Annotated in this window: 206 protein-coding genes, 1 tRNA gene, 1 rRNA gene and 7 pseudogenes; 79 read left to right on the top strand and 136 right to left on the bottom strand. The window is 45.4% G+C overall.

Annotated elements, in window-relative coordinates:
* Window positions 1-729 precede the first annotated feature (729 nt).
* Window positions 730-1,194 carry a DIP1984 family protein gene (locus TCA2_RS16615; RefSeq protein ID WP_047912715.1) on the bottom strand — a complete coding sequence of 155 codons (465 nt, stop codon included), beginning with the start codon at window positions 1,192-1,194 and terminating at the stop codon, window positions 730-732.
* Between the two features lie 182 nt (window positions 1,195-1,376).
* On the opposite strand from TCA2_RS16615, the gene TCA2_RS27245 reads away from it, so the two are divergent.
* Both TCA2_RS27245 and TCA2_RS16610 read left to right on the top strand, forming a co-directional pair.
* On the top strand, window positions 1,377-1,529 hold the full coding sequence (locus TCA2_RS27245) for a hypothetical protein (protein WP_193746071.1): 153 nt from the start codon (window positions 1,377-1,379) through the stop codon (window positions 1,527-1,529).
* 137 nt (window positions 1,530-1,666) lie between these two features.
* Window positions 1,667-2,188: a cupin domain-containing protein gene (locus TCA2_RS16610; RefSeq protein ID WP_047912714.1), complete on the top strand. Its 522-nt coding sequence runs from the start codon at window positions 1,667-1,669 to the stop codon at window positions 2,186-2,188.
* Here the strand turns inward: TCA2_RS16610 and TCA2_RS16605 are convergent.
* From TCA2_RS16605 to TCA2_RS16590, 5 genes are all read right to left on the bottom strand, one after another.
* A complete protein-coding gene (locus tag TCA2_RS16605) occupies window positions 2,164-2,772 on the bottom strand; it encodes a TVP38/TMEM64 family protein (protein WP_047912713.1) in 609 nt (202 codons plus the stop codon). The genes TCA2_RS16610 and TCA2_RS16605 overlap by 25 nt on opposite strands.
* Window positions 2,773-2,891: 119 nt before the next feature.
* Window positions 2,892-3,035: a hypothetical protein gene (locus tag TCA2_RS27240; RefSeq protein WP_238546425.1), complete on the bottom strand. Its 144-nt coding sequence runs from the start codon at window positions 3,033-3,035 to the stop codon at window positions 2,892-2,894.
* A 97-nt stretch (window positions 3,036-3,132) separates the two neighbouring features.
* Window positions 3,133-3,999, bottom strand: coding sequence for a transglutaminase family protein (locus TCA2_RS16600; RefSeq protein ID WP_047912712.1), 867 nt, complete (start codon window positions 3,997-3,999; stop codon window positions 3,133-3,135).
* A 7-nt stretch (window positions 4,000-4,006) separates the two neighbouring features.
* Entirely contained in the window at window positions 4,007-5,008 is a 1,002-nt protein-coding gene (locus TCA2_RS16595) for an alpha-E domain-containing protein (RefSeq protein WP_047912711.1), read from the bottom strand.
* Entirely contained in the window at window positions 5,009-6,466 is a 1,458-nt protein-coding gene (locus TCA2_RS16590; protein WP_047912710.1) for a circularly permuted type 2 ATP-grasp protein, read from the bottom strand. It lies immediately after the preceding gene.
* 334 nt (window positions 6,467-6,800) lie between these two features.
* Between TCA2_RS16590 and TCA2_RS16585 the strand changes: the two genes are divergently transcribed.
* The 3 genes from TCA2_RS16585 to TCA2_RS16575 are packed head-to-tail and all read left to right on the top strand — an operon-like array spanning window position 6,801 to window position 8,736.
* Entirely contained in the window at window positions 6,801-7,169 is a 369-nt protein-coding gene (locus TCA2_RS16585) for a GntR family transcriptional regulator (RefSeq protein ID WP_047912709.1), read from the top strand.
* Entirely contained in the window at window positions 7,169-8,062 is an 894-nt protein-coding gene (locus TCA2_RS16580) for an ABC transporter ATP-binding protein (protein ID WP_081872588.1), read from the top strand. The genes TCA2_RS16585 and TCA2_RS16580 overlap by 1 nt, the downstream gene beginning before the upstream one ends.
* On the top strand, window positions 8,062-8,736 hold the full coding sequence (locus TCA2_RS16575; RefSeq protein WP_047912707.1) for a hypothetical protein: 675 nt from the start codon (window positions 8,062-8,064) through the stop codon (window positions 8,734-8,736). The genes TCA2_RS16580 and TCA2_RS16575 overlap by 1 nt, the downstream gene beginning before the upstream one ends.
* Before the next feature lie 394 nt (window positions 8,737-9,130).
* Here TCA2_RS16575 and TCA2_RS16570 read toward each other — a convergent pair whose 3' ends face one another.
* Complete coding sequence (locus TCA2_RS16570) at window positions 9,131-10,315, bottom strand: acyltransferase (RefSeq protein ID WP_047912706.1); 1,185 nt, start codon at window positions 10,313-10,315, stop codon at window positions 9,131-9,133.
* Window positions 10,316-10,622: 307 nt separating this feature from the next.
* Window positions 10,623-12,029 (bottom strand): MATE family efflux transporter, encoded by a 1,407-nt coding sequence (locus TCA2_RS16565; protein ID WP_047912705.1) that lies wholly within the window; start codon window positions 12,027-12,029, stop codon window positions 10,623-10,625.
* 269 nt (window positions 12,030-12,298) lie between these two features.
* Here TCA2_RS16565 and TCA2_RS16560 point away from each other — a divergent pair, with 269 nt between their 5' ends.
* Window positions 12,299-13,759 carry an alpha-amylase gene (locus TCA2_RS16560; RefSeq protein WP_047912704.1) on the top strand — a complete coding sequence of 487 codons (1,461 nt, stop codon included), beginning with the start codon at window positions 12,299-12,301 and terminating at the stop codon, window positions 13,757-13,759.
* Window positions 13,760-13,869: 110 nt separating this feature from the next.
* Here the strand turns inward: TCA2_RS16560 and TCA2_RS16555 are convergent, their stop codons facing one another.
* Complete coding sequence (locus tag TCA2_RS16555; protein ID WP_047912703.1) at window positions 13,870-15,168, bottom strand: alpha-glucosidase/alpha-galactosidase; 1,299 nt, start codon at window positions 15,166-15,168, stop codon at window positions 13,870-13,872.
* Between the two features lie 206 nt (window positions 15,169-15,374).
* Between TCA2_RS16555 and TCA2_RS16550 the strand changes: the two genes are divergently transcribed.
* The gene (locus TCA2_RS16550) at window positions 15,375-16,208 is read left to right on the top strand and encodes an AraC family transcriptional regulator (protein WP_047912702.1); all 834 of its coding nucleotides are present in this window, start codon (window positions 15,375-15,377) and stop codon (window positions 16,206-16,208) included.
* Between the two features lie 71 nt (window positions 16,209-16,279).
* On the opposite strand, the gene TCA2_RS16545 is transcribed toward TCA2_RS16550, so the two are convergent.
* Window positions 16,280-17,341, bottom strand: a complete 1,062-nt coding sequence (locus tag TCA2_RS16545; protein ID WP_052512097.1) for an LCP family protein — start codon at window positions 17,339-17,341, stop codon at window positions 16,280-16,282.
* Between the two features lie 297 nt (window positions 17,342-17,638).
* Between TCA2_RS16545 and TCA2_RS16540 the strand changes: the two genes are divergently transcribed.
* The 3 genes from TCA2_RS16540 to TCA2_RS16530 are packed head-to-tail and all read left to right on the top strand — an operon-like array spanning window position 17,639 to window position 19,719.
* Complete coding sequence (locus TCA2_RS16540) at window positions 17,639-18,211, top strand: bifunctional transcriptional activator/DNA repair enzyme AdaA (RefSeq protein WP_238546424.1); 573 nt, start codon at window positions 17,639-17,641, stop codon at window positions 18,209-18,211.
* A gap of 37 nt (window positions 18,212-18,248) precedes the next feature.
* Window positions 18,249-18,797: a methylated-DNA--[protein]-cysteine S-methyltransferase gene (locus TCA2_RS16535; protein WP_047912700.1), complete on the top strand. Its 549-nt coding sequence runs from the start codon at window positions 18,249-18,251 to the stop codon at window positions 18,795-18,797.
* Entirely contained in the window at window positions 18,757-19,719 is a 963-nt protein-coding gene (locus tag TCA2_RS16530; protein WP_052512095.1) for a DNA-3-methyladenine glycosylase, read from the top strand. Before TCA2_RS16535 ends, TCA2_RS16530 begins: the two co-directional genes overlap by 41 nt.
* A gap of 40 nt (window positions 19,720-19,759) precedes the next feature.
* On the opposite strand, the gene TCA2_RS16525 is transcribed toward TCA2_RS16530, so the two are convergent.
* Together TCA2_RS16525 and TCA2_RS16520 are read right to left on the bottom strand one after the other, a co-directional pair.
* Window positions 19,760-20,095: a helix-turn-helix transcriptional regulator gene (locus TCA2_RS16525; protein WP_047912699.1), complete on the bottom strand. Its 336-nt coding sequence runs from the start codon at window positions 20,093-20,095 to the stop codon at window positions 19,760-19,762.
* 5 nt (window positions 20,096-20,100) lie between these two features.
* A complete protein-coding gene (locus TCA2_RS16520) occupies window positions 20,101-20,514 on the bottom strand; it encodes an SRPBCC domain-containing protein (RefSeq protein WP_047912698.1) in 414 nt (137 codons plus the stop codon).
* A gap of 214 nt (window positions 20,515-20,728) precedes the next feature.
* Between TCA2_RS16520 and pepT the strand changes: the two genes are divergently transcribed.
* Window positions 20,729-21,964 (top strand): peptidase T, encoded by a 1,236-nt coding sequence (pepT, locus tag TCA2_RS16515; protein WP_047912697.1) that lies wholly within the window; start codon window positions 20,729-20,731, stop codon window positions 21,962-21,964.
* Between the two features lie 133 nt (window positions 21,965-22,097).
* On the opposite strand, the gene TCA2_RS16510 is transcribed toward pepT, so the two are convergent.
* The 7 genes from TCA2_RS16510 to TCA2_RS16485 form a co-directional block, all read right to left on the bottom strand.
* A complete protein-coding gene (locus tag TCA2_RS16510) occupies window positions 22,098-23,216 on the bottom strand; it encodes a mechanosensitive ion channel family protein (protein ID WP_047912696.1) in 1,119 nt (372 codons plus the stop codon).
* A gap of 218 nt (window positions 23,217-23,434) precedes the next feature.
* Entirely contained in the window at window positions 23,435-25,528 is a 2,094-nt protein-coding gene (locus TCA2_RS16505; protein WP_047912695.1) for a catalase, read from the bottom strand.
* A 158-nt stretch (window positions 25,529-25,686) separates the two neighbouring features.
* Entirely contained in the window at window positions 25,687-30,204 is a 4,518-nt protein-coding gene (locus TCA2_RS27895; RefSeq protein WP_274520939.1) for a fibronectin type III domain-containing protein, read from the bottom strand.
* 105 nt (window positions 30,205-30,309) lie between these two features.
* Window positions 30,310-30,867, bottom strand: coding sequence for a hypothetical protein (locus tag TCA2_RS26225; RefSeq protein WP_152557771.1), 558 nt, complete (start codon window positions 30,865-30,867; stop codon window positions 30,310-30,312).
* Window positions 30,868-31,052: 185 nt separating this feature from the next.
* Window positions 31,053-31,973: a macrolide 2'-phosphotransferase gene (locus TCA2_RS16495; protein ID WP_047912694.1), complete on the bottom strand. Its 921-nt coding sequence runs from the start codon at window positions 31,971-31,973 to the stop codon at window positions 31,053-31,055.
* A 435-nt stretch (window positions 31,974-32,408) separates the two neighbouring features.
* Window positions 32,409-33,443 carry a Gfo/Idh/MocA family protein gene (locus TCA2_RS16490; protein ID WP_047912693.1) on the bottom strand — a complete coding sequence of 345 codons (1,035 nt, stop codon included), beginning with the start codon at window positions 33,441-33,443 and terminating at the stop codon, window positions 32,409-32,411.
* A gap of 15 nt (window positions 33,444-33,458) precedes the next feature.
* Window positions 33,459-34,340 carry a sugar phosphate isomerase/epimerase gene (locus TCA2_RS16485; protein WP_047912692.1) on the bottom strand — a complete coding sequence of 294 codons (882 nt, stop codon included), beginning with the start codon at window positions 34,338-34,340 and terminating at the stop codon, window positions 33,459-33,461.
* Window positions 34,341-34,625: 285 nt separating this feature from the next.
* On the opposite strand from TCA2_RS16485, the gene TCA2_RS16480 reads away from it, so the two are divergent.
* Window positions 34,626-35,399 carry an AraC family transcriptional regulator gene (locus TCA2_RS16480; RefSeq protein WP_047912691.1) on the top strand — a complete coding sequence of 258 codons (774 nt, stop codon included), beginning with the start codon at window positions 34,626-34,628 and terminating at the stop codon, window positions 35,397-35,399.
* A gap of 17 nt (window positions 35,400-35,416) precedes the next feature.
* On the opposite strand, the gene TCA2_RS16475 is transcribed toward TCA2_RS16480, so the two are convergent.
* Window positions 35,417-36,214 (bottom strand): hypothetical protein, encoded by a 798-nt coding sequence (locus TCA2_RS16475; protein WP_047912690.1) that lies wholly within the window; start codon window positions 36,212-36,214, stop codon window positions 35,417-35,419.
* A gap of 189 nt (window positions 36,215-36,403) precedes the next feature.
* On the opposite strand from TCA2_RS16475, the gene TCA2_RS16470 reads away from it, so the two are divergent.
* The 3 genes and pseudogenes from TCA2_RS16470 to TCA2_RS16460 all read left to right on the top strand — a co-directional run bounded on the left by TCA2_RS16470 (window position 36,404) and on the right by TCA2_RS16460 (window position 39,821).
* Window positions 36,404-37,444 carry an iron ABC transporter permease gene (locus TCA2_RS16470; RefSeq protein ID WP_047912689.1) on the top strand — a complete coding sequence of 347 codons (1,041 nt, stop codon included), beginning with the start codon at window positions 36,404-36,406 and terminating at the stop codon, window positions 37,442-37,444.
* Window positions 37,444-38,491, top strand: a pseudogene (locus TCA2_RS16465) (FecCD family ABC transporter permease). The gene TCA2_RS16470 and the pseudogene TCA2_RS16465 overlap by 1 nt, the downstream one beginning before the upstream one ends.
* Before the next feature lie 133 nt (window positions 38,492-38,624).
* Complete coding sequence (locus TCA2_RS16460; RefSeq protein ID WP_047912688.1) at window positions 38,625-39,821, top strand: M20 family metallopeptidase; 1,197 nt, start codon at window positions 38,625-38,627, stop codon at window positions 39,819-39,821.
* Between the two features lie 94 nt (window positions 39,822-39,915).
* On the opposite strand, the gene TCA2_RS16455 is transcribed toward TCA2_RS16460, so the two are convergent.
* Complete coding sequence (locus tag TCA2_RS16455; protein WP_047912687.1) at window positions 39,916-40,824, bottom strand: YafY family protein; 909 nt, start codon at window positions 40,822-40,824, stop codon at window positions 39,916-39,918.
* Between the two features lie 481 nt (window positions 40,825-41,305).
* On the opposite strand from TCA2_RS16455, the gene TCA2_RS16450 reads away from it, so the two are divergent.
* The gene (locus TCA2_RS16450; RefSeq protein WP_047912686.1) at window positions 41,306-42,796 is read left to right on the top strand and encodes a peptide MFS transporter; all 1,491 of its coding nucleotides are present in this window, start codon (window positions 41,306-41,308) and stop codon (window positions 42,794-42,796) included.
* 248 nt (window positions 42,797-43,044) lie between these two features.
* The gene (locus tag TCA2_RS26715) at window positions 43,045-43,254 is read left to right on the top strand and encodes a hypothetical protein (protein ID WP_081872586.1); all 210 of its coding nucleotides are present in this window, start codon (window positions 43,045-43,047) and stop codon (window positions 43,252-43,254) included.
* A gap of 120 nt (window positions 43,255-43,374) precedes the next feature.
* Here TCA2_RS26715 and rlmN read toward each other — a convergent pair whose 3' ends face one another.
* From rlmN to TCA2_RS16435, 3 genes are all read right to left on the bottom strand, one after another.
* A complete protein-coding gene (rlmN, locus tag TCA2_RS16445; RefSeq protein ID WP_047912685.1) occupies window positions 43,375-44,463 on the bottom strand; it encodes a 23S rRNA (adenine(2503)-C(2))-methyltransferase RlmN in 1,089 nt (362 codons plus the stop codon).
* A gap of 286 nt (window positions 44,464-44,749) precedes the next feature.
* The gene (locus TCA2_RS16440) at window positions 44,750-45,598 is read right to left on the bottom strand and encodes an aldo/keto reductase (protein ID WP_047912684.1); all 849 of its coding nucleotides are present in this window, start codon (window positions 45,596-45,598) and stop codon (window positions 44,750-44,752) included.
* A 29-nt stretch (window positions 45,599-45,627) separates the two neighbouring features.
* Window positions 45,628-46,800 carry an MFS transporter gene (locus TCA2_RS16435; RefSeq protein ID WP_047912683.1) on the bottom strand — a complete coding sequence of 391 codons (1,173 nt, stop codon included), beginning with the start codon at window positions 46,798-46,800 and terminating at the stop codon, window positions 45,628-45,630.
* Between the two features lie 141 nt (window positions 46,801-46,941).
* Here TCA2_RS16435 and TCA2_RS16430 point away from each other — a divergent pair, with 141 nt between their 5' ends.
* Window positions 46,942-47,322, top strand: a complete 381-nt coding sequence (locus tag TCA2_RS16430) for a helix-turn-helix domain-containing protein (protein WP_047912682.1) — start codon at window positions 46,942-46,944, stop codon at window positions 47,320-47,322.
* 99 nt (window positions 47,323-47,421) lie between these two features.
* Here TCA2_RS16430 and TCA2_RS16425 read toward each other — a convergent pair whose 3' ends face one another.
* The 7 genes from TCA2_RS16425 to TCA2_RS16395 form a co-directional block, all read right to left on the bottom strand.
* Window positions 47,422-47,817, bottom strand: a complete 396-nt coding sequence (locus TCA2_RS16425) for a rhodanese-like domain-containing protein (RefSeq protein ID WP_047912681.1) — start codon at window positions 47,815-47,817, stop codon at window positions 47,422-47,424.
* Between the two features lie 185 nt (window positions 47,818-48,002).
* Complete coding sequence (locus TCA2_RS16420) at window positions 48,003-49,025, bottom strand: iron ABC transporter permease (RefSeq protein WP_047912680.1); 1,023 nt, start codon at window positions 49,023-49,025, stop codon at window positions 48,003-48,005.
* Window positions 49,018-50,028, bottom strand: coding sequence for an iron ABC transporter permease (locus TCA2_RS16415; protein ID WP_047912679.1), 1,011 nt, complete (start codon window positions 50,026-50,028; stop codon window positions 49,018-49,020). Before TCA2_RS16415 ends, TCA2_RS16420 begins: the two co-directional genes overlap by 8 nt.
* Before the next feature lie 18 nt (window positions 50,029-50,046).
* On the bottom strand, window positions 50,047-51,078 hold the full coding sequence (locus TCA2_RS16410) for an ABC transporter substrate-binding protein (RefSeq protein WP_047912678.1): 1,032 nt from the start codon (window positions 51,076-51,078) through the stop codon (window positions 50,047-50,049).
* Between the two features lie 136 nt (window positions 51,079-51,214).
* Window positions 51,215-52,090: an AraC family transcriptional regulator gene (locus TCA2_RS16405; protein ID WP_047912677.1), complete on the bottom strand. Its 876-nt coding sequence runs from the start codon at window positions 52,088-52,090 to the stop codon at window positions 51,215-51,217.
* Window positions 52,091-52,263: 173 nt separating this feature from the next.
* Window positions 52,264-53,100: an alpha/beta hydrolase gene (locus TCA2_RS16400; RefSeq protein ID WP_238546423.1), complete on the bottom strand. Its 837-nt coding sequence runs from the start codon at window positions 53,098-53,100 to the stop codon at window positions 52,264-52,266.
* 202 nt (window positions 53,101-53,302) lie between these two features.
* A complete protein-coding gene (locus TCA2_RS16395) occupies window positions 53,303-54,766 on the bottom strand; it encodes a copper amine oxidase N-terminal domain-containing protein (RefSeq protein WP_047912675.1) in 1,464 nt (487 codons plus the stop codon).
* A gap of 324 nt (window positions 54,767-55,090) precedes the next feature.
* On the opposite strand from TCA2_RS16395, the gene TCA2_RS16390 reads away from it, so the two are divergent.
* Window positions 55,091-55,678 (top strand): hypothetical protein, encoded by a 588-nt coding sequence (locus TCA2_RS16390; RefSeq protein ID WP_047912674.1) that lies wholly within the window; start codon window positions 55,091-55,093, stop codon window positions 55,676-55,678.
* A gap of 82 nt (window positions 55,679-55,760) precedes the next feature.
* On the opposite strand, the gene TCA2_RS16385 is transcribed toward TCA2_RS16390, so the two are convergent.
* A complete protein-coding gene (locus TCA2_RS16385; RefSeq protein ID WP_047912673.1) occupies window positions 55,761-57,134 on the bottom strand; it encodes a leucine-rich repeat domain-containing protein in 1,374 nt (457 codons plus the stop codon).
* A 133-nt stretch (window positions 57,135-57,267) separates the two neighbouring features.
* On the opposite strand from TCA2_RS16385, the gene TCA2_RS26220 reads away from it, so the two are divergent.
* Window positions 57,268-58,701 (top strand): multicopper oxidase domain-containing protein, encoded by a 1,434-nt coding sequence (locus TCA2_RS26220; protein WP_052512087.1) that lies wholly within the window; start codon window positions 57,268-57,270, stop codon window positions 58,699-58,701.
* Between the two features lie 69 nt (window positions 58,702-58,770).
* Here the strand turns inward: TCA2_RS26220 and TCA2_RS27890 are convergent, their stop codons facing one another.
* Window positions 58,771-58,899, bottom strand: coding sequence for a hypothetical protein (locus tag TCA2_RS27890; protein ID WP_274337784.1), 129 nt, complete (start codon window positions 58,897-58,899; stop codon window positions 58,771-58,773).
* A 181-nt stretch (window positions 58,900-59,080) separates the two neighbouring features.
* On the opposite strand from TCA2_RS27890, the gene TCA2_RS16375 reads away from it, so the two are divergent.
* The 4 genes from TCA2_RS16375 to TCA2_RS16360 all read left to right on the top strand — a co-directional run bounded on the left by TCA2_RS16375 (window position 59,081) and on the right by TCA2_RS16360 (window position 63,556).
* A complete protein-coding gene (locus tag TCA2_RS16375) occupies window positions 59,081-59,770 on the top strand; it encodes a response regulator transcription factor (RefSeq protein ID WP_047912672.1) in 690 nt (229 codons plus the stop codon).
* Window positions 59,767-60,771 carry a sensor histidine kinase gene (locus tag TCA2_RS16370; RefSeq protein WP_047912671.1) on the top strand — a complete coding sequence of 335 codons (1,005 nt, stop codon included), beginning with the start codon at window positions 59,767-59,769 and terminating at the stop codon, window positions 60,769-60,771. The genes TCA2_RS16375 and TCA2_RS16370 overlap by 4 nt, the downstream gene beginning before the upstream one ends.
* A gap of 101 nt (window positions 60,772-60,872) precedes the next feature.
* On the top strand, window positions 60,873-61,628 hold the full coding sequence (locus TCA2_RS16365) for an ABC transporter ATP-binding protein (protein ID WP_047912670.1): 756 nt from the start codon (window positions 60,873-60,875) through the stop codon (window positions 61,626-61,628).
* On the top strand, window positions 61,625-63,556 hold the full coding sequence (locus TCA2_RS16360) for an FtsX-like permease family protein (protein WP_047912669.1): 1,932 nt from the start codon (window positions 61,625-61,627) through the stop codon (window positions 63,554-63,556). Before TCA2_RS16365 ends, TCA2_RS16360 begins: the two co-directional genes overlap by 4 nt.
* Window positions 63,557-63,692: 136 nt before the next feature.
* On the opposite strand, the gene TCA2_RS16355 is transcribed toward TCA2_RS16360, so the two are convergent.
* Both TCA2_RS16355 and TCA2_RS16350 read right to left on the bottom strand, forming a co-directional pair.
* Complete coding sequence (locus TCA2_RS16355) at window positions 63,693-64,916, bottom strand: MFS transporter (protein ID WP_193746066.1); 1,224 nt, start codon at window positions 64,914-64,916, stop codon at window positions 63,693-63,695.
* Window positions 64,917-65,229: 313 nt separating this feature from the next.
* Window positions 65,230-66,048 carry an alpha/beta fold hydrolase gene (locus TCA2_RS16350; RefSeq protein WP_052512085.1) on the bottom strand — a complete coding sequence of 273 codons (819 nt, stop codon included), beginning with the start codon at window positions 66,046-66,048 and terminating at the stop codon, window positions 65,230-65,232.
* A gap of 199 nt (window positions 66,049-66,247) precedes the next feature.
* On the opposite strand from TCA2_RS16350, the gene TCA2_RS16345 reads away from it, so the two are divergent.
* Window positions 66,248-67,138, top strand: coding sequence for a diacylglycerol kinase family protein (locus tag TCA2_RS16345; RefSeq protein ID WP_047912764.1), 891 nt, complete (start codon window positions 66,248-66,250; stop codon window positions 67,136-67,138).
* Between the two features lie 3 nt (window positions 67,139-67,141).
* Here the strand turns inward: TCA2_RS16345 and TCA2_RS16340 are convergent, their stop codons facing one another.
* From TCA2_RS16340 to TCA2_RS16310, 9 genes and pseudogenes are all read right to left on the bottom strand, one after another.
* Window positions 67,142-68,704, bottom strand: coding sequence for a histidine kinase N-terminal 7TM domain-containing protein (locus TCA2_RS16340; protein ID WP_047912668.1), 1,563 nt, complete (start codon window positions 68,702-68,704; stop codon window positions 67,142-67,144).
* 259 nt (window positions 68,705-68,963) lie between these two features.
* On the bottom strand, window positions 68,964-70,019 hold the full coding sequence (locus TCA2_RS16335; RefSeq protein WP_047912667.1) for an LLM class flavin-dependent oxidoreductase: 1,056 nt from the start codon (window positions 70,017-70,019) through the stop codon (window positions 68,964-68,966).
* A gap of 115 nt (window positions 70,020-70,134) precedes the next feature.
* On the bottom strand, window positions 70,135-70,803 hold the full coding sequence (locus tag TCA2_RS16330) for a YdeI/OmpD-associated family protein (protein WP_047912666.1): 669 nt from the start codon (window positions 70,801-70,803) through the stop codon (window positions 70,135-70,137).
* A gap of 205 nt (window positions 70,804-71,008) precedes the next feature.
* Window positions 71,009-71,764: an SDR family NAD(P)-dependent oxidoreductase gene (locus tag TCA2_RS16325; RefSeq protein ID WP_047912665.1), complete on the bottom strand. Its 756-nt coding sequence runs from the start codon at window positions 71,762-71,764 to the stop codon at window positions 71,009-71,011.
* A gap of 283 nt (window positions 71,765-72,047) precedes the next feature.
* Window positions 72,048-72,518 (bottom strand): annotated as a pseudogene (locus tag TCA2_RS27660) (LamG domain-containing protein); the annotation flags it as partial.
* Window positions 72,519-72,710: 192 nt separating this feature from the next.
* Window positions 72,711-75,229: pseudogene (locus TCA2_RS16320) on the bottom strand (LamG-like jellyroll fold domain-containing protein); the annotation flags it as partial.
* Window positions 75,230-75,874: 645 nt separating this feature from the next.
* Window positions 75,875-76,393, bottom strand: a pseudogene (locus TCA2_RS27655) (S-layer homology domain-containing protein); the annotation flags it as partial.
* A gap of 332 nt (window positions 76,394-76,725) precedes the next feature.
* Window positions 76,726-77,190, bottom strand: a complete 465-nt coding sequence (locus TCA2_RS16315; RefSeq protein ID WP_238546422.1) for a hypothetical protein — start codon at window positions 77,188-77,190, stop codon at window positions 76,726-76,728.
* Between the two features lie 87 nt (window positions 77,191-77,277).
* On the bottom strand, window positions 77,278-77,823 hold the full coding sequence (locus TCA2_RS16310) for a hypothetical protein (protein ID WP_047912664.1): 546 nt from the start codon (window positions 77,821-77,823) through the stop codon (window positions 77,278-77,280).
* Window positions 77,824-77,969: 146 nt separating this feature from the next.
* On the opposite strand from TCA2_RS16310, the gene TCA2_RS16305 reads away from it, so the two are divergent.
* Window positions 77,970-78,881: a phosphatidate cytidylyltransferase gene (locus tag TCA2_RS16305; RefSeq protein ID WP_047912663.1), complete on the top strand. Its 912-nt coding sequence runs from the start codon at window positions 77,970-77,972 to the stop codon at window positions 78,879-78,881.
* Between the two features lie 124 nt (window positions 78,882-79,005).
* Complete coding sequence (locus tag TCA2_RS16300) at window positions 79,006-79,623, top strand: acetate uptake transporter family protein (RefSeq protein WP_047912662.1); 618 nt, start codon at window positions 79,006-79,008, stop codon at window positions 79,621-79,623.
* Window positions 79,624-79,702: 79 nt separating this feature from the next.
* Here TCA2_RS16300 and TCA2_RS16295 read toward each other — a convergent pair whose 3' ends face one another.
* From TCA2_RS16295 to TCA2_RS16290, 3 genes are all read right to left on the bottom strand, one after another.
* Window positions 79,703-80,515, bottom strand: coding sequence for an SGNH/GDSL hydrolase family protein (locus TCA2_RS16295; RefSeq protein WP_238546421.1), 813 nt, complete (start codon window positions 80,513-80,515; stop codon window positions 79,703-79,705).
* 119 nt (window positions 80,516-80,634) lie between these two features.
* A complete protein-coding gene (locus tag TCA2_RS27650; RefSeq protein WP_238546420.1) occupies window positions 80,635-80,835 on the bottom strand; it encodes a hypothetical protein in 201 nt (66 codons plus the stop codon).
* Between the two features lie 21 nt (window positions 80,836-80,856).
* Window positions 80,857-81,417 (bottom strand): pyridoxamine 5'-phosphate oxidase family protein, encoded by a 561-nt coding sequence (locus TCA2_RS16290; protein ID WP_047912661.1) that lies wholly within the window; start codon window positions 81,415-81,417, stop codon window positions 80,857-80,859.
* Between the two features lie 156 nt (window positions 81,418-81,573).
* Here TCA2_RS16290 and TCA2_RS16285 point away from each other — a divergent pair, with 156 nt between their 5' ends.
* From TCA2_RS16285 to TCA2_RS16265, 5 genes are all read left to right on the top strand, one after another.
* The gene (locus TCA2_RS16285; protein ID WP_047912660.1) at window positions 81,574-82,293 is read left to right on the top strand and encodes an ABC transporter ATP-binding protein; all 720 of its coding nucleotides are present in this window, start codon (window positions 81,574-81,576) and stop codon (window positions 82,291-82,293) included.
* On the top strand, window positions 82,293-83,030 hold the full coding sequence (locus TCA2_RS16280; RefSeq protein ID WP_047912659.1) for an ABC transporter permease: 738 nt from the start codon (window positions 82,293-82,295) through the stop codon (window positions 83,028-83,030). Before TCA2_RS16285 ends, TCA2_RS16280 begins: the two co-directional genes overlap by 1 nt.
* Entirely contained in the window at window positions 83,021-83,779 is a 759-nt protein-coding gene (locus TCA2_RS16275; RefSeq protein ID WP_047912658.1) for a MerR family transcriptional regulator, read from the top strand. The genes TCA2_RS16280 and TCA2_RS16275 overlap by 10 nt, the downstream gene beginning before the upstream one ends.
* 117 nt (window positions 83,780-83,896) lie before the next feature.
* Window positions 83,897-84,631, top strand: coding sequence for a glycosyltransferase family 2 protein (locus TCA2_RS16270; RefSeq protein ID WP_047912657.1), 735 nt, complete (start codon window positions 83,897-83,899; stop codon window positions 84,629-84,631).
* A 3-nt stretch (window positions 84,632-84,634) separates the two neighbouring features.
* Window positions 84,635-85,351, top strand: coding sequence for a glycosyltransferase family 2 protein (locus TCA2_RS16265; protein WP_047912656.1), 717 nt, complete (start codon window positions 84,635-84,637; stop codon window positions 85,349-85,351).
* A gap of 139 nt (window positions 85,352-85,490) precedes the next feature.
* Here the strand turns inward: TCA2_RS16265 and TCA2_RS27235 are convergent, their stop codons facing one another.
* The 7 genes from TCA2_RS27235 to TCA2_RS16230 form a co-directional block, all read right to left on the bottom strand.
* A complete protein-coding gene (locus tag TCA2_RS27235) occupies window positions 85,491-87,077 on the bottom strand; it encodes an enhanced serine sensitivity protein SseB (RefSeq protein ID WP_193746065.1) in 1,587 nt (528 codons plus the stop codon).
* A gap of 198 nt (window positions 87,078-87,275) precedes the next feature.
* Window positions 87,276-88,907, bottom strand: a complete 1,632-nt coding sequence (locus TCA2_RS16255) for a rhamnogalacturonan lyase B N-terminal domain-containing protein (RefSeq protein WP_238546419.1) — start codon at window positions 88,905-88,907, stop codon at window positions 87,276-87,278.
* Window positions 88,908-89,258: 351 nt separating this feature from the next.
* Window positions 89,259-90,332: a siderophore ABC transporter substrate-binding protein gene (locus TCA2_RS16250; RefSeq protein WP_047912655.1), complete on the bottom strand. Its 1,074-nt coding sequence runs from the start codon at window positions 90,330-90,332 to the stop codon at window positions 89,259-89,261.
* A gap of 266 nt (window positions 90,333-90,598) precedes the next feature.
* Complete coding sequence (locus tag TCA2_RS16245; RefSeq protein WP_047912654.1) at window positions 90,599-91,366, bottom strand: ABC transporter ATP-binding protein; 768 nt, start codon at window positions 91,364-91,366, stop codon at window positions 90,599-90,601.
* Complete coding sequence (locus tag TCA2_RS16240) at window positions 91,363-92,322, bottom strand: iron chelate uptake ABC transporter family permease subunit (RefSeq protein WP_047912653.1); 960 nt, start codon at window positions 92,320-92,322, stop codon at window positions 91,363-91,365. The genes TCA2_RS16245 and TCA2_RS16240 overlap by 4 nt, the downstream gene beginning before the upstream one ends.
* Window positions 92,309-93,265 (bottom strand): ABC transporter permease, encoded by a 957-nt coding sequence (locus tag TCA2_RS16235; protein WP_047912652.1) that lies wholly within the window; start codon window positions 93,263-93,265, stop codon window positions 92,309-92,311. The genes TCA2_RS16240 and TCA2_RS16235 overlap by 14 nt, the downstream gene beginning before the upstream one ends.
* A gap of 234 nt (window positions 93,266-93,499) precedes the next feature.
* The gene (locus tag TCA2_RS16230) at window positions 93,500-95,035 is read right to left on the bottom strand and encodes a malate:quinone oxidoreductase (protein ID WP_047912651.1); all 1,536 of its coding nucleotides are present in this window, start codon (window positions 95,033-95,035) and stop codon (window positions 93,500-93,502) included.
* A gap of 420 nt (window positions 95,036-95,455) precedes the next feature.
* On the opposite strand from TCA2_RS16230, the gene TCA2_RS16225 reads away from it, so the two are divergent.
* From TCA2_RS16225 to TCA2_RS16205, 5 genes are all read left to right on the top strand, one after another.
* Window positions 95,456-96,550 (top strand): iron-siderophore ABC transporter substrate-binding protein, encoded by a 1,095-nt coding sequence (locus tag TCA2_RS16225; protein ID WP_047912650.1) that lies wholly within the window; start codon window positions 95,456-95,458, stop codon window positions 96,548-96,550.
* Window positions 96,551-96,633: 83 nt separating this feature from the next.
* On the top strand, window positions 96,634-97,734 hold the full coding sequence (locus TCA2_RS16220; protein WP_047912649.1) for an iron-siderophore ABC transporter substrate-binding protein: 1,101 nt from the start codon (window positions 96,634-96,636) through the stop codon (window positions 97,732-97,734).
* Window positions 97,727-98,767: an iron ABC transporter permease gene (locus TCA2_RS16215; protein ID WP_047912648.1), complete on the top strand. Its 1,041-nt coding sequence runs from the start codon at window positions 97,727-97,729 to the stop codon at window positions 98,765-98,767. The genes TCA2_RS16220 and TCA2_RS16215 overlap by 8 nt, the downstream gene beginning before the upstream one ends.
* Window positions 98,764-99,795 (top strand): iron chelate uptake ABC transporter family permease subunit, encoded by a 1,032-nt coding sequence (locus TCA2_RS16210; RefSeq protein WP_047912647.1) that lies wholly within the window; start codon window positions 98,764-98,766, stop codon window positions 99,793-99,795. Before TCA2_RS16215 ends, TCA2_RS16210 begins: the two co-directional genes overlap by 4 nt.
* Complete coding sequence (locus tag TCA2_RS16205; protein WP_047912646.1) at window positions 99,795-100,625, top strand: ABC transporter ATP-binding protein; 831 nt, start codon at window positions 99,795-99,797, stop codon at window positions 100,623-100,625. The genes TCA2_RS16210 and TCA2_RS16205 overlap by 1 nt, the downstream gene beginning before the upstream one ends.
* Window positions 100,626-100,745: 120 nt before the next feature.
* On the opposite strand, the gene TCA2_RS16200 is transcribed toward TCA2_RS16205, so the two are convergent.
* Entirely contained in the window at window positions 100,746-102,281 is a 1,536-nt protein-coding gene (locus TCA2_RS16200) for a BCCT family transporter (RefSeq protein WP_047912760.1), read from the bottom strand.
* 425 nt (window positions 102,282-102,706) lie between these two features.
* Here TCA2_RS16200 and TCA2_RS16195 point away from each other — a divergent pair, with 425 nt between their 5' ends.
* Complete coding sequence (locus tag TCA2_RS16195) at window positions 102,707-103,576, top strand: helix-turn-helix transcriptional regulator (protein WP_047912645.1); 870 nt, start codon at window positions 102,707-102,709, stop codon at window positions 103,574-103,576.
* Here the strand turns inward: TCA2_RS16195 and TCA2_RS16190 are convergent.
* Window positions 103,545-104,228, bottom strand: a complete 684-nt coding sequence (locus TCA2_RS16190; protein WP_047912644.1) for a hypothetical protein — start codon at window positions 104,226-104,228, stop codon at window positions 103,545-103,547. The two genes, TCA2_RS16195 and TCA2_RS16190, sit on opposite strands and share 32 nt — an antisense overlap.
* A 276-nt stretch (window positions 104,229-104,504) precedes the next feature.
* On the opposite strand from TCA2_RS16190, the gene TCA2_RS16185 reads away from it, so the two are divergent.
* Together TCA2_RS16185 and TCA2_RS16180 are read left to right on the top strand one after the other, a co-directional pair.
* Window positions 104,505-104,711, top strand: a complete 207-nt coding sequence (locus tag TCA2_RS16185; protein WP_047912643.1) for a helix-turn-helix transcriptional regulator — start codon at window positions 104,505-104,507, stop codon at window positions 104,709-104,711.
* A complete protein-coding gene (locus tag TCA2_RS16180; RefSeq protein ID WP_047912642.1) occupies window positions 104,708-105,139 on the top strand; it encodes a hypothetical protein in 432 nt (143 codons plus the stop codon). Before TCA2_RS16185 ends, TCA2_RS16180 begins: the two co-directional genes overlap by 4 nt.
* Before the next feature lie 75 nt (window positions 105,140-105,214).
* Here the strand turns inward: TCA2_RS16180 and TCA2_RS16175 are convergent, their stop codons facing one another.
* Window positions 105,215-106,195 (bottom strand): alpha/beta hydrolase, encoded by a 981-nt coding sequence (locus tag TCA2_RS16175; protein WP_047912641.1) that lies wholly within the window; start codon window positions 106,193-106,195, stop codon window positions 105,215-105,217.
* Between the two features lie 142 nt (window positions 106,196-106,337).
* On the opposite strand from TCA2_RS16175, the gene TCA2_RS16170 reads away from it, so the two are divergent.
* Window positions 106,338-107,012 carry a class I SAM-dependent methyltransferase gene (locus TCA2_RS16170; protein WP_047912640.1) on the top strand — a complete coding sequence of 225 codons (675 nt, stop codon included), beginning with the start codon at window positions 106,338-106,340 and terminating at the stop codon, window positions 107,010-107,012.
* Window positions 107,013-107,095: 83 nt separating this feature from the next.
* Here TCA2_RS16170 and TCA2_RS16165 read toward each other — a convergent pair whose 3' ends face one another.
* On the bottom strand, window positions 107,096-107,854 hold the full coding sequence (locus TCA2_RS16165; RefSeq protein WP_047912639.1) for an SDR family NAD(P)-dependent oxidoreductase: 759 nt from the start codon (window positions 107,852-107,854) through the stop codon (window positions 107,096-107,098).
* Window positions 107,855-107,990: 136 nt separating this feature from the next.
* Here TCA2_RS16165 and TCA2_RS26215 point away from each other — a divergent pair, with 136 nt between their 5' ends.
* Entirely contained in the window at window positions 107,991-108,401 is a 411-nt protein-coding gene (locus TCA2_RS26215) for an Rrf2 family transcriptional regulator (protein ID WP_052512083.1), read from the top strand.
* A gap of 168 nt (window positions 108,402-108,569) precedes the next feature.
* Here TCA2_RS26215 and TCA2_RS16155 read toward each other — a convergent pair whose 3' ends face one another.
* Window positions 108,570-109,118 (bottom strand): TetR/AcrR family transcriptional regulator, encoded by a 549-nt coding sequence (locus tag TCA2_RS16155; protein WP_047912638.1) that lies wholly within the window; start codon window positions 109,116-109,118, stop codon window positions 108,570-108,572.
* Window positions 109,119-109,243: 125 nt separating this feature from the next.
* Between TCA2_RS16155 and TCA2_RS16150 the strand changes: the two genes are divergently transcribed.
* The 3 genes from TCA2_RS16150 (at window position 109,244) to TCA2_RS16140 (ending at window position 111,315) form a co-directional block, all read left to right on the top strand.
* Window positions 109,244-109,999, top strand: a complete 756-nt coding sequence (locus tag TCA2_RS16150; RefSeq protein WP_047912637.1) for an SDR family oxidoreductase — start codon at window positions 109,244-109,246, stop codon at window positions 109,997-109,999.
* Complete coding sequence (locus TCA2_RS16145; protein WP_052512081.1) at window positions 109,968-110,369, top strand: hypothetical protein; 402 nt, start codon at window positions 109,968-109,970, stop codon at window positions 110,367-110,369. The genes TCA2_RS16150 and TCA2_RS16145 overlap by 32 nt, the downstream gene beginning before the upstream one ends.
* A gap of 214 nt (window positions 110,370-110,583) precedes the next feature.
* A complete protein-coding gene (locus tag TCA2_RS16140) occupies window positions 110,584-111,315 on the top strand; it encodes a hypothetical protein (protein ID WP_047912636.1) in 732 nt (243 codons plus the stop codon).
* Window positions 111,316-111,470: 155 nt separating this feature from the next.
* On the opposite strand, the gene TCA2_RS16135 is transcribed toward TCA2_RS16140, so the two are convergent.
* From TCA2_RS16135 to TCA2_RS16095, 9 genes are all read right to left on the bottom strand, one after another.
* Entirely contained in the window at window positions 111,471-112,961 is a 1,491-nt protein-coding gene (locus TCA2_RS16135) for an aldehyde dehydrogenase family protein (protein ID WP_047912635.1), read from the bottom strand.
* 24 nt (window positions 112,962-112,985) lie between these two features.
* Window positions 112,986-114,074 (bottom strand): 5-methyltetrahydropteroyltriglutamate--homocysteine S-methyltransferase, encoded by a 1,089-nt coding sequence (locus TCA2_RS16130; RefSeq protein WP_047912634.1) that lies wholly within the window; start codon window positions 114,072-114,074, stop codon window positions 112,986-112,988.
* 177 nt (window positions 114,075-114,251) lie between these two features.
* The gene (locus tag TCA2_RS16125; RefSeq protein WP_047912633.1) at window positions 114,252-114,674 is read right to left on the bottom strand and encodes a VOC family protein; all 423 of its coding nucleotides are present in this window, start codon (window positions 114,672-114,674) and stop codon (window positions 114,252-114,254) included.
* Between the two features lie 43 nt (window positions 114,675-114,717).
* Window positions 114,718-115,143 (bottom strand): SRPBCC family protein, encoded by a 426-nt coding sequence (locus tag TCA2_RS16120; protein WP_047912632.1) that lies wholly within the window; start codon window positions 115,141-115,143, stop codon window positions 114,718-114,720.
* A 64-nt stretch (window positions 115,144-115,207) separates the two neighbouring features.
* Window positions 115,208-116,209, bottom strand: a complete 1,002-nt coding sequence (locus TCA2_RS16115; protein WP_081872580.1) for a sigma-70 family RNA polymerase sigma factor — start codon at window positions 116,207-116,209, stop codon at window positions 115,208-115,210.
* Window positions 116,210-116,307: 98 nt separating this feature from the next.
* A complete protein-coding gene (locus TCA2_RS16110) occupies window positions 116,308-116,673 on the bottom strand; it encodes a GntR family transcriptional regulator (protein ID WP_047912630.1) in 366 nt (121 codons plus the stop codon).
* Window positions 116,673-117,326: an ABC-2 transporter permease gene (locus tag TCA2_RS16105; RefSeq protein WP_047912629.1), complete on the bottom strand. Its 654-nt coding sequence runs from the start codon at window positions 117,324-117,326 to the stop codon at window positions 116,673-116,675. Before TCA2_RS16105 ends, TCA2_RS16110 begins: the two co-directional genes overlap by 1 nt.
* Entirely contained in the window at window positions 117,319-118,173 is an 855-nt protein-coding gene (locus tag TCA2_RS16100; RefSeq protein ID WP_047912628.1) for an ABC transporter ATP-binding protein, read from the bottom strand. Before TCA2_RS16100 ends, TCA2_RS16105 begins: the two co-directional genes overlap by 8 nt.
* Window positions 118,174-118,280: 107 nt before the next feature.
* Complete coding sequence (locus tag TCA2_RS16095) at window positions 118,281-118,730, bottom strand: MerR family transcriptional regulator (RefSeq protein ID WP_047912627.1); 450 nt, start codon at window positions 118,728-118,730, stop codon at window positions 118,281-118,283.
* A 183-nt stretch (window positions 118,731-118,913) separates the two neighbouring features.
* Between TCA2_RS16095 and TCA2_RS16090 the strand changes: the two genes are divergently transcribed.
* The 5 genes from TCA2_RS16090 (at window position 118,914) to TCA2_RS27230 (ending at window position 121,971) form a co-directional block, all read left to right on the top strand.
* Window positions 118,914-119,765 carry an aldo/keto reductase gene (locus TCA2_RS16090; protein ID WP_047912626.1) on the top strand — a complete coding sequence of 284 codons (852 nt, stop codon included), beginning with the start codon at window positions 118,914-118,916 and terminating at the stop codon, window positions 119,763-119,765.
* A 312-nt stretch (window positions 119,766-120,077) separates the two neighbouring features.
* Complete coding sequence (locus tag TCA2_RS16085) at window positions 120,078-120,488, top strand: nucleotidyltransferase domain-containing protein (RefSeq protein ID WP_047912625.1); 411 nt, start codon at window positions 120,078-120,080, stop codon at window positions 120,486-120,488.
* On the top strand, window positions 120,481-120,888 hold the full coding sequence (locus TCA2_RS16080) for a DUF86 domain-containing protein (RefSeq protein WP_047912624.1): 408 nt from the start codon (window positions 120,481-120,483) through the stop codon (window positions 120,886-120,888). The genes TCA2_RS16085 and TCA2_RS16080 overlap by 8 nt, the downstream gene beginning before the upstream one ends.
* A 124-nt stretch (window positions 120,889-121,012) precedes the next feature.
* A complete protein-coding gene (locus TCA2_RS16075) occupies window positions 121,013-121,279 on the top strand; it encodes a BrnT family toxin (RefSeq protein ID WP_047912623.1) in 267 nt (88 codons plus the stop codon).
* 2 nt (window positions 121,280-121,281) lie between these two features.
* A complete protein-coding gene (locus TCA2_RS27230) occupies window positions 121,282-121,971 on the top strand; it encodes a CopG family antitoxin (protein WP_193746064.1) in 690 nt (229 codons plus the stop codon).
* 294 nt (window positions 121,972-122,265) lie between these two features.
* Here TCA2_RS27230 and TCA2_RS26210 read toward each other — a convergent pair whose 3' ends face one another.
* Window positions 122,266-122,874, bottom strand: coding sequence for a hypothetical protein (locus TCA2_RS26210; protein WP_052512079.1), 609 nt, complete (start codon window positions 122,872-122,874; stop codon window positions 122,266-122,268).
* Between the two features lie 178 nt (window positions 122,875-123,052).
* Here TCA2_RS26210 and TCA2_RS16060 point away from each other — a divergent pair, with 178 nt between their 5' ends.
* Window positions 123,053-123,772 (top strand): MerR family transcriptional regulator, encoded by a 720-nt coding sequence (locus TCA2_RS16060; RefSeq protein ID WP_047912622.1) that lies wholly within the window; start codon window positions 123,053-123,055, stop codon window positions 123,770-123,772.
* A 233-nt stretch (window positions 123,773-124,005) separates the two neighbouring features.
* On the opposite strand, the pseudogene TCA2_RS16055 reads toward TCA2_RS16060, so the two are convergent.
* Both TCA2_RS16055 and TCA2_RS16050 read right to left on the bottom strand, forming a co-directional pair.
* Window positions 124,006-125,463 (bottom strand): annotated as a pseudogene (locus tag TCA2_RS16055) (DEAD/DEAH box helicase).
* Window positions 125,464-125,507: 44 nt separating this feature from the next.
* On the bottom strand, window positions 125,508-127,247 hold the full coding sequence (locus TCA2_RS16050) for an ABC-F family ATP-binding cassette domain-containing protein (protein WP_047912621.1): 1,740 nt from the start codon (window positions 127,245-127,247) through the stop codon (window positions 125,508-125,510).
* Window positions 127,248-127,775: 528 nt separating this feature from the next.
* Here TCA2_RS16050 and TCA2_RS27640 point away from each other — a divergent pair.
* Window positions 127,776-128,024: pseudogene (locus TCA2_RS27640) on the top strand (antibiotic acetyltransferase); the annotation flags it as partial.
* A gap of 399 nt (window positions 128,025-128,423) precedes the next feature.
* Here the strand turns inward: TCA2_RS27640 and TCA2_RS16045 are convergent.
* The 3 genes from TCA2_RS16045 to TCA2_RS16035 all read right to left on the bottom strand — a co-directional run bounded on the left by TCA2_RS16045 (window position 128,424) and on the right by TCA2_RS16035 (window position 134,216).
* Entirely contained in the window at window positions 128,424-130,067 is a 1,644-nt protein-coding gene (locus TCA2_RS16045) for a hypothetical protein (protein ID WP_238546418.1), read from the bottom strand.
* A 115-nt stretch (window positions 130,068-130,182) separates the two neighbouring features.
* Window positions 130,183-133,422, bottom strand: coding sequence for a DEAD/DEAH box helicase (locus tag TCA2_RS16040; RefSeq protein WP_047912619.1), 3,240 nt, complete (start codon window positions 133,420-133,422; stop codon window positions 130,183-130,185).
* Entirely contained in the window at window positions 133,419-134,216 is a 798-nt protein-coding gene (locus TCA2_RS16035) for a hypothetical protein (protein ID WP_047912618.1), read from the bottom strand. The genes TCA2_RS16040 and TCA2_RS16035 overlap by 4 nt, the downstream gene beginning before the upstream one ends.
* A gap of 364 nt (window positions 134,217-134,580) precedes the next feature.
* On the opposite strand from TCA2_RS16035, the gene TCA2_RS27635 reads away from it, so the two are divergent.
* Entirely contained in the window at window positions 134,581-134,838 is a 258-nt protein-coding gene (locus TCA2_RS27635) for a hypothetical protein (protein ID WP_052512078.1), read from the top strand.
* Window positions 134,839-134,892: 54 nt separating this feature from the next.
* Here the strand turns inward: TCA2_RS27635 and TCA2_RS28045 are convergent.
* Window positions 134,893-135,156, bottom strand: a pseudogene (locus TCA2_RS28045) (recombinase family protein); the annotation flags it as partial.
* Window positions 135,157-135,197: 41 nt separating this feature from the next.
* Here TCA2_RS28045 and TCA2_RS16025 point away from each other — a divergent pair.
* Window positions 135,198-135,692 carry a hypothetical protein gene (locus tag TCA2_RS16025; RefSeq protein WP_047912616.1) on the top strand — a complete coding sequence of 165 codons (495 nt, stop codon included), beginning with the start codon at window positions 135,198-135,200 and terminating at the stop codon, window positions 135,690-135,692.
* 355 nt (window positions 135,693-136,047) lie between these two features.
* On the opposite strand, the gene TCA2_RS16020 is transcribed toward TCA2_RS16025, so the two are convergent.
* The 9 genes from TCA2_RS16020 to TCA2_RS15980 form a co-directional block, all read right to left on the bottom strand.
* Window positions 136,048-136,791: a hypothetical protein gene (locus TCA2_RS16020; protein WP_238546417.1), complete on the bottom strand. Its 744-nt coding sequence runs from the start codon at window positions 136,789-136,791 to the stop codon at window positions 136,048-136,050.
* A gap of 30 nt (window positions 136,792-136,821) precedes the next feature.
* A complete protein-coding gene (locus tag TCA2_RS27630; RefSeq protein WP_081872567.1) occupies window positions 136,822-137,976 on the bottom strand; it encodes an HNH endonuclease in 1,155 nt (384 codons plus the stop codon).
* A gap of 31 nt (window positions 137,977-138,007) precedes the next feature.
* A complete protein-coding gene (locus TCA2_RS16010; RefSeq protein ID WP_047912614.1) occupies window positions 138,008-138,691 on the bottom strand; it encodes a uracil-DNA glycosylase family protein in 684 nt (227 codons plus the stop codon).
* A gap of 171 nt (window positions 138,692-138,862) precedes the next feature.
* A complete protein-coding gene (locus TCA2_RS16005) occupies window positions 138,863-139,192 on the bottom strand; it encodes a helix-turn-helix transcriptional regulator (protein ID WP_047912613.1) in 330 nt (109 codons plus the stop codon).
* Between the two features lie 111 nt (window positions 139,193-139,303).
* The gene (locus tag TCA2_RS16000; protein ID WP_047912612.1) at window positions 139,304-142,291 is read right to left on the bottom strand and encodes a type III restriction-modification system endonuclease; all 2,988 of its coding nucleotides are present in this window, start codon (window positions 142,289-142,291) and stop codon (window positions 139,304-139,306) included.
* A 13-nt stretch (window positions 142,292-142,304) separates the two neighbouring features.
* The gene (locus TCA2_RS27395; RefSeq protein WP_047912611.1) at window positions 142,305-143,168 is read right to left on the bottom strand and encodes a DNA methyltransferase; all 864 of its coding nucleotides are present in this window, start codon (window positions 143,166-143,168) and stop codon (window positions 142,305-142,307) included.
* 8 nt (window positions 143,169-143,176) lie between these two features.
* The gene (locus tag TCA2_RS27390; protein ID WP_052512074.1) at window positions 143,177-144,199 is read right to left on the bottom strand and encodes a site-specific DNA-methyltransferase; all 1,023 of its coding nucleotides are present in this window, start codon (window positions 144,197-144,199) and stop codon (window positions 143,177-143,179) included.
* The gene (locus TCA2_RS15985; protein WP_193746062.1) at window positions 144,200-144,952 is read right to left on the bottom strand and encodes a DUF4391 domain-containing protein; all 753 of its coding nucleotides are present in this window, start codon (window positions 144,950-144,952) and stop codon (window positions 144,200-144,202) included.
* Between the two features lie 20 nt (window positions 144,953-144,972).
* The gene (locus tag TCA2_RS15980; protein WP_370510361.1) at window positions 144,973-148,074 is read right to left on the bottom strand and encodes a helicase-related protein; all 3,102 of its coding nucleotides are present in this window, start codon (window positions 148,072-148,074) and stop codon (window positions 144,973-144,975) included.
* 438 nt (window positions 148,075-148,512) lie between these two features.
* On the opposite strand from TCA2_RS15980, the gene TCA2_RS15975 reads away from it, so the two are divergent.
* The 3 genes from TCA2_RS15975 to radC all read left to right on the top strand — a co-directional run bounded on the left by TCA2_RS15975 (window position 148,513) and on the right by radC (window position 150,359).
* Window positions 148,513-148,743: a hypothetical protein gene (locus TCA2_RS15975; RefSeq protein WP_047912609.1), complete on the top strand. Its 231-nt coding sequence runs from the start codon at window positions 148,513-148,515 to the stop codon at window positions 148,741-148,743.
* A gap of 46 nt (window positions 148,744-148,789) precedes the next feature.
* Complete coding sequence (locus TCA2_RS15970; RefSeq protein WP_052512072.1) at window positions 148,790-149,518, top strand: hypothetical protein; 729 nt, start codon at window positions 148,790-148,792, stop codon at window positions 149,516-149,518.
* 232 nt (window positions 149,519-149,750) lie between these two features.
* Window positions 149,751-150,359, top strand: a complete 609-nt coding sequence (radC, locus tag TCA2_RS15965) for a DNA repair protein RadC (RefSeq protein ID WP_052512070.1) — start codon at window positions 149,751-149,753, stop codon at window positions 150,357-150,359.
* 766 nt (window positions 150,360-151,125) lie between these two features.
* On the opposite strand, the gene TCA2_RS15960 is transcribed toward radC, so the two are convergent.
* Window positions 151,126-152,070 (bottom strand): hypothetical protein, encoded by a 945-nt coding sequence (locus TCA2_RS15960; RefSeq protein ID WP_047912608.1) that lies wholly within the window; start codon window positions 152,068-152,070, stop codon window positions 151,126-151,128.
* A 152-nt stretch (window positions 152,071-152,222) separates the two neighbouring features.
* On the opposite strand from TCA2_RS15960, the gene TCA2_RS15955 reads away from it, so the two are divergent.
* From TCA2_RS15955 to TCA2_RS15945, 4 genes are all read left to right on the top strand, one after another.
* The gene (locus TCA2_RS15955; RefSeq protein WP_047912607.1) at window positions 152,223-152,795 is read left to right on the top strand and encodes a helix-turn-helix domain-containing protein; all 573 of its coding nucleotides are present in this window, start codon (window positions 152,223-152,225) and stop codon (window positions 152,793-152,795) included.
* Window positions 152,795-152,956 carry a hypothetical protein gene (locus TCA2_RS27220; RefSeq protein WP_193746061.1) on the top strand — a complete coding sequence of 54 codons (162 nt, stop codon included), beginning with the start codon at window positions 152,795-152,797 and terminating at the stop codon, window positions 152,954-152,956. Before TCA2_RS15955 ends, TCA2_RS27220 begins: the two co-directional genes overlap by 1 nt.
* Before the next feature lie 61 nt (window positions 152,957-153,017).
* Window positions 153,018-153,314 carry a hypothetical protein gene (locus TCA2_RS15950; protein ID WP_047912606.1) on the top strand — a complete coding sequence of 99 codons (297 nt, stop codon included), beginning with the start codon at window positions 153,018-153,020 and terminating at the stop codon, window positions 153,312-153,314.
* 112 nt (window positions 153,315-153,426) lie between these two features.
* Window positions 153,427-154,980, top strand: coding sequence for a recombinase family protein (locus TCA2_RS15945; RefSeq protein ID WP_193746060.1), 1,554 nt, complete (start codon window positions 153,427-153,429; stop codon window positions 154,978-154,980).
* A gap of 113 nt (window positions 154,981-155,093) precedes the next feature.
* Here TCA2_RS15945 and rlmH read toward each other — a convergent pair whose 3' ends face one another.
* Window positions 155,094-155,573 (bottom strand): 23S rRNA (pseudouridine(1915)-N(3))-methyltransferase RlmH, encoded by a 480-nt coding sequence (gene rlmH, locus TCA2_RS15940; protein WP_047912605.1) that lies wholly within the window; start codon window positions 155,571-155,573, stop codon window positions 155,094-155,096.
* Between the two features lie 225 nt (window positions 155,574-155,798).
* On the opposite strand from rlmH, the gene TCA2_RS15935 reads away from it, so the two are divergent.
* Complete coding sequence (locus TCA2_RS15935) at window positions 155,799-156,365, top strand: RNA polymerase sigma factor (RefSeq protein ID WP_047912604.1); 567 nt, start codon at window positions 155,799-155,801, stop codon at window positions 156,363-156,365.
* Window positions 156,334-157,470 (top strand): DUF4179 domain-containing protein, encoded by a 1,137-nt coding sequence (locus TCA2_RS15930; protein WP_047912603.1) that lies wholly within the window; start codon window positions 156,334-156,336, stop codon window positions 157,468-157,470. The genes TCA2_RS15935 and TCA2_RS15930 overlap by 32 nt, the downstream gene beginning before the upstream one ends.
* Window positions 157,471-157,500: 30 nt before the next feature.
* Here TCA2_RS15930 and TCA2_RS15925 read toward each other — a convergent pair whose 3' ends face one another.
* The 5 genes from TCA2_RS15925 to TCA2_RS15905 all read right to left on the bottom strand — a co-directional run bounded on the left by TCA2_RS15925 (window position 157,501) and on the right by TCA2_RS15905 (window position 166,461).
* A complete protein-coding gene (locus TCA2_RS15925) occupies window positions 157,501-158,763 on the bottom strand; it encodes an ATP-binding protein (RefSeq protein WP_047912602.1) in 1,263 nt (420 codons plus the stop codon).
* A 167-nt stretch (window positions 158,764-158,930) separates the two neighbouring features.
* Entirely contained in the window at window positions 158,931-161,834 is a 2,904-nt protein-coding gene (locus TCA2_RS15920) for a glycoside hydrolase family 3 protein (protein ID WP_047912601.1), read from the bottom strand.
* 95 nt (window positions 161,835-161,929) lie between these two features.
* Window positions 161,930-165,166 (bottom strand): glycosyl hydrolase 53 family protein, encoded by a 3,237-nt coding sequence (locus TCA2_RS15915; RefSeq protein ID WP_047912600.1) that lies wholly within the window; start codon window positions 165,164-165,166, stop codon window positions 161,930-161,932.
* Window positions 165,167-165,424: 258 nt separating this feature from the next.
* Window positions 165,425-165,592: a CxxH/CxxC protein gene (locus tag TCA2_RS26685; RefSeq protein WP_076314175.1), complete on the bottom strand. Its 168-nt coding sequence runs from the start codon at window positions 165,590-165,592 to the stop codon at window positions 165,425-165,427.
* Window positions 165,593-165,915: 323 nt separating this feature from the next.
* Window positions 165,916-166,461 (bottom strand): SMI1/KNR4 family protein, encoded by a 546-nt coding sequence (locus tag TCA2_RS15905; RefSeq protein ID WP_047912598.1) that lies wholly within the window; start codon window positions 166,459-166,461, stop codon window positions 165,916-165,918.
* A 234-nt stretch (window positions 166,462-166,695) separates the two neighbouring features.
* Between TCA2_RS15905 and TCA2_RS28040 the strand changes: the two genes are divergently transcribed.
* Window positions 166,696-167,028, top strand: coding sequence for a DUF4181 domain-containing protein (locus TCA2_RS28040; RefSeq protein WP_047912597.1), 333 nt, complete (start codon window positions 166,696-166,698; stop codon window positions 167,026-167,028).
* Window positions 167,029-167,183: 155 nt separating this feature from the next.
* On the opposite strand, the gene TCA2_RS15895 is transcribed toward TCA2_RS28040, so the two are convergent.
* Entirely contained in the window at window positions 167,184-168,428 is a 1,245-nt protein-coding gene (locus tag TCA2_RS15895) for a S1C family serine protease (protein ID WP_047912596.1), read from the bottom strand.
* A gap of 430 nt (window positions 168,429-168,858) precedes the next feature.
* Here TCA2_RS15895 and TCA2_RS15890 point away from each other — a divergent pair, with 430 nt between their 5' ends.
* Window positions 168,859-169,065, top strand: coding sequence for a hypothetical protein (locus TCA2_RS15890; RefSeq protein WP_047912595.1), 207 nt, complete (start codon window positions 168,859-168,861; stop codon window positions 169,063-169,065).
* Here the strand turns inward: TCA2_RS15890 and TCA2_RS15885 are convergent.
* The 26 genes from TCA2_RS15885 to rpsF form a co-directional block, all read right to left on the bottom strand.
* Entirely contained in the window at window positions 169,034-169,840 is an 807-nt protein-coding gene (locus TCA2_RS15885; RefSeq protein ID WP_047912594.1) for an MBL fold metallo-hydrolase, read from the bottom strand. The genes TCA2_RS15890 and TCA2_RS15885 overlap by 32 nt on opposite strands.
* A gap of 13 nt (window positions 169,841-169,853) precedes the next feature.
* Window positions 169,854-170,594, bottom strand: a complete 741-nt coding sequence (gene yycI / locus TCA2_RS15880) for a two-component system regulatory protein YycI (protein ID WP_047912593.1) — start codon at window positions 170,592-170,594, stop codon at window positions 169,854-169,856.
* A 60-nt stretch (window positions 170,595-170,654) separates the two neighbouring features.
* The gene (locus TCA2_RS15875; protein ID WP_047912592.1) at window positions 170,655-171,935 is read right to left on the bottom strand and encodes a YycH family regulatory protein; all 1,281 of its coding nucleotides are present in this window, start codon (window positions 171,933-171,935) and stop codon (window positions 170,655-170,657) included.
* On the bottom strand, window positions 171,936-173,759 hold the full coding sequence (gene walK, locus TCA2_RS15870; RefSeq protein WP_047912591.1) for a cell wall metabolism sensor histidine kinase WalK: 1,824 nt from the start codon (window positions 173,757-173,759) through the stop codon (window positions 171,936-171,938). It lies immediately after the preceding gene.
* Window positions 173,760-174,485: a response regulator YycF gene (yycF, locus tag TCA2_RS15865; protein WP_047912590.1), complete on the bottom strand. Its 726-nt coding sequence runs from the start codon at window positions 174,483-174,485 to the stop codon at window positions 173,760-173,762.
* A gap of 164 nt (window positions 174,486-174,649) precedes the next feature.
* Window positions 174,650-176,128: a peptidoglycan DD-metalloendopeptidase family protein gene (locus TCA2_RS15860; protein ID WP_052512066.1), complete on the bottom strand. Its 1,479-nt coding sequence runs from the start codon at window positions 176,126-176,128 to the stop codon at window positions 174,650-174,652.
* Between the two features lie 298 nt (window positions 176,129-176,426).
* Entirely contained in the window at window positions 176,427-177,197 is a 771-nt protein-coding gene (locus TCA2_RS15855) for a hypothetical protein (RefSeq protein ID WP_047912589.1), read from the bottom strand.
* A 282-nt stretch (window positions 177,198-177,479) separates the two neighbouring features.
* On the bottom strand, window positions 177,480-178,766 hold the full coding sequence (locus tag TCA2_RS15850) for an adenylosuccinate synthase (protein ID WP_047912588.1): 1,287 nt from the start codon (window positions 178,764-178,766) through the stop codon (window positions 177,480-177,482).
* Between the two features lie 417 nt (window positions 178,767-179,183).
* Window positions 179,184-180,545, bottom strand: coding sequence for a replicative DNA helicase (dnaB, locus tag TCA2_RS15845; RefSeq protein ID WP_047912587.1), 1,362 nt, complete (start codon window positions 180,543-180,545; stop codon window positions 179,184-179,186).
* Window position 180,546: 1 nt separating this feature from the next.
* Window positions 180,547-180,990, bottom strand: coding sequence for a 50S ribosomal protein L9 (gene rplI / locus TCA2_RS15840; protein ID WP_047912586.1), 444 nt, complete (start codon window positions 180,988-180,990; stop codon window positions 180,547-180,549).
* Window positions 180,987-182,990: a DHH family phosphoesterase gene (locus TCA2_RS15835; RefSeq protein ID WP_047912585.1), complete on the bottom strand. Its 2,004-nt coding sequence runs from the start codon at window positions 182,988-182,990 to the stop codon at window positions 180,987-180,989. The genes rplI and TCA2_RS15835 overlap by 4 nt, the downstream gene beginning before the upstream one ends.
* Window positions 182,991-183,001: 11 nt before the next feature.
* Window positions 183,002-183,928, bottom strand: coding sequence for a DUF2232 domain-containing protein (locus TCA2_RS15830; RefSeq protein ID WP_238546416.1), 927 nt, complete (start codon window positions 183,926-183,928; stop codon window positions 183,002-183,004).
* Window positions 183,925-184,227 carry a MazG-like family protein gene (locus TCA2_RS15825; protein ID WP_047912750.1) on the bottom strand — a complete coding sequence of 101 codons (303 nt, stop codon included), beginning with the start codon at window positions 184,225-184,227 and terminating at the stop codon, window positions 183,925-183,927. Before TCA2_RS15825 ends, TCA2_RS15830 begins: the two co-directional genes overlap by 4 nt.
* A 130-nt stretch (window positions 184,228-184,357) precedes the next feature.
* Window positions 184,358-184,792, bottom strand: a complete 435-nt coding sequence (locus TCA2_RS15820) for a CBS domain-containing protein (RefSeq protein ID WP_047912583.1) — start codon at window positions 184,790-184,792, stop codon at window positions 184,358-184,360.
* Window positions 184,793-184,950: 158 nt separating this feature from the next.
* Window positions 184,951-186,048: an LCP family protein gene (locus TCA2_RS15815; protein WP_047912582.1), complete on the bottom strand. Its 1,098-nt coding sequence runs from the start codon at window positions 186,046-186,048 to the stop codon at window positions 184,951-184,953.
* A gap of 256 nt (window positions 186,049-186,304) precedes the next feature.
* Window positions 186,305-187,900, bottom strand: coding sequence for an MFS transporter (locus tag TCA2_RS15810; RefSeq protein ID WP_047912581.1), 1,596 nt, complete (start codon window positions 187,898-187,900; stop codon window positions 186,305-186,307).
* A gap of 384 nt (window positions 187,901-188,284) precedes the next feature.
* Window positions 188,285-189,217, bottom strand: a complete 933-nt coding sequence (locus tag TCA2_RS15805; RefSeq protein WP_047912580.1) for a D-alanyl-D-alanine carboxypeptidase family protein — start codon at window positions 189,215-189,217, stop codon at window positions 188,285-188,287.
* Window positions 189,218-189,607: 390 nt separating this feature from the next.
* Window positions 189,608-190,621: an ABC transporter ATP-binding protein gene (locus TCA2_RS15800; RefSeq protein WP_047912579.1), complete on the bottom strand. Its 1,014-nt coding sequence runs from the start codon at window positions 190,619-190,621 to the stop codon at window positions 189,608-189,610.
* The gene (locus tag TCA2_RS15795) at window positions 190,618-191,595 is read right to left on the bottom strand and encodes an ABC transporter ATP-binding protein (protein ID WP_047912578.1); all 978 of its coding nucleotides are present in this window, start codon (window positions 191,593-191,595) and stop codon (window positions 190,618-190,620) included. Before TCA2_RS15795 ends, TCA2_RS15800 begins: the two co-directional genes overlap by 4 nt.
* Window positions 191,596-191,607: 12 nt before the next feature.
* Entirely contained in the window at window positions 191,608-192,531 is a 924-nt protein-coding gene (gene opp4C, locus TCA2_RS15790) for an oligopeptide ABC transporter permease (protein WP_047912577.1), read from the bottom strand.
* A gap of 12 nt (window positions 192,532-192,543) precedes the next feature.
* The gene (locus tag TCA2_RS15785; RefSeq protein ID WP_047912576.1) at window positions 192,544-193,509 is read right to left on the bottom strand and encodes an ABC transporter permease; all 966 of its coding nucleotides are present in this window, start codon (window positions 193,507-193,509) and stop codon (window positions 192,544-192,546) included.
* Between the two features lie 78 nt (window positions 193,510-193,587).
* The gene (locus TCA2_RS15780) at window positions 193,588-195,357 is read right to left on the bottom strand and encodes an ABC transporter substrate-binding protein (RefSeq protein ID WP_047912575.1); all 1,770 of its coding nucleotides are present in this window, start codon (window positions 195,355-195,357) and stop codon (window positions 193,588-193,590) included.
* A gap of 963 nt (window positions 195,358-196,320) precedes the next feature.
* Window positions 196,321-196,947 (bottom strand): M15 family metallopeptidase, encoded by a 627-nt coding sequence (locus TCA2_RS15775; protein WP_047912574.1) that lies wholly within the window; start codon window positions 196,945-196,947, stop codon window positions 196,321-196,323.
* Between the two features lie 140 nt (window positions 196,948-197,087).
* Window positions 197,088-197,360, bottom strand: coding sequence for a 30S ribosomal protein S18 (rpsR, locus tag TCA2_RS15770; protein ID WP_047912573.1), 273 nt, complete (start codon window positions 197,358-197,360; stop codon window positions 197,088-197,090).
* Window positions 197,361-197,379: 19 nt separating this feature from the next.
* Window positions 197,380-197,868: a single-stranded DNA-binding protein gene (gene ssb, locus TCA2_RS15765; protein WP_047912572.1), complete on the bottom strand. Its 489-nt coding sequence runs from the start codon at window positions 197,866-197,868 to the stop codon at window positions 197,380-197,382.
* Window positions 197,869-197,918: 50 nt separating this feature from the next.
* Window positions 197,919-198,209 (bottom strand): 30S ribosomal protein S6, encoded by a 291-nt coding sequence (gene rpsF / locus TCA2_RS15760; protein ID WP_047912571.1) that lies wholly within the window; start codon window positions 198,207-198,209, stop codon window positions 197,919-197,921.
* Between the two features lie 217 nt (window positions 198,210-198,426).
* On the opposite strand from rpsF, the gene TCA2_RS15755 reads away from it, so the two are divergent.
* Window positions 198,427-198,621 carry a YjzC family protein gene (locus TCA2_RS15755; protein ID WP_047912570.1) on the top strand — a complete coding sequence of 65 codons (195 nt, stop codon included), beginning with the start codon at window positions 198,427-198,429 and terminating at the stop codon, window positions 198,619-198,621.
* A 486-nt stretch (window positions 198,622-199,107) separates the two neighbouring features.
* On the opposite strand, the gene TCA2_RS15750 is transcribed toward TCA2_RS15755, so the two are convergent.
* From TCA2_RS15750 to TCA2_RS15735, 4 genes are all read right to left on the bottom strand, one after another.
* Window positions 199,108-199,199 (bottom strand) — tRNA-Ser (locus tag TCA2_RS15750).
* A gap of 55 nt (window positions 199,200-199,254) precedes the next feature.
* The gene (locus TCA2_RS15745) at window positions 199,255-199,467 is read right to left on the bottom strand and encodes a DUF951 domain-containing protein (protein WP_047912569.1); all 213 of its coding nucleotides are present in this window, start codon (window positions 199,465-199,467) and stop codon (window positions 199,255-199,257) included.
* Window positions 199,457-200,548 carry a mechanosensitive ion channel family protein gene (locus TCA2_RS15740; RefSeq protein WP_081872563.1) on the bottom strand — a complete coding sequence of 364 codons (1,092 nt, stop codon included), beginning with the start codon at window positions 200,546-200,548 and terminating at the stop codon, window positions 199,457-199,459. The genes TCA2_RS15745 and TCA2_RS15740 overlap by 11 nt, the downstream gene beginning before the upstream one ends.
* Window positions 200,548-200,823, bottom strand: a complete 276-nt coding sequence (locus TCA2_RS15735; RefSeq protein WP_047912568.1) for a DUF3343 domain-containing protein — start codon at window positions 200,821-200,823, stop codon at window positions 200,548-200,550. Before TCA2_RS15735 ends, TCA2_RS15740 begins: the two co-directional genes overlap by 1 nt.
* A 105-nt stretch (window positions 200,824-200,928) precedes the next feature.
* Between TCA2_RS15735 and yyaC the strand changes: the two genes are divergently transcribed.
* Window positions 200,929-201,534, top strand: a complete 606-nt coding sequence (gene yyaC, locus TCA2_RS15730) for a spore protease YyaC (RefSeq protein ID WP_047912567.1) — start codon at window positions 200,929-200,931, stop codon at window positions 201,532-201,534.
* On the opposite strand, the gene TCA2_RS15725 is transcribed toward yyaC, so the two are convergent.
* The 12 genes from TCA2_RS15725 to rpmH form a co-directional block, all read right to left on the bottom strand.
* Window positions 201,509-202,009 carry a DUF4446 family protein gene (locus tag TCA2_RS15725; RefSeq protein WP_047912566.1) on the bottom strand — a complete coding sequence of 167 codons (501 nt, stop codon included), beginning with the start codon at window positions 202,007-202,009 and terminating at the stop codon, window positions 201,509-201,511. The genes yyaC and TCA2_RS15725 overlap by 26 nt on opposite strands.
* Before the next feature lie 62 nt (window positions 202,010-202,071).
* Window positions 202,072-203,235, bottom strand: coding sequence for an aminotransferase class V-fold PLP-dependent enzyme (locus TCA2_RS15720; RefSeq protein ID WP_047912565.1), 1,164 nt, complete (start codon window positions 203,233-203,235; stop codon window positions 202,072-202,074).
* 121 nt (window positions 203,236-203,356) lie between these two features.
* Entirely contained in the window at window positions 203,357-204,205 is an 849-nt protein-coding gene (locus TCA2_RS15715; RefSeq protein ID WP_047912564.1) for a ParB/RepB/Spo0J family partition protein, read from the bottom strand.
* Complete coding sequence (locus TCA2_RS15710; protein WP_047912748.1) at window positions 204,198-204,959, bottom strand: ParA family protein; 762 nt, start codon at window positions 204,957-204,959, stop codon at window positions 204,198-204,200. Before TCA2_RS15710 ends, TCA2_RS15715 begins: the two co-directional genes overlap by 8 nt.
* 119 nt (window positions 204,960-205,078) lie before the next feature.
* Window positions 205,079-205,897 (bottom strand): nucleoid occlusion protein, encoded by an 819-nt coding sequence (gene noc, locus TCA2_RS15705; protein ID WP_047912563.1) that lies wholly within the window; start codon window positions 205,895-205,897, stop codon window positions 205,079-205,081.
* Between the two features lie 844 nt (window positions 205,898-206,741).
* Window positions 206,742-207,467: a 16S rRNA (guanine(527)-N(7))-methyltransferase RsmG gene (rsmG, locus tag TCA2_RS15700; protein ID WP_047912562.1), complete on the bottom strand. Its 726-nt coding sequence runs from the start codon at window positions 207,465-207,467 to the stop codon at window positions 206,742-206,744.
* Between the two features lie 2 nt (window positions 207,468-207,469).
* Window positions 207,470-209,356 carry a tRNA uridine-5-carboxymethylaminomethyl(34) synthesis enzyme MnmG gene (gene mnmG / locus TCA2_RS15695; RefSeq protein ID WP_047912561.1) on the bottom strand — a complete coding sequence of 629 codons (1,887 nt, stop codon included), beginning with the start codon at window positions 209,354-209,356 and terminating at the stop codon, window positions 207,470-207,472.
* A 236-nt stretch (window positions 209,357-209,592) separates the two neighbouring features.
* Window positions 209,593-210,969, bottom strand: coding sequence for a tRNA uridine-5-carboxymethylaminomethyl(34) synthesis GTPase MnmE (mnmE, locus tag TCA2_RS15690; RefSeq protein ID WP_047912560.1), 1,377 nt, complete (start codon window positions 210,967-210,969; stop codon window positions 209,593-209,595).
* Window positions 210,970-211,085: 116 nt separating this feature from the next.
* Entirely contained in the window at window positions 211,086-211,790 is a 705-nt protein-coding gene (jag, locus tag TCA2_RS15685; protein ID WP_047912559.1) for an RNA-binding cell elongation regulator Jag/EloR, read from the bottom strand.
* Window positions 211,791-211,823: 33 nt separating this feature from the next.
* A complete protein-coding gene (locus TCA2_RS15680) occupies window positions 211,824-212,705 on the bottom strand; it encodes a YidC/Oxa1 family membrane protein insertase (protein WP_193746059.1) in 882 nt (293 codons plus the stop codon).
* Between the two features lie 70 nt (window positions 212,706-212,775).
* Window positions 212,776-213,129 (bottom strand): ribonuclease P protein component, encoded by a 354-nt coding sequence (gene rnpA / locus TCA2_RS15675; protein ID WP_047912558.1) that lies wholly within the window; start codon window positions 213,127-213,129, stop codon window positions 212,776-212,778.
* A gap of 175 nt (window positions 213,130-213,304) precedes the next feature.
* Window positions 213,305-213,439: a 50S ribosomal protein L34 gene (gene rpmH / locus TCA2_RS26680; protein ID WP_039295761.1), complete on the bottom strand. Its 135-nt coding sequence runs from the start codon at window positions 213,437-213,439 to the stop codon at window positions 213,305-213,307.
* A gap of 518 nt (window positions 213,440-213,957) precedes the next feature.
* Here rpmH and TCA2_RS15670 point away from each other — a divergent pair.
* The 9 genes from TCA2_RS15670 to gyrB all read left to right on the top strand — a co-directional run bounded on the left by TCA2_RS15670 (window position 213,958) and on the right by gyrB (window position 224,967).
* Window positions 213,958-214,626, top strand: a complete 669-nt coding sequence (locus TCA2_RS15670) for a GntR family transcriptional regulator (RefSeq protein ID WP_047912557.1) — start codon at window positions 213,958-213,960, stop codon at window positions 214,624-214,626.
* A gap of 194 nt (window positions 214,627-214,820) precedes the next feature.
* On the top strand, window positions 214,821-216,182 hold the full coding sequence (locus TCA2_RS15665) for a gluconate:H+ symporter (protein WP_047912556.1): 1,362 nt from the start codon (window positions 214,821-214,823) through the stop codon (window positions 216,180-216,182).
* A 178-nt stretch (window positions 216,183-216,360) separates the two neighbouring features.
* Window positions 216,361-217,908, top strand: a complete 1,548-nt coding sequence (gntK, locus tag TCA2_RS15660; RefSeq protein ID WP_047912555.1) for a gluconokinase — start codon at window positions 216,361-216,363, stop codon at window positions 217,906-217,908.
* Between the two features lie 597 nt (window positions 217,909-218,505).
* Entirely contained in the window at window positions 218,506-219,852 is a 1,347-nt protein-coding gene (gene dnaA / locus TCA2_RS15655; RefSeq protein ID WP_047912554.1) for a chromosomal replication initiator protein DnaA, read from the top strand.
* A gap of 218 nt (window positions 219,853-220,070) precedes the next feature.
* A complete protein-coding gene (gene dnaN, locus TCA2_RS15650; RefSeq protein ID WP_047912553.1) occupies window positions 220,071-221,213 on the top strand; it encodes a DNA polymerase III subunit beta in 1,143 nt (380 codons plus the stop codon).
* 56 nt (window positions 221,214-221,269) lie between these two features.
* Window positions 221,270-221,488 carry a S4 domain-containing protein YaaA gene (yaaA, locus tag TCA2_RS15645; protein WP_047912552.1) on the top strand — a complete coding sequence of 73 codons (219 nt, stop codon included), beginning with the start codon at window positions 221,270-221,272 and terminating at the stop codon, window positions 221,486-221,488.
* A gap of 56 nt (window positions 221,489-221,544) precedes the next feature.
* A complete protein-coding gene (gene recF / locus TCA2_RS15640) occupies window positions 221,545-222,657 on the top strand; it encodes a DNA replication/repair protein RecF (RefSeq protein WP_047912551.1) in 1,113 nt (370 codons plus the stop codon).
* A 15-nt stretch (window positions 222,658-222,672) separates the two neighbouring features.
* Window positions 222,673-222,921 (top strand): extracellular matrix regulator RemB, encoded by a 249-nt coding sequence (gene remB, locus TCA2_RS15635; RefSeq protein ID WP_047912550.1) that lies wholly within the window; start codon window positions 222,673-222,675, stop codon window positions 222,919-222,921.
* Between the two features lie 135 nt (window positions 222,922-223,056).
* The gene (gene gyrB, locus TCA2_RS15630) at window positions 223,057-224,967 is read left to right on the top strand and encodes a DNA topoisomerase (ATP-hydrolyzing) subunit B (protein WP_047912549.1); all 1,911 of its coding nucleotides are present in this window, start codon (window positions 223,057-223,059) and stop codon (window positions 224,965-224,967) included.
* Between the two features lie 138 nt (window positions 224,968-225,105).
* Here the strand turns inward: gyrB and TCA2_RS26200 are convergent, their stop codons facing one another.
* Entirely contained in the window at window positions 225,106-225,573 is a 468-nt protein-coding gene (locus TCA2_RS26200; protein ID WP_052512064.1) for a YheC/YheD family protein, read from the bottom strand.
* Window positions 225,570-225,887 carry a YheC/YheD family protein gene (locus TCA2_RS26195; RefSeq protein ID WP_052512062.1) on the bottom strand — a complete coding sequence of 106 codons (318 nt, stop codon included), beginning with the start codon at window positions 225,885-225,887 and terminating at the stop codon, window positions 225,570-225,572. The genes TCA2_RS26200 and TCA2_RS26195 overlap by 4 nt, the downstream gene beginning before the upstream one ends.
* A gap of 385 nt (window positions 225,888-226,272) precedes the next feature.
* Between TCA2_RS26195 and gyrA the strand changes: the two genes are divergently transcribed.
* The 3 genes from gyrA to TCA2_RS26965 form a co-directional block, all read left to right on the top strand.
* A complete protein-coding gene (gene gyrA, locus TCA2_RS15620; protein ID WP_047912548.1) occupies window positions 226,273-228,840 on the top strand; it encodes a DNA gyrase subunit A in 2,568 nt (855 codons plus the stop codon).
* Window positions 228,841-229,039: 199 nt separating this feature from the next.
* Window positions 229,040-230,149, top strand: a complete 1,110-nt coding sequence (locus TCA2_RS15615; RefSeq protein WP_047912547.1) for an HD-GYP domain-containing protein — start codon at window positions 229,040-229,042, stop codon at window positions 230,147-230,149.
* 441 nt (window positions 230,150-230,590) lie between these two features.
* Window positions 230,591-230,686: ribosomal RNA gene (locus tag TCA2_RS26965) — 16S ribosomal RNA — on the top strand; the annotation flags it as partial.

Here is a 230,686-nt window from a genome sequence, read left to right as displayed (position 1 = left end):
GTAACAATTTTCACACAAAGAAAGAGCCGATGCCACTAAGGGCGGCTCAGGCAGCTCTACAGCAGAAGTGTGATGTATTCCATGGATCTATTGCAGACACGAATATGATCATCCCATCGCAATAACAAACTTACCGAACAGGTCATAAAAACGGATCCTATACCCTAATATTACACTTCTTACACGTGAACATGAAATAAATATTTTGGCAATTGTGAATACCTTGTGAACATTGTAACAAATACACCTTTTTTGTCAATACGACATGCATTAGCCTATTCTCCATCCATGAATTCGCTTTTTCTCATATTTGCTACTATATGCGGTGTCAAAGAGCATGCTGATCACTATATGTATCAACGTATACCGCTTAAAATTTCCATAAAGTTTTATTCTCACTCATGTTAATTTTTAACTCGCCCAAATTCTGCAAAATAAAAAGACGGCTCATGCCTTCTCGCACGAACCGTCTTATCATCTCGGTATTGTCCCCTGGCCCGCCCTCGCCATTACCTGAAAAATCAGCATTTGGTCATAACATTAACAATTACATGTGATATGTACATTGTACTGGGGATAAATTGTAATGAATGGAGTCCCCGGCTCTCGTCGATTTTTTATCAAATGGGTTCCAAGACCTTGCCTGCCTTGGTAGGCTTATGCTCGCTTTCTTCAGGAAGGCTACCAACTTACCGATGCTCTACTTAAAGCATGCTGTCACTTCCGTTATTACGCTGTCGTGATCAGCTCTGTCGTCCAGTTCTTCTCCTGGATCTTCGTATCTAATACACGGTGAGCCTTTGCGAGTTCGTCAACCTGCTTCTGCAGCTTCTTGTGGTCAACCGTGGTAACGAACTTGATCTCGGATCTGCTTGTCCGCTCCAGACGAATGGTTGCTTGCCTGATGACATCATACAGCACATCCCGATGCTTCACATAATTCTCACGCAGTGCAAGCGCATCCGCGATACTGATGCCCGTGTCGAGCAGGGTTTGAGAGTTGGTGCGATTGATATCTTGAACCAGCTTCGTATATTGGCTCAAGCTCTCCTCCAGTTCAGCAAATAACTCGGCAGGATCTTCGGCAGGCGGCTCCCCCTCCTGCACTCTGACGACACCTTCCAAGCGGAATCTTAATTGTTGTATTTTAGTTTGTATATCCGAACGTAATATAAGCGCTTCTGCGAGTTTCATAGGATACCTCCACAGTTAATATCTCTGCTATTTTATCCTACTAAGTTATTTTATTCCATATGTAACTTCTATTATATAAGTTTATTACCGATATCAGATAGGCCCGTCTCAGCTTCATGTTTGCCTTTCTACAGACCGGGTATGTAATAACTATATCCACGATGAACAAGGAGGCGTTCACGATGAAACAGCAATCAAGCGAAGAGGTACGTAATCAATTGGACAAGGAGAAGGACTCCAAGGAGCAGGTAGACAAAATGAAAAAGCATGAGGACGTGGAGCCTCAAGCCGAGAACTGGAATCCCCGCTCTGAGGACAACCTAAGGCAGTCTTAATCCTGCTAAAAGGATTAAAATAAGCTGCATTAACGTTATCGTATACTGCACCTGCAAGCCATGACCAGAGGTTATCCCTTGTTCATGGCTTGTTTCATATATGAACTTTAACAGCGAACAGAAGGAGGAAAACTCACATGGCACATACCGAATTTAAGACACGGGCTTATCGTTTCAAGGATGATGGCATCATCCCAAACCACCCAAACTTACCGGTTCTCTTATATCCGAGCGTTCTAAGAGGGAGAGAAGAGGAGATGGAAGCCCTATTCAACAGTCACAATTGGCAGAACACCTGGACAGGCGGTGTATTCCCTTATCATCATTATCACAGCAACACACATGAGGTTCTCGGTGTTATCAGCGGATCGGTCAAGCTGCAGCTCGGCGGAGAGCAAGGGATCGTAGTCACTGCGGCGGCCGGGGATGTGATCGTTCTTCCTGCCGGAACCGGCCATAAGAGGATTGAAGCAAGCCGTGATTTTCAGGTGGTGGGCGGTTATCCCAATGGCATCGAATATGACACCTATACAGGCGAAGCCGGAGAGCGGCCCAAGGTGCTTCAGGACATCAAGCAAGTTCCCTTGCCCGATCAAGATCCGGTATTTGGAAAGAGCGGACCGCTCCACACCTATTACCGATTAGAAGATTCAGTGTAATAAGCTTCTATTCTTTTGCTTGCCACAATGGTCAGGATGATGAATATGACGATGCCAACCAGAATAAGCGGATGCTGGATAATCTCCTCCAGGTTGGTACCAATATAAGTCACATAAAATATCATGATTCCTTTGCCAAGCCCTGCCGCGAGCAGGAAGAGACCGGGGCGCATCTGAGCTGCACCTGCTGCCATGTTCACCAACACAAACGGCCCCATCGGGAACATCCCCAGCAGGAACACATAGCTGAACGCATTGCGCTGTATCCAGCGTAAGCTCTTCTGAACCTTGGGCTTCTGTGCCCAGCGCTGGATGTAAGAAGTCATCGCAATTCTGCGAATGATCAGAAAAGTTAGGAAGCTGCCTCCCACCAGGCCAATCCAGGAGTAGATGAATCCAGCCCAGCCATACACAACCCCGTTCGCACCCACGATCAGCAGGGTTGGCAGCGGCGGGATAAAGGATTTCAGAAATGTGATCAGAATGCCGGGCAGCGGTCCATAGGAACGAAATTGTTCAAGCAGCATGATGATATTTTCTTCCGTGAAATAGGACATGATATCCGAGACGGACCAACTGTACATTTAGGGAGCCTCCCAGGTATTCTGGTAAATTTTAAAGATAGTATAGCTTAAACCCCGCGATTAAAACATCGCTGTCCATAAAAAAACCTGCCCTTCGGCAGGTTCTACATTTATTTATTCTAAGCCGGATCATATCCCGCTTCCTGCTCATGCTCTGCTTGCAGCACTTGATCTGCCTGAATCTGACTGCACTCGTGCAATATATGTTCAACATGCTCCAATACATCGTTTAATGATTTACCACAAATATGACATTTCATCATGTTATCACCTATTCTCTATTGTACCTTTGATATATCCTCCTCTTATTAACCGTGAAGCATCCATACGAAACGATTCTCTCTCGCTTCAGTCTTGCGGCTAATCATGTCGTTCGTTTGCATCCAGCAGCTGTACAGATACACCGACATCAAGAATAGACTCTCCACCCCGATACTTTCCTTGCAGAGGACTTACATCCGCATAATCACGGCCCGTACCCACTCTTATATGATTGGATAGTGCCTCCACATTGTTCGTCGGATCAAGACCCGCCCAGCCAATGCCAGGCACCATCACCTCAACCCACGCATGCGAAGCAGCATCTCCCTTCAGTGCGGAATCTTCTCCTACGTACAGATAACCACTCACATAACGTGATGGAATGCCACTGGCCCGCAGAATCCCCAGCATAACGTGAGAAAAATCCTGACAGACCCCTCTCCTGTGCTCAAAAGCCGCCTCTGCCGTTGTTTCTACGTTAGTAGAGTCTTTATCATAGATGAAGCTGCCGTACAAATAATCCATCACTTGTAATGCATAGCTGAGCGGATCCTTCATGCTCCCCGCTTCCTTCTGAACAGCTCGAATCTGCTCTATATTAAGCCTGGTATACGCGGTCTCCACCAGATAAGCACCATAATGCTCTTTGTATAAAGGAGACTCAAACAACGCCTTCATCTCAGAGGAGTACCGAATATCCTGCAAAAAAGGACTCCGCTGCACCGTCACAATGGAGGTAGCAACGACCTCCAGAGAGGTATGGGGCTCAGCGATGAAGAATTCTTCCACATAGTTCCCCCACACATCCTCATGCCCCTTCGTCATTGCCGAAGGATGGATATCGGTGCGGTATGATATCAGCTGCTGGCACTCATCCTCGAGTGGTCGCAGCCGTATTGTATTCATGCTCTGATCAACCGGAGCGTCGTATTTAAACGTGTTGGTATGCACAATTTTGTATTTCATCGCTTCTCTATTCTCCTGCGTAGTGAAATTGAAACTGCCGCTCTCCTGTATCCATTAAATAGTAAGTTCTCGAGAACACATGGCCGATCTCCTTGCACTTCTCTTGAAATTGGCTGAGGAAGAAGTCCAGCTCCGGTCCCCTCAGCTCCGTAATATGGACCTCATCCAGCATACCCAGCAGATCATCAAGGGAAGCATACATCTCCCAGGAATAATGAGACACCCTGCCATATTCCAGAATTTGAACAGACTCCCGTACCTGGCTTATGCAGTAGCGGATCGATTTGGGATAGGCTTCATCCGCAACGAGAAAGCTGAGGATCGGCCCAGGCTCCATCGCCGGCGGATGACGCTTCAGAAATGCTTCATACCCATTTGCGAATTGCAGGGCCAGACGCCAGTAATAAGATTCGCCTTGTCCTCTGCAGGCCGGATCTGCATAGATATAACTGCTTACAACATCCAGAATCCGGGCTGTCTTCTCTGCTTGCTCAAGCCATTTACCAACATTGATCATATGATAGGCAGGTCCGCGTGACATCGAAGATTCGATAATTCCTCTCGCAGTAAGGGAAGCAATCTTCGACCGCTCAAGGCAGCGCCTCACCTCTCTGCTGTCGATATCTTCCCCTCTGTTCATCCTGTTCATATCCAGATAAACATCATTCCAGATCTCCCAGAGATCATCGGGGAGCTGAGTCCTCGTCATTCTTGCATTCTCCCTGGCATATTGGACACAGTTCATCAAAGAATTGGGATTGACCCTTGCGAAGACAAGCTGGTGAATAAGTGCTTGATCCGCCCCCATGGGTTCTTGCATCGCTTCATGAAACAGATCGGTCCGGGCGCATATTTCGAAGATCATCTCCCAGTCATGCTTGGCAAGAATCTCTTCCTCTGAGGCTTCCAGCATCTGAATGAATTGTACATTCAGTATACGCGCGTTGCTCTCTGCCCGCTCAATGTTGCGGGACATCCAATATAAGCAATCTGCCACCCTGCTCAGCATCTATACCTCTCCTCCCTCTTTCCGCAGAATCCATGTATCCTTTCCACCGCCGCCTTGCGAGGAATTAACGACAAGTGACCCCTCCTTAAGGGCAACTCGTGAGAGTCCGCCAGGGAGCACATGCGTGTTCCGGCCCCGGATAACGAATACGCGCAAATCGACATGACAAGGGTAAAAACGTTCGTTCTGAAAGGACGGTGCTCTGGATAAGCGAATGGTGGGCTGAGCGATATACTGATGTGGCTGCTGCATAATTTTCAACCTGAACCTATCGATCTCTTCGCCTGTAGCATGCAATCCAATCAGCATATCATAGCCGCCGGAGGCTCCGACGTTCTTGACGACCAGCTCCTCCAGATGGTCCAGCACCCACTCGCGTTCCGAGCGTTCGGTTAAACGGTACGTTTCGACATTGGACAGGATTGGGTCTTCGTTTAGATAATAACGGATCATATCGGGGACGTAGGCATAGATGGCTTTGTCATCAGCAACACCGTTCCCAATGCCATTCAATATAGCAACATTGCCTTTGCGATAAGCGGAGAGGAGGCCAGAGACACCAAGGACAGAGTCTTTGCGAAAATGCAGCGGATCAAGAAAATCATCATCAATCCGGCGATAGATAATATCAACCCTTCGTAGTCCGCGGATTGTCTTCATATATACAACATCATCTGCCACTGTGAGGTCTCTTCCCTCTACTAATGGAATACCCATCTGCTGGGCCAAAAACACATGATCATAATAAGCCGAATTGTACATACCTGGAGTCAATAGCACCGCACAGGGGGAGGAGGAGAAGCCAAAGGACTGCGGTGTATGGTCAAGCAAAGCTTGGTAGAGATGAACAAGCTGATGTTCCAGCGGGTGAATCGAGTGTCTGGCAAAAAATTCAGGGTAGACCTGGCGCATCACATAACGGTTCTGATACACATAGGACATACCGGATGGATTGCGTAGATTATCCTCAAGAATATGATATTTACCCTGATCATCCCGAATCAGATCAATGCCTGCGAGGAAGATATGGTTGTTTAGTGGAATATCCATTCCCTTAACTTGCTTATGGTAGTAATAGGGGTTGTTCATAATCAGCTCTTTGGGAATGAGCCGGTCGCGAATAATGTGCTGTTCCCCATAGATATCCTCCAAAAAGAGGTTGAGGGCTTCTGTTCGCTGAATCATCCCCTTCTCAATCAGCTCCCAGTCTCTAGGAGGAATGATGATAGGAATAAAATCAAATGGCATTGCCCGTTCTGTTCCGATCTCATTGTTGTATACGGTGAAGGTAATTCCTTGTCTTAAAAATGACAGCTGAGCAGTTTCATGCTTCTCCTTCAGCTCTTCCGCTGTAAAGCGTCTGAGTCTGCGATAGAACTCGGCATAATGAAGCCTTGGCTCACCCGCCTGCATGAACATCTCATCAAAAAACGGCACCGTTGGATACGGAATCAGCATAGCGTCATCCCCTTTTGTCTTTTTCTTATGTCAGGGAAGCTGCCTATTGAAGCAGAACAACGTCGAATAAACTAAGGCTTCATGATGAATGATGTAATATTTCCTGCTAATTAGTTGTGAATAATTAATAAAATTTAGCTGATTTGTGTTAATCATTATACAACACGTTACATTATATTACACTTTATTTTTATAAACTGAAACGATAGCTTGGATGGAATGAAAAGCAGCTGCGATAACATTTCGCCCATTTTTTGTAAAAAGTGTTGACTTCTCACCTTGTTGCTTGTATGGTTAATTAAATGAGTAACTAACCAATGAGGAGAGGTGGCACATGGGACTGCAAATGGATGATGACCGCCCCATTTTTATACAGATCGCGGAACGAATCGAAGACGACATTATTGAGGGGGGTTTGGAAGAAGAAGCTCAGGTCCCTTCAACGAATCAATTTGCTTCTTTTTATCAAATTAATCCTGCCACAGCCGCCAAAGGTGTAAATCTGCTGGTCGATCAAGGCGTGCTGTACAAGAAACGAGGAATCGGCATGTTTGTAGCCAAAGGCGCGAGGGGGATGGTTATGGAGAAACGCAGAGAGCAATTCTATGAGCAATATGTCACCAAGATGATCCAAGAGGCACAGAAGCTCGGCATCAGCAAAGAAGAGCTGTCTATTATGATTCAACGGGAGGAGAAACGATAATGCGTGATGTAGTGGAAATTCGGAATCTGACCAAAAGCTTCGGAAATGATGTCACCGCGATTAATAACATCAGTCTGAACATAGAAGAAAACAAAATATATGGACTTCTCGGACGAAACGGAGCAGGTAAAACAACCTTGATGCACATCTTAACTGCCCAAATATTCCCCACGTCCGGCGAAATTCGGGTGTTTGGTGAGGAGCCCTATGAGAATGCCAAGGCGCTCAATCAAATGTGCTTTATTAAAGAGAGTCAAAAATACCCGGATTCCTTCCGGATCAGAGATGTAATCGCCATTGCCTCCTACCAATTTCCGAATTGGGACGCGAAGCTTGCAGACACCCTGCTGATGGAGTTCAATCTCCCTCTGAAACGTCATGTGAAGAAGCTGTCTCGGGGGATGCTCTCTGCCGTCGGTATCGTAGTCGGGCTGGCCAGCCGCGCTCCGCTTACCATCTTCGATGAGCCTTATCTCGGATTGGATGCTACCGCAAGACAAATGTTCTACGACCGGCTGATTCAGGACTATATGGAGCATCCTCGCACCATTATTTTATCTACCCATCTTATTGATGAGATCAGCGCTATGCTTGAGCATGTTATCGTCATTGACAGCGGCCGGATTCTGCTGAGCGAAGAGGCAGAGAAGCTAAGAGGAGCTGCCTATACGATCAGCGGGAAGAAGCAGGATGTGGAAGCATTTATTCATAACAAAAAAGTCCTTCACAGAGAGACGCTGGGCTCTATACTTCAAGTCACGGTACGAAGTGAAGGAATTTCGGACTTCCGTAAACAAGCAGAGAGCAAACACCTGGATGTCACCCCTGTATCGCTTCAGCAATTGATTGTTCATTTGACCAACAACCGTAATAAGGAAGAGGTGACTCTATAATGCCAGGTATAAGTAATGTCATCAGAACCCATCATGTGGATCGGTGGCTGTGGGTTTACATGCCCTACACGATTATGATATTTAACTTTTTGACCAATTTGATCGTCAGCACCTTTACCGGCCCTTATACTTCTGGAGGCGTGATGAGCATATATGTGTTCATGATGACGCTTGGTATCATCGTCGTGCCAATGAATTTTTCATTCTTACTTGGCTTCGGTGTTAGAAGAAAGGATTACTACTCAGGTACTGTGATCTGGTTGACCGTCCATATGCTCGTCGCCTCGATCGTTCTCGCTGTGCTGCGGGCCATAGAGAAGGCCACCTCCTGGGGGACGGGGCTTGGATTCTTTAACTTTCCGTTTACTAACGAGCTGGGCTTCCTGGAGTTTCTCGCGCTCAACTTTGTCGTATTCACCTTCTTCTGCTTCTTCGGGTTCTTGCTCCCGAGCATCGCCCGCAGATTCGGTGCCCTTGTGCTGGCCGGGCTGATTGTACTCATGTTCGTTGTGCTTGGAATTGCGAGCGTGCTCGTTACGTTCTATGAGCTGTGGGATGAGGTCGGCCGATTCTTCGCAACGCATCAGACCGATTCGATCTGGTACCTGGCTCCCTTCACTCTGCTGTTTGTCGTTATGGCCTATTTCTTGCTGCGCAGGTCGACTGTCAAGTAAGCCGCTCCATGTTTTGAGCGGCTTACTTGACACTCTATTTTTGATTTAGCAGATTCAGTCGTTTCATTTTTTGATTCTCTCTCTCCGGTTGCTAACGCAAAAGTCAATCGTTCCATTTTTGGCTGGCTCTCTCCGGTTGCTAAAGCAAAAGTCGTTCGCCATCCAAAAATTCCACTCGGGGTTTACATGCTTTCCATCAAAATCATCATAAAATTACGCTTGAGCTGCAAAAATTTCGCTGAAATCAATGTCGCAAAGTCGTTCGCCGTCCATCCATTCCGCTTGGGATATGAGGAATTATGCATGGTCTTTGCTAAACGGCTCGACCATGGTTAGCACACAAAAAAGCATGCCGTAAATTACGCGGCATGCTTTTTGTATGAGACAAGATTGATTATGCAGGGAGGTCTCTCTTCTCCCCAATTGCGCGCTCCTTCTTCTTCGGCTTCGGCAGGTTACCGAACAGGATCCACGACTGTGGAATCCGGGAAGCCAGCGACACGACAATATATGAACCGATCAATGCGACCAGGAAGCCGCCTACGTACCACAGATGGTGCAGCATGGAGATCCCGGTTTGCGGCGGGAACTCGCGGTAGATTAGCAGGAAGAACGGGTGAATCAGGTAAATCCCGAACGACAGTCCTCCAATTCGAGACATACCGCGTACAATCGCGTTCTGCCCACGTTCACGTTTATATAGCAGGAAGGCGATCTGGAAGAGCACCAGAGCCGCTGCAAATGTGTGCAGGTTCCACAAGAATTCATACCAGAGCGAATCATATACGGCAATGCCTTTGCGGTTCAGGTACCAAATCTGCGCATGGGCGATCCCTGCACCAAGCCATACGACCCACAGCGCAATCCAGGTGGTAATCTTAGCAGGTGTGGCATGCTCCTTTTTCATCACAATCCACTGTTTGATCTTAGGGAAGTATACGCCCAGGAATGCACCCAGCATAAAGTAGGCAAAATAAGACGGTGACCAGCTTCCCTTATTCGCAACAGAGATCACACCGTACTTGTTCATGACAATGAATCCCCATTGAATCGCAAGTCCGATCGGGACTGCCCATTTGACAAGCGACGGCGCCTTCTTGAACAGCCACAGCACAAGCGGGAATAAAATATAGAACTGCATATTTATAAATACAAAGTATAAGTGCGTATACGCCTTACCTGTGAGCAGCTTCTCCGTGAAGCTGGTTATGGTATCCACAAAGGAACGGTCCGGGTAATGCGTCACATGCAGGATCCCGAAGTAAAAGAGTGAGAACATAAAATACGGAATCAGGATGTAAAGCAGCCGTTTCTTATAGAAGCCTGTTACCAGCTGTTTGTCCAGCGGTCTTGTGTAGTAATTGTAGAACAAGACAAAGCTGCTGAGAAAAATAAATGTCGGTGTACCGAACTTCATGAAAATATTAAAGAAGTTGTATACGCCGTACATACCGGAATCGATCATGTTTAATGTCGCAAATGAAGACGAATGCACGGTCAATACCCCGAGAATCGCCATACATCGCACCAGGTTCAGCTCGGGAATACGTTCCCTTTTTTCTAATTGTGTTTGACTCATCATTTAAAACTCCTTGTTTCTATTTAATAGAGTTCAGCAATCTGTCGTTATTAAACAGGATTTCCGAACTCGCAGCGCTTTATCTATCTTAGTTCATTCATGCTCGTTATACCTTAAGAATCTCTTAATCTATTTTTAAATTCCGATAAACAACATCGAAGTGGCTCTGCCCAATCTATTGTATATGATAACATGATTTATTTGTATTTTTGCTAGTAAAAAAACCGCCTATTGGCGGCTTTTACGAATATTAGCTATTTTTGGATAGGTGCTAACTGCATGAAATCGCAAACATCGTCGGTATTCATCAGGACTGTGTCACAGCAGGCTGAGCCTGTTCATGTACGGGAGGATGCTCTACAAGCGCATGCTTGCGCCAAGCGCCGCTCTTCCAGCGAAAATGCATGATGATCGCTCGAATCCACTCATCTGCAGCATTTGCCATCCATACACCAAGGAGACCCATATCCAGAGAAAATACGAGCACATAGCCAAGCGGAAGACTTACACCGACCATGGAGATGAGACCCATATATACCGGGAAACGCGCATCTCCAGCAGCGCGCAGCGAATTAATCATGATCATATTGCAGGTTCTGGCTGTCTCCAGCACAATACTGAACAGGATCACCTGCGATCCAAGACGAATGATCTCGGCGCTGTCTGTGAAGATCCCGAGCAGCGGCTCCCGCAGCGCAATAATAATTAAATCCATAATGATCGTGGAGGTCAGCCCGATCTTGACGCTTTTTCGCAAACGGGCATAGGCTTCTTCCGGATTCCCTGCACCAACGAAGCGTCCTACGAGAATGGAGGTACCAATGGAGACGGCCATGCTGAACAGATAGATATAGTGTGAAATTTGAGCAGCATACTGCCTTGTCGCCAGGGATTCCGTTCCCAGATAAGTGACATAATATAAGAAGACGAGCTGACAGACCTGATAAATAATTTGCTCAAAGGCCGACGGAATGCCGATCTTCAGAATTTTTCCTACATAATCTCTAGAAATCGTGAAGTAATGCTTCCACTCGATACGAACAGACAGCACCCTGTACAGGAGCCAGAAGAAAATGACGACACAGATTAATCGACTGAGCACCGTCGAGATGGCTGCACCTTGAACACCCAGCGGACTAAAACCAAAATGTCCAAATATAAGCGCATAGTTACCGACCAGATGAATAACATTCATCACGAGGGAGACCAGCATTGTCTGCTTCGTATATCCATAAGTCCGAATGATCGCGGCAAGGATGTTAATCAAGGCCTGGAGGAATATCCCTCCCCCTACAATGGTCAAATAAGCCTCACCGAGCTGAAGAAGCTCTCCCGAAAGATTCATCGCTTGTAGTATGGAGCGACCTCCAAATACAAACAATATACTGATCGCAACTCCGACACACAGATTCAGGGTAATCGCGATAGCAGATACTCTTGAGGCTTCTGCCAGCTTCCTTGAACCGATGTACTGGGCAACGACTATGGCTGCTCCGTTACCGATGACCTCCAGGATAAGAATGGCGATGGTTACGATCTGATTCGCTGTACCAACAGCGGATACCGCTTCATCCGATACCGCGCTGAGCATAAAGGTGTCGACTGTACCCATCAGCATGAATAGAAGCAGCTCTAAAAAAATGGGCCAGGTTAAGGCAAAAAGCTTAAGATTATTCGTTTCGGCGGCGCCCCCGCCCGTTGCTGTCGTCGTCATAATTTCTCCCTTACTGACTCATTCATTGTATAAGAAAACGGCTTTCGAAAACTTTCTGGAATTGATGAAAAACATAGGTAGTTTATCATAATATTTTCATTTGATCACCTAAAAAAAAGAATATTTTTGCGGAACCTCGTTTAGATGCAGGTTTTTCGGGGTTATTTCTACAATAAAAGCATTTATGTGTTCTGGAGTTCCGCCTTTGCGGCGATCTTAGTATACATATAGGATGCACGAGATTTTTGATATGGAGAGGGGAACATACCATGAAACGTAATCATACGATGATGCAGTTTTTTGAGTGGCATGTTGAACCGGACGGTTCCCATTGGAAACGGCTGGCCGAGAAGGCTCCCGAGCTGAAGGCACAAGGCATTGACTCCGTCTGGATTCCCCCAGTTACGAAGGGCTCTTCGCCTGAAGACACGGGATATGGAGTATATGACTTATACGATCTCGGTGAATTTGATCAAAAAGGGAGCGTTCGAACCAAGTACGGAACCAAAGCCGAGCTGCTCGAAGCACTGGCCGCCTGTATGCAGAACGGCATAGCCGTATACGTCGATCTGGTCATGAACCACAAGGCCGGAGCCGATGCAACGGAGCGCTTCAAAGTCATTGAAGTCGATCCTAACAACCGGACCAAGGATATCTCCAAGCCGTTTGAGATTGAGGGCTGGACCAAATTTGATTACCCTGGACGGGGTGACAAGTATTCCAGCTTCAAATGGAATCATACTCATTTCAACGGCACAGATTATGATGCCAAGACCAATCGGACCGGCATCTTCCGCATGGCAGAAGAAGACAAGGCCTGGAACGAGAATGTTGACGATGAATTCGGTAATTATGACTATCTCATGTTCGCTAACATTGACTACAGCATCCCTGAGGTCAGAGAGGAAATGATCCGCTGGGGCAAATGGCTCATCGACACTTTACAGTGCAATGGTTTTCGTCTGGATGCCATCAAGCACATCAACCATGAATTCATCAAGGAATTCGCTAAAGAGATGATCAACAAACGCGGACAGGATTTCTACATTGTCGGTGAGTTCTGGAAGCCGGATCTCGCGGCCTGTCAGAACTTCCTGGACACGGTCGATTACCAGATTGACTTATTTGATGTATCTCTCCACTATAAGCTGCATGAGGCCTCCCAGGCTGGAAAGAACTTCAATCTCAGCACGATCTTCCAGGATACACTCGTTAATACCCATCCAACTCATGCGGTAACGTTCGTTGATAATCATGACTCTCAGCCGGAAGAGGCACTGGAATCATGGATTGATGATTGGTTCAAGCAGAGTGCCTATGCGCTGATTCTGCTGCGTCAAGGCGGTTACCCTTGTGTATTCTACGGTGATTATTATGGAATATCCGGTGAGCATCCAATTCCTCCGAAAAAGGATGCGATCGACCCTCTGCTTCATGCCAGATATCACTATGCCTATGGTCCACAGGAGGATTACTTCGACCATCCGAATACGATTGGCTGGGTACGGCGCGGGGTCGCGGAGTTCCCTCATTCCGGATGTGCCGTCGTTATCGGCAATGGTGAAGAGGGCAAGAAGCACATGAAGGTAGGCTCGGAACGGGCCGGACAGACCTTTATTGATATTACGGGCAACCGGACAGATCAGATCAAGATCGGCAAAGACGGCTTTGCCGACTTCCCTGTGAACGGTGGAAGCGTATCGGTATGGGTTGAAGCATCGAACAATTAATCCGCTAATTGGATAGAACATGCTTACCAAATTACAAATCCCCTGCCCTCTAACGTTATGGAGAGGCAGGGGATTTATGTTATTTAATTTTGGAACAGCTTCTTGGCCTATTATCTGAATGCCGGCAGCCAGTCACCGTGAGCCTCAATCAAGTCATCACACAGGGCTGTAATATCGTCCAAGGACAGCTCAGCAGCTGTATGTGGATCAAGCATCGCTGCATGATAGATATGCTCCTTCTTCTGAGTTACCGCCGCTTCAATCGTCAGCAGCTGGGTGTTAATGTTCGTACGGTTCAGTGCCGCAAGCTGAGGCGGCAGATCCCCAACGTAGGTCGGCGTAATGCCAGAGCGGTCTACCAGACACGGCACTTCAACACAAGCCTCCTTCGGAAGGTTCGTAATGAGTCCGGTGTTCATGACGTTTCCGCCAATCTTGAACGGGTTGCCTGTCTCCATCGCTTCCATGATGTATGAGGCATACTCGGCAGATCGTGTGTGCTCAATACTTTCGCTGGCAAATATTTTGTCCCGCATTTCCTTCCAGCCATTAATCTGGTTAACACAGCGGCGCGGGTACTCATCCAGCGGTATGTTGTATTTGTCGATGAGCTCAGGGTAGCTCTTCTTAATAAAGTAGGGATGATATTCTGCATTATGCTCCGAAGATTCTGTTACATAGTAGCCAAACCGAAGCATCAGCTCAAACCGCACCATATCATGATGCTTCTCCTTCTGCTTCTCAGCCGCCCGGCGTTTAATCTCCGGATACAGATCCTTGCCATCCTTCTTCACTTCAAGCAGCCAGGCCATATGGTTGATGCCGGCAATCTTCGATTCTACTCCTGCCGTATCCATCTCAAGTGAGCGGAACAGATCGGATACGCAGTGCTGTACACTATGGCAGAGTCCAACCGTCTTGATGCCGCCAACTGTATTCATAACATTCGTAAGCACGGCCATCGGATTGGTGTAGTTCAGGAACCAAGCGTCCGGGCAGACCTCCTGCATATCGCGGGCAAAATCCAGCATCACCGGAATCGTCCGAAGATTACGGAAGATTCCCCCGATCCCCAGCGTATCCGCTATCGTCTGGCGCAGACCATATTTCTTCGGAATTTCAAAATCGGTGATCGTACACGGATCATAGCCGCCGACCTGAATTGCATTAATGACGTATTTGGCACCGCGAAGTGCTTCTTTGCGGTCATGATAGGCGATGATACGGCAGGTGCTGCCGAGCGTTTCCTTTATGCTGTTAAGCAGCCGCTCGGAGTCCCGCAGCCGCTCTTCATCAATATCAAACAGAGCAAGCTCGAAATCCTGCAAAGCGGGTGTTGTCATCACATCGCCAAGTACATTTTTGACAAAAACGGTGCTCCCCGCACCAATGAATGTAATTATGGACATTTTATCTGCCTCCCATAGTCAGCAACCGCTGTATTGAATACAGCCTAACTATACGCCAGGGCAAGGGCAGGAGGACATAGAATAGTCCAAGATAAACATGTCATAATCCCAGTTGATTGATTAGAGACGGTAATACATTTACAGCCGTTTTGCCCCTTTTATTTGGTATAATACAGCTATATACGTGCAGAAGGGGATATCATACAATGCCAATTAATGAAGTCTATCTAACCCTTCAGGATTCGCAGGAGAAGATGGAGCTCCGCATGGATTTCTTCGGCCTGCAGGAGTGTGAACCAGGGCACAGCTGGGGTCCAGGTCTCCGAGATGCCTACATCCTCCATTACATCCATAAGGGACACGGGAGCTTTCGCTATGAAGATCAGACGGTTCGGCTTGGTCCAGGACAGGGATTTGTCATTTTCCCAGATGAACGTATCCACTATACCGCCGATGAAGAGGACCCCTGGACGTATTCCTGGATCGGTTTCAGAGGAATATATGCCAAATCCCTGCTGCAGCGCGGAAGCTGTACGCCAGGGCATCCCATCTATTCAGCTGCATGTGAAACCTGTTTCTCTTCTTTCTATAATGATCTCATTAACGTTCGTCATCATGCCGGTGGAGATGTTCATAGTCTGGGTATTCTGTATAAAGTGCTGGGCGATCTCATACGCAGTGCTCCCGCTCCGGCTGCCTACCATAAGTCCTCCCCTTCACGGGACAGCTATATTCGGAAGTCGATCCGCTTCATTGAGAACGGGTACAGTCAGAAGATGACAATTCAGGATATTGCAGAGGCCGTCGGCCTTGACCGCACCTATCTGTCAGGTATTTTCAAGGAGCATTTTGGCGTATCGCTTCAGTCCTATCTGCTGGAATACCGGATGAGACGGGCCGCAGAGCTGCTTCGTAATGCGGAGCTGTCGATCAGTGATGTCGCCCACTCCGTAGGCTATAACGATGCCTTCTTATTCTCCAAGATGTTCAAGAAGAAGCAGGGCCATTCTCCCCGCCATTATCGGCAGCTGCTTAAATAATGGTAGTGAATGATGCCCCTGCTGGCGTATCGCACAAAAAGGGCCTGTCTGCATAGGACAGGCCCTTCATATTATGGTGTTTGCTCTTCATCCTTTTCCGGATCCATCAGCTGATCGCTGGTAATGGATGCATCTGTCCAGTTGTCGACTAATTGCTGCGCGTATTCCAGCTTCTCGTCGTCCAGCATGTAGTACCAAGCCCCATCGCTCTTGCCGCTTCCCTCCAGCATATAACTGGTCATCTGCGGAACAGCTTCCTTATCATAGAGCAGCTTGCCAAGATCCAGGATAAAGTCTGAGGTCATATCTGTCTTCATATTGCTGCTCGCAATAGACAGAATTTCTGGAATCTTGGTGATATTTCCGATCTGCAGCATCCGTTCTGCTGCCGCTTTGAGAAAGATACGCTGGCGCTCCGTCCGCTTGAAGTCGGAATCCTCACGGTACCTTACATAATTGAGTGCATCCTCCCCTGTATAGATGGGCTTGTTCGCCTCAATGTACAGTGGAATATGGTACTTGTACTTGTTCTGAATCGGTTCTGTGATAGGAAGCTCGACACCACCGAGGGCATCGACCACCTCGACAAGCGCATTAAAATTCACTTTTGCATAATAATCTACGTCGGTTTCCAAGAGCTGCTCAATGGTCTCCACACTCATCTTGGCACCGCCATAGGCATAAGCCGCATTCACTTTATCTCTTCGATCTCTCCCGGCAATCTGCACATAGGAGTCACGCGGGATCGACAAGAGCAGCATCCGGTGATCCTCTGGACGAAATACAGCATAGATCATCGTGTCGGATCTGCCGACATCCCCTTCGCGCTCGTCTACACCAAGGAGAAGCATGCTGAACGGTTCCAGCTCCTTCTCTTCTTCTGTCACAGCGGGTCCAGTAACTTCGTCAAGCGGTTCATAAGAATCATCGAGTGCCGTCTTGACCGGCTTCTCTACGAACAGCTGCAGCGCCGCCCACCCCAGCTCCTTATGAAAAATATAAGCGAATGAGCCGACTAGCAGCAGGATAATAAAAGAGATAATTAATGGTTTTTTGGTCTTCTTCTTCGCTTTTTTGTTCTTGCCGGCTTTCTTACGGTTGCTCCGTGTCAACGGGTATTCAAGATCGCTCATCAGCTTCTCCTTTCTTCACTATCTTTTTTGTCGACGAAATATATATCATTTTTAATAAAATTTGATGTTTTTGGTCAGATTTTGATTCGATAACTCATCTAATATACTACAGATTTCCATATTAAGGAATGTTCATTTCACAGAATGTCGAAATCTTGCTCTCCTATTTCTATAACGTGCCTTTTAGGAAGAATGTTGCCTATAATGTGATTTAGTAGGATCAATTTCATCCTTTATTAAAGCGACAAAAAAGATATCATGAAATTGATTCGGACAAAAAAGATTTGGATATGGAGGATGATGATGGTGAGGGATCAGGAGCTGTTTGACAAAGTGTATGCTGCAATACTTGCGCGAAGCGACCGCTATGACGGCATTTATTATTCCGCGATCAAAACGACGGGCATCTACTGCAGACCCTCCTGCCGCTCCAGAACGCCGAAGCCGGAAAATGTCACGGTCTATTCCACCATTCAAGAGGCGGAGCGCAGCGGATATCGAGCCTGTAAGAGGTGCCAGCCAAATAAGCACGAGCTCATTAACCCTGATGCCTATATTGCAGAACGGGTTACCCGCTATATCTACGCACACTACAGAGAGCCGCTTACTCTCCCGCAGATCGCTGAAGCGCTCAGTATCAGTCCATATCACATGCAGCGGGTGTACAAGAGAGTTACCGAGATGTCCCCGGCTCAGCAGCTGCAGCATGTCCGCATTGAGCATGCGAAGGAACAGCTGAAGATCACTGATTCAGAGATTCAGGATGTAGCATTAAACGTAGGCTTTAGGAGCGTCTCGCATTTTATCCATGTTTTTCAGAAGAGAACAGGAGTCACACCCCAGCAGTACCGCAAAGGGGATATCACATAGAGGTTATTCATTTTGAACAGATGAGGAGGTATACCGTATGGAGACCGTTTACTGGGCAGAGCTCAGACATTCTTTATTTCAAAATCAGACAATGTATATAGCCGCAACAGAGAAGGGACTGTGCAAAATGACCTGGCCTACAGATTCGATGGAGGTGCTTATGAGCTGGATTCACCGCCGTTTTCCACAAGCAGATATTGTAGAGAGTTCTGAGAGGCTCGCGCCCTATGTCGCTCAGCTGAACGAATATATGAATGGAACAAGACAGAGCTTCAATCTGCCGCTGGATCTGAGAGGTACGGAATTTCAGAAGAAGGTATGGCAGGCGTTACAGCAAATTCCCTTTGGCGAAGCGCGCAGCTATTCCGATATTGCTCACGGGATTGACCGCCCGCAAGCAGTTCGTGCCGTTGGTACGGCAAACGGGGCGAATCCTGTGCCCATGATCGTACCCTGCCACCGTGTCATTGGTAAGAACAACACACTGACGGGGTTTGCCGGTGGATTGAAAGTAAAGGAAGCACTTCTTAACTTGGAGGGATATCATGGATATACCGCAGCAGGACATGCCCGGTTCCAATTCTAAAGTGGAGTTCTATCCTGGAGATATTCGCTTTAAGCTGTCTCTGCCAAAGCTGTTTAACTATGAAGAGATTCTGTATTATTTGAACCGTTCCAAGCTGGAATATCTGCATCAGGTGGATCAGGGGAGGATATATAAACTGATTAGAGTTAAGGAAGCGGAAGCCATGCTTCCGCTTCAACTGGAGTATGATCAAGAGGCACATGCGTTGATTGTTCAATCCCTGCTCGAAACACCGCTCCTTGCTGAGGAATGCCAAGCAGCAGCTGCCTATATAACCGAATGGCTGGATCTGGACAGAGATCTCACTCCTGTGGAGACACTTGTCGCGTCTGACCCCATTCTCTCGAAATTCTCTGAATCGTTACGAGGACTCCGGATCGTTGGTGTTCCTGATCTATTCGAGGCTTTATGCTGGGCAGTGCTCGGACAGCAGATCAATCTGACCTTTGCTTATACATTAAAACGCCGGCTTACCGAGACTTATGGCGAGCAGCACCCATACGGAGAGCGGACGTACCATCTCTTCCCGACGCCTCAGTCCGTGCTGACGGCATCCGTACAGGATCTGAAGGAGCTGCAGATTACGACCAAAAAAAGCGAATATATATTGGATCTGGCCAGGCGGATAAGCAGCGGTGAGCTTCAGAAAGGCGGCCTTCTTGCTTCGGGATACTATGAGGCCGAGCAGACGCTCATCTCCATTCGCGGGATCGGCCCCTGGACAGCACATTATGTGCTGATGCGCTGCCTGCGTGATCCCGCTGCCTTTCCTATCGGTGATGCCGGACTTCATGCTGCGCTGAAGCGGCAGCTTGGTCTCAGCGTGAAGCCGACTCCTGATCAGATCCGGGAGCTGTTTAAGCCTTGGGCAGGCTATGAAGCCTACGCCGTCTTCTATCTATGGCGAATCCTTACGTTGTAGGTCACGCATTTTGATTATTTTGATCTTTTTAAGTACACTTTTAATCCTCTTTCAAACGCTCTTCCTGTTCTGCATATCGCTTCAGCATCGTGAGCTTGTTATCCCAGAACCGCTCATAATAAGACAACCAGCGCTTCAGCTCGGTCAGAGGCTCGGTATCCAGTCGATACCTGGTCTCGCGTCCAACCTTGCGGTCCTTCACAAGCCCGGCATCAGCCAGCACACGCAGGTGCTTGGATACGGCGGTTCGGCTGATAGGGAACCTCTCACTGATGGCACCAACCGGCATCTCCCCATGACTTAGTAGATGAAGCAAATCCCGGCGGGTAGGATCTGCAATCGCTTGAAAGACATCATGCTTAGGTGCAGCTGACATGAATGCTACGCTCCAAACTGAGCTGCCAGCTTGCTAAGAATTCCACTCCAGCCGCCTGACATCCGGTCACGCACAACGCTGTGATCTTCGCCGAAGGAGGTCTTCTCGTCCAAGGTCCAGCCGCCGTGGGTAAGTGTGAATTCCGTCTGCCCATCCTTCTCAGCAAGCTCAAAGGTAATGAGCCAATCCTTGTCCCATGTGAAGCTGAGCCGATGCGGCGGTTCGAGTTCAGTCACTTTGCACTGCGAATTTCCCCACGGTCCTGCCTGAAGTTGAAATTCATGCCCCAGCACGGGTTCAAAGTCATTTGGCATAAACCAGGCAGCTATACCGTCGGCCGTTGCCACCGTACTCCACACTTTCTCGATGGGCGCATTGATAACGATGGTCTTCTGAATATCCGGCAAAGTTTGCGTCATTTAATCTCTTCTCCTTCACTATTCTCGGTTTAAATTTCTCTCAAATTATAAGTGTGTTCAAATTCTCTCATGATTATATAACACCTTTTGGTTTCATGTAAAGGGAAACCTTATAGTTTCATTTTCCAATTTATGAATCTTCGTTTGTTCATGATAAAATGGGAATATTGAACATGGGATCATCATCCCGCCAGAATAAGGAGATGAGGAATAGATGAAACAAGATCTGATTCGGCGTATTACCGGTTATGTACGTATGGATACACAGTCGGATGAGAACAGCGAGACCTGTCCGTCTACACCTGGCCAGCTGGAACTAGGCCGCAAGCTTGTAGAGGAGCTTCAGGAGATCGGGATGCAGGAAGTCACCATTGATGACAACGGTTATGTGATGGCAACACTGCCTGCGAATACCGACAAGGAAGTTCCGGTCATCGGTTTTCTAGCGCATCTGGATACAGCTACTGATTTTACAGGCAAGAACGTAAATCCTCAGCTCATCGACGCCTACGACGGTAATGATATTGTGCTGAACAAAGAGCAGAAGATTATCCTGTCAGCCAAAGATTTTCCGGAGCTTGCAAACTATAAAGGACATACCTTGATCACAACGGACGGGACAACCCTGCTCGGTGCAGATAACAAAGCCGGTATTGCCGAAATTATGACTGCCATGGACTACCTGCTGAATCATCCTGAGATCAAACATGGCAAGATTCGCGTCGCCTTCACACCAGACGAAGAGATTGGACGCGGACCACACCGGTTTGATGTTGAAGCCTTTGGCGCAAAATATGCCTATACGGTTGATGGCGGACCCCTTGGAGAGCTGGAATACGAGAGCTTTAATGCGGCGGCGGCCAAGATCGTCTTCAAGGGCAAGAACGTTCACCCAGGAACAGCCAAGAATAAAATGGTCAATTCCGCCAAAATCGCTATGGAGTTCAACGGTCTGCTTCCAATAGAGGAGGCGCCGGAGCATACGGATGGCTATGATGGTTTTTATCATCTGAGTTCTGTGCAGGGAGACGTAGAAGAGACCACGCTCAGCTATATCATCCGTGACTTTGACCGTACCCGCTTTGAGGCAAGAAAAGCAAACATGGAACGGATCGCCAAGGACCTTCAGGCTAAATATGGTGAGGAACGCGTCCAGCTTACGCTGCGCGACCAATATTACAACATGCGTGAGAAGATTGAACCCGTCAAATTTATCGTTGATATTGCGGGCGAAGCCATGAAGAGTCTCGATATTGAACCTCACATTGTTCCGATTCGCGGAGGTACCGACGGTTCCCAGCTGTCCTATATGGGACTGCCGACACCGAATATTTTCACCGGCGGAGAGAACTACCATGGACGCTACGAATATGTATCTGTCGATCATATGGTCTTAGCGACGCAGGTGATTATCGGCATCATAGAGCGGTTTGAGCAGCGGGAAGCCTAAACTTAAATCAAGCTTGTACATCTCCATCTATAAAAAAGAGCGGCACACCCTGTCAGTTAGAGACAGAACTGGGCCGCTTTTTTGTGTAATATGGAAAAACTTCTTATCTTCTACTCATTTATAATTCATACTGCTACTCATACAGCTTACTGCCTGCATAGATACGTTCCTTCTCGGCATCTTTATCCATTTCCATGTTCATGTTCTTCTCCACGAACAAACGCTGTGCCGGCATAGCCAGTTTAATCCCTTCCTCTTCCAAGATATTTAGAATCTCAAAATTAATCAATTCAAGCACTCGCATATGTTCAACCCAAATCGTGGTATACGTAAAGAAATAAAAGAAAATCGTAATTTGATCATTGGTCATCCCTTTGACACGTACCATAATCATATCCTTGTCGACTTCCTGATGATTCTCAATATACTCACGAAGTCGTTCCACGGCTGTGGCAAGCTTCTTCTGGTCTGTATCAATTGCAACACCAAGATCAAACGTAATCCGTCTCTTACCCATCCGGCTCCAGTTTGTAATGGCCGCCTTCGCTAGAATATTATTCGGAATGATAACAACAGAATCGGCAAAGGTACGAATCTTAGAGCTTCTAAATGAAATATCCTCTACCATACCTTCGACGGTATCGGTCTTAATCCAATCCCCCTTCGAGAAAGGCTTCTCCGTCACGATAATAACGCCTGCAATCAGATTACTGAGCGTATCCTGAGCGGCCAGCGCAACGGCAAGGCTTCCAAGCCCCAGTCCTGCAACCAAACCATTAATACTGTAACCCCACTCTGCTGCGATAATTGTCAGCGTCAATGCAATGACTAAGAATCGGAGCACCTTGGATAAAAAGGGAATGATCATGTCCGACTCTTCTACGCCCCACTTGGTCGAAAAACCGGCAAAGAATCGGGATGACCTTCCCGATAAATTGTACAATCCCCATCCGATACATGCGATAAAGGCGGTTCGAATGAGATGGGAGAATAGAACCCATTCTCCACCTCCATCAAAATAAAACCGAACTGCACCGGAAACGCCGAGCAGGATCATTAGAGCACGGATCGGATTGCGAACAGTCAGGTAGAGATTATCCCACTTCATACCAAAGAATCGTTTCATTAAACGAAAAAGACGGGTTGAGGTCCATTTGTTAAAAACCGTAAAGACCAACAGAAGCAGCACCGCAATGGCTAGTCGAAACCAATTAATTTCGCCAAAAAATTCAGCAACACTATTTAAATTCAATAATAGACACACCTTTTACTTCGATTTAAAACGAATAACCTTAAAATACTACCGACCATTGTAACATGAAGAGACATTGCAAATCCAAAACCGCTTTATTCCACTAGGATGAAAGAGAAACAAAAAAAGACAAGCAAATCACGACGTGAACAACCGTCACTTGATTGCTTGTCTTTAATATTCATTTTTTTAACAACTTTTACTCCGTTTCTATTTCCTTAAATAACGCGGTCCCAGAAGCGATGTGCTGCTACAGCAGTCAGGAATTCCTCAGCGAAGCTTCCCAGCTCTTCTCCACTTGCAGCCGTTATGATTCCCGGCGCTGAGGAAGCTGCAGAATCAGACGCCATACCCAGACCTTTTACAAGAAAGGCTACCCCTTCATTTACTGCACCGATCGGCTTGTAGTGTCTGTAAGCTTCCTTAATAAACTCCGCTGCATTAGGGTCGGCTGCAAGCGCCTGCACACTATGTTCACCGCCGGCCACGTAGATCGCATCAAACAGCAGTGAATCGCTCGTGAGGAAAGTGTGCATTGCTTCAACACTCGCCCCTCCTTGTCCTGCAACAGGTCCCAGATGATCGCTGACCACTTCGGCCATGGCGCCTGCTTCAGTCAAGGCATTCATCAATGTAACTGCATGCTGATCAAAACCATCTCCGGCCAGTATGGCCACTTTACGCGTCTTCACGGAGTGCACTGTATTTGCCATGCTGATGGCTGGTGAAGATGGAATCATCGGCGGTTTGGCCGGATTCTCTGCCGTCTCAGGCAGCTGCGCTCCAATCTTGGATGCCACCTGTGAAGCAAACTCTGTATCAATGTTCATGAGCATGTTCACAACTGACTGACGCACTTCCAGCCGCTGTACCTTCCCTAGCTCGAACTGGAATGCACTCACCAGATGCTTCTTCTCAGGACCCGACATACTGTTCCAGAACAGCAAGGCTTGGCTGTAGAAATCCTCGAAGCTCTCGCTTCTTGCCTGGATCTTGTGCCCCTCGACCTTCTCCGTGTAATGCTTATAGCCGCCCTCCTCCGGTGTGGCAGGTGACGGTGAATTGCTGGCGATACCATTCTTATGATAGCTTGTTACTCCCTTGTTGATCGTCATCCGATGCATCCCGTCACGCTGATTGTTATGCACCGGTGCGACAGGCCGGTTGATCGGAATCTCGGCAAAGTTCGGCCCGCCGAGTCTGGAGATTTGGGTATCTGTATAAGAGAACAGCCGCCCCTGCAGCAGCGGATCATTCGTAAAATCAATCCCCGGCACAACATGGCCCGGATGGAAGGCAATTTGCTCCGTCTCCGCAAAGAAGTTGTCTGTGTTACGATTCAGCGTCATTTTGCCGACGATCCGTACAGGGACGATCTCCTCTGGCCAAATTTTTGTCGGATCCAAAATATCAAAGTCAAACGAAAACTCGTCCTCTTCCTTAATAATCTGAAGCCCCAGCTCATATTCCGGATAATTTCCTGTCTCAATGGCATCCCACAAATCTCTGCGATGAAAATCAGGATCTTTACCCGCTACCTTCTGGGTCTCATCCCATACCAAGGAATGAACGCCAAGCACCGGCTTCCAGTGGAATTTAACAAAGTGTGCTTCACCTTCCTCATTTACGAGTCTAAAGGTATGTACACCAAATCCCTCCATCATACGGAAGCTCCGTGGCAGGGCACGATCCGACATCGCCCACATGACCATATGTGCCGTTTCATGGTTGTTCCCGACAAAGTCCCAGAACGTATCGTGAGCAGACGCCGCCTGAGGAATCTCATTATGCGGCTCCGGCTTCACGGCATGAATTAGATCCGGGAACTTCATGGCGTCCTGAATAAAGAATACGGGAATGTTATTACCAACCAGGTCATAGTTCCCTTCTTCTGTATAAAATTTAGTTGCGAATCCCCGCACATCCCGCACGGTATCCGCTGAACCCCGGGAACCGGCAACCGTAGAGAAGCGGACAAAGACCGGTGTCTTCACAGAAGGGTCCTGCAAGAATTTAGCTTGGGTAAGAGAGGTTAAAGGCTCGTACACCTGAAAATAACCATGTGCACCAAATCCACGGGCATGTACAATCCGCTCCGGAATACGCTCATGGTCAAAATGCGTCATCTTCTCACGAAAATGGAAGTCTTCCATGAGTGTTGGTCCGCGCCGCCCTGCTTTGAGAGAGTGCTCGTCCTCCGACACCTTAAGTCCCTGATTAGTCGTCATATGCTTGCCGTCATCCTGCACACGATAGGAATCCAGCTGATCCTGCTTAGCGTTCTCATTCATGCGCTTTTCTTCGTTACTCATCCTGGTCTTCCTCCTCTTGATCATCTAAGTCCAAATAAGTCCAAACTTTTAATTAAGTACCCTGCGTGGATTACGGTTAAACGGCTTCATCACCAACAAAAAAACCATGAGCGTAAAGATCACCTTTACCTCATGGTTTCTTCATTTCATTTTCACTCTTACTTCACTTCTACACGGATCGTCTCACTTCTTGTACTGCCATGCTCGTTGATCAGCTCAATGTAATATTCATAGGTTCCGGCCGCCTGATCTGATATCTCAGTGGAGGCTGTCTGTGCATTGGGTGTATGGGCAGCCAGCTCCTGAGTATCGATCAATTCTCCATTTTCATAGAGACGGTACGTTGTTCCGTTTACGCCCCACCACATATTCATCGTAACAGCATAGCTGCCATCCCCGTCCCAATTGTTACTCGAAATGCTTGGCTTACCGGGCGCAGCATCTCGGACCGTCACGGTGTGCGGCACTGACTTTGTCACTCCATGTTGGTTAGCCAGCTCAGCGGTATAGGTGTAAGTCCCGTTTCCTCTTCCGGATAACGGTACCTGAACGCTCTGCGAGCCGGGGGTTTGATCGGATAGAAGCTCGGTATAGATGAGCTCGCCATTCTCATACAGCTTGTAGCGGGTGCCATTATCCCCCCACCACATATTCATCGTAATGGTATACTCTCCGTCCAGAAGTCCATGGTCGTGTCCATTATTATCTGATAGTACAGGAACTCCCGGTTTGCTCTTGGCAAGTCCTTCTTCCTCCGCTCCGGCATAACGGATGTTCGGAGCAGCAGGCTCCTCCATTCCTGTCCCCAGATAGAAGCCGGTATGAGGCGGCTGATTATAAGCGACATTTTGCCAGGCAACACCTAGACGATAGATTGGATCATGCATGAGAGTACGAATCCGGTGCTCACTTTCATCCGTTGTCGTATAAATGCGAAGCTCCGAGCTGTCGCTGGAGCGCCAGATCACCTCTTCCCGCCAATCTCCATATAAATCAGCCTGAAGGCTCGGGTTTGCCTTGGTCGAATTGTTCGACGCTGCTCCTTCTGCCGTCAGCAGATTCACCGTTGACTGATTCTCGTAATCCCATTTGTCGATACGAATATCATCCTGAAGCTCTCTCAGCAAATCACCATCCCACCAGATTCCGAAGTTCGTGGAGGATGGAATCTGACTCGAAATTTGCTCACCAGTAATGCTGTACAATCCACTAAGCGGGATATGCTCCTCATTGGTAATGGTGGCGGACCATACCTCTTCACCCGGATAGTTCGGGTCGATATCGGCAGACATTCCCCGGCCAACGTCTCTTCCCATTGGAATGCCCCACAGAATCTCACCTGACTGTGCATCCCGAACCTCCATGCCATAGGCTGCGCCCGCACTCTCGTGAACGCTGAAGACCTCAAGACCATCACGGTTCGGATTCAAGTCGCCGAAGTGCATAGCATCGCCATGCCCAAGTCCAGTGTTGTGCAGCGGTGTTCCGTCATCGTCAATTGCTATTGCCCCGAACAGGATCTCATCCTTACCGTCGTGATCCACATCACCGACCGACAAGTTATGGTTGCCTTGCCCCGCGTAACTGCTGAGGCCTTCATCATTCGTGTCGAAGCGCCAGCGTTTCACCAGCTCTCCACCGGCAAAATCGTAAGCAGCCAGCACAGTTCTCGTATAATACCCTCGCGAGAAGACAACGCTTGGATGCTCTCCATCCAAGTAAGCAATTGTAGCCAGGAAGCGGTCTACCCGGTTACCATAGCCGTCACCCCAAGCATTGACATCTCCTCTTGGCGGATCATAAGGAACCGTATTTAACGCTTTTCCCGTTGCTCCCTCAAACACGGTCAAGAATTCATTACCCAGCAGCACGTAACCTGAGCTGTTCCGGTGATCCAGCGAGCCGTCGCCGATCACTTGTCCCGTGCCGTCTGTCGTTCCGTCTGCTGTCTTCATGGTAATCTCTGCTTTGCCGTCACCGTCCAGATCGTAGACCAGGAATTGAGTGTAATGCGCTCCAGCCCGAATGTTATGACCCAATTGAATTCTCCACATCTTGGTCCCATCCAGCTTATAAGCATCCATGAGCACTTCTCCGGTGTAACCAGCCTGAGAATTATCCTTGCCGTTCGTTGGTGACCACAGCATGACAATCTCGTACTGGCCGTCCCCATCCAGATCACCTACACTTGCATCTCCTGCATAGTAGGAATAAGGCTGGCCGTCTTTTGTATAAGCATCCTGCGGCTTATCCAGCGGAATGCTCTTATACCCGTTCTGCCATACCTCAGCCGTCTCCACACTCTCCTGCTTCACTCCATTCACCACGGGCTCGATCCTATAGACAGAATCCTCCTTGCCCTTAGGATCAAGCAGGTTCGTGCGATCCGTCAGCGGCTTATTCGTAATGAGCACATCGTCCCGGTAGACGTTAAAAGCAATAGAGTCAGGATCAAGTCCGAGCATCCTCCAGCTGACAAACACACCTTCCTCCGTCTGCACGGCTACCGGTGCACGGTCGAGATTCTCCATCTGACGATATAGGGTGGTTACGGCTGGAGTTGAGAGGCCGTCAGACAGCTCTGAAATTCCTCCCGCATTCACCGAGGCAGCCTTGTAATAGTAAGGTATCGTGCTAAGAATAGTTTGATCCGTGTATACCGGCTCACTTGTTTTGCCGATAAGGACATAATCTCCACTCTCGGACTTAGAACGGTATACATTGTAGTATTTTGCCGCAGACTCCTCATTCCACGAAAGAGTAACCTCATTCTTATGAATGGAATCTACGCGAAGCCCTTGCGGTACTCCTGCCTTCTCTACGGCCGGATCAATCATGGATACCGCAAGCTCTGCCGATGCCACGGATTCAAGCCCTGCCGCGTCAACGGCGGTTACGGTATATACATAGTTCATTCCGATATCTATACCCTGATCAATATAGGAGGTTTCGCTGGTCTCGGCAATGAAAGAAGACTTATCTTCTCCTTCCGCTTGGCGGTATAAGCGATATAGCACAGCTTCTTCTACACGCTGCCATGTCATATCTGCCGATGGAGGATCACTCTCAAGATCAGTCCCTGCCAGCTCAAGACCCGTAGGAGCAAGCAGGAGCGGCGTTATTTCAATACCATTCAAATGAGCCGTCTGACCCGAGATCATCACATTCAGCTGGCCGTCCGACACGGTGATCGGGCTGTGTACCTTCTCCGCAATCGTCTCCTTGCCTGAGCTGGCTGTACCATAATCTTTGCCTTCGATATTTATGTTGGTTCTTGCTGAACCGATCCAGTCGCCCGTATAAGTCTTAACCGCGTATGTTCCGTTCGGCAGATCCACCTTGAATTCGTAACGCCCGCCAAAGTTAATGATGAAATCCCGGCGCAGCGCATCCGTCGCTCCGCCGCGATCCCGATCGGCAAAGGCCCCTTCGTGCAGCATGAGTCCATATCCTCTATCCGCGGTATACAGCACAGTTTGATTGACTTCTGTATAGCCTTCTGCAACAGGCGAGCCAGCAGGTCCGAAGTCATATCGCAGCGCTGCTGACTTGGTCCCGATTGCAAGCTCCTCTGACGGCTCAGAAGCTCCGCTGCTGTTCACTGCGGTAACTCTTACCGTATAGGCAGCTCCTTCCTTGAGACCTGCTATATTATAGCTAGGTATCGTAGCTGTACCGGCCAGCTTGTAGGCCGCTTCTGCTTCCTCTGCTCCCTTCACATAGATCCGGTAAATGTCTGCACCAGGAACCTCGTTCCATTTCAGCAATGCTCCGCTGTTGCTGATATTCCCGGCAGCAAGTCCTGTCGGCTGCCCTGGCGCCGAATCAGGGGGAGCTTGTTCCTGTATATACTGAGATATCGGAATATTCAATTCCTGAATCGCGCCGGCAACCATCCTTGCCAATTGAATAGCCCCGTACTCCTGAAAATGCGTATTGTCCTCCGCACCATTTGGAAAGGCTTGATATACGCCCGGCTCTACATGCAAGAACACAGACTTAGCCTCTTCAGGTCCAATGGAGTCATAGTAGGCGACACTCAGTGTACTGAGATCAATGAGCAGGGTATTCTGCTCCTCAGACACTTCCTTCATGGCTTGTACGTATTCCGGGAAGCTGACGTTAAACTTGCCCGTATCTGGATTAAAGTCTCGGCGTCCCACCGGTGTCACCAGAATCGGTTCTGCTCCGCGCTGCCTTGCTCCGTCAATATAGGTCTTGAGATACACCTTATAATCCTCAGGCGAAGCATAACGATCCGGAATCGAAATGGTCGCGTTATTATGACCGAACTGAATCAGCAGCACGTCTGACGGACGAATAACCCGCAGAATCTCATCAAGCCGTCCCTGCGAAATAAAATTCTTCGTGCTCCGCCCGCCGATGGCGTGATTCTTAACCATAATCTCTTCACTTAGATAGCGCGGCAGCATCTGTCCCCATCCCGCCTCCGGCTTCCAGTAAGGATCGTAGGTCTGGACTGTAGAATCACCCGCAATATAGATCAACGGAGACCCGCTTGCTGTGCGGTCTGGCAGCTTCGTGATCACCAAGGCATTGAGCTTCGCACTTGATCCACTGAATCCAAAATTCAGCTGACCGTCAACCAGAGCAATGTCAAAGTTCATTTCAAGGAACGTTCCAGCCTCCTTTGAAGTCAGCTGTACTTTTTGCATGCTTTCTACAGATACAGCGATCTCAGACGCCTCTGCAGCATCACCCGCTACGAGTGATACGGTATAATCCCCATTTGGTAAATCAATCTGGAATACCCCGCCATCCTAAATGAGGGCATAATCCGATCGAACAGCATCGTCTCCGCCCCGGTCTGTCATTGTGACTTGTGAAGGATCCGTAAATCCGTAACCTGCTTCTGTTGTATATACATTCGGCTCCGCAACTTGAGTATAGCCTGCTGCTCCTGCTCCATTCCCAAAGTCAAAGCGATACAGCCCTTCGGTAAGCGTTTGCAAATCAGGCGATGCTGCTTCATTTGCCTCTACTGCTGGAGCTGCCTCCTCATTAGTAACCTCCCCTTGGGATGAGCCCTCCTCTGCCTCACTTTCTCCCTGCCCTGCTTCGTTAGATCCTTCTTCTCCTCCTGTCTCTTCACCTGGTGCTTCTTCATTCGGCGTCGTTCCCTCCGGCGCACTGTCTTCTACAGCTTCATTTCCTTCTACAGCTTCATTTCCTTCTAGAGGTCCTGTCTCCTCCTGCGCCTGCACAGTTTGAACCCCCCATTCACCTGGTGTAATCATCGTAGACAGCACCATGATCATGACTAGAAAAAGGATTAAAAAACGCCTTCTACCGATTTGGTGCCTGCTCTTCCTGTTCACTTCAACGCGGCCTCCTTTTGAAAATGGAATACATTCCCTTTCATAATAGCGGTCTGTCTCGTGATTTAACATTTAAAAAACAGTGTTTTTTACTCAAAAATCAGTGTTTTCATCGACGTAAAAAAACACCGCAAGGTCTCCGTTTTGGATAGACCTGCGGTGTTAAAGACGGTCTCATCGAGGCTTTAAACCAAGCCAAGTGCCCCTCGCGCCATTGCCATAACTCCTTCATCACCAGACAGTAGAGCAAATTGTCCCACAAGAACCGGGTAGGCCGCATATCGCTCCACAATATGCTCCTTCATCCTCGGCCATACCTTACCTCCAGCCGCTGCATAACTAGTCAGTAACCGCTGAAGTTCGTCCTCGCCAAAAATGGCGTAGTAGATCGTAAAGTCGGCAGCCGGATCCGCCACCTCGGATTCCGTCCAATCAATTAATCCGGTAACTCGCTGCTCATGATCCAGCAAAATATGAGGCGGATGAAGATCTCCGTGAATGAGCCCGCATGCATCGGGCCAGTAAGTCTCATCGGAGAGCCAGGCCTGCCAGCGTTCCCACAGCTCCTCATTCACCCCGATCTTCTCCCTGACTTCCTGTGCCTGGGAGGCATAGTGGCTTCTTACCTCCTGCGGTGTCTTCACCCGCAGCCCTGCTGCAGCTGCCTGGGTGCCGTTAATCGCATGCAGGGCTGCAAGCGCCGCTGCCAAAGATCGTACAAATTCGTCCTTCAGCTCCTCATGGTTCGTATTCCAGGCATAGCCCGATGCCGATACATCCGCCATAGGAATACCATCAAGTCTTGGATAGGCGATGAGCTCATCCGAGAACACCTTCCAATCCGGAACATTCACGGGCAGTCTGCCATGAATATAATCGAGCACCTTCTTCTCATTCACAGCACGCTCCAGTACATCTGACCTTCTTGGCTTACGAATAATCCAGTCTACATCCGACGCATCCTTCGCCATCGCTACTTGGAAATCCATTCCCGACTCGGTTACCTTCGCTTCATCCGAAGCAAACTGTAATCCGTATTTGCGGGCAAGCTCGAGAAGCTCCCTAGCAGCACCCGTGTGCTTCTGTTCTTCATATCCATTTGTCATTGAAATTCCCTCCTGATTGAATCAATTAAAATAACCGATGACATTGATTCGATGGTTTAAAAATAAATAAACACAGGCATACCTCTGCCTGTGTTTCGATTTACGGGATCCAAAAAAAGCAACATGACAAATTAAATTCCAACTCCGTATACAAAGTATCGAGCGCTGCTCACAGCCTGATATAGCATACTTTTCGTTAGAAGTTATCTACATGTGGACATACTTATCCCGCTTCATCTATGCACAAGACAGATGACAAGAGTTTCTCTTCAGCTGCTAAATTCATATGGAATGACTTAGCACTAAGCATTTCTCAAGCGGATATAAGCAATCAGCACACGTAACCCTCCGTTCGCATTTGAGTTAGTATCAGCTTAGCATACCCTAGACCTGCTAAACAATAAGAAGATACGTCTATGAAAGGTAATATACGATTTAAATCAACAGGAGCGGGCGCAGATCAACTTTCTTGTTCCATCTTGCACTCTCGATCGCACCAAACACCATGGCCATACTATAGATGTTGTCCGTGCAGTCGGTCTCAGCCAGCCTTCCCTCGTCCAGCGCCTGAAACATCTCGTCTAGACAGCCGTAATGTCCCTCGCGTCCTGTCCAGCTCTCTTCAAGCTCCACCTGCTCTACCTCATGAAAAAATCCTGTGCCTCCCTGATCTTTGATATATTCCGCAATCGGCATCCGTTGCCCGTCCCAGCACACAGTTCCAGCGCTTCCGATAACACGCCAATCCGCCTCCCAGGATGTACTGAGTCCGATGGCTGACCACGAGCCGCGGTAGCTGAATACCGAGCCGTCGCTCATTTCAAAGATGCAGATTGCAGATGCATTACCCTCATACCATGAGCCTTCCGGATTGTATTCATGACAGTAGACAGACACTGGATTGGCCCCTGAAATGTACCGTGCTTGATCGAAGGTATGAATCGCCATATCAACAATGAGCGGACTGCTCATGAGGTCACGAAAGCCGCCAAACCTGGGTCCAAGAAAAAAATCGGCATGCACAGCGCCTATTCTGCCTATCCTGTCATGGCGCAAGAAATCACGGAGTGCCCTGATTTGTTTTAGATATCGGCGGTTTTGCATGACTACATAACGCTTCCCCGTCTCACTGCTGACTCTTACAATCTCCTTGGCATCTTCAAAGCTCTCTGCCATCGGCTTCTCACCGAACACATTGCAGCCGGCCTTCATCGCACAGGTGACGATGTCCTTATGACTGGCAGGTATGGTGCAGTCGAACACCAGATTGGCATCGGTCGCTTGAAGAGCGGATGACAGCTCCGTAAATATCGGCACCTGCAAATTCCGGCGCTCCGCCATTTTCTTCGCACTCTCTTCATATAGATCAACCAGCCCAACAATTTCCGCATCTTCCTTAGCTGCAGCATAATCAAGCCAGGTATTGGACATCCCGCCGCACCCCGCAACGATGATTTTGTGCTTAGACATAAGACTCCCCTCCCTCTATACCGGATTCGGCACAAAGTCACCGCCCCGGCATTGCTTCAAGTAACGGAGTGCATGAACCTGACCTGTCATCTCCAGCTCTCCACGGTATACCGGATCATGCCATCCTTCAATATCTATACTGCCTGTGTAGCCGGCCTGTCTTAAGATCGTAATGACATCGGTCCAGTTGGTATCCCCGAAGCCTGGCGTGCGGTGCCACACATAAGGCTTCGGACCATGAATCCCATGCTCCTTGATAACATCCCAGGCAATGGTAGCATCCTTGCCGTGTACATTAAACACTTTGCTCACCCATTTTCTAAGCTGTGGAATCGGGTCAATCAGGCCGATCATCTGGTGGCAGGGCTCCCATTGCAGTCCGATGTTCTCCATCGGCAGGGCATTAAACATAAGCTCCCATGCTGCTGGATGATGGGCAATGTTCCAGTCCCCACTCTTCCAATCTCCATCCATGCTGCAGTTCTCAAAGGCTAGGCGCACCCCTTTACTCTCAGCAAAGCGAGCCAGTTCACCGAACACCTCTACATACCGTGGTATGGATTCATCAATGGAGCCGGGCATACGCCCCGTAAACCCCGTCACAAGATCTGTTCCAAAATCAGAGGCATGCTCAATCAGACGTTTCCAGCTTGCCAGCGTATCCGCATTCTTCCCCTCCCCAGTCAGCGGATTGCCAAATATGGATAAGCTCGTAACTGGGATAAGATGCGGATCCAGTAGTTCCCGCACCCCTTTGGCGAGCTCCTTCAAATCAATCCCGGCAGTTGTCTGCCAGAAAGTGAGCGAAAAGGACTCAAACCCATGAGGTATAATCTGAGGCAGTACACGTACGGCATCGCCTCCATTAACCAATGTTCCAATTCGAATAGGATGCATTTGGTAACCTCCATTTAAAGTAGGATCTTAACTAAGTACTATGGTACTGAAAGGAGCCTTGCCTCTGCTATATCTGAATTAGCGATATATTCGCACAATCTTACGCAGTTGGGGTTAATGATAGCGTTGACATTCCGTATTTCACTCCAATATATTGATAGAAATGGTTGAGTACACATGACTCTGCTAAGGGGGTTATTCAATGACGATGCATCCACACAAGGAAAACACATGGATACCTGATCGAACTTTTCCGATTAACGTTTTTTCGTAAATGGCATCTATTTGCACTGGCATGATCATATGGAATGGGTGTATGTAAAGACAGGAAAAGTGAAGCTCCAGATCGATGGTGATTTTGATGTTCTGGAGCAAGGGGATCTTGCTTTTGTTAATTCAAAGCAGCTCCATCGAGCTGAACAGCTGGCACCGGATACACAGCTTGTATGCATCGTCTTTAATGAAGCTCTCGTCAGAGGCAATGGGCTCGATATTACTGAGCATCACTACTTTCTCCCTTACCTCCATCTCAAACAGCAGTGGCCGAGAATTGTGAGAAATCGTGAAGCCTGTATGCAGCCGATCAGCTTGTCCTTCCTAAGACTGGTAGAGGAGTTTGAGAGGAAGCAGCCGGGATATGAGCTTATGGTTAAGAGTGAGCTGCTCCATATCTTTGGACAGTATTTCCGCCATGCACAGCAGGTAGCTAAGGTTCGAAATTACCGTCAGCCGGACACACACAACCTCTCCCGTCTCCTCGAAATGCTGCGCGAGCGTTATCAGGAGGATATTTCTGTTATGGAAGCGGCCCGGCTTGTGAACTTAAGCCCCAACTATTTTTGCAGTGTATTTAAAAAAGTCACAGGAAAGACACTGAAGGAGTACATCCATATGCTTCGTACCCAGGAAGCAGAGCAGCTGCTGCTAACTACAAACTATAGTATTAGTGAAATCGCCGAGGCGGTCGGCTTCTCGAATTTAACTTACTTTGGGAGAGTCTTCAAAAAAATAAAGAACATCCCCCCATCGGATGTCCGCAAAATGAAATCCATGCCTTAGGTACATGAGAGCCCGTGCTACCATTCCTCCTCCATTCGAAAAGAGACGACCAAGTCATCACTACCCGTCAATGAGCTGACAACTAAGGTAAGGATCGTACCCGAATTCAGCGCATACGCAAGATCCTGAGCTGCAAAATATACCGTCGTATTCGCATACGCGCCCGACAAGCCTGCCGAGGTTCCCTGGCTCAGCACTCTTCCACCGGTGATAGTCGTGGCGGTTGTGTTCACTTGAAGCACAGTATCATTCGTCGGTATGCTCGTTGTTGATGTAGGAAAATTGACAAAAGTCCCGTCAATCGTCCCTCCCTCCACCAGCATGTAGCGGACGGGCTGCTTGGACAGAATGTCGAAGCTCTGCGGATAGACCGCTGCGGCAACACCTTCGGGCAAGGCAAAGGATGGAATCCGCTGATAGCTGATGGCCGGGAAGTACGCATCTGTTACCGAGAAATCAGAGCGAATCTCCGATGTAATTCGGCTTATATTCAGCTCCCGCAGAGAGAGTGGACTATAGGAGCTGTCCGGACTAATTCCGTAGATGGCAACTTCCATCCCCTGCAGTGAGCATCTAACATCAAATTGGAAGAAATCGTAGGTCACTAGGTACGTCCTGTTTACAATCTCACCTGGATTGATGAGGAATAGATCTTCTGCAAATAGTCCCTGAATCCCCGTACTGTTCACTGTCCCCGTCAGGTAGCAGGTTCCTGCTGAATCGGCATTGTTAATGATCTTGATGAGTGCTTGGCTATAAGGCCGGACACCTTGTACCACTTGATTTAATACGTTCATTGTTGATACCACAGGCATTACAAGCCCTCCTTATTGCCACGTATTCTATATACTATATGTAGGTTTCCATAAAAAGTGTGGGGTGTGCTATAGTTACATTAGTCCATGGAAATCGATTGTTATTTCCTATAAAACTATATAGAATGAACTAAATATCTTTAATTGATAATGATACTCATTATTGATGATGACATAGGAGTATAAAACGTGCATACAAAACCCTCTGAACCTCCGAAAAAACCCAAAATTCAAGCACGCCCTGTCAGAGCATTGCTTACCATTGTCATCGGCCTGGCTGCCATCGTTTTATTCATTGGGGTATCTATTGCTGTCGGAGCAGCTGATATTCATTTGCAAACTGTCATTGATGCAATCTTCAGGTTTGATCCCGATTCTACCCAGCATAACATTATTCATGAGCTGCGCATTCCCAGGTCCTTAGCAGATGTGCTTATCGGCGCCGCCTTCGCTGTATCCGGTGCGGTCATGCAAGGAATGACACGCAATCCGCTCGCGGACTCCGGTATTCTTGGCATCAATGCAGGTGCTACGTTTATGATTGCTCTGTCGCTCGCCTTCTTTCCTGGCATGTCGTATGGAGGAACCATCCTCTTTTCCTTTATTGGAGCCGCTCTGGCAACCGGTCTGATCTATGGGACGAGCTATCTGGGCAAGGCGAAGATTACACCCGTGCGACTTGTGCTGGCAGGTGCTGCGATCACCTCACTATTAACGGCGCTCAGTCAAGGGATCGCGATCCACTTTAGATTAAGCCAGGATCTCGCTTACTGGGTAGCAGGCGGTGTAGCAGGCATCAAGATGTCACAGCTCATCGGCGTACTCCCCTGGATTGCCGGGGCGCTCATCTGTGCAATGCTGATCTCCAGATCCATCACACTCATTAGTCTAGGAGAAGATATCGCCTCCGGGCTTGGTCAAAAAACAGGCCTCGTCAAGCTGTTCGGTGGAATTATTGTACTCATTCTGGCCGGAGCAGCCGTATCCGTTGCCGGTCCGATCGGCTTCGTCGGTCTGGTTGTGCCTCATATGGTACGTTATATTGTCGGCGTAGATTACCGCTATATCATCCCTTGCTCGGCTGTCCTTGGCGGACTGCTCATGCTCCTGGCGGATATGGGTGCGCGGACCATCAATCCTCCTTATGAAACACCAATCAGTGCTCTGTTCGCCCTCGTCGGCGTTCCCTTCTTCTTATACATCGCTCGCAAATCAGGGAGGGGACTATAATGACCCAGGAATCACTTAGACAGCAAATTCAGTCGAGTAAGCACAAGAAAAGAACGAAGCAGTGGATCGTACTCAGCAGCTTCTCTCTGCTCATTATCGTATTTACGCTGATCAGCATAAATACCGGGTTTTCCAAATTGACCCCGGCTGAGGTTCTAAATACACTGCTGGGGAACGGAACGGCCAAGCAAAATCTCATTCTATTTGAGTTCCGTATGCCGCGGATTATTATTTCGATGCTGGTTGGCGCCGGTCTTGCGGTATCCGGATGTATATTGCAGGGTGTATCCCGCAATGCGCTCGCAGATCCAGGCATTCTCGGCATTACGACAGGTGCGGGCTTCGTTGTTGTAATCTATATTTCCTTCTATTCCAGCAACTCCGATGCCCCTGCCTATCTGCTTCCCATCCTTGCACTCATCGGGGGACTCTCGATAGCAGCGATCATTTATGCTCTCTCATACAGCAAAAAACGACGGCCTCAATCCTAATCGTATGGTGCTTAACGGTATTGCCATTACCGCAGCAGTAAACGGGCTCATGATTGTGCTGATGCTCAGGCTGAATCCGGAGAAGTATGATATTGTCGCGAGCTGGCTTGCGGGGAGCATCTGGGGCTCCACCTGGAATCAAGTCATTGTCCTTGTGCCTTGGGTCCTCTTGCTGATCATCATTGCCTTCGCGCGATCCAGAATGATGGATGCCCTGACGATGGATGAGCATGTGGCGATGTCTCTTGGTGTTGGACTGAACAAGGAAAGACTGTTTCTAATCCTGATCGCTGTAGGTCTTGCCGCATCCTGTGTAGCCTTTACCGGGGGTATCGGCTTTGTCGGGCTGATTGCTCCTCATCTCGCCCGCAGGCTTGTGGGTCCTAGTCATAACATGCTCCTGCCAGCCTCGGCACTAGGCGGGGCACTACTCCTGCTGGTGGCCGATACACTCGGACGCTCCATCCTCCAGCCCTCCGAGATCCATGCAGGGATCATGGTAGCCATAATTGGAGCTCCTTATTTCTTATACTTACTGTCGCGTTCGAGAATGTAGGCTTATCTCTTAGGCAAGCTCCAGGCATGACATCGCGATTCGATTCATGTCTAACATCTAAAGTGAAGAAGGTGTGCGGAAAGAGAGCGCGAATGTAATAAGGTATCGTTTGATAAATGGAGGAGGAGCTTACATGTCCACTGATGCGGTATCTCACAGTACGTCCAGTGCTCTCTCGGGGGAGCTGAAGGAGCAGATTATTACATGGAGAAGACATTTGCACCAGCACCCGGAGCTGTCTTTTGAAGAATTCGCAACCTCACAGTTCATATTTGATACACTCAGCCAATTTGCCGGTCTTGAACTGAGCAGACCCACGCCTACCAGCGTCATGGCGAGACTAATTGGTCCTTTGCCGGGCAAAGTACTGGCACTGCGTGCCGATATGGATGCCCTGCCAATTACAGAGGAGAATGATATCCCGTTTGCTTCGATTCATGAAGGTGTAATGCACGCGTGCGGACATGACGGACATACTGCCATGCTGCTCGGGGTCGCCAAGATCCTCGCGGAGCGCAAGGATTCACTGCATGGCGAGATCCGGTTTCTGTTTCAGCATGCGGAGGAGCTGCTGCCTGGGGGAGCCCAGGAGATGGTCAAGGCAGGTGTGATGGAAGGTGTAGACTACGTCGTTGGCAGCCATCTTGATGCAGGTCTCCCTACCGGTCAGATTGGCATCATTTATGGCCCGGCCATGGCTTCGCCGGATAGTTTCCGTCTTACGATCACTGGCAAGGGCGGGCATGCTGCCTATCCTCATATGACGGTCGATCCGATTGCCGTCGGAGCACAGGTTGTGACCAATCTACAGCATATCGCATCTCGCAACATAGACCCAATTGATCATTTGGTCGTTTCTGTCACCAAGTTCATTAGCGGCACGGCCTATAATGTCATTCCCGGCTCTGCTGAACTGGCTGGCACAGTCCGCAGCTTCACTCCGGAAGTGCGCCGTGAGGTTCCCGAGCTGATGCATCGCATACTGCGCGGAATTACTGAAGCTCATAATGCCGAGTATGAACTCGACTATGAGTATGGCTACCATCCCGTCGTGAATGAGACGGAGGTCACTCAAGTCGTGCACACGGCAGCTGAAGAGCTGTTTGGTCCAGATCGTATCGCTATGATTCGTCCTGCGATGGGTGGGGAAGACTTCTCGGCATATCAGCAGGAAGCCCCTGGTGTATTCTTCAGAGTGGGCTCCCGTAATGAAGAGCAGGGTATCATCTATCCTCACCACCATGCACGCTTTAATATAGACGATGAAGCGCTGGCCTATGGCGTTCAAGTCTTTGTCAGAACAGCAGAGAAGCTGCTGAAATGGACTTAATGTGATCAGATAACCTCTCTGCATGGAACTATCAAATTGAAGCACCTTAAGTTCTATCCATATATTTATGAAGAATAGCCGCTTGGATCAGCGGCTATTCTTCATATTGCTTCAAGCTTTGCATCAGTAATAATCGAACATGTTCTTTGAGTACATCCGGCTCGAGCACCTTCACTTCGGGACCATAGGACAACAATCGCCGCGCAGTATAGGCGAGCTCCGATTCCGGAATCCTCCCTCTCCAGATCCCTTCGTGCAAGTCCGCAAAGATAGGATCATTCTCAGCCAGCCGCTCTCCAATATTCGTAAAGACGACCACCGCAGCATGTCCTTGAGGCTGCTCCACTCTATGAAGCCACTCCTTCAAAGTAGGGACCGTTTCATTACTCTCTTCCAGCATCTTGGCAGCATCCATCCGATCTACCCTGTACAGCAGTGTTCTCCCGTCTTCGTTCTGTGCCGGCATATACCAGAAGCCATGCTCGTAGTACAGACCCAGCGGGAACGCGTCATGAACCTTCATTCCTGATTTTCCTGCGTAAGTAAACTGTAGCTTTCTTCGATCTATCGCTGCATTCAGTACCTCTGTCGTGTATGGAGCTGGTCTTGCCTTGACGGACGAGATAAACATAATATGCTCTTTTGTACGGTCAATTCGATCCTGAACCTCAAGGGGAAGGTCATGCGCATAATATTCTGACAATGCCTCCCTGATACCGCCGTAAGGCATATCCTGAATCTTTTCCAGCCATTCCATCATCAAGTAGATTCCATATGCTTCCTGTAAACGAAGCTGAAGAGGTGGTAAAATACCATTTTGCAAGACCTGATACCCGCCATGGGCTCCAACCTCGGTATATACAGGCATTCCTAACTCCTGCAAGGCAGTCAGATCCCGCTGTATTGTACGAATGGACACCTCAAACCGCTGTGCAAGCTCACGGGCTGTATATTTCTTGCGAGAATTCAATAATCTCATGATGGCAAGTCTTCTGCGATTCATCAGCATACCTCCACCTTTGTTGATTTTCAGAAGATACGGGCCTGAAGGAGACCCAGTTTCATGCTCTCAAACCGTATTATTGACGATCATAAACGGATTGTGGATGACATGGGCTTTTTTTATCCTATTTTAGCTTTTGTGTATTAAAGTTACAAAGCAGTCCAGAGATTCATACATCTGTATTGTTTTCTGCTGCCGGAGGCAATCTATATTTACTGCCATATGAAATGGATTGATTGCTTTGCTTTGTTAATTTTTACTACACATGGGTATAAATAAACGGAAGGGTAACCCTCCCCGTTTACATAGGAGACAAACCGCCGTTAGCTGAACTTCTACTTGATATTGCAGGAAGTACGCAGCCCTTTTTCTTTGTTCATGATTTTTTTGACAGGCAGATGCTTAATATTACCTCCTGCAAAGTTTTTGACAGGTAAAAACATCTAACGGTATGATTAGCAAAAGCACAGGAGGTTATTTCATGTCAGACATCACGAAAAAGGACATTGTCAACAGTGTCCCGCAGAAAGGATTTTTTGGACATCCTAAAGGGTTGTTCACCTTATTCTTTACAGAGTTCTGGGAACGCTTCTCCTATTATGGAATGAGAGCAATCCTTCTCTACTATATGTACGATACGGTAACAAACGGTGGCCTTGGCATTGCCGAATCCACTGCATTGTCCATCATGTCGATCTACGGTTCACTCGTATACATGTCCGGAATCATCGGCGGCTGGTTAGCTGACCGGGTATTTGGTACGTCCAAGGCTGTCTTCTATGGCGGTATACTTATCATGTTCGGTCATATCTTGCTTGCGATTCCAGGCAGTGTGGCCACATTCTTTGGCTCCATGGTACTGATCGTACTCGGTACCGGATTATTGAAGCCTAACGTGTCGAGTGTCGTCGGCGATATTTATGCGACGGAAGATGATCGCCGCGATTCTGGTTTCAGTATCTTTTACATGGGGATCAATTTGGGGGGCTTCCTTGCTCCGCTGATCGTAGGTACGCTGGGTGAGTACAACTATCACCTTGGTTTTGGTGTCGCAGCCGTAGGTATGTTCCTCGGTCTTGTTGTATTTATGCTGACCAAGAAGAAGAACCTCGGTCTTGCGGGTACAGTGGTAGCCAACCCAATCGCTCCTGAGAAGAAGAAGAAGCTGTATACTTCGATTCTGATCGGAATCATTGTCGTTGCTGTTATCGCTGTCGCAGCTGCTCAGATCGGCTTACTTACGTTCGACTCATTTATTTTCATCGTCGGTATTCTTGGCATTCTAATTCCGGCCGCTTACTTTATTGTCATGTACAACAGTCCCAAAACAAACAAGGTGGAGCGCTCGCGTATACTCGCGTACATCCCGCTCTTTATTGCCTCTGTTATGTTCTGGGCTATTCAGGAGCAAGGTTCAACGATTCTCGCTTCTTATGCAGATAACCGGACTCAGCTGGATTTCGCAGGCATCACGATTGCACCAGCCTGGTTCCAATCCGCGAATCCGCTGTTTATCATTATCCTGGCACCGGTATTTGCATGGCTGTGGGTTAAGCTTGGAGATCGTCAGCCGTCCATTCCGCAAAAGTTCTCGCTCGGGCTTCTGTTCGCAGGACTATCGTTTCTTGTGATCCTGCTGCCAGCCTACTTCGGCGGAAGCGACACACTGGTTAATCCGCTGTGGCTCGTACTCAGCTACTTCATCGTCGTGCTCGGTGAGCTGTGTCTGTCACCGGTCGGTCTGTCCGCAACAACGAAGCTGGCGCCTGCAGCCTTCTCGGCCCAAACGATGAGTCTGTGGTTCTTAACGAATGCTGCTGCTCAGGCGATTAATGCTCAGGTCGTTAAGCTGTACTCACCTGAATCTGAAATGGCATACTTTGGTATTATCGGGGCGATTTCCATCGTACTCGGGATTATCCTGTTCGCTATTTCTCCAATCATCCAGCGTGCCATGAAGGGCGTTAGATAAGGATTATACACAAAGAGCTGTCTAGGTCATCTGATTGACTCGAGACAGCTCTTTTTTTTGTACGGACTGATGAAGACCAAATTTTACATTGCGATTACATTCTTTTAAGGATGCATTAAGCTTGCTGCCCTATAATAATATGATATTTAGCAATTTCGCTCTGTTTAAGGGAAGGCTTCGGTGGGTTATATTAATCATCATATCCCATAAGGATGCGAATACGCTAAGAAATAAAGAGGTGTTAATATATGCTTAGAAAACTAATCGATAAGGTTCTTCATTCTACTTCGCACAGCAATGGACGCAAAAGATACAGCAGCTCAGACCGAAAATATCGTAAACGTTACTCAAGCAGCTCTCATCGTTATTCACGCAGAGGCTCCTCGTCCGATTACAAGCACAGACACAACCGTAACGGCTCCTCGTACTACAAGAGCAGAAAATATAGTTCAAGCTAGGTCGTGCCTAATTAGATACGAAATGCCGAAGGAAAGGGAGGAATCCCTTTCTTTTTTTGTGCTATGTAAAAAAAAGATGAGCCCAGGGACATCCCCATTCTCATCTTTATCATTCATATATTAAGACAGTACCTTCTCCCGGCTGCCGTCCACGTCCTTCTTGATCTGCTTGCTTCGCAGCTGTCCGCACGCAGCATCAATATCCGTTCCGTGCTCCAGCCGCACACTTACGCTGATATTTTGCTTCTTGAGCGTGTCATAGAAGGAGGTGATCGAGTCCTTCTCGCTCCGCTGATACTGGCTGTGCTCATCTACAGGGTTGTATGGGATGAGGTTGACGATCGCGAGGCTCCGTCTATGCTTCAGCAGCTCTGCGAGCTCTAATGCATGCTCCGGCTGGTCATTTACATCCTTCAGCAAAATATACTCCACCGTAATCCGGCGATTGGTCTTATCCCAGTAATACTCAAGCGCGTCCATCAGCTTCTCGATCGGGATGGCCTTGTTAATCTTCATAATACGTGTTCTTAGATCATTGTTCGGTGCATGCAGCGATACCGCAAGGTTGACGTTCAGGTCCGAATCCGCGAACTCCTTGATCTTGCCGGCCAGTCCGCTGGTTGAGACGGTGATGTGGCGTCCTCCGATCGCAAGCCCTTTGTGATCCTTCACGACACGAATGAAATCAGACATGTTCTGATAATTATCAAACGGTTCTCCGATCCCCATAACGACGATGTGACTCACTCTCTCACCCGTACCCATCGAATCGAGATGCAGCTGCACCTTCATGATCTGCTCCACAATCTCACCGCTGCTCAGATCCCTGCTCTTCTTGAGCAATCCGCTCGCACAGAAGCTGCAGCCGATGTTACAGCCAACCTGCGTTGTCACACAGACGGACAAGCCAAATTTGTGGCGCATAAGCACAGTTTCAATCAAGTTGCCGTCAGACAAGCGGAACAGAAATTTTATCGTCCCGTCGATGGACTCCTGACGCGTATGCTCAGTCAGCGTTTGAATAGAGAAGTGTTCCGACAGCAGCTGAAGACAGTCCTTATTGACTTCTTCCATTTGGTCAAATTCTGTAACCCGTCTTCTGTACAGCCATTCCCATACATGGGTGGCCCGGGATTTCTTGTGGCCCTTCTCTTCGAGCCAGGCTCCCATTTGATCAAGTGTTAATCCATAGATGGATGGTTTAATCATGAATCTTTTGCCCTCTTTTCACATACCAGGATTATGCGCCATTCTATATTGAACGAGCAGAACCCTCATACTTCAATATATTTAAACAATCAATAAAACGATGAATTTGAAAATGTCGTATAGACAACGATCAGCATAGTGACGAACAACCGGAATTTGGTCTCTATAATCATGCGGTAATCCGTCTATTATTGTCCCAAACTTTTCACGTTTAAACAAGGCTTAATCCATGGAACTTGAAAAAGACGGCTCCTATAAGATGAGGAACCGCCTTAACTCGAAATTTTTAAAAATCAATATGATCCGGATCTGGACCCACCCGGTTATTTTGATTCAATTGATCTATTCTATCCATCTCTTCATCCGATAGGGTGAAGTCAAATACAGTGGCGTTCTCTATAATCCGGTGCTCCTTTGTGGATTTCGGAATCGTGACAATTCCATGCTGGAGATCCCAGCGCAAGATGACTTGTGCCACTGAACGGCCATGACGCTCCGCAATGTCTTGCAGCACCGGCTGACTCAGCAGCTGTCCCTGCATGAGCGGGGACCAGGCTTCAATCTGAATATGATGCTTGGCCGCATAATTGCGCAGCTCGGTTTGGCTCAAATAAGGATGAAGCTCAATCTGGTTAACGACCGGCGTGACTTCTGCATCCGCAAGCAGATCCTCCAGGTGATGGATTTGGAAGTTGCTCACTCCAATGGCTCTCACTCTTCCATCCTTGTACAGCGTTTCAAGCGCTCTCCACGCTTCTTTATACTTACCTGGCACCGGCCAATGCACAAGATACAGATCCAGATACTCCAGTCCCAGCTTGTTGAGACTTGCCTCATAGGCAGCCAGCGTCTCCTCATATCCCAGATCAGCATTCCACACCTTCGAAGTGATGAACAGCTCCTCTCGTGAGAGTCCGTTCTCCTGCAGAGCTTCACGAATGGCCTGTCCAACGCCGGCCTCATTCTGATATACGCTCGCTGTATCGATGCTGCGGTAGCCGTGAGCTATTGCATTTTTCACAGCTTGGACGAGCTCTTCACCCTCCTCCACTTTAAATACGCCAAGACCAAACCATGGCATGTTCACTCCGTTATTCAGCTTAACCGTGTCTTGTAAATGCATTGCTGTAGTCATTTGTACATTCCTCCATTATTGTTAATCGTTCAGGCTGCCGGTCTCGTGTGAACCGGTACCTGTTTTCTTTCCAGTATTAAACTCCATATGGTGAGTAGTACTGCCCCCAGAACCATCAGCGATCCAACCCAAGGGGTATGAATCAATCCGATGGAATCGTTGACCACGCCGCCAAGATAAGCTCCGATCGCAATTCCCGCATTAAAGGCTGCGATGTTCAGTGAGGAAGCTACATCCTTGGCCTCCGGCACATACCGCTCTGCCAGAATAACCACATAGACTTGCAGTCCGGGAACGTTCATAAAGGCAAACAATCCCATCATAAAAATGGTGATGAGCCCTACAATCTTAAACGGTGCTGTAAAAGCAAGCATAAGCAGCACCACAGCTTGTAGAATAAACATGACGAGCAGCGACTTGAGCGGGTTTCGATCGGCCGCTTTGCCGCCAATGATATTACCAACGGCAATGGCGATTCCGTATAGCAGCAGGATGGCTGCTACCGTATTTTCCGAAAATCCGGTTATATCATGCAGCAACGGGGATAAATAAGTGTAAACAACAAACGTTCCTCCGTATCCGAGTGCTGTTATCGCTAGAATTAACAGTAGTCTTCCGTTCGTAAGCAGCCTGCCCTGATCCCGAAAGCGCACAGTCTTGCCCTTCTGCAGCTCAGATGGAACAAGGATGGCATTCGCGATGAATGCGAGAATACCGATAATGATGATCGTGACAAAAGCCGCTCTCCAGCCGATCTGGCCTCCGATAAATGTACCCAGCGGCACACCCGTTACGGTCGCAACCGTAAGTCCTGTGAACATGGCGGATATGGCACTTGCCCGCTTATCTTCCGTGACGAGATCTGCCGCGATCGTTGATCCTACCGACATGAAGACCCCATGTGTAAATGCAGACAGAACACGGGCGGTCAGCAGAATTGCGATGCCGTCCGCCATGGCGGCTACACTGTTCGCAATAATAAATAGAATCATAATGGATAATAGCAACGCTTTGCGCGGCACACGGGCCGTAAGGGACGTCAGAATCGGTGCCCCGAAGGTGACTCCAAGCGCATACAGTGTCACCGTCAGTCCTGCGGTCGTAACGGATATATTCAGGTCATCAGCAATCATAGGCAGCAGCCCTACACTGATAAACTCGGTTGTTCCAATGGCAAAAGCACGTGCTTCGTTTTCTTTCAAGTGACATGGACTTTTCGCTCCTGTATGATCGTAATCGCCGGCCGGCAAAAGCTATTATGATCCATATGAGTTATAATGAACAGTACGTACTTTAAAGTACTATAGGTACTTTTTAGTGCCTTTTGGAAAGGGATGAGGAACATGACGAAGAAATATAACATTTCTGTGGAAGCAACACTTGAGGTCATCGGTGGTAAGTGGAAGAGCGTCATCCTGTGCCACCTGACTCACGGGAGGAAGCGCACCAGTGATCTCCGCAGGCTCATGCCCAATATTACGCAAAAAATGCTGACCCAGCAGCTTCGCGAGCTTGAGGAGGACGGCATCGTAAACCGCATCAGCTATAACGAGGTCCCGCCACGGGTGGAATATGAGCTGACCCCGTATGGCTGGAGCCTCAAACCGATTCTGGACTCCATGTGCAATTGGGGAGAGCACCATATTATTAAGGAGCATGGCAGTTTGACCGATATGCTGGAGGACAGCATTCTGAACAAGAAGGAAGAGCATTCGGTCAATTAGTATATTCTCGGTTAGAACAGAACACACAAAGAACGCCGGAGCCACTTCGCAGTGGGTGCCCGGCGTTCTTTGTGCATATCTAATATATGATTTGGTCTCTTACAGTGCTTCTACGTCAAAGCCTGCTTGTTTCCACGCTGCTGTACCGCCGTCAATAAAATGAACGTCAGTGAAGCCCATCTGATGCAAGATATAAGCACCTAGAGTAGCTTGTCCGCCTGCACCGCACGTAACAAGGACAGGACGGCTGCGATCAGATAGACGCTCGTCACGAAGCTCGGCTGGCAGCTCAAGGTCTGCACGGATCGGCAGCATGCCAAGAGAGATGTTGACACTGCTCGGAATCAGTCCGCAAGCACCGGCATCAGCGGCATCCTGTACATCGATCACTAGCGTGTTCGGTTTGTCAGCAATCTGCTGCTTCGCTTCCTGGGAGCTAATCCCGGATACATGCTTCAGTGCTTCTTCAATCATATTCTTAAATGTCAAAGCCATTCGTCATACACTCCTTTTTCCGTATGGGGATTGGCACGTTTTAACTTCGCGCCTTGTTTATTCTATCATGCACGATTCAATTATGCGAAATGATTGATTCAATAGGCTTATAAAAAAAGAGACAGGAGTCCTCCACTACCCCTGTCCCTTCCATCATAATGGATTCCACATATATCATCTGTTCACTATACTCTAGTCTTGAATAGCAAGTACACAAAGTAAGGAACCCCGATAATAGATATAACGATACCAACCGGCAGCTCCGCCGGTGCAAAGATAGACTTGCCGATGAGATCGCCGACGACCACCATCGCCATCCCTATAAGCCCGGATACAGGAATAACATGCCGGTGCTTAATCCCAACAAGCCTGCGGGCAATATGCGGTGCAATCAGTCCGACAAAGCCTACGCTTCCTGACACGGCTACACACGCACTCACAATACCAACACTGAACAGGAGCAGCCATAAGCGTTCACGGTGTACACGCACACCGGCTCCCAAGGCACTGAGCTCTTCAAGCTGCATGACATCAAGCACGAGTGATTTACTCCAGATCAGCGGGATTAAAATGATCAGCCATGGCAGCATGGCAAGGATAAACTGCCAGTTCGCATTGTAAATACTGCCTGACAGCCATACTGTGGCCATCTCGAAGTCACTTGGGTTCATTTTGAGCGATACATACAAGGTCAGTGCACCGAACCCTGACGATACCGCGATCCCTACCAAAATGAGCCGCTGCGAATCGAGTCTTCCTTTGTCCATCGTAAACAGCAGGATGAAAGCCGCCGCTATAAGTCCGCCGACAAGTCCGAACAAGGGCATCAGCATGATGGAGCCAAAGCTCGCTCCTGTAATCGTTCCTTGGAACAAGAACATGAACAGCACGACTGCTGAGCCAGCCCCTGCGTTAATACCTAACATCCCGGGGTCAGCTAGCGGATTACGGACGATACCCTGAATAACGGCACCCGCTACCCCAAGACCAAGCCCGAGTAATACGGCAATGACAATTCGGGGCAGCCGGAAATCAAAGATTACCAGATCATGCTCTGGCGTCGGATCAATCCGAAGCAGTGTCTTGATCACCTCAGCTACCGTCATGTCAAAGGTGCCATTCGTTACACTGATATAAGAAGCCGCTAGGATAATGAATAGCGAAACGGTAACAACCGTCCATCGCTTAAAACGAGCGGTTCTAGGCATTGGACTTCCCTCCTCTGGTCTTGATCAGGTAGAGGAAGAATGGTACACCAAATATGGCTGTCACAACGCCAATCGGCGTCTCAAACGGAGCGTTGATAAACCGGCTCATAATATCACACCAAGCCAGGAATATGCCTCCGATTAACGCAGAGCATGGGATGACCCATTTATAATCAATACCGACAATAAACCGGGTAATGTGCGGAATGAGAAGACCGACAAATCCGATCTTACCCGCAAGCGCTACTGAAATTCCTGTCAGAATGACTACGCTGAGAATGGATAATGCCTTGACCCATTTGGTCCGTTGGCCAAGACTGGTAGCCATCTCCTCGCCCATCGACAGAATCGTAATGGACCGTGCCAGACCCATGGCAAGCACGAGGCCGGCAATCGCGAATGGAACAATGAGCTTGATCAGCTCAGGATCCATCTGATGGAGTCTGGCATTGTACCAGAAGCTGACCGTCTGCGATACCTGAAAATAAGTAGCGGCCGCCTCGGACAGTCCACTCAAGAAGGTCCCGATGATCGTTCCGAGAATGGCCATCCTGACCGGTGTCATCCCCCTCGGCAGCAGCCATGCAAGTGAGAACACGATGCCGGCACCGATGGCAGAACCGATCAATGAATAAGCTATGTATCCTAGTGAGGATGTATTAGGAAGCAGAATCATGCAAATTGTGATTACAAATACGGAACCGTCCGATACACCCATTATGGAAGGTGAAGCCAAATAGTTTCTTGTCATCCCCTGCATCAGCGCACCGGAGACAGCTAGAAACGCACCAATTAATAATGCCCCCACGACTCGAGGGAGTCGTGAGGTTAGTATAATCTGGTGATCGATACTGTCCGAGTCGAATTGGAATAAGGCATTCCATACTTCAGACGCGTTAATATCCTTGGCACCATATAGTATCGAGACGAGAATGGTAACAGCTATGATGACCGGAGCGACCAGGCATATGAGCAGCGGATGTACTCGTCTTTTGGATAACATGGATGAATGAAAGCTCGTTTACTTCTTCAGCTCTGCTACAGCAGCTGTCAGGAAGTTTGTTCTGCTCCAAGCAGGTCCGCCTTCAGACAATGGATCAATGATATTGGTATATACATGTCCATCCTTGAACGCATTTGTTTTTTGAATAATCGGGTTGTTCTGGATGTCTTCGAGTGCAGTAAGTTTATCCGCGTTCTCCGCATCTGCAAATTGCAGGAAGACATAGTCAGGATTAATCTCGGCAAACTGCTCAACCGTAATCAGCTCCTGCGCTTTGGCTGCAGCGACTGCATCTGGAACAGTCAAGCCAAGGTCAGAGTATAGCACGGGGTTAAAGAATACGTCCTGCGGGTAAACATACATCTCTCCACCACGAATACGGATCGCCATGACATTCTTGCCTTCAAGCTTCGTACCAAGCTCCGCTTTGGCTGCTTCTGCCTCTGCTTTGTAATCTTCAATGACTTTAGCTGCCTCATCCTGTTTGCCGGACAGTTCACCCATCAGGTTCAGGTTAGCTTCCCAATCCGTTGAGATATGTGACACTTGAATAAGTGGAGCGATCTTTTTCAGCTGTTCTACAACTTCTGGTTTGAATTTGGTTGTTCCCAGAATAACGTCTGGCTTCAAGGAAAGAATCGTTTCGAAGTTAGGCTCTTGCTTCGCTCCGATCGATGTTGCCCCTTCCGTAATCGAAGCGTAACGCTCAGGGAACTCGCCGCCTACTTCGATAGCACCTGTCAGCGGCACATCAAGTACAAGAGCGTCCTCCATCGCTTCCATAGCGCCCGTTACGACGATCTTCTCCACATTTGCTGGAAGAGTATACTCTTCTCCCAGATATGTAACCGTACGTGTCTCGCCTTCACTGTCTGTTTCTGTTGTATCGGTTTCTGTAGTATCCGTTTCGGCAGGCTGCTCAGAAGCAGCTGGAGTTGTCTCTGATGTGCCGCTTGCAGTCTCCGAGTCGTTCGTGTCGCTTGCCTGTCCGCATGCTGCCAGCATGACCAGCATCAGAACGAGCATGGCATAAAAGGAAATCTTTTTCATGAAAATAGGAACCCCTCTCTTATATCTCCATAATTGATAATGATTATCATTATTGAATATTATAAGAGATTTGTAAAGGTATCCATGGACATTTTCCGGTAAAGGCATGGACTGGTTCTATGTTTTTTACCAATACCTAGGAAAATCGGCTGCCTAAGAAGGTTAACTCCTGCTGCTTCTTATATTCAGATGGGGAAACGCCCATCATTTTTTTAAACTTACGGCTGAAATAGAATTCATCCGGGTACCCAACCAAGTGGGCAATATCCCGCAGCTTGAGCTCTGAATCCATCATGAGCTGCTTAGCATGCTCCATCCGCGTCGTTGCAATATACTCGGTTACACTCACTCCATATTGCTTCTTGAACAGTTCACTGTAATATTTCAAGCTGAGTCCCGCCATCCGTCCAAGCCGCTCCAGTGTCAGATTCTCATCATAGTGCTGGTCAATATACTCTTTTGTCTTCTGAAGCGTTGAGTTCGAGTCCTGCACCTCAGCCGTACGGCTCTTTGCAACCCAGTACAGGAATTCCTGAAAAATAATCTGGCTGCGGTAGCGTCCAAGTCCCTCACCGCTGTGCCAATGACCATATATGGACTGACACATCCCTGTGAACCAGCTTGCCTCCTGACTGAGCAGCTCACTGCCTGGTTCCATAATGTAATCATCGACAACGACAAGCGGACCCTTATTGCCCTGTTCCTGGTAGATATCATACTCTATAATCATTAAATCGAGATCCCGGCCGCAGTTGCATGTCATTTCAATACTCGCTTCCGGCACACAGGAGTACACGCAGGGCTTCTCTACTTGATATGAACAGTTGTTCATCGTAAGGGAGCCCTTTCCATCCGTGATCACTAGCAGTCTGCGTGATGCTGTACGGGTTCTCGGAAGGGACCATCTTGATCTGGTACTGACTCTTGCAATATCACGCAGTCTTACCGATGAATAATCAAGCGTCTTGCTTGCCAATTCATGATCTGCGCTATCCATCTTCCATTCATACATGTTGGAATCACCACCTCATAAATGATAATGATTATCAATATCATAAAGAGTATATCAAATTTCAAGACTTTGCAGTGATTTTTTTTGAAATATACGAAAATTCATTTTCATCCGCAGAAAAAAAACGACAACTTCCTCAAAAGTACTCCTGAGAAAAGTTGTCTTGTTGTCCGTTATTCGCTCGCCCAATCCGCAAATCGTAAAGCCCGATTAATCAGTACAGGCAGTATGGAGCTGTGATTCTCGTCCTCGAATTCCTTGAATGCAGCGTGTACGCCATATTCGGATAGAGCGGAGAGCCGTTCTGCCTGCTTCTTGGCATTCTCAATCATCGGGATCTTGAAGCTCCCCTCCCGCTCGCCTACGGCCACCAGAACCCGAACCTTCAGTGACGCAAGCTCTCTGGAATTTAGCGCCTTCGTCCACGTCTCCTCCTGCACTGCAAGATAAGACTCATTCCAATGAATAGAAGGGCTTCCGGCAATGTATGTATGAAAAGTACCCGGTCTCGCAAACAGCATTTGCAGCACGAACAAGCCTCCGAGTGAATGTCCGATGATCATTTGCTTGCTTGCATTCACCGAATAATGCTGCTCGATTTCCGGTTTGAGCTGTTCTTCGATAAAGGACATAAATTCCCTAGCTCCGCCCTGCTCCGGGCGTTCTCTTCCTCCTGGCATTGCAGGCAGCTCTGCTTCGTTAGCCGGCATCGTCAGATCATAGTGTCTGCGCGGCGGAAACGGCGCATCCAGATCATAGCCAATACCGACCACAATCGCTGGAACGACCCCCGTCTTCTCCCGTCTCACCGATTGAATTCGAATCATTTCCGTTGTCATTGCAAAGGTCGCATTGCCATCAAGGGTATAAATGATAGGAAAGCCTTCTGCTGGAGGCTCCTCTACTGGACAATACACACAAATTCGATAGTCATGTCCGTTAAATCGGGATCGCATGATCCATTCTTTCGTTGCAGAAAGTGTGACCTGCTTCGCTGAAGTTGTTGCCATACCTCTCCTCCTCCCTACTTGCCTAGCCATTATAGAGTATTCACCCCGGACAAAACATGGACTTTTTCCGTATCAGACCTCCCCTTTTCAATCTCTGCTCGCTCTATTTAACCCGGCCTGCAGAAGTTGTAAAGAAAAAGCTGCTCAATACCGCCATCGGCAGCATTGAACAGCTCAGTGCTCATGTTACAGTGTCGTGCTATTACTTACGTTCTACGGCATACCAGCCGTCTTCAAACGTAACCGTTGCATCCAGTGCTTCTGCAATGGAACGCAGTGGAACATAGACCATCCCATGCTCCATATAAGGTGCAGAAGGCAAGGTTACCTTCTCTCCATTGACGACAGCTTGTTTAGAGCCCAGCGTATAAGTGGATTGCGCAAGCGTCAGGTCATTCGTCACCACAATCTGATTCGAGCCTTTGGTCCATTTCACATCCGCTTCAAACTGGTCTGCAAAATAACGAAGGGCTACAAATCCGGTACCGTCGTTATTCACCAATCCGTAATACTCGTCTTCCGGATCAAGATAAGTGAACATGCTGGTCATACCGGAGTTCAGCAGCAGCTCATGCACTGGTGCGGATCCTTCAAAATTACGAAGAATTTCGCCTGTCGTTGCTTCACCGTACATCACATCAAGAACGCCACTCGAAGTATCGACCTGATCTGCCTTGACTTCTGTTCCGTAGTTCCAGATCTCAGAGGTATTTACAAGCTTGATTTCACTGACAGGCAGTTCATCCGATGCGGGAATGGCTACCTTCAGCTCCATATCTGATTTGCGGGCATTCAGCTCGCTGTCGAAATAATAATCTACTGTAAGATTCGTATCATCGCCAAATACGGTCTTCAGCTCTGGTGTTTCATTGAACAATTTCTCAACTTCTTGATCATAATCCACAAGGAACTCATCCAGATAACCCGTGATCGCGCCATGAATCATCGCTACCGTCGTATCCTTGGATTCCGGAGACAGGAACTCCGAAGCTCCTTCAAGGGACTCATCTTCCGCTTCGATCGCAACAAACATAACTGAGATGGCATCGTAGAGATTGCCAATGAGCTGCTTCAAGCCTTCTTCATCCTCAGCAATAGAAGTCAGGAACGGACGGATAAGCTCGACCATCTCTGTACCGCTGAGTTCCACATGAAGCTGAGTGAGGTCAAGCTGCTCTCCATTAACTGTCTCTTGTGCCTTTGCAACCGAGATCGTGTCTGGATTAGGCAAATGCTTCACCAAGAAGCTCGCCAATTCCCAGGTTACATCCTCTACCTGCTCATAATATTCTGTCATCTCTGGTGTTTCTATCTCTTCCCCAAGCGAGAAGTAGACCGGCTTCTCTGCACCCTCAATATCAAGAGCAAACCCGGCTTTATCCATGCTGAAGAGGAATGGAATTTCATTATCCAAATAGTATACAGAGCCTGTAACCGAAGCATGATCCATATCTTCCGATTTGGCACTGTCAATATGTACGGAAATGGAGTTCAATAGGTCTATCATTTCCTTATCTTCCGCAGTTGCATTCGCAGACGGTGTAACTTCCAGATCGAGTGTCTGACGGGATTCCATCGGCTGATATAATTTTTCCTTGCTTCCTAGTATGGCTGAATTGACATCAAATCCACCTACTGACTGACAGCCTGTCAATACGACCAGCATCAGAATGAGCGGCGCAGCAAGCCATTTGAAAGATTTACGATTAATAATATTGCTCTCCCCCTTAAACGTTATGGACGTACTCCTTCATACTATATTTAGAGGGAAAATATGTAAACCTATTTTTTTAAAAAAACTGCCTATATATCCTTGTGTATCAATTGTTGAGAAATGATGACAATAGTCGACAATCTATCATATTCCTCTGTTTTTTCATGAAAATATTAATATTTTCGGCATGATGTAATAAAGATTCTATTGCAACTTTATGTAGAACGCCGGCGTCAGTAGAAGTATTAAATTAAATCAAAAGGAGTCGTTATACAGATGAAAAAAAGCCGAATTATCCTCTATGCAGCAAGCGCCGCAGTGTTACTATGGATCACTGGATGTAGTCAAGCAGAGACGGAGACTTCGACTCCTGATCTTCCCGACCCTGTTAATGCGACAGAAACAGCGCCAAAAACTGTTCCAGCAGAGCAGCCGGAGGCTGAAGAACAAACGATTATATTTGAAAGGTCCGCCCCCTCTGATCCCACTAAATTTCAAGAAGGTGTCTCTATAGATATGGCAAATTATGTACAGGATTTTTTTACATTGGACATGGCGGAGACCATCCAGCGCAATATGGAAGCGATCGTCAGCAATGATTCAGAAGGCTTCTCAGAAGGAATGTCCGAGGATGCAATGGAACAAAATCTGAATTTATTAGCCTATCTGCACACGGATGGAGAAGCGATTGAGTTCCAATCTGTTGATTCAATCACTTATTTGGAGAAGGAGAAAAGAATCCAAATTGCAGTAAGCTATGCCATTCAGATGAAAGAAGAAGTCACCTATGGATCTTTTGAATATACATTGATTCCGGAGAAGGGGACAGAAGAGGACAGGTGGATCATCGCTACCATGGACTAGAAAGTAGATCCAATGCGAACAAGCGAACCCCCATCAGCAAGATGAGGGTTCACAACAAAAGAATGAACTGGAAGGCTTTATTTTATTCCTTATTGAAAATGAGGGCTGTCTTCGTTTCGTTGATAAAGGCCGTATCCGCATTCAGCTGATCGGATATGAAGCGGACAGGAACAAACAAGCTGCCATGCTGCTGCATCAGCGGTACATCATACCGTTCAATCCTACCATTCACATCCACCTGCCTGCTTCCCTCTGCCCAGCGAATCGTTGTGTCTCCAACCTGGATCGTCACTTCACTAAGATCTTGATTCCACTCCACATCAGCTCCCAGCTGTTCTGCTGCAAACCGAAGTGGTACATAGGTGCGATTATCGCTTATATACGGAGCACTTTCCAAAGAAAACTCCATGCTGCCGGCATAGGCTGTGCTTGATCCAATGATTAAGCGCTGCAGCTCGCCTTGGGATCGTTTGTCTCTGTCATTGGCCGTTATTTTCTCAAAAATATCTAATGTGTCGCTTCCTTCGCTTAAGTCCAGATAGTTGTCAGCGAGTCCCAAAGAATAGTATTCCAGCACGTTTCCAACCCGGTTTGCCGGATAATAGATAAAGTCATGCTCTGCAAGGGGTGAAATATCCCATATTCGATTGCCTGACAGCTGCAGCTCGCTGAGCTCTGCCAAATCCGCCAGAGGTGCCAGATCATAGATCTGGTTATTTGCCAGCTGGATGGACCTTAAGTTCTTCAGACTTGCAAGTGGCGCTATATCGGTGATTTCATTATTGTTCATACTGATTCCCTCAAGTGTTTCTGTCAGATGCTCAAGAGGGGACAAGTCCTCGATCTCATTATTGTCCAGCTGAATATACCGAAGGGCCGGAAGCTCAGCCAGCACCGAAATATCTGTAATTCCATTGTCGGTTGCTTCCAGCCAGCTTAATGCCTTGGCTTCTTCCAGCGCATCCAGACGGTCTATCGGATTGCCGCTGATCAGAAGGGTATGTAACCGAGGAAAGTTGCTGACGACCTCGATGGATGCAACTCCATTATTGCTTATGTACAGTCTTCCCAAATCCGTAAGCTCTGCTAATTCCTCAATTGAAGTAATATAGTTACTCCTTACATCGACTTCCCGCAAGGTCTTTATTTTGCTTATAGGTGCAAGATCAGATATTTCATTGCCGGACAGCCTCAGATGGGTCATATTTACCGCGTGCTCTAGTCCAGCCAGACTCTTAATTCCCAAGCTCCGCAGATCAACGACCTTCAAGGAAGCCAAATCTTCTGTCGTGAGCGGCTCATCAACCGGCTTATTAAGTATTGACTTCAGTCCATAGGATAGTGCCTCATCTTCAATAAATACCTCTTCGGTGTACGCTGCAGCAAAGGAGGCCTGAAAGGCAACACCCATACTGATGATTATGAAAACAAGCATTATGGCTATGTATTTCCTCACTACGCATATTCCTCCCCCTGTTTGCTTAAACTGAAAGCCAGTATCCTAACTATATGGACGCTTAGCGTAATGAAATGTTTCGATTTATTATCTCTGTTACATATACCCAATTTCAAGGGGAAAGGAACAACATATGATAAATTCATCCAGAAAAGCACTTCTGTTCCGAACAATCACAATCCTGCTTATTGTTATGATTTTATTTTCGATGATAAATATAGGGACCGGCTTGGGGTCTAGTCTCTCTGCAGCGGCTGTTTCCCACAGTCCAAACGAGAAAAATACGTCTCTTCCGGAGACCAAACGATTTCACTTCTATGCCACGGACGGTACTCTCAAGCTCCCTGATGAGACATCTGTATACGTGTGGGGATATAGTGAGCAACAAGCAAAGGGGACTGCCGGATATCCTGCCCCTACCCTCACCGTTAATGAAGGAGATCTGGTAGAAGTTACTTTGACCAATCTGGGCACCTCCCAGAAGGGGATTAAGCAGGTCGGGCATACGATTCATTTTCATGGACTCGATACGGATCAGGCGAACGACGGTGTGCCGCACACCTCCAAGGATTTGCTTGTGGGAGACAGCTATACCTATAGATTCAAGGCCGATCATGCAGGAACCTACTTCTATCACTGTCATGTCGATACGATTGAGCATCTGCAGATGGGAATGACCGGGGCTTTTATTGTCAAAGCAAAGGACGGAGCTAATGAGGCTTGGACCAGTGGTCCGAAATACGACAAAGAATATACTTTCGTATTGAACGAGATTGATCCGGTATGGCACAAGGCCGTGCAGGAGGGCAAGAAGTATGATCGTACTGACTTCAAGCCTACCTATTTTACGATTAACGGCAAGGCCTATCCTGACACCGAGAAGGACCCAGGTACGCTCATTACAGGCAAGATCGGGGAGAAGGTACTCGTCCGCATCATCAATTCCGGATACCGGCCTCATGCCATGCATCTGCATGGGCATCATTTTGAAGTGATCGCATCTGACGGCAGGCCGCTGCCTGCCCCGCTTGAGAAGGACACGGTAAATATCGGGCCCGGTGAGCGCTACGACCTGTTAATTACATTCATCCAGGAAGGGGCCTACCCCTTCCACAGCCATAACATTGTCGACAATACGAACAATGGTGTCTATCCTGGCGGCATGCATACGATGGTCATGATCGGTGATCAAGGACCGGCATCAGAACATGAAGGGCATGGACAGCATGGTGAGGCCGGGAGACAAACAGAAAATGAACATCATCGCAGCATAACAGGAACAGCTGGTGCTCCTGTCTCCCCCTTGGAAGAGTCCCGGGAAGGAGCTATGGTAGCAATCAGTCACATGAAATATTCTGTGAAAGAGCTTCGAATTAAAGCCGGAACTACCGTCACCTGGGAGAACCAGGATCCTGTCTTTCATACGGTTACGGATATAGGAGGCGCCTTCGACAGCCGTCATCTCGGACCTGGGGAGGAGTTCAGTCACACTTTTCATGAGAAAGGGACCTATAACTATTATTGTGCTACGCATCCGAGTATGGAAGCCAGCGTCATTGTAGAGTAAGGAATACAGGACCCACTTCAATAAAAAACACCCTCTCGCCTTGTAGCGAAAGGGTGTTTGGTGCTTAGCTTACGCGTTGCTTTGCTCAGACTTCCCTTCATCCTCGCCAGCCTTGCCGCCGGTCTTCTCGAATTGGTCCGGTTCATCATCACGGATCGCTTTATCTTCTTCATTGTTTTGTGTATCTTTATTAACCATGATGCAGCCCTCTTTTCTGTAAAGTTGTACGTATGCTCATTATTAACCCTTTACAGCAAATTGAACCTGGCACTCGATTCACTGTGAGTATCCTTCATCAAATAGTTCCTCACTTTAATCAGTAAACAATTTCCTATACACTGGCTATAGTAATCTATAGAGAAATGTGGTGACTTGTCATATGTTCACAATCATGCTCATCGAGGATGATCTGACCTTGTTTCAAGAAATAAAGGACCGTTTATCGCAGTGGTCTTATGATACATACGGTGTACGCAATTTTGATAAAGTCATGCAGGAGTTTGCGGAGATCCAGCCCGATCTAGTCATCATCGACATCCAGCTTCCCAAGTTCGACGGGTTTCATTGGTGCCGTATGATTCGGGCCCACTCCAACGTGCCCATCATCTTTCTGTCATCCCGTGACCACCCGACGGATATGGTGATGTCCATGCAGCTCGGAGCTGACGACTTCATTCAGAAGCCGTTTCATTTCGATGTCCTGATCGCCAAGATCCAGGCCACGCTCCGCCGTGTCTACAATTACAATACAGAGCCAACCCAGCTTAAGACCTGGAGAGGAGCAGCCATAGAATATGTGAAGAACATCATTTCAAACGATCAAGGCACAGCAGAGCTCACGAAAAATGAGATGTTCATCCTCAAGATGCTGATTGAGCAGAAGAACCAAATCATCAGCAGAGAGGACCTCATCAAAAGTCTGTGGGATAATGAGCATTTTGTGAGCGACAATACGCTCACCGTCAATGTGAACCGGCTGCGGAAGAAGCTCGAAACGATCGGCCTAGGTGCTTATATTGAAACCAAGGTCGGACAGGGTTACATGGCTACGGAAGAGGCTGCCCCATGATTCGGGGGTTTCTTATTGAACGGCGCAGCTGGCTGCTGCTGATCCTCGTCCTGCAGCTGCTGACGCTGTTCGTCGCCTATATCGATACCTCTGTTCCACTGCTGCCCATTCTGTATATTACACTGCTGTCTTCCATGCTCTGTATTTTGTTCTTCTTTATTCGGTATCATAAGGAAACCAAGTTCTTCAAACAGTTGAAGGCCTGGAATCACACCTATGATCTTACAGCCTTCAAGAACGCCGATAGTCCCTTCGAGCAGATTGTGGAGGATGCAGTGACGATGCAGACCCAGCACTATAAAAAAGAAGCATCCGGCCGCCTTCTGCTCCTCGAGCAGGAGAAGGATGAACTGCTCTCGTGGATTCACGAAGTCAAGACACCCCTGACGGCGATGCGGCTCATGATTGACCGTTTGCCTGATGATGCGCTCAAGAGCCAGCTCCAGTTCGAATGGCTGCGGATTCACCATCTGCTCGATCAGCAGCTGCATCAGAAGCGGATTCCTTTTATCGAGAATGATCTGTATATTGAGGAGACCTCGCTTGAACCGATCATCTACAAGGAGATTCGGGACTTGAAATCTTGGTGTATCCAAAAAGGAATCGGCTTTGACGTATCGCTGGAAGCGCCTCAGGTGCTCACAGATGCAAAATGGCTCGGCTTCATCCTCCGGCAGATCCTGACCAATGCCGTCAAATACAGTGAGGCTTCGGATATTATCGTAGAGAGCCGGAAGGAGAACGGACATGTTATTCTGACCATTCAGGATTTTGGCCGCGGTATTGATCCGAAGGATCTGCCCCGCATTTTTGATCGGGGATTCACCTCAACAACCCGGCATCAGGAAAGCGCGGCTACGGGAATGGGGCTGTATTTGGCACAGAAATCGGCTGATTCCCTTCGGATTCATATTGAGGTTCAGTCTGCTGTGGGGCATGGCACGGCCTTCTATCTTACCTTTCCTGTTCCTAATGATTTCGATCATCTTGCAGGCATGTGACAACATTGTCACATGCTTTTGTGCTTTGTTCGCTGAATCGAAGGAGAATTCGGCGTGAGCGAGGTAAGATGGATTCATAAAGAACATAAGGAGTGAAACCCGTGGTTATATTGGAAGCAAATAAGATCCACAAAATATACGGCAACAAATTTAATAAGCAGGAAGTGCTGAAGGGGATCGATCTGAAGGTAAACAAAGGAGAGTTTGTCAGCATCATGGGCGCCTCGGGCTCCGGCAAGACCACCCTGTTGAATGTGCTGTCCTCCATCGACAAGCTGAGCGAGGGAACCATCGAGATTGAGGGCAAAGAATTTACAGGCATGAAGGAGAAGGATCTCGCTGAGTTCCGCAAGAACCACCTCGGTTTTATTTTTCAGGAATATAATCTGCTCGACACACTGACGGTTAAGGAAAATGTACTCCTTCCGCTATCCATTAAGAACGTATCCAAACGGGCTGCGCTGGAGAAATTCAAGGCGGTTGCATCCGAGCTTGGCATTTACGAGCTGGCGGATAAGTACCCGAGTGAAATTTCAGGCGGACAGAAGCAGCGGACCTCTGCTGCCAGAGCGTTCATCCATGATCCAGGCATTATTTTTGCAGATGAGCCGACAGGGGCGCTCGATTCGAAGTCTGCCTCCGATCTGCTGAATAAGCTCAGTGACATGAACGAGAAGCATGCGGCAACGATCATTATGGTTACGCATGACCCCGTAGCGGCAAGCTACTGCAGCCGGGTCATCTTCATCAAGGACGGACAGATATACTCGCAGCTGAATAAGGGCGAGCAGCCAAGATCCTCCTTCCTGAGCGATATTATGAAAACCCAAGGCGTGCTGGGCGGTGTTCAAGCGTGAATCTGAATACGATTATTTTTCGAAACCTGAAGAAGAACATACGCAATTACTATCTTTATGTATTTGCTCTTATCTTCAGTGTCGGCTTGTACTTCTCATTCGTAACGCTGCAATACGATCCGTCCATGGATGAAGCGAAGGGTACGGTCAAAGGGGCTGCGGCACTTGGGGCAGCTTCCGTTCTACTCGTTGCGATTGTCGCCGTCTTCCTGCTCTATGCCAACACGATCTTCATTAAACGCCGGAGCAAGGAGATCGGACTGTTCCAGCTGATTGGTCTGACGAAAGGCCGCATCTTCCGGATCCTGACGGCGGAGAACCTGATTCTGTATTTTGGCTCCATGGTTATCGGTATTGCGGCAGGCTTCGCCGCTTCGCGGCTTATTCTCATGATTCTGTTCAAAATACTTGGTGTGGATGAGCTGGCAGCCCTTCGCTTCTCACCGGAAGCTCTCACGCAGACCGTCATTGTGTTTGCACTCATCTATGTGCTGATTATGATCATGAACTATCTGTTCATTGTCAGACAGAGCATACTCTCCCTGTTCCGTGTCGTATCCACCGCACAGCAGCGGGTGAGTAAGATGTCACTGTTCGAAATATTACTCGGCGTTCTTGGGATCGCTCTGATTCTGGGCGGTTATTATGTTTCCACTCAATTATTCGGAGGACGCTTTACGGAAATGGAAGATCTGATGTGGGCCATGATCTTTATTTTGGCGTCCGTCATCATCGGTACTTATCTCTTCTATAAGGGCTCGGTCAGTTTCATATTCAACGCGATCCGCAAGAGCAAGAATGGATATTTGTCCATTGGCGAGGTGCTGTCGCTCTCATCCATTATGTTCCGGATGAAATCGAATGCTATGCTCCTCACCGTCATCACGACCGTCTCGGCGCTCGCGATCGGCCTGCTGTCACTCAGCTATATCTCTTATTATTCTGCTGAATCGAGTGCGAAGAGCAGTGTACCGCATGACTTCTCCTTTGCAGAGGAGCAAGTCAAAGAAGATTTCATATCCGAGCTGGATTCACACCTGATCGCCTATGAAGTCATTCACAGACAGCCGATTGAAGCTGAGGTGGATGCAAGTAAACTCATGTCTAATAATACATTTGCCGATGAAACGATTCACACGCCTGTGCTCAGCGAAACGATGGTTGAAGGTATCGAGCTTGAACCTGGTGAGGCTGTATTCATGGGATACGATGATGCTTTATCAGGCTTCATGACGATTGCGGAGACAGGTGAATTTAATTTTATTGGACACAGCGGAGTTGATATTCATCAGAATCTGATCGGAAGCAAGGAGGAAGCTGTGCTGTCCTACTATTATGGCGGCGGATTTCCTACTGTTATTGTAGACGAGTCTGTGTATCAGCAGCTGCGCCAAGATAGGAATCCGGAGCTTCAAACAGAAGACCGTGCCGACTATTACGGGATTCAGCTCAAGGACCGTTCACAGGTCGAAGAAGCACATCAAATATATAAAGAGATGAATCTCGGCGTGCCAAGCTTCGCTCAATATGATTTTGAATTGAATCAACGTAATAACATGGGACTCATCATGTTTATCGTCGGCTTCCTCGGCCTTACGTTCCTGATTACCTCCGGCTGTATTCTGTACTTCAAACAGATGGATGAAAGTGAAGAGGAGCGGCCTAATTATACGATTCTGCGCAAGCTGGGCTTTACAGAGAGCAACCTGATGCGCGGCATTCGGTTCAAGCAGCTGTTCAACTTCGGCATTCCGCTCATTGTCGGTCTGTGCCACAGCTACTTCGCTGTCAAGTCAGGCTGGTTCCTCTTCGGCACCGAGCTCATGGCGCCGATGCTGATCGTGATGATTCTGTACACCGTGCTCTACTCGATCTTTGGCATCCTGTCAGTCAACTACTACAAACGGGTAATCAAAAGCTCGCTGTGAGCTGAGCAAAGCCTGAACACTCCCCTTGCATTAAGCAAGATACCATTCGCGATCGCAAGAACAAACGGTGCTGATATAAAAAATACTCCCTGCCAAATAAGGCGGGGAGTATTTCTAATATGCGAATGCGAATCACTTAAGAGGATTTATTTAAAATTTTGAGCTCTGAATTCTGCATTGCGGCTTCTTTTCTGCCCACCAGTGCATAATAAAGAACAAATCCAACGATCATCAGTGCCGCCATTGCCATGTACATGCCGTTGTAGCCGATGACCGGTGTAAGGAACCCGAGAATAAAAGGCCCTACGCCGATTCCCACATCAACAAAGATATAAAAGGTCGAGGTAGCCAGTCCCATCCGGTGAACGGGAGATCTCTTCACGGCGAGCGCCTGAGCGCTGGCCTGCGTTGTTCCGTAGCCAAGCCCGACGAAGACGGCGGAGAGCAGCAGCAACGGACCGCTGTGCACCTGACTCAGTATCGCAAGTCCAAGGGCAAACAGTACAATAGCCGGGTACATGACCACGTTGATTCCATGCTTATCGAACCACTTTCCTGTGAAGGGTCTGGTTAGTATGACAACAATCGCATAGACGATGAAGAAGAAGCTTGCGACCTCTACCAGATTTATTTTTTCCGCAAACAAGGTGAGGTACGTAAGAATGCTGGAATATCCAAACGCCATGACGAAGCTGATGATGGAGATCGGAATGGCCTTCGGTTCAACCAGATTGGATATCTTGAAGCCCTTTAGATCCTTCTGTTGTTCTGCAGTCAGTGTAAGCTTCGGAACCTTCATCAAGAAAGAGGAAGCCAAGGATAATACGCCAAGAACCGCGCATAAAATAAAGTTTAACGTGATGCTGCCGTGTTCTTTGACCAGCAATCCGATAAACGGACCGATGGCAGAAGCAATAATGATGCTGACACCGTAATATCCGGTCCCTTCTCCTCTTCTGGAATGAGGGATGAGGCTGGCCGAGATGGTTCCTGTCGCAGTAGAGGCTAGCGCAAAGGCAATCCCATGCAGCAGACGGACGATCAGAAGCACTCCCAGATTAGGGGTGACGAAATAAAGAAAGGTCAGGATGACAAAAGAAATCAGCCCGGTCAAGAGCATCCGTCTCCGTCCCACCTTCTCAATTGTGCTGCCTCCAACCAGCCGGCCGATCAATGCACCGATCACAAAAATACTGGATGCGAATGCACCCATGCTCTCCGATGCCCCAAACTCATTGATCGCGTAAGATGGCATGATCACGACAAGCAAATAGAAGCATAAAAATAATAAAAAGTTCACACCGAAGACAATGAAGAAATCCTTTGTCCATAATCGGTCCTTTGAAATTGTCTGTTCCATTGCATATTCCCCTTTCTATACATCACAAAAAAGGACCACCCTGCATTGGTGCAAGTCTGGTTCTTTGCAGCAAAAAGCTTTATTGAGCTTAATTAGTCAAAAAAAGACCGTGTTCTTTTCACTATTAGTTACCCTAGGTAACTATATCGCACTATTATTATAATGTACTTTTTTACATATGTCCAGGTGCGTATGAGGCGTACCAAAAAAAGGGCTCCTTAACCCATAAGGTAAAGGAGTCCTTCAAAATCATGATCGTTTCGGAATGCGACAGCTCTGCTGTAGATATAATCGCAACTATACAGACTAAATACTATCCACGCTGGCCGAGTATGGCCAGGGAGAGCGCTGCATCAACGACCGCTTCCGGCTGATGAATATGAATGTCTTGCTCACTGTCCTGAACCGTTAGCGGTATCGTGCAATTCGTCAGTTCAAACAGTGCCTGCTGGCTGTCCTTCCACTCTTCCGTTTGCTTGCCTGCCGTCAGCACGATGACCGGCATGGAGGGCCGAAGCGGAGCCGCACTATACAGCTGCCGAACACTCTCACGAGCACACCCAAGCTCAATCTCAGGATCAGCGACTGAAAATGTACTGCGGCGATATCCTGAAGCTATAGCCTCGATGTTCATGCCCTCATGAATCGAATCGACGAGCAGCAATCCAGACACTTCATCCGGATACATGGAAGCAAACAGCCGTATGGTCATTCCGCCGAACGAGGTCCCGACAAGAACATAGGGAGGCTTCAACTGCTTAACAGCCAATAGGGTTCGCAGATCCTCCACATCCTCTCGGCAGGTCTGCTGCTTCTCCTCTCCTCTGCTCCAGCCGAATCCTGCACGATCATAGGAGAGCACTACTGCATGCCTCGACAGCTCAGGCTGTATCCGCGACCAGTCCTGTGAGCAGCCGCCTCTACCTGCTTCCAGAATAATCGTCTGATCGCCTGATCCGGTTATCAGCGTGTGAAGCTGGCGATCCCCCACCGGAACAAGCTCTCCAGGCGGCGTGACGAAACGGTTCTCATCATCGGACAGCATGAATGGGTTCAGCATATAAGGAAATTCTGTAACGACAGCACAGGTATCTAAATTTATATATTTATCCGTTAAAGGAGTAGAAGTCATATCAACACACCTCTCTTATTTATCGCAAACAGCGTAGCTGCATCTAAATACGATAATAAAGGGAAATGCTTCTGTGAAAAATAGAAGGTATGTGGGCGATTTTTTCTTATTTTTTGAGGATGTAGGCTTGTCGGGTATTCACATGGGGACTTCTCAGGGTAAAGAATATCAAAATGATAACCAAGGAAGGAACAACGATATGAAGCAGGCGATGATTATTATTAACCCTTCTTCAGGTAAGGAAGAGGCTCTTGCCTATCTGAGAGATGTACAGGAGGTCTTGGAGGAACAGGGCTACCAGACGTCCGTAAACGAAACAGCGAAGGAGCATGATGCGACAGCATTCTGCATTTCCGCCTGTGAGGATTGCTATGATCTGGTTGTATCCATCGGAGGAGACGGTACCTTGCACGAGACGCTGAATGGCTACATGGATCAAGCGCACAGACCCAAGCTTGGCATTGTTCCTCTCGGCACTGTTAACGATTTTGCCAGAGCACTTCATATTCCGCTTGATCCGGCTGAGGCGATTCGTACGCTCCGTTCTACCCGCTTGAAGCCAATTGATATCGGATTAATCAATGATCGGATCTTTGCAAATGTCATTGCGGTCGGCATGCTGGCCGAAGTATTGGCTGAGGTGAGCTCTGAGCAAAAATCGAAGCTCGGCGCGTTCGCTTATTACAAAGAAGGCATCAAACGCCTCGTGAACAGCCCGTCCAATCATCTGATTATCGAGCATGATGATGAAACATGGGTAGGTGAATCCCCCTTGTTCGTGGCTGCATTAACGAACTCTGTCGCCGGATTTGAGAAGATGGTGCCTTCGGCCTCCGTGGACGACGGACTGATTCACTGTTTCATCATCAAGGATATAAATGTCTTTAACACACTTACTGTTGGAACGTCGCTCTTACTCGGGAATTTAAAGGATCATTCCGACGTGGTTTATTTTACAGCGAAGGAAGTCCGTGTTCGATCTGAGGAGTCATTGTCTACCAATATTGATGGAGAAGCTGGTCCTTCTCTGCCCCTCCATTTGCGTATATTATCCCGTCATATTGATGTGATCGTTCCAGAGGAAGATTAGATTTTATACATGAATCCATTTTCTAAGCGGATAAACACTGTTTCTCCCCGATTTCTTGGCGGTATACAGCGCTTTATCTGCTTCCCTCATGAGGGACTGAGCGGAATGCTCTCCTTCGCCAGGGACGATACCGGCATGCGCTACACCAAAGCTGGAGGTTACCCTAACTTCTTGGTCCTCAACAATCATCTGGCGTCCAGCTATATTTTTACGAATCGATTCCGCAAGCTCACACGCCTCCGTCAGGGAGGTGTCCGGAAGCCAGAGAATAAATTCATCCCCGCCATACCGGCCTGCAAATCCTGCACCGCTGAGTGTCGAATGAATGGCATCTGCCACATGGGTCAGCACGATATCCCCTGCCTCATGACCGTACGTATCATTAACTTCTTTGAACAGATCGATGTCGAACATGATCACGGAGAGCCTTCCCCCATGCTCGGTGTACTCACGAATGACCCTATCCGATTCTCTCAGTAGTGCGGTTTTGTTTAGGAGTTGGGTCAGACCGTCCGTATCAGCCAGCTCCTTGAGCTGTTCTTGCATCAGGATGCGCTCTGTGATGTTGGCAAAGGTGATGATGCGGCCGATCGGCATCCCTTGCTTCATCATCGGTGTAAATCTGACGTGAAAATGCTGATTCACTCCATTTATTTTGAGCTTATAGTCAAACTCCAGCCCACGGCAAACCAGCTCCGCAAGCTCAGGATAATCCTGAAGTGCAGCCGATGCCGAGCGGCCTATAACCCCCTTGGTCATTCTTGGAAACACAGTCAGCACTGTTTGGTTGTAATCAACAATGATGTCCTTGTCATCCAATACGACGACTCCTTCCCTCATATGCTCGAATACCATCTCTCTCGCCAGAGGTACGGCGCTGAACATCTGAAACCGGAACAGGGCGATGCTGTGAAATATAAAGGACAGACTAATAAAAACAGGCCCCAGATCGATCCCGTAAGGACTCATACCCGCCAAGTACAAAAAGGCGCCGATAATCGGCACAAGATTCCCAACCGCCATCGTAAGAAGCTGCCTCCGAAAGGCGGGCGCTGCCTTGCCCCATTGTACAAGCAGGATAGCGGCACTCGCGATGATGCATCCGTACAGATAAACCGAGTGCACCGCGAACCACGGTCCATAAGTCAGCTCCACGATCGGAAATGGAGCGTTCTCCCGGAGTGACACGGAGGTGTAGTAGAGATGATGCAGCTCGTTCGTGCTTTGGATGAGTGTCGTCGTCACTGGGATGGCAAAAAGGATATAATAAACCCATTTTTTTATAGCCACACCGACGTATTGTGTGCACATGAGCAGCATGAATGCAGGAATAAGCGGAAGCGGAATGTATTCGACGGTGATCCAGAACTTGATCTGCATCAGTGTCGAGCTGGTCAGTTCCGCCGCATAGGCAAATGAAAAAAAGGATGCCATTAATGTCATCCAGACATAGTACATCCCGCCAGGTGCACTCTTAAGCCTCAGCAGTCCGTATACACATAAAATTACACTAATACTGCCGCCAGCCATGATCATGAATACCGGTAAGCGCAGCTCTTCTGCCATCTTCATCTACTCCATGATTACTTTTATCGTTTTATGCTAAACCCTCATTAAATTATAAAGCAGGTTGTTCCCGTTCTCTAGCCATAATTCTACATAAAACGACTTTAATCTACTATATCACGATAGGAATAATTGTGATTATTTATTTTCACTTTTTTGGATCCTTTAACGCAAAAAAAAGATCCTCAGTCCCTACGCTTAAGGTAAGGCTTGAAGATCTCCTTTTTATGATCAAGCACGTATCATGATATCACTTGATTTATGCTCCACCATTCGCTTCCCACGCAGCAATCTCTTCCCGCACCCGAGGGGCCACCTTCGTGCCAAGCAGCTCGATCGCTGTCATGACCTCCTCATGCGGCATTGTGCCAAGGGGAACGTGCAGCATAAACCGAGTAATGCCGACATTTTTCCGCAAATATATAATCTTCTCACTCACCGTGTCCGGGTCACCTACATACAGCGCCCCTTCAAGACTGCGGGCTGCATCATAGCTCTGGCGCGAGTAGCTCGGCCAGCCCCGTTCCCGTCCGATGACATTCATACTCTGCTGGGTCGGGAGGAAGAACTTCTCTACCGCCGTCTCTTGATCCGCTGCAATAAAGCCATGGGAGTGAGAAGCCACTGGAAGCTTGGAAGCATCATGCCCTGCATGGGCAGCTGCCTTCTTATACAGCTGAACCAGCGGTGCAAACTGTGCCGGTCTTCCTCCAATAATCGCAAGCACGAGCGGAAGCCCCAGCAGCCCGGCCCGGATGACCGATTCCTGATTCCCGCCACTGCCAATCCATACCGGAAGAGGGTACTGAACCGGTCTTGGGTAAACACCAAGATTGTGGATTGCCGGACGATGAGTTCCCTGCCAGGTTACCTTCTCCGATGCGGTTAATTTGAGCAGCAAATCGAGCTTCTCATCAAACAGGGTGTCATAGTCATTCAGATCATAGCCAAACAGGGGGAAGGACTCGATAAAAGACCCTCTGCCCGCCATAATCTCCGCGCGTCCGTTCGATATGCCATCCAGGGTCGCAAAGTCTTGGAACACACGTACCGGATCAGCGGATGACAGCACGGATACGGCGCTCGTAAGCCGAATTCGCTGGGTCTGCGGTGCGGCTGCTGCCAGAACGACTGCAGGATTGGATGCGGCATAATCCTTTCGATGATGCTCCCCCACTCCATAGACATCAAGTCCCACCTGATCGGCAAGAATAATCTCTTCCACCACTTCGCGCAGACGCTGCGCGTGACTCATCACCTCACCGGTATGCACATCGGGTGATGTCTCTGCAAAAGTACTGATTCCTATCTCCATTCGATGACTCCTCCTGCTTTATATTAATTAATTTTTGTAAGTTAATAACTTTAATGCACTATCTATATTCTGAGGTCGAATGGCTGATTTATCAAGTACTATTTTATCCGAATATCTACCCTTGCTCCTGGCGGTACAGCTCGCGGCTCTTGTACCCTTTTCCGAGAATCATCTTCATCTCTTCACGCCGTTTCTCCCTCGTTGCTTCCTGCTTGGCACTATATACGTAGCGCGCCCAGTCCTTCTGATATCCAGGTGTAAGGGTATAATAGAAGGCGAGCAGCTCCGGCTCGTTCTGCAAATCCTGCTCCACATTTGGGATCATGGCGACATAATCGTCTACTCTCTGGCTTGCCTTGGAGGACTCCTTGCTCTTCCGCTGTTCCTTCTTCAGCCCTACCACGGTAAATACGTCATCCATACCCACCATGCGGGCAAATTTAATACTGCTTGTCCCTACATAGCCGTCTTCGTCTGCCCCTATTCCTCCCAAGATCTCATCACGGTGAATGTAGGTAGCGTAAACCTTGTTGCCCTTTTTGGGATAAGCAAAATACAGGTAACCCTTCTCTTCCAGCAGATCCTCTTCGATCACCCTAATCACCTGTGACTTCATCTGCTCCATATCTAGCACAAAGGCAAAGATCAGATCATATTTACTCTCTGCCAGCTCATGATCGTAGTCTCCGAGCTCTGCAAAATAATCGATGTCAGCAGGCAAATTCAGCACGGCCTTGCGGGTAAAGTTATGTAAATTCAGCTTTTGTACAATGGTCTTTGTCATCTTATCACCTGTCCATTCATATATTCTGTGAAAAAAGAGGAAGCTAGAGCTTTCATTAGAGATTATAGCGAACGAATGATATAAACACGAGGAAACGGAATCGATGTATAGTTCGTGTGTCCTGCTCTTATGAAAAAATCGGTGCATAAACGCTTTAAACGTCTATACACCGATTCGTGTGCAAGTCAGTATTCAAATACGGCAATTATTTTGTTTTGAAGCTCAGGAAACCATCATCCACTGGAAGCGTTGTTCCGTTAATGGCAGAAGCAGCATCGGTAAACAGGAAGGTTACAGCGCTTGCTACTTTTTCCGGTTCAATCAGCTCACCGCGCATATGCTGCTCGGCCAGGAATTTCTTCGCTGCTTCATCTTCCCCAAGAATCGGCGTATTAATAAAGCCAGGAGCAACACCCACTACACGGATCCCATGCTCTGCCAGCTCAAGTGCACCAGATTTGGACATCATCACAACAGCCGCTTTGGCTGCGTTATAGTTGAAGCTGCCGACAGCAGCAATGGTTCCGTAGATGGAAGCTGTATTCACGATGGTACCTTTGACGCCAAGCTCAACCATTTTCTTAGCTCCATAATACATACCGTAATATACGCTGTGCTGGTCAACATCAATTACACGGTGATAGGACGCCGGGTCCATCTCAAGGAACGGTTTAACCAGTCCAATACCCGCATTGTTGAAAATACCGCTGAAGGTTCCGAATTTCTCAGCTGTAAAGTCGATCAACGCTTTGATCTCATCGCCATTGGACACGTCTACTTTGTACGCAGCCGCTGTACCGCCCTGCGCTTCAATCTCGGATACGACTTGCTTGGCACCTTCTTCATTATAATCAGCTACAACAATCGTTGCCCCTTTGGCCGACAACTGCAAGGAAGCTTCTCTGCCGATACCGCTTGCTCCACCTGTAACGACAATAACTTTTCCGTTCAATTCAGACATGATTCAGGACTCCTTTGTATATAAAAGTAAGTATGTTGAAGTGAGTTACTAACTAATTGTTATTATACTCCTCTGTCACAGTTTTGTCAAATATAGTCGAACTTTGTTGGTTCGAGCTTAAGACGAACTGCAGCCAGACAACCACATTTTTATATATTTGCCTAAGAAGCTCTTAAATATGAGGATTTATGCCATACGTCGAATAGCCCAGCAAAAAAAGAACAGACGAACTTATCGTTCGCCTGCCCTTATTGTGTTATTCCTGCTTGATCCACCTGCTGTGTTAGTTCACTGCCGATGTTGTTGCAAGCTCCTGTACCTCTTCTGCACTAATGGCACCTTGATATATTCTCAGCTCATCCATCATGCCTTTGAACGGGGGGTCCCACCAATTCACAGCCAGACTGAAGGTTCCTGTATTGTCAAGGAAGATGTCCGGGAAGCCTGAACCTGCAAATTTTTCTTCCCCGTTAACATATACGTTGACCTGATCGCCAGCGACCGTGAAGGCCAAATGAGTCCACTCACTTAATGGAAGCTTAGCGCCTGTTACTCCATCGTACCAGGCTCCTTTGGAATTAGACCAGAGCATGGACTTACCCTCAGGACCTGCCGGCTTTAGACTAAACCAGCTTGCATTCGACAGCGCTCCAAAGAAAGTGGTCGTATTCACGCCTGGCAGCTCATCCGCATATACCCACATCGTTACAGAGTAGCTGTCACTGGATATAAGCCCATTCGGCAGTCTTACGCCCGACTTGCCATCAAATACGGCTGCTTTCCCTTCTGCCCCGTCCTGGTAAGTGATGTTCCCACCGTCTGGAGTATCGATATTGTTACCAATCACGGTTCCTGCTTCAAAGTTACCGACAGTGTCTGCCAAATTCTCTTCGAAGGAATACTGCGCTTGCAGCTCTGCAGGTCCTTCTTCACGCGGCGGCAGGTCTTCGGCAAGCTTCGCAGCAACCTCGGCTGTAATGGCCACATCATAAATTTTAAGCTCATCTATTTTCCCTTTGAACGGCGTATCCCAGAAATTCACACCAAGACTAAACACGCCTTCACTCGTCGTAAATACATGAGGAAATCCTGTTCCGGAGTAAGCTTCTTCTCCATTAACGAACACTTTAACAAATTCACCATTGACGGAGAAGGCTACGTGATGCCATTGATTGGTTCGAATTCGGGAGCCTGTTGATGCATCGTACCAGCTCTCCCCGGACCAGAGCATCGTATTCCCATCGCCTCCATGGGGAACGAAGCTGATCCAGCTCTTATCCGAGCCTCCGAAGAAGGCCGTTGTATACTGTGTTGTCTGTGCTGGGTTCAGCCACATGGACACCGAATATTCGTTTCCTTCGATTAATCCATTGGGCAGCTTGATGCCTGAATTCCCGTCAAATACAGCGGACTTCCCTTGTACTCCTGCCTCATAAGTAATCGCTCCGCCTTCATTGTTAATGCGATTTCCGGTGATTGTGCCCTCTCCGAATTCGCCAACCGATGCGGCAAGATTCTCTTCAAAGGAATACTGTGCAGACAAGCCAAATGTCACATCAATCGGTGTGACTGTAATATTGAAATCTTTCGTGCGTGATGCGTCACCTTTGGTGATGGTAGCCGTCAGTACAGCTGTTAGATTCTCTTCACCTACCTCAGGAGGGAATACTTCTCCTTCCGCAGTAATTACACTTGGATCTGAAGTCGTCCATGTAATCGTTGTGTTTCGTGCCGCTTCTGTTGGAAGCGTCAGACGGGAGCTTACATTAGATGTATTGCCGAGCGTCAGCGCCTGCTGTACATCCTGAACGACCTGCTCATCTGACTTGTCCGGCTGCTGGATTCCCCATACCGTTTCGCCAGCTTCAGAGATGGCTGTAAAATTCATCGTCTCCCGCTTCGTCATCCCATCCCACTGGGATATAAATACGCCGTCATAAGTCACATCATCAATAGTAATTTGCGCTTCGTAGTCATCAACAAGAGTCCATGTTCCATATACATCGCCGGATACCGTATGATCCTCGTTCAGAACGATATTCACAGAGCTGACAATATCTCCTGAATAGGCAAGTCCATGGTTGACGAATTTATACTCTCCTGCAATTTCTTCTTCTGCTACTTCTTCAAGTGTTTCACCCGAGTAGCGATGCGGGGCAACAACAGGCCAGCCGTCCTTATTCATAAACATTTGATGGACACGCAGCTCATGTGCCTCCCCTTTTTGCGGGAATCGAGTATGGAAGAACAAGAAATGCTTATCCAGCTCTTCATCGTAGAAGACCGAATTGTGTCCTGCCGATACGTATCCATAACCGCTTCCGGTTCCAGCCTCACCAATCTCTCTCTCGAACAGGAAGTTACCAATAAGCTTAATTCCAATTTGCTCGTTCTCCGTGCCCGCTGGCAGCACAGCGTCATTTCCAGCTGCATCGAGGTAAGGGCCTTCTGGGTTCTCTGCTCTAAACTGCCGGATGTTATATCCACCGTTTGCTCCAAGCCAGCCATAGGAAACGGTCAAGTAATAGTAGCCGGAGGCTTCATCATATACGATGAATGGACCTTCGCCTGATTTGGTATGTCCGCCTGCGATTTTGATTCCGAAGTAACGGTCGATCATACGTCCATCAGAGGTCTTCCCGTCTTCTCCCGGATAGATCGCTCTGCCTGTCTCTGGATCAAGCTCCAGCAGGAAAATACCGCCTGACCAGGAACCGTAAGCATCCACAGTCTTCCGTCTTCATCCTTGAACAAGGTAGCATCAATGGCATTCGGGTATTGTGCATTATCGTAGGCACCGTCTGCCTTGAACCAATTCGGGTTCGGCCCTGCCAGCACTTCGCTGTCAACAAGACCTTGAATGTTGGTATTCGTCCATTTCTTGTTAACCTGACTGTCTGCATCTTTTGCATCATTCTTGGTAAATCCAGAGTATACAATCGTGTCAACATAGGTGTATGGACCTTCAATGTTTTGCGATACCGCGATACCAATGGCGGAGCGGATATACGTCGATGACGCACTGTAATACATCATGTAGGCACCTGTCGTTCCGTCCTCATTGATATAGTCCTCATTCCAGTACACATCAGGTGCCCAGACTGAGAATCCGCCTTTACTGTCTGAGTCATTCTCACCCGCCCATGCAAATGAGCCTGCAAGGTTCTCGGACAAATCGCCATACAGCTTGTTACCTGGAGTCGTATAGCCGTTCGTAAAGGTAGACCAGTTCATCAAATCATCTGATTTGGCAGCTTCAATATGCGAACCGAATACATAATAGGTATCTTCCTCTTTAATAATAGAAGGATCATGTACAGATACGTTCGTAAAAGCAGGAGCTTCCTGACCCGGTTCTTCTGGCGTAGGAGTCGTAGGGGTCGATGGATCACTTGAGTCCGATCCTGGATTTGGATCCGGGCTCGGATTCCCACCCGTTGTTTCGTCACCGCGATCATGAACAATGCGGTCATCCTTGGAATTAACCTTTCCTTTTCCTGTTACCTGAATGGAGCCCTCGACATGGATTTCTACCTTATCAATGACCGCTCCCTCACCAACCTGAAGCGCTGCCGGTTGATTCAGAATGATTTGCTTGATCAGACCCTTAATCAGGTCAATCGTAGGCTGATTCTCTGCATCCACTTCGACCCGCTCAAACTCCCCGCTCAATCGAACGACTGCATCCAGTGGCAGCTCCGCTCGCAGTGCGACATTTAAGAAGCCGGCACCGGTTAAGTCCTGTTCTTCAATTGATGCACCGGAAAGAACATAGGTCTTGTCGATGTTCGTACTTCCTGTAGCAAGCAAGCGAATATTGCCGTTCAGCTTGTTCACCAGCAGCTCACGAATGGCAGAGTCCTGCAGATGTACGGTATTCTCGCCACCGCCGCTAGCGATAACCTGACCTTTGACAGTGACATTGTTAAGCACCACATCTCCATCTGCAATCCCTTGAGTCAGATAGAGATTTCCTTCAATGGTCGTATCCTCAAGCGTCACACCCGGCTGATTAATGACCACATTACGGGATGTAATGTTGCTGTAGGTTCCTGATTTATTGATGACCTGTCCTGAAATGTTCTGAAGGAGGGTTACAGCCTCCGCTCTCGTAATCTCGCGTTCTGGGCCAAAGGTGCCGTTCGTATAGCCCTTCACATAGCCCTCATTAACAAGCGTATTTACATAAGACCGGCTCCAGTCTGGAAGCCCTTTCACATCGGAAAGTGCAGAAGACCCAAGAGCAGATTGCAGCGGCAGCCCATAAGCCTTACCCAGCATCACCGCCGCTTCTTGACGGGAAACATAGCTGTCCGGCTTGATTGTACCGTCTGCATATCCGTTCATATAACCGTTCGCAACCGCTTTCAATATTTCTTGATAAAAAGGATCTTGCACCGACAGATCGGAGAACTTACTGCTGCTGTTCACCTCAACCAAGTTGAACGTACGATTAATCAGTGTCGCAAGTTCAGCCCGTGTGATCGGCTGGTTTGGCTTGTAGGACCCATCCGGATATCCTTGCATCAGACCGCTGTCGATCCAGGTGCTGAGTTGCTCCTTCGCCCAATGACCACTCACATCTTCCTTCTGGCTGGAGTCAGCGAATGCGGCGCCAGGCAGTAGCATCGTAAATGTGAGAAGCGTGGCCGTAACTTTCTTCATCATTCTCTTCATGCATATCCTCCTTCATTAATATAGCTGTATCGCTCGATTACTTGCGGGATTGCTGACAATTAAGACTAGACCATCGATAGCCGCTGTACAGGAACTGTTCACCTCCGTTATCACATATAATTAACAATAATATTAATTACTGAATAATTGAGTTAACATTTGTATTCTAACTTTATTTACCATATGGCGTCAATAACTTTCCCGCAAAAAAACAGACGGACTAATCATCCGCCTGCTTCCTACTAGTGCTATGCTCTTTATCTTCCTATAATCATGTGTGTTTCTTAGTCCGATGCTTCTGTTGCAATCGCCTGAATTGAATTCCCTATGGATTGCAGCAGGCTACCGAAGGCATTCCAGTTGTTGGCGCTCTTGTTCGTAACAAAGGGGGTTTGCTGCAAAGTGAGCTCGGTTTGAACTGCATTGGCGATGGACTGAATAATGTTTCCTATAACCACGAGATTCTGTCCCTCGTCTTGTACCTCCGTGCTTCTGGATAGAATCTTGGTCTGTCCAATCGCTGTAATGTTCGTGCCGATCGCCTGCAGCCATGTATATATCGCAAGCTGTACATTAATATCCTGCTGGATCTGCTCAGACTGCTCATTAGCCTGATTTTGCTGGCCCTGCTGCCTCTTCCGCGGGGACTTTTTGGAGTTATTCCGCTTATTCGGCTGTGGCAGCTGCTTCTTCTGCTGTGGAAGCTGGCGCCGCTCCAGCCGCTTCTGCTGCTGTCGCTTGGCGGGCACAGTACATCCCTGCTTTCTCCTGAGTGCTGTAAGTTTCTATAGCATATGCAGCCGGTGGCCGAGTGGATAAAGATATTTTGCTAGATTTTACACATGATCAGGTTCGTACTCGCTCAGCTTGCCCTCATAGATCAGCTTCAGCCGGTCACACTGGCGAAAATCCTCCGGTGTCACTAGTGCAGGCAGCTTATTCCACAGCTTGATTCCGGACCGCTGCAAGATTTCAGCGACAAACTGGGAGCAGAAATAAGAGTTGCTGAATTCGACCGGCTCTTTTAACGTAATGCCAATCACCCCGAGGATATTGTAAATATATTTACGATGACTGCGAATAAAGATCTGCAGCACTCTCTTCATCTTCACTACTTCCCGGTCTGTGACCCTAAGCTCATACAGCACACATGTCGTATCGGGATATTTGCTGAACGTACCCGTCTTGATATCCTCCTTGACGAATCCGCCATTCAGTGGATTATTCGGATGCTTCCTGCCGAAGCTGTACAGCTCCGAGAGCTCCCGATCAAATGAAATGGAGGCATGATTATAAGGGGCCCTCGTATAGCTCTGGATCATTTTCGTAAAGAGTGTCCCTGTATTCGTAAGCAATATATAAACTGAGCGTGAAGCTTCCATTTTTCAAATTTCCCCTTATCAAGATTGACCTATTCCTTCATAATAACATATGATCCTAATGGTGGAATTTTCGAATAATCAAGGTCTTCTATCCGTAGTTTTCATTCATAATAGCCCTAGAATAAGAAGAAGTTGGTGAAAACACATTGAGCAGTTCTATACATACGCTTGTCGTTATTCTTACGTTGTTAGTTGCAATCCATATTATCTATCATATCATCGGCAGGGTTCAGCCTGACAAGGACTACAAGGCGATCGGCCAGCGGATCAAGACTTGGTGGGGCATGTTCTTTATCTTCTGTCTGGCTACCCTGTTCACTCCAGCGGTTTCGCTCTTATCGCTGATGGTTCTATGTTTCTTCTCCCTGCGGGAATACTTCTCTATGATCAAGACGAGGAAGGCAGACCGCCGACTGTTTCTGTGGGCCTATTTGTCGATTCCGGTGCAGTTCTATTGGATTTACATTGGCTGGTACGGCATGTTTATTATTTTTATCCCCGTCTATGTGTTCCTGTTCCTTCCGCTTCCGCGGCTGATTAACAAAGGCACGATCGGATTTGTACGCAGCGTCAGCTCTACCCAGTGGGGGCTTATGCTGATGGTATTCGGTCTCAGTCACCTGGCCTATTATCAGTTCGCTGCGCCCGAGTATGGAGCTGGAATCGTCTTGTATCTCGTGCTGCTGACACAGCTGGGTGATGTCGTTCATTATTTAGCGTCTCTATATTTTGGCAAGCGAAAAATCGTACCCACATCCAATCCCTATTTAACCTGGGAGGGGTTTGCCTGCGCGTTTCTCGTGACGACAGCTGCTGCTTATTTTGCCTATCCTCACCTGACGCCGTTCGATTTGAAGTTTGGCCTAATTACAGGTATGCTGATCAGCCTCAGCGGATTCTTCGGCAGCTTAACGATCTCCGTGCTAAAGCGGGACCTGCTGCTCGGAGGCGACAAGCTGGAGGCACCGAAGAAAGGCTATCTCAGTCAAATTGACAGCTTAACCTACACTTCGCCGGTGCTGTTTCACTTTATCCGGTATTTCTTCGATTTTATGTAATATTTGTAGTAGATTAAAATGTCTTGATGCGCTAAAATGATTCAGCATGATTTTTTTCATAATTTTCAGAAATTAATGAAATGAATGCACCTATATTAGATTACTGGAGGCATTAACAAACAACATGTCAAATGCATCATCGACTCAAGTTAAGATTGTAACGGCTGATCCGAGCGGTATCGGCCTATTCGGCCTGGCTATTGTTACACTGGTTGCTTCTTCGCAGAAGCTGGGCTTGACCGAGGGCCTCAGCCTGGTTATCCCATGGGCTATTTTTCTAGGAGCCTTCGCTCAATTGTTCGCAAGCATGCTGGACGCCAAGCACAATAACACCTTCGGCATGACCGCCTTTGGAGCTTATGCCTTCTTCTGGTTTGCTACAGCTGCCAGCTGGCTGACGAACATGGGCGTGTTCGGGGAGGAGCTTGCAGGTGCAGCAGATGGCAGACAACTGGGCTTTGCTTTTGCCGGCTATTTGATCTTCAGCTTATTTATGACTATTGGAGCTATGGAGACACATAAAGTGCTGTTCTTTATTTTCGTACTGATCGATCTGCTCTTCCTCGGCTTGACGCTGGATGCCTTCGGCATTGCTCCTCACGTCTTCCACACGCTGGCAGCCTATGCAGAGATGGGTATCGGACTTCTATCCTTGTATGGAGCGGGCGCTGCTGTGCTTAATACGCACTTTGGACGGACCTTCCTGCCTGTGGGACGAGCATTTGGCATTTTTAAAAAATAAAGCTATTGGTTTAAGCCGGTATGCATCAGAACAGGCCGTTTCCCGATATCCGGGAGATGGCCTGTTTGTATATATCCTGTTATTTAGATGGAAGAATGCCTCTAATATAACCTGCTAATGCTGTAGCGGCTTCCTCGTGAGCCAACGCACCGGGATGACTTCTCGCGCCCATGGTCGCTTCCGTCATGTTCGGCATCTGGAACACAGACACCTTCCGATCGGCCGATCTCGACAGGTAAGCATCCACTCCCCGATAAATGGCCGGCATCATCGGTGTTCCGAGCATACCGTAGGCCCATACGATATGAGCCTCCTTATTATTCTTCCGAAGGTTGACGAGAAACTGCTCTACCGCGTTCTCGAACGCCCGCAGATCCTCTTCATGATAGGTACCGTCCGAATTTAACCGCTGTTTGTGGGTCGCTCCTCCTGCTTCATCTCTCCATTCAGGAGAATGAAAGGCACCGCCATCATTCGTACCCAGATTGACCACAATGACATCCGGCTGCCATGCGGCAAAATCGTTCGGCTCCTGCGCACCCAGCTCCCGGTTTCGCTCTCCTGACAGCAGTCCGCACACCTGCTCGTAGTACTGCGGCATGCTCGCCTTCGGATTGTTATCCCAGCTTGTGAGCACACCCCAGCCGCTCTGGGACAGGATCCGGTATTCCGCATCATCGAGCGCGGCGGCTGTCACCCTGCAGTAATTGCTTACCGCGCTAAACCACATCGGAATCCAGTCCTGCTCTAATTTTGCGCCAATAGCTCCCTCCCCGGAAGTGATGCTGTCGCCGATAAATTCCAGCTTCACACTGCTCTCGGGAACAGGCATAAACTGTCCATCGCTTTTGACCGCGTGAAATTGCAGCAAGGCATCAGGATCGGCGCTCATAGCCTGAACCTCCTTGATAACTCGTACATTTTTGACCGTACGATCATTCATCCCTCTGAATAAACAGATCCAGTACCTGCCGTGCGTGAGCATCTGTCTTGTTGCCGGTACCCCGTTGATCAGAATCGAGATCCACTGTTCATGCTGACTGTAGTCCACTTCGACTTCGAGCCAAGCTCGGAGCCTATGCTGTTTAGTTCAATGCCACTCCCTGTCCAAAATAAAGTGAGCGGTGCGAGCCTGCCCGTTGTTCGGCCGTGAACCTTTAAATTTGAAACATCAGATAGCTGATATACTTGCAGATTCGGATTTTCTTTCATGACTCCACTCCTTATTATTGCTCACTTATTAAGCTGGATTCCAAGCGGAGTTGGCAAACCGTCAATGCTTGCGCTGTTTTTCTGCTCCCAGTAGCTCTTCAGTCCTGCTTCTCCTTTTTGGTCGGCCCATCTTTGGAGTGTATCTCTTTCCTTCTCATATGCCATGAACGGAATAGAGTAGCCGCAGGAAGTCTGCACTTTATGTACGTCGACGAGGATAATCTGCCTTGATCCGGGAAGCGGATCAAACTTGGGATATAACTCCTCCCATTCCTTCGTCCCGTGCAGCACCACGGTTCCCGTTCCATACAGCCGCAATATATTAGGCGGGCCCTCGAATGCACAGAACATGATGGTTACCCGCCCATTTTCCTTGATATGTGCGCTCGTCTCGCTGCCGCTTCCGGTCAGATCGAGATAAGCGACTTGATTCTCGGACAGCACACGAAACGTATCATAGCCCTTGGGTGAAAGATTGACATGCCCATCTGGTGATAGAGCCGCCGAACCTACAAAGAACAGATGCTGTTTTCCAATAAATTCAACATGCTCTGGCAGTAAAGCCGAGAATTGCTTTGCCATCCTAATCGACCTCCCATATGTTGTGAATCAGGCACTCCTCATATTACAATTCCATCCCCTGGTGTGTTCTCCTGCTGTCCAACCCTCCAATATGACACCACCCTCCGCTTCGTCTGATATAGTTGCTTCTCACCCAAAAACGAAGGAGGCACTTCAATGGTACTAAACGTCAAAAATTTATCTGTTACCTACGGCTCTGCTCTAGCCGTCAATCATATCAGCTTCGAACTTGAATCAGGCAAGGTGCTTGGGCTGCTCGGAGCTAACGGTGCCGGTAAATCTTCAACCATTTCCGCTGTTCTAGGCATGGAGAAGAGCCAGTATGACGAGCTCGCCATTCTAGGCAAATCCCCGATCAAGGAGAGGAAGCATGTTTTTCAAGAGGTTGGTGTCCAGCTGCAATCTACGCAGTTTCAGGAAAACATAACCGTTCAGGACTCATGCCGCCAGTGGAAGAGCTTATACCAGCAAACGGCAGATATCAACGAGTTACTACGTATATTTGGACTCGAGGACAAATCAGATCAGCTCGTCAAAACACTCTCCGGTGGGGAACGGCAAAGACTCGCTGTTCTTCTTGCGCTCATTCACCAGCCTAAGCTGGTATTTCTTGATGAGCTGACGACAGGTCTGGATACTCGAGCACGCCGCATGCTCTGGAATCGACTGCTGGATATGAAACAACAAGGGATGGCAATGGTTCTTACTTCACACTACATGGATGAGGTGGAGATCCTGTGCGATGAAATCCTTATTCTTCATAAAGGAAATACCGTATTTCAAGGGACGATACCTGAAGCGCTTGAGCTCAGCGGTACGCAATCATTAGAAGAGGCATATTTACATTTCGCAGGAACAGAGGGGGACATCTACTGATGAATTCATTTATGACATTCTTTAAAATTGAAGCAAAGCTCGTCTGGAAGAGTATCGACATTCTCATCTTCGGGATTTTATTCCCCATTATACTTGGGTCTATATTTGGCTATACATTGAGTAAAGACAGTGCTGGGAGCGGTGCGTCCAACTTTGATCTGTCGTACGCCTCGGTCATAACGATTGGTATACTGGCAACCGGGGTGATGGGCTTGTCCCTGACGCTTGCCGATTATCGTCACCGGGGAATTCTGCAGAGGCTGCAGGTTACACCGGTATCCCCTCTTCAGATTGTCATTGCTCAAGGACTTGTTCAGATGATCGCAGCTGTCATTTCATTTATTGGCGTTACACTCGTTTACCTCTTTGCGTTTGGCTATGAACTTCAGGGCTCCTGGCCGTTGTTCCTGATATCTTATTTATATGTTCTTATATCCATGTTCAGTATTGGCACACTGATTGGCAGCCTTGTTCGGGATACCAAGTCCGCCAACCTCTGGAGCTCAGCAGCCTACTTCTCGATGCTGTTATTCTCAGGAGCAACCATTCCGTATGAGATTATGCCATCTTTTCTGCAATGGGGAATGGATGTGTTTCCGCTTGCCCATGGCATTCATTTATTAAAGGACGTAAGTACAGGAGCCGATCTCTCAAACAGTCTCCTGCACATTGGAATTCTAGGAATGTGTATCATCCTCTCTATGGGGATCACGATCCGATATTTTAGATGGAAGTAGGTCGTTATCCGTTGTACAAGACCTCAGAGATTGCCTCTCTCGCCTCTGTGCATCCCAATACGGTAAGAGTCTATGAGGAATGGGGATACATCTCTCCTGTTCCTCGGCTTACCAATGGGTACCGTGTATACTCAGACATTCATCTCTTTCAGATGAAGATTGCGCGAATTCTGTTTCAATGCGAGATTGTACAAGGTGACATCCGTAATAAAGCAAGAGAGATTGTTACCACTTCTGGGAAAGAACAATTCGCACAGGCGTTAAGTCTGACTCACGAATATCTATCCCATCTAAAAAGTGAATATCAGCATGCTCTGCTCGCTGCAGAAGCCGTGGAGAAATGGCTGCATGAGGGTATTCCAGATGGAGACAAGACTTACTCGCGAACAGAAGCAGCTCATATATTAGGGGTTACGACAGAAGCGTTAAGAAACTGGGAACGCAATGGACTGATTGTGATCCCGCGACTTGAGAACGGACACCGTATTTATGGGGAAAAAGAATTATCCAGGCTGCAAATTATTCGGGGACTAAGAAGCGCCCACTACTCTCTCCAAGCCATTCTCCGTTTGCTTCGCAAGCTGGACCAGCGACCTACAGATGTTATTACCATCCTTAATTCCCCTTCGGATGATGAGGATATTGTATCAGTAACTGATCGCCTCACTGAGTCTCTGCTTGAAGCCATTCAAGGAGCACAATCTGCAATCAAGCTCTTTAATGAACATCAGCATCTCTATGAATCATGAATATATCTTCGAATGTGCGGCCCATAAATGGACAATCACCGTTTCTCCTAATCTTTCATTTACATATCCTAAGTTAGTGAAAGATTCTAATTCTCTAGTATAGAGAGGAGTGATCCGGTGAGCAGAAGACTAGAGCATCTCATAAAAAAGCAAGGGGTATCCATCATCACCTGCACGAACCGAGGCAGCTATCTGTCACAGCTGTTTCTCAATTACAGCAGGCAGCTTCACGCTAAAAAGGAACTGATTATCGTCGTCAATAATGACCAAATTCCTCTGGAACCTTATAAACGCCAGGCCAAAAAGTATAAGAATGTGCAGGTCTTTCGGCTTCCCGAGCGCCGCTCGCTTGGTGCCTGCCTCAATTATGCATTCAAAAAGACCAAGTACAACTTCATTGCAAAGTTTGACGATGATGATTATTATGCTCCCCATTATCTCACGGATGGCCTTCTCTCGTTTCACAAGAGTAAAGCCGATGTGCTCGGTAAACGGGCCCATTACATGTACTTGAAGGGATCCAAAACCTTGATCCTCCGCTTTCCACAGGATGAGAACAAAACCGTATCCATACTGCCTGGAGCTACGCTGATGATGAAACGGAAGGTACTGTCACAGGTATCCTTTCCCGATCAGAATGTAGGAGAGGATGATCTATTTTGTCTGCGCAGCAAAAAGAAAGGCTTCAAGGTGTATTCTGGTGGCAGATTCAACTTTGCTGCCATCCGCCGAAAGAACTCTTCTGGACATACCTGGATCATTGATGAAGAGCAAATGATTGCCCATAACAAACAGATCCCCGGCGTTCATCATTTCAAGAAATTCGTTAAGCGCAAGCCAAAGGGGTTGTAGGCGGTGTCCCTGAAGGAGCTTTCTTCGAAACAAGCGGTGTCGATCATCACCTGTACAAAAAGACGATACTGTATGGATAATTTAATTAACAATTTTCTCAGGCAGCGCTACAAGCATAAAGAGCTGATTATCATTTTGAACCACCATCATTTGAAGATCGAGGAGTATAAAGCAGCGGTTAAACAATATCGTAATATCAAAATTTACAGTCAACCAGAGCAAGTAAGCTTGGGGCACTGTCTGAATTATGGAGTCCAGATGGCGAAGCATCCCTATATCGCAAAGTTTGATGATGACGACTACTATGCGCCAAGATATCTCGCCGACAGTATGCGTACCTTGCAGAAGTCCCAAGCTGACATTGTGGGCAAGCGAGCTCATTTTATGTACTTGAGCAGCCGTAAGCTCGTGCTTCATCGATATCACAAGCTCACGGAATGCTACGTATCTCAGGTGCAGGGAGCCACACTGCTCGTGAAGCGTGAAGTTTTTGATACCGTAAGCTTTCCGGACCAGACACAAGGCGAATGTGTGAAGTTCTGCGCTCTTTGCCGCAAGAAAGGCTTCAAGATATATTCAGGGAATCCCTATCACTTCTTTGCTGTACGAAGAAAGGGCTCCAAGGATCATACATGGATCGTTAGTGACCAGGAGCTGATGTCTAGAGGAGACCGAATACTAAAATTGGATCATATCAAAAAATTCGTAAGCCGCCGCTGAGTTCCATTTCGTTACAAGCCGGTGGATTGTATCAGCGAAGTATACGAAGACCTTACGAATCTATACAAAAAGAACGGGGCTGCATTCAAAGCGCAGCTCCGTTCTTTTTAAATTATAATTCTTCCATCGTTTATTCAGCTCAAATAAATCCAAACCGTTTCTTCTTATAAAATGGTTCCGCATCCCTGACATGCTCTGCAGCCCAGCCATTGCTATCGGTAATATCAAGCAAGGATCCGTTCAGATGAGGCGTGGCTGCTTGAGCAATGTCTCTGAACAGCTCCTCCTGACTCCCCTCGAAATCGACGATGAGGAGATAGCTTTGTTCTTCTCCTTTTACCATCCATTTTAAGTAGGCTTTCTTAACGCCCTTCTGCTTCTTCAGACAGGCCTTTAACGAGTCGGCGAGAGGTTCTGGCACCTCACTAGGTTCACCAATCCGCAGCGTTGTTCCTTGAGGAACCTTCACTTCCTCTGTTGCCGCGGCAGAAGGTGAATGCTTCCTCTCATTTGGGGTTACACTTTCGTTCTGAGCTCCAATGTCCATGCTGCTCTCCGTCTCGCGATCAGCTTGGCTATCATTTTGTGCTCCTGCTGATGCATTATTCGGACCTTGGCTCGACACCTCATCCGGTACTGCATCAGAAGTTCGATCTGGAGTGTCAGTAGGTGCTTGGGTTGGCATATCATCTGTATTACTCTCTTGTACAGCCTCGGTTGGTGCTTCCTTAGAGGCTTCAGCGGCAGCCGAAGCAAGCTCCTGTCTGTACGCCTCAATCATCTGTTTATTTTTCTCATGGATGGGAATTGGAATCCCCCTGCAATTCACGACAATTCCATTCATTCTTGCCGATATCGCCACGATGTCATCGTATGTAGCAATGTTGCTGCTCCACACCTTCTTATCGTAAGCCTTCTCAAATTCTTTCCAATCTGTAAATACTGGCAGCCATTTCGAATCGCCCTCGCCGCCCAGTACGGCAAATTGGATTCGCGCACCTTCCTTGATTGTCTTTCTGCCCTGCTCATCCAGCGTAGAGGGCACTTTTTCCTCCAGCTGCATCGGGACTAGATACTTGGCACGAATCACTTCATACAGCATTTTGGCCTCAAATTCCTTGGCCAGCTGTTTTGCTCCTTCTCCGCTCCGTCTGGTGCCAATGAATTGAAAGAAGCGAATAATGGCATGCTGCAAATCTGGATTGGTTACAGGAATATTAATCTCAGGTGTATCGCCAAAGTCCGGTGGTGGCAGCAGTTCATCCCGATCCAGCAAGGTATGGTACTGCCCATTATCTACGAGTATTTTTCGCAGCCCAAGCATGTGAAGCTCGCCAAACATCTTCATCAGATCTTCCCTGCCAACCCGCTTCATCTCCAGCATCAGCTGCTGCTGCATGAAATAATCGGCTGCATGCAATGCATATTCCTCTGTTGAGAACATCCAGATGCGATCCTCCGCATCAATGTAAGGGTAATTCGTCTTCTTCTCATAGGCTATGTATAACGCTTCTGCGTCTCTTACTTTCTCGTGCAGCACGTTAAATAACAGGCTGATTCTATCATCCAGCTGCTTGGCTGGGGCTGCCTCTTTTGTCTTGAGGTGTTTACCTGAATGAATGAGAAAGATCAGTTCTTGTATTTCCAGTTCATTGCACTCATCTATTAAAATATAGGGGCTTAGCAAAAACCTTCTTCCTAATTCGTCCTTTCGTTTCTCGTTCATCCTATTCCCTCCGTCTCTGAAGTTGTAGTGAGCTTCCTCATCAAATATTATCTCGGGCTTCATACAGTGCTCTATACATAATGTAACATAAAATGATCTTTCTCTATCCATTTATCCATACGATTGTTTATGAATAAACCGGCTTTGCACCTACAACAAGCATAGGGCAATAGCCGGTTTATTCCGTTACCGTATGGATTAATTCAACAGTTCGACGGCATCATAGACCCAGCCTGCGCTCAGCCAATTGCCCAAATCACTGGAACCGCTGATCGGCGTTATGGTCAAAGTATTGGCGCCGTTATTGAAGTAGGAGGCTGGAATATTCCATGTAAAGGTCGCATTGTTCCCCCGGTAAGTGCCAATCGTAAAGCTGCGGGAATTAGGCTGCGAGGATGCCGCCGGGTTGCTGAGCGTATTTCCATTAATCGTGACACTTGGTCGTCCATTATTGTAAGCTGCCGTGATCCCAATCTTCAGCACATGAGCGGAGGCCGCCTGTGAAGAATTCAGATTAAAGGTAACCGTTGTTGGAGAATTCTCTCCGCGGAACTGAATCGCTGGGAATTTATTTGTTGCACCGCCGACAGCATACGTTACAGGTCCCCAGCTTGGATTACGACTGTCGGAGGGATGCCGCACCGGAATGGTCTGTCCGTTCAGGAGTTCTCTCGGTGTACCATCCCAATTCCCGATACGCCAAATAGCAGAAGCAGCGCTTGGGTCATTGTTAATCGTCCGTGTGTTCACCGTGGTCGTTGCATTCGCGTTCACAGTGACATTCTCTGTGTATACCGCGAGTTCCCCTTTATATACGGTCATCGTATACGTTCCAGGGATCATTCCGTATTTCGAAGCAGAACCACTGGAAGAAGCCGTTGCCCAGTATTGGGCATTGCTATTCGCAAAGCCAATCGTGTACGTATAAGCTGAATCCATACCGGATAGACCATTAAGCACTACATTACCTCGGCTGGACACCCAGCCCTGCAGATTAAGGCCCGACATCCAGCTGAAGTCAGGTACTGCCGGGGTAGATCCTGTTGTAAAGACCAAGGCATAAGGTCCATGAAGCCCCATTCTCCAATTCTCTGTCTGGGCATGTCCGGAATTCATATAGTTGTAGATTTCAGTATCGCCGCCGCTCTGGAACTGAATATCACGGAAAAATGGACCGCCGGAGCTCTTCTCCCGATTGCCATATGCCATGAAGACACCGACTCCATTCCCTGTAGCTCCGCGAATCGTTAAATCCTTGGCTTGATCATTACCATAATATTTGGAGGTTGTCTGACCATTCGAATGTCCAAATACATCCTGGCTCTCTATAGCACCGGTTGTTCCTCGATTGTTAGAATTCGCCGGCACACCCGTGAGAACGTTTCCATTACCACGGAAAATATAGCGCAGCTCGCCCACTGATGGCTGAGCTGTCACATAAGTCGCCATATAGATCGTATTCTCACCGCCGCGAGACGAATAATAGTGGGTTAATGTATCGGTAGCTACAGTAATCAGAACCGTAGAACCCGAAGGAGATTTGCTCCAAGTCACATTTGCAGCTGATCCGAGACCCGAAGCAATATGAGACCCTTTGCCACCTGAGCTGCTCAGCTCTGTGCCATTCATCTTGGCCGAAGTAATATCACCATTATCCTTATTCACGGTATACTCAAGTCCTGAGCCTGTATTGACTACAATGGAAGTGCCGTTATCCGTAACATATACCGTTGCCGCATAGCCCTTATCTGCCGGGTATAATACCGCAGCACCAACCATAACTAAGATCAGAAAGAAACTAACCATTCTTTTTACGAAACGATTGTCCACAATTCATTCCTCCTTCAATTTGGCTATTACGTTCAATCATGCTGCGACATCATTACATACTTAATCCGCACTACAAACTACAAAGTTAAGCGCTTCAATAATTGAGGTTGATTAATTAGCTTATTTGTTAACACCACCTTATATAATCCATATGATCTACCTTATCATCAGGTTCAGATCTTCAGGTTAAGCCCATTATATTACATTAAATGGAATTTTACACGGGGTTTGGCCGATAAATTTAGATCAACGGAATTTATTAACAAAAATATAAATGACCATAAATAGTAACAAAAAAAGACTGCTACATAAGGATCTAACCTACTCTGTAGCAGTCTTCGTTCATTTGTGTTATTTCAATTCAGCCAATACTTCTTCAATCTTAGCAAGCTCAGATTCCAAGCCGCCGCCGCTCAGGTACCATAGTGGACCGTCGAGGTAAACGACACGATTGTTCTGGTAAGCCGTTGTTTTCTTGATGATGTCATTCTCCATATCTGCTTCGATATTCGATTCGCCGCCTGTAGCTGCGGTACGGTCGATAACGAACAATACATCAGGGTTGAATTCCAGGATGGCTTCAAATCCGAAGTTAGAACCATGGGATGAAGATTCAATATCCTCTGTTACTGGCTTGAATCCGTATACTTCATACATGTAGCCAAAGCGAGATTCAGAGGCAAATCCAGACAGGTTACCTTCATTGTACATTGTCACTAGGGACGTCTCAAAGCTGCCTGCCAGCGTATTGATCTCTTCAAGAGCTGCATCGAATTTAGCAGTGTACTCTTTAGCTTCTGCTTCTTTACCAAAGATTTTGGCTGCAGTGTCAACAGAAGCAAGGAAAGTGTTCCAGTAGTCATCCTGCTGTGTACCCACGAAGAGGACAGGAGCAATTTCTTTCAGCTCTTCATAGTAAGCAGATTGACGACCAGAGATGAAGATCACGTCTGGCTCAAGCTCTGCAATATCTTCCAAGAGCGGGCTCTTAAGTCCGCCTACACTTACGTAGTCATCAGAAGCAAATTTTTCAAGGTGAGCGGGCAAAGTGGAGTCTTTAGCAACCCCAACGATTCCTTCAACACCAAGCGCATTCAATGTATCTAAAAAGCCATAGTCGAATACAACGACTTTCTCCGGCATTTTTTCAAAAGTAACATCATCAAAGTTGATCGTTCCGTTCTCTTCACTTTCAGATGAACCAACCGTAGGAGATACGGTTAGCGGATATGTAGATGATTCTACAGCAGTCTCTTCACCTGTTGCTTCTTCACCAGCTGCCTCATTACCGCTTGCCGTTGTCTCATTCTCAACGACTGCTGTTTCGTTCGTTCCTTCCGCTGTACTACCTTCTTCCGTTGTGCCGCATGCTCCGAGCATCAAAGCGATGGCAAGTATTGCAGAAGTAAATTTCCACTTTTTCATTATCACTACTCTCCCCTTTTCGTTCTCTTATTTAGAATGATAATCATTATCAGATTGTTGATAACGATTCTCATTATATTGCTTTAAAGCATGATAAGTCAAACGTTTTTTACAAAGTTTTCATAATTTCTTATATAAAAATTAATAAAATGTTCAATTTTTCTCGTTTTATGCTGCCCAATCAGAGAGCGCTCATCATAAAAAAAGACTGAGAATTCAGCTGTTACAGCTGCTCCTCAGCCTATAGATCAGGAATTCTATTTCATTTACGATTGTGCATCAAAATAGACACAAATACGGTTACCATTCTGCTCTTGAACCGGAATCGTCATATCGTAGATCTCACGCAGTGCCTCGGTATTAATAATTTCATGTGTCGGCCCGTCCTTCACCAGCTTGCCGTCCTTAAGCGCCACAATCCGGTCAGAATACACGGAGGCAAAGTTAATATCGTGAAGCACGATAATGACCGTTTTGCCCAGCTCATTAACGAGCTTGCGAAGTATTTTCATAATTTGAACGGAGTGCTTCATATCCAGGTTGTTCAGTGGCTCATCCAGCAAAATATAGTCCGTATCCTGTGCAATGACCATGGCGATGAATGCCCGCTGCTTCTGTCCGCCCGACAATTCATCCAAATACTTATCCTGCATTTCAGCAAGATTCATATATTCGATCGCTTGGTCTACGAACTGCTCATCCTCCGTATTAAGACGCCCTTTTGAATAAGGGTAGCGTCCAAAGGAAACCAGCTCACGCACCGTCAATCGCACATTAATAAAGTTCGACTGCTTCAGTATGGATACCCGCTTCGCAAACTCACTCGACTTCCATTTCTTCACATCATTTTGGTCGATCAGTACTTCCCCTGTATCCGAATCGAGCAAACGGCTGACCATGGACAGCAGGGTAGATTTACCCGCACCATTCGGACCAATGAACGATGTGATCAGCCCTGATTCAATCGTTACCGACACATCCTCTACAACAGGCTTTTTGCCAAATCGCTTCGTTAATCCTTTGATTTCGATCATCTTCCAGCCGCCCTGCTTTCTTTAAGTAGTAAGAAAATAAAGTAAATTCCACCGACAAAGTTTATGATGACGCTCAGTGTGGTGCGCAGCTCCAGTATATGCTCGACGAGGAACTGTCCGCCGACCAGCGCGATTATACTGATTAGGCTGGCCCCTAGGATCAATATAGAGTGTTTATAGGTCACTATAAATTGATAAGCGAGATTGGCCACAATGAGTCCAAAGAACGTGATTGGGCCGACCAGCGCAGTAGATGTCGCAATCAGCACCGAAGACAGAATCAGCACTCTCATCACCATGCCATCATAGTTAACACCTAGATTAATCGCATTCTCACGGCCCAGTGACATGACATCGAGCTTGTGCATAATGCGGTACCCGTAAATAAATGCTATACCTAAAATCGCAATAGAAACGTATAACAAGTCATCCTTCACGTTGGTAAAGTTCGCAAAGAGTCGGCTTTGAAGGCTTAAATACTCTACCGGATCAATCAATACCTGCAAGAAGGTGACGAAGCTTCCGAGGAGTGTACCCAGGATCATCCCTATTAATAGCAGCAAATAAATGGGATGCTTGTCTGCCCTGAACAGGAACCGGTACAAGATAAGTGCGAATAGAACCATGGCAGCAATCGCCGCACCAAAATTCAAGTACTTATTCAGCACCCATACCGACATGGAGCCGGCAAAGAAATATATTAAGGTCTGCACGACCTCATACATAGAGTCCAATCCCATAACAGACGGCGTCAGAATCCGATTATGTGTAATGGTCTGGAATACAACGGTGGAATATGCGATAGCAATACCTGTTACAACCATTGCCCCGATGCGAACCATGCGTCTTGGGAAGGCATAATCAAACCCGCCTTTTATGTCATAGAAGGCATAGAGCAGAATACATGCAAGCCCAACAACCCCTAGTAGAATTAACTTTGTGCTATTTTTTTGCATATGCTCTCCCCCTAAACAACATAAATAAGAAGATCGCACTGCCAATTACCGCTACCGTTACGTTAACTGGAATTTCAAAAGGATGAATTACAATGCGCCCCACAATATCACAAGCCAACAGGAATACTACACCAAGTGCTGCGGTATGCGGAATGGTTTTGCGCAGATTATCCCCCAGATACAGTGACACAATGTTAGGAACAATAAGTCCCAAGAACGGTATAACACCAACGGTCAGCACAACAGTTGTAGCAATAATCGCAACTAAGATAAGTCCTATATTCAGCACTGTTTTGTAGCTCAGACCCAGATTCTTGGCAAAATCCTCACCCATTCCTGCAACCGTAAACTTGTTGGCATATAAATACGCCAGAATAACAGCCGGAACACTCAGATATAAGAGCTCATAACGCCCTGCAATAACAAGGGTGAAGCTGCCCATCAGCCATGAAGAGATATTCTGAAGCAAATCACCTTCGTAAGCGAAAAAGGTTGTGATCGACGATAGAATATTACCGTACATAATCCCGATAAGCGGTACGAAGATAACATCCTTAAACTTAATTCGATCCAAAATCCTCATAAATACCAGAGTACCTGCAAGTGCAAAGACGAAGCAGAAAATGACCTGCCACGTATAGCTTACATTCGCAAAGAAGAGCATTGATATCAGGATTCCCAGCTTCGCTGCGTCAAGCGTGCCTGCTGTTGTGGGTGATACAAATTTGTTACGACTTAAGGATTGCATAATCAATCCCGCGATACTCATGCCGATGCCTGCCAGTATGATTGCCATTAAGCGGGGTACCCGACTGATAAGGAAAATGTGCATCTTATCCGCATTACCGTTGAACAAGTCAAAGATGTTAATATCAATCGCACCAATAAACAGCGAAACAAAAGACAGGACTACGGCTGCCGCTATTAACATCCATAGTCTCATATGTATTCCTCGTGTTAAAAGTATTCTTATCATGACAATTGATAACGATTATCATTCTAAGTATGGGTCAATTATATTTTAATAGCTGTCTTTTATCAAACCATTTTCCATATTAATGTGGATTAGAACCATTTGATCTCTCAATGCAAGAGGCCCTGAATCCAGGCTCGGATCCAAGGCCTCTATATTATATTTTATGATAAAACAGACATTCCGAATACTGCACAGCAGCAGCTACATGCTTCCATTAAGCTTCATAGGAGACGGTTTGATAGGCGCCTGCTCGATACTGCCGAGACCTAATAGCTTGGATGTTGATGTAGAGATCTCTTGGAGCATCGCACGATTCTCTACCAGCGATACGCCATAGGAAGGAATCATCTCCTTGATCTTCGGCTTCCAGCCCTTCATCTGCTGCGGGAAGCACTTCTCTAATACCTCCAGCATGACATGCACCGCCGTGGAAGCGCCAGGTGATGCCCCAAGCAGCGCAGCAACGGAGCCGTCCGAGGCACTGACCACCTCTGTTCCGAATTGGAGTGTTCCTCTGCCGCCGGTCTCTGTATCCTTGATGACCTGTACACGCTGACCGGCCACCACGATTCCCCAGTCCTCGGTCTTCGCATTCGGAATGAACTCGCGCAGCTCCTCCATCCGCTTCTCGTTGGACAGCATAACCTGCTGAATCAAGTATTTGGTAAGCGCCATTTCCTTCACACCTGCCGAGAGCATCGTCAGGATATTGTTCGGTTTGACGGAACCAATCAGATCAAAATAGGACCCTGTCTTCAAAAATTTAGGTGTAAAGCCCGCAAACGGACCAAACAGCAAGGACTTCTTGCCGTCAATGTATCTTGTATCCAGATGCGGAACAGACATGGGAGGGGCTCCAAGCTTAGCTTTGCCGTATACTTTGGCATGATGCTTCTCCACCACTTCCGGGTTGTTACACACCATGAACAGTCCGCTGACCGGGAAGCCGCCAATATGCTTGGATTCAGGAATCCCTGTCTTCTGCAGCAACGGCAGGCTTCCGCCCCCGCCGCCAATAAATACGAATTTCGCGGTGTGGTGCTCTGTTTTGTTGCTGTCTAGATTATGAACCTTCACTTGCCACAGACCGTCACTCGTTCGTTTCAAGTCCTTTACGCCGTGCTTGTAATGGACCTCAACACCCTGTCTCTTCAGGTGATCAAACAACATGCGCGTCAAAGCGCCAAAGTTGACATCTGTCCCCGAGTCAATTTTGGTCGCTGCGATCGGTTCATTGGATGTGCGCCCTTCCATAATAAGCGGTACCCATTTCTTTAACTGTACAGGGTCATCAGAGAACTCCATCCCTTGGAATAATGGATGCTGTGAGAGCGCTTTAAAACGATTCTTCAGATAAGATACGTTTTTCTCCCCTTGTACCAGACTCATATGCGGGATGGGCATAATAAATTTCTGCGGATTACGAATTAAGTTGCTTTTGACCAGATAAGACCAGAACTGTTTAGATAGCTGAAATTGTTCGTTGATTTTCGTCGCTTTGCTAATGTCTATAGATCCGTCAGGCTTCTCGGAAGTATAGTTGAGCTCGCACAGAGCAGCATGTCCTGTGCCGGCATTGTTCCATTCATTAGAGCTTTCCTCTCCTGCGCTTCCTAGCTTCTCAAACACTTTGATTTTCCATTCAGGTGCCAGCTCTTTGAGTAATGAACCCAAGGTAGCGCTCATGACTCCGGCACCAATCAAGATCACGTCTGTATTCATCCGTATGTCACTCATTGAAACCCTTCCTCATCGCCTATATTTGTAAAAAAACGGGCAGCGCTCTGCTATAAATGTCGCAATCAGCAAGGGCGTCACCTTGGAACTAACATCTTCTGCTATTACCATATCATATCCGGTGCCATGTTTTGTAGAATATTCCGTGTTTGTTCTCAGACAATTATAAACGATCTAAATCGGTTTAAAAAGTGTAAAATCCGAGAAATCCGATGGCTGAAACTTAAATATTCCTGCTCTTTGAACCAAAATCTCTACCTAATTAGTAGAAATGTAGTAGATTTTTATTGACAATACGGTAAATGGATTATATGTTTTACGATATTGATAATCATTATCATACATAACATCCTACGTTGGTCACCCATTCATGGTTAGCAATGCATCAAAAATATAAATTGAAAAAGGAAGGGTTTGTAAATGAACGGAAACCAGAAATTCTCTTTAAAAACAGTAATCATATCTGCAATGCTCGCTATTGCTCTTGTCGGTTGTGGAGCCCAGCAGTCGGAATCTACTTCTACTTCAACGGAAGCACCTGCCACTTCTACAACTACGGAAACGACTCAGACGGAAACACCGGTTACAGAGAGTGAAGCATCTGATTATCCAATCACCATCAAGCACGCTTTTGGCGAAACCGTTATTGAGAGCAAGCCGGAACGTGTAGCTACAGTCCAATGGGCGAACCATGATGTTGTTCTTGCCCTCGGCATTGTACCTGTAGGATTCTCTGCGGCAAATTACGGCGTTGAGGATGACAGTGGACTGCTGCCTTGGACAGCTGAGAAGCTGAAAGAGCTTGGTGTAGATCAGCCTAATGTATACCAGGATACGGATGGACTGGATTTCGAGGCCATATCCGACTCTGATCCTGATGTCATTCTTGCAGCCTACTCTGGGATCACGCAGGAAGACTATGACCTTCTCAGTCAAATTGCTCCGGTTGTCGCCTATCCGACAGCTCCATGGCTTACAACTTGGCGTGAGCAAGTGGAGTATAACGCAACAGGCATGGGCATGAAGGAAGAAGGCGAGCAGCTTATTAAGGATACCGAGAATCTGATTAAAGAAAAAGCAAGTGAACACCCTGAAATGGAAGGCAAGAAAGTCGTCTGGGTCAACTTCTCAGCGGACGATATGTCCAAAATGCATGTGTACACACCTGCAGATCCACGCGGTGAGTTCCTGATCGAGCTTGGAATGGAATACCCTGAGAGCGTAACATCACAGATTGAAGACAAAACCAGCTACTCCCTGAGCCTAAGTGCGGAGAATGCTGATGTACTGAACGATGCAGATATCATTGTTGGATATGGCGGCGAGGACTTGTATGAAGCTGTCAAAGCAGATCCGCTGCTTGGCAAAATTCCTGCCATCGAGAGAGGCTCCGTTGTATTTATCGGTAACGGCACGCCTCTAGCGGCTTCCGGCAATCCGAATCCTCTGTCCATCGCTTATACGATTGATGATTACCTGGATCTCATCTCAGAAGCAATCAGCAAGGTGGAATAGTTCTAAGTTCTAAGTTCTAAGTTCTAAGTTCTAAACTGACTCACCCTATAAAAATATAAATTCAAAAAGGCAGGGTATGTATTATGAAAGACATTCAGAAATATTCTCTAAAAACAATCACGGTATCGGCAATACTCGCGATTGCACTTGTGGGCTGCGGAGCCCAGGAGTCCGATTCAACTTCAACTGCGAATGAAGCTCCTGCGAACTCTTCAACGGCAGAAGCACCTCAGACGGAAACACCGGTAACCGAAGAGGATGCAGATGCTACCCAGTATCCCATCACAATTAAGCATGCTTTTGGCGAAACAACGATTGAGAGCAAGCCTGAACGTGTAGCTACCATCCAATGGGGAAACCATGATGTTGCACTTGCCCTTGGCGTTGTACCTGTTGGCTTCTCTGCAGCGAACTACGGTGTACAAGACGACAGCGGACTGCTGCCTTGGACGAAGGAGAAGCTGGATGAACTTGGTGTAACGGATCCGAATGTCTACCATGATACGGACGGACTGGACTTTGAAGCGATCTCTGACTCCGCTCCTGATGTCATTCTCGCTACTTACTCGGGTATTACTCAAGAAGATTATGATACACTGAGCCAAATTGCTCCGGTTATTCCTTACCAAGAGACAGCATGGGTAACCACTTGGCAGGATCAAGTTCTGTATAACGCAATGGGAATGGGTATGCAGGCAGAAGGCGAGAAGCTCATCGAGGACACAGAGAACCTGATCAAGGAGAAATCATCCGCGTATGCAGATATTCAAGGTAAGACAGCTGCCTTCGTATATATTACTCCAACCGACCTGTCACAGCTCTCGGTATACGCGCCAGGTGACCCTCGCGGAGACTTCCTGATGGAGCTTGGCATGACGTTCCCGGAAGGACTTGCAAGTCTAGTGTCGGAAGACAGCTTCTATTTGCAGCTAAGTGCAGAGAATGCGGATGCGCTTAAAGATACGGACATTATCGTTACCTATGGAGACGAGAACCTGCTTAGTGCGCTCCAAGCAGATCCACTCCTTGGCAAAGTCCCAGCTATTGAAAGAGGTTCGGTTGTCGTGATCGGAGACAACACACCGCTTGCAGCTGCAGGTAACCCAAATCCACTTTCAATCGCAAGTACGATTGATGAATATTTGGAATTGATCGATGCATCTGCTAAGAAAGTCAATGAATAATCCAGCGACATTAACAGACAAGCCGCAGAATTCGCCCGCACCGAAGCATTTTGCCATGGTCCTGATTCTTAGCGTAATTGTTCTCGGTATTTGCGTAGTGGCATCACTTGCATTCGGTTCAAGAGTCATCGGACTTAAAGAATTAATGGACGCGTTGTTCCATCCGAGCAGCGAGTCCTATGATGCCAACGTCATTGCGCAGCGAATTACCCGAACCGTGTTCAGTCTCTTATGCGGAGGGGCACTAGGTATTGCCGGTGCCCTCATGCAGGCGGTCACGCGCAATCCGATTGCTGATCCAAGTATTCTCGGTGTAAATACCGGTGCATCCTTGTTTGTTGTTGCCGGAATTGCATTCCTGAATATTGGCTCGCCTAATGAATTTATCGTGATGGCCTGTATCGGCGCGGCGGTTACTGCGATGTTTGTCATGGGGATCGGCTCGCTTGGACGAGGCGGACCTACACCTGTTAAACTCGTGTTAGCGGGGGCGGCTACTAGTGCCGCCCTTTCTTCACTAGTAAGCGCCATTATGATTCCACGCTCGAACGTGATGGATCAGGTTCGCTACTGGCAGGTGGGAAGCGTCGGGGGAGCAAATTGGAGCGATATCGGAATCTTCTTTCCTTTTCTACTCATCAGTTTTCTAATCGCCATATTTACGGCTCCTGCACTGAATGCGCTGGCACTAGGGGATGAAGCAGCAACCGGCCTGGGTGTTCGGACCGGAGTTCTGCGTCTAATTGCGTCGTTTGCTGCGGTTATTCTATGTGGTACAGTAACGGCACTTGCGGGGCCGATTGCCTTCGTTGGACTTCTGGCGACACATCTTATACGTTTGATGATCGGACCTGACCAGCGTTATCTCATTCCCATGTCTGCGCTAACAGGAGCGATCGTATTAACCGGATCCGACGTGATTGGAAGAATCCTCGGAAGACCCGGAGAGCTTGAAGTAGGTATCGTTACTGCCTTCGTCGGTGCTCCGATTCTAATCATACTAGCGATGAGATCGAAAGTGCGTGCCTTATGATGAATAATACGATCAATTTAATTGTATCCGGCCGACGTCAGAGACGCCGCCAATATGTGCTGGTAACGACAACACTTGCTGCGATTGCTTTTGTGCTGTGCGTCCTGATGCTCTATTTTGGGAATACGATCTATCCGGTGGATGTGATTGCACGCGTACTGTCGGGTGAGGATATCAAGGGTGCGACATTCGCGATTGAGACGATCCGGCTGCCGAGGATGCTGGCAGGCTTGTTCGCTGGATTTGCCTTCGGTCTAGCCGGAAGCGTCTTCCAGACCATGCTTCGCAATCCGCTTGCGAATCCGAACGTACTCGGCATTACCTCAGGCTCAAGTGCAGCGGCTGTATACTGTATCCTCATTCTTCATACGAGTGAAGCGGTTATCTTTATTGCCTCTGTCATCGCCGGTCTGGCTACGGTCATGCTTCTCTATCTGTTATCTCATAAAAAGTCCTTCTCATTCGGGCGTTTAATTCTCGTCGGTATTGGTCTTGATGCTATGCTCGGCTCCGTTATATCTTATATGCTGCGGATCAGCTCCGAGCATGACATCGGTTCTGCGTACCGCTGGCTAAGCGGTACACTTAACGGCGCCCAGATGGACGAGCTTCCGCCACTAATCATTACGGTACTTGTATGTACACCGATCGTTGTCTTGTTAGGCAGACATCTGAGCCTGCTAGAGCTTGGCGAGCAGGCAGCTACTTCTCTCGGTATCCATACGGATAGAACGCGAATAGCGCTGATTATCGGCACCGTCTGTATGATTGCGGTCGCTACCGCCACTACAGGCCCTATTGCCTTCGTCGCTTTTCTGGCTGGACCGATTGCCAAAAGACTTGTCGGTGCAGGTTACTCTACTGTCATTCCTGCCGGTCTTGTCGGAGTTATCTTGGTTCTGGCAGCAGATTTAATCGGACAGTTTGCTTTTGAGACTAGATTCCCTGTGGGCGTCATCACTGGAATCCTCGGAGCGCCTTATCTGATCTATCTGCTCATCCGAATGAATCGAAAGGGAGATTTTTAATGAAACCGACTCACGTATTTCAAGCAGATCAATTGGCAGCAGGTTATGAGCAGCGAACGATTATTGAGAATATCAACCTGATCATTCCCAGTAATCAGATTAGTGTCATTATCGGGGCGAATGCCTGTGGTAAATCGACACTGCTCAAAACGCTCGCCAAGCTAATCAAGCCGGAAGCTGGTGAAGTGACCCTGGACGGGAAGTCGATCAGTAAGATTCCTCCTAAGGCTTTGGCGCGTATCCTAGGACTGCTGCCGCAGTCCCCTATCGTCCCTGAAGGAATTTCTGTCGCCGATCTGATCGGCCGAGGCAGATTTCCCCATCAGTCCCTTCTTGGAGGATGGACGAAGAAGGATACGGAAGCCGTAGCAGAAGCGATGGAGATCATGAAGATTACGGAGCTTGCCAACCGCAGCATAGATGAGCTGTCCGGCGGTCAAAGACAACGTGTTTGGATTGCGATGGCACTCGCTCAGCAGACGGACATTCTTTTTCTGGACGAGCCGACAACCTTTCTCGATATCACCTATCAGGTAGAGATTCTCGATCTGCTTACCGATCTTAACCGGAAGCACGGGACAACCATTGTGATGGTTCTTCATGACATCAATTTGTCTGCACGATATGCGGATTATATCTATGCCATTCGCAAGGGAGAGCTCATCGCTGAGGGACGGCCAGCGGAGGTCATTACGAGTGAACTGATCAAGGATGTATTTGAACTGGATTGCACCGTCATTGAAGATCCTGTATCCGGTTCTCCGCTGATCGTGCCGAAGGGACGATATCATGTGAATGCAGCCTTGACTAGAGAATTCCAAGACGTTTAGAGCTTGTATCAGAATTCGTATAAGAATTATATACACAACGTACAAAAGGCACCCGAGCGGGTGCCTTTTGTACGTTGTGCATTCTTTTTGCGAAACCTTAGAAGATCGTTCTATAGAATGCTATGTCGATTGATTTGTTGTTGTCAGCTTCTTATTGCTTCTGATCTGTCCAATTCCCAGTTCTCTGGCCTCTTGATTCAGCGATTTAAGGAAGCTGATAACCATTAAGCCCATAACGATGGAGAATGGAAGTGCGGCTATAATCATTGTGTTCTGAAGCGCCTGCAGTCCTCCGGAATAGAGCAATGCGAGCGCAGTAATGGCGAGAAAGATCCCCCATACCACTTTAATCTGCGCACTCGGATTCTGGGAACCGTTCGTTGTCATCATACCGAGAACAAAGGTGCCTGAATCAGCCGATGTCACAAAGAACGTGACAATAATAAGAATAGCGAGAATGGACAACGCCATGCTGAATGGGAAGCCTTCTAGGACACCAAATAGAGATTCTTCCGCTGTTAAGGAAGAGATCGACAACGCCCCGGACACTTCGGTCATAATCGCTGCGCTGCCAAAGGTCGTAAACCATACGAAGCCAATAAGGGAAGGCACCAGCAGAACGTAGATAACAAACTCACGAATGGTTCTGCCCTTGGATACTCTGGCGATAAACACACCAACGAATGGAGACCAAGCAATCCACCAAGCCCAGTAAAAAATCGTCCAGCCATTAATCCAGCTTCTCGCATCTTCATTGAGCGGAGCAATTCGAAAGCTCATGTTGATGAAGTTCTGTAAATAACCTCCGATGGTATCCATGAGCAGATTCAAGGTGAATACAGTCGATCCCAAGAAGAACACGATTAGAAAGAGGACGAATGTCAGTCCCATATTTAAATTACTAAGGATCTTAATCCCTTTGCTAATACCTGTAAGCGCAGATAGCATAAACAGAATCGTCAGAACGACGATAATGATCGTCTGAATCATATTATTGCTCGGTGTCCCGAACAAATAGGAGAGTCCCCCATTGATTTGTGTTGCACCAAAGCCCAATGTCGTTGCAACACCGATGACGGTGGAAATTACAGCGATCACATCAATGATCTTACCCACGATTCCATCGGCATGTTTACCAATGAGGGGCCTTAATGTACGGCTGATTAAGCTGAGCTCGCCTTTTCTGAAGGTAAAGTAAGCAATGACGAGGGCAACACAGCCATAAATCGCCCAGGCATGAATACCCCAGTGGAAAAAGGTAAACCGCATGGCGTCTTTGATGCCTTGATCTGTGCCAAGCTGGCCTGTAGGCGAGCTAACCGCATAATGGCTTATCGGTTCTGCCGTGCCGTAGAAGATCAAGCCGATGCCGACTCCCGCACTAAATAACATAGCAAGCCAGGTCGGGCGTGAGAATTCCGGCTTATCCTCCTGCTTGCCAAGCTTGATTTGACCGACTGGACTGACCAGCAAATATATGCACACGCCCACAAACACAGTAACGATTCCTAGATAGTACCAGCCGAATTTATCTGTGATAAAATTTTGTGCGGTGGTCGTGATGCTCTCCAGCGATGCAGGCATCAGTATTCCCATTAGAATTAGAACTACCAGTATTGCAATTGAAGCATAAAAAACAGTTGAAGCCTTCTTCATATCAAACATACAACTCCCCATCTTTGATTTTGTCGCGGTGGGTTTTTTTGCGATTGAAAACATTATAGAAATGCTGAACCCAAGTAAGTAAGAAGCGTTCCTGAGGATACCAACCAATCCTTGAAGTGGACATGCAGAATCGTTCTTTTTCGAGGCACTTTATTAGTGTAACAATAATAATTACATGAGACACATGCGATATTCACGCCTCAAGCGAATTAAACACCTCTTAACCAAGCTAAGGGCTGTTGAACCTGCTAACTCTCATAAATACTCCCTTAGAAGTTGTATTCGGCCATATTTGAGCAGATCGAACGTCCAAATTGGAAGTTATTTGAATCAATTAAAAGGATGGTGTGTATCCCTCCGGCTACGTTATACTTACTACAAAATGATCAAAGAACACCTGAGCAAAGGAGCTATTCATGGACCATTATGAGGCAGTAGAAAGGGCGTTAATTTATATCGAGGGACATCTGCATGAGCATTTGTCCGTGGAATCTGTTGCAGCCTCCTTGAACATATCAAAGTACTACTTCCACAGGCTGTTCTCTGCAATGATGGGCTGTTCGTTAAATCAATACATTTTATCCAGAAGATTGAATACCTCTGTTACGTTGATACAAAACCATAACATGTCTCTAACGGACATCGCTTATGAGCTCAGCTTTGGTTCCCAAGCCTCCTTTACCCGTGCTTTCAAACGTCATTACGGTGTAGCTCCCCGCTCACTGAGAGCAGGAACTCAACCAATTTCACCAACTCCTGTCCCTGCAGTTGTCAAAAGACCCATTAAAAACATCAACGGTGATATCGTTACCGACTTTACCCTCATCGAATTAGATGCGATCCAGCTCAGCGGCATTGCCTTTGAGGTAGATTTAGCCATAGCCGATTATAAAGAGCGAATTCGTGAGCATGCCGGGCTATTATTAAGTCAGATTAATGAGAGCATAAGTGGCCCCTGCTATGTCATTTACTCTAACTGCCAGCCTAACTCCACCCAGTTCAAGGTTCTGTTTGGAATTCCGTGCGATATTCAAATCAATAAGCCCTTTTATTTTACGGTCAATGTACCTCAGATTTTTTGTGCCCGGTTCAAGTACTTCGGAGACCTGCTTGAGATTGGTAGTGTGCTCGAAACGGACTATGCCAGATTTCTAAAGATCTCCAGACAAGAAGCTGAGCAATCCGATATCGAACTCGTACAAGTATTTGATGACGTCCACAATCTCGATTCGAGCTACCACATCTATGCCCCCATCAAAAAGCTTCCTGCCGATTCAGAATGTTAGACTGGACATAGAGCGCATATCCCAGCCATATCAGGGCTACTCCCATGGGCAATGCCATCATTCGGTCCAGCGGGTGAGGGATGATTGAAGTGGCGAGGGTCGCTGCGGAAGCACAAGCAAGCAAAATACCTGCCATGCGCGGCAGAACTCTGGCCCGAAATATGGCGATGCCAAGCAGCAGTCCACCCAGTATATACATGCCGCCCGCTAAACCGGCTAGTGCCGGAAAAATTCCGAGATGAGCCGTACTCTCCGTTCCATCAAATATACCCAACATCCCTTCTACAAATGTTCCGGCATCCGCTGTAAGCAGCGGCATAACAAAGGCTTCGATGAAGCTGAAGGCGAATGATATGAGCCAAAATAGACCGAACAGCAGAATACCGATCAGACCAAGCCACCCCGCTTCTTTTACCTGCCTCATGTAAACCCCTGTCATTCCGATCAGGCTGGAGAGAGACATGACAAGAGTTAAGCATGCAACCATGACCCAAGAACTGGAGTTCACAGAAGACAGATCATCCGGCGGGTGAATGAACTGAATGACGATGTATAGAAGTCCTGCCACCACTGCTGATAAGCCCGCCACGCGGAAAATGCCCTTAGCTGTCAGGCCTCGGTTCATTTTCTTTTTGTTGTGCTTGTTACTCATGTTTTTTTACCTCCATTCGAATTCTGATGTCGTTGACTACCAACAGCTACAACGTAACACCCTCCGATTTCTTTTACTTCTCACATCTTGCTGTAATTCAAAAGAGCACCTCTCTCGAGATGCTCTCTTAAATGATAAGACTCAGGAATAAAACTCAGGAATGTGGCGGATAGGTAACTGTACCTCAATCATAATGGAAAGCACGCTTTACATTGCTCGCCTTGTACGATATACTCTCCATATGTAAAGCTGACTTTCCATATGGAGGGCAAACACATGAATAACCGTTTAGAAGAAATCCGCAAGCAGCGCGGAATTAAGCAAGAGGAATTAGCAGCAGCTCTTGAAGTATCACGGCAAACGATCGGTTCTCTGGAGAACGGCCGTTATAACCCATCGATTCTGTTAGCGTTCAAGATTGCTCGTTATTTCGGTATGCATATCGAAGAAATTTTCATTTATGAGGAGGATGAGAAGGCATGAATAAATTGGTTTCGTCTTATATTTTTACCGTCTTAGGCATAGGGATGCTCGCAGGCGGTCTGTACTTCATCAAAGCATTTGAAGATCCAGAAGGTATGCTGCGAGCATTGCCTTATATTTGTGTAGGAGTGGGCTGTGTTCTTTTTGGTCACGGTATAGGAGAAGTCATCCTCCAACATGCAATGAAGCGGGCACCCGCCGCTGCTAAGCAGCTTGAGATTGACCAGAACGATGAGCGCAATCTGGCGATCGCCAACCGGGCAAAAGCAAAAGCGTACGATATGATGACCTTTGTATTTGGAGCGCTAATCTTAGCCCTATCCTTGATGGGTATAGATTTAATCATATTATTGCTATTGATATTTGCGTATCTGATTATCCTTGTGAGTAACAGTTATTACCGCTTCAAGTACTACAAAGAGATGTGATGCAACTCCAAAAAGCTGTCCTTCAAGTCATAACGAATGAATGACTTTTCGGGGACAGCTCTTTATGATTGAGGATTAGCCAGACTTCGGCTGCTCTGCAAAATAATGCGCTACCGCATGCTTATATGCATTCAGGTAAAAAGACACGGCCTGCTTACTTACCTCTGCATTGGCGTTAATGATGTCGAAGCCGTGATAGCAGCCTTTAAACAATGTAAACTCGACAGGTACGCCCGCCTTCCGCAGGTCCTCCACGTACTGAATCGTTTCATCACGGAATGGTTCGATATCTCCGACAAAAGTAACCGTTGGCGGCAGATGACTGTAATCACGCGCTCTTGCAGCGGCCGCGTATTCCGGTACATCTCCCTCATAGAGATTGCCAAGATACAGCTTCCATGCCCATCGATTGTAGTCCGAATTCCAGATTGGCGCATTGTTCGCTTCAGCCGATTCCTTGTCCATTCGATCATCAAGCATAGGGTATAGCGGCATTTGGAAGGCGATACTGACCTCTCCCCGGTCTCTTGCATACAGCGAAAGTGCTGCCGTCAGACCACCTCCTGCGCTCTCTCCGCCAACCATAAGCTGGTTGCTTCTGATGCCGAGCTCTTCAGCGTTGAGCTTGAGCCATAGAAGCGTGTCATAACAGTCATCTAGAGCAGCCGGGTACGGGGCTTCAATGGACAGGCGATAATCCGGCGCCACTACAACACAAGGACTGGCATGAATCAGCCGCCCGTATGCTTGCCCGAACAACTCTGGATTACCCATTGCATAGCCGCCTCCGTGAATCCACAGCACACCAGGAAGAGGACTTGAGTGATCCAGCGGTTTATAGATTCGGATTCGCAGCTTCGAGCCATCCCGTCTCGTTATCCACTCTTCACGGCAATCTAATCCCTCAATATTTTTGCCAATGGACCGATCCGAACGCTTCTTCGACTTGTGCATGGCTCTTCTCCAGCTGTCTTCATCCTTCGATCTCATCAGCCTGTCAATCAACCTTCCTCTGAAGCGAAGCTGCTTGTCAATCATCTTGGTCGTTACTTTCATCTGCAATCCTCCCAATATCCTACGATTATGATAACAATCTGTTAGTTATAGTGATTTCCTATGGCCTTTATACGATTTATATATTTCACCAATTATAACGTTACTCGCTACAATGAAGTAAATCGTTTGAGGAGGTCGTGTTATGGAATTATCCGTGAAGAAGCTTTTTGATGCCGTTGCCCGTGACTATGATCGGGAGAGAAAACATCTTATCCCTTGTTTCGAGGATTTTTATGGGATGGCTCTATCCTTGGTTGAAAGCCGCAGTGACTCTCCAAAGATCCTTGATCTTGGTGCAGGTACCGGGTTATTTTCTAGCATGGTCTGCCAAAAGTACCCTAACTCACAGATTACACTGGTGGATTTAAGCGAAAAAATGTTGGAGGGCGCACGGAAGAGATTTCACCAGAAAGAAAATATCCACTATGTGGTTGGGGACTATTCGAGCCTCAAATTCTCTCAAAACTATGACATCGTCATCTCTTCGTTATCGATACATCATTTGACTCACACCGCCAAAAGGCAATTATTCTCTACAATACATCGGCTATTAAATGACGGCGGGATTTTTGTAAATGCAGATCAAGTAGCAGGTAATACTCCGCAAAACGATGAATTGTTCAGACGACGCTGGCTGGAGCGTATTAACGAAAGTGGACTCAGCAAGGAAGCGATCGACGCATCCATAGAGAGAAGAAAACTGGATATCAATGCAAAACTAGTGGATCAGATCCTGTGGATGGAGCAAGCGGGATTCCAAGATGTAGATTGTATGTATAAGCATTTGGATTTTGCCGTATTTTTCGGAAGAAAATGATTACGACACAAAAAAGATGAGATCTTTTCGATGTAGAAAACTCTCATCTTTTTTGCAGGTATACACCGTTTATAAATTCGTCTCTACTTGGAACTCCAGCCACCATCAATGATTAGCTCTTCACCCGTAACAAATTTGGATTCATCTGATGCTAAATATAAATAGCCATTCGCAATATCCAGCGCTTCCCCAGCAAATGGCGGTAAAGGAATTGTACCTTCAAATGCTTTTCCTAATACTTCACGCGATGTTACCCCATGACGCTGGGCTGCACCTGTTAAGATTGCACCAGGATAGATAGAATTCACACGAATATTATCTTGTGCAAAGTTAATGGCGGCATGCTTGGATAATGCTCTTACGCCGCCTTTTGCCGCAGCATAAGCAGCAGCTCCATTATCTGCGCTGCCGATAATTGCGGATAATGACACACAGTTAACAATTGACCCTCCACCGTTATCCTGCATATATGGAATGACAGATTGCATTCCTAAGAATACAGACGTTAAATTTAAGTTAATGGAACGATTCCAGCCATCTAATGTCTCTTCTAAAAGTGTTTTATGGAACGATACACCCGCATTGTTAATCAGAATATCTATTTTCCCGAAGGCTTCTTTTGCTTCAACCATTACACTTTTCCATTGTTCTTCCGAAGTAACATCTAATTGGGCACATAAAATCTCACCCTCTATGGATGCTGTCACTTCTTTCAATTGATCGAACGCGATGTCCGTCGCAACCACTTTTGCTCCTTCTTTTGTGAATAATTCTAGAGCCGCTAATCCCATTCCTGAAGCAGCCCCTGTAATAATAGCAACTTTATTCTCTAAACGAGCCATGATGTAACCTCCCCAGTTTTAATTGTGATATAATTTCACAATTAAAACTTAACAAATCGCAGCACCTTACGTCAATTGATTTTTCTTTAATTTACTTTGATACATTGCTAAAATGAATGAGATAGGAAGTGAAATCATGGACAGCCTCTTACAATTGAGCTACTTAGGTAAAACAAACTTCATCGTAGCCATTAAGTCATTAGCGATATTAGCAGATAAAGACGATTTAGTCACAAGCAATGCATTAACTGAGATATTAGGCATCGAATCCAGCTTTATTCGAAAAGTGATGGCTAAATTAATGCGCGAACACATTGTCGAAGGATTTGGAGGACGTTATGGTGGATATAGACTCCTAGTCAACCCTGAGGAAACCACCTTATATGATATATATGTTGCAATAGCAAAGGACGCACATTCCAATGATGTCGTGAGTGAAATTGATAACATGGATCAGTTCATCTTAGACATCATCCTAGAATCGCAGCAAAAAATAAAAGAAGTTTTAAGTGCGCATTCTATTTCTGACCTGGCAAATGGGAGGTAGAGCTCCCCTTCTAAGTCACCACCAATTATGAAACTGATGTAAACCAGATTATTCCCTTCGGATTCATTGATAAGATTGCCATTAACACTTGCGAAAGAGCCATCCGGTACAGGATGGCTCTTTAATTTTGTCTATACTGTTGTATCTTACAGGATATGTGCAGTTCCGCTATGCCATAATCCCCGCTTCAATCAGCTTCCAAACTGATTCAAACTCTGCTCTGAAGTCAATCCTCAGCCAATTATCTGCATAAGCCGGTGCGGAGAAATAAGAGAACGCCAGCAAAATAGCCTGCAGCTGCTGAACGTCTTCTATGCCGCTCGCTGCCTTCAGACTGCCCAATAAATCGCCAATGTGCCGAACGAGCACCTTAGGATTCCCATCGATATAAGCCGTATATAGCTTAAACATTTCTGTCTCACGCATATAAGCTTCATATTTCGAATGACTTAATTCCCATAACCAGTCGTGCACGATGTCCTTCGTAGATGAGTACTTGTCCGTATTGAATGGGAACAGCCCCGCCAGTTCATGGTCCAGCCAGGATAATGCAAGCTCGGTCCACAGCTCTTCCTTGCCCGAGAAATACTTGTAGATCGCGGCGTGCGTGGTCCCCAGCTCAGATCCAACCTTGGACAGATTCACTTTCTCCATGCCGTATTCAACGACCATTCGATGTGCGGTTTGTAAAATGAGTTCTCTGCTTAAATTTTTCATAATTGTATTATACAGATTGGCAATAGAGGTTACAACTATTGATTTTTGTAACTCGGCATTGTATGCTTAGTTTGCTTGGTTGTTACAAAATTAAAAAAATGTAACTTGAAAAGGAGAATCATTGGATGAAGCTTTCTAAGCGTACCATTATTGTGACAGGCGGTACTTCCGGTATTGGTCTTGCCTTCGCCTTAGAGTTTATGAATCGCGGCAATAGAGTCATTGTCATCGGTCGGAATCAGGCAACCCTTGATCAAGTTACCAGTAAACATAAGGGGCTCATCGGACTGCAAGGTGACGTCTCTAATGCAAACTCCGTTCGTGAAATGGCTGCATTCATACGTGACCGCTACCCAGAAGCCTCGATCTTATTTAACTCAGCTGGTATTATGCGCGCATTCGAATTGATGGACGACAACCTCGATTTGGAGCGAACGACCGCAGAGGTGGATACGAATTTAAACGGGACCATCTGGATGACAGAAGCTTTACTCCCTCAATTGAGCAGGCAGGACGAAGCCATGATTGTCACTGTAAGCTCCGGTCTGTCCTACGTCTCTTCGCCCGCTCATCCGGTCTACTCGGCTACGAAGGCAGGAGTGCATATGTTCACCAACGCACTGCGAATCCAGCTCAAGAAGTCTGGAAGAAACGTTCATGTGATGGAGCTTGTCCCGCCTCTCGTTGCGGAAACCAGTCTCCAACCGGATATGCACAGCAGCGGCCCTATTCCCAACATGAGCCTAGATTCACTAGTGAAGCACGGAATCCATGGGATGGAGCAGAATAAAAAAAGGGTCGTCCCGGGCTTCTCCAAATTTCTACGCTTTGCCGGCAGATACTTTCCAGATGCCCTTTCGAAGAAAATTGCGCGGGGATGAAACAGCCGTACTTCAAATACTCAATCGTCAGCCCTCCTGTGCCACAAATACGATTCGCTCTTCCGGTGGAGGTGTTGGCGATCCGCTCATTCCTGAGTTTCAGGACTTTAAAGCCTTAACTAACGGATGCGAGCCGAGTCTCGTACATATCAGTGAAGAAGTTTATGGTTTCCCCGTAGATACGATCAATATTCCGATTACCCAGCACATCTCGAACGAGCTTATCGATATGGTACAGCACGTAGCGGCACATGCTGAGGAGCTACAGGCCACAAGCGAGCAGATTCTAGAGAACAGCAAGCTTGCTGTGGAGAATGCAGGGAAGGTCTCTCAGGTCTCCAGTCTAATCTGGGAAATTTCGGAACTATGAGAAAATGATGGGCGTCTCTGGGAATTTGATTAAATACTCGGTAGAATAATACCGCCTGGCCTCAAAATAGAACAATACATAGAACAGCGATCCTCCATGGGAGAATCGCTGTTTTTTTTATGCCCGATGGAGATCATTCTTTACAAAAAATGTGATAAGCCATAATCAAACGATGATAATCTACAAAGAATTAATTCAGATGAGGTGAACATTCATGAACTATGAGACATACGCTTCCGATCTGCAACGACGATGGAATCAAGATATGAATAATAGACCGGAGGAATGGGTCGTTTCGGAGAGTTTATCAGCCAAAATTACGCAAGAAGGACAAATGAACGATTTTTACGGTGCTACCTCTGTTATCACATTATCTGAATCGGATCGTCAAAAGTGCCGGGTCGCGCAGGAACGGCTGCTTGGCGTGTTGGAGCATCAACTCGTGAAACTCGAGCCTGAAACCTTCCATTTAACGATCCATTCCTTCAGCAATGTCAATAACACACCGGGTGGCAAGCAGGTGATTCAGGAGAAATTAGCTCAGCTTGAAGAAGTCATTGCGGCAGAATTCCGGAGCATAGCCGCACTATACGGAGGGCAGCGTATTCGGATGCGTTCTCTTGGAGTAAGTACCAGCGGCAAAGATGTCATTAGTATTAAATATGTACCCGCATCCAAGGACGATTACGAGATATTAACCGATTTATACAATCGTATGGAGAAGATCTTTCCAGAATACAGGTCATATGTGCCGCATGTATCGCTTGGATACTTCAAACTGAAGAAGCTAGAACAGGCAGAAATCGCCTTGTTATATGATACGCTGGAGCGTATGTGCAAGGAGCTCGACTTGGATATCGTTCTGGATGTCGATCGCTTCGTCTATCAGCATCATTTTCATATGAACGACTTTCGGGATGTTTTTAGCATTCAAGAGTATAAGTGACCTGGGACCGGTACGCTTACTTAAATGACTTTCAAGAATTGCTGAGGTAATCAGGGCATTTGCAATATGGTTTCTTTTAATTCCAAGAAAAAGGCGCCCATTAGAGCGCCTCTTCAAAAAATCATTTACTATATCGAGGATGTACGTTATAAAGACTATTCCGGTATATAAGGGAGATCCAGTGCCTTCGGTACGTTGATGACATGTGTTTCCGTATAAGTGAGGATGCCTTCCTCGCCATATTCGCGGCCAACGCCGGATTGTTTGACGCCGCCAAAAGGGAACCTTACATCGAGCCCTTGCACAGCAGCTGTATTGATCATTGTCGTACCTGCTTCGAGCCTGCGTGCCACCCGAATGGCATCTTCTTCTCTTCCCCAGACAGAGCTCGTGAGTCCATAGATGCTCTCATTATGCAATGCAATAACCTGCTCTTCATCGTCAAAGGGCAGGATCGGTACCGTAGGACCGAACTGTTCCTCTACCACAATTGGATCACGATAGTCACAATCGAGCACAAGGGTCGGCTGCAAGTAGTAGCCTTCATCAATCCGCTTCTGATCGAGAATTTGTCCCAGAGGAATGACTCTCGCTCCGCGTTTCTTCGCATCTTCGACCAGGCCCTCCACATATTGTTTCTGCTTCAGGTTATTGACCGGACCGACCGTCGTATTCGGATCAAATGGGTCTCCGATTCGAATCCAGCGATTGGCGGCCTCTATATATTTGTCCACGAAGGCATCATAAATCGAACGATGAACATATACACGTTTGGCAATCATGCAGATCTGGCCTGTTGTCAAAAAGTTAGAAACGACAATTCGGCGCATGGCCCGCTCATCGTTAACATCAAAGCCTTCCAGGAAGATCGCCGCATCGTTGCCGCCGAGCTCAAGCGTCATATGCTTAATCGTTTCCGAAGCAGCCTTCATAATATGCTTCGCTGTTTCGGTTCCGCCTGTAAAGGCAATCTTGGCGACAAGAGGGTTCGAGGTCAGTTCAATACCCACATCGGATTCACCATGAACGACGTTGATCACACCAGCCGGAAACTCACCCGCAATGATCTCTGCCACTTTGGTTGCTGCCAGTGGGGCAAATGGACTTGGCTTCAGCACAATTGTGTTGCCGGCAAGTAAGGCGGGAGCGATCTTAATCGTGGACAGCGCAATGGGATAGTTCCATGGGCTAATCGCCGCCACCACACCAATGGGATCATGGGATATGATCGTTTTACCCGTCTCATGGTCTTTAACTTCTTCCTGTAGAACCGACTTGGCCTGATCACAGGCAAATTCCATCCACATCAATGCAACATACATTTCACCATGGGCATCATAAAGCGGCTTGCCGTGCTCTCTAGACAGCAATTGGACAATGTCATTCTCCGCTGCTCTAACTTTCTCAATCGCCTTGCGCATGCGAGTAATGCGCTCGTCAATTGCACTCTGCTTCCATGCTGTAAAAGCCTCTGCCGCCGCCTCAATCGCTTCAGCCGCTTGCTCTTTTGTGGTGACCGGGAAATAGCCCACTATTTCAGTTGGGTTTGCCGGATTCTCTTTTGCTGATTGGGAAATGGATTTTACTCGTTGACCCTTAATGAAGTTCTCAACTACAATCGTCTCTTGGTCCGCTTGAATTGTCATGTTCAATCCCTCCGTTGTATGGATCTATGAATTCCAAACTTCGTCGGCAATTTCTTTCACGAAACGAAGTTTACGCCATTGTTGTTCTTCTGTTAAGATATTGCCTTCTTCTGTAGACGAGAAGCCGCATTGCGGGCTCAAACATAGCTGTTCAAGCGGTACATAGGTCGCCGCCTCTGCAATCCGCGCTTTAATTCGTTCCTTGTCTTCTAATTCACCTGATTTTGATGTGATTAAGCCGAGTACGACTTTTAAATCTTTACGATTCACATATTTTAATGGCTCGAATCCACCTGAACGCTCGTCATCGAATTCCAGGAACAGCCCGTCCACGTTTAATCCTCCAAATATGACTTCAGAAGCGTAATCATAACCGCCGGTTGAGAAATAATTGGATTTATAATTACCACGGCAAATATGCATCGTCACCACTAAATCCTCTGGTTTATGAGCCAAAGACTCGTTAATCATCCGCTGCATAATTTTCAGCTCTTCTGCCGGATCCCAGCCTTTTGCACGCAGCTTATCGTGACCTGCTTCAGAGAACAGATCTGCCCAGGCTGTATCATCTAATTGCAAGTATCGGCATCCTGCATCATAGAAGGCTTGGATCGCTTTTTGATAGGCCGTGATGGTGTCCTGAAGGAACGATTCACGGTCCTTATAAATTTCGTCATTGTATTCCACACGATACAGAAGCATATTCGGGCTAGGAATGGTCTGTTTTGCCACTGTGTCACCCGCGTGCTTTTTCAAAAACTCGAAATGCTGAATAAACGGATGCGTCGAGAAATCCACTTTACCGACAATGCGAATACCGCCTTTGCGAGTTACCATGTTGTGAAATTTCAGTCCCGCTATTTCTTCGAATAACTCTACTCCATCCAAGCCGCCGAGAAAATCAAAATGCCACCAGCTTCTGCGGAACTCGCCGTCCGTTACGGCTGCTATGCCATTCTGCTTCTGCTTCTCAATAATACGGATGATCTCATTATCTTCCACTGCCGTTAATTGTTCATATGTGATATTGCCTGATTTATATTGCTCACGTGCCTGAGTTAAGTTGGCAGGACGTAAAAAGCTGCCTACATGATCATTACGAAATGGAATCATAGATGTCTCTCCTTCAACGCTATAATCTATTGAATATATCACGATTGAATAGATTGCATGTTATATGTAAAACGTATGGCTAGCTATAGCTTTTAGTAATAGCCGAGTCCTTCCCATCTGGACGCAAATGTGCAGAAAAAGAGCCGCACCAATGTTGGGCGACTCCTTGGCCATCATTTAGTTTTGAAATTCCGTGAAAATTTGAAAGGTTATGCCGAATTTATCTGTCACATCACCAAAACCAGGACTAAAAGGCTCTTCCTTAAACGGAATATTGACTTGACCGCCTTGCTGCAGTGCGTCATAGATTCGTTTCGATTGTTCCACCTCATTCGATGTAATGCAAATGGTTACCCGCTTTCCATCGGCAATAGGCGAACCCCATGGAGCATCGGAAAACATAAGTTCCGATTCACCAACCTGCAGCTTTGCGTGTGCCACAAGGCTCTTGAAATCATCGGTAAATGTACTTGGCATATCCGGCATTTCACCGTACGTAATGAGCGAGAGAACCTTGGCACCGATGGCTTGTTCATAGAACTGGATGGCATCCTTCGTGTTCCCCTCCAGCGTAATATACGGGGTTAGTTTTGAAGTCATACATACTACCTCCTTGGATTTGGACGATATTCGAACGAACCGCCTAGGATCGCTCCGTGTACGCCTTGAAATTGTCCATGATCGCTTGCCAGCCGGCTTGCTGGAACTCGGCCGGATTCGTGCTTTCGGGGTCAAACGTTTCCACGACCTTCGTTTCGCTGCCTTGCTCCATAAAGGTGATCTCGACTTTTCTCCCATCTCCTAACGTATATGAAATCAACTCATGCGTTTTCACTTCATCATATACACCGGCAAAATCAAACCCCATGCTGCCATCCTTCGCTTCCATTCTGGTCAGAAACTTGCCGCCCGTCCGCAAATCATTCTCCGCATTCGGCACATGCCAATCCTCAGAAGCTTGATTCCACTTCATAATGTGTGCCGGCTCCGTCCAGCAGCTCCATACCTTTTCCATTGGTGCTTGAATGACGGCCTGAACCGTTATTTTCGTTCCATTACTTGTTCCCATTTTGAAGACACCTCTTATCGTTTTTTTGTTATTCAATGATATAGACGTTATGGGGCCTCAAAATTCATCGGTCTATCTGCTCAGGAAGCCCAAATCGTGAAAATAATTTGGTATTAATGAAATTTTGGACATGCCTTATCTTCCCATCTTGGGCTTCAATGACGTGAATTCCCCAAGGGATCAGGACGGACGCATCAGGACTTGGCATATACTGTGCATAAGCAGGATAGCCGCCGTTTACTGTAATCGGCAGGAAGCGTGAGCCTTCGCAATGACCTCGTGTCAGCGAGAAGAACTTGAACAAATCGTCCTTGCCGCGCACCCACATCGGGAAAGGCGGCATCGACATGCAGCCCTCCTCATGGAATAGCGCGACTAGCGCATCGACATCGAATTGTTCAAAGGCGTCCACATACCGTGACAGCAGCTCGCGATCCGGCTGAATCTCCATCCGGCTAAGCTCTTCGGAACGGAGCTGGGTCCTGTTCATCGTCTCCCTGGCTCTTTGCAAAGCGCTGTTGACGGCCGCTGGCGATAAACTCAACGCTTCAGCAATCTCTTTAGATGACCAGTCAAATACATCCTTCAGAATAAGTACGGCACGCTGGCGAGGCGGTAAGGTTTGAAGTAGTGCAATGAAGCAGAGCTGTAGAGTATCTTTGCGAATGAAAGCTTCTTCGGGATTCCCCCCCATATCAGGAGCAATCCATACCCATGAGGAGTCGGGCAACGTTTCGTGGGGTTCAATGATGGAGGCCGCCGGTTCGGAGAGATCAACGGGCAGCGCACGGCGTTTAGCTTGTCTCAGCTTGTCCAGACATAAGTTCGAGGCGATGCGATAAATCCAGGTTTTATACGATGATTCCTGCCGGAATGAGTCCCTGCTCTGCCATACACGGATGTATACCTCTTGAACAGCATCGTCCGCATCATCGATGGATCCCAGCATTCTGTAGCAGAACGACGTTAACGCCGGCTTTAAATTTTCTAATACTTGCAGATCCAATGTCATCTCGCTCATAGCAGACTCCTTTTGACAGGTGGTATTTTGGATATATTTGGTCATAGTTTAACACAGGAGCGTCTAGCAATCACCCTTCCATTCTTGTAAATAAATCGCGAAAAAAAGCGAAAGGGGAGCTGTTACTATAGCTCCCCTTTCGCCTAATATACCTTCTTTAACATCTCAATCACATCATCCAGGGTAAGGCCGAAGGATTTGTAGTAGGAGGTGTCAAGAAGCATTTGTTTAAGGATCATTTCATTGCGAATTTGTAATTTCCGATCGGAGGACAGGTCGGCGACAAAACAACCCTTTCCCGTAATGGTATGGATAAGCCCAGATCTCTCTAATGCTTCCCAAGCCTTTTTGACGGTAATCACGCTGATGCTCAGCTCCTGAGCCGCTTGTCGGATCGGTGGAAGACAATAGCCGTTTTCCAATTCTCCTTTCAAAATCTGGGCGCTGATTTGCTCAAAAAGCTGCTGGTAAATCGGTTTGTCAGATGTGTTAGAGATCGCGATGTTCATTAAGTTTCCACTTGGAGGAATCGTTTGACCCCGAGCCGATGGGCAATGACGGAGAGCGCCGCGAAAATTACAATTCCAGTGATCAGGATGAAGGCTTGGAGCGTCACTTGCTGCGCATCGGTGCCGTAGAACACATCATTAACAACCAGGCTTTGAATGCCGAGCATTTGTGCGATTCCGGCGAACAGCATGGCGGCCATAACAGCGGCGAGCAGCGCCCAGCCGAATTTATATGCCGTCTTATAAAACATCGGAATAAAGATGAGGTTAAAGATCGCAAGCATAACAAGGTTTAACCCCCAGAAACCCATGTTGGGCGGGAAGAAATAATACGTTACGTCCGGATATAAGTTCATCGAAATGGCGCCGAAGATCGCGGCAATCATGATATGCAGCAGCTCTAAGCCCACCACAAGTGTTACTCTTGCCTTTACCATATCTCGTTTGGAGACAGGCATCACCGACGTGAACATCAAATCGTTTTGCGCTTTAAATTGGTTGAACACATTCGGAATCGTGATCCAGCAGAAATACAGCGGGACAATAAAGTAAATCCAACCGGGAATGAACATTAAGGTGCCAAACAAGAAAGGAAACAGAAAGAAAAAGGGGGGCACGGCCAACCTTACATCCTTCATCACCAGGTTATACATACATTTCCTCCTTCTTCGTAAAATAGACCATGATCTCCTCAAGGCTCGGCGTGGAAGCCTTCATGTTCCAGGAGGTATCGAAGTCTCTCGCGAGAATCAGCCCCGTAAATCCAAATGAATTCATCTTATAAGAGATCAATCTGTCCTTCACTTGGTTCAGTTGAGTTGCAGCACCATTTAGAAGAAGATAGGATTCTTTGAACTCTTCCTTCTCACCACTGTGGACGATTTGTCCATTGACAATGAAGGTTATATAATCCGCGCACTTCTCCAAATCTGAAGTAATATGCGTCGAGAACAAAATGCTGATCTCGCCATCAGCGACGAGTCCTTGGAAAATATCCAACAGTTCGTTCCTTGCAACCGGGTCAAGCCCGCTTGTCGGTTCGTCGAGAATGAGAAGCTTTGCCCCATGGGACAAGGCAATGGCAATACTGTATTTCACCTTCATTCCCGTCGATAGCTCGGCAATCCTTTTGTTTTCATCCAGCTTGAATTTCTGAAGGTAATTGCGGTACGTTTTCTCGTCCCAATTGGCATAGAACTTCTTGATCACGTCGGTCAGGGTCTTCAATTTGCTTCGGGTATAGAAGTCTACACCGCCCATGGCGTACCCAATTTCCTGCTTCAGCTCAAGTTCGTGCTTGGCCATATTTTTGCCGAATACGCGAATTTCCCCGCTATCCATGCGGGTCATATTCAAGATTGATTTTATTGTCGTGGTCTTTCCTGCGCCATTCGCACCAATAAAACCCATAATGTAGCCTTTCTCCAATTGAAACGATACATTTTTAAGTTGAAAATGGGGGTAACTCTTATTTACGTTTCGAATGTCTAATGCAAGCACTACTTACATCCCTCCTCACCAAATTGTGTATATCGTGTATTCACAATATATCTTGTGCGAATTGGTCTTGTCAATACCTGCCATAAAAATAGGCGCTCATAACGATCTCAGGCCTTACGAACTGAGCGCGAGTAAAACACGTCTCCATGCATATGCTGAATTCTATCCCAGTGGGCGGGATTCGTCGTGTCTGGAGAGCGGTTCTCCAGGATGGCCTGGTACAGGTCAGTCTTCTCTTCCAAATGGGCAACGTGCTGCTTGGCTTCTTCGAGCTTAGCCAGCGCAGCTTCTTTATGCTCCATCATGAGTCTGTAGCGTTGTGGAATGCTGGAATCCCCCTCGAGACATAAATCGATATACATTTTAATGACATCGATCGGCATCCCGGATTGCTTGAGACATTTAATACCATGCAGCCAGTTAATCGATTCTTCGTCAAATAATCGAATATTATTCTCATTGCGCTGTACGCTTGGCACCAGACCTTTATCCGTGTAAAAGCGCACCGCGTGCTCAGTGAGTCCCGTAATCTGAGCGGCTTCTTTGACCGTATACATGTTGGATTCCCCCTTAGATAAAAAAAGAAATAATAGCCTCTTGCCTTCGTGTTACACGAAGGTACTAAACTCATTGTAATGCAACTGAGCCGTAATCGGAATTCCCACTCCAGTCTGCGATGTTCCGGGATACGTACCGCGCACCAGTTGCTGTAATACATTTGATAAATTGGAGGAATTACAATGCAAACTGTAACTTTAAACAACGGTGTGAAAATGCCGATTCTAGGCTTCGGTGTCTACCAAGTTCCTGATGCTGATGAGTGCGAGAACGCAGTGTACGAAGCTCTGTTGGCCGGTTACCGCTTGATCGACACCGCCGCCGGTTACCTTAACGAGGAAGCGGTCGGACGCGCAATTAAGCGCAGCGGTGTACCGCGTGAGGAGCTGTTCATTACGACCAAGATTTGGGTTCAGGATGCCGGCTACGAGAGTGCCAAGCTTGCGTTTGCAAAATCACTGAAGAAGCTGCAGCTCGACTATCTCGATCTGTACCTTATTCACCAGCCGTTCGGCGACTACTACGGCACATGGCGCGCGATGGAAGAGCTGTACCGCGAAGGAAAGATCAGGGCGATCGGTGTAAGCAACTTCCTGCCCGATCGTCTGATGGACCTCATTGTACATAACGAAATCGTGCCCGCAGTTAACCAGATTGAAACGCACCCGTTCTACCAACAGACTGAGAGTGCTGTTTTCTTAAAAGAGCAGGGCGTGCAACACCAGTCGTGGGCGCCGTTCGCTGAAGGGCTCAACAACATGTTCGGCAACGATGTACTGGCCTCAATCGCAGAAAGACATAACAAGTCCGTCGCCCAGATCGTATTGCGATGGCTTGTTCAACGAGGAGTTGTTGTCATTCCAAAGTCGGTACGAAAAGAGCGAATCATCGAAAATTTCAACATTTTCGATTTTGAGTTGAGCGCGGACGACATGGAACGCATTTCCACCCTCGATACTCGGGAGAGTCTATTCTTATCGTACCGCGATCCCGGAGTCGCCAAGATGATGGGCAACTGGAGAGTCGAACTGTAAACCTTGGTCCGGTTTCTCCACAGCTATTTATCGCTTTCAGATGTCTTAAACTTGGGTACACTTTAAGGAAACTGTATCCACGATAAACAGCCAAGATGACGGGAGTTTGTACTTTGTATCAGCTTCCGTAGACCGGAGAAGCGTTATTTATAACAAGAATTGAAAGGCCATCCATGGTGGGATGGCCTTTTCGCCGCAAAAATCCATAGCTTTAAGTAATAGCTAATCCACTCTAATGAGTCTAGTATTACCCAAGTATAAGTGCGCATTTTTCATATAAAATATATAATACGAGAAAGGAAGGTGATCCGCATGCTAATCGAAGAGTTACAAAAGAAGTTAGTGGATAAAATCATTCTAGAGACAAGTCCCGCCTTCGTCATTCTATTTGGTTCTTTCGCTAGAGGCACAACTCATGATGAAAGTGATATCGATCTGGCTTATTTCAGTGACAAGCAGCTATCACCTTATGAACGTTTTGTACTTGCTTCTGAGCTAGCGGCTATTGCGAATCGAGAGGTCGATTTAGTCGACATTAAACAAATTGATACCGTGTTCAACATGCAAATTTTTGAGCAGGGCATTCCAATCTATATACATAACGAGAATGAATTTATACGCCAAAAAATGCGTGCCTATAGCATGTATGCTACGTTAAGCGAGCAGCGAGCAGCGATCATCGATGCGATTAAAGAGAGAGGAAGTGTATTCGGCAATGAATGATGTTATTTTAAATAAAACGGCGACAATCGAGCGTTGTGTTAGGCGCATTCATGAAGTTTACGAGGGCAATCCTGCAAACCTAACGGACTTTACGAAGCAGGATAGCATCATTCTGAATATTCAACGTGCTTGTGAGGCAAGCATTGATCTGGCCATGCATATTGTCAGCAATCGTAAGCTGGGCGTACCAAAAGCGAGTCGTGACGCATTTAAACTGCTGCTAGACGCCGGATTAATTGAAGATAGCTTAGCAAAGACCATGATGAATATGGTCGGATTCCGAAATATTGCTGTGCATGACTACCAAACGTTAGAGCTTGAGATTTTAGAGGCGATTATAGAGAAGCATGTTGATGATTTTAAAGTTTTTACGAAGGTGATATTAAAATTAGAGGAATAAACTTTATTCAGCTATTTCACAAAAATTTTAATTGATAGGCCGCTTCAGAAGTCAAACCTTTTTTGAATAAAATGGGTTGCAATTGTATATATGAAATAATATGTGTGTTGTTAGGAGAATCTAATTGTCACAATTCATATGGGACGAAGAAAATATTCAACACATCGCACGTCATAATGTTGAACCATTTGAAGCGGAAGATGCTTTGATGGACCCGCAGCGTATTAAATTTTCAGCTCATAGTGGAAACATGGGGATTATTGGATCAACAGAAGATGGAAGACGATTGGTCGTGATTTATATTAAGAAAATGATGGGGAAACTACGAGTTGTAACTGCAAGGGATGCTACCGAAACTGAAGCCAAAGCTTATAGAAGGAGGAATCGATAATTATGAAGATTATCACGTCAAGAGACCAGATTCCAGAACATATGAGCGATGCGGAAGCAGCGGAATTCTGGTCAAATCATTACATGAGCGACGAATTGTTGGAATCTTCCATTATAGAGGAAGAGGATTATGATTTGCCAAGAAGAAAATCTTTGGCTATTTCTGTCCATCTAGACGAGGACTTGATCCAACGTATCCGTACTTTGGCTAAGCAGAGAAACAAAAGTTATCAGACCCTTATAAAAGAATTTTTGATTGAGCGTACCTATGAGGAAGAAAAAAAGACTCCTGCTCTTAGAGAGGAGAACCCGATTTCCCCTACAACTTTGGATCAGTTTCCTTTAGAACGACAATTGGAGATTGTGTTCGGAGAATTAAAGGAGGAGCTGTCCCAGTTGGTTTCGGGGACTATTTTTGTACTGATCCGGAACAATGGTGTTGCGAAGTTCGGTGTTCGAACCCTGCCTTCAGAAAAAAATAACAACCAAGTCGATGTACAGACGCAAGGCTTGACAGAGATACAGCAGCGATCATTATTTAAACAAGTAATTGAAGCTATTAAGTACAAAAAGAATTGGACGAATGGAGAAATTCTTTTTAACTTCACCTTACAATACAACGAGCCGCGTCTAAGTGTTCAATTTGAATCAATCTACAACATATCGAAACAACTCAAATTGAAATCTACTTAATTTTGAAATCACCTGAAATAAAGAAGCACTGACGTTAAGTATTACTTGTCAGCCTCCGTTAGGGAAAATACTAAGATGCATTATTATTTTTCAGCCCCTTCCGCTAGAACCACGGAAGGGGCATTTACTTTCTCTACGACGGAGAGATCCTGGCCACGGCAAATTGATCGCCGACACGGTACCGAACACAAAGTTTGTCCTGTTGCCGTCCGTTCACCTCTCGAATATCGAGTACCAAGATGAATTCCTGAGTACCGTGTTGGAATTCTTGCAATCGAATGAATGTTTAATTCTTTAGGCTAATCCATTATCATCTCTTTCCTTTAATGCTTCTTCAATCTCCGATGTTAGAACCGCTAATTTTTCCTTATCCGAAACATTCAACTCGACCTTGCTGCGATTAAATACCGACAATGCCTTAGCTGCTATTTCGGGACTTTCCTTCGAATGCAGCAAGTCGTAAATAACCGCGAACGACTCGGCAAGCTGTTCGTTATCAAGCGTACGCATTGTGATCGTATCTCCATTGTTGGGTGTGCCGAAATAAAATGTATTACCTGAAGGGTCACAAAGAGTAAACCGCCTGTCCTCTTTTAATTCTCTCACCTTCGAAATGCGGGGAAATCCTGTTCGCAGAACTTTTCCCCATGCGCTTTTCATATTGCCGCAGAACTCCGCATTCAAGCTGTCGGCGTCTTCAACCTCAATGAACACCATGCTCGCGTTGGCGCTGGGATCATTTTTTTTACTGCCCCAAAAAAGTAAGTTTATATCCTCGTAGCGTACAGCGGCATACGCATATGGGGCTTTATCCTTAGCGGTTATTGTAAAGCCGATGCTCTCATAAAACTCACACTGTTCATCAATGCTCACGCAAGGCAATATAGGAATGATTTTGCTCAAATTATCTCCTCCAGTTTTACGCCGAAGTTCGGCATTCTTGGTTTTTTGATTTACACTCCTATCGTACAATATTAATGCAAATGATTAGGTTTGAATAAATCAGCCTTTATAATATAGGCTATAATTAAATGAAGTGGTCATGTGCTTTAAGGTTGAATTACAAGGGGTTGAAAGTTTGATGAATGGCCGTGATATAGCTAAAAAGTTGAATATCAGCACGAGCGCATTGAAGCATTACGAAGCATGGGGGTTAATTCCTACAGTCGAAAGAGCATCGAATGGTTACCGAATATATACACAGGAGCATGAATCGTATTTCCAATGTATTCGCGCCTTAAAATCAGGATTTGGTATGGATTTGGTCAAGGAAGTCATGCCACGCATCGTCAAGGGGGAGAGACTTGATGCTCTATGGTTAATTAATAAAGCACAAGTGGACCTGCATGCCGAGAAGCTAACGGTTCAAAGAACAGTCGAGATGCTTGATTTAAGAGAGCTTACTGATCTTCCACTCAACCGCAGCAAACCGTTTTTTACGATTGGAGAAGTGGCGAGAGAGGCCAACATATCTGCATCCGCAATTCGACATTGGGAGAAAGAAGGATTAATTAAATCTGAACGGCACAAAGAGAGCGGGTTTCGCATTTATAGCCCGTCCGATGTCCGAAAGATTCTGATCATTCGTACCGTTCAGAGAGTGGTTTATTCCTTGGATGTTGTTCGTGAAGTATTGTCGGATCTTGATAACCATAACGTTGCTCAGGCTAAAGAAATTGCTCTTAAGTCTTTACAATACATTGACCATACACTCGTAGAGCAAGTACGAGGAATTTTTTATTTGCAGAAGCTTTTTGACATTCTTACTAACCGTGCCTCAGCATCGGTAAATTCAAACTAAATTTTGCTCTACTTGTGAGAAGGTTCAGCTTAACGGTCATACTCCGAAGCTCTTCGAGCAATTGTATTAGTTCCCGTTTTTCCATCCGCCACCCTCCTCTCATCTGCTCAAGAAAGCATCGGTAGACGCCAAAAACCAAGGAGCTAAGCGAGAACATATCCCTTAGCTCCTTGGTTCTTAAAATTACTATCCTATTTAGTTATTGACAACATACCCCACCATAGATTTTCCCGCTATTGGCGTTTCGCCTGATGTACCTTCAGCTGCTTCCCTTTAATGGTTGTATTCCTCATCACATTCAGAACGAGTTCACCTTTGCCGTTAAGAATATCCACGTAGGAGGCGTTATCCTCTATTACAATGATCCCGATGTCATCGGCCGATATCCCGTCAATCTTAGCAATGGTGCCTACGAAGTCAACGGCCCGGATCTTCTTTTTCTTACCCCCGTTGAAATAGAGCTTCAGAACCTCCTGGTTCCGATGGGAGCTTCGGTCCTTCTTGATCGTCTGCTGATTCGCAAGCTTCGCTTCAAAAGCAGGAAGGGTACGTGCGATGGCCTCTTTGGACGGGGCGTTACGCTTCTCAATCTCGAACCCGATGTATTGCTGGACGCTGGCAACGAACTAGTCTTCAGACGGTGTAGCGAAGGAGATGGCCTTCCCCGATTTCCCGGCTCTTCCCGTACGGCCACTGCGATGGACATAGCTTTCATTCTCTTGCGGAAAATCATAATTGATAACATGGCTGATGTTCTCGATATCAATCCCTCTGGCAGCCACGTCGGTCGCAATCAGGTAGCGGAATTCCCCGCGCTTAAATGCGTTCATCATCTCCGTACGATCATCCTGCTCCATGCCCCCATGGATTCGGCCGCAAGGGTAGCCGTGCTTAGTCAATTCATTAAATACCGTTTCAACCCTGATCTGGGTCCGGCAAAAAATAATGCAGCTATCCGGATTCTCCACAATCGTGATATCCCGCAGCAATTTCAGCTTGTGATCGTCCCTGACGGCGTACAGGGAATGCTCGATTTGGCTCGTCGTTCTGGCTTCGGTCTGTACCTCAATATCCAGCGGATCATTCATATATTTGTGGCATAGCTGCTCCACATCTTTAGGCAACGTCGCCGAGAACAGCATCGTCATCCGCTCCAGCGGCAGCTCACGGATAATCTTCTCCACATGTTCAATGAAACCCATGTTCAGCATCTCATCGGCCTCATCAATGACCAAATAACGGATCTGCTCCAAATCAATCGTCTGCTTCTCGATATGATCAATTAACCGCCCCGGTGTGCCTACAATAACATGATTTCGTTGCTGCAGCTGCACCTTCTGTCTGTGAAAAGGCTGTTTCCCGTATACAGCGGTTGCCTTAATTCGTTTATATCTGCCGATGTTCATTATATCCTGCTTAACCTGATCGGCCAGCTCACGCGTTGGCGTCAAAATAAGGGCCTGCGGCCGGTATTCCTGCCATTCCAGCATCTCACAGATCGGGATCCCATAAGCTGCGGTCTTCCCGCTTCCGGTATGGGATTTAACGGTCATATCTTTTTTCCCCAGCGCATAAGGAATGACCTTACGTTGCACCTCCGTCGGCTGCTTATACCCCAGGCTATCCAATGAACGGATTATTTCCTCGCTTAATTCATAACTTTCAAAGCCTTGCTCAACTTGCTCACTCATGAAGTAACCCCTTTATATAAGTAACATGTCCACGCATTTGTCATTTACAGCAGCTTAATCAGCTCTTCCAGCTCATCAAGCAACACTTTGGCAAGTTCAAAATTCGTATCTTTCAAAGCCAATTCAATCTTCATTTCAACGGACTTTTTCTTCTGTTCCATTTCCAAATAGTTTTTACTGAAGTGGCTCGCATAAATCATCTGTCTGAACTTGCGCATACTCATCTTACGTATTGTCTTATCTTCAATAATTAATACATAATTCATACCATTCACAACGGAATAGAAATCATGTGAAATCATCAGAATCGCGCCTTTATAGTCGATAATGGCTTTCTCCAGTGCGATCTGGGTGTAAATGTCCAAATGGCTTGTCGGTTCATCAAGAAGCAGTACGTTGGCCTGACTGGCAGCAACCTTGGCTAGCTGAAGTATATTTTTCTCTCCGCCAGATAACGTTCCGATCTTCTGATCCAGGATTTCACCTTCAAAACCATAGTGTTTAAGATAAGCTCTAATCTCATCATAGGTTTGAAACCCGGCGTCAATGAATTCATGGAGTATGGTATTCGAATCCGTTAACGTTTCGCCTTGAAGCTGAGACAAATAAGCCACTTGAGCATCGGCATTTATTTCAATGGAGTCATAATGATTTCGAGCGATTTCCCGGAGCAAAGTCGTTTTCCCGGTACCGTTCGCACCGATAATGGCTACTTTATCACCCGATTTGATTTCAAAGTTCACATGATGCAAAAGCAACTCATCAAAGGCAGCACTATAATTGTCCACATTTATGAGAGTGGTATCTTCCACTATATGATCCAGCTCAAACCGAATCTTTGGTTGCTTGATATCAACAAAAGGTGCTTTAATTCTACGAGCTTCCAATCGTTCCTGAAACCGGACTCTGGCCTTTAACGCCCTTCCTCTGGATGCTTCTGAATTATATTCTGCGATCGCTCTAAGATTATCAATAATGACATCATAGCGCTCAATCTCTTCCTGTTCAGCGACGGCGAGCTCCTGCATCTCAATCTTGGTCTGAAGTAAAGAGAAATTGTACTCGATATATCGCCCATCAAACTCCTGGATCTCCGCGTTTTCAAGGTGTATTATTTTGTTAAAGCAATGGTTCAACAGATACCGGTTATGCGTAACAACGAGCAGCATGCCCTTGTGGGAATTAATGAGTTTCTTAAGTGCGTTCAGGTTTTCAAAATCCAAAAAGACATCCGGCTCGTCCATAATTAGCAGTTCCGGGTGATTCAGCATTTCCTTCATCACTTGAATCAGCTTAAATTCCCCGCCGCTCAGGTCGGATACGCTGGAGTCTTTGAGCTTCATCAGGTTGGCCAGATTTAGCTTCTTATTAATGTTACTTTCAAAATCACTCCCGCCCATGGCTTCAAAGGCGTCTAACGCCAATTGATACTTCTCCAGCAGGTCATCCATATCCGAAGATGTTTCCATCTCTGTACAGATGGATGTGATTTCGTTCTGAATCTTAATGAATTCTTCTCCAATATATTCGAAGACCGTTACTTCTTTTGTGTTGTCTACTTGCGAGAACTGACTGACATGCCCGATTCTGCAATTCGGGTCAATCTCAAGCTTCCCCTCAAACAAATACCTTTCAGGGTCCATCAGGATATCGATCAGCGTAGTTTTGCCACTACCACTTGTACCTATGAAAGCGCAGTGTTGGCCCTCTTCTAACGTGAACGAAATATTTTTATACAGTTCCTTTTGCGGAAATGAAAAGGATAAGTTTTCAACTTTGATCATCGTATTACCTTTCTGGATAGCTAGGATGGTGACTATTGTTGGTGTATATTCGATGGTAAGACAGAACATAAGTCTGAGTCGCCGTTGTTCAGCGTAACACTGTTCCATGGTAAGTTCAATTGGTTTGTGGGTTTGGGTTTCTTAGAGTGTTCATATCCGTAAATAAAAGCTTAAGTAGGATCACGTTATGCTCCCAACGTACGAGGAAGTTTCACAGCAAATTCTAGAAACGGAGGCCTTGCATCAGCTGGAGAAGAAGGGTTATTTTCCCATGACTCCATTAATGCAAGGGTCTTCTTGTCTTTGGTGAGAGCTGATTAGCCATTAACCAATCCATTAAATGGTTTCGCTCATCTAAAGTGTGGAGTCTGCATATCCTGATCAAGCTTATTTATTTAGCACTTCCTGTGAAAGCAGTTTTTTTATCCATAAGTAAGATTGCCAATAGTATGGGCAAAAACTCCTCGGTTGATCAGAGTTCCATTGCTAGCTCGTGATCTTTTTTAATGTCCTTCGCGATTTTTCGTAATTGGAGATGGGGCAGTAATAGGTGCACATTCTTTAGTTAGTAAAGACGTTCCACCATATGCTATAGTAGCAGGTAACCCAGCAAAAATAATTAAGTATAGATTCGAGCAAGAACTTATAGATAGTTTATTGCAAATAAAATGGTGGGATTGGAACATAACTGATATCGAACATGCTATACCGTTATTATTAAATAATGATATTGAGGGATTCATAGCTTACGAAAAGTATAAAGGTTCTTATTCGTGAGCACGATTGCAGGTGTCGAAATACAGCCTTTGTGTTAAATACACTAATACAGCTTCTAGATCCTTAAGGTAAAATGATCAGAGCAACGACAGCAATCGTTGACAGACCGTTCAAAACTACATAATTATAACTCGGTTCACATTCAAACGAATTAAGTAACCAGTCGCCGATACAATATCGGTAACTGGTTGCTTAAACTTGCAAGGTGTTTTGATCCCTGTCACACAAAACGGGTAACCCCTTTAAGAGGGCTAGAATCTCTTATAAATCTCGATCTTAATGACCTCAGCCTCTCTTACACCCCATATTTTCGCCCTACTTATATGATACGGTTCACCGCGCCGTCTGTAACGGCAAGTTTTAAGAGCCCTCCTAACCAGGAAGGCTCCTTTCATTTATTTAATGAACCACTTCTTCTCCTTTGTTTCCGTTTATTTTATCCTTTTTATGATCTCTAAAAAACTCTTTCAGTATCTTTTTATGTTCAGTATATATCTGTGAACTTCCAAATAAATCCATCAAACCTTTGCGATCAAGATATACACTGGTAGGGAAATTTCTCATCTTTAAAAACTTCGATATGGCTTTTCTTTTTCTGAATTCCTCCATATATTCTAGCGCTTGTGGTGTGAATTCACCAGATGTTATAAAAACAGGAAAAACCTTTTTCCCAGTTGCAGCTTCAACGATTCTACAGGTTTTTTCAAAAAACTTTTTAACTGTATCTGAATCATCCTCAGACTCTCCAAGTTGTATTTGAGTCCCTGCGTTGTATCCTTTTGCTTCACAAACCAGAAGATATTCATCATCCACTGATATCACAACGTCGCATTCACATTTCTTATTCAATGCTTCATACTTCCACCCAATTTTTGAATTGTAACCTTGATTGTTAAACATTGAAGCGACTATAAAGTTAAAAACATATCCTTTTAGCGAGCCGAATTTCCCATCATGACCACTGGCATCTGATGCTGCAAGTACAGCCGCTAATGCCTCTGGATCAATTTTACGCGGATCCAATTCTCTAACCATTTTAATTGCTTCAGCAATTTTGGTTCCGAAAACCTCAGAAATTGAGATAACCATTATTCCTCTTTGTCTTGCCAGTTGAAGAGCATCTGATTCAATACTTTGAACAAAGCATATAGGTATTATTCTATAATTATCCTTTACCCTAAGCCTTCCGTATAAAACACTGACACGTGCAATAAACCCTGCAACATCATACTTTTTCATCACTCTGTGCAAAACAGACTCTATTACTATTGATGAAGGGGTTTTCTCAAGTGAGGGATTAAAAGGATCTATTTCAATTGCTTTATACAATCCCCATAGATAGGAGTATCCTATTGCATTCCAATAAAATCCGTTAAAATGATCTCTATCAAATTGTGTAAATAGGTGAGTACTATTGGTGCCTGCTAAATTCATTCTCTCTAACCACTTTAACAAACTTTCAGTAAAATCATTAGAAAAGGATAAATCTTTTAGTCTCTTTTGAATGTTGTTCTCATCAAGCTTTACTGTAGGAACCCATTCTTTTTTCGCAACGATAAAGCGTTCTGAACCATGGTCGAGTAAAGGTTCTATAATTTGTAACCGTAATAATTCATCAATAATTTGATATACATCCTTTTGCTTTAATGCTAGATTCTCCTTTTCCTTTGTGTTAACAACACCGGCACAAATTTTTGCGAATTCACTTATATGGAGAAAACCTTGTTGTTCAACAAGCGCTTGATATAATCGGTGAAATGTTTGTCCATGGTCTGGAATTACAACCTTTAATTTATCCTTTAAATTTTGTTTTGGAAGAAAATAAAGTAATTGATTTCTAGCAAATTTCACTGGTTCCGTTGTTAATACTACCTTTTCATTACGTAACCTTAATAAGATTTGTCTAGCGTTATTTGGTTTGACATTGGTTTTATAAATGAGTTGTCCTTGCAACTCGCTTCCCAACATAGGCCCCATAGTCTTAAGCAACTCAACACAGATACCCGCATAATTTGGTTTAATAAGTAATCGCCACCATCTCAAGAAATGTAACACTGACCTTATTATATATTAAATAATAATACTAGGGCGATACATTCTTGAAAAAATCGGAGTAAAATATAAAAAGGATACCTCACCTTCTGTGTCCTTAACTAGTTTAAATCTCTCCCCCTGATAGCAACTCCCAAACACTTTTATATTCTTTTCCAGAAAGATAAGATTCTTTAGGCCGGAGTTTTTCCCAATCTGATTCCTCAAGACGCTGTAAAAACTTCCTTGCCTCACCTACATCAGGAGCTTTTTCTTTGGTTTTCATGTTTCCTCTGAATTCTTTTCCGAGATTCTCTGCCATACTTCTGGGTACAGAATTCATTCGCATTAGAACAGCTTCTTCCGTGCTTACTCCATGGTATATCATGGCAGGTATCACATTTATTTTTCTTCTTTCAGCTTCAGACAATGTCTCAAAATCAATGCCTGACATTCGACTTAATGCTGATATCCCCCATGTCCCCGCATTAACTAAATTTCGGTATATAGCCCTGCAGGCTTCTGTAATAGAACTTGTTTGATCTCCCTTAAAAAACTGAATTGCTATATCTTTGATACTCATACCATTGGTCCAAGCATGAGTTATCTCTGCAAGCAACTTTTTCTCATGGCCCTCTCCTCCAATATCTTCAAGTGAATTAGCAAGTTGAGGCACTCTTAACATTATTCCATAAAGATCTGCTAAAGCAGTACCAGTACCAAACAAACTTTCAGGAGACCAATCTGAAGCGGTAAGCTTATTTTCTAATTGATTCATACCAGCTAGAGCTCTTCCTACTCCTTCAGGTGAAAATCCTGTCATATCTGCTAATGCTGTATTTCCTGGGTTAGATGATAATTTCTTTGCATAATCCTTAGTAGCCTCAAGTAGGTAACGCGCCTTCTTATCACCATCAGCCGAAGATCGTAATACTTCATAACCTAATGTATTACGTAATAGTTGTTCCGTTTCGGCTAAAACAAGTTCCAAATTATTTTTCTCATTCCATAGATGTGCAATAAAACATCGAAAATCTTCCCACTGTTCATCTTGGATTATCATTGATAATTGATTTAATTTCCCTGCTTCCTCCAGGTCATTCATCATCGTGACTAACTGAGATACGATTTCTCCCGTTGCACGACTAACATAATTCACTATATCAGCTGGCTTATCACCAGCCGCAATCCCTACTACCCCAACACTATCTTGCCCCATTCGTCCTGCTCGTCCAGCTAAATTCCAAAAATCCCTTGGTGACATTTCTTTTGAACGACGTCCAAGCGGTACGAAACGAGAGGCTAAGAATACGGATGATACAGGAAAGTTAATCCCTTGAGCTATAGTTGAAGTAGCGCAAAGCACAAGTAGCTTTCCTTCCTCCGCTAGCCATTCTATACAGGAACGTATTTCATCTGAGAGGCCGGCGTGATGTACTCCTACACCACGTGAAAGCATATCAACTAATTCAAAATCAGCGCTAACCTCCGTTTGGATAAATTTACACACGAGTTCTATTTCTTCAGGTATTTGGCTTAGTATAGGTAAGGTCTCACATATTTTACGTGCCATATTCCAAACAGAATTAATGTTATTAGCTACAGCAATACTTGTACCCCTACCAGACATAATTGTTGCCATTGCAGCAGTCTGTAGACTCAGACTGGTCATTTTACTTTTCGGAATTTTAATTGGCTTTACTTCTCCTACGTAATGCTCTCCATCTAAATGAATTGTTTTAGGGCTAGTCACTAATGTTTTGTACTTTAATCTCCATCCCGCTCGAACAGAATCATCGGGTACAGTATGATACATGCCAACTATTCTTTCATTGGGTTTCCACGGGGTGCTTCCTAAACTAATTGTTCTTGCAGCATTTACATCATGTGCTAACCATCGAGCGAGAACTTCTGCTTTTTCAACATATGGCATTAATAATAGAAAATTTGCACTTTTGCATTCTCGCTTGATTGAGGCTAATAACAACTCTATTCTAAGTCCTCTGGTCTCGTCTTCAATATTGTGAGCTTCATCCATAATAACTAATGCTAATGGACGAGAAATCTTATTATTTCTTATAATCAGTTGTAATTTTTCTGGAGTTGCGACCAGTACATCAAATGGACGCTCACTTCCTAACCCCGAAAGCATATCTTCTTCGAATGCATCTACTTCAATAGCACCTGTTAACTGCTCTACCTGAATACCTAATGGTGAGAAATCACGCCGCAATCTTCTAGTTATTTGTGATGTCAATGCCCTCGTTGGCGTAACATATGCAACCCAGCCAGACTCGAAATTGAATTGATTAAGTGCCTGCAATATTTTAAATTGAGCAAGTAATGTCTTGCCACCAGATGTTGGCATTTCAACAACAACAGCGGTTGCTGCTGGGTCCAACAAGCCTTGTTCTTGTATTGCAATTCTTTGAGGAGGTAGCAATTCAAAGAGTGCCTGATTTGATATTGCATTTTTTACAAATTGTGTGACTCTCGAGTTGCCAGCTCGAGCTAAGGACCAAAGAGAGCCGCTTACCATTTGTTTTGACGCAGCATGTAACCATCGTAACAAAACCTCTAATTGAGAATCTTTTGATATATTAGCAGCTTCAACACCAGACTCAAAATGTTTATCGAGTTGTGTTGTTATATCATTTGGCTCTCCCTGTAACATGTAAAGCGCAAGTAACTCTGTTGCTTTTGCCCAGTGGTATAGACCAATTAAACGTAGTGCCATTACACGTCCATGTGTCTGTGAAGAATTATTTAATGCTCCAGATTCAAACGTTTTTTGATCCTCTCTTAATTTACCTATAATAGAACTAATATCATTTAAATCTTTCCAGCCATTCTTTCTGAAAAGCCGTAGCCAGCATTCATAAAGTGTAATCAGAAGACGCATATCCCATGTCATATCTTGATCTATCCCGACATTAGTAAAATCATTATTTTCATAGTACCACCGTCTAAGATCTGACCATCTGTCACCGCAATAGGCCAACGCAGATACATGAAGAATATGTAGAATTTTATCTGTTTTCTCAGTAGGAATATGCATTAGGCGTCTAAATTCAAAAGCTTTCCAACATCCCGCTGTACATTGTTTTAATAGTTCGTCATTAGAACTAGTTGGTCTCAGCACCGCGTTTAATCCTTCTATTGCTACCATTTCATACGCCATTGATAACCTATTAATTATCTCTTGTTCATACTGAGAGCTTTCTCCACCTAAATATATCTGATTGCCTACAGCATTCTTTACAATTAAATTCTCAGCTATCTTCTGCCCCTTTTGGAGTTCTGAGTCCAGCGCCTTAACCGCCCAATGATTATCAATCTGTTCTAGGGAATCAGTATTAACTATCATTTAGCACCTTCCCTTTTTGTTGCCATTACTTTCTCACTCAGTTTACTAATACTTTCTTCAGGTAAATATAACGCATGTAATTCAATTGACATTTCATTAGAACAATCCTTCCCTAATGATAGTACCCTTACTCTCAGATCGTCTTCATGAGGCTTAACATCCCGCACTAGTAGTCCGAATAAGTGTACGCTTTTATTATTTGAAATATACTTCTTAAACGCACGAATATATAAATCTTTCCAAGAGGCCGTTACAGCTCTATGACCAAGATACCTTACAAGATCATCTCGAATACCCACTTTATCACGCAGATCTTCTAATTGCTGTTTCAATCCAGTTCGCCCATACATTGCACCAGGTGGATAACCACTTTCAGTAGATGTTTTAACTTCACCAAAGGTGAAAAATGCATCATCATTAATTTCTTTAAACCCTACTAAATCTGCTCCAGGCAAGCTTGATCCGGACTTTCTCTCATCCCGACCATCAGGCCACGGAAAGCAACAAGCCTTGTGACAAGTTAGAAATAACTCTGCTAGTGCTTCGCCAACTCGCCAATTTTCTGGTTCCTTTTCAGACTCTAATACACGTTTTAGCTCATTACGATCAAAATCTGTATCAATTACACTATCAAGTAGGTCTGTTAAATCAGCAGTTCCTTCAATATCAAAAACTATCTCTGCAACTGGACCAGATAATGCAACGTCTAATTCTAATTCAGAGTACGAGACTCCGTATCCAAAAACGGGGGTAGATCCCATCAGATATTCATTTTTCCCTATAGGTAGAGTCATCTAGCCATCTTCTCCCTCATAACCACACTGTATATTATGTAAAGACTCTTATTCTCCATTTTATAAGCAACTCGACAAGCAAACTAGTATAATAGTCCCACTCCAAGCATACCAGAATAACCCAATTCTTGCACTAGAAATGTGCCAATCCAGAGCGTAATAGAAAGAAACTGAGACATATATTATTACTTAGAAGTGCCCGAGAATAAACTCTAATTGAGGTAAATCCATGAGATTAATCAAAACCCCACAAGACATTACCACGCTAAACTCAGCCAGCCTCTTCCCCTCCCTACTCCCCCACATTCAAAACCACTTCAACCAACTGCGAGACGAAATTTGCGACCCTGGTGATCGCCTCTTTGTGCTGGGCAGATACGGCTATATTGTCATTCTGGAAGCAGGAGACAACCTGTACGATCTGGAATGCGTAGGACTAAATCGAGAGGACTGCGGATTGCTGGGTAGTATGCCGGAGTATGTAGAAACACTGCAACTGGGTGACATGACCGTCTACAGCATTGTTGTCATGTATACCAACGACTTCATCATGACCTTCTTCATGAATCCGATGGGCGACAAGTGTTGCTCCACAGTCGGGGCAACACATCATTCCGGTTAACAAATAGGTTCCATTGAAGACACGCGGCGAGGTGACGGACTTTTTAGCGTAGAGCTTTTGTACGGTTTCCCACACATCCTGTGTGATAATACGTTCGTGTTCACCATCAACAATGATAGGATCATGGTTAATGCCCTTACGCCGTTGCTCACTCCAGTTTTCTCTAATGTTGTAGCGAATCTTACCGATGTAGACTGGATTGTTAATGATCGTCTTGATCGAAACGGCACTGAATGATTTGTTAGGCTTTGTTTTGTACGCTCGAGGATGGAACCAAGGTTGTGCAGCAATACTGCATTTGCAGCAACTTCCGTGCAAAAGGTAGCCGCGTTTGTACTTCGAATAGTGTGAAGGCTGACATGGCTGAACAATATGTAACCGACCGAATGGCTGCCGTGGTGAGGAAGCCTAAGATTTTGGAGAACATCGTAGCACGAATCAATAATAACCTTACCGTGAATGTCGTTCCTCTCCAGAAAGAAATAGCTTCCGTTGACAAGGAGCTTGGAACGCTGGATGTTCAAAAGAAAAAATACTTCAAGCTCTACGAAGCCGATGTTGTTGATAATGAATTTCTAATCCAACGTATGAATGAAATTAAGCAGCAGCATGAAGCACTGACCCGAAGAAGGCATGAGGCCTTACTACAGCTTGAACGAAGCTCCGCCGACCCGGTTCCGCTGCATCAAGTAAAGCAGGTGCTGTCTCTATTCCATGAGTTGTTATCGTCAGCACCGATTGAAACACAAAAGAATCTGCTTCAGATCATCGTGAAGCAGATTCATGTAAAGAATGGGCAGAAATTCGAAGGCATTGAATTGGAGTTCGATGATAAGATCAATGCGTGTTTTTAGGATATTCCCCTTACACCCAAACGGTAGCAAGGGCTTTTGCTTTTTCTAAGCAAAAGTTAATGCTTCATACACCATCGTCATCTGATGCCAAACAGGAATAAGTCATGGGCATCTCCATGCCCTCAAATCATAGCATATCGCCTCTGTAGCAGGCTTTTTCACAGAAAGTGACTTAGGGTAAACCCTCACCATACTAATCCTTTTCCACGTCTATTACGCAGTTCCCCACCAAAAAACATGCCGTTATTTATGGTACGGTTCACCGTAACGTTGGATAGGGTAAATTAATTATTCTTAACTTCTTTGAAAATTGAAGGAGAGGGTAGGATACTATCCTCTCCCTCTCTTACAATCATTAAATTGAATTAACTTTTGTAGTATCTCCTATCAATGCCCTAATTGAATCAAGCTGGTCTATTAGGTCCTTTTTAACGTCCCTTTCAGGAGTAGCTACTATTATCCCATCATTATTAAAAGAGACACTGTCTCCATCAACATCGGTAGAAGAAGTGGCTATGTCTTTTATTTTTGTCTCATCCCAAAATAGAACATCACACTCAAATGGAAAATGCTTATTAGCTTTCGACCAAGAATGTATTGAACAATGAGTCTTAACGCCTGTACATGAGCACTTTTCTCCATAGGCAGGAATAGTAAGATTACTACTACCAATTATTGCGGCAATTGGTTCCCCGTTTTTAACTTTTAATGCAACCTTAGCATGCCATTTATCTTGTACTTCCCTGTAGGCATCTACAGTATATGCACCTGCAGTGCTACCATGAGCCCTCAAGTCATTTACAAACCGTTGATACTTACAAGCATTACAATACCCACTTCTTATTGCTAAACAACTGCCAAAAGTTACACCATGTTTACAGTCACCCATCGAACGCATTCCCAAAGTTATTATCTTTGACCCTTTTATTCCTTTAAAACCATGACTAACATATTTCAAAAACATTGGATCATTTGTTATTTGAGTAAGCGTTCCAGAACACAGATATAACTCTTCTCCTTGAATAGCACTTATTTTTAATAGTGCTTTTCTAAAAAGACTATTAGTCTCTGTTTTTCTCAGTAATACTGCGATTTTCATTTCCATCAATCCTTCAATCATTATCTGCAATTATTTAATTTTTGTTAAGCTCCTAGATAAAATTTCTTTTAATTCGCCAATATCTAATACATCATCTTTTTTTCTATGTATCATTCGATGACAATTTGAACAAACAGGAATCAAGTCATTCGCTGGATCAATATCTGATTCTTTTCCTAAGGTGAACAGTGGTTTAAGATGATGTATTTCAATGAAGTCTTTTCCTCTCTCACCATAAACCTCTTTAAAGTTAAATCCACAAGCCTTGCATGAAGTACCATGGATTTCAATCGCTCTTGCTCTATTTACAGGATTGCGTTCATATCGAGTGCCAAAATACTGAATTATCTTTCCATCCCTATAATAAGAATCGTCTTGTGACTTTTCAGCATCTATATCATGTTTTACTATTAAGTCAAGAATACGGAAACGTTCTTCCTTAATCATCGAGTCTAAACTATTTACAGTTTCCTTCTCCCATAACTCTTTTCCTTGTCTGTCTGGTTTAAAATGTACCATGGTAACATCAGTTGGATTGATTAGTGTAAATTGTTCTAACAGTAATTGAATACCTTTTATTTTAGCAGGTTTTAGCAATTGCTTTTTTGAGCTATGTTCAACTGTACCTTGTTTAATAAGCTTGTCATTTTCCAGTATTAATACATGGTATCGAAAGGGACCTTGCTGTTGCGTTTCCAAAAAATCCTTTACAGTTAGTATGTAATACTTTGTTTGATTCCCTTTCAAATAATCCTTAGCTTTAAGGATTTCTTCAAGATTAGTAGTATTAGAATTGGAACTCCCACTGTTTGATTTCATTGCAAAACCTTGTCGTAAAAAAGTGTCCCAATCGTGGCAATCGAAAACTTTCTCTTCCTGCTCCTTATAAAACCCTTCCCATTCTGAATGAGGTAAGTTGGGATAGCCCATTTGTGCTGCCACCCAGGTGAAAAAACCGTCCCCAGGAAGCTTAGTTTTTTGATTTACTACTATAGCTGAAAGGGGAGGAAAACCATGCTGTATACAGCGATTGGATATCTCTCCTAATGGTTCATTTAAACGAATTGGGGAAATTATACCACCTAGTTTATTGCTTATTTGATTGTACTCTATTACCTGACCTATCTTTGCATATTCGATGATTATTTGACTAATCCTCTTTAGTGTCGTTTCGTTCACCATCATCTCTCCTTCAAAATAGCGATATCAACCTGTGCTATATTAAAATGTTAGACTGATTATTAATAAGGTTAGTAATCTTCTTTACATAGATTTGCTTGTACTTAGTTGCTCTTTTACCTATAGAACAATAATATGGATGTGGTAAGCGTTCTGCTAATGGATATCTTAATCTCCCATTCTTAATCATTTGCTGTAAGGTTTGTTCAACTTCTTTACTTAATGGAACAATTACTATTGGTTGAACAATATCCATTTCTTCAATAAATGAATCAGTAAAAATAGTTGGTAAAGGTGATGGTAAATCATAATAATTGAAATTGTTACCGTCTTTTGTAAAGCCAAACCATGATATATTCGTCATATATACATTTCTATAAAATGATTCACTTCCAATTTCATTAATGATGGAAAAAATAAATTGGGCACTCTGTTCTCTATCATCTTGTCCTAAATCAGAAAGTAAATGTGAAACAGCCCTAAAATCGAGGAATGGTATACCTGTCTTACCAGCCCCATTTTTCCCTGGATTAATACCACACAGTACAACTCTTTTTGCTTCTGTTGAATAGACCTTTTGATAGTATCTATGTACAAGCTCAAGATTCTTTTTGAATCCATCCAATACGGTTATCTTTTCCCGCTCAAGGATATCTTTTACTTCAAGATTATTTTTAAGATTAGTATAAAAGTTGTAATGTAAATGAATTATTTTATCCATACGACCACTCCGTATATAGGTTATAGGTCTTACATTCTACAAGAATTTATGTATCCCCTTTATGTCCCATGAATATTTTCTTCATCTTGCTATAAACCTTAACAAATAAAAAGAGCAGCACTAAATATTTCATCTAGGCTGCTCCCCTTGTATGCATAATAAATACAATTACTATTCTTCATTTAAGTAGTCGTCTATCTTCTTTTTTACTGCGGTTCGTAGGTTCTTATGACCGTTCTCAATCTTCGATAAAGTTTCCAGACCAATACCAAGTTTTTTGGCTAGCTCTCGTTGCGTTAGGCCTTCGGCTTTACGCTTACAATAGACGTCCATCGCTAATGATGAAGGCAAATCGTAAGTATCACTGTCCTCATTCCAATCTGGTTCCCAGTCGCCACTACCTTTATTGAACTCCATGTCCAGGTATTCCTCAATCCCCACTAGCGCTCGGAGTTCTTCTTCTGTTTCATACATGAAACCATGACATAAATTGCTTTTCATACTTATCCCGCACCTCTTAGTCAAATTACAAACAGAGTGCATTGCGCTTAAACTGTCTGTTAACTTGAGTAGAACCATTAGGTATAAAGATATCAAGAGTAAAATATAGGTCTATACTCCCATTTTGAACTTTTCATAGCTGTTAGCAAGCTTGTATGTGACCCCATTCTCCAATGCAGCAAAGTGCTTCCGACCACATGTGATCTTCCCATCTTCTTTCAATCGAAGATCCTCCTGATCAGTGCTTCCCTTTGTTTCAACAACGAAGAATAGGGTTTCCACTCCCTCTTTTTCAACCAATACTGCCCAGTCAGGGTTATAATTGCCCAGTGGTGTATCTATTACGAAAGAAGAAGGGAGCTTAACAAATAACTTAACGTCTTCATCATTGTTAAGCTTTTCTGCAAATGCTCGCTCTACACTGGAATCATAGCGAATATAGTTATAGACTGATTTATCATTTGACACTTCAACAGCATTAGCCTTCATATAACCGACAAGCTCTTGATGCTCGAATAGAGATTGCTGATAAAACGCATGATCACCTATACGCTCATATTTAATGCCATCCACAATTAACTTCTTCTTTTCTCTGTTAATGATTTTCATAACAGCTTCCATAAATGCTTGTGGATTCTTCTCAAAGTCTTTCAAGCGTTTGGAGCCAATCAAGATATCAACAAGAGTACGTCTTTTAAGGTTGGTCTGTTCCTGTAAATAGCGCAGAATGTCTGGCAGACGTCGTTTCTCTTCAAGGGCTTCATATACACGCATTGTCTGCCCTTCTCCAGACACACCTGATTGGTCCACTTTCAATAGGGCATTTTCTCGTTTAATTTTCCTAGCCTTAAATGCATCCAGCTTTTGTATTGCATCAATACATCGGCTCTTAAGTGTATCGGAGTCCAAATCTACCGAATATGTCGTCTTGTATTTTATCTGGTTCCATAGTTGATTAAACTCGTCGCTTAGGAGAACTTCTTTATTCAGCTTAATATCCACTTCGTCTTTCTTATTGAAGATTGGCAGCTTTTTAATGGAATTTCTTATGACCCTTTCAATATCCTGCTTTATTTCCTTGAATTCATCTGGAACATCGAAAGTTTCAGATGCAATTGCTTCCTTCAACTTGTTTTCAACCTTTCCTTTTTTATCAAGGAATTTCTCTTTAACAAGGAAGGAATACACTTTGGCAGAATAGTCATAGCCTATTTCCTTGGACTCTCCAGTCACCTCATCTGTCAGAGTAATTGTAGAGAAGGATTGTTCTTCAAGGTATCCAAACTTAACACCTGTCTCATCTTCCATTTCCTTCTGAAGTGACTCAGCAAATTCTTGGTAGGATTCATTTGCTATTACCGTGAGGACATTGATATTTTCATCATACTGTCTTTGTCCATCCTGATTCACAGATAAGCGCAATCCACGACCAATTTTTTGCCGTTTAGTGAAAGGATCCTTGGTTTCAACTAAAGTACATATTTGAAATACGTTTGGGTTATCCCATCCTTCTTTAAGGGCAGAGTGGGAAAAAATGAAACGTAACGGTGTTTCAAAACTAAGTAATCTTTCTTTTTCTTTCATGATAAGCTCAAATGCAGACTCATCATCTTTATTTGAACGTAGGCTGCCATCTTTCGCAAGTTTACTATCCTTAAAGTTTCCGCTCTTATCTTGTGAAAAATATCCGTCATGAACTTCTTCTGCACTCTGGTTCGAAATATACTGATCTTCTTTAAAGAGCGATCGATATTTAGGTAACTTGATAAGGGAAGCATACTCTTCTTCAAAAATCTTGGCATACTTTCCTTTTTGCCAAGGTTGTCCTTTTGGATAAACTCGATAGTTCTCTACTTTGTCTATAAAGAAAAGAGTAAGTACTTTGATTCCTTGGTAGACAAGCCTTTTTTCCTTATCTAAATGTGTACGGATCGCTTCTCTGATTTGATATCTCTTGAGTAAGTCATCATCAATACCACCAATCGATTCTCCTAATCTCAGTACCTTCCCATTTTCAAATTCAACCATTTCATTACCAGGATAACAATCTATACCTTCGACAATATAACCACGGTAAAGTTCCCGCTCACCAGATAATAAATATAAGTTGTTCTTATTATTGGGATTTATTTCTTTTTTAATTCTGGTAACAGCACCATTTTTCTTCATCTCATCTATTTCAACAGTGGCCTTGTATCCATTTTTATTAGAGACACTAACCAGTTTAATATATGGATCATTAAAATCGTCATCTGAATTGACGGAAAGTACTTCAATTTTCTTAACGAGCTTTTTCTCATAAGCAGATACAGGGTCTAATTTATACATAAGATTGTATGTGTCCCTATGGGTGGCAGAATACCGCAATTTACAAAGTGGATTTAATGAAGCAATAGCTTCTTTTGCTTTATCAGTGTTATCAACACTTTGCGGCTCATCGATAATGACGATAGGGTTTGTTTCTTGAATAAATTGAATAGGCTTTTTCCCATTCATTGTATCTCTTTCACGGTGAATAAGGTTTGCCTTGTTCTCCTTTTCTGGATCATCGAAACTTTTCTTAAAGGCATCAATATTAATAATCATTACTTCAATATTGGTGCTTGTTGCGTATTCACGAACCTGTTCTAGTTTTGAAGAATCATATTTAAAAAAATGACAATACTGCCCAGGATACTCCTTTTCAAAATGCTCTTCAGTCATCTGAAACGATTTATATACTCCTTCACGAATAGCAACACTAGGCACAACAATAATGAATTTTGAAAAACCATACAGTTTATTCAACTCAAATATACTTCTCGTATAGACATAGGTCTTTCCCGTACCTGTTTCCATTTCGACTGTGAAGTTCCAGTCTTGAATGCTTTTACTCTTTTTTAAATGATTTCTCATCTGCACCTTTTGCACATTTTCAAGAACTTCTGCTTCAGATAACTCCAGCTTGTTTCCGATCCCTAATTCCGTTATTTCTTGTCCAACAATTTCACCCATACTTACTGTGAAGTTTGAGACCTTAACTGTTTGGCCTTCAAAGATATCCGTTATGGAATGAATGGCATCAAGCTGATATTGCTGTTCATCGAATTTTATCTTCATGTTACCACTCCTTTTATATTACTCGAATATCTTCTACACCATAGCGCTTAAGGATTTGCTGTGCATTTGTTCGCACAGTATCGTCTTTAAATCCCTCATCATAAAAAACAATTCGTGCTGGCTGTTTTTTAGCAATCTCTTCTATTTGTTCCAATGTTAAGTCTCGCTCTAAACAAATAAGCAAATAGCCCATCCCAACAGAATAAACTGCCTTTCCAGCAATTCTTATCTCTTCCATTGGAACTGTTAAATCAATTCCATATTTCAATAAAATTTCATATACCACATCTTCTTGAGTACGACCTTCTTTAAGTGGTTCAATAGCATCTAATAGACTATTTTCCATATCAAGTGTTTCTTCATCCCATGTCTTTAGGTTTGTTTCATCTAGTTTAAATACTTTAAAACCAGTATCTAATTGCTGTACACCTTCTTCGTTCTGATTTTCTTGGATTACTTTCTTAGCTGCACGACAAATACGTTCTTTTCCTATGTCACAGATTGTACTATATCCATACTTACTTGCTTCTGATTTTTCATCAAGTTTTTCTGGTAACTGCACCATAATAAATTTTCGATTACCACCATCTTCAACATTTTGTTCCATCACTGCCTCTGCCATAGTTGCTGAACCAGAGAAGAAATCTAAAACATAATCTCCATTATTTGGAGTTGTTCCCAGTTGTAAAACCCTTTTTAGCGTTCCAACTGGTTTGGGGTTCTCGAAGGTTTCACGGGAAAAGCCATAATCAGTAAATGTTTCTACACCTCGTTCATTGTTAACATCCTTAAAAGACCAATATGAAGGTGCCCTTACACTATCCCTTTTATCTAGATAATCCTTTTCAAATACTCCCCATTGATTCTTTGTTGGCATCCATCTAACTAATAATTTATCAACATTTTTTCTGCATTTTCAAATCCCCAACGCCACCTACCATCAGTACCGTCTGATCTAATTGGCTTAATCGAAATTTTACCTTCAACCTCGGTACGTGAAGGATAAAATTCACCCGACTTTTCATCATATATAAAATAATAGAACATTGCAGGACGATCTTCACGTTTGTCACCAAATCCGCCTTTTTTTAAATCAGTCTCTCGATACGTTCTACCATCTTCATCTACTTTATTGTAACGTTTTGTAATCTTTTCATCTAAACCAAATCCCCCGAAATTAACCAAATTAATATTTTTGGCATATACAAGAATATATTCATGACCAGTAGCAATAAATTTAGAATCGGAACGACCTTTAGGATTTGAAATATTAGCAATCATAGCAATTTGATTCTGTTCACCATAAATCTCATTTAGTATTTTCGTAAGATTTATCACTTCATTTTCGTCAATACTAATAAAAATAACACCATCATCTTTTAGTAAATTTTTAGCGATTTTCAATCGTGGATACATCATATTTAACCAATCAGTATGAAAGCGACCATTTGTTTCTGCGTTTGACTTCATTGTCTCTTTTATACTTTCTTTATAGTTTTTTACATTGTCGTGAAAATCATCTTTATAAACGAAATCTCTACCTGTGTTATATGGTGGATCTATATATATCGTTTTCACTTTATTTCGATAGGAATTTTGAAGAATACGAAGTACTTCAAGATTGTCCCCTTCTACATAAAGGTTCTGTGTTGTAGCCCAATCTACACTTTCTTCCTTACAAGGACGTAACGTACCTGTTGTTTGCTTTTGAGCAAGCTGAATTGCTTCTGTTTTCCCTTTCCAATTAAATTCATATCGTTCCTTTTCCTGTTCTACATATTCACCCAAAGCAAGACGTAATTTATCAATATCAACTTTGCTCTCAGTAAATACTTCTGGAAATAATTCTTTTAGTTTTTCTATATTGTCTTGCACTACATTAAATGTTTTTCCCTCTAACTTTTGCAATTAACACAACTCCTTTATTTGCTGTATTTGAGTATTGATTTGTTGTTCTTGTCGTTTTATCATCATGTGTAAATCCATCTTTGCACCAAAATCAACTTGGCCTTTCTGTTCAAGCAGCAATTGTTCGATACCCTTACGATGTTTCTGAACATTTCTTAATATGTTGACCACTTCTTCTCGCTTTTCTTTACTGGTAGGTATTGTTCCTACTAACTGAATTACTTCTTCGCATTTTATCCATTGTTGAATATCCTCGTATATGCTATATAGGTTTTCGAAAGATAAATTTGAAACGACCAATGAGTTCAGTAATTTAGAGTATCCAATATCAGGTTCCTTGGGATTAAACCGTTGAGTAATGGTAGGTTGTTCGACCACAACTTTGGTCTTGTCAGTTTTATTTAGCCTTTTGTGACTGGTACTCAAAAGAATCTGATCTTCTGATGAATTCATTATTAATACGACTGGATTAGGGATAGTCTTATGAATAGCACCAATAATCCTATTTATATTTTTGTCCGTTCGAAGCTCAACGTATATCCATACTACTTCTGCATAATTGAATTCATCATCTTGGTAGAGGGGGATATTTGTACTCTGCTGATTCATAACACTTAACAAATAGACCCCCTCTATATCGGAAGTAAACATTTCCTTTTCCGTTGTAGAAAGATCGGTTTGTGTAAAAAAGGCTTTCTTAGGTATCTTACGATTTAAAACAGTACGGGGAGGAAACTCCAATCGATTAATCAACCATTCCCTCATTCTATCACCTACTTTATCACTAAAAATGATATCAATTCAAAGTCATCCGAAGTTGTTGCTGTATCCTGTAAAAGACTAGAATTCCCAAGACTGAATAGCGATTCCATTCCTTGCTCTTCAACAATACCTAGAACAAATTCTACTGCTCTGTCCAATAGATACTTGTAAGAAGACATGTCGTTCATATCTTCTGTTTCTTGATTGAACTGATGAATTAACTCATTGAACACGTCTGCTTGACTATTAGCAACTTTACGGAAGAGATCCAGTATCTGCTTTGTCTTTAAATGTCCTAGTGAGACCTCTCCATCTATATTCATATACACAAGATAATATGGATACAATGCGCTTGTTTCTTTTACTTGTGCTGCTGCATTTCGTTGTTTGATACAGAATATCACCCCTGGTTCAGTATCAGAAGATGGAGCCAACTGAAGCGAGGTAACTGCATGTAATCCTAGGGGAGCAGTCTCAATTTTCTTCTTATTGGCTTCCATATAATCAAGTAAATCCATTTTAAAGTCGTTCAGGGTCAAGTCAGTGATAGAGATTCCGCCAGAGATATCCTCTAAATCAACCACTTCTTCTTGTAGCTGTTTCAATTGCTTTTTACGATATTCCAAATCATTCATTTGCTTCTTTTCATCATATTCAATTACGTTCTCTTCACCTGTTGCTGAAATATCAAGAAGCACCATTCTGCCGCTTACACGTGCTTCTAAATTAATATACTCATCAAGATCCATATTCGGCCAGAAGTTCACCAGTTGAATAACATCATTCTTTGAGCCTAAACGATCAATTCGACCGAACCGTTGGATGATTCGGACTGGGTTCCAATGAATGTCATAATTGATTAAAAAATCACAATCTTGGAGGTTCTGACCTTCCGAAATGCAGTCAGTTGCAATCAATATGTCAATTTCATCCCGTATTTTCGAATCAATTTTACTTCTCTCCTTGGATACTGGTGAAAAATTGGTCAAAATGGAATTTAAATCTTTCTGGATACCCTTTAATGTAGTCTGGTTGCCTCCAGAACCTGTGACAAGCGCCGAGTTAACACCATGCTTTTTTGCCACCCAGTGTGATAACTCTTTATACAAATAACTTGCTGTGTCTGCAAAAGCTGTAAAAATGATGATTTTCTTATTTTCTCCATTGATGGGTTGAAGGAGCTTTTGGTCAATCATGGATTTAAGCTTATTCAACTTGGCATCACGTGGAGCTTGAACTTTTGCTGATTCAATAAGTAGCTGCTCAAGTTTTTCCTTATCATCATGTAAATCTTGCTTCCACTTAATGCGGTCGATATCTTGAAGGAGTACTTTTACTTTCGATCCTATCAGCATGTTTTCGACATCATCATCGTCAATATCGATTTCATTAATATTAATATCGGCATTGGAGTATTGTTGGATGTTATCAAGCTTTAATAACAGGTCATCAATTTTTGTCAAAAGAGCTGCTACTGTCATACCAAATGAATGTATAGAGCTTTCCATCCGTTTAAGCAAGTTAACCCTCATTAAATGGACAAGACTGCGTTCACGGTCAATCTGCTTAAATACTGAACCACCCTTTACCTTCATATCATATTTTCGGCTGTATTCCTCTTGCTTTTCAGGCATTACATATTTTAATGGAGAATACGCACTTAAATTCAGCCTGTTAATGAGCTTATTGACTTCCTTTATTTCAGGGAACTCATTGTTCTCATCAATATCAGCATGTACATTCCTGGGCTTTAAACGTTCTGGGAATTTCCCAATCTCCGACATATTGTAGTATTTTTCAATATGTTTTCTTGAACGAGCAATAGTCACTGCATCAAGCAATTTGAAGTAGTCAAAGTTTAACATTTCAAGTAGGGTGTCGGACTTGCGCTCCTCATCACCTAACTTTAGCCATTTATTGAATGAAAGTTGTGCTTTTCTTAATGTTTGTTCAATGCTTTCGATGCCTGCTGATTCCAGTGCTTCATCCTTACCTTCCGTAATAAAAGCAACTTGGTTTTTCAAATCATTCATTTTGTTGTTTACAGGCGTCGCTGATAGCATTAAAACCTTTGTTTTAACACCCGCTTTAATGATTTGATTCATTAATCTGGAATAACGAGTTTCCCTGTCATTCCTAGCCTGGTTATTCCTGAAATTATGTGACTCATCAATAACAACTAAGTCGTAGTTACTCCAGTTCACAGTAGACAGATTAATATCCCCTGACAAACCGCCTGTACGGCTCAAATCGGTATGATTTAACACATCGTAGTTGAAGCGGTCAGTAGAGAGGACATTTCTCTTATCATTTTGAGTGTAAATCAGCCAGTTTTCTCTTAATTTTTTTGGGCACAAAACTAGTACTCTGTCATTTCTTAACTCGTAATACTTAATAACTGCAAGGGCTTCGAATGTCTTCCCCAAACCTACACTATCTGCAATGATACAACCGTTATGCTTTTCCAATTTATCAATAGCTCCGAGTACACCATCTTTTTGGAATTTATAAAGCTTATTCCATATCGTGGTGTCTTTAAAGCCTGTTTTTGATTTTACAATCGCATCTTCATCGAATTCTTCCAGGTAGTCACTGAAAATATTATATAGCGTGACATAGTAAAGAAATTCTGGAGAATGATTTTCATAAATTGCTGCGATTCTTCCCAAAACTTCCTCTTGTACCTCTTCAACAATAGCATCGTTCTTCCAAACATCATTGAACCACTGGATATATTGTTTTGTGAATAGAGGTTCATCCATTAGTGAATTCATATGAAGACTAGGCGAGTATGTATAGCCTAATCCGCTGCTGGTAAAATCGGAGCTCCCTTGAATAGCCACTGATGAACCATCTTTGTTTTCAATATGGAACAGGCGATTCTGTGTTAATGGTGACGTCAAAGACTTCATCTTTACTTTTGAACTTATCCAGTCAGCACATTCTTTAGCGATTTTCGCCTGTGTAAGTTCATTCCGCATCTTAATTTCGAGTTCTGAACCAGATAACCTTTTCTCTCGACCTGACTTATCAATGTCTGTAGTACCTTTTGTATGTTTTTCTGAAGTAAAGGTAGGATCGATAAATAAAAACCGTACCTCTTCCACCTTCATTAATTCCTTCTTTAAAGCCTCGAACGCATATATCGTAAAGTAGGATGACATGATCGCTACCTTGGCATCTTTTTTAAAAATATGGTTTCAATGCATCTCCTACAATGCCAGACCTTTTGTTATCTAACATTTTCCCTATCATTCCTACACCCCCAAAAAGACAAAAATATAACTATTCTACTACTTTCATTCTACAAGACTTTCTATCATCGTTAAATCAATTTTACAAAAATAGTAATTGCACATTCTACCAGCTTACTATATGTAAAAATATGTAAATGTTATAAAGTGGAAAATTTTGAAATTTTTTGACCCCAGGTAATGTGTTGTTTGAAAGGTTTGTACTTTGTTCGGTGCCCACCCGTTCCTTTTAAAAGGAGGTGAAGTTGCTGTTGGCATTAACTATGCTATTTATATCAATGAAAGGAGGTGAGTCAAATGGAAAAGCAGCATAAAAATACGGTAAAGTCTTTAATCGCTAAGAATGGTTACTGGACTGGCTTTCTTGTAGCAAACAAAGTGAATCCTGTTCATGTTAAGGGGTGTTGGCATTTAGGCTTTAGAGTCACGGTATCTAGCATAGAAGAACTTGATAAAGCCATTAATCAGTTTGCTTACTACAACTGTAATCGTGAATTAGGAAATCGTGTGTCCTTCTATAAAAAGTAGGATGATTTTTAGTAAGCGAAATTATATGAAGGAGCGAACTTACAAAATGCTTGAAAAAAATGGTGGCAATCGTAACGTGATACCCATTAGGGAAAGAAATGTAAAAGTGAGTCTAGTACCAAGTCTAGCTATCTCATTAGCTGAAGCCAAAGAAAGAATAGACATGTTGCAGCAATTTGTAAAAGAAATGATGAAAGAAGGATTGGATTACGGAATTATTGAAGGCTTTCGGAAGCCGACACTTTTAAAACCTGGGGCAGAGAAGCTTTGTGACATCTTCGGTTTTTCCAAACATGTGAATATTATTAACCGTATTGAAAACTGGGAAAAAGGAATTTTTGCTTATGAAGTGAAGGTGACTCTTGTCAGCAAACAAACAGGTTTTATGGAAGCAGAAGGGATCGGGACTTGCAACAATAAAGAACAGTCCTTTATAGACCAGGACCCTTTTAGCGTTGTTAATACACTTCTTAAGATGGCTAAGAAAAGAGCATTAATTGATGCTGTTCTTTCAGCTACAAGAGCTAGTGGTCTATTCACACAGGATATCGAGGACTTACCTAAGGATATCCCGCAAAACAAAGGGGGTGAGGCACCAGCCACAGATAAGCAACTACAAATGATATTCGGAACGGTATCAGAGTTGAATATGCGTCCAGAAGTCGCAAAAGAAATGATGCAAATGATGTTTCAAGTAGATCACAGTACTAAGCTCACAAAACAACAAGCATCCTCTTTCATACAAGACTTGTTACTATTGAAAATCAAGCCTTAAAGGAGGTAAGAATGTATGGAATCAGTTAATACCTTGAATCAATGAAGCTCTATGAGTGCAGTACGCATTCAGAGGGCTTTTTTTTTGCACAAAAAAGATGAGCCGCTAGAACGGACTCATCAGTAATAATATCGACTAACTATATCATACAGAAAAAATCAATATCAATCAATTGGAGAGGCGTTCATTCGTCTCTCCTTTTTTCATTTCAATTATTAGGAGGAAAAATATAATGACTACTCAATTCGATAAATTTACATTCAAACTATTGCTGGCTACCACAATCCGTGAAAAGGATGACAGCTACATCGTTAGTGAAATCTTTACCCGCTTCCCTTCAATTCAGGAGTTATTGGATGTTACTGAGGAAGAGCTTCTATCTATTAAAGGTATTGGAAGAATCAAAGCTCAGCAAATTATCGCTGCATTAAGGCTGGCAAGATTAAATCCAACTACGGCAGAAGAAAGATATGCTATCCGTTCACCACAGGATGCATACGATTACCTTAAAGACATGCAGTATCTGACTCGTGAGGAATTCGTTTGCTTAGGACTGAACACGAAGAATGAAATATTGTTTAGACAAACTGTCTTCACTGGCTCTCTTAACGCATCCATCGTTCATCCAAGAGAAACCTTCCTGCCATTAATAAAAAGAAGTTGCGCTAGTTGTATTGTGGCTCATAACCATCCTTCTGGACAGCCAGACCCTTCAAGGGAAGACATTGATGTCACGAAACGCCTTGCAGAGGTTGGAAAGGTAGTCGGCATTGAATTGCTTGATCACATTATAATCGGACATGAGAAGTATGTCAGTTTAAAGGAAAAAGGATATTTGTAAGAATTATTGTGGGGGCTATCTATATCCAGTTAGCCCTCTTTAAATAATATGTCAGCCAAGAATATCTGATTTCTATTAAAATTACACCACCCTTCATAAAATCTCCTTCGAAAAGTTGCATAAACCGCTATGTGACAGGACTTTCTAATCCAAGATCACTTTATTACAGAATGTCTTTCATGGTACATCTAAGGTGGGGCTTGCTACTGTTCTAGTGAAAAAGTGCCGATTAAACCTAATAAAACGATAAAATAATGCCGATTAAAAATCATCTATAAACCCTGCTATAACAATGAATCTAAGGTTAAAATAGACTTTTACCCTCTTAGTATTTATATCTATTCATGCATGCTGTACTTAAACTGAACCATCTTGAGCAGAGAGCATCCTTTTGTTAGCTAATTCAAATTAGAAAAACCCACCACCAAAAAGTAACTGCGTGGTAGAGACAATAGGCATGAGCTTAAAAGCGAAATGCCACTTACCAAACGTAGTGAAGGTAATTCAGATATTACATGCGTGATCCCACTAGAGAACTATACATGCGTGATGGTGAATGGGAGTGGATACGACAATGAATCCATCCAGCCTTATAAAATGAAAGTTACTTCGTTCTAGCCAAGGAGCTCTTCTTTTAAAGATGCCGTTTGCCCACATAGAGTGTGGAGGACTGGTCTATGCCCCGCAGTTGTTTATCCATTAAGGCAGCAACCATATCCTCCCGCTAATTGTGGAGGATTTCTAACTCATTGTGCAGTTGTTTAGTTTATTTAGTGACCTTCTTTGAATGGGCTTTCTTAGCAATATCACATCTTTCAATTAATAGGTTCATCTTTGCTTTAATGTCTCTTTCTGAGTCATATTTCATTTGTCGGTGTAGATTAGCGAAGTATCCCATCACTTTTGCATAGACATCTCCTTCTTCATTTCCTCTGGAGACAAGCTGTGGATGGATGTAGAAAATCTTCTTTGTTAATGGGCTCCCTGCTGGTCCGTCTTCATATAGTATGCCTGCATTTCCTAGTGCCTTAATATAGGCTTTCGTTGTCTGTTCACTGTCACCCATTTGTTGAGCTATGTCTTTAACCCTGAGTGGTACCAATTTATCAGGATTCTTTTCGTATGGGTCCTGAGCTATTATGAGCGTGTTAAAGTCAATGAAAAGACTTAACTTCAATAGAAATCCCAACTCTTTAGTATCCAATTTATCTTGGATATAGCGCCCAGTTTTTTTGTAGAGCCGTGTAAATGGAGCTTTGTTTCCTTTCGTGTTACCTATTCTTACGAACATTGGATTAACAATGTACTCTTGATCTTTCTTAGAACCACTCTTAATGATTAACCCAAGTTCCTCTAATCGATTAAGTACCTTCCGAAGTTGACGGTCCCCAAGACCAGTAATGGTTCTTAGCTCTTTCAGTTTCATTGATTTTCCATCTTTAATTAAGACACCTTCTTTGTCCCATTGAAGATAGAGCACCAATTTATAGAATGTCCCCACTTCTGCATGATTCATTTGAAAATACAGGTCGTGAACAGTATGAAACTCTATAACATGTTCATATCTTTTCTTGAACTTTTTCTGAAATCCTGCCATTTGGTTTTTATTTCGAACATCATATTTGCTACCAATTTCTTTACGGGCTTGTTCAGCTGTAAGAGCTCCATCTACTGCCTGCTCTAATATTTTTGTAAGTTGTGACTTACTCATAAGATTTCCTCCTTTCCTCGACAACACTAAGTGCATGCCTTTATGTAAAAGATATCAAGTTGCATCCGTTTAGGCAAGTATTATGCACATTACTTGCAATAACGCATTAACCGTGATAATCTTGAGACAAATACAAAAAAGGAAGTGATTTCATGACAGATTTAAAGATGTACCGAGTGGAAGAAAATGATTTAATGTATCTCAAAAACGAAAACTTAGGTGGGCGTTTAAAGTGGATAAGGGAGAAAGCAAATGAATATAACAGTCCTTTATTCACGGTTTATCGACTTGCAGAAAGCATTTCAGTCGCTCAATCAACAATATCCCGTATTGAGTCGGGTACTCAACCAAGAGTCGATCTACTCGAAAAGATTGCTGCACAATTAGGAGTCTCTATCGCTGTGTTTACTGATTCCTATTACGAAGATGGTGGAAAACCTTTTACCATTTGTGAAAAGAAAGACAGTAATCTACAAGGTTCAACAAAGAGACCCTTTAGCTTGCTCGACACTCAATATGAGGCAACTCTTTCATTATCAATAAAAACACATCAGGGGCTGGACTATAAAAACATTGAAGAAACAGTTTTTCTATCACCAATTGAACACGAGGAGTTCGCTAATGAAGTGGATGCACTTATTTTAAAGGTAAGAAATAGACGAAAACACTGGAAGATCAAACAGGCAGCTTATGAAAAGCTAGTAAATGGAGTGGAGGAATTCTAATGAAGAAAATTCCAGAATGCATAAAAAGTCAAAATAAAGGATTCGAAGCTTCGCTGACTATTCCGCATGAAGAAGCATTTCTTAATGCATTCATCAGTATTGCCAAAAAAGGAATAGCAGAGTGGGAGCGAACTAAGACCGTGGAGGAAAAGGAAGGATAGCTTTCATCTTCAACATTTGATAAGCAGCATTTTATTTAATAATTATTGAGGAGGATATTTTATGCATGATTTTAAGTCTATTTTTCCAGCGTTATTTAAATATAAGGGGCAAAGCATAGAATCATTACAAGATTTATTACGCTCTATGGTTGAAAAAGCTGAACTCACTGAAGTGGATGATGCAGAGAAATCAGCCCTTTTTAAAGATATTGACGAACTTCATGGTCATATTCTTGAATTACTTCACTCTGAGGAATATGCTTTATCCGTATTAATGGTAAACTACTCTGAAGTCTATGATGAGGTATATAAAATCGGAGAAAACTTACAAGGGTACTATCCAAATTATCCAAAGTAAATTCTACGAAAAAAACAGGTAGTAGCAGAGTAGATGAACTGTGCGTCAACCTATCTAAAAAGAGGCATACATTTATGCCTCTTCATTTATAAATACGAGAGGAATGATTAAAGTGATAAAAACATTAAAAGCTGTGATATATGCCCGTGTAAGTACAGATGAGCAAGCAGCTGAAGGATACAGTATCCCAGCTCAAATCGAGCTATTAGTAGATTATGCTAAAAGGCACAACCTTACTATCACCGATGAATATATAGATAACGGAAAAAGTGGAAAGAGCATCGCTGGTCGTCCTCAAATGTCCCGCCTACTTGAGGATGCTCAGAAAAATTCATTTGATGCAGTTATTGTGTACAAATTGGATCGTTTAGCAAGAAGTACAAGGGATTCAATTGATATAGCAGAATTACTAAGCAGACATGGAATTCAGCTGATAAGTCTATCAGAGAACATTGACACCACTACACCACATGGGTACATGTTTTTTACAATACTAAGTTCCATTGCTGAAATGGAAAGAAAGCAAATCGTGGGCCGTGTGAAAATGGGGATGACTCAACGAGCCAAAGAAGGAAAATGGAATGGTGGCTTATGCTTTGGCTATGACGCAAAGGACAAAAGGCTCGAAATAAACGATGAAGAAGCCAAGATAGTGCAAGAAATATTTGATTATGCTGATCAGGGGTTTGGCTACAAGAAAATTGTAGGCATTTTAAACCGTAAGGGTTACATCACCAAGAGAGGCAATGTTTTTTCAATAGGTACGTTGAAAGGCATTTTGGACAACCCCGTTTATATTGGAAAAGTTCGCTTTAACCAGTATGAGAACTGGGCTGAAAAAAGAAGGTCAGGTAAAAACAAAGATGCCATTATAGTTGACGGTGAGCATGAAGCAATTATTACGGAAGAATTATGGGAAAGGGTTCAGCAGAAGCGCTCTGCTCGTTCATACAAAGCGGTTCAATCTGACCAGCCTTATATTCTTACCAAACTTATACGCTGTCCACAGTGCGGTGCTGGGATGGTAGCTGGTAAATCCAAAGGTGCAAATAAAACTTATCGGTACTATAAATGCGGTACCTTTCATAATAAAGGTGCTTCAGAATGCTCTGCCAACAGCATAAATGCAGATGTCGCAGAGCGCCAGGTTCTTGAAGAGTTCAAACGTATTGTTACAGAATCGCAATTTCTTCAGCGACTAGTTCAAAAGATGAATAAGGAAAGAGAGAACGCAAAAGAACCGCTACTGGAAGAAAAGAAACGCCTAGAAGCATCTATAAATAAATGCGAAAAATATATTGCTAATATTACGGATAACTTAATGAAAGACCCTGAACTACTGTCTATATTCAGAGAAAAACTAAATGAACAGCAACAAGCAAAACTTTCCTATCAGCAGCAACTCGAAGAAACCGAAGAAAAGCTATCAAATACAACGAGTAAACCTATCGACCTTATGGCGTTGCTTTACCTTGTAAGAAATCTCGATAGTATTTTAGAGCAGGCAGATAGCGAAGAAAAGAAAGAACTCCTTCGGATGATTATTAAAGAAATAGAGATCACGCCCACGGCTCCCTCTCGAAAAGAAGGGAGACAAATAAACAAGATACATCTGCACTTCGATTTCACGCCAGCTGGAGTAAAAAAAAGTCAAAAGACCTTATAAGAATGATGGGAAGCTATGTTCATGACAAAAAAGTGAATTTATTAGCTTTAGACAAACATAATCCAACGGATAAAGAGATAAGGGACACATTGAAGTCCCTTTCTATTTTACCCTCACTTATGATACGGTTCTCCCCGATTAATCTTCACCGCCCGGTAAATCTGCTCCACGAGCACAAGCCGCATCAGCTGGTGCGGCAGAGTCATGCGCCCAAAGCTCAGCTTCTGCTGCGCGCGCTTCAGCACCGCATCGGACAGACCATGGCTCCCGCCAATTACAAATACAATGTGGCTTGTCCCGTACGTTCCGAGCTTGTCCATCTCGGCTGCGAGATCCTCCGAGCTCCATAGCTGGCCCCCGATCGCAAGAGCAATCACATGTGCTTCACTCTTCACATGCGCCAAAATTCGCTCGCCTTCGCGTTCTTTAACTCCTCTTACTTCGGCATCGCTCATATTGTCCGGCGCTTTCTCGTCAGGCACCTCAATGACTTGAAATTTGACATAAGGCCCTAACCGCTTCGCATACTCCTGAATGCCCTGCACTAAGTACTTCTCTTTCAATTTTCCTACGCCGATAATCTGAATCAACATGCTGTACTGCCTCCTGCTTGTATCTAAACTTTTATTTATTTTAAAATTGTTAACTTTCGTCAATATATTACTTACATTCTCCTTACTGGAGTGTACCATACCCTGCCTTCATCTAAATATAATTTTACAGCTCGTCACAAATCATCCTGCTTAGTTGTTATATAGCATATACAAACGTGACGAAAGGAGTCGATCTATCTGAATACCGGTCACTCACCCAATCCAATGTCTAACCATATTGAGCAGATTGTCCAAGAGATTCAGCAAGGTGACATAGAGCAATTTCGCACGGTGATTCAGCAATTTCAAAGGCAGATCTATGTGTACTGTAAATGTCTTCTTAACGATAAAGATCAGGCTGAGGATGCCGTCCAGGAAATCTTTATCAAGAGCTATCAAGACATGAACAGCTATTCCCCGACGGTATCGTTTCAAGCCTGGCTCTACAAGATTGCATATAACCACTGCTTGAATCTCAACAAGAAAAAAGCCCGTGACCGCAAGCTATTCAACATCTTTAAAGAGCTGTATCGCCCTTCACTACAACATCATATTGACTCTTCATCTGAACTCCAAGATCTGCTCAATCCATTATCTATGGAGGAGAAGCACATCCTGCTGCTAAGAGCTGTTGAAGAATACACGTACGATGAAATAGCTGAGGTCATGGACTTAAAGCCTGCCACCATCCGCAAAAAGTACGAAAGGTTACGCAAGAAGCTCAAAAACGAGCATCACGCTCAAGAAGGGGGTTATATCCATGAGTCCGCATTCCATAAATCAAGAGGATGAAATAAAACGTATCTCTGCGCAAGTTAGGAATTTAAGCTTACATAAGGATTTTACGGAGCCCATCATGTCCGAGCTGTATATCCAGCAGCAGAAGCGGCATCTAGTTAAGCACAACCACCTTAGCCGTATAAAAAACCGTCACAAAACTTGGCTGCTTGCCTCGCTTTCCACTGCTGCGGGGGTCATTCTAATAGCAAGTCTATTCACATCCTCAAGCATGGCTGCTTCTCTACAGCAGTTCCCTGTACTGCAGAGTATCTTTCGACTAGCAGGAGATCTCGGACTCTACCACGCAGCCAATGAGAACCTCTCCGATCATCCCAATGCAGCTGCATCCATAGGTGATATTACGGTTACCGTACCCGAGGTTGTATATGACGGGAATCGAGTATCGTTAAGCCTGATAAGAGCGGCCGGTAGTTCAGCTTCGATGTCACTTCGAGATCAGATATCAGATATTGATATATGGGTAGATGATGTAAATGTCCAAGCCTCAGAGAGTGAAAATCATATTCCTATCTTTTCTTTTCCTGGAGCAGACGATAACTCAGCCATCATTGAATTTGTCGATTTAGGTAATCAAGGCGGAGAGTCCTTCCCCGATCAATTTGAACTAACACTGCGCTTATCCATGAATGGCTTCAAAGATCCATTATCCTTGTCGGTGCCTGTGACGATGACTAGTGGCGATCATATAGAGATTGAACCAAGCATTTCGAAGGATGATGGAGACCTTACCTTCAGTCTTAAGAAAATCGAGCTCACACCCATTACAACGAACATTACAACCTCGATTACACTTCCAGAGGGGGTGGCGTATGACGCGAGAACGAACGGCATAGCCTTTGATGTATTGGACGAGAGCGGGAATAAGCTCCAGACACTAACGGGAATTGGGCGAAGTGATGCTGTTCGCAATACGTTTATATCAGATACGAGATATCAGCCTTTTGCCGAAGTTCCAGAGAAGATCATCATCAGACCCTATAAATATATTTATAACGATTCATCGAACACGACTTTTGCCAAAGATGAAAATGGAAATATCATCGTGGAGTATTTGCCCCAGCTTGATATTGAAATTTCACTTAAAGACTACCTTTAGAACGCACAAAAAAGAGCGTATGACAGCAGCTTACGCTCTTTCCTCATCAGGGGGTGCAGCCGGAATGATCAGCCGGAAGACGGTGCCCTGTCCTTTTTTACTATCCACTTCAATTCGGCCCTTCAGCTTGTTGATCGTGCTATAGACCATGAGCATCCCAAGGCCCGTGCCCTCCTGCTTCGTGGAGTAATATGGCTTGCCCAGTCTGGACAGCTCCTCTTTATCCATGCCAACCCCTGTATCCTCGATGCGAATCACAATGCTTCCCTTATGCTCCGAGATGTGAATGATCAGCTTGCCGCCGCCCTTTTCTTTCATCGACTCAATCGCATTCTTATATAAATTAATCAGGCATTGCTGAATTTGGTGCTGATCGTAGTTTGTGCTGAGTGAATTGTCATAATGGGTCTCCACTTCAACATCATATATCATTGCATACGGCAAAATAATATTCGTTGTATACTCCAGATCTTCGCTTAAGTCTGCGTACACCATGTTCTGTGACTGCGGCTTGGCGAAGGATAGATAGTCACTCACAATCCTCTCGGCTCGTTTCAGCTCTTCAAGCGACAGCTTAATATATCCCCGCTCCTTCTCCGTCATCGTTTCCGATTTACTAAGCAGCTGCAAGAAACCACTCGTGACGGTCAGCGGATTTCGGATCTCATGAGATACGCTGGCTGCGAGCTCGCTGACCACGTTCAATCGTTCAGACTGCAGCACGCGATCCCGATAATGCACATTGGCTATCATTTTTTCAATCAGAAGCATCGTAATGACCATGAAGACGGTATATGTCGTCAGCGCATGTCCAGCCAGGATCCAGAAGGTATGATCCACTTGCTCAATCACAAGAATTAAGGTGATCAAGTACCAGATCATCGTCACCAAAGCCGCTGCCGCCGCACCTGCAATGCGTCTCTTAGGCGTCAATCCCAGAAATCTTCTGCTATACATGGGAGCCGCTATAAATATGCTGGTTGCAAATAGAACGGCCGGTAAGACTCCTTCTCCACCAACATACAATCTGCACACGATGAGCGCCACATATAGCGGGAAGCTGCAGCGATATCCTCCAAACAAAGCAACGAGTAGAAAAGGAATATACCTCAGATCAAATGTATACCCATACTCCAATCTGAAAGGCATCAGCATACACAGACACATCGCCGCAGCGGATAATAAGACCATCACTTTTTTATTGTAAGCGAGCGGTTTGTTTTCAAAGAAGATCAGGAAAATAACGACCGGAAAAAGCAAAATCAAAAAGTTTAACAACAGCGTTTCGAGCAAAGGGGCTACTTCCTTTCATCGGTATAGCATGTCTATGTTATATTTGAATATATTACTCCAATTACTCCTTCCAAGTAAATTAAACTCATTATTTAAATATTAGGGAAATTATACAAAAATAAAGCCAGATCTCCTCATCGTGAGGAAATCTGGCTTATGCATTTTATTTATTGAAATTGAATCGTACTTAGAGATGCCTTACCGCTCAGCACGATGTATACGTCTTGACGCCCGCTCACGCCTTCTACTGTCACCGTGTAATCACGCCATCCTTGTGCTCCCGTGGACTCAAGCTCTACGCTTCCTGCCACCGGGCCTTCCGGACCTTGCAGACGAAGCTCGGCTGTTGCCGCCGTTTGGGCTGCTGCACGCAGAGTTACGCTGCTTACACCTTCACCAAATTTAGCATCCTGGAACACGATCCAGCCGGACTGCTCCTTCACTTCAACCGCGCTGCCACCTTCATGACATTCGCCAATCAGTACACCTTCGTAATCGTCATAGTTAATCGCTTTTACAGGCTGCTTCAGATCACGCGGTGGAATGACTTCACCTTCTACCTTAAGCTCCGTATTCACTCGCAGATCCGCAGACGAAGCCCCTGCCATGAACGTATAGCTGCCGCTCTCGATACAGAAGCGCTCACGGGTAACATCCCAGATCGCCAGATCGCTCAGCGGAAGCTTGAAGCTTACATCGGCAGATTCACCCGGCTGCAGCTGCACACGCTCGAACGCATGCAATTGCTTCAGTGGACGCTTCACACGAGAATTCTCGGCATGTCCATACAGCTGCACGACTTCTTCGCCTGCACGTGCTCCCGTATTCGTAATGCGAACAGTAATGCCAACCTCAGTATCCTGATCAGCTGATACTGTATTCGTATCCAGGCTGATTCCGTCATAACGGAAGGAGCTGTAGGATAGACCGTGTCCGAATGGATACAGCACATCGCCCTGGAAGTATTGATACGTACGATCTCCCTTAATCACATCGTAATCCATAAATTCAGGCAGCTGATCTGTCGACTTGTACCAAGTCATGTTCAGGCGTCCCGCTGGATTCACATCACCGAAGAGAACATCCGCTACCGCATTTCCAAGCTCTTGTCCTGCATGAGTCGTGTATACGATCGCTGGCACATTCTCTTCCGTCCAGTTCAGAGCATAAGGATAGCTGCCCACAACAACAACGATCGTATTCGGGTTGACGGATAGAACTTCCTTGATCAGCTGCTCTTGAGATGCCGGAAGCGTAATGTCCGGACGGTCAATCGTTTCTTTACCGTTAATGAGCGGATGGTTACCGACAAATACAACGGCAAGGTCTGCATCGGCTGCGGTTTCCTTCGCTGCTGCGAACTTATCGGTCACCGTCTCCACCTCGAAGATGTCCGCGCTGATCTTCTCTTCTCCGCCTGCTACCGAAGCGGCGCCGGATACATTAATCTCGTTCGCTGTCTCTTCCGCACGGCCAGTTCCCACGAGCAGCTCACCGCTGTCTTTGTTCACGGTAACCGGTGTGTCGTTCCATGTGGAGAAGGTAGCCTGCTCGGCATTCTCTCCTTCAGGACGAACAAGGAAGACCTCCTTGGTGAACCATTCCCAGATCTGATCTGCAGATGCCTTCACAATTCGATCATCTGTGGTCAGATACAGACCGTTATCCTCTGCAATGATCGTGTGGCTGTCCCAGCCCCAATCGGTCATTTCGAAGATGGCTGCTTGATCAGCCGCTTCACCCGTAGCAGCCAGAGAGGACTGATCCTCTTTGCGTAACTGCACATAACGACCGTTTTCTTTTGATTTCAGCTTCACCCGGTCTGTACCGCCAGCAAACGCCGTCTCACCGCCATGGCTGCTCAGCTTGTCCTGAATACCTTGGAGCGGAGTAACCGCGTAAGGCAGCGAGCCGCTGTACCAGTCACGATATACCGTACCGCCGAGCGGGCCAATAACGGCAACCTTCTTCAGCTTATCTGCTTGCAGCGGCAGCATATTTCCTTCGTTCTTGAGCAGAACTACGGCTTTGCCAGCTGCTTCTCTCGACAGCTTGGCATGCTCTGGATGCATAATGACCGACTCATCGATCGCCGCATACGGGTTGCCTTCCTCAGGGTCGAATTCACCCAGACGGAAGCGAACACGGAACGTATTGCGGAGTGCAACATCCAGATCACTCTCACTGAGGAGTCCTTCCTCTAAGGCTTCACGAAGCGACTGCTTAATGAGCTCGCCATCATCTGTAATACTGTCGATGCCGCCTTCCTTCACGGAACGAGCAACAGCCTCTTTGTAAGTCTCCAGGTAGCCATGATCACGGACCGTACCGGATACGTCAAACGCATCACTGACAACAAAGCCGTCCATGCCCCACTCCTGCTTCACAATCGCGTTGACATCCGGGCTAAGGTTAGCTGGAACGCCGTTGATGGCATTATACGCCGTCATCATGGACTGAGCGCCACCCTCTTTAAACGGAATCTCAAACGCTTTCAAATAATACTCACGCATATTACGCGGATCAATGCTGACTGATGCATCGCCGCGGCCAACCTCGTTATTGTTCGCGATAAAGTGCTTCAGTGTCGCAATCGCTTTCATATACTTCGGATGATCACCCTGCATTCCCTTAACCAGAGCGGATGCGAGTTTACCGGCGAGTACCGGATCTTCACCGTAAGCTTCCTCTGTACGGCCCCAGCGAGGATCGCGTTCCATATCGACCGTCGGTGCCCATAAGGTCAGACCATTGATCTCCGGATTTTTTTTGTAAAAGCCCCGCGCTTCGTCACCGATTGCGCTTCCAATTCGCTGCATGAGTTCTGTGTCCCACGTACATCCGAGACCAATCGGCTGCGGATATCCGGTTGCTTCACCAAGCCAAGCCATACCGTGAGCCGCTTCTGTACCATGCTTATAAGCCTTAACACCAAGGCGTTCTACTGCCGTTTGATATTGAATCATAAGTCCCACTTTTTCTTCCAAAGTGAAGCGAGAAACCAAGTCATTTACCCGTTCTTCAAGTGGAAGGGAAGTGTTCTGGAATGGATATTGTGTTGTACTCGACATATTGAATCCTCCTTCGGGTAGACTCCCTCAAGCGTATTTTATGACATATCCGATATAGGGGCTACCCGAAAAATTAGAGGCGTTTTCATAGAATATTAGAGTTGCGGAATGCGGTTTGAAGCCGCCTGAATCGCATGGTATGCCCAGTGGCTTCTCGGAACATCGGTCCACAACTGCGGCTGCACATCGGTTACCCCAGAACGTCCGAGCATTCGATTAATCACCGTTACGGCTTCCGCTCGGGTCAAATACTGATCCGGATGGAAGGGTCCGCCTGCTGTTCCGATCATATATCCTGCCTCGGCAGCCAATGCGATGTTGGATTCAGACCAATGATTTATGGCATCCGCAAAAATAGTGGCTGTGCTGCCTTGAGTCAGCTTCGACTCCAGACCTGCCCAGCGAACTACAATCGCTGCCATCTCTGCCCTTGTAATTGAGCGCTCTGGCCTGAAGGTACCATCCGGATATCCGGACATCAAACCACTCATTGTGATTTGTTCAATTTCATTGCCTGCCCATCCCAGTGCATCAATGTCGTCGTACATCACAGCATGCTCTGTTCCATCTGTTGCAGCCTGAACCCGATACAGCATGGCTGCGATCTCAGCACGGGTAACGGCCTGACCTGGGCGGAACGTGCCATCGGGATAGCCTGCTATATACGCATCTCGGAAGGGAGCCGTCTCATCATCCTCTGTCTCCGATTCATCTCCGTCTGCTTCATTCTCGTTGTCGTTCTGACCCTTCCCATTCTCACCCGCAGAGCCGTCAGGTACAGGTACAGTCCCTGTTCCAGCATCTCCGCCCGGCTGTGGATTTGGTGTCGGTTCTGGTTCTGGCTCTGGGTCTGGATTCGATCCTGACCCCGATCCCGGTTCATAAGCTCGCTCATAGCTCAGATAAAAATCATCCAAGGTCCCCCATGCGCCTCCATCTGCTTTTATGGCTGCACCAATCGTGATCTCGCCCTCTGTCACAAGGATATCCTTGATTTCAGGGGTGCTCCACTGGACCCATCCATTCACCGCGGTGTCTTCTCTCACTTCTTTCCCATCCACTATCGCGTATAAATACATCTCCGAATTCGCCGCATCGCCGCCTTGAAGATTCATGGACACATTATAGTAGCCAGGCTCAAGACCTTTTACTGTCTGCTGGGCCTTGAAATCCACCTGATCTGCAGAATAGAAATGCAGCGAGTAGCTGCCCGTCTTGGCATCCATTGCATTGTTCTGATAATCCGTGTGCGGTACTGCACCTTCCGGATAGGTAATACTCCACATGCTCCGGTCACTCTGTTCAAAGCTTCCATTAACGATCCAATTTCTCTTCTTTATTTGCAGAAATGCCTGTACGCTATGCCCGCCTTCTGCCGTGCCCTCGATCACATAGCTGCCAGGGCCTGCTGTTATGGCATTACCCAGCTGCGTCTCATCCCAGGTTACCGTCACGGTCCCTGTTGTTCCATCATTGTAGGTCACACTTGTTACACTAGGTAATGAGAATGGTTCGCCCGCGATAGCCGATAGGTGTACGTCCTGAACGGCATCGATGACAATCGGGGCCACAGCACCCGTATGAACATATTTGAATACATTCAGTGATGGCAAGGGATGTCCTGCAAAATCAAACAACGCCTGATTATCCACGGCGCTCCCACCATACCACTTCCCGGCATCATGCGGATCATACTCCGCTGCATAGCTGGATGCCCAGCCTGAACCATGTGCTTCCCAGATCATTCTGTTCTGTTCAAGCTGATCCTCGGGACCCACTGGAAGCCATGCCGGTTCCCAGTAGAACACCCCAATGCCGGCTTCCCCTACCTTGGCTACTGCCTCAATGACATTACGTACCGATGTAGCCTGTCCTTGAACCGTAATAGGATACTCAAGGGTTTGTCCTGAATTGCTTGGTGCTGTATTACCGTGTCCGTCCCCATCCTGATCCGTATAGGTATATGAGGTTTCGGCTACCATGACCTTTTTGCCGTAAGTATCCGCAACCTCCGTCAGGACTGCTGTCAGGTTCGACAATGTTCCATGCCAAAAAGGATAATAGGAGCTTGCAAACACATCATAATCTACATTATTTCTCTCAAGTTCTTCCGCATAGTGCATGTATCTTCCTGAGGTTTCAGGATTCGTAAAATGCAGGGCAACTAGAATTTCCGAATCCACCTCTCGAATGGCCCGGCTTCCTTCATTAAATAGCTCGCTGATATGTGACCATTCCGTCTCCCCTGCAAACTGTCCATTCGTTTCATTGCCAACCTGAACCATCCCGATATCAATGCCTTCGCTCCGCATCGCTTCCAGGCTGTCTTTCGTATATTGGTACAACGCTGCCTTCTTCTCATCCAAGCTCATGCCTTCCCATGCCTTCGGCGCTTTCTGCTTAGCCGGATCTGCCCAGAAATCGGAATAATGAAAATCCACCAGCAGCTTCATTCCGTTAGCTGTTGCCCGCTTACCGATCTCAATCGCCCGAGCGAGGTCGTTATTACCGCCGCCATAACCATTGCCTGATGCGTCATAGGGATCGTTCCAGATCCGAACACGCACATAATTGACGCCTGCGTCATGCAGTGTTGTAAATATGTCCTGCGAATGACCTGCCTCATTATAGAACTGGACACCGCTCTCCTCTAACGCGATAATGCTGGAGATATCCACCCCCTTGATGAAGTCGGGAGACAGCCCTTCTATCTTTTGCACAAAAATATCTGCATCTACCGGCTTCGTCGTATCCGTGCTCACTTGTCTTAACTCTGCCTGATCGAGGTATCCCCAGGAACTTGGTGCACCGCTGATGATTGCCCCGATATTCAGATCCGCCGTCTCCTCTTCCAGAATGAATTGCAGACTCTGCTTCCCCCATTCGTTATAGCCCGTCGTAAGCACCTCATCACCCATATCCGTTCCCGCGAACAAGGTTACACGACCCACCTCAGCTGCATCGCCACCCATGGAATGCACTGATAGCTCATAGGTTCCTGCTGGCAAATTTGTAACCGATTGTGTAAGTGTAATTGTCTGCTCTCCAGCGGACGTATCCTTAATCCAGTACTTAAAGGCATGCTCTCCTTCAAAGCCCTCAATAAAGGAATCATCCTGATAAGCAAAACGCTGAATATCCACGCTATTCCAATCATCAGGAGTAATATTCCATGATCCATCTGTCCAAAAATCAGACTCAAATCCGCCATTCATCAGGTACGCATCCTGTGGGTTCGCATGTGCCACAGATCCTCCGATTCCAGCCGGTATACTGAATCCCGTAAACCCCACCATCGCAGCCAGTATAAGATTGCCTATCCTTTTTCCCATTCAATCATCCCCCATCATTTATCCCAATAAAATAAAAGCACACTCATGCTGATCCTAGTAATTAATCTATTGAATATATGTAAGCGCTTTAGAAATAATATATCAATGGGGGCGCGGGGCGTGAACGGATAATAAATGAACATTTCGTGTGCTAAAGCAACTACTTTGGCACAAGGCTCTATAAAACACAAAAAGAGCGCAGTAACACGCTCTTCTCCCATCCCTATAATGAACATCAAGCTCTAGCTTCCTACGATGCTACACGACCAGAAATTCCGCATTGTTGTCGCATTCGGAGCATTTCACCGGCGGATCCCAATCCGAGAATTCGGTTTCCTTCAGATCGACAATATCCGGTGCGTCCTCGAACTCATCGACGAACAAATCAATGGCATGCTCCACATGCTCTTTACATACGGTGTACATTCATTCAAGCATCCTTTCTGTCTTGAGGCCTTTCTTATATGGGGTCATCCTCTGTCTTCATGCAATGCATGAATTAATAACCCCTTCTCCTGTTCTACCATACCTGTCCTAGAAAATAAACCCTTAATCCCTTCAAATCCTGTTTTCGTGTTGAAGAGAAATGATCCTTCCTATCCTTATTTTGTCCCACAGGGAGCCTTAATTATAAGTTTAAATAAAAATTCTATGTGAAATGAAGAACTTGTGAGTGGCAAACAAGTTATATATAAATATCCTTATATCACACAGATAAAAAAATATGGAGTGCCTGAACGCTCCATGTTTTAATCTACATTGAATTTCATTATCGCGGTACTTTCATCTTTGTACACCTTCCAAAAAGGAAAGCCATAGGTACTAATAAACTTATCAAAAAAGGTCAGTAAATTATCATCACTAAGTAACCACATATAGTCATCCCCTATAGCAGAGGTTACGAATAACTTGTACCCATCTTCATTAACCTGAAGCAAAATATGTGTATATGATCCTGCAGCAGTAGTAATGACTAGCATGTTAGGCGGGTAGAAATCCTCAAATACAAAATAGAAATCCATTACATCTTTACATGAGCAAATTGCACATTCTGCATTGCCAAATCGTAGTCCATCAACAAGCATTAAGAAGCGTTTATACTCATTAGGTAAAATTAATCCACATTCTCTTTCAATCCAAGCTATTTCAGAGCTGGGAGCAGGCGGATTCAGTTTAAAGAAATAATCGACTACAACACCCAAATGATAGATTTTCGATTCCTCTTTGCTGAACTTTCTGAGCATATCAATCAAAGACTCAATGGTTAAGGCTGGGAAAAATTCTTCTTCATTCATAGTTTTATCACTACCTCCCTGTGTATATATGTAGTAATCGTGGAACCAGGCTTGCTTGTTACACCTGGATGTTCTATGGTATCAAGTTAGGCCATTGAATATTTTCAGCTAACACAATTATATCAATGACCATCCATATATGTAATTATTTTCAATAATCACATCTTTCAATGTGATATAGTAGGCAGTATACATAAGGAGGGAAGCCCTATCCATTCCGATCTTAATTCTCTCTTGATAGTTACGTTCTTTATTCTAAATGCGCTGTATTATTTTCTGTTCTCCTGGAGCTTTGAAGTAGAAAGATTTGAGCCTATAGAGAAAACAACCGCCTTGAAGAGGATAGATATCGCAAGTGCGATAATTTCGATGGCTCTTGTCATGGTTAGCGTGTATATCATGGAACAGCCAAATGCCTTACTATTTTTCGCGTTTACCCTGATTCATGCCTATAATACGTTTAGAGAATGGAAACTCAATCGACCCTCAAGAGAGTATATACGCTCATTGTCACTATGTATCTTCAGTACTGCTTACACCGTTACTGCCTTCGTCGTCTACCACTAAACCAGCTGCAGCTCAACCTAGGCAGCTTCATTCAATTCTTATGAGACTTCACATCTTGATCCACATAAAAAAACGTCCGACATCATCATGTCGAACTTCAGCGAATGGTGAGGAGCAAGCTGTCTAAGCTTCTACTCTCACCACTCATTCCAATATCATTCCACCGGCTTATCGGTCAGCTTCACCGTTGCTTCCTTCAGCTTCCCATCCCGGTAATAAGAGATGTCCATCTCATCCCCGATCTTCTTCTTATCGTACAGGTACTTTCGCACATCCATCGTCGATTGGATCGGCTCGCCGTCAAATTCAACGATGACATCATTCAGCTTCAGCCCCGCTTCGCCCGCTGGTCCGGATGACTCCAGTACAAGAGCGCCTTCCTCTACCGAATCAGGCAGCTTCAGCTCCTTGCGCTGCTCCTCGTCAAGCGGTGCATAGGAGCTCGACAGATCTATCGTGTACACGCCGAGGAAGGGTCTCGATACTTTGCCATCCTCCATCAAATCGGTCACAATCTTCATCACATCTTCCGTCGGAATCGCAAAGCCTAAGCCTTCGACACCCATGTCTGCAATCTTCATCGTATTGATCCCAATCAGCTCGCCCTGCATATTAATCAGCGCTCCGCCGCTGTTGCCCTCATTGATGGCAGCATCGGTCTGAATAACATTCTGCTCCCAGTCATATACTCCGTCCTGGTTAATCGATACAGGGATCATTCGGTTCGTATAGCTTACAATCCCCGAAGTCATCGTACCGCCAAGCCCCAGCGGATTACCGATCGCAAGTACGGTTTCTCCCCGGCGAATCTGCTTCGAGTCACCGATCTCAACCGTTGTATTGATACCTTTGCTGTCAATGGACAGTACGGCTATATCGCTGATTCGGTCCTTGCCGATGAGCTTTGCCTCCTTGGATACCCCATCCACAGTAACAGCCTCCAGATTATCTCCACTGTCCACAACATGATGATTGGTCATGATATAGGCGGTATCGCCTTCTATCTTAAAGATGACTCCTGATCCCAGAGCTGCATCCTCTATGCGGGAGCCGTCGATCTCACGATGGCTGACAATACTGACCACGGCAGGCCTTACCTTGTCACCGGCAGTAATAATGCGTTCATACGGGTCACCTTGCGCTGTTTTGAGTGAGGTCCCGGAGAAAGCCGTCTGAGCATCCCCTGGCATCACAACGAGTGCAAATAGACCGACAGAGACAACTGCACTAATCACCGAGCTAATAATGGCTACTTGAAGCATGGAAAGAGAGGAGGACCCTGATGTACTGCTTACTGTTTTTGGCCAGAATTTCTTACGGCTGAACCTTACCCGCCCTAATGATTTTCCGGTCCGTTTCGATACTTTGGTGGAATAAAATTCGTCATCAAACAAACCCATTAAATCCTCTCCCCTTCGTATCACTACGCATCAAGACCTATTCTGCTCGCCTTAACACTTGTTACTTTGTTATATATCAAAACATAAATATTCTTATCCTACTGTAAGTATCCTGAACATGGGCTTCATCACCATCCCTTAATTAGGACAACGATTAATCCTCACTATATAAGACACTTCATTGGTATAAAAAGTTTCTAATCACTTTTTCCAAACACTGCCTGCATCATCCCAAACACGATAAACATATACCTTCATTTCACCAAAAATTAGAAGATTTAAGCAGTATAACATACGATTTAAACAGCTTTTTTAGCATACCACGGCTCTATATTTCGTTACAGAGGAAAAAACAGGAATGATTCTATGCTCTCCTGACTACAATAGAATACAAGCCGAATTAAATAGATTAATAGAAGGAGGTCTACACATGAATCGTGTCTACTCTGCAATGGAAGAGATCCAAATGGCAGCCAAGCTGGCTGATCTGAAGGAAGAACATTACCGCAATACCCTCGCCCTCAGTGTAATGATCGAGCTGCTCGTTGAGAAGAATATCCTTACCCGTGAAGAGGTGGAGAAAAAAGCAGCCGAGCTCGACAGCTTTATGGAGAGCCCACCTTATCCCATGGTGTAGGCCGATCATAATACGTCTCGCACAGCTGAAATTCGCTGTCCTTGTAGAAGCAGCCCCGGTCTTCCATCGCACCGCGAACGGTCAACTTCGCCAGCTCCATCATATTATGATCGCGGCTCAAATGTGCTAAATACGCTCGTTTGGTTCGGCCGTTCAACAGCTCACTGAGTGCTGCTCCTGCCGCTTCGTTAGACAAGTGTCCCAGATCACTCATGATACGGCGCTTCGTATTCCACGGGTACCGTCCCATCCGAAGCATATCAATGTCGTGATTGGATTCCAGCACGAGCACATCTGCATCCGATATCGCCAGCCTAACCTTATCGCTCATGTAACCGAGATCGGTGGCTACACTCAGCTTCTCCTTGCCATCATAAAATGAATAACCCACCGGCTCGGCTGCATCATGAGAGATCCCGAAGGACTCCACACGGAGTGAATCAAACTCACGAACCTCTCCACTCTCCATGATCCTGATGTTCTCCTCCGGAATTTTACCAAGTGCCTTGTGCATGGCCTTCCAAGTATTCGTGTTTGCATAGATCGGTAAATTATATTTGCGTGCCACTGCGCCTAGTCCTCGAATGTGGTCGGAATGCTCATGCGTTACCAAGATTCCGTCCAGCTGAGACCCAAGCATGTCCCGTTCAAGCAGCAGCTCGTCTATTCGTTTGGCACTCAGGCCAGCATCTATTAATAAAGCTGTATCATCATTACGCACGACAGTCGCATTGCCTGTCGAACCGCTCGATAATACGGTAAAAGCGATCCCCATAGCTTAAAACTCCTTACGGTTTATCTGACTTCGGACTAATAACCTCTCCGCTGATGCCCTGCACATAATACTGCTGCCCGCTCTCGAGCACGAATCGCCACGCAGGGGCTGCGACCTGGCTGTCCGAGTTGAACTCCTCCCCATAATATCCGAGTTCAATATCCTGAACGACGGCTTCATCGGGCAAGAATAGTTCAACCAATGTGCCAAGCGCCTTCGAAGCCGGAAGCACCTGTTGTTCTTCTTCAAATGTCGACATTTCAATTGGTGACAGCTCATAAGCCGTTATTTTTTGATTGGAATAATACAGCGCTAGGTCCACATGAAACAATGGCCACTTCTGTTCAGCCAGCGGATGCAGGATGAAACGATCGAGCACGTCCGGATTGGCCAGCGGATCAAGCTTATATTCCGCAATGTTCGGAATATATGGCTGCAGCGCGGCTTCCATCTCCTGCTCAGAGAAGATCAGCTTGCTGTCAATCGGCTCTTCCAGCTGAATCGGTTTGGCTGCCTTGCTTCCATTCACATACCGATAGGTTAGCTTGGGCATGGCAGGTGTTTCACTTGGAATGGGAGCGAGAATTTCGATTCCCTTCTCTTCCATGAGCCGCTGTGTGCTCTCTCCCAGCGAGGTGAAGTCCAGACTTGAGCCTGCAGATTCCCGCGCATCCATCCAGAGCTGATATCCGAGTACCAGATTCAGCAGCAAAAAAGCATAGATTAACACATTCTTAGCACGGCCCCAATCCATTTCCTCACCTCATTTCATTATAGACCTTTGACAGCACAAGTCCAGGGTAGTAGAAGCGCATCAAGAAGATGGAATAGTACTCACCTGACCGCTGGCCAGCGTGATTTCCCATACTGGAACCAGCTTCATGCCGGACTCTGAAACGACCGGCTGATAAGCTGGATTCAGCCGGATAACCTGCTGGTCTCCTGCTGCCGCCTTGATCTGTTCAGCCAGCTCTTCCCCAAAAGGAAGCTGTACCATCTCCTTGCTGATCTCTTCAGCTTCATCAAGATACAGCAGTGAACGCTCATACGTGGATACGAGCTCCTTCTGAACCTCGAGTCGCATATGCTCATATCCGTACTCCGGCAGATCGAGCACCGGATAACTCTCGTAATAGGGGAACAGATGGACCTCCGTGCTGTCTCCGTCGGAATCAATTTCCATCCGGGACGTACCATTGAACGCCCCATGCTGATTAACAAAATCAATTGCCGCAAGGGTATCCTTCGTCCGATCGCCCTCACTCGCCTGCACGGCTGCCGGATCATTATAGCTGATCCAGCGCTGATTAAAGTTCACCTGCAGACTGCGCTTGCTGTCCGTATAGATTTCAGATCCATCCTTCTCCTGGATGTTCCGTGTCATGCTGGGATCGAAGAATAGGCTTCGCTGCATCTGCTCCACCGTGTACTGCTGGGTACCCAGCTCGACCTGAACCATCTCCAGCGCTTCCTCCGGAAGATAATATCCTTCACTGGTCAGCCTATAAGGAGTCCAGCCTGCTCCAAAGTCAACATGCTGCTTGATATCCTGCACTGTAAGATCCACATCGGCAGCTTCATACACCACATCGCCCTGTGAACTAAAGAACAAGGCACGTGCCTTGTCATCACTGTCTGTATATATCCATATTTTATTGATCGTCTCGGCTTCAAATAATGGATCACTGCCGAGCTGCATCACTCTTTGCAGCAGCGCAACCGGCATTCCCCCGTCAAAAGACAGCTCAATTCCCGGATTCTCTTTCTTCAGCTCATTCCAGTTCTCCGAGCTCACACTCTGTCTTTGGAATTCTCCGAAGCTGCGCCCCGCTAGACGCGAGTAGATCAGCTGATAGAAGGTCGATTCCGGATAGAAGAGTGTATGCCGGTCTTCACCCATGTGAATCACCATATGATCAGGGAAGATTAAGTTCTCGATTCGCTGCTCCTGACCCATATTCTCGGTCTTGATGTAATTGGATTCGCTCGTAACAACCGAATAGCTGCCCGGCAGCCGATAGATGAGAAAATAGCTCTGGAACAAGCTTGCGGTGATCAAGATCGCGAGCACGATCGTCTTGAATCTTTCCTTCATCTACAGCTCACTCCCTTCCTGCTCCAGCGGAAGTGTAAAGGTGACCTTCGTCCCTCTGCCCAGCTCCGATTCCAGCTCAATGTCTCCCCCATGGGCTTTGACGATCTCACGTGCAATAGATAGTCCAAGACCCGTTCCACCCATGCTGCGCGATCTCCCTTTCTCAACCCGATAGAAGCGTTCAAAAATACGGTCGATATCCTTCTTCGGTATGCCGATTCCGGTATCTTCCACGGATATAGCGACCGTATCTCCCATATGAGTAGCGGATAAAGTAACGCTGCCTCCTTCATGCGAGTACTTCAGCGCATTGGACACCAGATTGTCCAGCAGCTGGTCGATCTGATCCCGGTCCAGCGGCACCTCCGGTACATCCTGGTCCACGATGACCGCCACATTCATATACTTCTGCTGCATTTGGAAGGAGAACCGGTCGGCTACCTCGTCGAGCACATCCATAATCACGGTCGGCTGCTTCCGCAGCGGTGCTTCATTGGAATCAAGCCGGGACAAATGTAGCAGGTCGGTGACAAGCCGAATCATACGCTCGGTTTCATTTTGAATAACTCCAACAAATCGTCCTCCGAGCTCTGGATCCTCAATGGCTCCGTCATCCAGCGCTTCTGCGTAGCTCTTAATCGTCGTCAGCGGTGTCCGCAGCTCATGAGATACATTGGCCACGAATTCTCGCCTTGAGGCTTCCAGCTCCTCCTGCTCGGTGACATCCTGCAGCACGATAATAGCTCCAGTTCGCTCTTGATCTCGCCGCTGCACCGGTGTGAAGGTGACCCGAATCACCACCGAATCGTTCTGACCGGACGGCTGGATTTGAAGCAGTGTTGACGCGGTAATGCCGCTCAGCATCGTCTCTGCTTCTTCAACCTCAAGCCCGAGCACGACAGCAAAATGCCTGCCGCTCATCGCAGCCTCATCCCGGCCCAGCATCATGCTCGCCCGTTTGTTGACCAGAATAATCCGGCCGAGCTCATCGATGGCGATTACGCCGTCACTCATATTGGCCAGAATGGAAGACAGCTTGTCCTTCTCCTCTTCATTCTCGGACAGTGCCGTTCTGAGCTGGCTCGTCATATAGTTAAAGGTGCTGCTCAGCTGTCCGATCTCATCCTTGCCGAGCACAGGCATCTTGGTGCTGAAATCGCCTTCTGCCACAGCGTTAGCCTTGCGTGTAAGCTCCTTGATAGGGGCCGTGATGGTGTGTGACAGAATGACGCCCAGTACAGCTGTCAGGCCAAGTGCGATCAGCACCCCAGAGATAAATATGTTATTAATCCGCTCCATCGTCGTATACAGCTCATTCATCGATGCTGCGATATACACGGCACCTACGATTTTGCCCCCAGACGAAACGGGCTTAGCCACGACTTTTTTGCGGACATTGTCTTCATCAATAATGTTTTCTTCATTATCACGGATTCCTTGCAGCGCACGGCTTACCACCGTCTGCGTATTCTTACGTCCGATATAATCATTATGTGAGCTGAGCGTCGTCGTCAGCACCCGTCCGCTTGCATCCAGTACCTGAATCTCGGCTCCGTTGATGTTAAAGAGATTGTTGACGAGCGTGCCCAGATTCTCTGTGCTGTCCTCTTCTCCCTCACTGTCACCTGTAACCAGCGCTTCAGCAACCAGAACAGACAGCATTTCGGCTCGCGCATGCAAATCCTCTGTGAAATTGCTCGTGAGGGAGGTCTTCATGGCACTGACAAAATAAACCCCGATCAGCTGCATTGCCACCAGAATAAGCAGCACATATACAATGATCAGCTTCGCCTGCACCGTGCGGAAATAAGAGGTCCATTTCATCTACAAGACCCCGTTCTTCGATCCCCGAATCAAGTACCCCAGTCCTCGGCGGGTAACAATCGTTTCCGGTTTGCTCGGATTCTCTTCAATCTTCTCCCGCAGCCTTCGGATCGTCACATCCACTGTGCGGACATCGCCAAAGTATTCAAACCCCCATACGGCCTGAAGCAAATGCTCCCTAGTCATGACCTTGCCTGCATTCTTCGCCATATAATAGAGCAGCTCATACTCTCGATGCGTAAGATCAAGAGCTTGTCCATTCCTGTAGGCGGTATACATATCTGTATCAAAATAAAGATCGTGCAGCTTCAGTCCCTGTGCTTCTTCCTCAGTCTGTGGAGGCTCTGCTGCTGTCTCTGACTTCTGCTGTCTTCGCATCTGTGCCTTAACTCTTGCAAGCAGCTCACGTGTGCTGAACGGCTTCGTCACGTAGTCGTCTGCTCCGAGCTCAAGCCCAAGCACTTTATCAATCTCGGAGTCCTTTGCTGTGAGCATAATAATCCGGGTTTCCAGCTGAGCTCGAACTTCCCGGCATACATCCATTCCATCCTTGCCGGGGAGCATCAGATCAAGCAGGATCAAATCCGGTCTGTCGGATAGAGCGAGCTCCACTGCTTGAATACCGTCAAATGCACAGATAACCTCGTATCCTTCTTTCTCTAAATTAAATTTCAGGATATCTGCAATCGGCTGTTCGTCATCGACCACTAGAATCTTTCCCTGCATCCGTTCGCCCCACCTTTGATTTTGCGTCTTCTATAACTGCCTTTTTTTATAATCGTATACTCATTCTAACATACCTAAACTGGCAACTTCACTAGGTGAAAAGAGCTCTTTCATCCGCTCGACAAAAAAGCATGATCTGCCTATACAGATCATGCTTTCCTATTTTAAGGGAGATATTTCATCGGATTTTGCGCTACACTATTCTTCTTGATTTCAAAGTGAAGATGTGTACCTGTAGAGCGTCCCGTATTCCCCATTATCCCAATGCTTTGGCCTTGGTCAACAATCTGTCCTTCTTTGACACCGATGCTGTCCAGATGACCATATACCGTTTCATATCCATTACGATGATTAATAATAATGACGTTGCCATATCCGCTTTGTTGTCCTGCAAAGGTCACAACACCTTCATCAGAAGCGGTAATGGATCGGTTACCCACGAGATCAATTCCTTTGTGCTGCTTGCCCCAGCGCTCACCAAATCCGCTGGTGATCGTTGCATTGGCTACAGGCCACTTGAAGATACCGCTGCCTTCACCCGTCACCTTCGTTCCCTGGAGAACGACTTTAGATACCGAAGCCTCAATTACTTCCTGCCCGAGCCATTCCTCTTTTACGACTTCACCATTTTCTTTGGTAATCCGAAACTCGACCTGCTTAAGCCCGGTCTGACCTTCCCGTACGACCTTGGTAACACCTGACTTCAGTTCGTCTGTCTCACGAATCTCCACCTGAGGTTCAGTCTCAATCTCTTCGACAACCGTCTCGACCGTCGTTACCGTAAGCGGAGGCTTAGGAAGCACGAGCGTGAGCTCGTCTCCGATCCGTAGACTGTCTTCTTCAAGCTCAGGATTCAGCTGCTTGAGAGCAGCAATCGTTGTGTTGTGATGCTGGGCGATATAACTCAGCGTATCTCCCTCCTTCACCACATATACCGTCTCCTGCTCCTGTCCCTCGGTCAGTCGTTCGATGGCTTCCTCACTGGAGAGGATCTTACTCGGATCAGTCTTCACTTCAGTAAGCACGACCTGCTCTTCAAGCTCGACGGATTCAAGGCTGACCTGCTCTTCCTCTGAAGCTTGTGAACTATTGGAAGATAGCGCAGCAACCGTTCTGATCTTGGAAGCCGGCTGAGCCGCTTCTTCCTCAGCTGTAATATATTTATTTTTAACATTCTGGATGACTTGATCCGCTGTTTTCTGGTCTTTAACAATTCCGATCATTTTACCATCAATCTTAAGCTTAACACCTTCCGCATAACCGGTCAGTAATCCGTCCAGCTTGCCAAGTGTGGCTTCGCTGTCGATCTCAGGCTTATATGCCTGCTCTTCCTTAAGCTCAACACCACTGATGTCCAGCTGCATAAGAGCATCTGGATATTGCTGCTGAAGCTGCTCTGTCTTGCTCTCATACAGCTTCGCAATTTCGTTCTCGCTCTTGATCGCTCCGATATGCTCTCCCTTAACATATACATTGTAATAAGGGATCGTATTCGCAGTTACATACGTCTCACTCGCAAACCCTGCTGACATGGTAACAAATAGTCCTGCCGCCGTTACAAGAAGCCATTTGCGTGGCTTAGATAACTCCTTTTTCGGTAACGAGTTGTCAGAGCTCTTCATGTTGTCTTTCATACTGCTCATGATTTTCTCCTTTTCTCTGCCCTATAAAAGTTCAAGCTATATTATTGCTCTCCATTGCATCACTTATGAGCCATTTTATTCATAGTTTCAATCCAAGCGGTAAACGATATGTATGATTGTACGTTTGGTCCTCACTTATCGCTTTGATTACTTAGATATATGAAGAAAAGGTTGCTAAATAGTATCAAAAATTTAACCTTTTGCTTACTTGTTTACTTTACCACAGCCGGAAGTACTAGATCAACTCACCAAAACATACCAAAAACCCGCGCAAAACGCGGGTTTCCTGAACTTTCCTTTAGGGTGTCAATACGGCCATCAGCTCATTATATTCTTCCTCTGTTAAATATTTTGCAATCACTTGCTCCATGTCCTGCAGCTCTGTTTCCGTCAAGCCGCCTTCCATCGTACTAGAGATCTTCTGCATCTCATCGGCAGGAATCTTATTCATAAGGAGCTCGAATACCGCTGTCTTATCCTCGGTAGAGATGGAGTCCTTCTGATCTGTAATGTCCTCTGGTGTGATGACAATCTGATCATCCGCTTCAGTAGTGCCTGCCTCAGCTCCCTCTTCTGTTGTGCTTGAGGAAGGAGTCTCTGACGAACTGTCCACTGAGCTTCCGGACGGACCGCCTGTTGATTCCCCTCCATCAGAAGCTTCACTGTCTGCTTCGCTGCTTACTCCCTCCTCGTTGTTTGACTCCGGATTGTTAGGATCATCCTGACTTGGATCCGTTTCGCCTGTTTGACTCGTTTCATCATTTGCATTAGCACCCGAATCCGCTTCGTCACCCGTTCCATTCATGGATTGATCTGAGTTCATATTGCTGCCAGATGCGGTTTCAGAATTAGACTCTGCGCTCTCGGAGGTGTTCGCTGTCTGATTCATGCCCAGCGCACCTTGAAACACCGCGGCAAGATTGTTCGGCGCTCCTTCCCAGGTAATGTTGAAGCTAGCCAGCAGTGATGAGATATAAGATTGCACGATTAGTCCTGTTGTCAGCAGGGTCAGGGTGCTCACCAGGATGACTGTCAGCAGGAGCTGCCCCGTCCATTTCAGCCATTTCATTCGTTTACGCCTCCTCCTATCGATCTCCCTCTTCGCCGCCTAATCTAGCAGATGAGCTGGATGATTCAGTCCATCGTTAATTTTACGTTGTCTGATTCATCCCGAAGAAGGCTATAGACTCAGTATTGACGTAATTCTCTTGATTCTATCCTTCGAATTTTCATATTTTCACAGCAGTATTACGCTTGGTTCCGATAAGAACACCAAAAAACCCCCATCCTTTCTATACTAGAAGGGAAGAGGGTTATGGATATCAATATGAAGTTAACAGTTGTCTATAGATTAAACATAGATTGGCAGTACTTGATTTGTCTGCTCACGATTACGTCCAACCGAGAAGATCGCGATCGGAATACCTGTCAGCTCGGATACCCGATTTACATAATTACGAGTCGTTTCTGGCAGATCCTCAAGCGTCTTCGCTCCAGTAATGTCCTCGCTCCAGCCTGGCATTTCTTCATATACAGCTTCACATTCTGCCAGCATTTTGAGGCTTGCCGGATAATGAGTGATGAACTCACCGCGATACTTGTATCCGACGCAAATCTTAACGGTATCCAGACCTGTAAGTACATCAAGAGAGTTCAGAGACAATCCGGTAATGCCGCTGACACGTCTAGCATGACGAACCACTACCGTATCAAACCAGCCTACCCGGCGAGCACGTCCAGTTACGGTACCATACTCATGACCTTTCTCACGAATATAGTCTCCTACTTCATTATTCAGCTCAGTTGGGAATGGTCCATCTCCGACACGTGTTGTGTAGGATTTCGCAACCCCGATCACTTGACTGATCTTCGACGGGCCGACCCCGGAACCGATACATACGCCGCCAGCCGACGGGTTGGAGGACGTTACATACGGATAAGTACCTTGGTCGATATCGAGCATAACCCCTTGTGCACCCTCGAAGAGCACCTTCTTGTCTTCATCAATCGCATCGTTAAGAACAACGGAAGTATCCGTTACATATGGACGAATGAGTTCTGCGTACTCCAGATACTGTTGCAAAATCTCTTCTACATCCAGCGCCTCTGCACCGTACACCTGCTCGATCACTTGATTCTTCTCCTTCACCATATGGCGAAGCTTCAATTCGAACTCCTCAGCATCCATCAGGTCAGCAATACGGATACCGTTACGGGCTGCTTTATCCATATACGCAGGGCCGATTCCCTTACGTGTCGTTCCAATCTTATTAGGACCCTTGCGATCTTCCTCAAGTGCATCCAGCACCATATGATATGGCATAATGACATGAGCACGGTCACTGATGACCAGATTCTTCGTGGAGAAGCCGTTCTCATGAATATAATTGATCTCTTCCAATAGAGCGGCTGGATTGACGACCATACCGTTCCCGATGACACACTTCTTATCCTCATAAAAAACACCGGATGGAATCAAGCTCAGCTTGTATTTCTTACCGTCAATCAGAATGGTATGACCGGCATTGTTACCACCCTGGTACCGTGCCACCACATCGGCGCTTTCCGCAAGATAATCTGTAATTTTGCCTTTGCCTTCGTCTCCCCATTGTGTACCCACAACGACTACTGTTGACATGTTCATTCCCCCGTGAGTGTCTTTTGCACTCCTTATTTTCTTAACACTTGAACTTAAATATACATTAGAAAAACGATTACTATATCGCAGCTACTTCATAACTGCAGCTCTCACAGACATTCGAATGTCCTAGATTTCACAAGATCACGAACTGCCCTCATATCACGGCAAAAAGCCCTACCTTAATCGCCATTCCATCTGGACATGACTGTTGCTGTAAGGTTTGCCACAAAAAGCAGCAATTCAAGTGTACCAGTCACTCCTATCAAAGTCAAATAAAAAAGCGAACATTAAATTATAAGTAAAATTTATCGTTCGGGATTTGCTGAGCAACTTGGCTGAAAATGAAAAAATCCACTGCCCGGTGCATTCAGCACGCGAGAAGTGGATGGATATACTTATAGATAAGAATGCATGTCACCCGGCAAAGGCATCCGAATGCACACGTTCATAATTAACGAATTTATTGAAGTTCTTCAAGAAGACCAGCTCGACAGTGCCCACGGGACCATTACGCTGCTTGGCTATAATAATCTCAATGATATTCTTCTTCTCCGTCTCCTGATTGTAGTAATCATCACGATACAAGAAGGCTACAATATCGGCATCCTGCTCGATTGAACCGGATTCCCGAAGGTCACTCATCATCGGCCGTTTATCTTGGCGCTGCTCGACACCCCGGCTGAGCTGTGACAGAGCAATGACCGGAACGTCTAGCTCCCGTGCAATCTGCTTGAGCGTACGAGAGATCTCTGATACTTCCTGCTGCCGGTTCTCGCCGGCCTTGCCCCGTCCCTGAATCAGCTGCAGGTAGTCGATGACGATCATCCCGAGCCCTTTTTCCTTCTTCAGACGGCGGCATTTGGCACGAATATCAGCCACAGTAATCCCTGGTGTATCATCAATATAAATTTCGGCTTCTGACAGAGCAGCGATGCCCATGGTCAGCTTGGACCAGTCGTCATCACTTTTGAACTCCCCGTTCCGCATCACGCCAGCATCGAGATTGGCTTCCGCACAGATCATACGCTGTACCAGCTGTGCAGCGGACATCTCAAGACTGAAGATCGCTACGGTCTCGTTCGCTCTAACCGCTACGTTCTGAGCAATGTTCAGTGCAAATGCCGTCTTCCCTACCGAAGGACGGGCAGCCACAATAATAAGATCATTCCGCTGGAATCCGCTTGTCATCTTGTCCAGATCAACGAAGCCCGAAGGAATTCCTGTCGTATTCCCCTTGTTCTGATACAGTGACTCTACCTTCTCGAAGACCTCCATGACGACATCACGAATGGCGATGAACCCGCTGCTTGAGCGCCGGTTCGAGATCTCCAGAATACGCCGCTCTGCATCGCTGAGCATGCCGGATACGTCTTCGCCGCCGGCATAGCCTTCGCTAACGATCTGCGTCGCTGTGCGAATGAGTCTGCGCAGCATCGATTTTTCCTCGATGATCTGTGCATAATAATCAACATTGGCTGCGGTCGGCACCGCATGTGCCAGCTTGGCCAAATAGGTTACCCCGCCGATCTCATCAAGCTGCCCTTTATCCTGCAGGAGAGAGGTCAGTGTAATAAGATCAATGGGCTGATTGCCTTCTCCAAGCTCAATCATTGCTTCATAGATCAGCTGATGGGGCTTGTCGTAGAAATCATCGGTTGTCACTCGCTCCATCGAAGTGATGAGTGCTTCCGATTGAATAAGAATTGCACCTAGAACCGCTTGCTCGGCTTCCAGGTTTTGCGGCGGAACACGATCAAAATAAATCTCGCCGCCCATCCTATTCCTCCGTTACTTGGACCTTGAGCGTAGCTTTGACATCAGGGTGGAGCTTAACCGGAACCTGAGTCACTCCCAAGTTACGGATTGGCTCGTCCAGTTCAATTTTGCGTTTATCCACTTTAAAGCCTTGCCCGGCAAGTGCTTCTGCGATCTGCTTGCTCGTAATTGCTCCGAATAGACGTCCGCCTTCTCCGGCTTTCGCCTTCAGCACGATGGTTGCCTCTTCAAGCTTCTTGCCCAGTGCTGCTGCATCGTCCTTCTCCTGCTGCTTGCGCTTCTCTTCAGCCGCGTTCTGGTTCTCTAGTGTTTTCATATTGCCATCCGTAGCCGCACGTGCTAAACCTCTTGGCAGCAAAAAGTTAGAAGCGTATCCTTCGGATACCTCTTTAACTTGACCTTTTTTACCTTGACCTTTTACATCTTTTATAAAAATGACTTTCATTCGAACAACCCCTCTTCCTTCTCGATTTCAGCCAATACTTCCAGCAATTTTTCTTCTGCTTCCCCAATTGACATTTCCAGCTGTACGGCAGCATTGGTCAAATGACCTCCGCCCCCCAAGCGTTCCATGACAACCTGTACATTCATCTTACCAAGTGAACGGGCACTAATACCAATTACGCCGTCCGGCCGTTCACTGACAACAAATGAAGCAACGACATCCGTCATGTTGAGCAGCGAGTCGGCTACCTGTGCAATCAGAAGCTGCGGGATCACCTGTCCCGGCTCTGTCACAGCGACCGCAATATGCCCATACATCATTTTAGCATGTTTTATGATTTCTGCTTTCGCAATATATTCCTGTAAATCTTCCTTCAGCAGCCGCTGAACCAGCATGGAGTCCGCACCGTTTCTACGCAAGTATCCTGCCGCCTCAAACGTTCTTGAACCGGTGTGCATGGCAAAATGCTTCGTATCCACCGTAATTCCTGCCAGTAATGCCGTTGCCTCAAGTGGAGTGAGCTGCAGCTTATCATGAATATACTGCAGCAGCTCTGTGACCAGTTCTGCTGCCGATGAAGCATACGGCTCCAGATAGATCAGCACAGCATCATTAATAAATTCCTCGCCTCTGCGGTGATGATCCACCACAACAACTCTGGAAATGGAATCCACCAGCTTCGGCTCAATGGTCATGGAGGCCTTATGTGTATCCACGACAACGAGCAGGCTATGCTCGGTCATCATCTGCATAGCTTCCTCAGGCAGAATAAATGCCTCCATCAGCCGCTCATCCTTCTTCACCTGCTCCATCAAACGATCGATGGATGGATTGGAAGAATCGAGCACAATATAGCACTCTACATGATATAGATTAGCAGCTTTCCATAGTCCAATGGAAGCACCGATCGCATCCATATCTGGCATTTTGTGCCCCATGATGAAGACGCGATCGCTCTCCTGCATCAAATCACGCAGGGCATGGGCAATCACTCTGGCTCTGACCCGGGTTCTCTTCTCCACTGCATTGGTCTTACCGCCGTAAAAAGAAAGACGCTGTCCCGCCTTCACCGCTGCCTGATCCCCGCCCCGGCCAAGTGCCATATCAAGGGACGACTGGGCCAGTTCACCCAGCTCCCGGATATTCTCTGATCCAAAGGCGAGTCCCACACTCAGCGTCATCGGTACCTTCAGATCTGCGGTCATCTCCCGGATATTGTCCAATATAACAAATCTGCTCATCTCCAGCTGCTGAAGTGAGCTGTAATGAAGCACCATAAGGTATCGTTCGGACGATAATCTTCTTAGATAGATATGATAATCCTTAGCCCAAGCTGTAATCTCACTGGCAACACGGGCAATGAGTGCTGTACGCTGCTGATCATCCATCCCCTGCGATGCTTCATCCAGATTATCGAGCATGATGATGCCTAGTGCAATCTTCTCATTCTCGTATTTCTCTCGCAAGGTAGCGAGCTCTGTTATCTCATAAATGTAAATGAGCCGTTCCTCGGGATAATGAAATAGCTCATACACCCGATCCAGCGTTTGATACTCAAATCTGATTTCATGAGCGTTCCCATGCACATTTTCCTTGCTGCCATCCTTCTTATCCTTCTGCTTGAATGGAAGCTGCGGAAAAAAAGAAGTCAGTTCACTCCCGATCAGCGTCTTCTCTTCAAACATTCTGGATACATAAGGATTATGCCATTCAATCGAACGGTCCTCACTGTACAGCACGATGCCAAGCGGAATGCTCGCAGACACTTCGCCTTCAACTCTTTTGATCCGAAGATTCAGACTGCCCATGTAATCGACCAGTTCTCTTCGAAATACGAACTCTTTCTTGACCATGATAAATCCGAGTACAGCGATAAGAACGAAGCAAACCAGACCCAGCGGCCAGTTATATGCAACCAGAAATGCATCCAGTATTAATAATAAAGCAAACGCCCAGACGGTCTGATAACCGTGCCAACGCTTTAACAGAAATTTAGGCATCATGGTTCATCCTATCGTTTTGGTTTCGAAATGGCTTCACGGAGCGGGAAGGCAAGGTCTATGATTCCGATAATCCGCATGGGTCCAATCAGAAACGTGGCAACAGCGAGCAGATACGGAATGACCGGATGCCATGATCTCGCATGTGCAGCAAAAAAGAAAAATCCGATGGCTTGAATCATGAAGCAGAAATTAATCAGCGGTGAGAAGTTGAGTGCAATCATCGTCAGAAAGCCGTTGTCTGTATTGCCAGCTACCAGCTGAAGAATAATGCCCAAGAAATAGTACCATATCAGGGATTTCGGTAGTCTCCACTCACGGATTGGCTTGAGCCGGTTCACCCGGATTCCCATGCGGCCTAGAATAGGACGAGCAATAACATGGGTTAGAGAAGCCATAACCAGTGAAGTGACGATGAGCGCAAAAGGAATCATCTGAACGGTCGCGCTGCTCACTGCCTCGGCCATTTCTTCATCCATTACCAATCCATTCGTCAAGGCGTTGTTACCGCCCGATTCGGTTACCGGTGTCATCGTAAACTCAATCGTTTCACGAATATATTCAGAAAAATCAATCTGGAACAAGGTCGTACTGATCAAGAGCAATAGCAAAAATTCAGCCAGGATTGTGCCTGTTCCAAGCACTAAGGTATTTAAGGCAGGCTTTTGCTTCTTATAACAATGACCGATTACGATCGCTGGAATTAAGAAAAATATCCCGAAAATTAAATAAATCGGACTTATGATTAGCCCAATCAAGAGTACGGGTATAACATGTACTAAGAATGACTTCAAATTTAATGAGGTATAAAGTATAACCCCTGGTAAAATAATCAGAAACACACTAATCGCTGTTAAAGGAGTTAACAGTGATAATAACAGAAGCAGATAGATCAGACTCCATACAGCTGTTTTCCAGCGGAATTTCAAAATGTTCACCTCTTACGCATATGGTCTTCGAGAGCGGAAATGTCCTGGTACCAGTCCTCAAGCTGGTGACCTTCCTTCTTGTGTTTCTTGAGCTTGTCAACGAGCAGGTCATCCATATCTTTAAACGATATGCCGAGCCTCCGTCCAAGAATATAGCTGCTCATGATAAGACTCGCAAGGCTGTCACTGATTCGAGCGTTGCTTCCTTCCCATAGAGCCTTGAACAATCGTGACACTTGATCCAGCACTTCGGTTTTGAGCCATTCAATCACTTTTGCGCGCTTTGCGACATCTAGTTCTTTTGGCATGCTCATGCTCGTCACACTCCCGTAAAATGCTTTATTCTCCATTATAGCATAAGGGAATATCCATAAAAAGGCGACCCGCGGTCCTACAGCTTATAGGATGTAGTCAATCTCTAATGAATATGCCTGCTAGTTATAAATTTGCATCAGATTTCACAGAACCTCTAGACATGACATCTTCACAATACTCAATAATCTGGCTCCGTCGTACGATCCCGATGAACCGCTGCATATCATCCACGACAGGAACAAAATTCTGAACCTTCGCCAGCTTGATCAAATCCTCCATGTTGGCATCAATCGATACAGGCTTGATATGTAAGCGCAAGGGTACATCCTTCAGCACATATTTTGAAGCGTTTTCAAATGTAATCTCTCCTCTGGAATTCTTCATATGCCACAGCAGGTCTCCCTCTGTCACCGTACCTTCGTACTTACCGTCCTTGCTGAGAATCGGTACCGCTGTAAATCTGTGATATTCCATCCGTTCAAGGGTCTGTCTGAGCGTTGCATCCGAGGTTACTGTCGCCACCTCTTGTTTCGGAAGCAAGAAAAAAGCAATATTCATATCGAGTTATTCCTCCTCTTTACACACAATTATGAGAACAACCCATTAGTATGGGATTTTGCGAAAAATAACTTCTTATTCCATTATATTCATATAAGACAACAAAATCAGCACCCGACTAAAAGAATGTCGTCAGTGCTGATTGTCGTACGTCTATGTTATTGAGATTGAGAAGATACGGTTTCGTTGCTCTCTGTAACATCGCTCTCGGTTTCGTCTTCTTTGTTAAAATCCTCCGGCTTGAGCAGTGTTTCTTCCGTCGTATTCGGATCGAGCCAGTTTGCGATCATTTCTTTCGAATACTCATAATATTTCTCGTCGACTTCGGTATAGAATATACCGTCATCCTTTCTTACCCCTTCACCCATCATCGTGAAACTTAAAATTTCTGGGTTGCCTTGTGTAAGAACCTGCTTGGCAAGGTTAATTATAGATGTTGGATGCAGATCCGTCTGGAAATTCTCTCCCATAATATCAAACAGCTCTGGAATTTGGGAAATCTGATTCACATTCAACATGCGGTTGGCTACCGCATTCAAGAAAATCTGCTGTCTTTCTGCACGTTTAAAATCACTATCTTCGCGGTAACGGATATAGTATAATGCCTCTTCGCCACTGTATATTGGTTTACCGCCTTCGATAGTAAATTGCACATGATTCGGATTTTTATTAACGATATCTTCCGTGATCGGAAGCTCTACGCCGCCGATAGCATCAACAACCTGTTGAATAGCCATAAAGTTGACCGTTGCGTAATTATTCACCTCATACCCGAGGAAATTCTCAACCGTGTTGATCGCCATCTCCTCTTCGCCAAAGGCAAAAGCATGGGTCAGCTTATCGTAATCATTCATGCCGTTCTCATCTGCATCATGTCCTACAATCTCCACATAAGTGTCGCGTGGAATAGAGACGAGCAGTACCCGGGATTCCTGAGGACGGACCACAGCGTAAATGACGGTGTCTGAACGTCCGCGGGTCTTCTCATACGGTCTTGCATCCGTGCCTAACAGGAGTACAGAGAAGGGCTCATCCTGATATACAACAGGCTCTGCGCTGGCACTCCCAGATGGTTTATATGATTTTTCAAGCTGGTTCTCGACCGTGCCTGATAAGAATAGATCAAATGCGGCTATAGCAATCTGTTGACGGAACGGATAAGCGACCGCGACTACAACGACAAGAGTCAGGAGGGTGATGAGTAAGCCTCTTCCTCTCCTCTTTCTACGATGCCTGTTTCTGCTTCTAGATCTCATAGTTCATTCCTTCTCTGTTAGATTTGTAGATTCGTCTTATGTGAAAGCAACGTCATAACAGTATTATTTTCGGCACATTCTGGCTTAGAATGTATCCCTCTATTATGATGGCCTATTATTTTTCATCCTGCAACTTGTACATTTTGCTATATTACCATAATAATCAGAAGTTAGGCTTGCTGCAAATTGTCATATTTAGTCAAAGAAGAAGCCCTTCACGCGGAAAGAGCTTCTTCTCTAACGTTTTCAATATTTATTACAGATGAGATGTCTGTGTGCTCTGCTCCCTTTGACTTCTCTTCTTGCTGCGTATCTTTCCCGTCACCAGTGAGGCTGCTGCCGTAAGAACACTGAAGATCAAAGCGGACCAGAATAATCGGCTGTACCCTTGGTTCACCGTCAGTTCAAGTGCCTGTGTTAATGCATCCGATATGGAGGTATCCGGAATGGAAGCGAAGGCTTCACGAATGGAATTCACATCGGTTGAAGCCGACTGCGTTTCTCCCATATATTGCTGCAGGATAGCGGGATCTGCCTGAATCCCCTCTTCTGCAAAACTAGCCTCTATGTTGGCACCGAAGCTTGAGAAGGAACGAGCAAGAAAGCCGGCAAAGACCGTTGGTGCAATGGCCATCGCCATCTGCCTGAATAAAGAACTGGTTGCAAGTGCAATGCCGCGTTCTGAGTCCTTGGCATCCTCGGTAATGAGCACATTGACCGGCGCTCCCAGCATCACACTAAATCCAAGCCCGACAAACAGGCTTGAAACGACCATTTCCCATAAGCTGTCGACCCATAGAGCAAATAGAAGGAAGCCAAACGCACTTATTAAACCAGCTACCGCTAGAGTCCAGATCGACCCTTTGCGATCTACATACATCCCGCCGAGCGCTGAACCGACACCAGCAGCGAGGGCGAGCGGAGTAAACCAATACCCGGATGCCGTGCTGGATACACCAAGATACTGCTCCACGAATCCCGGAATGAAAATGACAGACGCCAGGATCGCACCCGAAAAAAAGGCGATGAGCAGGGTCCATAAAAAGGACGGCACTCGCAGCATTTGCGTGGAAATGACCGGACTTGCTCCTTGAAGCTCCATTCTTTTCTCCCAAAAATAAAATAGAATCAGCATGATTAACCCGCCAGCAAAATATCCATAAAATCCAGGCTCGCCCATGCTGGTCAATAGGCTGACTCCTTCCAGGTTCGTGAAGCTGAACATGACACCGAGTACCCCTAAGGAGAGCAGACTGACACCGATCCAATCCATCTTCGCTGTGCTCAGCTCCTGCTCCTCATGAATGAATCTGTAGCCGAGAAATAGTAGAAATATCGCAATAGGCACATTAATGAGAAACAACCAGTGCCAGTTACCCGTGAGCTGAAGCAGCAGAGAACCGACATTAGGCCCCAGTACGGCAGCTACTCCATTCATCGCACCGAGCATCCCTAGTGCCCCGCCTTGTTTCTCTTTAGGATAGGTACTGAGCACATAAGAGCTTGCAATAATGAATATTCCGCCGCCTCCTAAAGCCTGAATTAGTCTGGCACCCAAGAACAATATGAAGTTTGGGCTCAATGCAACGAGTAATGATCCAAGCCCGAATAAGGCCACCTCAATCATAAACAGCTTCTTCCGCCCGTATCGGTCCGACAGCTTGCCTGCAATCGGTACACTTATGGCGAGCCCTAGTGTATATAAAGTGATGGTCCATGCTCCCCAGTTCGGTGATACACCGAATGAAGCGTTTAGTGTTGTTAAAGAGGAAGTAATAATGCCATTATCCAAGGCAGCCATGAACACACCGACCGCAAAAATAATTAGCGGCCATTGTAATTGCTTTTTCATCCATATCCCTCCGAGACCCAGGATTACAACTCAAGGCCTATAATTAACCCAAGAGTCAATTATTATCATACGCCTATAAATTTAAAAGTAAAGAAAAAATTATGTAACTATAAACATATATTGAGGTTAGTTTTGCTTCTAAAGATATATATTGTAACTTGAACCCTCTCAGCTCACTTTGCCAAAAATAAAAAAAGAGCGAGGCGGCTGTGACTCCCTGCTCTTCCCTGCTCTTCCCTGCTCTTCCCTGCTCTTCCCTGCTCTTCCCTGCTCTTTTCTTCTCTTTCTCGCTATTCCTCGCTATTCCTTACTCAGGCCGTTCTATTGCAACGGCTGTTTTATCAATCCTGTTATCAGCTAAAATCAAAAAAAGTTACAATAAAGTTATATGGTTCGATCGACGGCCTGCCGCAGTGCCAATGCCCACTGCTTATGCCAGCCTCCCGTCGTGTATCCGTGTGAGTATCCGTAGTTCAGCAAATCCCTAGCTTCGTTAAATCGTTGTTCCTGTGATTCTGCACCAAGCACGACTGCAACTAGCCGCTGACCGTTCTGCTCGGCCGTACCGGCATAGCAATATCCGGCTTCCTCTGTATAGCCCGTTCTGAGGCCATCTACCCCTTCATAGGAATAAGGTCCGCTGATCTCTTCCAGCATCCAGTTGGTATTGCTCATGTAGAGTCCTTTACCCCTTAATTCAACCTGTGGACGACTTGCCATCTTCAAAATTTCCGGATGCTCTTGGATGAGATGGGCTGATAATAACGCAATATCACTGGCGGTCATATAATTGTCTGTAGGGCCGCCTGCCGAGGAAGTATTGCCTGTCACATTATGATATATAGTATGGACCGAGAGCCCTAATTCCTTGGCCTTGTCATTCATTCGATCAATGAATACATCCTCAGATCCTAAGGCGTGCTCAGCAAGAGCAACAATCGCATCATTCGCCGAATATACCGATACAACTTCAAGCAGCTCTCTTACTGTAACTTGATCTCCAGGGTGAAGCGCCACCTGCTGCCCTTCTACTTCGCTGGCATTTTGGCTGATTTCAACTTGATCCTCCCAGGAAATATGTCCTGCGGAGAGCTCATCCATAATAATCAGCTGGGCCATCAATTTGGTAATACTTCCTGTTGGCAACGGAACATCACCGTTCATATTCATAATGACTTTCCCTGTATTTACGTCCATCAACAGTGCAGCATTCGATTGAATGGCAGGCTTACCTACTAATATGCCTGGTCTGATGATAATCACAAACAGCGCAAGAATAACGACTATAGCACTGCTTCGCAGGATCCATTTTTTCATATAGCTTGTCCTCCATTCTCCTGAATTTGCCGCATTTCATATGTTGATGTTGCTATCTTCTATGTAAATGACCTTCGTTATAGTTCTTATTAAACACTTCTATATATATAGACGTATGAAATGACAATTTTGTCTGCATTTTTTTAAATTTTTTTCTCTTTTTTTCATTCCAATTTCTTACTCCTTCATAAATGCCTGCTTTTTATGAAACTATACATCTTGATTCATTGGTCCTCCCTTGGCCCTGCTTCCATATAATCCAATAAAAAAACAAAAAAGAAGCACCCTCCCCTCTACCCTAACGGATATGGAAATGATGCTCCTGAGCAATCAAACATATGATATTATCCGTACACAAGCAGGACCCCAAATCCACACTTTTGACGTTATTTATGCAAAATGGCAAGCGACATAGTGATCATTACCCATGTTGCGGTACTCTGGAATTTCCTGCTTGCAAATATCCGAAGCGAGCGGGCAGCGGGTATGGAACTTGCAGCCCGAAGGCGGATTCGCCGGGCTAGGGATATCGCCTTTCAGCACAATTCTCTCCCGTTTAATCGTCGGATCTGGAATCGGTACAGCTGACAGCAGTGCTTTGGTGTAAGGATGCAGTGGATTCTGGAATAGATCATCCTTACTGGCCATCTCTACCATCGATCCCAGATACATCACTCCGATTCGGTTGCACAAGTGCTCGACAACACTAAGATCATGGGATATGAACAAATAAGTGAGCTGTTTCTCTGCCTGCAGATCACTCAGCAAGTTAATGATCTGAGCCTGGATCGATACGTCCAGAGCAGATACAGGCTCGTCCGCCACAATAAAATCAGGATTAAGGATGAGCGCGCGCGCTATACCGATACGCTGACGCTGACCGCCTGAGAATTCATGCGGGAAACGATTGTAATGGTAGCTCGACAGACCACAGATACGAAGAATTTCTTCTACACGCTCCCGAAGCTCTTTTTTGGGAATCAGCTTATGATCCAGCAGCGCCTCGCCAATCGCTTCTCCAACTTTAATCCGTGGATTCAGGGAGCTGAACGGGTCTTGAAATACAATCTGCATCTGTGGACGGATGCTTCTTAGCTGCTGCTTAGACAGCTTATGGATGTCCTGACCTTTAAAAAGAACACTTCCCTCTGTTTTCTCCAACAGACGAAGAATGGTTCTGCCGATCGTACTCTTGCCGCAGCCAGACTCGCCGACTAGTCCGAAGGATTCCCCTCTATAGATCGTAAATGATACATCATCTACCGCCTTTACATCCCCCACATGGCGCTGAAAAACACCGCCTGTGATCGGAAAGTACTTCTTGAGGTTTTTGACCTCCATAAGCGGTTCTGCTAAATGACTTAGTCTTGCTTCAGTTACTGTCGCACTAGTTACTTCTGTCATCGTACCTTCGCCTCCTCCTCGTACAGCCAGCAAGCCACTTTATGTCCTTGCTCATTCTTCCGAAGCGGCGGCTCCTTCTCACGGCAAATGCTCATGCAGAACTCACAGCGATCATGGAAGTGACAGTTATTCTCCAAGTCTACAGGATTAGGTACCTGGCCTGGTATAGAGTAGAGGCGCTCTTGTCTTTGGTTAATAATTGGCTTTGCTTTAAGTAATCCCTTGGTATAAGGGTGCTTCGGTTCTCTGAACAGCTCATATACGGAAGCTTCCTCAATGACTTTACCAGCATACATAACGACAACGTAATCTGCCATTTCGGCTACAACGCCAAGATCATGCGTAATGAGCATGATTGAAGTGTTGAACTTCTCTTTAATGTCCCGCATTAGATCAAGAATCTGAGCTTGGATCGTAACATCAAGTGCTGTAGTCGGCTCATCTGCAATGAGCAGCTTCGGATTACAACTGAGAGCAATTGCAATCATAACCCGCTGACGCATGCCTCCACTCAGTTCATGAGGGTAGGAGTCTACAATTACCTCAGGACGTGGAATGCCAACAAGACTGATCAGCTCAATGGCTCTCTTGCGTGCTTCCTTCTTATCCAGCAGCTGATGCAGCATGAGCGGTTCACTAATTTGCTCCCCGATCGTGAGAACCGGGTTCAAGGAAGACATCGGCTCTTGGAATATTATCGAGATCTCGTTGCCTCGAAGCTTGCGCATTTCATTATTGCTCAGCTTCAATAGATCTCTGCCTTCGAACATAATTTCTCCTCCGGCAGAAGGTGTATCGAGCAAGCGCATGAGGGACATCGCCGTTACACTCTTGCCGCACCCTGATTCTCCAACGACGCATACAGTCTCGCCTTCTCGTATAGTAAAGCTGACGTCATCTACGGCTTTGACGATCCCGGCGGATGTATGAAAATGCGTTTTTAAGTTACGAAATTCTACAAGTTCTTTTGCCATGTTCGCATCTCCCTACTTTTTCATTTTAGGATCGAGCGCATCACGAAGCCCGTCACCGATCAAATTAATGCCTATTACTGTTACCAGGATACAAACTCCTGGTGGAATCCAGACCCAAGGTCTCTTACGGAATTCAATCAGACTGTTGGCATCTGCTATCATGTTCCCCCAAGATGGAGTAGGTGGTACAACGCCAAGTCCCAGATAACTCAGTGCGGATTCACTCAAGATCATGCCTGCTACAAGCAAAGTAGATGTTACGATAATGATCGGTACTGTATTTGGTATTAGATGTCTGAATATTTTACGCCCATCTCGAAGTCCGAGCGCTTCGGTTGCCTGCATAAATTCCTGCTCGCGTAGAGAAAGAATTTGCCCACGTACCAATCTCGACAGGGATGTCCAGCCCATGACTCCCATAATTAGAACCAGGAAGAAGATACGATAATCCGGATGCACCTTCAAGTCAGACAAGATCGCTCCCATGATGATCAGCAAAGGAAGCTGAGGAATTGCCATAAAGATTTCAGCTACACGCATAATGAACGTATCTATAAATTTTCTATAAAATCCTGCTAATGCACCTAGGACAGAACCCAAAACAACAGCAACCAAGGTTGCTACAAATCCAACAAATAAGGATATTCTGCCGGCTAGCATAATTCGCAGCAAAATATCGCGGCCGAGCTTATCCGTACCAAGCCAGTGCTGTGCATTGGGCGGCTGGTTCTTGTTCGCTACAGAATAATCGGTCAAGCTGTATGGAGAAAGCATAGGACCAACTAAACAGAACACAACCATAAATACTAGAATGAAAAGTCCTAATACTGCGAGCCGGTTGCGAGTAAATCGACGCATCGAGATGCGCCATGGTGAATCCGGCTGCTTTACAGGAACTTGAGTATTCGATTTTAAGGGTGCAGCCTCAATCGACAATGTAATCTCCTCCTACTTTAACCTTATTCTAGGATCTGCAGTTCCATATAACACATCCGACAGCAGCGTACCTACTAAGGTTAACGCCGATATGAAGACTGTAAAACCAAGCATAAACGGATAATCCCGCATATTAATGGATTCCATATACACTTGTCCAACACCTGGCCATACAAATACTTTCTCAAGGATAATGGCTCCTCCGAACAAGCCAGGAAGCTCAAATCCCATAATTGTGATGGCAGGAAGCAATGCGTTACGAAGCGCATGCTTGAAAATAACCGTTTTCTCTTTCAAACCCTTGGCACGGGCTGTACGAACATAATCCTGGCGTATAACTTCCAGCATACTCGTTCTGAAATAACGAGTCAGACTTCCTGTGCTTAGCATCGTTAATACTAATACAGGTAAGAAGCTGTGATGTATTACATCAACTAGATAATCCCAAGTGGACATATTCGACGCTCCTGCTGAACTCATGCCCCCTACAGGGAACCATCCCAAATCTACAGACACGAACTTAATTAATACGAGCCCAATAAAGAAGGAAGGCAGCGACATACATAGGAACACAAACAAAGTTACCATCTTATCAAAGAATGAGTATTGAAACTTAGCAGAGAATACACCAGTAAATACGGCAATAATCCAGCTGAAGATCATACTAAAAAAGGCAATAACGAAAGAATTCCATACATAATCGCCGATGACATCTGTTACCGGACGCTTATGTTGAAGAGATTCACCCATGTTTCCCGTAATCATATTACCTACCCATGTGAAATACCGTTCTACAGGGGGTTTATCCAGACCATATATTGCGCGAAGCTGAGCCGCTCTCTCTTCTGTCATCTGCGGGTTTTGCTGTGAAGTAATGAAATCTCCAGGCACCAATGCTGTTATGGCAAACAAGATAATGGTGATTCCGATCATCGTCGGAATCATCTGCAGCAGCCTCCGGATAATGTACTGCTTCATAATATTCCTCCCGGGTTTGAAAAGTAGATAAGCTCAGCTCTTGCCAGAGCTGAGCTTATCGTTATCATGCTGATTTAATTATTCTCCGATTTCGGCTTTGTACAGATCAATCGTGAAGTCTTTGTAAGGTGTAATTTCTAGACCGTTGATACGGCCATTGATTGCCCAACCGTCACGTCTTTGGTACATCAAGATATCCGGAATCGTTGCATTAAGCTCTTGATATGCCTTAGCGTAGATTTCTTTACGCTTCTCTGTATCTAGCTCTGCCTTACCTTGTGCTGCCAACTCGTCATAGGCTGGATGAGAATATCCAAGGCGGTTCTGAGCACCTTCTGTTGTATAAACCGTTGTATCTGGATCTGGAGTCAAGCCCCATGCCATGAAGAACATCTCAAAGTTTCCTGATTCCGCTTTTTCCGTAATTGCGTTGAAATCAAGTACCTCAGCTACGACTTCAATGCCAAGCTCTTCATAGTTCGCTGTCATGATTGGAAGAAGTGCATCTACTACGACATTATCCGCTGTAGCAGAGAAGTCAATTTTAAATTTCTCTCCATCTTTCTCACGAATACCATCTGCACCTACAGTCCAGCCTGCTTCATCAAGAAGTGCTTTAGCCTTTTCGGTGTCAAATGCATAGGTTTCAATACCTTCTTCGGTATAAGCCCAAGATTGCTTGGATTGTGGAATATTGATAACATCGGCAAATTTACCGTATACCGCTTCTACAATTTCAGCACGATTGAGTCCATACACCAAGGCTTGACGCACTTTTACATCAGAGAATTTCGGACTTTCATGGTTCATACCGATGTAGCCATATCCATTCGTTGGGAAGATGTTCAGATCCAAGAATCCAAGGAGCTGCGCCATTTCCACGTTATCTTCATCGACTGTGAGCATATCCATGTCAATTTCACCGGATTCAAGCATCGCAAGTCTTGTTTCGTCCGTCGTCGTTTTGTAAATTACATTCTTAATTTTTGGAGCTCCCAAGTGGTAATCTGGGTTTGCTTCAAATACAACCTCTTGACCTGGCACAAATGACTTCATTACATATTGACCAGAACCGATTGGCTTGTCGTTCAGTGCTTTAACCCCATCCAGGTTCCCTTGAGTATAAGATTCACCATAGTAGTCTGAAGGGATGAAAGGAACGCCTGCGAGATATACTTGAGTCAGAGCTGTTGCTTCTGTAACTTCAACTTCTACAGTATGATCATCAACAATGGTTACACCAGAGATTTCATCAGCCGTGCCATCATAATACTCTTGTCCACCTTTGATCTTCCAAGAGAGTGGATCGGATTGACCATCATAGCTGCTGTCATGGTACATCTTAAGAGCTAAGTAATAATCGTTTACGGTTACTGGAGAACCGTTAGTGTATTTCAGATCTGGCTTCAACTTGAAGGTATATTGCAATCCGTCTTCACTAACCTCGATGCTCTCAGCAAGGCGAGGAGAGTACGTTCCGTCTGCATTGATACCTTGGAATGATTCAAAAATAAGATCGTTTACCCATACATCATAGGTAGTACTTGCAAAAATCGGGTTAAATACGCCTGCAGGAGATGTAATCCCTACAATTAAAGTGTCAGTACGGTTTGTTGCTGTTCCTGGATTCATTGACATGTCCGATGCTTCGAACAAACCATCATTTTGCGTAGCATCTTCTGCTGCTGGTTCTTCTGCCGGCTCTTCTGGTGTCTCTGCCGGTTCAGTTGTTTCTACAGGTGGTTCCCCCGTCGTTGGTTCTTCAGCTGTTGATCCGCCGGAGCATGCTGCCAGCACAGTAACCAGCATGAGCATGATCACAAGCATTAGCGAAAATCTCTTTCTCATGAAAATCCTCCTCGTAAAATTCTATAATGCTTGTTGCTTATAAATTATCAGGATAATTATGTATGAATACTTATCCATGAATAATTACAGAGGTGAGTAAATTTAATCATGATGCACTGTTGTGTAATGAAAGAAATAGAGCGAAATGCTAGTTTGTAAGTGATAGGACGTTGTGTAGAGTAAATAATGTTTAGTCGTTGATGGCAAGTCTCGCAAGATGTGGGCTTCTCTAGTTGTGGAGTGGATCTAAGTCATAATTCGATGGTCTTATTGCTGAGTCTATGAGGTCGAAATGTGAAAAGGATAGAAACTTTTAGACCAAAGGTCAATAAATGTAAGATGTACCTACATTTTCAATTCCGAATAAGTTATTGTAATAATACGTGTAAATATTACTAACGTCAATAATTTTTTCGTATTTTTATTAAAAATGTTGTTTAAAGGTTTAGAGACGGGGTATATAGACCTGTTTTTGTAGATCTAAACTTCTAGATTGTGTTGAGGACTTTCTTCATAAAATATCTGTTTTTCAAACAAAACATGACATACCACTTACACTTCATAGCCAATATCAGCTTATAAAGCATTATTAAGTGTAATATAATATAACATGTAATTAACTCAGTTGAATTGGATTTATCTGCTATGATGATTCTGTAAATGAGGCGGATAGTGGATTTGTACGATAAATTAGCGTGGTTCTATTTCGTCAAAAGTAAATTAACAGGTGCTTTATACTTCTATTATATTTGTTGATTATAATAGAACTTTTTTCCTATTATACAATTATCTTTATTAATTTCAAGTCAAAAATGATGAATCTCGCGAATAAATCGAAAAATGAAGCGGCCTGCTATCATTTCTTCACATTCTACGAAAAGAAGTAAGCTCTAACCATGTACAGAGCTTACTTCTCCTATATTTCTTAGCTTGTTCCTTATCATATAATGACTCATTCATAGGTTATTCACTTGCTTCCAAATCTTCTGGCTTGATCTCATAACCAGGCGGTCTCTTTCCACGCTGTAGTTCAGCAATACTATAGCCAAAGTCATACTGCAGATGTGGATAATCGGGGAAATTGACCCAGTCTCCGCCCCACTTAAATCCAAGATTTTTGGCAATAGCGACAACTTCCATCCAGTCGGATTCACCATTGTTGTTCCCATCATACTCCATGTCCCATATCACTTTGTCTTCGGATACCCGAATTGCAAAATCTATTGCAAGGCCATAGTTATGATACGATTCCCCTCCACGAGCAGAGGTGACAATCTGCCCTTCCGTCGTTCTACCTTGCTCATACAGCTCATTTTGTCTCTCTTCACTGCGATGACCTTCTGTGATCATGATTTGTATACCTTTTTGCTTCGCAAGCTCTACCAGCTGAGATTTCTTCGCTGCCACTTCAGGATGGAGCTCTGTTACATACTTCGGCTCATCCTCTTCAAACAGATGCGTAGGACTTCCCCAATCTATATTAAATGATTCCGTTTGAGAGATATAATAGACAAGACCCAATACAAGAAATACAAAAAGAACAGGTCCACTTGATCTTCGCTTCTGTTTATACTGCCGCTGTCTGTTCATAACCACTCCTCAAGCTTTTTAGATAAATGATGAAATCTATGTATTCTATTATATTCGTTCTACCATTCCAGGAACAACCCTACAAAAAAAGGACAGCCTGCTAAGTAGCAGACTGTCCTTCCCGTTCACTGAATCGTTAACTATTCAGTTGTGTACGGAAGCAATGCGATTTGACGGGAGCGTTTAACTGCAATCGTCAACATGCGTTGGTATTTTGCGCTTGTACCTGTTACACGGCGTGGCAAAATTTTTCCGCGCTCACTGATAAATTTACGAAGCAGATCCGTATCTTTATAGTCAATGTGAGTAATTTTGTTAACAGTGAAGAAGCACACTTTACGACGTTTGTTACGGCCGCCGCGGCGAGCCGGTCTTTTATCGTTGTCTCCGCCTTCTCTTTGTTTGAAGCTCATGCTATTCAGTCCTTCCTAATTAAAATGGCAAATCATCATCCGAAATATCAATCGGTTTTCCGTCATCGGAAAAAGGATCCTGATTGTTCCGTGAGAAATTGTTATTGCTATTATTCCCGCGGCCGCTGCCTCCATAGGAAGGCTCTTCACGCATACCACCACCGTTATTGTTCGCGTTGCCGCCATCACGGTTGGATTCCAAGAAACGAACGTTATCTGCAATAACTTCAGTTACGTATACACGCTTGCCTTCGTTATTCTCGTAGTTTCTTACTTGGATGCGCCCTTCGACGGCTGTCAAACGTCCTTTACGCAAATAATTTGCGCAAGTCTCCGCTAGCTGTCTCCAGGTAACGACCGGTATAAAATCAGCTTCTCTTTCCCCGCCTTGGCTTGTAAACGGACGGTCTACAGCAATGGTAAACTGCGTTACGGCTACCCCTGCAGGTGTGTACCGCAATTCTGGGTCACGAGTTAACCGGCCGATCAGAATGACTCGGTTCAACAATCTAATCCCCTCCTTCTGAGCGTAGTTCTTACAAAATCACTTGAAACGAATTAAGCAACAACGTCGTTCGTGATGAGATAACGAATTACTTCGTCAGAAATTTTCATGATACGTTCCATTTCGGAAACGACAGCTGGTTCAGCAGTGAAGTTAACCAACACATAATGACCATCACGGAATTTCTTGATCTCATACGCAAGACGGCGTTTACCCATTACGTCGTGTTTTGTAATTTCACCACCGCCGTTGGAGATGATGCCTTGGAATTTTTCGACTGCAGCTTGAACAGCTTCTTGTTCAATGTCAGGACGAATAATGTACATCACTTCGTATTTGCGCATACTAGCACCTCCTTATGGACTTAAGGCCCTCAAGTCATCGCTTAAGAGCAAGGAACGAGATTAAACTCGCACCATATCAATATACCATTTTCAATAAACGAGTGCAAGCACATGTTCTCTTTTACCAATGTTGATCAGACATGTTCCTTCAAGAGACTGCGCACAATAGCCAATGTGACACATATTTAGATCAGAATAACGAAGGAGGGCAATTCAAATGGGTGAGAAAACGGAGTTTGAACCAGGAGACAAAGCACCTAATGATGGAGAGTACACGGAGATTGGTGAAAGAAGCTTCCATACCGAGATCAACGATCCTAAGCGGATCAAGCTCAAAAAAGGAGAGACTTTCCCTGAAACCTCAAATCATAATCGAAAATGGAAAAAGCTGACCAAAGCCCGGGTTCATTAAGGCGATGAGCAGAAAAGCGATCAGCATGGTCATGTTATACGTAAGCAAGCTCGATCTTCTTCAATCCAAACTTTACCAATATAATTCCCGGTTATAATTCGCTGATGCGGATATAATACAATCAAGGCAGTGCTTCACAGAGAGGTGTGGTTCCGTTGGATGATTTGAAGACAGAGCCGGACTTATTCATTTGAAGGAGGGTCTTTAACGTGGCGATAGAAGCGGAAGGTAATGTGCAATTGATGAAGTAATTATGGATTCAGATGCACTGGTATTGCGTAGCAGTACACCGAGCTTCTAACCGAAGCTGTCGTAAAAGATGTTTTCTTTAAAAAAATGCACTGCCCCCCATAAAGGGCCCGAAAGGGTCCTTTTTTGGTGACTATTTTAGTCAACAAGCCATCTATAACGTCCGCGTCCATAACGACAAAAGACCCTGCATTAGATGCAGGGCCTAATCTCTATATATTGAACAGTTAAATGGTGTGGCGGAAAGAGAGGGATTCGAACCCTCGCACGCCGCAAGGCGCCTAACTGATTTCGAGTCAGTCCCCTTATAACCTCTTGGGTACCTTTCCGCAGCACTTTATATTATACACTTTTGCTTGTCTGTTGGCAAGCATGGATTGCAGCCTACTCTTGTCCTTGCGGATCCGCTGCCGAGCGAAGAACTTTCTTAAAATTCTTTTCAAACTTAGGACGGGGCACAAGCACACTATGCTTGCAGCCTACACACTTAATTCGAATATCCATCCCCATGCGGATAATTTCCATCTCATTGCTGCCGCAAGGATGAGGCTTTTTCATCTGAACGATGTCCCCCAGGTTAAACACTTTACGCTCCATTCGAACCATCCCCCGTATTTTCTTCATTGGCTGCAGCGGCTTCCAGTTCAGCAAGCCTTACGCTCTCCTTATATTCCAGCGCTTCTTTTACATCCATCTTGATGAGACGCTCCACCTCATGATTAGTATTGGGCAGACACTCAGCCACTACTCGAATCACATATTCAGCGGTTGTCATGGATTGTATGCCAACGACCTCCGGCACCATTAAAACGTTGCTGTTGCGCTCAGGCAGATTTTGAACGGCTTCCTTCACCATTCTCATACTCTCTCCCAGCTGCTCCTCGCCTTTCATCGGTATATCCACAATCGCACGGGAATTGGCCATCGAATAGTTGGTTACCGTCGTAATGGTTCCATTAGGAATAATATGCACTTCACCAGTAAAGCTAACGATCTTTGTTGTTCGAAGACCAATGACCTCTACTGTACCCTTCAGTGTTCCTGACTGAACGACATCGCCTACCGCGAACTGATCCTCCAATATAATGAAGAATCCAGTAATAATATCTTTGACCAAGCTTTGCGCACCAAAACCGATGGCTAACCCGAGTACCCCAGCACTGGCGAGTACGGGTCCGAGATTCACACCCATTTGAGATAAAATGAGGAGTACAAGAATGAAGTTACATACGATAGAGACCACATTTTTGAGCAGCTCGCCTACTGTGTTTACACGTCTTTTATTGATTCTAATTTTTCGCTCTGACTGACGATTCAACAGGGACCGATCAATGACATTATGAAGTACCTTAATCGCGATCCGGGTCAGAATAAATACAATAATGATCTGTAGTGCAATTCCTGCGTAATGAATCCACATATTGGTGTCCGTGACCCAGTTCCAGAAGACATCACTTAAACGCTTCGCTTCATCAACGGTCCCTTGAACCGCTTCCCCTACATTTTCGGAGAGTGTTCCGTCATCGGGGGTAGCCGCAGGATCAGAAGTGCTTCCTCCTGTATCTGTGCCTGTATCTGTATTTCCTTCAGTCGGTGCCGTTTCCTCTGTTCCAGTAGTCTCTTCCTGTGTTTCATTTGTTTCCGTTTCAGGAGTCGTTCCTGATGCTTCAAACCACATTAATACTCCTCCCCTTCTTGTTCACACCATTCCACTTGTATATACTCAGCACCTTTTTTTTCATAGATGCCGCGAATCTCCACTTTTTCACTCACGATGATTTGATGGACTTGTCTTAAATCCTCCGATGGAAACTGGATGGACAGTGCGCAGCCTGCCGTTATTTCCTTCGGCGTTGGATAGGTATCAATATCAATCCCTGCATATTCGAGCAGCATTTCTGCGCGAAGCGCCTGCTGCGTTGAATCAAATGCGATGGTCAGCCACAGCTCCATCCTATACCTCCAGTCTATGAATACGAAACGCACCAAGTATAAAAACTAAGCTTCTTCCATATACTATTTAATACTAATCCAAGCACGAAAGGAAGATAGTGCGCTATGAATCGGATTCCAAAAGCGATAAATTTGCAGGACATGCCTGGTTTAAAACTACAGCATACCGATCCGGGAGTACAATCAGCTATTATTCATCGTTTATTATTTCATCTGTTCGAGGCACCTCATCACAAAGAGATCGTTATCGTATGCATTGGTACTGACCGTTCTACAGGCGACTGCCTGGGCCCACTTGTTGGAACCGCATTATCCGAGCATAACAGTCCTTTCTTCCATCTCTATGGGACATTGGAAGATCCGGTTCACGCCATGAATCTTCAGGATACGCTCACCATGATATACAGCAAACACAGAGATCCCTATATTATCGGAATTGATGCCTGTTTAGGTCAGGCCTCCAGTGTGGGCTGCATTCAGGTCGCGTCAGGTCCACTTAAACCAGGAGCAGGTGTAAATAAAGAACTGCCGCCGGTAGGCGATATCCATTTAACAGGTATCGTCAATGTCGGCGGCTTCATGGAATATTTCGTTCTGCAGAATACCCGGCTAAGTCTCGTTGTCCGGATGTCCAATATTATTGCACACAGCCTGTATGCTGCGTTAGTAGAATGGCATAATCGCTCTACTCTGCTTGCCGTGCAAGAGTAATGGCTTCCTTCTCTTCGTTTGAGAGCGTATATGTGGACTCTCCCCCTTGCAGGGGCTTGGCGTATACATAGGAGCCATCTCTATTGTAGAGTCCTGTCAGGACAAGCCCATCCTCTCTCTCGTTCAGCATAGCAATGGAAAAGCTCAGATCTGCTCCACGGTCACCATAAGCATTATAACGTTTAATACCCATTTTCCCTTGGATTCTATCAAGCTTCTTATTCATTGTGGCTACCATATCTTTATTCACAGCCTGCTCGTCCTCAATCGCATCCATCTGCACCTTCAGGTTCAATAGTAAGGACTCCAAATCTTCCACGCCCGTACTGGACATAAATTTGTTGTAGTTTTTGCGCAGTTTACTAACTTTTGCAGTCTGCACAATTAACATGATCAATAAAATAATCAGTACCAATACAATCCCAAACACAATCAAAGGCAGTTGTTCCAGAATCAGCTCATTCATATCTGTCATTTATTGCTCCTACTCCTAACGTCTTTTACATTGTTCTTTTGGGACTCACGCAGAATCCTTACCTAACTATTCGCCAGCTCACGAACAGCCGCAATCAACATAGCCACTTCTCTCTCATTAGAGTTTACACCAAAACTAGCCCTGACTGCACCTTGCTTCGCTGTACCTGCGCTTTCATGAGCCAGTGGAGTACAATGATACCCTGCACGAACTTCAATTCCGAACTCCCTATCTAATTTAAAGGCAAGCTCTGCAGCATCTATCTTCTCACTATAAAAAGCAACAAGCCCACTTCTCGGTTCACCCAAACCTGGGCCAAGTGTCTGAATACCAGGGATTTGACCTAGACCCTCCATCAGTAGCTGTGTCAGTTTCCATTCATGCTGATAGATTCGCTCCGTCGTCATCTCCAGTACATAATCTACACCTGCACCTAATCCGGCAATGCCTATCGTATTGGGGGTTCCCGATTCATAACGGTCCGGTCTTACGGTGGGTTGATCAATCGCCTCCGATTGACTTCCGGTTCCACCGTGGATCAGCGGCTCTACATCGATCGATGGATGAATGTATAACCCTCCAGTACCTTGCGGACCGAGCAATCCTTTATGTCCTGGAAAAGCCAGCATATCTATACTCATTCGTTCTACGTCAATATCCAGAACTCCCGCGCTTTGCGCAGCGTCGACAAGAAAGTGAATGTGATGTTTCCTTGCAATCCGTCCGATCTCTTCAAGAGGAAGAATACTTCCTAATAAATTTGAGCTATGAGATACAACGATCAGCTTGGTATGATGTCGAATGCTTTGTTCTAACTTGGAGATGGAGATTTGTCCCTGATCATCAAGAGGAAGATAATCCACTTCCACCTGCTTTTGTTTTTTCAGATACTCAAGCGGTCTTCGGACAGAGTTATGCTCCATCATCGTGGTAATGATATGGTCACCTGAATTTACAATTCCTTTGATCGCCATATTTAAAGCTAGTGTCGTGTTAAAAGTATACACAATATCATTTGGGTTATGAATATGGAACAGCTCTGCCAGCTTCCTTCTCGTATGAAATAATACTCTGCTGGCTTGTACCGCCATCTGATGGCTTCCCCGGCCCGGGTTGGCCCCTGCGATGTCCATCGCCTGCACCATCGCTTCTTTTACCGATTCCGGCTTCGGCCATGACGTGGCAGCATGATCTAAATAGACAATGTCTTCTCTGTTCCTCTTCATATATCCGTCCTCCCTAAACACAACAAATGACATACCTCATCTTCCCTTTACGGTAAGAGGACGATATGTCATCTCATACGAACACCCTTCATTACCTTGCCTATCCTTTGATCGCAGCTGTCTACTGCAATTGCAGCAGCTCTAGCAATCTTTCCAGATCCTGTTGACTATAATAGTTCAGTTCGATTTTACCTTTATCTTTGTTCGCTTTGATCTTCACTGTCGTTTGGAATCGATTGCGCAGGCTTTCTTCTACATTTTCAATATAAGGATCTCTCTTCTTTTGTTTAACCTTCACCTTTTGATCTTCATTTTTGCGATCCAGTTGCTGTACGGCTTCTTCCAGCTCCCGCACACTCCACTGCTGTTGGATGCATTGCTTCGCTAATTCTTTAACGACCTTCTGCTCCTTGATTCCTACAATGGCTCTCGCATGTCCCATGGATAATGTTCCACGTGAAACATGCTCCTTCACTTCCTCAGGCAGGGCCAGTAGTCTTAAAAAATTTGCGATATGCGATCTTGATTTACCTACCTTCATGGATAACTCTTCTTGGGTGAGAGAAAATTGATCCATCAGTCCTTGATATGCAACGGCGACCTCCATGGCATTCAAATTTTCTCGTTGTAAATTTTCGATCAAGGCAATTTCCATCACCTGTTGTTCCGTAAAGTTTCTTACGACCGCAGGAATGGTGGATTTACCACAAAATTGAGATGCCCGAAAACGACGTTCTCCTGCAATAATTTCATAGCCCTTCAGTACACTCCGTACAATAATGGGTTGAATGACACCATGCTGTCGAATCGATTCGGCTAACTCTTGTATAGAATCTTCATCGAACGTTTTTCTAGGCTGGTAGGGATTTGCTCGCAGCTGGCTCAGTGGTATTTCCACAATCTTGTCATCTTCGTTAATCGAAAGCGAAGGTATAAGTGCATCCAAGCCTTTACCCAAACGCTTACTCATATGAGATCACTTCCTTTGCCAACTCTAAATATACTTCTGCTCCTCTTGAACGAGGGTCATAAGTAATGATGGACTGTCCATGTGATGGAGCTTCACTCAGACGTACATTTCTCGGGATAATCGTTTGATATACTTTCTGTTGGAAATACTTTTTCACTTCTTCAATAACTTGTATACCTAGATTAGTACGTGCATCGAACATCGTCAATAAGACACCTTCAATTTGCAGTGAGGTATTCAGATGCTTTTGTACAAGACGAATGGTGTTTAATAGCTGACTCAGTCCCTCCAACGCATAGTACTCACACTGTATAGGGATAATGACCGAATCGGATGCTGTTAGCGAATTAATAGTGAGCATGCCCAAGGATGGAGGGCAATCGATGAGGATGTAATCATACTCGTCCTTGACGAGCTGCAGTGATTTCTTAAGCCTTACTTCACGAGATATCGTTGAAACAAGCTCAATTTCTGCGCCTGCAAGCTGAATTGTCGCTGGAATAATATGCAGGCCTTGAATACGGGTCTCTACAATGGCTTCTCTGGGATGAATCTCTTCAATAAGAACATCATAAATGCAATGGGCTACGTCTGCTTTATTAATACCAACCCCGCTGGTTGTATTCCCTTGGGGATCTATATCTACGAGAAGCACTCGTTTACCTAACGAGGCCATCCCCGCACCCAAATTGACGGAAGTTGTGGTCTTCCCTACTCCGCCCTTCTGGTTTGCTACGGCAATAATCTTCGACACTTCATTCACCTCAAATATAGAAGTCATTCCTTGGGGTATGAGATACATGATACTGATAGCTAGCCTTCCTCGAGCTGCTATCTAAAAAAGCGGCTAAATTGCCGCTTCTGATCTATTCCTTACTTGCGTTTAGGGATCTGAATCACGATTTCGTAATGATCTTCATGATCGGATTCCTTCGTCTTAATATCCATGCCTGAGCCAGACACCATGTCTATGGATTGACGAATCGTATTTAATGCCAGACGCACATCCTTTGTAAAGGAGATACGTTTCGATTTCTTAACGGTGGTCGCTTCCTTATAAAAAGCAACTCTTGCTTCGGTTTGTTTAACATTCAGCTCTTTGCTGATAATTTCCTCTAATAACTTCAGCTGCAGCTCCAATTGATCCAGTGACAATAATGCTCGGGCATGTCGCTCCGAAATTTTACGTTCCATCAGTGCGTTCTTCACTTCCTCAGGAAGCTGCAGAAGTCTGATTTTGTTCGCAATCGTAGACTGACTTTTGCCAAGACGCTGTGCAAGGCTCTCTTGTGTCAGCTGATGTAAGTCTATTAATTTCTGATAGGCAACTGCTTCTTCTATGGCCGTAAGCCCTTCACGCTGTAGATTTTCAATGAGAGCAATGGAAGCCGCTTGAGAATCATTAAATTCTCGAACAATCGCTGGAATATGGTCCATTCCAAGCTTCTTCACGGCACGCCAGCGTCTCTCACCAGCAATAATCTCATACTGGGAATTACGAATACGGACTACAATCGGTTGAATAACACCATGCGTTTTGATCGTCTGGCATAACTCATCAATCTTCTCGTCATCAAAAATCGTACGGGGCTGATACGGGCTGCTGACAATTTCGTTAATCGGAATTTGCTTTACTTCATCCCCGCTACTGCGTTCCGTCAAACCAAATAACTTAGAAAATTGTTCTTTCATTCCGTATATTACCACCTAATTTCATAATAGTGCCTTGAAGGACACTTCACTGTCTTACCTTCGCTTCGGTATACAAAGAATTGCAGCATGCTACACCTGACTATGTAAAAGTTAAAAATATCAGTAGGGATGGTGTTGATGCTCCACTTTAAACGACATGAACTCACGATATTCACTCAGATTGAACTATAATGGAGCTTCCGACATCTGAATACGACATAGATCAAACTGATGTCTGAATCTCCCATTCATTCTACTATGTATTCTATCACTTTTTCTCGCATAATCCTATTCAACTATCGATTTATTTCTTTCAATTCCACTATGAAAATAAGCTATGAAAACACCACCTGTTTCATGCTTTATCCACTCTTTTTTTCTATTTATACAAGTTTGAATCCATTGTAGAACTCAGTAGAGGGAATTTCATCTTAAGTGACATGATCAGTGGAGAGGAGCATGGTTTGAGAAACCTCATTTTAATCCCCTATGAGTTAAGCTTGATGACAGGTGAGAGCTCAAATCAGAGCTGCTGCACGGGCACTATTCGTTGAGCAAGAAGGGGACTTGAATGGGGACTTGAATGGGGACTTGAATACGAGTAGGAACTTAAATTTCAAGTCGAGCTTGAATAGGCAACTGTACAACCTCATCTATACGTTCAATCCTTTTATTTTCTACCTTCTCTTCTTATCTATGATTAGTAACCTCATCCCTCTCCTCTCCACTCGGCTCCATCTTCTCTTAGAGCTCAATTCCTTATGCTTGAGAGCCCGACAAATGGTGCACATTCCATATACAAAAAAAGAAAGAGAATGTTTCACGTGAAACATTCTCTTTCTCTCTATTTCACAAGCGGCATTTTCAGAGGCATCCCTGGTTTGCGGGGATACTTCTTCGGTGTGCTGCTTGTTTTGCCTATGACAATAATATGTCTTGCCGATTCTTCAACGGGCAGCTGGAATGCGTGCGTGTTGATCACCTTCGCCTTGAGCTCCTTCAGGCTGAATTGAGCATCCAGCAATTCTTCAGTAGGATCGCTTCCCTTCATTGCGGCAAAGATGCCTTCTTTCCGAACAAAAGGCAAACAGAATTCATTCAGTACAGCCAATCGAGCGACAGCTCGAGCCGTAACCAGGTCATAATGATCCCGATATCCTGTACGTCTTCCCAGCTCTTCTGCACGGCCATGGATAAGCTCGACATCGGTAAGGCCCAGCGTATCCACGATATGCTGAAGGAAGTTAATCCTTTTGTTCAATGAATCGATAATCGTAAGCTTCAAATGCGGATAGCAAATCTTCAATGGGATACCGGGAAATCCGGCTCCAGACCCTATATCTGCAAGCGTCTGAATCTTGTTCATATCCACATAAAAAGAAAGGGAAACGGAGTCGTAAAAATGCTTCGTATAGACCTGCTCCCGCTCCGTAATTCCCGTCAAATTCATTCTCTCATTCCAGGATACCAGCTCTTTATAATAAAGCTCGAATTGCTCCAACTGTTTCTCCGTAAGCGATATACCCTGTGGATCCAAACGATCCTGCAGCTGCTGCTGTATTTGATCCATCGTTACCCCCTAGATGCCGTTACCCGATTGTAATGTTCCAAATACACGAGCAAGATCGAAATATCGGCAGGTGTCACACCTGAAATACGGGATGCTTGACCGATGGAGATGGGGCGAATCTGTTCAAGCTTCTGTTTGGCCTCCATCGCTAAACCATGAATCTCACTATAATGGATGGAGTCTGGAATCTTCTTCTTCTCCATTTTTTGAAGACGTTCTACATGAATTAATTGCTTCTCAATATAGCCTGCATATTTAATTTGAATCTCAACTTGCTCCTTCATTTCAGCATTCAACGCTTCAGGTGCAGGAGAGATTTGTTCAATAATGCTGTAGGAAATCTCAGGACGTCTCATCAGCGTAAGCAGCGTTGTACCATCCTGAAGCGGAGCTGATTCCAGACTTGCAAGCAGCTCATTCACTTCCGATGGGCGGATTCTTGTTGTGCGCAGACGTTCAATTTCTTGATCTACTTTTTCCTTCTTATTGAGGAATCGAGCATAACGCTCCTCTGAGATCAAGCCGATCTCTTTGCCCAAAGGTGTCAGTCGTAGATCTGCATTATCATGGCGAAGCAGCAAACGATATTCGGCACGTGAGGTGAGCAAACGGTATGGCTCATTCGTCCCCTTCGTTACCAGATCATCGATCAGCACACCGATATAGCCCTGCGAACGATCCAGCACCACTGCCTCTTTACCTTGGGCTTTACGTGCCGCGTTAATACCTGCCATAATCCCTTGTCCTGCCGCTTCTTCGTATCCGGATGTACCGTTAATTTGACCAGCTGTGAAGAGACCTGGCAGACGTTTCGTCTCCAGTGAAGGAAGCAGCTGTGTCGGCACCATGGCGTCATATTCAATCGCGTACCCATTTCGCATCATCTCTACATTTTCCATCCCAGGGATGGATCGAAGCACTTGCAGCTGAACATCCTCTGGCAAGCTGGTGGACAGACCTTGAACGTAATACTCCTTCGTATTCTTGCCTTCCGGCTCAAGGAAAATTTGGTGCTTCGGCTTATCGCTGAAGCGAACAATCTTATCCTCAATCGATGGGCAATATCTTGGTCCTGTTCCTTCTATTACACCAGAGAACATCGGAGCACGGTGAAGATTGTCATTAATGATCTGATGGGTCACTGTCGACGTATATGTCAGCCAGCATGGGAGCTGCTCATTATCCGAGCCTTCGGTCTCATATGAGAAGAATTTAGGCTCATCATCACCTGGCTGAATTTCTGTTTTCGAGAAATCAATTGTATCCTTATGCACCCGCGGCGGTGTTCCTGTCTTGAAACGAACGAGCTCAAAGCCCAGCTCCTTCAAGTGATCTGATAGCTTAATGGACGGTTGCTGGTTGTTAGGACCGCTCTCATACATCAGCTCACCCATAATGACTTTCCCGCGCAAATAGGTGCCTGTTGTAATAACAACCGATTTAGCCCGGTATTCCGTTCCTGTCTGGGTGATCACACCAACACATTGTCCATCCTCTACGATCAGACGATCTACCATGCCTTGACGCATCGTGAGGTTCGGCTCCTTCTCCATCGTCTCTTTCATCGTATGCTGGTAAGAGAATTTATCTGCCTGCGCCCGCAGCGCATGAACGGCAGGTCCCTTCCCTGTATTCAACATCCGCATTTGAATAAAGGTCTTATCAATATTGCGGCCCATCTCACCGCCAAGTGCATCAATCTCACGAACGACATGCCCTTTCGCAGGTCCGCCAATTGACGGGTTACACGGCATGAATGCAATCATGTCCAGATTGATGGTCACCATCAGCGTCTTACAACCCATCCGTGCAGCCGCCAGCGCTGATTCTACACCTGCGTGACCGGCACCAACGACGATGACATCAAACGTTCCGCCATCATATCCCATTGTCCTTACCTCCTTATAATCAGGGAATACTCCCTTATTTGCTTCTTATACAATAAAATCGGGCTACTATTCATCCGATTGGTTATAAACATAGTACTGAGCATAAGAATGCTCTTCTCAAGCACCATCCTTCATTATAACGAATCCTTCTGCTTAAGTTAAGATGCAGCTTACTACATTCATGATTCGTGCATAACGTGAACAGCATTGTCAGCTGTAGGCTAACAGCTTACCCTTTATTTACCCAAACAGAATTGAGAGAAGATTTGATCAATCAGCGCATCATGTGCCGTATCCCCCACGATCTCTCCCAGATGCTCCCATGCCATTCGTACGTCAATTTGAATCATATCAATCGGAATATACTGCTCAGCGGCATCGTAGGCATCACGTAAAGATTGGTTTGCCTTTTTCAACAGGGAAATATGGCGCACATTGCTCACATAAGTCAGATCCGCAGATTCAAGGCTTCCGCTGAAGAATAACTGGGATATGGCTGCTTCAAGCGCATCGATTCCTTCCTCGGCTTTTACAGACATCGGGACAATGAGTTCAGGATCGACGTAGCGTTCAAGAATCTCTCGATTAGCCTGGGTTGGAAGATCGATCTTATTCATGACAATAATCGCTTGTCTTCCTTTGATCTGTTCGAGCAGCTCAATCTCATCATCGTGAATCGGCTCGCTCGCATTGACTACCATTAAGATCAAGTCTGCCTCACTAAAAGCCGTTCTCGAACGTTCTACCCCGATCTTCTCTACGACATCCATCGTCTCCCGAATCCCAGCGGTATCGAGCAGCTTCAGCGGAATGTTGTTAATCGTAACGAATTCTTCAATGACATCCCGGGTTGTTCCGGGAATATCTGTTACAATCGCACGATTGTCCTGGGCGAGCGTATTTAACAGCGAGGATTTGCCAACATTTGGTCTTCCTACGATCGCTGTTGTAATGCCTTCTCTTAATATTTTTCCTTGTTCTGCTGTTTTTAAAAGCTTGGCGATCTCGTTCATTACAAAAGATGATTTTTCTTTAATGAATTCCGAGGTAAGTGACTCCACATCATGCTCTGGATAGTCGATGTTCACCTCTATATGAGCAAGTGTCTCCACCAGCGTGTGTCTCAAATCTTTAATCTTGGAGGACAGCGATCCTTCTACTTGCTTCAAAGCGACAGAGAATGCGCGGTCTGACTTCGAGCGAATCAGATCCATCACTCCTTCTGCCTGCGACAGATCAATTCTACCATTCAAAAAAGCCCTCTTCGTAAATTCACCAGGCTCGGCGACCCGGATATTCAGCTGAAGCAGTAAATCCATAATCCGCTTAACCGAAATAACGCCGCCATGAGAACTGATTTCGACTACATTTTCCGTTGTAAAAGAGCGCGGAGCTCTCATGACAGTAACGAGCACCTCTTCAATATGCTCCTTGCTGTCTGAATCTATAATGTGTCCATAATGTACGGTGTGGGAATCTACAAGATGAAGAGGCTTTTTACTTTTGAAAATTCTCTCCACTTCCGTAATTGAATCCGGACCACTTACTCGAATCACTGCAATTCCCGCTTCACCAACGGCCGTGGAGATCGCAGCTATATTATCACTAATCAAGAGGTTCACCTTCTTTACCATTTATATAAAGACTCGCCCATACTATGAAAAAAGCAATGGCTCCTGCATGCCGCAGAAAGCCATTGCGTATTCGCAAAATTTCTCATTGAATTACATCATTTAGGTGTGATTACCACTCTACGGTTCGGCTCTTCGCCCTTACTGTAGGTCTTAATCTGACGGTGATGCTGCAGCTTCGCATGAATAACTTTGCGTTCCTGAGACGACATCGGTTCAAGAATAACTTCTTTTCCTGTACGAATAACCTGTCCCGCGAGACGTTCAGCCAGCTCCTCCAATGTCTTGCGGCGCCGCTGCCTAAAGTTCTCTGCGTCCAGCACGATTCGGACAAAGCTTGAAGAGTGCTTATTCGCAACGATGTTCGCGAGGTATTGAAGTGCATCCAGCGTCTGCCCTCGACGGCCGATAATCAGACCTAAATTGTCACCGGTTATATTAAAGATCTTTCCGTCTCTGTTTTTCTTTATATCAATATCAACCTCTAGCCCCATGCCAGCAGCCACTTCTTTAACGAATTGGCTTGCCTCGTAATAGGGGTCTGTCTCAGACACAGAAGATATCGATTCTGTTAAGCTCGATATTTGGATCAGGTCAGGCTCAGTTACGACGGACTCACTCTTGCGTTTAGGTATAAGGGTTAGTTCCACTTTAGCGGGCTTAACGCCGATAAGTCCAAGAAATCCTCTGGATGGCTGCTCTAAGACGTTTAACGTAACCGATTCCCGGCTGACACCAAGCTCAGTTAATCCTTTCATGACAGCATCTTCTATCGTTTTACCTGTCGCAATGACGGTGGTCATATAGAACGCCCTGCCTCCTTCACCACAAGCTGATTACTTTCTTTTCTTTTTCTTTTTCTTGTTGCCTTGCGGTCTGTTTGCACCATTGCCTGGTTTAGCTTGTCCCTTGCTGGAGCTAGTCGCAGCCTGAACATTAGCAGCAGCCACATGCTTATCGTTATTACGATACAAGAAGAAGTTTTGTACGATGGTATAAATGTTGGAATAGAACCAGTACAACGGCAAAGCAGATGCGAACTGGTACGACATGACGAACATCAGAATCGGATAAACCCACAGCATGAATTTCATAGGACCTTGCTGCTGACTTGGGTTTTGCTTCATCATGTACCAAGTTTGGAACCACATCGATACCGCAACAAGAACCGGCAGGATAAACAGCGTATCCGGTGAACCGAGCTCCAGCCACAGGAACGTATGCTGACTGATATTGGAATTCATATAAATCGAGTTATAAAGAGCAATATATATCGGCATCTGGATGATCAAAGGTAAACATCCTGCCATCGGATTGACTTTATGCTCTTGGAACAGCTTCATTGTTTCCTGTTGGAGCTTCTCAGGGTTATCCTTGTACTTCGTTTGGATTTCCTTAATTAAAGGTTGAACCTTTTGCATGTTTCTAGAGCTTTTGACTTGTTTAATAGTTAATGGAAGAATTAGCGTACGGACGATAAGCACCAAGATTAGGATTGCTAGACCATATTCTCCATTAAACCAATTCGCAAAAGTATCTAGAGCGAATGAGAACCAGTAAACGACGTTACTTCTCCAAAATGAATCACTGTTTTTCAAGTCTTCCGTAGTTAGATGCGTTGTACCCGAAGGAGCACAACCTGCTAGCACAGAGACCAATGCAATGACAGCGATAAGAAGGAGCCATTTTCTACCCTTCATTGACATGAATCGCGACACTTCATAACCCCTCTCTTAACCTTTCCATTCCACCGTAAATAATACCATAATTAGAAGAACAAAGAAAACGCTATTTCAAGCGATTTTTCTTGAGCAATGAAGCTTTTCGCAAGACATGAAGGATACTCTTCTCCATCTCCTGATAGCTCATAGAAGCAGCGCCTTTTCTAACGATAAAAACAAGATCCATATGTTCTACTATTTCGGCTTCATGATGACGAATGATTTCTTTAATAATCCTTCTAATACGATTGCGAACGACAGCATTGCCTATTTTCTTGCTGCAAGATACGCCGACTCGAAACTGATCGACATCTTTGCGACGCAATCCATATACCACAAATTGATAGTTGGCAAAGGACTTTCCATAACGGTATACGCGATTAAAGTCGTCCCGGTTTCGTAAACGTAATCTTTTATGCACGAGCAATCTTCTCCTTGCTTACCTGACAATCCTCAAAAAAATGAACATAACTAGTATAGACGATCCGCCAAGAACATAAACGAATCCATCCAAAGTGTAGTGCTACCTATATATTTATCAATCAAATGAGTGATATTAAGAAAAAAAGACCACCGTAGTGGTCTTTATGCACGCATTACGCACTTAATACTTTTCTGCCTTTTAGACGGCGGGCTGCCAGAACTTTACGGCCGTTTTTCGTGCTCATTCTTTTCCGGAAACCATGAACTTTCTTACGTTTGCTTACGTTCGGTCTAAATGTTGGTCTCATGTGTATGCACCCCCTTAAAGGAATCCTGTACAGATTGAACTATCTTGTAGAGCTTATGAACTGTATTAATTTGCTTAGCGCAATCCATAACATTATCGAAATTTAATCATTTTCATAAACACAGAAAATGCCTTTATACATTTAAACATGATCAAGTCAAAAAGTCAACTGACTTCATACAGCTTATCATGATTTAACTTGCCAAGATAATGATTTATTTTCTTATAATTGTCCACAATATCAAATATTATCGTTATTCTTTTGATATAAAATAAATTATGCACATGTGGATAATTTATTTTTTCTTCAATTTTCACTTCTTCATTATGATTCTGTGATCCTCCAGCTATACGCTTAATACGTCATCCTGCGATTAATTTGAATCGATTAAATTAGGAAATTCAATTAATTTCTTCTTGTTTGTCCTAAATTAATCGTTTACAAAACATTCAATCATAGTGTAGGATAAGTCACAGCAAGTTGTATACAAGTATACTTTTGGATAGGAGCGTCACGTCATGCGATATCCTGCTGCTTGGTTACAAGGAGAGTCTCTTGGTGAATATATTGTAAGCGAATTAAGACTGCAAATTATCGATGGCGCCATTCCGGTAGGAGAGGTTTTGTCCGAGAATCGAATCGCCACTCAATTTGGCAGCAGCCGTTCTCCCGTTAGAGATGCATTTAAAACGCTTTCAAATGAAGGCCTGCTTCGATTAGAACGGATGGGTGCAGTCGTGCTTGGTCTTAGTCAACGTGATATGGATGAACTGTATGACGTTAGATACCTTATTGAAAGCTTTGTTCAGGAGCGATTATCGTCCGATTTGCCGGAGCAGCTGATTATGAAGCTGCAGCAGATCATTGATAAGATGGAGCTCTCGGCAAAACATAAGGATCATGTCGAATTTGCTTATCAAGACTTGAGTTTCCATGAAACAATCATTATAGAAGCAAACCACACTCGAATGCTGCATCTATGGAAGAGTATCCGGCAGATCATTATGACGGTTCTGCTGCTTACGACAGAGGAAGTTTTCTCGCATGGTCATGAGCGGATCGAAACCGTGATTGAGAAGCACCGCAGACTTATACGTGGGCTCGAGTCTCGTGATTCTGAGGTTGTAGCGGATGAGGTTAAGCTTTATTTTGATGATTCACGGCAAACTTTGCATAAAACCTTATGATTTCTCTCCACAATAAGTACCGAGATATTCAAATTGAGAAATGTGCAAGCGCTGTACTTTCTCTTTTTCGCTCAAACTTGTCGACAAGTATACTCGTACTCGATAAGAAGACTTTTAAAATGCTTTTGTAAGCGTTTCTCGTTTACACAACTTAAGAATTTTACTTTAATTGGCTGCAAAGGAGATTTTGAATTATGGATAGTATTTTTGGACTTAGTCATACGGCAACAATGCTGATATGGACATTAATTACGATAGTTTTTCTTATCGTATTGATCTCTAAATATAAATGGAATCCATTCGTCTCCCTGTTAATATCCGCCTTAATGCTTGGATTACTTACAGGAATGAACGCAGAAGATGTTATTGGTTCTATAACTGGCGGGGTTGGCGGAACACTCGGAACGATAGCTATTGTTATTGGTCTTGGTACGATGCTCGGTAAAATGATGGCCGAGTCGGGCGGTGCTGAACGTATTGCTACAACACTAGTTAATCGGTTTGGTCAAAAACGTGTACACTGGGCAATGATGATCGTCGGTTTTATTGTCGGTATTCCTGTATTTTTTGAAGTAGGTCTTATCCTGCTTATCCCGATCGTCTTTACTGTCGCTCGAAAAACGGGATTGTCCATTATTAAGATTGGTATTCCAATTCTGGCTGGTCTCTCAACCGTGCACGGTCTGGTGCCGCCGCATCCGGCTCCAATGATTGCAATCGATGCATTTGATGCAAACTTAGGTATGACCATCTTCTACAGTATCCTGGTTGGTTTGCCTACTGCGATTATTGCAGGTCCTGTATTCGGTAATATTATTAGCAAAAGAGTACAAGTTGAGCCGCCTGCAGAGCTCGCTGAACAATTCTCATTGAAAAGCGAACGCGAACTCCCTGGCTTTGGTATCACGCTGCTAACGATTCTGCTTCCGGTTATTCTTATGCTTGCCGGTTCAGTAGCGATGATTGTAGACCCCGCAGGTTCAAATGGTCTAACCCATTTTCTTGAGTTTATCGGGGACGAAATTGTTGCACTTCTGATTTCTGTCGTCTTTGCACTGTTCTCTCTTGGATTTGCACGCGGCTTTAACAAGAGCGAAATTTCGAAGTTTACCAGCGAATGTCTGGCTCCTACAGCAAGCATTATTCTGATCATCGGCGGCGGCGGTGCATTTAAGCAAGTGCTGATCGACAGCGGCGTCGGTAATGCGATTGCTGAGCTTGCGACAAGCATTAATATCAACGTTATTCTGTTTGCATGGCTCGTAGCGGCTCTGATCCGGGTTGCAACCGGTTCTGCAACTGTTGCGATGACGACAGCAGCCGGCATTGTTGCTCCGGTTCTCGGAATGTCTCCAGATGTAAGTGTCGAGCTCGTCGTACTGGCAACAGGTGCAGGATCTCTCTTCTTGTCCCATGTCAACGATGCCGGTTTCTGGATGATCAAAGAATTCTTTAATATGTCTGTATCCCAAACGTTAAAAACCTGGTCCGTTATGGAATGTATTCTTTCTGTAGTGGCACTGATTCTTATTTTGCTATTAAGCTTTGTCATCTAAAAACTCCATATAGTACACTGGATATATGTACACTTCAATGAGAATTGCCTAACACGAAGCTGAACTGCTAGCTTCGTGTTAGGCAAATTGCGTTACCAATGAATCAATTTCATATTCACCTTATTAATGATTTTATGAAATTGATTCCATTATATTTTAGAAAGAAGGCTCTTACGTAATGAAATCATACATGCTAGGTATTGATATCGGGACAACGAGCACGAAATCTGTCCTGTTTGAAGAAAATGGACAAGTGGTTACAAAAGCAAGTGAGGAATACCCGCTTCACACCCCTGTTCCCGATGCAGCGGTTCAGGATCCGGAGCAAATCTTCCATGCCGTCATTCATACAGTTAAGGAAGTCATGAAGACTAGCGGCATTGCACCAGAGCAAGTGATGTTTGCTTCATTTAGTACAGCAATGCATAGTATCATCGCGATGGATGCAGCAGGGAATCCCCTTACTCCATGCATCACCTGGGCAGATAATCGCAGTAACAAATGGTCTAGAAAATTAAAGGATGAGCTGAACGGGCACGAGATCTATCGCCGCACCGGGACTCCAATTCATCCGATGTCCCCTCTGGCCAAGCTGCTATGGCTCAAACATGACCACAATGAGCTGTTTAATCAATCGGCCAAATTCATTTCGATCCGTGAATACGTTACGTTTAAGCTGTTCAATGAATATGTAGTCGATCATTCTATAGCCTCTGCAACAGGACTGATGAATCTTGAACAGCTCAATTGGGATGAAGAAGCGCTGCAGATTGCGGGAATTACTTCAGAACGCTTGTCCAAGCTTGTACCTACTACCCATATTCTCGAAGGCTTAAATGAAAAGTATGCGGCAGAGATGGGCTTGTCCGCCTCCACTCCATTCGTTGTTGGTGCTACCGATGGTGTACTATCCAATCTCGGTGTAAATGCCATACGTCCTGGTGAAGTGGCAGCTACGATCGGGACAAGCGGAGCGATCCGCACCGTTGTAGACAAGCCGGTAACTGATCCAAAAGGGCGCACATTTTGCTACGCTCTGACAGAGAAGCATTGGGTTGTCGGCGGACCTGTCAATAATGGAGGCATGATCTTCCGCTGGGTTCGTGATGAAATGGCGGCCAGCGAGATAGAAACAGCCAAACGCCTCGGTATCAGCTCGTATGATGTACTTACCCGTATCGCTGCACGTGTCAGCCCTGGTGCGGACGGACTGCTCTTCCATCCATTCCTAGCTGGTGAGAGAGCCCCGCTATGGAATCCAGATGCCAGAGGCTCCTTCTTCGGACTTACACTGCACCATAAGAAGGAGCATATGATTCGTTCCGTACTTGAAGGCGTCATTTTTAACCTCTATACGGTTCTGCTTGCCATGAAGGAACAGATGGGTCAGCCAAGCCGCATCCTGGCTACAGGCGGATTTGCACGCTCTCCACTGTGGCGTCAGATGATGGCCGATATCTTTGATCAGGAAGTCGTTGTACCTGAGAGCTTCGAGAGCTCATGCCTTGGAGCCGTTGTCCTCGGTCTCTATGCTACAGGACGCACAGATTCACTTGAGATCGTCTCAGAGATGGTGGGAACGACTCATGCCCACAAGCCGGATCAAAACCATGTAGCGATCTATCAGGAGCTGCTTCCAATCTTTATCCGCATATCCCGTAAGCTGACCGAAGAGTATGAGGATATTGCGAAGTTCCAGCGAGAGCATATTACGGTAAGCGAATAGATTTAACATTTTGCACAAAGAGCCGATCATAATGATCGGCTCTTTTGCATACTCTAATCTCAATACGAATAATGAATCGTTATATAAACTGCCCGGCAATAATTACACCTCTCACACATATCCTCGAGAGTGATTTTCTTACTTCCCTTCGTTATCCACAGACTTAACTTCAGTAGAAGTACACAGACTGACTCCAATTGTTCAACAGTTTTCTTCCTTGCTAGAGGACAAGCTGTGAATAATTATTATCGCCTTTTGGGCATTCTTGTCGAAAACTAAACAGATTATAAACAATATATAGTGTTGTGATTAAAAATTATACACAAGTTATTGAATTTGTGGATAAAATCCTGAGATCCGTTGAAATATAAGCTTTCTTTTGCTATGATTATATTACTTTTGGATGTGAATATATGTTTTGATCCATAATATTATCAACAGCCTGTGGATAAAGTTGTGAACAATTTTGAGTTGTTCATTCTTTTTTTGTCTGAGGTCTTTTGGACACTGGGGATAAATTCTACATTATAAATTTTATTTCGACATTCCGCTCATGGCTCTGGGCCACATTTGGACGATTAAAAGGAGTGACAGTCTGTGGACAGCCATACTTCCGAACTATGGCAGCAAATACTATCAATAATTCAAACCAAGCTTAGCAAACCCAGCTATGACACCTGGTTTAAGGCGACCAAAGCCATTAAGCTGAATGATCAGTCTATCGTCATATCAGCGCCCACTACGTTCGCTGTAGAGTGGCTGGAGAGCCGCTATACGAAACTTGTCGGTTCAACCGTTTATGAACTGCTCGGAAAACAAGTGGACGTTAAGTTTGTCATAGAAGAACACAAGACGGCTGAGCCGGATCCGCAGCAAGTGGTCACGCCTCCTCCAGTACCACAAGAAGAGGCTATGGCACATATGCTTAATCCGAAGTACACTTTTGACACGTTTGTCATCGGCCCGGGCAACAGATTTGCACATGCAGCATCGCTTGCTGTTGCAGAAGCCCCTGCCAAAGCGTACAATCCGCTCTTCTTATATGGAGGAGTTGGACTCGGCAAGACACACCTCATGCATGCCATAGGGCACTACATTTTGGAGCATAACCCCAGCAGTAAGGTCGTTTACCTCTCATCGGAGAAATTCACGAATGAATTCATTAATTCCATCCGGGATAACCGTGGTGAGAATTTTCGCAATAAATATCGCAATGTCGACATTTTGCTGATTGATGATATTCAATTTTTGGCCGGTAAGGAATCGACACAGGAAGAGTTCTTCCATACCTTTAATGCACTGCATGAAGAGCACAAGCAGATCATTATCTCAAGTGACCGGCCGCCGAAGGAAATTCCGACGCTTGAGGAACGGCTGCGCTCCAGGTTTGAATGGGGACTGATAACCGATATCCAGCCTCCGGATCTTGAGACGCGAATCGCCATTCTTCGCAAGAAGGCCAAGGCAGAGAATCTCGATATTCCGAATGAAGCAATGATGTATATTGCCAATCAGATCGATACGAACATCAGAGAACTTGAAGGGGCCCTTATTCGTGTGGTAGCATACTCGTCTCTGACCAATCAGGACGTTACAACACATCTGGCGGCAGAAGCACTTAAGGATATCATTCCATCAAGCCGTCCGAAGATTATTACCATTCAGGATATTCAGCAGAGGGTTGGCGAATATTACAATCTGAAGCTTGAAGATTTCAAGGCTAGAAAAAGAACCAAAGCGGTGGCCTTCCCAAGGCAGATTGCAATGTATCTATCTCGAGAGTTGACTGACTTTTCCTTGCCTAAGATTGGAGAAGCATTCGGGGGACGGGATCATACAACCGTCATTCACGCGCATGAGAAAATAACACAATCGATTAAGAACGATCAGGAACTGTTCAAAGTTATCAACAATCTAATCGAGAAAATCAAAAACCCAACTTAACAAGTACAAAGCCTATGCACAATCTGTACACATGTGGATAGGCTTAATTTTATGCCGTTTGTAGGGTTTATCCACATATTCAGTGCGCCTATTACTATTACTACTATTTTTTTAATAAATACTACATCAATATAAATGCGTCTTAGCGACGCTATATTTCGAAAAAGTAAGTACGTTAGGCAGCAACATCAAGCTTATATTCCCCAAGGAGTGAAACTATGAAAATCAGCATATTGAAAAGCTACCTGAATGAATCCATTCAACATGTATCCAAGGCGATCTCCAGCAGAACTACGATCCCTATTCTTACCGGGATTAAATTTGATGTGAATTATCAAGGCGTTACGCTTACTGCAAGTGATACTGATATTTCTATTCAATCGTTTATCCCTTTAGAAGAGGATGGTAAGACCATTGTTTCTGTAGAGCAGGCAGGAAGTGTTGTTTTACCTGCGAAGTTTTTTGTCGAAATTATTAAGAAGCTGCCATCTCAGGAAGTTCACATGGAAGTTAAAGACAACTTCAATACTTTCATCTCTGCAGGAGCAACAGAAATTCAGCTCGTTGGACTCGATCCAGAAGAATTCCCTGTTCTCCCTAGCATCGAAGAGAACCAAACCTTGTCCATTCCTGGTGATCTGCTCAAAAATATGATTAAGCAAACGGTGTTCTCTATCTCCACGCATGAAACAACACCAATTTTGACTGGCGTATTATGGAGTCTGAATGATAATGAGTTCAAATTTGTGGCAACCGACCGCCACCGTCTTGCAACTCGCTCTGCCCATATTGAGGGAGCCGATGAGATCAAATTCCACAATATCGTCATTTCAGGAAAAACACTGAATGAGCTGAGCAAAATTATCCCTGATCAAAATTCACTCGTAGATATCGTCGTTGCTGACAACCAGGTGCTGTTCAAGATTGATCGTGTATTATTCTATACCCGCATTCTGGATGGAACTTACCCTGATACTTCTAGAATTATTCCGAGCTCCTACAAAACAGAACTGATTTTGGAAACGAAAAAGCTCAGTGAATCGATCGATCGCGCGTATTTGCTGTCCCGTGAGGAGAAAACGAACATCGTTCGTATGCAGACACTGGATAACGGGGATATTGAAATCTCATCCAGCTCCTCTGAGCTAGGTAAGGTGCGTGAAGAGCTTCAAGTTAAAGATTTCAAAGGGGAACCGCTCAAAATCTCCTTCAACTCGAAATATATGCTTGATGTGCTCAAAGTAGTCGAGAGCGAGGAGCTTATGATCTCCTTCACCGGCGTGATGAGCCCAATTATCCTAAAACCGACGGACAACAGCTCAAGTCAGTATGTCATTCTGCCATACCGTACTACGAACTAGAGCTGTGTATTATTTTTTTTAGAAATAAAAGTTATTCACATGAGAGGAAGTTTTCCGTGAAAAAAATAGTTATCCACAGTGAATATATTAAGCTCGATCAGTTTCTGAAGCTGGCCGATTGTGTTCCTACCGGAGGAATGGCGAAGGCGCTGCTGCAGGAGCAGGCTGTCAAAGTAAATGGTGAGATCGAAGAGAGACGGGGCCGTAAGCTGTATGCTGGAGATCTGGTAGCCGTTGATGGAGAAGGCGAGTTCCAGGTCGAAGAAGCGAAATAGAATAGCGAACACCTGCTGCTTCCTCAAGAGGCGAGAGGCAAGGGAGGATGTAAAGTGTGTTTGTAAGTGACATTGAACTGAATCAATACCGAAATTACGAGCATTTGAAGCTCGAGTCTTTCGGACCGGTTAACCTGATTATTGGTCAGAATGCTCAGGGCAAGACGAATCTGGTTGAGGCGATATACGCTTTGGCACTAACGAAGAGTCATCGGACCTCCAAAGACAAGGAGCTCATTCGATTCAATGCCTCGAGCGCGCATATTAGTGCACATGTGGATAGAAGGTACGGAACAATTCAGCTTGATTTATCGTTATCCCAGCAAGGCAAAAAAGCAAAGATTAACGGTCTGGAGCAGCGCAAGCTCAGTGATTTTATCGGCAGCCTGAATGTGGTCATGTTTGCGCCGGAGGATCTGGAGATCGTCAAAGGGACACCGGGGGTTCGCCGCCGGTTCCTTGACATGGAGATTGGACAGGTCGCTCCAGGCTATATTTATCACCTCCAGCAGTATCAGAAGATTCTGGTCCAGCGAAATAATCTGCTGAAGCAGTTATGGGGGGCTTCGGAATCTCAGCAGGTGATGCTCAGCGTATGGAATGAGCAATTAGCAGAGCATGGTGTTAAAATCGTTAAAAAAAGGAAACAATTCATAAAGAAGCTGCAAAAATGGGCGGAAACGATTCATGAAGGCATTACAGGGGGCAAAGAGAAGCTTGAACTTGCTTATGTTCCATCCTTTGCTGATGCCCTCGAAGAAGATGAAGCTGTTTTATTAAACCTTTTTATGATAAAATTATCACAAACCAAGGATCAGGAGATCCGACGAGGCACCACGCTAACCGGTCCTCATCGCGATGATCTATCCTTCTTTATTAACGGCCATGAAGTACAAACCTATGGATCACAGGGGCAGCAGAGAACGACCGCTCTATCACTCAAGCTGGCAGAGATCGAGCTGATTTGCGAGGAGATTGGTGAATATCCGGTTCTGCTTCTGGATGACGTATTATCTGAGCTTGATCCATACCGTCAGACGCAGCTAATTGAAACGTTCCAGAGCAAAGTTCAGACGTTTATAACCGCAACAGGGGTTGAAACACTGAATACCAGCAAGCTCCATGATGCTCATATCTATCATGTACAGGCTGGTCACGTGGAACGTTAAGGAGATGAACGGACAATGTATATCCACCTGGGCGGAGACAAGATTATCCGCTCTTCCGAGCTCGTTGCTATTTTTGATATATCGATTGAAAAATCGTCCAAAATATCGAAGCAGTACATTACTTACTCTAAACAGGAAAAAAACCTGGAGATCATTGGAGAAGAAGAAGCGAAGTCGATTGTCGTTACCAAGAGCACGGTTTACTATTCCCCAATCTCTTCAACCACTCTCAAGAAAAGAGCGAATGTTCTAAGCGATATATAACGATCTATTGAGGAGTATCGTCATCTTGCGAACAAGAGCAAGGAGGCGGTACTTTTATAACGCATTTGGCACTTTTATATACAGTCATAACAAAATTATCAGATCCACTCTAATCTAGTGAAGTAGGTGAAAGGCATGTCTATGAATCAACCGACATATGGTGCAGATGAGATTCAGGTCCTTGAAGGACTTGAGGCCGTCAGAAAACGTCCAGGGATGTATATCGGCTCGACGAGCTCGAAAGGCTTGCATCACCTCGTATGGGAAGTCGTGGATAACAGTATCGATGAGGCTCTTGCAGGCTACTGTGATCAGATTGATGTGACGATCCACGAAGATAACAGCATTACCGTTGTGGATAATGGACGGGGGATCCCTGTAGCGGAACAGGCCAAGATGAAGAAATCTGCCCTTGAGGTTGTTATGACCGTCCTTCACGCTGGAGGTAAATTCGGCGGCGGCGGATATAAGGTTTCTGGGGGTCTTCACGGTGTAGGTATTTCCGTCGTGAATGCTCTGTCTACAAAGGTTAGCGTTATTGTTCAACGTGACGGACACATTTACCAGCAGGAATACCGCCGTGGTGTTCCAGAGTATGATGTCAAAGTCATCGGCGATACCGACAAAACAGGAACCACAACAACGTTCTATCCAGATCCCGAGATCTTTACGGAAACGACCGTATTTGAGTATGATATCCTGCTTACCCGTATTCGTGAGCTGGCGTTCCTGAACAAAGGAATTGGTATCAGCATTACGGATGAGCGTTCCGGTGATTCAAGCTCGTTCCATTACGAGGGCGGGATTAAGGAATACGTACAATACCTAAACAGCAAGAGAGAGGTTCTTCATGAGCAGCCGATCTATGTTGAAGGGCAGCGTGAGAACATTCAGGTGGAGGTAGCCCTCCAATACAACGACAGCTATACTGAGAATATCTACTCCTTTGCGAATAATATTAACACCCATGAGGGTGGTACTCATGAGTCCGGCTTCAAGAGTGCATTGACACGGATCATTAATGACTATGCTCGCAAGGCTGGCGTTATCAAGGATAACAGCAGCAATCTGACGGGAGATGATGTGCGTGAAGGACTGACTGCCATTATCTCTGTCAAGATCCCCGAACCGCAGTTTGAGGGACAAACCAAAACCAAGCTTGGCAATAGTGAGGTGCGCGGCGTTGTGGAATCACTGTTCGCTGAGAAGCTGCAGGAATTCCTGATTGAGAACCCTTCTGTTTCCCGCCGTATTCTGGATAAAGCCCTGCAAGCATCCAGAGCGAGAGAAGCAGCGCGTAAAGCGCGTGAGATGACCCGTCGTAAGAGCGTTCTTGAAGTGAGTGCTCTGCCTGGTAAACTCGCTGACTGCTCTTCGAAGGATGCTTCGATCAGTGAGCTGTACATCGTTGAGGGTGACTCGGCAGGTGGATCAGCGAAGCAGGGACGTGATCGTCATTTCCAAGCGATTTTGCCGCTACGTGGTAAGATTCTGAACGTGGAAAAAGCGAGACTCGATCGTATTCTCTCAAATGCCGAGATTCGCGCGATTATTACGGCGCTCGGTACGGGGATTGGCGATGATTTCGATATCGAGAAGGCACGTTATCATAAAGTGATTATTATGACCGATGCCGACGTCGATGGAGCCCATATCCGGACCCTCCTGCTTACGTTCTTCTACCGCTATATGCGCAAAATTATTGAAGCAGGCTTTGTGTACATCGCTCAGCCGCCGCTCTTCAAGATCGAACGTAATAAGACTGTCCGCTATGCAGGTTCTGAGGCCGAGCGTGACCTCATCCTTAAGGAGTTCGGCGAGGGCGTTAAGGTCAATGTACAGCGTTACAAAGGACTTGGAGAGATGAACGCCGGTCAGCTGTGGGAGACGACGATGGACCCCGAGAGCCGCACGATGCTTCAGGTGTCTATTGGGGACGCGATGATTGCAGACACCATGTTTGATACCCTGATGGGAGACAACGTAGAACCAAGACGCGACTTCATTCAGGAGAATGCAAGATACGTCAAGAATCTTGATGTTTAGTATTCATATAAACAATGTGTTTTACAGAAGGGGCCGGTATGGCCCCTTTTTCTGATTTTACAGTAGACGGGATTGCAGCTGAATAACTACTATGGCAGAGAGTGATTAGGAGCGAACGCTAGATTTTGCTGCGAATGGCTACATTCGTACTCTACCGTAGGCTCTAGCGTATTTTTTGATTTTTCGATAAATGCTCTTGTCTGGTAAATAACCGAACACATACAAGCCAGGAGACGTATTAACCTCAAGAATCCACGGTCTTACTTTCTCATCTAGCGCAATGTCGAGGCCGAGCTCCTTAATGCCGGGATAGTTCTTTTCCATCTGTCTTGCCGTTTTGAGAGCGAGAGAGTTCAGTTCTTTCTTGAATTTCTTTGTCCCGCCTTCTCCGAGATAGGGCTTTAACAAGGCTTCAAAAGAAGCAATATGACCGCCGCCGTTAATATTAGTCACAATTTTTCCTTTTGCAGCGACTTTACCGATAATGCCGGTAGCTTCCCATTTGCCCTGAGGGTTCTTCTGAGCCATCACTCTTAGATCGAATGGGCAGCCTTGATGCTTAAGAAGTCTGATCCCGCGCTGAACTAAATATGACTTTCCATTCATTCGCTTTTGTATCTTTTGATGCAGGGCTGTAACGGTAGTGTACGTTTTTTCGTTTTTTCATAATGGAGAACATGCTCGGATTCATTTGATGAATGGGTCTCATCGCTGCTAGAATTTGGTTTCTCTACCCGCATAATTCCTTTGCCATGAGATCCATGCTCTGGTTTCACATATACCGTACGATGGGAGTTCAGCATTTTCTCTAGATTATTCTGATTGTACTTGCGAGTTTCTGGAACATAGACAGCGATCTGAGGATCTTTTAAGAGAACAGCTGTCTTTTTCCATTTGCTTGAGACACGTCGGATGCTCATTTAACCACTCCTTTATTACTTAATCGAATGTAGTCAATAAATTCGCGAAGTATCATACCTGCCGGAGGAAATCCATAGGACAAGGAGAAAAATCAGTGGTATAATAGAGGAATATGGCGTTTTGTGTGGATATGAGTAATATTGTGCAGCTGAATGTCCATTCTGAATTTGTACAGTATATGGTTTGCTCTTCAAAACAGGAAGGGCATATCCCTATAGATAGGTCCAATTAGAAGCGTGAATACGTTTAATAATGGACTTTTTGTCTAGGCTAGTAATAGAGAGAAATTCATTAGAAGATTTGGGCGTTAAAGCCTTGTTAGGCTTTTCACAAATACATTTTCAGCTTAACAATGTTGTTTGATAGACAAGAAGGAGGTCCAGCATGGCGGATCAAAATAACTCGCAAATTAAAGACCGCGATATTGGCGAAGAAATGCGCGAGTCCTTTATGGACTATGCGATGAGTATCATCGTCAGCCGTGCTTTGCCTGACGTTAGAGACGGGCTTAAACCAGTGCACCGTCGTATTCTGTTTGCGATGTCGGAGCTTGGAATGGCACCTGACAAGCCTTACAAGAAATCAGCGCGTATCGTCGGCGAAGTTATCGGTAAATATCACCCGCACGGAGATTCGGCCGTATATGAAACTATGGTACGGATGGCCCAAGATTTCTCGATGCGTTATATGCTTGTAGACGGTCACGGTAACTTTGGTTCCATTGATGGAGATATGGCAGCGGCAATGCGTTATACGGAAGCCCGTTTGTCCAAGATCGCGATGGAAATGCTCCGTGATATTAATAAAGATACGATAGATTTTATACCTAACTATGACGGGGAAGAGCACGAGCCTGTCGTTCTTCCTGCTAGATATCCCAATCTGCTCGTAAACGGTGTAGGCGGGATTGCCGTAGGGATGGCGACCAATATTCCACCTCATAATTTGGGAGAAGTCATTGATGGGGTTCACGCAATGATCGAGAACCCTGATATTGATTCTTTAGAGCTGATGGAATATATCAAGGGTCCTGACTTCCCGACTTCTGGATTTATTCTTGGCCGTTCAGGTATTCGCCAGGCTTATCAAACAGGCCGCGGAACGGTTACGATGCGTGCGAGAACGACCATTGAAGAAGTGAACAACAAAGCAAGAATTATCGTGCACGAAATTCCATATCAAGTGAATAAAGCACGTCTTGTAGAAAAGATTGCAGAGCTTGTACGTGAGAAGAAGATTGAAGGTATTACAGATCTTCGTGATGAGTCAGACCGCAGCGGTATGCGAATTGTAATTGAGCTGCGCCGCGATGTGAATCCGAATGTGGTGCTTAACAATCTGTATAAGCATACTTCCATGCAATCCAATTTCGGTATAAACATGCTGGCCATCGTTAACAACGAGCCTAAGATTCTGAGCCTGCGTGATGTTCTCTATCACTACTTACAGCATCAAATTACTGTTATTCGCCGTCGTACAGAATTCGAACTGCGCAAAGCGGAAGCCCGTGCACACATTCTCGAGGGATTGCGAATTGCTCTGGATCATATTGATGAGATCATCGCTTTGATCCGTGCTTCTGCAACGACAGATGCTGCGAGAGAAGGATTGATTGAGCGCTTTGAGCTAAGTCATGATCAGGCTCAGGCTATCCTTGATATGCGCTTGCAGCGTCTTACAGGACTTGAACGCGAGAAGATTGAGAACGAATATAACGAGCTTCTTGCCAAGATTGCAGAATATCGCGAGATTCTAGCGAATGAGCATTTGGTGCTTGAAATCATTCGTGATGAGCTGCAAGAGATCAAGGACCGTTACAATGATGAGCGCCGTACGGAGATCACGGTTGGTGAGGAGAGCATTCTTGATGAGGATCTAATTCCGCGTGAGGATGTCGTTGTCACGATTACCCATACTGGTTACATTAAGCGTCTACCGGTATCCACATACCGTTCGCAGAAGCGAGGCGGTCGTGGTGTGGTGGGTATGGATACCAAGGATGAGGATTTCGTTGAGCATTTGTTTGTAACCAACACACATAATTATCTGATGTTCTTCACGGATAAAGGTAAGGTGTACAGGCTCAAAGCTTATGAGATTCCTGAGCTTGGCCGGACCGCAAGAGGAACGCCAATTATTAATATGATTCAGATCGAGCAAGGGGAGACTGTCAACGCGGTTATTGAGGTTGAAGAGTTCGAGAGCGAGAAGTTCTTGTTCTTCGCCACCAAGCATGGCGTTGTGAAGAAGACCCCACTCGACGATTACGTAAATATCCGCAAGGGTGGACTTATAGCTATCCACTTGCGTGAGGATGATTCCCTAATCGAAGTGAAGCTTACCGACGGCAAACAAGAGATGATTCTCGGTACAGCTCACGGAATGTCCATTCGTTTCTCTGAAGATGACGTTCGGTCGATGGGAAGAAGCGCGACAGGGGTCAAAGGCATCAACCTGGACGAAGAGGATTCCGTCATCGGTATGGATATTGTTGATTCAGAGCTTGAGGTTCTCATTGTTACGGCTAACGGATACGGCAAACGTACCCCGGTATCGGACTATCGTATTCAAAGCCGCGGCGGTAAGGGAATCAAGACGATTAACATTACGGAGAAGAATGGCCCGGTTGTCAGTCTGAAGGTCGTGAAGAACGAAGAAGACTTGATGATTATAACGACAAGCGGTACGCTGATGCGCATGAGTATGGAGGGAATCTCCACAATGGGTCGTAACACTCAAGGGGTGAGACTCATTCATACGCGTGAGGATGACTCTGTGGCAACGGTATGCAGAACAGATAAAACAGAAGAAGAGGAATTAGAGGCTATGGAAGATGTAGCTCTTATTTCTGAATCGGGTGCCTTGTCTGAAGATGCTGCAGATCCAGTTACAGATGACAATGAAGAGAATAGTCTTGAAGATCTGGACACGGATTCCGAGAGCGAAGAATAGGTAGTTAAGGAGGTCCCATAATGGGGTCTCCTATTTTTATTTGAACAAGATTGTAGAGTATAAAAAGAGAAGCATGTTAAAAAATTAATTAGGTCATAAACTCGCAATATACACAAGTTACGTATAGGGATATAATGGAAAATGGGATAATAATTTTAATTTTGCTAGATAACTGTGTTAGGAACGGAGCGTTAGCGTAATGGTTATGATGTCAATTATTGAATTGAAGCCAGGGACAAAGCTGGCCAAAGATGTACATACACCGCTGGGAGGACTCCTTCTATCCAAAGGAAAAGTGATCCTTCCTCGTGATCTAGAAATTTTGCGAGCTTTTCTTGTACAGACCGTAGAAGTAGATATGAATACAGGGGGTTCTTCAGAAGGAGGATCCGCATATAGCTCGCAGGAAGAGCAGGAGAAACAATTACAGGTAGACGAGCAGATTGCAGAGATTGTAAATACAGCAGATCTTACTTCTTTTGAGGAAGAATATGAACGTATGGTTGCATTGACGAAGAAGGCTTTTAATGAGGCTATGGCATTTGAGGTTCCTGTTTTCGAGCTTCGCACTCAATTTTCGATTCTCATACGACATTTAAAAAACTATCAAGTGCTTCATTTTAGTCCACGCTCGATAAAAAGAGATGAGTATATGTACCACAATGCTGTGTTAACAGCTCTAACTTCCTATCTAATCGCACAGTGGTGTGAGCTGCCTCAAAGAGACTGGGTACAGGTCGCATTGGCAGGCCTGCTTCATAATATCGGTAATATCAAAGTGTCACCTGAGATCTTGTACAGTACTAAACCGCTGGGCAAGACAGAAGAGGAAGAAGTAAGAAAACATACGACCCACGGATATACAATTCTTAAGAATGTAAAAGCGATCAATGACGGGGTAAGATTAACTGCACTGCAGCACCACGAAAAAATCGATGGTTCGGGTTACCCGCTGCGGCTGGAGGGGCATCAGATCCACACGTACTCGAAAATTGTTGCCGTGGCAGATATATTCCATGCGATGACGCTCGAGAGACCGTATAAGACCTCGCAATCACCGTACCTGGTACTGGAGCAGATTATGCAAGAGTCTTTCGGGAAGCTGGATCCGAAGATTGTACAGACCTTTATTCGTAAAGTGACACAATTTCATAATGGAGCGGTAGTCGAGCTTAGCGATCATCGCAGGGGGAGTATCATATTTACCGATCGAGATCACCCAACGCGTCCAATGGTAGCAGTAGAGGGAGCCATTGTAAGTCTAGTGGCAGAGCGTCAGCTCTATATTAAAAGAGTGATAAATGAGTAACATATCAGAGGAGGTATCTCCATCTAAAATTAGAGAAAGAGATACCTTCTATAAGTAGATAAAACGATAGATTAAATATTTATAAACAAAAGGCTTGCATTATAATTATATACATGGTATATTCTAATTCCGGCCAAGAAATAAGCCGTTTCAAACAAGAACATGGCAAGTAAGCTTCGATGAGAAGTTAAAAAAACTTTTTTAAAAAAGCTTGCATTTCTAAACCGGACATGATATGATATAAAAGTTGCTGACGACGAGAGTTGAAACGCGACGAAGTTGATCTTTGAAAACTGAACAACGAGTGAGCAAAGAATTTCGATTCTTCGAAATTCTAAACGCGAGGTTATGGTGCAAGTCGTCAGACTGTATGGTAACCGAGCAAAATAAAGAGAACATTACGTTCTCGTCAGTTTTTCTAATTGAGCTTAATCGCTCTCTTTTTTGGAGAGTTTGATCCTGGCTCAGGACGAACGCTGGCGGCGTGCCTAATACATGCAAGTCGAGCGGAGTAAGGTGAAACTTGTTTCACCTAGC

It is taken from the genome of Paenibacillus sp. TCA20, from assembly GCF_000732325.1.
Lineage (GTDB): Bacteria > Bacillota > Bacilli > Paenibacillales > Paenibacillaceae > Paenibacillus > Paenibacillus urinalis.
Note: the sequence above shows the minus strand (reverse complement) of the source record. Positions and strands in the feature narration are given on the sequence as shown.

Coding starts and splice junctions, on each gene's coding strand:
- TCA2_RS16615 (WP_047912715.1), bottom strand. CDS start 1,194: ATGAAACTCGCAGAAGCGCTTATATTACGTTCGGATATACAAACTAAA.
- TCA2_RS27245 (WP_193746071.1), top strand. CDS start 1,377: ATGAAACAGCAATCAAGCGAAGAGGTACGTAATCAATTGGACAAGGAG.
- TCA2_RS16610 (WP_047912714.1), top strand. CDS start 1,667: ATGGCACATACCGAATTTAAGACACGGGCTTATCGTTTCAAGGATGAT.
- TCA2_RS16605 (WP_047912713.1), bottom strand. CDS start 2,772: ATGTACAGTTGGTCCGTCTCGGATATCATGTCCTATTTCACGGAAGAA.
- TCA2_RS27240 (WP_238546425.1), bottom strand. CDS start 3,035: ATGATGAAATGTCATATTTGTGGTAAATCATTAAACGATGTATTGGAG.
- TCA2_RS16600 (WP_047912712.1), bottom strand. CDS start 3,999: ATGAAATACAAAATTGTGCATACCAACACGTTTAAATACGACGCTCCG.
- TCA2_RS16595 (WP_047912711.1), bottom strand. CDS start 5,008: ATGCTGAGCAGGGTGGCAGATTGCTTATATTGGATGTCCCGCAACATT.
- TCA2_RS16590 (WP_047912710.1), bottom strand. CDS start 6,466: ATGCTGATTCCGTATCCAACGGTGCCGTTTTTTGATGAGATGTTCATG.
- TCA2_RS16585 (WP_047912709.1), top strand. CDS start 6,801: ATGGGACTGCAAATGGATGATGACCGCCCCATTTTTATACAGATCGCG.
- TCA2_RS16580 (WP_081872588.1), top strand. CDS start 7,169: ATGCGTGATGTAGTGGAAATTCGGAATCTGACCAAAAGCTTCGGAAAT.
- TCA2_RS16575 (WP_047912707.1), top strand. CDS start 8,062: ATGCCAGGTATAAGTAATGTCATCAGAACCCATCATGTGGATCGGTGG.
- TCA2_RS16570 (WP_047912706.1), bottom strand. CDS start 10,315: ATGAGTCAAACACAATTAGAAAAAAGGGAACGTATTCCCGAGCTGAAC.
- TCA2_RS16565 (WP_047912705.1), bottom strand. CDS start 12,029: ATGACGACGACAGCAACGGGCGGGGGCGCCGCCGAAACGAATAATCTT.
- TCA2_RS16560 (WP_047912704.1), top strand. CDS start 12,299: ATGAAACGTAATCATACGATGATGCAGTTTTTTGAGTGGCATGTTGAA.
- TCA2_RS16555 (WP_047912703.1), bottom strand. CDS start 15,168: ATGTCCATAATTACATTCATTGGTGCGGGGAGCACCGTTTTTGTCAAA.
- TCA2_RS16550 (WP_047912702.1), top strand. CDS start 15,375: ATGCCAATTAATGAAGTCTATCTAACCCTTCAGGATTCGCAGGAGAAG.
- TCA2_RS16545 (WP_052512097.1), bottom strand. CDS start 17,341: ATGAGCGATCTTGAATACCCGTTGACACGGAGCAACCGTAAGAAAGCC.
- TCA2_RS16540 (WP_238546424.1), top strand. CDS start 17,639: ATGATGATGGTGAGGGATCAGGAGCTGTTTGACAAAGTGTATGCTGCA.
- TCA2_RS16535 (WP_047912700.1), top strand. CDS start 18,249: ATGGAGACCGTTTACTGGGCAGAGCTCAGACATTCTTTATTTCAAAAT.
- TCA2_RS16530 (WP_052512095.1), top strand. CDS start 18,757: ATGGATATACCGCAGCAGGACATGCCCGGTTCCAATTCTAAAGTGGAG.
- TCA2_RS16525 (WP_047912699.1), bottom strand. CDS start 20,095: ATGTCAGCTGCACCTAAGCATGATGTCTTTCAAGCGATTGCAGATCCT.
- TCA2_RS16520 (WP_047912698.1), bottom strand. CDS start 20,514: ATGACGCAAACTTTGCCGGATATTCAGAAGACCATCGTTATCAATGCG.
- pepT (WP_047912697.1), top strand. CDS start 20,729: ATGAAACAAGATCTGATTCGGCGTATTACCGGTTATGTACGTATGGAT.
- TCA2_RS16505 (WP_047912695.1), bottom strand. CDS start 25,528: ATGAGTAACGAAGAAAAGCGCATGAATGAGAACGCTAAGCAGGATCAG.
- TCA2_RS27895 (WP_274520939.1), bottom strand. CDS start 30,204: ATGCAAAAAGTACAGCTGACTTCAAAGGAGGCTGGAACGTTCCTTGAA.
- TCA2_RS16495 (WP_047912694.1), bottom strand. CDS start 31,973: ATGACAAATGGATATGAAGAACAGAAGCACACGGGTGCTGCTAGGGAG.
- TCA2_RS16490 (WP_047912693.1), bottom strand. CDS start 33,443: ATGTCTAAGCACAAAATCATCGTTGCGGGGTGCGGCGGGATGTCCAAT.
- TCA2_RS16485 (WP_047912692.1), bottom strand. CDS start 34,340: ATGCATCCTATTCGAATTGGAACATTGGTTAATGGAGGCGATGCCGTA.
- TCA2_RS16475 (WP_047912690.1), bottom strand. CDS start 36,214: ATGCCTGTGGTATCAACAATGAACGTATTAAATCAAGTGGTACAAGGT.
- TCA2_RS16460 (WP_047912688.1), top strand. CDS start 38,625: ATGTCCACTGATGCGGTATCTCACAGTACGTCCAGTGCTCTCTCGGGG.
- TCA2_RS16455 (WP_047912687.1), bottom strand. CDS start 40,824: ATGAATCGCAGAAGACTTGCCATCATGAGATTATTGAATTCTCGCAAG.
- TCA2_RS16450 (WP_047912686.1), top strand. CDS start 41,306: ATGTCAGACATCACGAAAAAGGACATTGTCAACAGTGTCCCGCAGAAA.
- TCA2_RS26715 (WP_081872586.1), top strand. CDS start 43,045: ATGCTTAGAAAACTAATCGATAAGGTTCTTCATTCTACTTCGCACAGC.
- rlmN (WP_047912685.1), bottom strand. CDS start 44,463: ATGATTAAACCATCCATCTATGGATTAACACTTGATCAAATGGGAGCC.
- TCA2_RS16440 (WP_047912684.1), bottom strand. CDS start 45,598: ATGACTACAGCAATGCATTTACAAGACACGGTTAAGCTGAATAACGGA.
- TCA2_RS16430 (WP_047912682.1), top strand. CDS start 46,942: ATGACGAAGAAATATAACATTTCTGTGGAAGCAACACTTGAGGTCATC.
- TCA2_RS16425 (WP_047912681.1), bottom strand. CDS start 47,817: ATGGCTTTGACATTTAAGAATATGATTGAAGAAGCACTGAAGCATGTA.
- TCA2_RS16420 (WP_047912680.1), bottom strand. CDS start 49,025: ATGCCTAGAACCGCTCGTTTTAAGCGATGGACGGTTGTTACCGTTTCG.
- TCA2_RS16415 (WP_047912679.1), bottom strand. CDS start 50,028: ATGTTATCCAAAAGACGAGTACATCCGCTGCTCATATGCCTGGTCGCT.
- TCA2_RS16410 (WP_047912678.1), bottom strand. CDS start 51,078: ATGAAAAAGATTTCCTTTTATGCCATGCTCGTTCTGATGCTGGTCATG.
- TCA2_RS16405 (WP_047912677.1), bottom strand. CDS start 52,090: ATGTATGAATGGAAGATGGATAGCGCAGATCATGAATTGGCAAGCAAG.
- TCA2_RS16400 (WP_238546423.1), bottom strand. CDS start 53,100: ATGGCAACAACTTCAGCGAAGCAGGTCACACTTTCTGCAACGAAAGAA.
- TCA2_RS16395 (WP_047912675.1), bottom strand. CDS start 54,766: ATGCTGGTCGTATTGACAGGCTGTCAGTCAGTAGGTGGATTTGATGTC.
- TCA2_RS16390 (WP_047912674.1), top strand. CDS start 55,091: ATGAAAAAAAGCCGAATTATCCTCTATGCAGCAAGCGCCGCAGTGTTA.
- TCA2_RS26220 (WP_052512087.1), top strand. CDS start 57,268: ATGATAAATTCATCCAGAAAAGCACTTCTGTTCCGAACAATCACAATC.
- TCA2_RS27890 (WP_274337784.1), bottom strand. CDS start 58,899: ATGGTTAATAAAGATACACAAAACAATGAAGAAGATAAAGCGATCCGT.
- TCA2_RS16375 (WP_047912672.1), top strand. CDS start 59,081: ATGTTCACAATCATGCTCATCGAGGATGATCTGACCTTGTTTCAAGAA.
- TCA2_RS16370 (WP_047912671.1), top strand. CDS start 59,767: ATGATTCGGGGGTTTCTTATTGAACGGCGCAGCTGGCTGCTGCTGATC.
- TCA2_RS16355 (WP_193746066.1), bottom strand. CDS start 64,916: ATGGAACAGACAATTTCAAAGGACCGATTATGGACAAAGGATTTCTTC.
- TCA2_RS16350 (WP_052512085.1), bottom strand. CDS start 66,048: ATGACTTCTACTCCTTTAACGGATAAATATATAAATTTAGATACCTGT.
- TCA2_RS16345 (WP_047912764.1), top strand. CDS start 66,248: ATGAAGCAGGCGATGATTATTATTAACCCTTCTTCAGGTAAGGAAGAG.
- TCA2_RS16340 (WP_047912668.1), bottom strand. CDS start 68,704: ATGGCAGAAGAGCTGCGCTTACCGGTATTCATGATCATGGCTGGCGGC.
- TCA2_RS16335 (WP_047912667.1), bottom strand. CDS start 70,019: ATGGAGATAGGAATCAGTACTTTTGCAGAGACATCACCCGATGTGCAT.
- TCA2_RS16330 (WP_047912666.1), bottom strand. CDS start 70,803: ATGACAAAGACCATTGTACAAAAGCTGAATTTACATAACTTTACCCGC.
- TCA2_RS16325 (WP_047912665.1), bottom strand. CDS start 71,764: ATGTCTGAATTGAACGGAAAAGTTATTGTCGTTACAGGTGGAGCAAGC.
- TCA2_RS16310 (WP_047912664.1), bottom strand. CDS start 77,823: ATGGAAGCTTCACGCTCAGTTTATATATTGCTTACGAATACAGGGACA.
- TCA2_RS16300 (WP_047912662.1), top strand. CDS start 79,006: ATGTCAAATGCATCATCGACTCAAGTTAAGATTGTAACGGCTGATCCG.
- TCA2_RS16295 (WP_238546421.1), bottom strand. CDS start 80,515: ATGAGCGCCGATCCTGATGCCTTGCTGCAATTTCACGCGGTCAAAAGC.
- TCA2_RS27650 (WP_238546420.1), bottom strand. CDS start 80,835: ATGAAAGAAAATCCGAATCTGCAAGTATATCAGCTATCTGATGTTTCA.
- TCA2_RS16290 (WP_047912661.1), bottom strand. CDS start 81,417: ATGGCAAAGCAATTCTCGGCTTTACTGCCAGAGCATGTTGAATTTATT.
- TCA2_RS16285 (WP_047912660.1), top strand. CDS start 81,574: ATGGTACTAAACGTCAAAAATTTATCTGTTACCTACGGCTCTGCTCTA.
- TCA2_RS16280 (WP_047912659.1), top strand. CDS start 82,293: ATGAATTCATTTATGACATTCTTTAAAATTGAAGCAAAGCTCGTCTGG.
- TCA2_RS16275 (WP_047912658.1), top strand. CDS start 83,021: ATGGAAGTAGGTCGTTATCCGTTGTACAAGACCTCAGAGATTGCCTCT.
- TCA2_RS27235 (WP_193746065.1), bottom strand. CDS start 87,077: ATGAACGAGAAACGAAAGGACGAATTAGGAAGAAGGTTTTTGCTAAGC.
- TCA2_RS16250 (WP_047912655.1), bottom strand. CDS start 90,332: ATGAAAAAGTGGAAATTTACTTCTGCAATACTTGCCATCGCTTTGATG.
- TCA2_RS16245 (WP_047912654.1), bottom strand. CDS start 91,366: ATGATCGAAATCAAAGGATTAACGAAGCGATTTGGCAAAAAGCCTGTT.
- TCA2_RS16240 (WP_047912653.1), bottom strand. CDS start 92,322: ATGCAAAAAAATAGCACAAAGTTAATTCTACTAGGGGTTGTTGGGCTT.
- TCA2_RS16235 (WP_047912652.1), bottom strand. CDS start 93,265: ATGAGACTATGGATGTTAATAGCGGCAGCCGTAGTCCTGTCTTTTGTT.
- TCA2_RS16230 (WP_047912651.1), bottom strand. CDS start 95,035: ATGAGTGACATACGGATGAATACAGACGTGATCTTGATTGGTGCCGGA.
- TCA2_RS16225 (WP_047912650.1), top strand. CDS start 95,456: ATGAACGGAAACCAGAAATTCTCTTTAAAAACAGTAATCATATCTGCA.
- TCA2_RS16220 (WP_047912649.1), top strand. CDS start 96,634: ATGAAAGACATTCAGAAATATTCTCTAAAAACAATCACGGTATCGGCA.
- TCA2_RS16215 (WP_047912648.1), top strand. CDS start 97,727: ATGAATAATCCAGCGACATTAACAGACAAGCCGCAGAATTCGCCCGCA.
- TCA2_RS16210 (WP_047912647.1), top strand. CDS start 98,764: ATGATGAATAATACGATCAATTTAATTGTATCCGGCCGACGTCAGAGA.
- TCA2_RS16205 (WP_047912646.1), top strand. CDS start 99,795: ATGAAACCGACTCACGTATTTCAAGCAGATCAATTGGCAGCAGGTTAT.
- TCA2_RS16200 (WP_047912760.1), bottom strand. CDS start 102,281: ATGAAGAAGGCTTCAACTGTTTTTTATGCTTCAATTGCAATACTGGTA.
- TCA2_RS16195 (WP_047912645.1), top strand. CDS start 102,707: ATGGACCATTATGAGGCAGTAGAAAGGGCGTTAATTTATATCGAGGGA.
- TCA2_RS16190 (WP_047912644.1), bottom strand. CDS start 104,228: ATGAGTAACAAGCACAACAAAAAGAAAATGAACCGAGGCCTGACAGCT.
- TCA2_RS16185 (WP_047912643.1), top strand. CDS start 104,505: ATGAATAACCGTTTAGAAGAAATCCGCAAGCAGCGCGGAATTAAGCAA.
- TCA2_RS16180 (WP_047912642.1), top strand. CDS start 104,708: ATGAATAAATTGGTTTCGTCTTATATTTTTACCGTCTTAGGCATAGGG.
- TCA2_RS16175 (WP_047912641.1), bottom strand. CDS start 106,195: ATGAAAGTAACGACCAAGATGATTGACAAGCAGCTTCGCTTCAGAGGA.
- TCA2_RS16170 (WP_047912640.1), top strand. CDS start 106,338: ATGGAATTATCCGTGAAGAAGCTTTTTGATGCCGTTGCCCGTGACTAT.
- TCA2_RS16165 (WP_047912639.1), bottom strand. CDS start 107,854: ATGGCTCGTTTAGAGAATAAAGTTGCTATTATTACAGGGGCTGCTTCA.
- TCA2_RS26215 (WP_052512083.1), top strand. CDS start 107,991: ATGGACAGCCTCTTACAATTGAGCTACTTAGGTAAAACAAACTTCATC.
- TCA2_RS16155 (WP_047912638.1), bottom strand. CDS start 109,118: ATGAAAAATTTAAGCAGAGAACTCATTTTACAAACCGCACATCGAATG.
- TCA2_RS16150 (WP_047912637.1), top strand. CDS start 109,244: ATGAAGCTTTCTAAGCGTACCATTATTGTGACAGGCGGTACTTCCGGT.
- TCA2_RS16145 (WP_052512081.1), top strand. CDS start 109,968: ATGCCCTTTCGAAGAAAATTGCGCGGGGATGAAACAGCCGTACTTCAA.
- TCA2_RS16140 (WP_047912636.1), top strand. CDS start 110,584: ATGAACTATGAGACATACGCTTCCGATCTGCAACGACGATGGAATCAA.
- TCA2_RS16135 (WP_047912635.1), bottom strand. CDS start 112,961: ATGACAATTCAAGCGGACCAAGAGACGATTGTAGTTGAGAACTTCATT.
- TCA2_RS16130 (WP_047912634.1), bottom strand. CDS start 114,074: ATGATTCCATTTCGTAATGATCATGTAGGCAGCTTTTTACGTCCTGCC.
- TCA2_RS16125 (WP_047912633.1), bottom strand. CDS start 114,674: ATGACTTCAAAACTAACCCCGTATATTACGCTGGAGGGGAACACGAAG.
- TCA2_RS16120 (WP_047912632.1), bottom strand. CDS start 115,143: ATGGGAACAAGTAATGGAACGAAAATAACGGTTCAGGCCGTCATTCAA.
- TCA2_RS16115 (WP_081872580.1), bottom strand. CDS start 116,209: ATGACCAAATATATCCAAAATACCACCTGTCAAAAGGAGTCTGCTATG.
- TCA2_RS16110 (WP_047912630.1), bottom strand. CDS start 116,673: ATGAACATCGCGATCTCTAACACATCTGACAAACCGATTTACCAGCAG.
- TCA2_RS16105 (WP_047912629.1), bottom strand. CDS start 117,326: ATGTATAACCTGGTGATGAAGGATGTAAGGTTGGCCGTGCCCCCCTTT.
- TCA2_RS16095 (WP_047912627.1), bottom strand. CDS start 118,730: ATGTATACGGTCAAAGAAGCCGCTCAGATTACGGGACTCACTGAGCAC.
- TCA2_RS16090 (WP_047912626.1), top strand. CDS start 118,914: ATGCAAACTGTAACTTTAAACAACGGTGTGAAAATGCCGATTCTAGGC.
- TCA2_RS16085 (WP_047912625.1), top strand. CDS start 120,078: ATGCTAATCGAAGAGTTACAAAAGAAGTTAGTGGATAAAATCATTCTA.
- TCA2_RS16080 (WP_047912624.1), top strand. CDS start 120,481: ATGAATGATGTTATTTTAAATAAAACGGCGACAATCGAGCGTTGTGTT.
- TCA2_RS27230 (WP_193746064.1), top strand. CDS start 121,282: ATGAAGATTATCACGTCAAGAGACCAGATTCCAGAACATATGAGCGAT.
- TCA2_RS16060 (WP_047912622.1), top strand. CDS start 123,053: ATGAATGGCCGTGATATAGCTAAAAAGTTGAATATCAGCACGAGCGCA.
- TCA2_RS16050 (WP_047912621.1), bottom strand. CDS start 127,247: ATGATCAAAGTTGAAAACTTATCCTTTTCATTTCCGCAAAAGGAACTG.
- TCA2_RS16040 (WP_047912619.1), bottom strand. CDS start 133,422: ATGATAGTTAATACTGATTCCCTAGAACAGATTGATAATCATTGGGCG.
- TCA2_RS16035 (WP_047912618.1), bottom strand. CDS start 134,216: ATGACTCTACCTATAGGGAAAAATGAATATCTGATGGGATCTACCCCC.
- TCA2_RS16025 (WP_047912616.1), top strand. CDS start 135,198: ATGGCTGAACAATATGTAACCGACCGAATGGCTGCCGTGGTGAGGAAG.
- TCA2_RS16020 (WP_238546417.1), bottom strand. CDS start 136,791: ATGAAAATCGCAGTATTACTGAGAAAAACAGAGACTAATAGTCTTTTT.
- TCA2_RS27630 (WP_081872567.1), bottom strand. CDS start 137,976: ATGATGGTGAACGAAACGACACTAAAGAGGATTAGTCAAATAATCATC.
- TCA2_RS16010 (WP_047912614.1), bottom strand. CDS start 138,691: ATGGATAAAATAATTCATTTACATTACAACTTTTATACTAATCTTAAA.
- TCA2_RS16005 (WP_047912613.1), bottom strand. CDS start 139,192: ATGAAAAGCAATTTATGTCATGGTTTCATGTATGAAACAGAAGAAGAA.
- TCA2_RS16000 (WP_047912612.1), bottom strand. CDS start 142,291: ATGAAGATAAAATTCGATGAACAGCAATATCAGCTTGATGCCATTCAT.
- TCA2_RS27395 (WP_047912611.1), bottom strand. CDS start 143,168: ATGCCAACAAAGAATCAATGGGGAGTATTTGAAAAGGATTATCTAGAT.
- TCA2_RS15980 (WP_370510361.1), bottom strand. CDS start 148,074: ATGAAGGTGGAAGAGGTACGGTTTTTATTTATCGATCCTACCTTTACT.
- TCA2_RS15975 (WP_047912609.1), top strand. CDS start 148,513: ATGGAAAAGCAGCATAAAAATACGGTAAAGTCTTTAATCGCTAAGAAT.
- TCA2_RS15970 (WP_052512072.1), top strand. CDS start 148,790: ATGCTTGAAAAAAATGGTGGCAATCGTAACGTGATACCCATTAGGGAA.
- radC (WP_052512070.1), top strand. CDS start 149,751: ATGACTACTCAATTCGATAAATTTACATTCAAACTATTGCTGGCTACC.
- TCA2_RS15960 (WP_047912608.1), bottom strand. CDS start 152,070: ATGAGTAAGTCACAACTTACAAAAATATTAGAGCAGGCAGTAGATGGA.
- TCA2_RS15955 (WP_047912607.1), top strand. CDS start 152,223: ATGACAGATTTAAAGATGTACCGAGTGGAAGAAAATGATTTAATGTAT.
- TCA2_RS27220 (WP_193746061.1), top strand. CDS start 152,795: ATGAAGAAAATTCCAGAATGCATAAAAAGTCAAAATAAAGGATTCGAA.
- TCA2_RS15950 (WP_047912606.1), top strand. CDS start 153,018: ATGCATGATTTTAAGTCTATTTTTCCAGCGTTATTTAAATATAAGGGG.
- rlmH (WP_047912605.1), bottom strand. CDS start 155,573: ATGTTGATTCAGATTATCGGCGTAGGAAAATTGAAAGAGAAGTACTTA.
- TCA2_RS15935 (WP_047912604.1), top strand. CDS start 155,799: ATGTCTAACCATATTGAGCAGATTGTCCAAGAGATTCAGCAAGGTGAC.
- TCA2_RS15930 (WP_047912603.1), top strand. CDS start 156,334: ATGAGTCCGCATTCCATAAATCAAGAGGATGAAATAAAACGTATCTCT.
- TCA2_RS15920 (WP_047912601.1), bottom strand. CDS start 161,834: ATGTCGAGTACAACACAATATCCATTCCAGAACACTTCCCTTCCACTT.
- TCA2_RS15915 (WP_047912600.1), bottom strand. CDS start 165,166: ATGGGAAAAAGGATAGGCAATCTTATACTGGCTGCGATGGTGGGGTTT.
- TCA2_RS26685 (WP_076314175.1), bottom strand. CDS start 165,592: ATGTACACCGTATGTAAAGAGCATGTGGAGCATGCCATTGATTTGTTC.
- TCA2_RS15905 (WP_047912598.1), bottom strand. CDS start 166,461: ATGAATGAAGAAGAATTTTTCCCAGCCTTAACCATTGAGTCTTTGATT.
- TCA2_RS15895 (WP_047912596.1), bottom strand. CDS start 168,428: ATGGGTTTGTTTGATGACGAATTTTATTCCACCAAAGTATCGAAACGG.
- TCA2_RS15890 (WP_047912595.1), top strand. CDS start 168,859: ATGAATCGTGTCTACTCTGCAATGGAAGAGATCCAAATGGCAGCCAAG.
- TCA2_RS15885 (WP_047912594.1), bottom strand. CDS start 169,840: ATGGGGATCGCTTTTACCGTATTATCGAGCGGTTCGACAGGCAATGCG.
- yycI (WP_047912593.1), bottom strand. CDS start 170,594: ATGGATTGGGGCCGTGCTAAGAATGTGTTAATCTATGCTTTTTTGCTG.
- TCA2_RS15875 (WP_047912592.1), bottom strand. CDS start 171,935: ATGAAGGAAAGATTCAAGACGATCGTGCTCGCGATCTTGATCACCGCA.
- walK (WP_047912591.1), bottom strand. CDS start 173,759: ATGAAATGGACCTCTTATTTCCGCACGGTGCAGGCGAAGCTGATCATT.
- yycF (WP_047912590.1), bottom strand. CDS start 174,485: ATGCAGGGAAAGATTCTAGTGGTCGATGACGAACAGCCGATTGCAGAT.
- TCA2_RS15860 (WP_052512066.1), bottom strand. CDS start 176,128: ATGAGCAGTATGAAAGACAACATGAAGAGCTCTGACAACTCGTTACCG.
- TCA2_RS15855 (WP_047912589.1), bottom strand. CDS start 177,197: ATGAAATGGCTGAAATGGACGGGGCAGCTCCTGCTGACAGTCATCCTG.
- TCA2_RS15850 (WP_047912588.1), bottom strand. CDS start 178,766: ATGTCAACAGTAGTCGTTGTGGGTACACAATGGGGAGACGAAGGCAAA.
- dnaB (WP_047912587.1), bottom strand. CDS start 180,545: ATGGGCGGCGAGATTTATTTTGATCGTGTTCCGCCGCAAAACCTGGAA.
- rplI (WP_047912586.1), bottom strand. CDS start 180,990: ATGAAAGTCATTTTTATAAAAGATGTAAAAGGTCAAGGTAAAAAAGGT.
- TCA2_RS15835 (WP_047912585.1), bottom strand. CDS start 182,990: ATGCCTAAATTTCTGTTAAAGCGTTGGCACGGTTATCAGACCGTCTGG.
- TCA2_RS15825 (WP_047912750.1), bottom strand. CDS start 184,227: ATGCCAAAAGAACTAGATGTCGCAAAGCGCGCAAAAGTGATTGAATGG.
- TCA2_RS15820 (WP_047912583.1), bottom strand. CDS start 184,792: ATGAATATTGCTTTTTTCTTGCTTCCGAAACAAGAGGTGGCGACAGTA.
- TCA2_RS15815 (WP_047912582.1), bottom strand. CDS start 186,048: ATGAGATCTAGAAGCAGAAACAGGCATCGTAGAAAGAGGAGAGGAAGA.
- TCA2_RS15810 (WP_047912581.1), bottom strand. CDS start 187,900: ATGAAAAAGCAATTACAATGGCCGCTAATTATTTTTGCGGTCGGTGTG.
- TCA2_RS15805 (WP_047912580.1), bottom strand. CDS start 189,217: ATGAAAAAATGGATCCTGCGAAGCAGTGCTATAGTCGTTATTCTTGCG.
- TCA2_RS15800 (WP_047912579.1), bottom strand. CDS start 190,621: ATGACAGAAGTAACTAGTGCGACAGTAACTGAAGCAAGACTAAGTCAT.
- TCA2_RS15795 (WP_047912578.1), bottom strand. CDS start 191,595: ATGGCAAAAGAACTTGTAGAATTTCGTAACTTAAAAACGCATTTTCAT.
- TCA2_RS15785 (WP_047912576.1), bottom strand. CDS start 193,509: ATGAAGCAGTACATTATCCGGAGGCTGCTGCAGATGATTCCGACGATG.
- TCA2_RS15780 (WP_047912575.1), bottom strand. CDS start 195,357: ATGAGAAAGAGATTTTCGCTAATGCTTGTGATCATGCTCATGCTGGTT.
- TCA2_RS15775 (WP_047912574.1), bottom strand. CDS start 196,947: ATGAACAGACAGCGGCAGTATAAACAGAAGCGAAGATCAAGTGGACCT.
- rpsR (WP_047912573.1), bottom strand. CDS start 197,360: ATGAGCTTCAAACAAAGAGAAGGCGGAGACAACGATAAAAGACCGGCT.
- rpsF (WP_047912571.1), bottom strand. CDS start 198,209: ATGCGCAAATACGAAGTGATGTACATTATTCGTCCTGACATTGAACAA.
- TCA2_RS15755 (WP_047912570.1), top strand. CDS start 198,427: ATGGGTGAGAAAACGGAGTTTGAACCAGGAGACAAAGCACCTAATGAT.
- TCA2_RS15745 (WP_047912569.1), bottom strand. CDS start 199,467: ATGGAGCGTAAAGTGTTTAACCTGGGGGACATCGTTCAGATGAAAAAG.
- TCA2_RS15740 (WP_081872563.1), bottom strand. CDS start 200,548: ATGTGGTTTGAAGCATCAGGAACGACTCCTGAAACGGAAACAAATGAA.
- TCA2_RS15735 (WP_047912568.1), bottom strand. CDS start 200,823: ATGGAGCTGTGGCTGACCATCGCATTTGATTCAACGCAGCAGGCGCTT.
- yyaC (WP_047912567.1), top strand. CDS start 200,929: ATGAATCGGATTCCAAAAGCGATAAATTTGCAGGACATGCCTGGTTTA.
- TCA2_RS15725 (WP_047912566.1), bottom strand. CDS start 202,009: ATGACAGATATGAATGAGCTGATTCTGGAACAACTGCCTTTGATTGTG.
- TCA2_RS15720 (WP_047912565.1), bottom strand. CDS start 203,235: ATGAAGAGGAACAGAGAAGACATTGTCTATTTAGATCATGCTGCCACG.
- TCA2_RS15715 (WP_047912564.1), bottom strand. CDS start 204,205: ATGAGTAAGCGTTTGGGTAAAGGCTTGGATGCACTTATACCTTCGCTT.
- noc (WP_047912563.1), bottom strand. CDS start 205,897: ATGAAAGAACAATTTTCTAAGTTATTTGGTTTGACGGAACGCAGTAGC.
- rsmG (WP_047912562.1), bottom strand. CDS start 207,467: ATGGATCAAATACAGCAGCAGCTGCAGGATCGTTTGGATCCACAGGGT.
- mnmG (WP_047912561.1), bottom strand. CDS start 209,356: ATGGGATATGATGGCGGAACGTTTGATGTCATCGTCGTTGGTGCCGGT.
- jag (WP_047912559.1), bottom strand. CDS start 211,790: ATGACCACCGTCATTGCGACAGGTAAAACGATAGAAGATGCTGTCATG.
- rpmH (WP_039295761.1), bottom strand. CDS start 213,439: ATGAGACCAACATTTAGACCGAACGTAAGCAAACGTAAGAAAGTTCAT.
- TCA2_RS15670 (WP_047912557.1), top strand. CDS start 213,958: ATGCGATATCCTGCTGCTTGGTTACAAGGAGAGTCTCTTGGTGAATAT.
- TCA2_RS15665 (WP_047912556.1), top strand. CDS start 214,821: ATGGATAGTATTTTTGGACTTAGTCATACGGCAACAATGCTGATATGG.
- gntK (WP_047912555.1), top strand. CDS start 216,361: ATGAAATCATACATGCTAGGTATTGATATCGGGACAACGAGCACGAAA.
- dnaN (WP_047912553.1), top strand. CDS start 220,071: ATGAAAATCAGCATATTGAAAAGCTACCTGAATGAATCCATTCAACAT.
- remB (WP_047912550.1), top strand. CDS start 222,673: ATGTATATCCACCTGGGCGGAGACAAGATTATCCGCTCTTCCGAGCTC.
- gyrB (WP_047912549.1), top strand. CDS start 223,057: ATGTCTATGAATCAACCGACATATGGTGCAGATGAGATTCAGGTCCTT.
- TCA2_RS26200 (WP_052512064.1), bottom strand. CDS start 225,573: ATGAATGGAAAGTCATATTTAGTTCAGCGCGGGATCAGACTTCTTAAG.
- TCA2_RS26195 (WP_052512062.1), bottom strand. CDS start 225,887: ATGAGCATCCGACGTGTCTCAAGCAAATGGAAAAAGACAGCTGTTCTC.
- gyrA (WP_047912548.1), top strand. CDS start 226,273: ATGGCGGATCAAAATAACTCGCAAATTAAAGACCGCGATATTGGCGAA.
- TCA2_RS15615 (WP_047912547.1), top strand. CDS start 229,040: ATGGTTATGATGTCAATTATTGAATTGAAGCCAGGGACAAAGCTGGCC.